We start from the raw sequence: 230,139 nt of genomic DNA, 5'->3' as shown, positions 1-230,139 counted from the left end.
CTTACTTTACGTGGCAACAACTTAAAGCGATCTAAGCTAATCGGATTACCGCGTGAACCAACTTCAGCAAACATGGTTGCTTTAGTTGCCTTATCAAGAGATACAGTCTCTTTAATATCAGTCGCTTTAATGGTGTACTCTTTGCGTATTTCCATATTCATATTTTTGCGAAGAGTAATTGCTGCCCTGTTAGCTGCTTCAGCAGACGCTTGAGGTAGTCGTGCCTGAAATCTTTTCAATCGTTTTTTTAGATCCTTTGATACCTCACGTTGTAGATCAATGTCAATCACCTTAAACACCACCCATGCTTTATGACTCTATCAACCTAATAAGGACTTTAAGTAGACCATCATCTTCTGATGTTTGTAAAACTTCACATTTATCACCATTAACAACGATTTTATTTCCTTGACGAGGATAGAAAGAAAGATCGCCATCTTTTACGTAAAAGATACGATCTTCTTCTAGAAGTCCTTCACCATTTTTAATAGTGAAATCAGAGAGTTCAATTGTTCCAAAGACAACAACTACTTCTTCATCATCAATAGTTGTGACTTCACCAAACTCATCAATATTCAAAAAAGTAAATATGTCATCATTCACCATGTCTTTGAAGTTCATTAGATTAATCCTCAAACTGAGATAAAACGTTTTGTGCTAGTCCTACTTCAATAATGCGATCTACTAGCTTCTCATGTCCGATGTTACCAGTAAATTCAACGCCTACTTCTTTAGCTGTCGCTTTTAAATCGGCAAGTTCGATGCCAATAAATTCATTTTTCAGGACGCTAATATCGTCTTCTTTACCATCTTTCTTATCGCCTAAATCATTTGGTGGATCTTGAGGCTCTTTTGTTCCCTCTACTTGTACAACAGGCTTTGTGTCAACAAAAAAAGCAGCCCCTAAGGCTACCAGTCGTTGTTCTTCTTCTTTTGATAATCCATTTAACTTCTGTCCAATCGCGATTGATTGTCCGTTGTGTCTGATCTTTTCTTTAGCTTCTATCATTACTTAGCACCTACTTTACTTTTAGAATGGCCCAACTGTTTACTTCATGTGGAATTGGCAAAGGTTTACTGTGAATTTGCAAGAAACGAGCAGCAGGATCAACTTGCACAAATGAAACTGGTACGCGCGTACTTTCGACAACCGAAAATGTATTATTTGAAGTATCGGCAATTGTAATTGCACCATACGCCATTGTGGACTTAGAATTTGTTGATCCCATCATGACTGTACCGTCTGGAACTAGAGATTTATCTTCTTGGGTTTCTTCATCGTAATAAAACTCATCATACGTATAAATATCACAGCCTAATTCGGTGATATTACCAATATAAGTGACTCCATTTGGCATAGCCATTGGATCAATTTGACCAATTGTTATTCGACGGTTGTTAAGCAATCCAGAAACTTTAGGATGATTCACAAAATCATCTACAACGTCCGAACTAAAGATCACTGTATTTGGAGAAATTCCCGATGAAATCATAATTTTTCTACGTGTATCTTTTAAGTCTTTCAGTGGATCACTATCAGCGTGAGTCCAAAGATCAGTGCCTGACAACGTTTCTTTATTGGTGAAATCAAAATTCATCGTTTTATTAACGCCCTCACCAACAATGTCTACTTTGCCTTCAAATAAAACTTGAGCAGCCATCCATTCTTCACGGCGAGTAATCATTTCATCAAGGTCTGTAATATCGTTAGCTAAAATTTCTTGTGCTCGCTCCTGTGGGCTTCGTGCTCCATATACATTTTCACCCATGGAGCGTTTCATAAGGTCAATGCTCTGAATAGTACGCACGGGTTTAATGGTTGCCGGTTCGAATAAATGTGTAGTGAATCCTTCACGATCAACGACTTTTCCAGCAACTCTGTCTGATACGAATGGAGCTAGTTTTCTTTTCCCTTTACGATAATCTACCTCAACCGCCGCAGTATCAAATGTTTTAGGTGTTGGGAAGAATGTGTCCTTTAAAAATGTGTTAACTGGCTTTAATTGTTCGATTGCTTCTAACATTGTGCGTGTATCATACATGTTCATTAAATAAGCCCCCTCTATGCTTCAATATTTTCTTTAACAAAGATACCAATGTTACGAAGTGCAATGATATGATCATAAATCTCATCATTATCCGACGTGCGTAATGCATGTGCATTAAACTCACCAGTCAGGTATACACCGGCTTCTGCATCTTCCTCTGTAGCGTCAACGTCTTCAGCTAAAATAGCATAAGGTTCTTTTACGCTATCAACTTCAGATTCAGAATCTATTAAGACTGCTTTGTTATCAGCATCTAACGCTAGAACATCCCCACGAAAATACTGTTGTCCAGCTTTCAAAGTCGCTCCTTTAGAAACGATTGGAGAGATACCGCCGGCAAGTAAATTGTCATACTTACGTTCTCCGATTTGCATAATTATTTACCTCCTCGTTTTTTATTCATTGCTTCAGCTAACGATTTCGCGTTTTGTGATCTTTCAGCATCGCTATTTTTGGCTGATGTATCTGAACCTTCAAGCTCATTTAATTCTTGCGCATCCTCTTGGACTTGATTTAAATAATTTGCGCCTGTATCTTTTTGCGCTTTGACGATTTGCATTGCTAACTTCTCGGCAGTCATTGACGGGTCTTCTTTAGCCTTATTTACTAAATCTTCAGCTCCACCAATGCTAAGTTCTTCAATCTCTTTTAGACGATTATTCTCTGCTTTGATTCCAGCATTAAAAGCTTCATCAGTAACTTGCTTGTGTAAATCTGGATATTGATTTTTTAACTCTTCAACTGATTTCAATGTTTCTTCCTCCTTTTTTGGTGCTGAAGCAACTATTCTTTGGTCTATGAGTTCGTTTTTTAACTTGTTTAATACGGCTTCTGGAATGAGGCCCGTATTATTAGCAGAGGCCACCGCTTGATTTGAGGTTTTCTCAAACATAATTTCATCTGCAAAACCAAGTTCTTTTGCCTTTGTTGCACTCATCCAAGTTTCTTTTTCCATAAGGTCCAGTAACTCTTCTTGGCTAAGGTTTGTCTTGTCTGCATAAGCCAAAGTAATTGCCTCGTCAGTGGTTTTTAACATTTCACTTACGCCCTGCATCTGGTTTTTATCACCACTTGCCATTGTCCATGCATTATGGATCATCATTTGTGCAGTAGGGGATATAAAAACTTTTCCTGCACAAGCAATAAAGGACGCTGCACTTGCTGCTATTCCAACGATCTCAATTTTCACATCGCCTTTGTGCTGTCTTAGCTTTGTATAAATTTCAGATGCTGCCCAAACATATCCACCACCAGAATTGATTTCAACAATGATCTCTTCATCTTCATCAGCTTCTGCTAATTTATCAGCAAATTTCTTTGGACTCGTTGCTTCCATGTCCAAATAATCATATAGCCACTGATCATCTGAATCGACAATAACACCTTTTATATTAATCCTCTTCATTTCTCTCACCCCCTTCATTTAATATATCCTCTTCAGGTGCAACAAGCCCTGCTTCTCTTCTTGCTTCCTCTTCTACTTTTCTTAAATGGTTATTCCTGAAGAATTCACCATTGCCAAGTTCAACCGTTTCTTTTGTCCGAGTGCTAAACCCTTGTTCTACTCTTTTTGTAGCTGCATTCACTTCTTTGAGTGGATCTAATTGTCCTTGACTCGGACCATTCCATTCCGCTCCACAGTAGGCTTCTCTTATAACAGGATCAGTAAAGAATCCTGGGGCATATATTCGACCTTTTGCAATACCTTCTGCTAAAAACTCTTCATAAATCGGCTGGCAGAAGTCATTCGCAAGCCACTCTCGACGCATCTTAAACATCTTCCACGCTTCAAGTAGTGCTGCTCTACTAGCTGAATAAGAGCTAGTAAAGTGTTTTAAGAGGACTTCATATGGAATTTCTAACGCCGTTCCAACTTGGCGACAAATTGAAGTAACAAAACCATCAAATGCTTGATTAGGTCTGCCGGGGTTTGCAAAAGTGACATCTTCCCCTTCATCAAGGTGTACAACTGTTCCTGGACCTAACTCATAATCATAGTCATCATGTGTAACTTGTTCTTCCTCGGATATCGCATCCGTTAGAGGTCCAGTTGCTGGATCGCCATCCTTACTAGTGACAAATGCCGTATACATTCCGGAGACTACCGCAGCCATTAATTCAGCGTCTGTATATCGACCTAATTGCTTTAAGGATTCGATTACTGGTGCTAATACAGGAATGCCACGTCTTTGTTCAGGCCTTTCAGATTCCATAAGATGAATGACATTAATTCTTCCGGTTTTTTTGCCGTACTTCTCAATGCGCTTCCACTCATTTGAAGCAATCAGGCTTGAGCCAGGATGGGCTTGTGCAAAGTGATAGGCGATCACTTCACCTTTGGAGTCAATTTCAACCCCGTTGATAATTTTCCCATCAATAGTAGATGCATGATTAGGATTACTTACGCGATCCGCTTCAAATAATTGCACTCGTATGTCATATGGCATTCCTGGACGTTTAATATATGGCAATGTAGCAAAGGCATCACCAGACATGAGCCATGAAAGAAATGCAAGCTGTTGAAGCTCGTAAAAGTTATTCATACGCTGCACATCGCACGTATTACTTCGAGCCCACATGTTGAATTCTCTCTCAACTTTCGTCTCCCATGCATCTGCCTCTTTATTTGTCATATTTAGATACTCATAATCTATTTGCGAGTTAAGCCTTAGACCTGATCCAATAACATTCGTTCGCATCGTTTTAAGAGCGCCGGTAGCTAATGGGACTCCCATGTATAAATCTCTTGAACGCTCTCTTAGCTTCTCAACATTGTATTCGATGTCTTCAATTGCTGATCCACCGCGACTAGACCAACCTATTAAACTCTTCTTATGACTTGCTCCATGCTTCCCGTATCCGTTTGATGAACTTACCTGATTAAACACTTTCAGTTTTTCTCTACTTACAACACGATTTAAGGCATAGCTTGGTGCAACTTTACTAATCATTTTATCTACAAAATTCACAATCTTTCCTCCTTCCTAAAGATCACGAGGCACAAAACGGTGATTTCTTCGCCGTGATCCTTTTAGTCGAATTAATTTCTTCTCTGTTTCTTTAATTTCGGATACAATAAAAGATCCATCCGCTCGTGTGATTTGTCTATCGTTAATTCTGTATGCTTGACCTTGCAATACTTTTGATCGAGCCTCTTTTAGTTCTTTCAAATATTCTTCAAGTTCTTTTATCCGCTCAGCTCGTGACATTATGTTCTCCTCGCCCTCTTTCTCTTTTTCTTTCTGACCATGGGCTTAACCACACCTTCAGATTCGATGATCTTATCAATATCTGGATTTAATATTTCAAGAGCAGCCGTTGCATAGTTCCTGATATCAAAAGGTTCATTTCGTGCATGACCTCTCTTCTTTTCCCATACGTGCTTAGTTTGACCACCTTTGCTTCTGATCACTTTATGCTCCGAAGTTATTCCCTTAAAATAATCTTGATCATAGCCTTTCGTGGGATCATTAGGGAAATGACAGTAACCATGCTGCTCAGTAGTCGCTCTAAGGCGAGATAGTACCTGGTCTTTACCAACGTCTACACCTATCGTAAACAACCAAACACCACTATCCTGACGACGTGTAGGACGTTTAATAAATGAAATACCAGTTCCGCCTTGCCCTTTAATTGCCCAAACTCTATTTATTTCTCTTTTTTTACAATAGTCGTAAACTGTTTTAGTATGATGACCACCTGAATCAATACACGTACTCATAATTTGCAATTTTTCTCCATCTTCACGATCATAGCTAGCATTGAGAACGCCATCTAATTCTTCCCATACATGTTCATGTCCAGGATCACCCATTATAATGCCGTATTTAATACCCCAGCTTTCTCTATTCAATCCCCAGCCAACTATTTCATATTCCAATCTATTATCTTGTACATCGACTCCACAGGTTAGTACTCCAACACTTTGTGGCACTTCACTAGAATAATCTTCCGTTTTTTCTAGTAACGCATCAGAATTAATGCTTTCACCGCGTTCTTCCCACGTTTCACCCATGCTAGTATTAACCCATACTTTTAGGGATTCAGTACCTTCCTTATTGGCTCGCTTAAAGTCCGTTATAATCTCTTCCCACTTTTTCCATGGGCTGGCCATCTCATTAAGATGAAAACCTCTGATTTTAGAAGATGGATTATTTGCAACCCATTTTCCCTTACCTCTTTTCCATTCATATTCCTTGTGCACCGAACCACACGACTTACATGCCATCGCTACACTTTCAAATGAAATTTGATCCCAGCTTAAAGGCTGTAACTCATCACATGAAGGACATGGGAGGTTCCATTTTTCTTGAGTGCTTTCTTCATATGCTTTTTCAATACGGCTTGCGCCTTTGATTGTAGGAGTTGATACAAATATTTTCTTTCTGTTAGCAAATGTATTTGTTCTTTTAACAGCGAGCGAAAGTGGATCACCCTCGGTACCGGCACTAACCGGAAAGCGATCCACCTCATCAGCTAATAGTATTCTCACCGGACGACTGGAAAGCCCTGTAGGTGAGTTGGCTCCAACCATCATAATTACTCCACCAGGGAATGCCTTTTCTCGAATCGTGTTACTACTGTCACGACTCTTAGCATCTGCCACTTTATTTTTAAGGGCTGGTGTATCTCTAAGCATTGGAGCAAGTCTAGTTTTACTGAACGTATTAGCTAAATCTACAGTAGGCTGAATGATCATTATCGGCGCCGGATCATAATCGACATGATAAGCTACTGTATTTAATATAATTTCTGTCTTTCCAACCTGAGCCGAAGACATAACCACTATTTCTTCCGTTTTAGGATCGTTAATAGCATCCATGATTTCTTTTTGGTATGGTGCTCTTTCGGTTCGCCATTGCCCAGGCTCTGCCGATGCTTCGGACGATAGTTTTCTATAAAGATCAGCCCACTCTGAAACACTTAGCTCCGGGGGAGGTGCTACAATTTTTGCTAGCTTTGCAAATAATTTTTTAGTCTGTTTTTGAATGTTGCTGTTCTCGCTCATCATGTTCCTCTATAAATAGTTCATCGTTACTCCGCCCGTAGAAAACTTCTGGATCGTATTCGGATAACTCCGACAATCCTTCGAGTATTGCTTTCTTTACAATGTCTTTAATAACTTCAATTTCATCTTGGTGTAAAAGGCTGCTTGCAACTTTTTGAGGTAGCACCAACATACGAGCTCTAAAATTACCTAGCATGTCGTTCATGACAGCTTCAACATCAGCAGAACGGTGTAAGCTCCCCTGCATGATCTTTACTTCGGTTTCTGTCTTGATACGTCTCGCTCTTGTCCATAACATTTCTTCTTCAGACTTGCTATTGTCTCCACCAGAGTGTCTTTCTATTAAATAATCGGTATACAGTCTTATTGATGCTGGAAGATCAAACTTTCCACGCCCAAATTTATGCAAATGGTTTTCAGTTGCTAGTTGTTGCACCCTTCTTTTACTTACACCTAGGATCGTGGCTAAATCTTCTGTAGTTACGACAAAATCACTGTTTAACTCTTCCTTTTTAGTCATTTTGACCCTCCTTTCTAGCAAAATCACTCGATTTCGCTAATTTGAAGGGTCAAAAACCCCCCATTTCGCTTTTAAAGCACGATTTTATTTCCTCAAAAAAAGTGCAATTAACCCTTGTCGCTCAAAGGTTTTTTGGTGTTCCACTAAATTATTTCCCAAGACAAAATCACTCGAAAGCGAAATGACCTTTTAGCGAAAAAAACTAGCGCTTTTCCGGGGTCGTAGCACCCGCATGGTCTTCACAAACCGCCAGGAGAACCTAAAGCCCAAAACCCTTGAGCCACAAGAACTTTTTTAACTTTTATTTTTAAAAAAACACACAAAAAAGGACGCTCGCAAAGCGAAACGCCCTTTCTTTGGCTTATCAACCTACTTATCATATTAACAGGTAATTCTTGTTATAAACTCCACAAAAACTCTCCAAAAACTCCACGGTTTATTTTTATAGCCTATTTTCTCCTAGATATTGTCTATTGAATGTATCATATCTTACATTGTGTTGCATTAATTGAAGTCTTGAATGCCTTGATAGCATTGGTTCAAACTCACATTAACAAAACGAATGTAACACGCGCTTATTTTAAAACATTCAGCGAGCTTTACAGGTCCATAACCTCCTAACCGATTACACTTATAGTTATAAATGTTTTATAGAAAAAAAGAAAAAACCCTGCCCACTTATTGGACAGAGTTAGTAATGTACTTTGCGTCTGAAGTCGTCTAACGTTTCTTGAGTGATGCCAATATATCTAAGCGTATGTTGTGGACTAGAATGATTAAAGAGTTTCTGAAGTGTGGCTATATCCTTTGTGCTATTGTACAAATGATAACCAAAGGTCTTACGCATAGTGTGTGTGCCTATCTCCGTTAGTCCTACCCATTGAGCTGCCTCTTTTAATATTCTATATGCAGTGATTCTTGATATAGGTTTGTTGTGGCCCTTTCTGCTTTGAAATATATATTCATGCTCTTTCTTATCTTTAATAGATTTGAGCAATTCGCGCTTTAACTCTCCATGTAGTTCGATTCTGTTCGTCTTATCTGTTTTGCTTTCTTTAATCACAAGATACTTGTTTTGTATTATGTCAGACACTTTGATTGATAGGATGTCTGATACTCGAAGACCTGTATAGATACCTACTACAAACAAAAGATAGTTGCGTTGATTTCTTTCCTGTAGATATCTTTTTACTTCAACCACTGTCTCTTTGTCCCGGATCGGCTGAACGAGTTTCATTATCGCTCATCTCCTTTTTTATAAACTTCGATGCCAAGCATAAATGCTAATCGGTAAAAGGCTTGGCTCTTCACCTTATAGAATTGACTTTCGGACATTCCGATCTTATTCCATATCTCATAATTAAAACGATACTCAGATTCAATATACTCCATAATCAGAATTTGCCTTTGAGTATCATTTAAACGATTAATGCAATCCATCATTCGAGATACGTATTCTTCACGTTCTCTCTCTTGGTCTACATTCTTTACGGCTGCATTTTCTACTTTCGAATTGAATCCTGAGGGTGCTCCAGGTATAAGCGCATAACTTGGCGTAATAGAAGGAACGGACCTTACTGCGCCCCAATACAAACTTAATCTTTGCAATTCCCTTGATACCTTCTTACGAGTTGCTTTTGAGTCAATATCCGTTATCTTAAATTCTACTACCATGAAAAATGCCCCCTTTTATTTTTGTCTGATTGCGCCTTTATTACGTACGTAAGTCTGTCGGTTTACACCCATAAGCTCTTCGACTTCGCGTTTCGTCATGTCTTTTGTTTTTCGTTTTTTTGGTGGTTTAATAGCTGGCGTCTTTTTCATAGTTCCTCCTTCAAATAAAAAAGCACATTACAAGTTACTATGTAATGTGCTCTCGGTTTTTCCGATAAGCTGTTTATAATTTTTCTGTAATTGTTACCTCTTCATAAACTGGCTTTTCCTGTTGCCAAGTTATAGTTTGCTTTCCAAAACCCGAAGAAACTGGTGTAACCTTTTTTATGTGGCCATCTTTCACCACATATGTAGCGTTGTCTGTTAAATCAATGGTAGCCGTCCAATCTTCTTGATTAATTTTCATGTGCTCCCCCCTCATGCAAGTATCCAATCCTTGTCCTTTAGTTCATGATGTTTAATTTTTCTTTTCTCTATCAAACAACCTATGATACTTTCATAGTCTGATAATCTAGTAGGTTCTTCTGTAATATCTAGCAGCCACAGTTCTTCGTCTATCTTGCATACAATCCTATCCGTGCTTGCGCTAACTGCTATTAGCGAATTGGTTAAACCGCATTGCTCGCATAGCTTATGGTAATAATTCAAATCGACATCAGCCACTTGTTTAAACAAATCCATTTGAATATTCATGGTGACACCTTATTTATTGTGATCTGTAAATGCGATAGCTCCACCAAAACCTAAGCAAATGCAAATCCAGAAGATAAACCACGATGTCAGTACAGGGTGATCAAAAAAGATTTCCAAGATCATCTCCTCCTTTTTGATTATTTTTTTAAATCTTCTTCTTTGACAAAAACGCCATTGACCATTTCACCTTTTCGGTCTTCTATTTCGTTGTAAGCTAATTGGATACAATCATTGAAATCTATATTTAGTTGCATAGATAAAATCTTTATAACTACAAATACATCTCCAATGGAATCCATTACAACGTAAGGCTGCTCTTTAGCAAGACCGCCTGCAAGCTCTCCTACTTCTTCTATGAGCTTTAACATTTGTTTGCTAGGATCAGCAGTATCTAATCCTCTTTCCGTTGCCCAATGCTCAATGTTGCTTTCGAGTCTATTTAACCTTTGTTCCATTACTTAGCCCTCCTATTAATTTCTTGAGCACCCCTGTTGTGATGCGGATGCGTTAATGTGTATCTGTGACCACTGACATCAATTACAGTAGGGACACCGTTCTTTGTTTTAGCTATTGTTACGACTGGACGATAACGATCACCCTTGTGTCTATCTTTAGTCATAACAAACCTCAACCTCCTCATTGCACCTGAAATGTTCATCAACTATAGCTTTAAATCTCTCATCTAATGACTCCCAAGCATCAATATAGCGACTTTGAGTTTCATTCAACTCATCAATACTTTTTTTCTTTTCGTAGTTTAAATAAATACTGACAGCAATAAGTAAACATAGAGCCAAAGTGAATAGGCCATTCATCAGATCTTTCATTGATTACTTGTCTCCTTTGCGAATTTTTTTTATTCAAGGATCGGTCGAGTTTTAATAATCTCTAAAGCTTGTTCTTCACTAAAACCAACTTTTAGTAGTTTGTCATAACGAGCCTTTAACACTTTAGCCTGTACCTCGAATATTTCTATTTGTTCAGGTAAAGTTTCTAAAGCATCTTTTATGCTTTGCTTAATATCAGATTTCTGTTTCTCTATTCGATCAACTTTAATATTAGCTAAAGATATCGGTACTTTTTTGTCTGTCATTAATACTCAGCTCCTTCTAATATTCAAGAGGAAATTATTCAACTTATCTACCACGTAATACAGGCCTATTCTCTGAAAAGATCTATGAAACAACACATACATAATCCGTTTGGCTCTTCTGATAGCACGAGCGCTTTTTTCGATATCACTCATCAGTTTCCATCCTTTCTCTGTTTAATGGGATCTCAATATTTTCGTTCCGAAGAATAATAGTACTTTCTCAATTCGTTAAGTTGCTCCTCAGTTGATGTCTCAGTGTCGTGCAAGATTATTATTCTTGGATCTCTACCTTGTCCGTAGACAAACGCTGCTATTTCTAAAATCCTTGTTGCTTGTTCTGGAGACATTGGAAAGCCTGTTATAGATTTTTCAATACGCTTTTGCTGATTTCTAGTGAAATAATCGCTTAGCTCCATGAAACTATCTCCTTTCAGCACATAATGGGTTTTACACCCTTAGTAGATCTGCGTTGTCGTAAACATTCCCAACGACTTTGCAATATAAGTTCACTGACGATAACAATTGATCAGCCATAAGGTCATTACATTCTGCGTAGTAAGCGCCTTGTTTGAAGTGGACCTTCCATAGAAATTTCTCATCGTCTTTTAAAATGTCACCATTAAATATTCGATTGCTTGTCTTATCAATCAATCCTGTGTAATCCATGAAAATTAAATCCTTATCATCAGTAGGCAAGTAGATGCCGGTTTTAGGAAGAGAATCTTTAGAAAATACAGGACCTTTCCCAAGTTTTATGGATTGTTCGTTATAGGCCAAAGCCATTTTTATCATTCCTGAACAAACACTTTCGCCAAAGCCGTCAGGAAACATTTCCTTGCGAGACTTGCTATAAATCCTATACTTAACCTCTCTCATTGCTTACCTCTCCCTTTTTTGTTGCGCATAATGGGGTTGCTACTTAGTACGTTCCAAGTAATACCTATCGTTATTTATAGACACATAGGGATACATCCGAACACCGTAGACAATCTCACTAGCTAAGAACATACCCTTCGTTAAATCAAAATCGAGATTATCTTCGTACTCCCACTCTATAAGAGCAGTTTTTGACATTTTTTTCTCCTCTCTATTGCGCATAATGGGGTTAATGTGAATCAAGCTTCAGCTTTTTTATGCATTTCATCGATTCGTGAAAGGAAGTCTCGCATCGTTGGTTCAACCTCTTTTTTGTCACATTCAATCATATAATATTTTAAGTTTATACCTATACCTTCTAACCAATCGATACCATATCCACCTTCATAGGCTTTCTGTTCATAACGCTCTAATTTTTCGGCAATATCCTTTGCTTTCACTTTACTTCCAACTCCTTCTTATTTCGTTTAATGTCCGTTATGTGCGCTAACGTTTATTTTTACGCTCTTCTAATTTCATTTTCTGAATCTGTTTTTGTAATTGCTTCTTTCTCATAGGATGTCGTTCATTTTTTTCTTCTATCTCTAGCGAAGCTATTGTTACTTGCTCAACGTATCCACCTTTAAACGCACTCAAAGCGATGTCGTAAATGGAACCATATAATTTACGAAGTTCTTCCAACGTTTCGTTATTCATAAACACACTTCCTTTTGTCCGTTATGCGCACCAACTTAATATTTCCACCAAACTTTTCTTCTGATCGTCACCCCATCCTCTTTATAAATGGCGTAACCTCCACCATCGCAAGTCTTACAACCGAATAAATCTTTACGGGTATCACCATCATTGTTGATTGCTAGTAAGATCATCGGTCGTTTGCATGATACACAGCTATGATCTTGTGAACCTCTCTTCAATGACTTCATCATTTCTTTGAAGCTTTCTACGTCTTTAATTCTTCGGGTCAGAGCCACAATAAACATCATTATTTGAACAATCACTCTAAGACTACAGATGAATAGGACGAGTAATGTAAATAAATATAGTCCCATAAACAACATTGATAATGCTTCCATGCAGCACCTTCTTTCTAAACTCAATCTAATTCATCAATTCGGTGACTAATCTCCCTAAAAACAGTTGCAAGATGTATTACCTTGATTGCTTCTGGAACATTGGTGCTGGTAGTGGCATCCCATTGTTCTAAGCATTTCAGCAAGAATTCTTTTTCGTTTTCTTTTCCGGTGAACTCAACAAACCTCATTCATACCACCTCTTATATTCTATTCCTGGGCATGGAGAACATCGGCTTACGCATCAATACCTGATCTCGCATAATCAAGTTAGGTATGCGAGCAGTCTTTAATCGTTTGAATTGGAGGTTTTCAAATGATCTATCCTGATTGTTTGCTTCTTGTAGTGATTTGAAAAAATCTTTAATGCCATTTACAAAACTTAAAACGGTTTCTCTAAACATTGAACCGATCTCTCTAACGACATTCATTAATGCTTCAGCAGCCTTTTTTTTGATCATGGCTCTTGTATACATTTGCTCAATCATGATCTCCTGTTCAATCCACATCATGTTGTCATTCATGATTTCACATTCAATCTGCATAAGCTTACGCCCGTCTGGATACACACAAGTAATCATAATTACCTCCTAAGAAAATAGCGCCAACCGATGAGGTCGGCGCCTGATTGATTAAACGATCAACTTAATGCTGCCTTTTTCAATTTCTTCACTTAGCTGACCTCTAAGGTAAGTAGCAATATCTTTCATAGCATTTAGCTTCCAAGCACCACCGTCTGCTTCAAACAAGGCACATTTTGGACCAGACTGCATTCTAAATACAAAGTGTGATTCTGGTTGTTTAATCTCTAAGAAAGTCCTGTAAGGAGCTAATGTAACAGGATTCGGAACAATTGCCGTACCTACTTGGGCTACACCTGTCTTAGCAGTAACGGATTGAGTTATACCGTCGTCTCCATATTCATTTACTGATTCTTCTTTAACGTTGCCTACAAGTCTAAGCATTGAATCTCGATCATCATTTGCTACAAAAACAGATTGCAATTTAATGTTGAATGACTCTACATCATAATAATGATCAAAATTAAAGCTAGGTGTTAACGCGTTAGCAACAATAAATGTATTTCTTTTAGCATCTTGATTGACTGCATCAAATAATTTAACCGTCTGTGGAGAAACAACATGAATCATTAATGGGTTTTTACTATCAAATTCAGATTGGATGTAATCTACTAGACCACTTAATGTATTAACCTCTAATGAATTCACTCTCGGTAGTTCAACGGGATATAACGTTTCTGGAGTGTAGTGCCTACCTTCAATCACTTGTGCTTCTTTATTTCCTAGATCCACGATGTATTTAATTGCTTCTTTAATCATTATTTAGCCCCCTCAGAAGTTGTTTGTTTAGTGCGGAAATCATATACTTTTTCTCCTCGATCATCATAAACACCGTCTTCCTCCATATACGTTTGTCCTCGTACACCACTCTTCAATTCAGCGCCAGTGATCTTGCCGTTAGAGTCACGGTCAATAATCATCTTAAATGCTGCTTCTTCAGCAGGAGCAAGCTTAGACTTGACCTCAACTAAGGTATTACCAATGTTTCTTTCCTTATCTCCTGAAATTTTTAAAGTTGCTGTGATGGTACGCACCTTAGACGGATCAGTGTTAGGGTCTGCAATATTACTTAACACCTTTAACATTTCTTGATTCACACGTTCAGTTAGTGCTCCACCAGCCAACTCTTCTAAATTTACAATTCTCTCAGCCAATCTCAACGCCTCCTGTAGATTCTTTTTTGATCCTTTCCAGCTCCCTAACCTCTGGAGCCCTTACAAGCTCAACCTCTAATTCTTCTAGCGTTAATGCAGTCAGTGAGCGCTTATCGCGAGACTCATAGATTTGCATTTTTTGTAGCTCAGCAATTATGCAAGCCTTACGTAAATTAGCCAACTTCCCATCCCTCCTCATGCCTGAATTTATACCCCATCCGATGCGTATATGCCTCAATCTCTTGATTTAAAAATGGGTACTTTTTTAAAACAAAATCTATATTTCGGTGGTTGTGATCCATCCGTAATACCTTTCGCTCAAATACTAAATATTCGATCAAACCAGCGATAGGAGCCATGCCTCCACCTTCTAAAATAGCTTCATAGTATTGTGCAATTGTCCAATTTGCTATCTCTTCAGGAACGTCAACTCTATTCTTTTCGTCGATCATGATGCATACCGCCGTTCGAGATTCACGAACTTGTTATACTCTCTGATATAAGCCAGTTCTACAGTACCTACAGGACCCTCACGCTGTTTCGCAATGATGATCTCAATAATGTCCTTCTTCTCGGACTCTTTGTCATAATAATCATCACGGTAAAGGAACAGAACATTATCAGCATCTTGCTCGATGCTTCCTGACTCACGTAGATCCGAAAGCATTGGTCGTTTATCTTGTCGCTGTTCTACGCCACGAGATAACTGCGATAAAGCAATAACAGGGATGTTTAAATCCATTGCCATATTTTTAAGAGCACGACTGATTTCAGAAATTTGTTCATTCCGATTAACCTTGTTAGAAGTCGGTGTAAGTAGCTGTAAATAGTCAATGACAACAAAATGCTCTTTATCCGGATGTTGTCTCATCAACTTTTTAGTATTAGCGTAGATTTGAGCAACTTTGACATTCGATGCTTCATGGATGTACATGCTTTGCTTATTAATAGCAGCCGTAGCATATGAAAGCCTCTCCCAATCACTTGCTTCGAAATAATCTCTAGGATTTCGCATTTTCATAGAGTCTATATTGCCTTCTGCGGTTAACATCCGTATAACGAATTTCTTTTCGCCCATTTCAAGAGAATATAGGTGACCAAATGCATCTCGCGACATAAGCGCATTACTTATGTTTATCGCAAAAGCTGTTTTTCCGACAGATGGACGAGCTGCTACAATCGTCAACTCTGTTTTCTTAATGCCATTTGTCATACGATCTAGCTCGCTATAACCAGTAAGTATCCCTTGATCCACAACCCCTGATTCTGCATCGTTCCAGATATCTAATAGCACACTTTGTAAATCAAAATCCTTTTGAACATGGTGGGTTAAATTAAGTTGCGTGACTTCGTTAATAAAGCTTTCAAAACTTTCTTTTGAGACATGCTCACTAGATTCTTCTAAGAATGATTGAGCCATCCTTTTCAACTCATTGTGCTTATACGATTCTAATATGAGTCGCTGATAAGTCTCGTGTGATCTAGCAGACGGAACGTGATCTTTTATGCCTCGCCAGTCCACTTGACTCATAGCACCAGGAGGGAGATAAGCACTAATTGTAGCTAAGTCTACTTTTTCATTCTCAGCAACGATTTTTGTGATTGCTTCAAAAATGTGACGATGCATAACCGAAATATGCTTATGCTCAATGGTGAGTTCTTTGGCTACATCGGGATCTTTTAATATGGCACCCAAGAGCAACTTCTCGGCTTCGGTGTTTTGAATTTGTTCTACCACGTTTACCCCTCCCTAGCAGATAATATTTCCCTAATGCGCAGTTTCTGCTCTTCACTAGGTCCCTGTGAAGCGTTAGACTTCCAATGCTCGTATTTCTGCAATGGATTCTTGTTATGCTCAGGGCGCTCAACTCGCTTCAAGTCGCCAATTCCTGGAGCAAACTTGTTAACAAGGATATAGGCGTCTAACCGTCTAAAAACATCTGCTGCTGTTTGATCTTTCATTTGTCTAAGCCATAAATTAAAGGTCGTTTCCGTTTGCTCAATCTTATTTGGATAAGCTGCATTAATTTGTTCTAAAAGCTCTACAACCTCATTCCTTGTCACTAGGATCATCCCCTTTTTTAGCAAATTGAGCGAAACCTCCAGTTGACTTTTTATTTTCTGGTACCTTCTCGTTTAGGTAACCTTCGAACTTATTACCAAACAGTGTTTCAGGTCTTAAATACAAATTTTTATCTGGATCATTCTTCCACATAGAGACCTTAGTTAGAATAACTTGTTTAAAGTCATCTACGGTGTTTCCTTCTTTGAGTCGCTCTCTTATTAGTTTTTGGGTCTTGGGTGTTGTGTCTTTAAATCCTTTGTCTGCATGATGATTTAGAAAAGACACTATCTCTTTATAAATCTCTGTATAGTAATCTCCGTATACGTGTTTCCCTTTTGGGAAGGAGGGTGTTTCCTTTTTGGGAAGGAGGGTGTTTCCTTTTTGGGAACCACCCCTGACTTTCGTACTAACTGAAATATCCCTCACTTTATCCGGGTTAATGTCAATGAACATCACGTTACTTAGGTTCTTTCGGTTGACCACAATATTTCTAAATTCACGCTTGATGAGCCCCTTATTTTCTAGTCTTATAAGAGCTTCACGAATTTGTTTTTCGGAAAGACCAAACTGTTCCTCAAGGTGAGCATAAGATCTCTGAAGCTTGTCCGATTTAAATTTCATGCGGTAACCGATGAACTCACCCGTTATTTCATCTTTAACGGGAACAGGACGATACCAATAAACAAATTCAGACAACAATATCATCGAATGCACATCTGGTTTACCAGTGTCCTTTTTAAGCTCCTTAAACCAAGAATGAGGTATAACGTTCCCGTCTAAGTTGATGCTGAGCATTTTGTCTATTAACTCTTGTTGATCCATAAACATTACTCCCCTTTACGACTCTCCAACTTTGGCGAGTGGTTATAAACCCTTGTCGTTATTGACTCGTTATAATTTGGAGAGTCGATTTATCTATAAAATTTAATGCACGTTGAAAGTCTTTTTCTCGTAGATCGCGATAAGACAACACGCCAAACTCTTTTCTAATTTGCTGATACATTAGAGCAAAGTACTTTCTCCTGGCACTATCTGAAATGTGTCCATATTGCTCGTACACGCGATTTCTAACAGCTACTTGTATCACCCTTTGCTTATCCGATTTGATTGTAATAGCGTCAGTGTATGTAGCCTCTAAATGCTTCATATCCGGCTGGCTACTAGCGAGTTGTTTCACTCGATTGCCGAAGTTTAAAATAAAATCTTCCTTGAGTTCGGCTGCTCTTGATCCTGTATAGCTCATTGCTACAAACACAAATCCTTCGTAGGTCAGATAATACATGGGCATTTCTCGGCCTTGCTTATTCTTGTATACAAACTCTGCAAAATGCTCATTCTTAAACGCCTCTGAGCATTTAATATTACGAATATCTCTTAGCACCTTGTCATGCCCTTTTTCAAAGGCTGCTGCTAATGTGAGCGAATCAGTTACAACCATTCCATCCTTCTCATACACAAGTTCCTGCATCGTTACCTCCCTTCACAGATAGCGAATTTACCGTCTGTTTTAATAAACTTGACCTCTTTATATGACTTGGCTAAATACGCTCTGATACGGTCATTTAAAGGCTCGTTCTGATCGTTAAAACAGTGAGAAGGAAGTAGAATCCTGCGATGTCTAAATAGGTTGTTCACATTGTTCTACCTCCCAAAAATTAATCTTCTGCAAGATAAATGACCATGATCTGTGGGAAAGGTGAGCCAGAAGACATTTGCATATCTTGGATCTCTAGATCTGGATTTTCAATAAAGAAACTATTTACTTGCGAATATGTTCCACAAAACACTCGAACCACTCCACTAACATGATTAAATTGCGTATACTTCTTTTCTTCGAATTTAATTTCTTCCATACTAATTTCCTCCTTCATAATTTTATTTGGTGTTAGCTACACCTTTAGACTCCCGGGCAGGGGAATTAGAAGGGACGCTGGTTGATATCCCGGGAGCCTAAAGGCAAAGCTAAGCTTGCCTTTGTTAATCTGTTACGGTATACTTGTCTTAGGTTGTTGACATTGTTCTATCTAAAAATGCTGATCGTTCACGCGGTCAGTATTTTTTTGTGCTTTTTTAACGGGTGATTATTTTCTTGGTGTTGCAAACGCGCAATGTCGATTTTATTCGCGATATTAAGTAAATGCTGACGCTCTTTCTTAAAGCTTTCTTCACCGTATTCTTTATACAATCTGACATATAAGCGTTTTAATGCTCTCGCAAGCAAGATCATTTCCATGCTATCTAACTCAGCGTTGTTACGTTGGCTTTTAAGCTTGTTAAATGCAATTGACAAGCATTTATCCTCTGCACCAGCTTTGACTTGTTCTAGCGCCACTGCGTTAACTACATAATCAATTTTTGACTTCGAAAAACCCTTAAACGGTTGCGTCTTCATAAGTGCCTCCTCATAGTAAAATGATCAATCCAGTCACTAACTTTGATAAAACTTCTATGACTGGTTGCAATGTAGTAATGTCCATTCCTAATGTTGCAGCCACCATCAAATCTTGTGCGTTGGTCAACTTCATCCATCTAACAAAGTCATTAACCTCAATCGCTTGTTGGTCGCGTTCCATTTTGACAACGCTGCTTCGGCTACGGTGCATAAGACTAGCCATGTACTCTTGTGTGAAGCCTGCTCGTTTTCGAGCTTCCTTCATGTATGCTCCAAACTCCAATTCAATCCACCCCCTCTATGTTCGTGATACGAACAGTTCGTGAGAGTGACCATAAAACAGAAACAAATGTTCTATAATAAGGGTACATACTCATTAGACAGCCTTTTCTTTCTTCGCCTTTTCCTGGTCCTTCTTGATCAGGCGTGGCACTGTAGTCTTCGCAAAATACTTCGCAACATTTCTCAAAGCTTCTTTACTTGGCTTTTCCACTGCAATACCTCCTCTCGCCCGGGTAACTCCGGGCCAATTACCTCAATTAGCTTTTCTTTTTCTCTTTGTTGCTGTTTTAACAACATTCAAGCTAAAAAAATTTTCTATTTTACAATTTAATTCTTTTGCTAGTAGTGGCAAGTGTTCGGCCTTAAAGGAATAGTCACCACGTTCGTATTTCATATAAGTAGAAGCATTCTTGAAACCGAGAGAAACAGCCATTTCTTGTAGAGAAATTTGTAATTCTTTTCGTCGGTTCTTTATATAAATAAGGTTAAATGTTCTCATTATGTCCTCCCTTCTTGTTGTTATATCAGCAACTTAACTAAAGTATAATTTGTTGTTTTAGCAAAGTCAACACTTTTGTTGCTATTTTAACAAATATTATTTTTTCTGATATAAATAAATGATATTATTAAACTGTTGCCAATATAGAAAAGTGGTGTTAATAATGAGCCGAATTAAAAATAATGTTAAGCAATTAAGAAAGCATCATAATCTTTCTTTACGTGAGCTCTCCGAAAGAGTCAATATTAATTACAGTGTAATAAGTCGAATAGAATCTGGATCTAGACCACTATCAGATAATGAAATAAATGTTTTCGCTAATTTTTTTGATGTATCTGCTGATTATATTTTGGGGCGTTCAGATGAACCTGATCCTTTAAAACCTCAAAGCAAAGATGAGAGCCTATTCTTCTTCGATGAAGAGAACTTAACGGAGGAAGAATTAATTGAGCTAAAGAAGCATCTAGAGTTTTTAAGATATAAGGCAAGACAGATGGAAGAAGGTAATTAATATGTGCGTATTTACGCACTATTTTTTTAAACAAATTTAATGGAGGGATATGTATGGAATACCAATTTGAAGTAGAAGGGTCTAAGGGTGATCTATATGAAGTCATGTTTTTAATCAACAATAATGAATTGACAGGAAGGTGTACATGTAGAGCTGGCCAATCAAAAACGTTATGCAAACACTTATTAAGTAAAATTAATCCTGAAACATCAGAAGAGATTGAATTTATTCAAGCAATTAAAGATACCGACACATATGATGTTATTTCAAACTTTTTTGAGAACTTCAATGCTCAAAAAAATCAAGACAAGTATTTTAAGTTGCCTAAAAATATTAAAAGACATATTAACAAACAAGAGGAAGTAGATGAGATACTAATTGATGGTGGTTATCTAATGTTTATTTATAATTTGCGCACGACTTATGTATTTGATATGAATAAAAAGTGTCTTGGTAAAGTAGAGAATAATGATTTAAATTTCTCTAATTATCATTCAAAGTTTCATTTCATTCTTAATAAATTGAATGCAGAATTTTTCTTTTTGCCAGATAGCGAAGTAGCTAAAGACATTAATAACGATTTTGATAATCGGCGAAACAAAGCAATCCTCTCTTACCACATCTTCTCCTGATAAAACCCACCTCTTTTTCCGATTTTTATCATTTCGCTTGATTATACGAACATTTGTTCTTATAATGTAAAGAAAAAGAGGTGAACCCCATGAAATATTACCCAACAGACGTTGAAAAGTGGATCTCCGCAAAGTATAAAAGTCTCTCTATTCAACAACCTACCGATATTGACTTAGATTTAATCGCCAAACACTTCAACATTTTCTTAACTCACAAACCAACTAGATCTATTGCCTTTCTAAACACAAGATTAAAGTCGATCAATCTTGATCCTAACTTTAGTGAAGAGGAACAAAGAGAAATTTTCTTTCATGAGCTTTGTCATATCCTCAGACACGTTGGTTATCAGAGTAAGACGATAACTAAGATGATGAAAGAATTGCAAGAATGGGACGCTAATCGTTTTATGAGTTATGCTGCTATTCCATTCCATTTGTTAAAAGGTTATGATCTGAAGCATCCTAATGTACATCGTGAAATTGCTCGTGATTTTGGTGTCTCTCCAAAATTGGCGAGACTTCGCGTGAACAGAATTATCGAACAGGCTTCTGAACAATCAAGAATTAGAGGTGTGCTATGAGGACTGGTATTTACATCCGTGTATCAACAGACGAACAGGTTAAAGAAGGATTTAGTATACGAGCTCAGCATGAACGATTAAATAACTTTGCTGACTCTCAGGATTGGTCTGTGGTTGATTATTATATTGAGGAGGGCGTATCTGCAAAGGACACGAAGCGTCAAGAATTGAATCGTCTCATGAAGGATATTGAGGATGGAAAGATTGATGTTGTGCTTGTATATCGCTTAGACAGACTCACACGATCCGTGAGGGATTTATATGAACTGCTAGATTTCTTTGAGCGCTATAATTGCAAATTTAAATCAGCAACAGAAGTCTACGATACAACTACGGCGATGGGCAGGCTTTTTATTACGCTTGTCGCCGCACTCGCACAATGGGAACGAGAGAACCTTGGTGAGCGTGTAAGAATGGGCCAGGAGAGAATGATTGAGGAGAAACAGTATCCTGGTGGTCCTCCTCCTTTTGGGTACTCATACAATAAAGACACTAAACAATTAGAGGTCGATCCGGTTGAAGCTAAAGTGGTAGAGAAAATGTTTGATTTGTACTTTGATGGGTTTGGAGAACAAAGAATAGCAGACAGGCTCAATGAGCAAGGCTATAAAACGAGACGAGGAAATAATTGGCGCGCTAAAGCTGTAAGAGATACTTTGAAAAGGACATTGATGACCGGGGAATTTTCTTGGGGTGGGAATATGTATAATGATTATACAGATGCAATAATCCCTAAGGAGCGTTTTGAGAGTGCAATGAAATTAAGGACAAGTAGGAGAGGAGCCCATCCGCGAACAATCAGGTCCAGCTACCCCTTCTCTGGGTTTGCGCGTTGTGCGCGTTGTGGTGCGCCGATGAAAGGTCATTCGAAACATGGAAGAAAGAAGTTAGATGGCACTGCTCCCTTCTATCGTACTTATATATGTACTAGAAAACGTGACGGCTGCACATCTAAACAAATTAACGAAGAAAGCATTGATCGTGAGCTTCTAAAAGAAATCAGAAAGCTTTCGTCGGAGTACAGGGAGATTAGTGAAGATAAGTCGCTCATTAAACGCGAGGATGATCATACACAGGAATTAAAGCAGTTAACACGGGAATTGAATAAAGTACAAGGGAGACGTAAAAAGTGGCAAGTCGCGTATGCTGAAGGAGTTATATCACTCGATGAGTTACGATCTCATACAGAAATGGATCAAGAGGCATTATCAAATTTAAAAATGTATATATCCAAATTAGAAAGCAAAAGTATGCAACTTGATTATAGAAGTATGGCCAATGTTTTAGCTGACTTCGAAAGAAACTGGATCGAGTTAGATCACATGGAAAAAAAGAGTATGCTCTCTATGCTAATTAAAAGCTTTGATGTAGATTCAGACGATCTTAAACCTCACAAAGCGCGAGAGAGGAAAGTTTGGGTGAGCAATGTCGAGTTCCATTGATTATGATATGTCTTACTACTACTATAGGAGGTCCAATCGTTGGCGCCATCATTGCGGCAATTCCCCATACCCCTGTCGCGAGTCCGCGTTCGTTTTTAGGGAACACTTCGAAAATAAGCGCGAGTGACAGTGGCATCATCACGCCACCTCCGATTCCCTGCAGGCCTCGGAATGTAATGAGAGATGGTAGATTCCAAGATAGAGAGCCTAGTACGGATCCGATGGTAAAGATCGTAAGTCCGATCAAAAAGAGTTGCTTTTTACCGATTTTATCTCCGAGGTAGCCGGTTAGCGGCATCGTCATCCCCATTGTGACCATAAAGATCGTAATGACCCAGCCCGTTGCAACGGCATCGGAGTCAAAGACGCGCATTAGCTGTGGCACGGCGGGATTTAGCATACTGTTATTTAATATGATGGTGAATGTTCCGAGTAGAACGGAAATGACAACGAGCCATTTCTGTGGGATTTTAGCCATGGTGTTCTCCTTTTTTGAAGTTGGTTCGCGGTGGTGATGGTTTGGTTAGTGCTTATATAAGTGTGTTTAGATTGAAGGTTTCTTTCGAGTTCCGAATCAGTAATATTCCTCTATCATACCATGTTGGGGTGAAAGTTGCTTACGAGGTGTTTGGTTTACTTGCTAGATGAATAACTGCTAACTAATTTAGTGCTTTTAGCTCTTCGAGCTAAGTGAATAAGTGCCAACTTGTTTAGGGCGTCTAGCTCTTGGAGCTAGACCTTATTTAGATGCCGAAGTGCCAATCTGTTACTTTCGGTTTTGGTAGAGTATCAGGTTTGAGTCGTCAGCTCTGCGGACACTCTACGACATTAGCAGGGTCTAGGTCTGAGCCTCCTCGTGCTGCAGGAGTCGACTGTCGTCTCCTCCTAAACGCATCTCTGTGGGGTCTCATCCCTAGCCAATTCCTGCTAATTGTCTCCGAATGTCCTCCGAGTCTGCCGCCTCTTGAGCTTCTATTGGGGAATGCCAGATTACTTAGAGATGTTCATGATAGTTTGTGTTTCCATTTTGCTTTCTCGTCACTTCTACCACGGTTCGCATCACAACTGGCAATTTTCTCTTCATTTCATTACCGCTTCTCTTCACAACGCAAACCGTTCGCTTCACTTCTTACTTGCTCGTCATTTCTACCACGTTTCACATCACAACTAGCAGCTTTCCCTTCACTTCGTCACCGCTTCTCTTCACAACACAAACCGTTCGCTTCACTTGTTTCTTCGTGCGCTCTTTTATAAGTGGCAGTTGAGCAACTGATGGTGCCTTACTGATGGACTGTGAAGGGAAAGAGAAAGTGAACGTATCAATCCATTTACCGTCGCCGTAGGTGCTCCGAAGCGGCGGGCGCGTATTACCAGTGGTAGCACTTACGCGCGGCGAAAATCCTTTCGCACGTCCCCTGGACGGGCGAAATAGTTGAGCAAGCCACCACCGGTAGTTGCGCCCGCCGCGCAGGGGCACCGAAGGTGACAGCACTTGACCTTGACCTTGATCTTGCTCTTTCCCTTAACCCCAAACAAAAAAGCCCGAACCACATAGGCTCGGACCCTCCCTTAATTCGACGACAACGGATAGTGCTTTAAGAAATAAACAAGTGACTGCAACTCTACCGACAGATCAATATGATGCACACGAACATCGTCCGGTACAGACAGTCTCGCTGGAGTGAAATTCAGAATACCCTTGATGCCAGCTTCCACTAGCTTCTCCGCAATCCCCTGCGCTGCACTTGATGGGACCGTTAAGATTGCAACGTCTAAGTTCCCTTCAATATGACGCTTTAAATCATCAAAATGATGTACAGGTACATCGCCAATGACCGTGCCGACTGTATTTTCGTCCACATCAAAGGCCATCTCAATGCGTGTGTTATTGCTCTTACTGAAGTTGTACTTTAAAAAGGCTGTGCCTAGGTTACCGACGCCGACGAGTGCTACTTTTGTAAGCTCGTCTTGATCGAGTGTTTTGCGGAAAAAGGAGAGGAGGTAATTGACGTTGTAGCCGTAGCCCTTCTTCCCTAATGCGCCAAAGTACGAGAAGTCGCGGCGAATGGTGGCCGAATCGACCTTCACCGCTTCACTTAATTCAGACGACGACACTCTCGTTTTGCCTGACGTCTGGAGTCCTTCAAGAAATCGATAGTATAACGGCAGTCGCTTTGCCGTTGCCTGTGGAATTTTCGCTTGATCCATATCCATCTTGTATGCCCCCTGTAATAAAGCTTTTAACATTATATAAGTAAAACATTAGCCTGCTAGGTTGATAACGCTTCCAATCTTTTAAGTGACAAATAGCTTACTAAAGTAAGCATCCTATCTAGCAGTATATATGTAATAACCTTCACAATCCAGTTTTTTGCGATATTTCCGCAGTCACGTTCTATTCTACACTATTTTGTGTCCCTGTGCAGAGATCTTGGTCATTGAATAGTTGCCAGAGGCACAACACTTCCTGTACGCTTAACGTAGACTATAACGTGAGGATGACCTAGCTATGATTTTATTACAGTGCGCTCAGCTATCCAAATTCTTTGGATCCGAGCAAATTTTATCAAATGTGAAATTGGAAATTAAAAGTCGCGAGCGCGTGGCACTTGTTGGTCGCAACGGCGCCGGCAAGTCCACCCTCTTAAAGGTGATCGCCGGTGAGATGAACTATGATAGTGGCACGCTCATGATTCCAAAGGAGACCACGATCGGCTATCTCGCTCAGGACAGCGGCCTCGAGACCTCCCGCTCGATCTGGGATGAGATGCTCACCGTCTTTACCGAGGTGAGAAACATGGAGAAGACGCTTCGCAAGTTAGAGGAGCGAATGAGCGATCCGATGCAAGAGGACTATGAAAAGATTTTAAAGGAATATGACCAGCTTCAGCTCGACTTCCAGGCTCGTGGAGGGTTTCAATATGAAGCTGACATTCGCAGTATTTTATCAGGACTTCACTTTACTTCGTTTGATTATGATACACCGGTTGAGTCTCTTAGTGGAGGGCAAAAAACGCGCCTTGCTTTAGGAAAGCTTCTGCTCTCTAAGCCGGACCTGCTCATTTTAGACGAGCCAACAAACCATTTGGACATCGACACGTTGACGTGGCTAGAAGGCTATTTGTCCGCTTATGACGGAGCTGTTTTGATTGTTTCTCACGATAGATACTTTTTAGATAAGGTTGTAGGGGTCGTGTACGAGCTGTCGTTCCGCCAGACGCGCCGATTCGTCGGGAACTATTCATCGTATTTAGATGAGGCCGCGAAGCTTGAGGAGCAGGAGTGGAAGCTGTTTGAGAAGCAGCAGGGTGAGATTAAGAAGCTCGAGGATTTTGTGCAACGTAACTTGGCGCGTGCGTCGACGAGTAACCGTGCGAAGAGTCGTCGTAAGCAGCTTGATCGTATGGAGCGCATGGATCGGCCGCGGTCGGACGATAAGTCTGCGCAGTTCTCGTTTGGGATTACGAAGCAGACGGGTAATGATGTCATGAAGATTGATAGCCTCTCACTCGGGTACACGGATGAGGCGCTTGTGACGAACCTTTCGCTCGATCTATCGCGCGGCGAGAGTTTAGCGCTCATTGGTCCGAACGGGATTGGGAAATCGACGCTGTTAAAGGCGATCGTAAAGAAGTTAAAGCCGCTCGCAGGATCGATTCATTACGGTAGTAACGTGGAAATTGGCTACTACGATCAGGAACAAACGGAGCTCCATTCGTCAAAGACCGTCTTACAGGAGCTGTGGGACGATTATCCACAAACGCCGGAGAAGGATATTCGTACGGTACTTGGGAATTTCTTATTTAGTGGCGACGATGTGCTAAAAAATGTCCAAGATTTAAGCGGTGGCGAGAAGGCGCGTCTTGCACTCTCAAAACTGATGATGCAAAAGGCTAATGTCCTCATTCTCGATGAGCCGACGAACCACTTGGATCTCGATAGTAAAGAGGTGCTCGAGGAAGCCTTGATTAGCTATCCAGGCACGATTATTTTCGTCTCGCACGACCGATATTTCGTCAATCGTATGGCGACGCGTGTAGCCGAGCTCTCGCCAACTGGCGTCACAAGCTATCTCGGCGACTACGATTACTACGTGCAAAAGAAGCTCGAGCAGGCTGAGCTAAAGCGTCTTGCCGAGGAGGAAAATAAGCCGGCGGTTTCAGACGTGCAGGCTACTCCTTCTTCTAAATCCGACTATCAGGAAAACAAGGCGAAGCAAAAGAACGAACGTCAGCGAAAGCGTCGCATTGAAGAGCTAGAAAATGCGATTGAGCAGAAGGAAACGGTGATCGAAGAACTAGAAGCGAAGCTTGTTGATCCGGAGGTATTTGCAGACCATGAGAAGGCTCGTGAGGTGAACGAGCAACTGGAGGCTGCGAAAGCAGAGATGGATGAGGCGTTCGAAGAATGGGAAGCGTTACAGTAGTCAGTCCTTCTGGGCTGGCTTTTTCTTTTGTTTGTCGAATGAATACAGCTCTTCGAGCTGTTATAAGAGCTTAAGTGCCAGACGGTTCATTCTGTTTGTTTTGTGTAGAAGGAAGGAAGAGCCATCAGCTCTACAGACACCCTCGGCATAGGGTCTGACCTTATGCCTCCTCGTCGGCAGGGCGCGGCTGTCGCCTTACCCTAAACGCCTTCCTGTGGGGTCTTAAGTGCCAGCCTATTCCTATGGATTGTCTTCAGGTGTCTTCCGAGTTTGCCGGCTTGGTGCTTCTTTTAAGGGTTTAGTAAAAATGCTAGTGAATAATCTAACTTATCGAGAATTTGAAACAGCTTTTTTATCAGCAAGTGTCTTTTTTAAGAACAAGGACAAAAAGATAGTCCCTAGTATGTTCGAGAAGACACTAGCACTCATTGTGATGAGCCAAAGTGTTGAATCAGATATATTGGATGCGATCACTAAAAGAAGCATGCCCGTTAGGACAAAGACATTTCCTATTAACAGTTTGTTCATGCCACTCACTCTCCTACTTAGATGATTTGACAATTGTTTGTTTTCTGTAATAATTGGATAATATTATCTACGTGAGTGACAATGGAAGAGTTTCATTCGACGTTTGCAATCAAAGGAGGAATTTATATCAAGTATATTTGGTTGTTACTTACGCTTGTTCCGCTTCCGTTTTTAGTATTTTTCGTTGATATTGTTTTAGTGGATAGAGGTATAGAGCTGTTTTATGTAGTTGCTATTGTTGCAATAGGGTTGATTATTGTTATTGGTGGATTATCGTCGCGAGTCTTTATACTCCACGTCGTAATTGCGAATTTATTAACGATCATTCTTTCCTTATTTTTAGCTGTGTCGTTTTTAGTGCCACCTAATCCATCTTGGTTTAATCCTTTTACAATGGAAATGGTTGTTCTGCTCACGGGGATTGCCTCGTTTATTGCACAACTAATTGTTCGCTCGATTTTTAGGGCTTCGCGTAGACAGAGTCGTGTAACTGAAAAGCAGTAATTTGAAGCCATCGATTTAAAGATTCATGTAACTTTAGTTCTCCCCCTTTCGACTAATAGATAAAGGAGTGAGAGCATGAGATTTGTGATTACGTTTCTACTAGCATGTTTATTTTTAGCTGGTTGTTCAAATACAAGCGAAAATCAGACGAATATCCCTTCTACCTCTGAGATTACTGCTGAGAATTCGAGTGAAAATACCGATACCAATGTAGACACTAGATGGGGTAGAGATGACGAAGAGAGCTTACCAACATTTGAAGCGGAAGTAACTGGTGAGATCGTGCGATCAAGAGGTGGAGGTGGGGATTCACTATTAATAGAAGTCATTGATGGTGCAACCGCAGATATGGGAAGGTCTAAAGAATTCATCGTCAAATTTGATGAGGAGAACACCGCTGCAGTGGTTCTTAATGAAAATGGAGACGAGATTGGAATGGAAGACATTAAAAGAGGCGACAGAGTAAAAATTACACGTGAAATTAGAGGTCTTGAAAGTAGCGAACCTCTAGGAATGTATGTACACAAAATAGACGTTCTCTCCACAAACACTGAGCCTGATTTCCCTCCTTTTCAAGCAGTTATAAAGGAAACATATGAACAATCAGGACCATTAATTGAAGCTGCTGAAAATCAACAATGGACAGGTGAATTCTCTATTGATATAAGTAATGGCGTTATTGTGGATAACAATCGAGAGCAAATTGAATTAAACGATTTACGGGTCGGCGATATGATACAAGTAACCCCGGAGCACGATGGATTAGCAGAGATGCTACCTCCGATCATGTATACAAAAGAAATAAAAGTTTTAGAATCTAATGAGTAATAGCGTATGATGCTTTTAATAAGCAAAAAAGCTCATATTAATTAAAAAATTCTTAAAAGTGTGGACAACTTTTTCCTTCGAACGGTTCAAACAGTTCTTATCCGACAAAATAACATAAAAAGAATGCATGTTGAGGGACAAGGGAGACCTAAGTCTCCCCCTAAAAACTGCACTCTCATGGTTATCCACTGAATTTTTTCCTATAATCCACCGTTAAATACACAAAAATATGCTTATTTTCTGACATATCCACATTATCCACAGAGATATACACAGAAAAATGCCCATTTAACGCCATATTCATATCTTATTAACAATTCCACGACTTATCCACAAATTATTTATTAACACGACAAATTCTTTACAATTCAACAATATTCGATCTTTTGCACAGGTTGTGGATAACGTTATCCACTCCTACTTAAGGTGTCGGTGTGTGACTATTATTACTGCTTGCCTTCTCAATCGCATTGACGCCCATCACGACCGCAATGAGTTCTTCTGTTGTTAAGTAGTCTGATTCATTGACAAGCTTGTATGACGGCGCAGAAAAAAAGCCGCTTACCCGATCAAAGATGGCAACTGTTTGTTCGTCCGTATCCTTAATCGTATAAGAGCGCGAGAATGCTGGAGCAGAGATATCATACTCACCCGTTGATGTCGTATATGTGTAGCGCTTTTTAGAGAACGAGAGCGCGTATTTGACCTCGCCTACCTTCGTACCATCCTCAAGCTTAATACGCCATTTCATCGAGAAGAATGGGAAAGCCGCTTCTAGCACATTTCCTTCCTTTGTTTCAATGCGTACGCTTGAAGAGAAAGCCCCCTTCAAATCGAGCTCTCCAACACGCTCTTTATCCTCGTTAAAAATATCTGTTTTGCCTGATGAGAAAAAATTATCACTGAAATAGACCGTTCTTTCCATAAGAAAGCTCCCTCCTTTTTTTATATATACGGAGGAAGCAGGAAAAATGTTTCAAATTTAGTCTATGTTCGACAAATCATGCTACTTAAGGTCAAGACCTGGTTCACCGTTTAAGCGATCATCACTTCTGCGACCTTGTTCAAACGCAATCGCACCTGCTGCTGCAATCATCGCAGCGTTATCCGTGCATAAGGACAGTGGCGGGATTGTTAGCGTAATTCCTTTATCTAAACAGGCATCTGTTAACGCTTTACGTAGACCTTTATTTGCCGCTACTCCACCTGCAACTAAGAGACGATCTACTCCCTTTTCTTCCACAGCACGCATCGTCTTTGTTACTAACACATCGACGGCTGCAGCCTGAAAGCTCGCCGCAATGTCCTCCTGACGAAGCTCGATTCCCTTTTGCTTCGCGTTGTGCAACGTATTAATAACTGCAGACTTTAAGCCACTGAAGCTGAAATCGTACGACCCGTCCTCAAGCCACGCACGTGGGAGATCAATTGTCTCCTCCCCTTCTGCTGCAAGTCTATCAATATGAGGTCCTCCAGGATACGGTAGACCAATCGTACGCGCAACCTTATCGTACGCTTCGCCAACAGCGTCGTCCCGAGTTTCCCCAATAATCTCGTAGGAGCCATGCTCCTGCATATAGACAAGCTCTGTGTGACCGCCGGAGACGACAAGCGTCACGAGCGGGAAGGTTAGCTCCTCTATAAGATGATTCGCGTAAATATGACCGGCAATATGATGCACGCCGACGAGCGGAATGTTGCGAGTAAACGCCAGCGCTTTGGCTGCGTTCACGCCGATCAGCAGGGCACCAACTAGACCAGGCCCCTCCGTCACCGCAATCGCATCCAGATCGCTAAACTCCGCGTCCGCTTCTTGTAGCGCCGCCTCGATAATATACGTCATCTGCTCCACGTGATGACGCGACGCAATCTCCGGCACGACACCACCAAAGCGCTTATGACTCTCGATCTGCGACGAGACCACGTTACTCACAATCTGCCGACCGTCGCGTACAACCGCTGCCGCCGTCTCATCACAGCTCGTCTCAATACCTAATATCAATGATTGTTTATTCATAGCTTCACCCACATCACAAGAGCATCCTCTTGGTTATCCGTATAGTATTGCTTTCTAATTCCACCGTTCTCAAATCCAAACTTCCGATACATCGCCTGCGCCGGCTCATTCGACACCCGCACCTCTAAACTAATCCGCTCCGCGCCAAGCATGCGCGCCATCTCCATCGACCCATGCAACAACGCCTCACCAATTCCCTCGCGACGCATCGAGCTGTGCACCGCGATATTCGTGATATGCGAACTATCCACAATCACCCACAGCCCGCAGTACCCAATTACCTTTTCGCCGTCAACCGCGACTAAATAATACGCATACTGATTCTTCGTAATTTCATTATAAAACGCCTCTCTCGTCCAAGGCGTTGGAAAACTATCGTGCTCAACATCTAATACCCCATCTATATCCGGGATGTCCATAAGACGAATCTGCACATCACTTGCCATCAGCCTGCTCCTGCTGTTGACGCTTTAACCAATTCGCTTCCGCTTCGGCAATCCGTAAATACGTCGGTGTAAATGCATGAATATCCGTAACTGGCTCTCTAGTCGCTCCAATTGCCGCTAAAGCTGCTGCGTGAGACTGCTGGTTGATAGGCTGTGCAATGACCGCAGACGCTAGCTGCTCCCGAATAAGCTCCTCGTGCTTCTCGATATCTGGACTAAAGAACAAGACAGGTTCGTCATAGTCTTTAAGCTTCGTAAGCCATTCTTCATGCATAATAAGCTGGTCTTTTTCCACCTGCTCCACGATGCCGTTTGCCGCACGATAAAGCCCCGTGAATACTTGTCCACGACGCGCATCATAAAACGGCGAAATCAGTCCGTTAAAATAGCGACCGTTTTGCGCTAACATTTCCATACTGGATACACCTACGAGTGGCACACCTAGTGACCATGCCATCGTTTTGGCGGTTGTAACACCTATGCGGACACCTGTATAAGAACCAGGACCCTCTGAGACCACGATGCGGTCGATTTCTTCTGACTTCATATCCGCTTCTTCAAACAGCATACGGATCGCCGGCATCAGCCGAATCGAATGATTCTTTTTATGATGCGTCGTTATCTCCCCACGCAGCCTCTCGTCTTTGACTACTGCCACTGTCATCACAGTGGAGGTCGTATCTATTGCTAGTATATTCATCCTTGCTTAAGCTCCTTTACAATCGCCTCGTACCGCTCGCCAGTTGCTTCAAGACGGATTTGTCTTGCTGTCTCCCCTTCGTACGAAATAAAGAGGGCTAACCGTTCCGTTGGGAGCTGCTCCTCGATCATTTCCGGCCACTCGACGATTGTGACACCTTCTCCTTCAAAATACTCGTCGAGGCCAAGATCCTCAAATGAGTCTTCGAGTCGGTACGCATCCATATGATAAAAGGGTACGTAGCCCCTATATTCCTTCATAATCGTAAACGTTGGACTGTTTACGTTTTTGGTAACGCCTAATGCTTTTGCTAATGCTTTTGTAAACGTCGTTTTACCTGCGCCTAAGTCTCCACTTAAGGTGACAAGATCCCCTGGTTTTAATAGGCCGCCTAATTTGTCAGCGAACGCCTCTGTTTCTCTTACTTCTATTGTATTTAGGTGCCACGTCTCCATTGGCTGTCCTCCCGTTCTGTTTTGCTGCGTCCCTATTATACCAATACCTATAGCGTAACAACAAGCGGGATTAAACAAACAAAAAACAGAAGCGAGGAGGCATGGTTCCTCCTTCGTCTTCTGTCATCGTTGATGCGTTATGTGGTTAGCCCAAAAAATTAAGCTTGTTGCTCAAATCGTACGGCTTGAAGCGCTTTTTCGAATGCTTCTGTGATGTCGTCTGCGTCTTCGATTCCTACGGAGATGCGAATCGTTTGGGCAGTGACGCCTAGCTTTTGGCGTAGTTCGTCTGGTATGGATCGGTGCGATGTTGCGATCGGATAGGAGATCGATGTCTCGAGTCCTGCGAGCGTAGGGACGACTTTGACAAATCCTAGTTTAGACGAAAAGTCAAAGACGTCGATAGCATCATCGAGTTCGATCGTCACGATAGCGCCGTTGCCTTTTGTAGATGCTGCTTTTGGATAGTAAACGTGCTTGACGCCGTCTGCTGTCTCCAGTGATCGAGCTAGCTTTTGTGCGTTATTACACTGCCGTTCCATGCGGAGGCTAAGTGTTTTAAGTCCTCGGCTCGCGAGCCATGCGTCGAATGGTCCGACGTTGCTACCAAGCATAGCCATTTTAGCCTTTGCTTTTACCATAAGCTCACGTGACCCAGTAACAGCTCCTGCTGTCACGTCACTGTGTCCACCGATATATTTGGTAACGCTGTGGACAACGATGTCTGCTCCGAGTTCGTGTGGTCGTAATAGGTATGGTGTTGCAAACGTATTGTCGATCATAAGTTTAATATCGTTAGTGAGCGCAATTTGTGAGAGCCCTTCGATGTCCTCTACTCGTAGTAATGGATTTGTGATCGATTCGCTATAGAGAAGGACGGTGTTGTCCTTTACTGATGCTTCGATTGCCTCTCGATCGGTTAAGTCAATAAAGCTTACTTCGATTCCGAAGTCTGCGAGATCCTGCTTAAATAGCGAATATGTCCCTCCGTAAAGGTCTTCTGTTGCGATGATATGATCGCCTGTTTTCGCAACGGCTAAGACACCTGCTAGGATAGCGGATAGCCCAGAGGATGTTGCCACGCCCATCTCTGCTCCTTCAAGGTCCGCAACCCCCTTGCCTAGGTCATCATTATTTGGATTACCCATACGCGTGTAGAGGTAATTTTTATTCCCCTGATAGTACTCTTCCATCTCTGTGAAGTCTTTAAAGGTAAATGCCGAAGTTTGGTAAATCGGCTTTGTTTTACTCACTTCATTTGCTTGCTCCTTGGTAGGAAAATGCACGTTCATTGTATCAAAACGCATGGTCAATCATCCCTTCTATTCACAAAAATCATTTATCTCACTATCATACCTTAAATTAGTCAGATAATATAGATAATCGTTTTATTTTGCGCGTATTTTTATACACCCATATGGAAGAAAACAAATTAATGATTTGTCATATAGGCTTCATGTCCCCTTCATATTAGCTTCATAATTCCTCTGTATAGTAGGTATCAGTAAAGGACATTACGTCCTTTCCCCCTTAAATATATTTGCTGGTCTGTTGCCAGCCCGCCGGTGCGCTCTGTCAGAGAGTCAGCGGCGTTTTTTGTTTTGAGTGGTGTTAGTTTTTTGAGGTTGTTAGTTGGAGGATATTGGTTGTTGCGGCATACTTCTCATTAGATTCACCTTACTTCCATTTGCTCCTTACTTCTTTTATGTCATCTGGATCAACTAGCTGCTTAACGTTTATGGAAGATTAAGCGACGGACCTTCTTTCTGATTTGGTAAATACGGACTTCCAAATGACGCATACAAGCACGGATTTGATGCGAAGAATGGGACTTGACGCATACCCAGTGCCAAGTGATGCAACGGATACCTTGTTTGATGCATATGCCTAGGCGTTTGAAGCAAACAGTTTCCCATTTGATGCAAAGCTAGTTTAACAGACGCATACGAAGACCCAACTGACGCACTCCATCTTAGATGTGATGCAAACGCCGTTCTATCTTGGATGCATACACTCCTTCATTTGATGCAAGCCAATCTGCCGCGACGCATACGGAAGATCAGGTGGCGCACTCACTACCCAATATGATGCAAACGACCTCTAGCCTGACGTAAACGATCGATAAATCAACGACCTTCCCGTTAAAAAGGCAGCTAATTTCCCTTTTTAACACACAAAAAAACACCCACCATCAGGTGGATGCTCGTTTGCCCAGCAACGTCCTACTCTCACAGGGGGACAGCCCCCAACTACCATCGGCGCTAGAGAGCTTAACTTCCGTGTTCGGCATGGGAACGGGTGTGACCTCTCTGCTATCGTCACTAGACTATGATTTCTTGCTCCGCTGTGCGAATCAAGAAAGATAAAGGTCGTTGACCTTTCAAAACTGGATAGTGAACATGTAGAAGAAGAATCGTCTTAGTTGACGCCTTCTGTAAAACTATATATCTTGGTTAAGCCCTCGATCGATTAGTATCTCTCAGCTCCGCATATCGCTATGCTTCCACACGAGACCTATCTACCTCATCATCTCTAAGGGATCTTACTCACTATAAGTGATGGGAAATCTCATCTTGAGGGGGGCTTCATGCTTAGATGCTTTCAGCACTTATCCCGTCCACACGTAGCTACCCAGCTATGCTCCTGGCGGAACAACTGGTACACCAGCGGTGTGTCCATCCCGGTCCTCTCGTACTAAGGACAGCTCCTCTCAAATTTCCAACGCCCGCGACGGATAGGGACCGAACTGTCTCACGACGTTCTGAACCCAGCTCGCGTGCCGCTTTAATGGGCGAACAGCCCAACCCTTGGGACCTACTTCAGCCCCAGGATGCGACGAGCCGACATCGAGGTGCCAAACCTCCCCGTCGATGTGGACTCTTGGGAGAGATTAGCCTGTTATCCCCAGGGTAGCTTTTATCCGTTGAGCGACGGCCCTTCCATACGGTGCCGCCGGATCACTAAGCCCGACTTTCGTCCCTGCTCGACCTGTATGTCTCGCAGTCAAGCTCCCTTATGCCTTTGCACTCTGCGAATGATTTCCAACCATTCTGAGGGAACCTTTGGGCGCCTCCGTTACTTTTTAGGAGGCGACCGCCCCAGTCAAACTGCCCACCTGACACTGTCCCTGAACCGGATCACGGTTCGAGGTTAGAATGTCAAAACAGCCAGGGTAGTATCCCACCAATGCCTCCACCGAAGCTAGCGCTCCGGTTTCCAAGGCTCCTACCTATCCTGTACAAGCTGTTCCAACATCCAATATCAAGCTACAGTAAAGCTCCATGGGGTCTTTCCGTCCTGTCGCGGGTAACCTGCATCTTCACAGGTAATATAATTTCACCGGGTCTCTCGTTGAGACAGTGCCCAAATCGTTGCACCTTTCGTGCGGGTCGGAACTTACCCGACAAGGAATTTCGCTACCTTAGGACCGTTATAGTTACGGCCGCCGTTTACTGGGGCTTCAATTCAGAGCTTCTCCCGTAAGGGATAACCCCTCCTCTTAACCTTCCAGCACCGGGCAGGTGTCAGCCCCTATACTTCGCCTTGCGGCTTCGCAGAGACCTGTGTTTTTGATAAACAGTCGTTTGGGCCTATTCACTGCGGCTCTCTCGGGCTTGCACCCTAATAGAGCACTCCTTCTCCCGAAGTTACGGAGTCATTTTGCCGAGTTCCTTAACGAGAGTTCTCCCGCGCGTCTTAGAATTCTCTTCCCGCCTACCTGTGTCGGTTTGCGGTACGGGCACCAGCTTTCTCACTAGAGGCTTTTCTTGGCAGTGTAGGATCGGGAACTTCGCTACTAAATTTCGCTCGTGATCACAGCTCAACCTTACGGTAGACGGATTTGCCTATCTACCAGCCTCACTGCTTCAGCGCACACTTCCAATCGTGCGCATTCCCTACCTTCCTGCGTCCCCCCATTGCTCAAACAAAAGCGTGGTGGTACAGGAATATCAACCTGTTTGCCATCGCCTACGCCTTTCGGCCTCGGCTTAGGTCCCGACTAACCCTGAGTGGACGAGCCTTCCTCAGGAACCCTTAGGCTTTCGACGGAGGGGATTCTCACCCCTCTTTTCGCTACTCATACCGGCATTCTCACTTCCAAGCGCTCCACAAGTCCTTCCGGTCTTGCTTCGCAGCCCTTGGAACGCTCCCCTACCATTAACACCTAAGGTGTTAATCCATAGCTTCGGTGATACGTTTAGCCCCGGTACATTTTCGGCGCAGAGTCACTCGACCAGTGAGCTATTACGCACTCTTTCAATGATGGCTGCTTCTAAGCCAACATCCTGGTTGTCTAAGCAACTCCACATCCTTTTCCACTTAACGTATACTTTGGGACCTTAGCTGATGGTCTGGGCTGTTTCCCTTTTGACTACGGATCTTAGCACTCGCAGTCTGACTCCCGAGGATAAGTAATTGGCATTCGGAGTTTGACTGAATTCGGTAATCCTGTGGGGACCCCTAGTCCAATCAGTGCTCTACCTCCAATACTCTTCCCTCGAGGCTAGCCCTAAAGCTATTTCGGGGAGAACCAGCTATTTCCGAGTTCGATTGGCATTTCACCCCTACCCACACCTCATCCCCGCACTTTTCAACGTGCGTGGGTTCGGGCCTCCATCCAGTGTTACCTGGACTTCACCCTGGACATGGGTAGATCACCCGGTTTCGGGTCTACAACCACGTACTATGTCGCCCTATTCAGACTCGCTTTCGCTGCGGCTCCGTCTCTTCAACTTAACCTTGCACGTAATCGTAACTCGCCGGTTCATTCTACAAAAGGCACGCTGTCACCCATTAACGGGCTCCAACTACTTGTAGGCACACGGTTTCAAGATCTCTTTCACTCCCCTCTCGGGGTGCTTTTCACCTTTCCCTCACGGTACTGGTTCACTATCGGTCACTAGGGAGTATTTAGCCTTGGGAGATGGTCCTCCCAGATTCCGACGGGGTTTCACGTGTCCCGCCGTACTCAGGATACACTCCGGAGGAGGGAGTCTTTTGACTACAGGGCTGTTACCTTGTACCGCGGATCTTTCCAGATCGCTTCGTCTAGACTCTCTCTTTCTTACTCCGTATGGAATGTCCTACAACCCCAAAAGGCAAGCCTTTTGGTTTGGGCTAATTCCGTTTCGCTCGCCGCTACTAAGGAAATCGCATTTGCTTTCTCTTCCTCCAGGTACTAAGATGTTTCAGTTCCCTGGGTCTGCCTTCTCATATCCTATGGATTCAGATATGGATCCTACCCCATTACGGGTAGTGGGTTCCCCCATTCGGAAATCTCCGGATCAACGCTTACTTACAGCTCCCCGAAGCATATCGGTGTTCGTCCCGTCCTTCATCGGCTCCTAGTGCCAAGGTATCCACCGTGCGCCCTTATTCGCTTAACCTAACTTACTGTTAGGACGTCGTTTTACTTCTTGGCTATCTTCTAAGACACTCGGAAAAACCTTTCGTTTGTTTCCAAACGGATTGATTTTCCGGTGATTCTTTTCTACATGTTCTTACTATCCAGTTTTCAAAGGTCAACTCGGAATAGACCCCACAAGGGGTTCTTCCGGAGAGGCTTACCCTCTCAAAACTAAACAAAAGGATCGAATGCGAAGTTCGATTGAGCTTAATGCTCCTTAGAAAGGAGGTGATCCATCCCCACCTTCCGGTAGGGATACCTTGTTACGACTTCACCCCAATCATCTGTCCCACCTTCGGCGGCTGGCTCCATAAAGGTTACCTCACCGACTTCGGGTGTTACAAACTCTCGTGGTGTGACGGGCGGTGTGTACAAGGCCCGGGAACGTATTCACCGCGGCATGCTGATCCGCGATTACTAGCAATTCCGGCTTCATGTAGGCGAGTTGCAGCCTACAATCCGAACTGAGAATGGCTTTATGGGATTTGCTCAACCTCGCGGTTTTGCTGCCCTTTGTACCATCCATTGTAGCACGTGTGTAGCCCAGGTCATAAGGGGCATGATGATTTGACGTCGTCCCCACCTTCCTCCGGTTTGTCACCGGCAGTCACCTTAGAGTGCCCAACTAAATGCTGGCAACTAAGGTCAAGGGTTGCGCTCGTTGCGGGACTTAACCCAACATCTCACGACACGAGCTGACGACAACCATGCACCACCTGTCACTCTGTCCCCCGAAGGGGAACGTCCTATCTCTAGGAGTGGCAGAGGATGTCAAGACCTGGTAAGGTTCTTCGCGTTGCTTCGAATTAAACCACATGCTCCACTGCTTGTGCGGGCCCCCGTCAATTCCTTTGAGTTTCAGCCTTGCGGCCGTACTCCCCAGGCGGAGTGCTTAATGTGTTAACTTCGGCACTAAGGGCATCGAAACCCCTAACACCTAGCACTCATCGTTTACGGCGTGGACTACCAGGGTATCTAATCCTGTTTGCTCCCCACGCTTTCGCGCCTCAGCGTCAGTTGTAAGCCAGAAAGTCGCCTTCGCCACTGGTGTTCCTCCATATATCTACGCATTTCACCGCTACACATGGAATTCCACTTTCCTCTCTTACACTCAAGTCTCCCAGTTTCCAATGACCCTCCACGGTTGAGCCGTGGGCTTTCACATCAGACTTAAGAGACCGCCTGCGCGCGCTTTACGCCCAATAATTCCGGACAACGCTTGCCCCCTACGTATTACCGCGGCTGCTGGCACGTAGTTAGCCGGGGCTTTCTCGTGAGGTACCGTCAAGGTGCCGGTCTATTCGTGCGGCACTTGTTCTTCCCTCATAACAGAACTTTACGATCCGAAGACCTTCATCGTTCACGCGGCATTGCACCGTCAGGCTTTCGCCCATTGCGGATGATTCCCTACTGCTGCCTCCCGTAGGAGTCTGGGCCGTGTCTCAGTCCCAGTGTGGCCGATCACCCTCTCAGGTCGGCTACGCATCGTCGCCTTGGTAAGCCATTACCTTACCAACTAGCTAATGCGCCGCGGGCCCATCCTGTAGTGTTAGGTAAAACCCAACTTTTACAAGGGAACCATGCGGTTCCTTTGATTATCCGGTATTAGCTTCGGTTTCCCGAAGTTATCCCAGTCTACAGGGCAGGTTGCCCACGTGTTACTCACCCGTCCGCCGCTCATTCCACATCATTCACTCCGAAGAGATCGTGATGCTTCCTGCGCTCGACTTGCATGTATTAGGCATGCCGCCAGCGTTCGTCCTGAGCCAGGATCAAACTCTCCGATAAATCGTCGAAGTTTGAACTTCTGACTAACGTTCGAGTAAACTCGAACAACGAATCTAGCGATTCATTTTGAAGAACTAGGTTCTTCATTTAAAAAAATTGACGAGATGGTTTTCATCTCTTTTAATTCCTTCGCTTCGTCTTTTGTTTAGTTTTCAAAGAGCAAGTTGTTCTATGAGAAGTTCTTATGGTGGGCCTGAGTGGACTCGAACCACCGACCTCACGCTTATCAGGCGTGCGCTCTAACCAGCTGAGCTACAGGCCCTGAACCAATCATGTAATTTGGTTAAATAAATGGAGCGGGTGATGAGAATCGAACTCACATCATCAGCTTGGAAGGCTGAGGTTTTACCACTAAACTACACCCGCATGATAAAATGTCGTATAACTGGTCGGGAAGACAGGATTCGAACCTGCGACCCCTTGGTCCCAAACCAAGTGCTCTACCAAGCTGAGCTACTTCCCGGTTAAGGGCGACATTTACATGTTATATATTCAGGGATTTATGTAATTGGTGCGGTCGAGAAGAGTCGAACTTCCACGGGATTTCTCCCACTAGGCCCTCAACCTAGCGCGTCTGCCATTCCGCCACGACCGCGTACATAAACTGTTAAATTGTAATAATTGGTGCGGGTGAAGGGAGTCGAACCCCCACGCCCGAAGGCACTAGATCCTAAGTCTAGCGCGTCTGCCAGTTCCGCCACACCCGCACAATTGAAAGTCTTAAAAATATAAATGGCGGTCCCGACGGGAATCGAACCCGCGATCTCCTGCGTGACAGGCAGGCATGTTAACCGCTACACCACGGGACCACTTATAATGGTGGAGGATGACGGGCTCGAACCGCCGACCCCCTGCTTGTAAGGCAGGTGCTCTCCCAACTGAGCTAATCCTCCATATTGGATAAATAAACTACGAATCTCTTTGTCAACTGCACTCGTTCACTTTTCTCACGTACCTGAGTACGCTTGAACGTTCTCTCCCTTGTTTCCTCGATCTTCTTGTTTCTTTATCCAATCAAGTTTTTTGTAAGGGCGAATCTCTTTGTCAACTGTTCTCGTTTTCGTATCAGATGACTGCGTTTATGTAAATCATGGTGACCCGTACGGGATTCGAACCCGTGTTACCGCCGTGAAAGGGCGGTGTCTTAACCACTTGACCAACGGGCCAGTAAAGGCGAAAAATTTACTGGCGGAGAAGGAGGGATTTGAACCCTCGCGCCGCTTTCGCGACCTACACCCTTAGCAGGGGCGCCTCTTCAGCCACTTGAGTACTTCTCCAAGAAATGGCTCCACAGGTAGGATTCGAACCTACGACCGATCGGTTAACAGCCGATAGCTCTACCACTGAGCTACTGTGGAATATTAAGTAAGGTTTGTCTCTTTTCGACAAGATTTATCTTACCACTTTTCAGTGGTCTATGTCAACAATACTTTTTTAAAAAAGTATTTTTTGTCGTTGGCGCTGTAAGCACCGCTCGTTCAGCGACTTTTATAATTTAACACAGAATCTAATTTACCGTCAATGGTTTTTTAAATGTTTTTGTTACTATTTTTTTGAGGCTGCCCTGACACCTGCCACACACGTACTTTTTCGTATTCATTTGACGACGGCGAGTGAACTGTAGCGCACAGGATTCACACTCATAAATGTGTAGCTTAGACGAAGTGGACCTGCTATTCGGGATCGTTTTACAGTGACGAGAACCACCAACTTGCTTTAATAGAAGCTTAAAATCCTCATCCTTATGCTGATACCCCATACCAAGGATATGTAAATGATAATGACAAAGCTCGTGCTTGATGATACTCACAACCTCTTCCTCTCCGAAATACTCAAAGTGACGAGGATTAATTTCAATATCATGCGTACCTAATGAATAGCGACCACCTGTAGTTCGCAAGCGCGGGTTAAAAAAAGCCCGATGTAAAAAAGGGCGCTTAAAGTATTCCATCGATATAGATTCCGTTAGCTGCTGTAAATCTTTATCATTCATTATGCACGCACTCCATCACAATTATTTTGATCCTGCATATACTATATCATTCTATATAAAAGTCGAAAAGGGAAAGGACGTGTCTTTTCGTGCCGCATTGGTTAATCAATCAATTAAAAGAAGCCTACAGGACACGAGACCTTTATAAGGTCCGTACGCTGAACGCGTGCTGGTTTTACTACCAGCGCCTGTAGACTCCCTAGATTTTATTGATCAGATGGTTGCTTCATCGTTAACGAGACTCGCCCTTTCTGCTCATCTACGCCATCCACCCACACAGTTACCACATCACCAACAGAGACAATATCCATTGGATGCTTCACAAATCGATTTGCGAGCTTCGAAATATGCACCAATCCATCCTGCTTTACACCTATATCAACAAATGCTCCAAAATCAACGACATTACGCACAGTCCCTTGGAGCTCCATCCCCTTTTCTAAATCGGAAAGAGATAGAACGTCTTGCTTTAATAGAGGCTTTTGAATATCGTCACGTGGATCACGCCCCGGTTGAATCAATGCCTGCACGATGTCGCGTAGCGTTGGCTCCCCAGTTTCGAGCGTAGTAGCCATCTCACGAATGTCGATCGCTTCAAGTGCCGCTTTTGCCTCTTCAGAGCCAATTTGCTCTTTTGTCAGCGACAGGTGCTGGAGCAACGCATGCGTGACATCATAGCTCTCCGGGTGAATCGCCGTGCGGTCAAGTATCTCTTTGCCGTCATTAATCCGCATAAACCCGATTGCCTGTTCATATGTTTTAGCGCCTAAGCGAGGAATCTTCTTAAGCTCCTTACGCGAAACAAACTTACCTTCTTCCTCACGACGCTTCACAATATTTGTTGCAACTGTCTTTGAGAGACCAGCTACATACTGCAATAACGAGGATGAAGCCGTGTTTACGTTGACTCCTACTCGGTTAACTACCGTCTCTACGACAAACGTTAAACTATCTCCAAGCTTAGACTGTGTCACATCATGCTGATACTGCCCAACGCCAACTGATTTCGGATCAATTTTTACAAGCTCAGCTAATGGGTCCTGTAAACGACGCGCGATTGATACCGCACTTCGTTCCTCTACTTGCAAGTCTGGGAACTCTTCTTTTGCAAGCTTTGAAGCTGAATAGACACTTGCTCCCGCTTCATTCACGATGAGATAGTACACATCCGTCGTCTCCTTAAGGACATCTGCGATAAACTGCTCTGTCTCACGAGACGCCGTACCGTTACCAATTGCGATCATTTTCACGCCGTGCTTTTGGACAAGATCTATAACAACTTTTTTTGCTTCCGCCGTTTTATTCCACGGAGCCGTTGGATAAATGACACTCACATGAAGCATTTTACCCGTATCATCTACGACCGCGAGCTTACAGCCAGTTCGAAATGCCGGGTCCACTCCTAGTACAACTCGTCCTTTTAGTGGCGGCTGTAGTAAAAGGTTCCTCAAATTCTCCGAGAAGATCTCGATCGCATGCTCCTCCGCCTTCTCATTCAGCTCTCCGCGAATGTCACGCTCAATCGACGGTTGCAACAGGCGCTTATAGCCATCCGCAATCGCACCCTTTACCGCATCCGCGACGATCGTGTACGTGCCTTTTAACACCTGCTTCTCCATCCACGTCTGAATACGATCAATCGGTGGCTCAACCTTCACCTTCAGTACGTCCTCCGATTCTCCACGATTTACAGCGAGAATACGGTGCGGAACAATCTTTGCCACCTTCTCTCCATATTCGTAGTACATCTCAAACGTACCCTTCTCATCCTCCGACTTCGGCTTTCGCTCCGACACAAGCATCCCGTCGCGCCACGTCATCTGACGCACCTGCTTGCGAATATCCGGATCATCGGCTACCATCTCCGCAATAATATCCTGCGCACCAGCGATCGCATCCTCTGCCGTTCCAACCTCTTTTTCTTCATTAACATATGTAGTCGCCTGTGCATGGAGGTCTCCCTCTTTAGGGAACGACATAATCCACGTTGCAAATGGCTCTAAACCACGTTCTTTTGCTATCGTAGCGCGAGTTCTGCGCTTTTGCTTATACGGACGATAAATGTCCTCCACTTCTTGAAGCTTCGTCGACGCTTCAATAGCTTCTGAAAGTTCGTCTGTTAACTTGCCTTGCTCCTCAATTAAACGAACGACTTCCTCTTTACGTTTATCAAGGGCATTCATATATTCCCATCGAGTTAGTATAGCTCGAATTTGTTCCTCATCGAGACCACCTGTCTGCTCTTTTCGGTAACGCGCAATAAACGGGACGGTGTTCCCTTCATCCGATAGAGAGATAACCTCCTGTACTTGCTTCGGTTTAATTTGTAATTCTTTACTCACTAATTCTATGTTTTGTGTCATGTTAATCCCTCCTACTTTATCTATCATACAGGAAGTAGAAGGCGAATGACAAAAGCACGATATCTCATTGAGTTGCATTTGCGCACTAGGCACCTTAATTGCGCTTTAGGTAAGCTTGGTTTGGTAGCTCTGTTTTTCTTGTGCGCGTTTATGATCCTCGTTTATTCCTTCTACCAATTAGATTGTTCTTTGTACTTTCGTTTACGCGTCCGCACCCCTCGTTTGCTCGTCCACGACCTTTAATCGCGCTTTCTAGCTTTCCCTTTGTGTCATCACGTCTCACTTTTTCTAAGTCTCTAAACTCATCAAAAAAAGACCAACGCTAATGCTATTGGTCTTTTACACGTGATCGTATGAAGTTAATTGATCTTTCCGACTAAAACGGTAGTATCATCATCTGGATTATCCATCATTAGAAGAACCTTCTGAAGGACTTCCTGTGGACGCTCCACACCTGAGAACAAAGTATGGTGAACCGGTAAAAGCTTAAATCCATCGGAATGCAGAAGAAATAGCATGTCTTTCTCGTAAGCGAATTGCTGGATGAAGAACTTTTTCTTACGACCAGACAAAAACCCTCGAGATGGTAATGGACGAACTACTTTCCCTGGACTACGGTAAAGAACACAAGCAATGTTACCTACATTACAGTATTCAATCATACGCTCATGAAAATGAAATTTAAGAATAGTGAGAACGACCCCTCTCGTACCAAACATCTCGTTGTTACAGAGGTCCATAAGTGTTAATAAGTCCTTCTCACTATTCTCTTCAATAACCTTCATGACGGTTGAGGAAGCATGCATCGCTTCCTCTCCACTCCCTAATCCATCTGCGACTGCTGTCAAAACAAAGTCGTCAGTCCGAAGTGTTAAATACCCGTCGCCCGAACACCAGTTTCCATTCTTGGCTGTTTGATAAATGCTAACGTCGATCTCCCGTAAATGCTGGTGTTCGATCATTTAAAAGGCCTCCGTTGGCTCGATTCGAATTGATTCACGTAGCTTTTGCAAAGCCCTTCGTTGCAATCGTGATACATGCATCTGGGAAATACCGAGCTTATCACCCGTCTCCTTTTGACTCATGTTCTCGAAATACGTTAACTGAAGAATTTGCTTCTCGCGATCAGTTAAGACAGTAAATGCCTTTTGTAATAGTAGCTGCTGATCTGTTTTGGCATAGCCATCCTCTTGTTGGCCAACTAAGTCAAGAAGTGTCACTGCACTTCCCTCATCATCAGCTTCTATAGAGCGATCGACAGAAAGTGCCTGGTAGCTCTTCCCCATTTCCATCGTCTCAAGTACTTCTTCATCTGTTACATCAAGGTGCTCCGCAATTTCATGCACAGATGGAGAACGTTGAAGGGCTGTTGTCAGCTCTTCTACAGCACTTTTAATTTTTGGACCTAACTCTTTAATACGTCTTGGGACGTGAACACTCCACGTTTTATCGCGAATGAACCGTTTAATCTCACCAACTATTGTCGGAACAGCAAACGATTCAAAGCTTCGACCGAAGGATTCATCAAAACGCCTAAAGGCAGCAAGCAGACCAATCATTCCAACTTGGACGAGATCTTCGTCATGTCGTTGTCCTCGCGAAAACTTTCTAGCTAAAGCATGAACAAGACTTTCATACTCAAGAACGAGATCCGTTTGCAGATTTTCGTCGCCCGTTCGTTGAAATTCTAAAATCATTTCAAGAACTTTTTGCTTATGCTGCTGTTGCTTACTGCTCTGCGTTTTCTTTTGAGGTTGATCTGACATGGCTTTCCACCTCATCTCTATGCAGGTACTTCGTCATCACGATCATGACGCCAGATTCCCCGCGAATCTCCACTCGGTCCATGAGTGTTTCGATTAAGAAGAGCCCAAGCCCTCCTTCCTTCATATCCTCAACAGGCTGATCCTTTGAAATAGGACCACGCTCTGACAAGAGTGTCTCCACATCGATAGCGCCACCGTTATCGGCAACGATCATCTCTAATCGATCCTCATAAACAGTAAAGCCAACATGCATCGTGTTTTCGACAGAATCATCTTTATAAGCATGATTTACAACATTCGTGCATGCCTCAGCAATGGCAATCTTAATGTCTTCAATGTCGTCGTATGAGTAGCCTAAACGATTTGCGACTCCTGAAACGGTAAGTCTTACGACGCCTACATATTCTGGCTTCGCAGGGACTTTCATTTCAATAACATCAGAAGTTTGAGTCATCACTATGCTTCCTCCCTTTTAGTTGCGTCAATTTCGATTACTTCGTTCAATCCTGTAATCTCAAATAGACGCCTCACGCGTTCATTTAATCCAGTAAGTGTTAATGTACTGCCAGACTTTTCCGTTGATTTTAACGTACCGATAAAGATCCCTAGACCCGTACTATCAATATAGTTCACGTCTGATAAATCGACGATAAGATGTTTGTTTGGCTGTTCAGCAAGTGGATGTAATGTTTCCTTCAGCTTCGACGCTGTATACACGTCTACTTCTCCAGAAACTTGTGCGAGGTTTTGGTTTTCCGATTCTGTTACATTGATTTCTAAATTCATATAGTTCCCTCCTAATAGTTACGAAAAAAATGAGCCTAAATCTATATTCCTCATTTTGCAAAAAGCTAAACCTTACGGCGTAAAATTAGCAGGGTAAAATCGTCCTTTAATTGGAATTCCTGTGCTTTTTCAAGCTCTTGATAGACTTGATCAACGATTTCCTGCGCAGTTAAATGCTGATGTCGCCTTATGATATCGACGAGCTGCGCGCGTTCAATAAACTCTCCATCTACACGACATTCCGTTACACCGTCAGACAATAACACAACGAAATCATTTTCTTTTAAAGAAAACGAGCTCTCCTTATAAGACACTTTAGGAGACACACCGAGAACGAGCCCTTTAGCCTCCAAATTATCAAACGTGTCTTCAGACGCATCATAAACAAACCCAGGTTCGTGCCCAGCGCTTGCATAATAAAATGTATGGTCTGTCGAATCATATAATCCGTACATCATCGTAATAAACATGTCTTCATCAATGTTACGATGCACAACCCTGTTTAAACTCTCTAAAAGAGAGGCAGGCTGAAACTCTTTCTCTGTCAATGTATCTACTGCATACTTAATCATCGACATCGAAAGTGCTGCGGGGACGCCCTTACCAATAACATCCGCTACGGCAACAATCACATTTCCGCTATCGTCCGTTCCATAGTGATAATAATCCCCGCTCATTTTACTAGCGGGGACACTAATGACACCTAAGTCGATCTGATCCATCTTTAGGTCGTTATGTGGAAGGAGCGTTTTTTGCATTCTGGCAGCAACATCTAGCTCTGACTCTAGTCGTTGCTGTCTGTCTCTTAAACTCTGATGCTCTCGATAAGCAAGACCGTAACCGATCATGACCTCTAGCAATAGATCAAATGAATCGATCACCTCTTGTGATAAGTCATCCTTTAGTTCTTGAAACACGGAAATGTGAAGGCTCACTGTTTCTTCTGGTGACATGTCCTGCTCCATCATTTGCTTACTAAACTGTTGCGCATGATATAAAGCATGTTCACTCTGGTTTTCTAAATAAGATGTTAGCATTTCCTTATAAAGCTGGTACATCGATACCTTCATTTCCTCCAAAACGAGCGCACCTCCCTAACGAAGCCACTTCGTTGCAGTAATCGTCGTCCCCTGGTCTAACTCCGAATCAATAGAAAACTCGTCCATTAAGCGTCTCACACCTGGCAAGCCGGCCCCAAGTCCGCCTGACGTCGTAAAACCATCTTCCATTACGCGTCTAAGATCCTTAATCCCTGGTCCTTGATCATCTGCAATAATTTTTATTCCACGTTTGCCTGAAGCAGCTACTTCTTCTATTTGAATTTGTCCCTTGTTTGCATATAAATAAATGTTTCTTGCAAGCTCTGAGATGGCAGTCGTGATTCGTGCCTGATCAACAGAACCGAATCCAATTTCTCGCGCTAATTTACGTCCTGCTTGTCTGGCAGCAACGATACCCCATTCACTGTTTATATCAACATGGGTTTGAACTTGCATAATCAACCCTCCAATTCGAGTTGGAGTCTCTCCAACCCTTGTTCAAGGTCTAATGCAGTCGGAACATCATCAAGCACAATGCCCATGTCAATGAGGGTAATCGCAACCGCTGGTTGGATCCCAGTTAATACGACTTTCGCTCCCATTAAATTAGACATATCGACTACATCGCCTAACACTTTTGCGATGAAGGAATCTATCATATCTACGGAGGTTAGGTCGATAACAACGCCTCTCGACCCTTCTTGATGAATTTTTTCTAACACGTCTTCTTGAAACTGCAGAGCAGTTTGATCATCTAATTCTACTTGGACAGAGATTAATAGATAATCATGTAGTTTAAGAATAGGAATTCGCACAACAAGCCCCCCTATTTACCTTCGAGCTCGACGATTTGTTTTTTCGTCATCTCTAAGGCTGATTCAATTCCTTTTTTGAGCGTGCTTTTTGTAGGGAATTTACCAAGATCAATCCCTAAGTTTACAATTGTCTGCGCAATTTCCGGACGGATTCCAACTAGGATACATTTCGCCCCAACTAGTCGTACAGCTTCCGAAGCTTGAATAATATGGTGCGCAACCATTGTGTCTACTACTGGCACGCCAGTAATATCAATTAATACTACCTGCGACCGGTGCTCGATAACTCCGTCTAACAGATTTTCCATGATGAGCTTAGCGCGTTCTGTATCGATCGTCCCGACCAATGGCATTACGCTAATGTGCTCAAAAACAGGAATTAGCGGTGCGGATAATTCCTTAAGTGCCATTTTTTGTAGAAAAACAGTATTCTCCCAAGATCCAGAATATTGATTCACTAGTACATTGATGACATCATCAATCCAGTCTTCGATCTCTAGGAAATATTCAATATGCTCACTGTCTTGGTTGCTTTCAGAAGCCAACACGCGAATCGTTGTCTTCCTAAACTCTTGAAGTCCTCGTGTGATATAGTTAAGCGGCCATCCCATTTGGATTAAGCGCTCTACATATTGGTTCAAGTCATTTTCTGCGTTTGTCTCACCGTTTTGAATAGTGAGTACTAGTTTGTTTACGAACTCACGGTTCGTATTCTCGTACATGGTATCAGAGATATTCTGTAAAAGATCGTCTGCTCGAAATTGCTCAATTGACTCGAGCCACGATTCGATAATTGTTTGTCTGTGTTTTAGTACTTCATCCCTGACCTTAGGATTCATTGTCTTTCCTCCACTCTACTTTTAAAAAATGATACTTTCATTATTTCACTGTTTATACCTAATTGCAAACATTGTCAAAGAATGCTTCCAAACATATGTCCATACAAAAAAGACTGAATCTGCCGTTCGTGGAGTCCAGTCTTTTTGGTCGCTGAGTGTTAAAAGTCAATAAGGCCAATGCTTATGTTCAATGCGTCATTCACTTTTAACATCATATCGTCATCTAAATGAGTAATTTTGTCTGTTAATCGTTGTTTGTCAATCGTGCGGATTTGTTCTAATAAAATGACCGAGTCGCGATCAAATCCGTATTGCTTAGCGTTGATCTCTACGTGTGTTGGTAGTTTTGCTTTTTGAATTTGTGCTGTAATTGCTGCAACAATCACCGTTGGGCTAAATCTGTTCCCAATGTCGTTTTGTACGATCAAAACAGGTCTTACTCCTCCCTGCTCTGACCCAACGACTGGTGATAAGTCTGCAAAATAAACATCACCGCGTTTGACTATCAAATCCGCTACACCCCACTAACAAGGCGATCTAGCGTACTTTCAGCCTCCTCTTCAACTAAAAAGGATTCCGTTGCAATCATTAAGTTGATTTTCGCCATTTCTTCGTACCCCTGTTGCATCGTCTCGCGAATGAGTAGCTTCTTTTGCTCCTGCACGTACATTTTTGTTGCACGTTGGATAAATGCGCAGCGATCTTCATCTTTACCTTCTGTTAATGCATCTAATTCATTCACCAATTGTTGCGGTAAACTAACCGTAATGTTCTTTGTACTTTCCATAGACACCGAACACCTCCATGTAGCCATCGAAACAAGTTTGTATTCCTGTTCAATCATATCATTTGACAAAGTAGATTGCAAAGCAACTTTTGGCAATTTCTTAACTTTTTCGTCAATTTTCTAACAAATCATGTAAGATAATGGCACAAAGGTTGTACAGTAGTGATATTAAACCTTTTCTTAAGACTACTATATGCATAGATTAGCAAGTTATATCTTAAAGTTTAGCATCTATTCATCAAAGCTTCCTACTAATTTTAAGAAAACACGCGGTTATGGATGTGTAGGGTCTTGCCGTCTTTTACAATTGCCCTTGGCACACGGTAGCTGATGATGCACGACACCTCATAGTTGATCGTCTCGAGTCTCTCTGCGACTTCATCTGTTGATATGTGCGAGTCGCCCTGCGCCCCAATCAAGGTGACCTTTGTTCCAACTGGTACTTCTTCTTTGACCCGAACCATCAGCTGGTCCATACAGACTCGACCGACAATCGGCGCACGGTCCCCATTAACAAGCACTTCCCCAGACTGATTTGCTCGGATAAAGCCATCTGCATATCCAATCGGAATAGTAATAATCCACTCTTCTTGCTTCGTTTCATACGTACCACCGTAGCTAACCTTCTCCCCAGGTCCAAGACGTTTTACATGCGTCACTTTACTATGGAGAGAAAATGCCTGTTTGAGTTTGACAGGCAGCGTAGGCTTCATCTCTATAGATGGCGTTAATCCGTACATGGCAATCCCAGCTCGTATGACGTTGAAAGGAGCCTGTTCATACTGCAAAGTCCCCGCACTGTTTGCACAGTGCTTAAAGAATGGATCGATGCCTTTTATTCGGAGATGGTCTAAAAGCTGATTAAACCGATCAATTTGCTTGAACGTGTATTGCTTATCATGCTCGTCGGCTTTTGCTAAATGTGTGTATGCGCCATCTACGATGATCTTCTTCGTTGTTTCTAAAACAGCTAAAAGCTCATCGATCTCCTCCTCGGTCTTCATTCCTATTCGATTCATACCTGTATCAAGCTTAAGGTGACAATGTAGCTTGAGCGTTGAGTCTTGAAGAGTTTGCAAGGCAAGCGTTGCCCACTCGGCCTGAAAGACAGTGAGTGTAATATTTAGCTCGCAGGCAATCTTTACATCCTCTGGTCTCACGTAACCCATCACCAAAATCGGTGCCACAATCCCTTCTTGACGAAGAGCGATCGCCTCATCTAATATGGCGACTCCAAGTATTGACGCACCTGCCGCAAGTGATTCGCGCGCAACATCGGCCGCGCCATGTCCATACGCGTTCGCTTTTACTACCGCCATAATGTGCACATGCTCAGGTAGCGTTGATTTTATAGCGTGTATATTATGGGCGATTGCATCCAAATCAACCTCTGCCCAAGTATCTCGATAAAATGGTCGTAACGATTCCACAGTCCAGCCTCCACTTTTTAACGTTGATCTCTCCATTATAACGATTTAGCCCCCCGTCGTGTCAAAACCTACCTTAATTTTAATTTAGAAAAATGTGTGAATGGGATGGTAGTTGGTTTAGCGAGCTGTCTATAGTGGAGTAATTTGGCTTGCGTTGAACGGATGTCTCATTACACCAAATTGCCCGTTAGTTGCATCAAATCACATGTTCGTTGCTTCAGTTGATATCCCGTATGCGTCAAGGTAAAAAATATGCGTCATTCATAGATATCGATGCGCCATTTTGCATGCAGTTTGCATCATCTATCAAATACACTTCATGGCTGTATCCGGCATCTTATTAAAGCTTCTTTATGTAGTATTGAATCCATTCCGCTTCATGTATAGAATTGTTCAACTCGCGCGACCACGTATCAAATTTGAGCAATCCTCCCCTACCTACGCGCAGTGATTCCCTCCTCGCGAACTTCCAACATATACGAGCCCTCTTCAACACACAAAGGGCCCCGCATCAGCGGGGCCCTTTACTGTCTATTCGAAATTAGCACCTTAACCTATTTTTCCTCCGTACCATGCACGCTTCTTGCTACGGCCTCCAGCTCCTGGAGCTCCATCACGTTTGAGGCAAGGAAGAATTCTGTTCCTGCATAGGTCCAAGATAGCGACAAGCCCTTTGCATCAGTTGTTAGCACCCCGATCGTAAAGCCTAAATCGAGTGGTTCGCCGACGCTATCAATTGCTGCATCCATCTGCATGTACCGTGCCTTTTGCTGAATTAATGTAAAAGGCTGCGTCCCATCGTATGTCAGAATGACGCGATCATTAATTTCGTCGGAAGAAGAAAGCGTTGTGCCATCCGGTTCATACAATGGATAGAATACGGTAAACGCAGACGCGTCGCCAGTAGCGGAATCGTCGTTCTCACCAGACCCAACGCCGTCTCCATCTTCAGATCCGCCCTCACCCGATCCAGTACCGTTTCCATTCTGGGCACCATCTTCTCCACCGTCAGCACCGTCACGATCCCCTTCGTTGCTACCTTCGTCCTCGTTTTGGTCATCCGAAGCGCCGCCGTTGTCATTCGCTAATCCGTCATCACTCGTAGCACCTTCTGCTCCTTCATTATTCGAGGCATCGCCCTCCTCTGGAACAGATTCACCCATCACCGCTTCTTTAGAAAAATCCTGATCCGTAAACGTCGGATTTAACTCGAAGGAATCAAAATCGACATGTACAAGTACCTTTAAGCTTAAATCAGTTACATCCACCTCTGTTGGTGTCAGCGTCTTTTTATCTAGCTTAATTTCCTGTTGCGCCAAGTTTTGATTGGAGTAGTTCGTATTCGTGCGGAAGGTATACTCCTCTTCTCCCGCCTCGAACTGTCTTTCTGCATCAATTAAAATATCGTTTAAAAGCGAGTCATACATGTACACCTGACTATTATTCTCTGGCCAATCACTCTGGAAGCGGAAACTCTTATTTAGCGATGGCGTTAACACAAATACGCCTTCATCGTTCCGCAAAATAATTTGCTTCTGCTCCTTCTCTGTGTGTGCAAGCTCTACCTTGTAGTAAGTAGGATGCTTGTACCAAATCTGCACCTCATATTCCTGAGGCTCCTCTCCAGTTTCCAGCGTCATCGTAGCAGTTGCCTTATACCCTTGCATGTCCGTCATCAGCTGCTCCATATCATTTAATACATCCTGCTCCGTCTTTTCGCCACAGGCTGCAAGTAGCATGAGTAGCGCAAAAACGAAAACGATCATCCTCTTCATCTGTTCAACCCCTTTATGTCTAGTCGTTGCCTTACACATATATGAGGTTGTCCCGACGCTTATGCCTTTTCGATGATCACTTGTGCAGCCGCAAATTCTCTAGAATGCGTAATAGAGACATGCGCTCTCTCCGCTTTGGCGCAGACTAAAATAGGTTTTCCTAACGCATCTTTATCAATTTGAATATCTTGGAATGACAGCTCGCCGCCAATCCCACATCCGAGCGCCTTTGCGCAGGCTTCCTTCGCCGCAAATCGCCCAGCCAAAAACTCCACTTGCCTAGATCCTTTAAGTGTGAGAAACGTTTGTTGCTCTGTTTCTGTCAATACACGTGTGTAAAAACGGGGTTGGCGCTCGATAATAGTTTGAATGCGCGATAATTCGATCACATCTAATCCGATTCCTTGAATCATAACGGCTCCCTCTTTCGTATAAATAGAGTACCCCTTTCTAGCGGCTGAATGTGCTTATATGCTACTATGAAGGGGATTAAATGACTTTAAAAGGCGTGAATCCTATGTTTATTCGGAATGAAAGCTTTGGCGAATTTCTTCGCAAGTATAAAGTAGTATCAGCTCTAATATTTATTAACCTTGTGCTATATATGTGGACGGACTGGTTTGGGTTTTTAGGCGGTGACGAGATTTATTGGTTAGGGATAGGTAATAACGTCTACGTAGCCTTCGGAGAATATTGGCGACTCGTGACACCGATCTTCCTTCACGCAGGGCTCATGCACGTAGCCTTCAATAGTTTTTCACTATTCCTATTTGGACCGGCGCTTGAACGCATGCTTGGTCGCGGCACTTTTTTAATGGTATATCTCGGAACTGGTATATTTGCCAACGTCGTGTATTACTTCCTGGGCGATCCACGAGCGTGGCACCTAGGAGCATCTGGTGCGGTGTACGGATTGTTCGGTATTTACTTGTACATGGTACTTGTACGGAAGGATCTGATAAACTCTCAAAATGCTCAGCTTATTACGGTCATCATCGTAATCGGTGTCATTATGACATTTATTAATCCTAATATTAATATCATTGCCCATATCTTTGGTCTAATTGCAGGTGCACTGTTAGCACCTCTTACTCTATCAAAAGTTACACGCGAGAGCTATTACCAGAATGTCCATGATCAGGACGATGTCGGCTTCGACCCCGACCGCTGGAAGAAACGCGAGCGATTCCGCCAAGCAAAATGGGTGTACATTGCAGGTGGATTTGGATTAATGGTGCTGTTCTTTTATGTAGTAGATTTGATCTTCTTTTAAAATTGTATGATGTGAATGTCGAGGGAGGCCAGCTCATTGGGAGCTGGTCTTTCTCTTTGTTCTACTAAAGGGGCAGCTGGCTTTATCACTTGTGCATCAGGACACCTCCACATTGTCAAACCTCACGTTAATTAGACGCAAATAAGGAGCTAGGAGACGCGACAGATCCATTCGTTTGAAAACGGAGCTTGGCTTTGTGATAACTGATACGCATTTCGTGATAACTAAAAGTAAAATTGCGGTAAATCCGCACCTTGTCATAATTATCCTTCAACTTGTCATAAATATCCGCCGCTTTGTCATAAATACTCCGCAACTTGTCATAATTTTCCTTCAACTTGTCATAACCTCACGCCATTTTGTCATAACCGCACCTCATTTTGTCATAACCTCATCCCACTCTGCCATAACTCCTATCTCAACCAAACAAAAGCCCCTCGCCAACTAAAGCGAGGGGCTCAATCAACCACATATTAAGCGTATCTAATACCTTTTCAGCAAATAGTGAAGAGGAATGATGGAGACTAGCACGATCAATAAGGCTCCTGGTGCCGCCTGGTGATAGATAGCCTCGGACGCGTTATAGTAAACGCGCACGGCGAGCGTATCGAATCCAGGCGGGCGGAGCATTAATGTTGCTGGTAGCTCTTTAATCGAGCTAACAAATACGAGCGCTCCTCCGGCTAAGATACCGGGTAAAATCGATGGGAGCGTCACTTTAAGCATGACCTTCCACGCCGGATAGCCTAGGCTTCGAGCAGCTTCATCCATTCGTGGCGAAACAAGGCTTAAGGATGCTTCGCCAGCCTGCATCGCCTGCGGTAAGAAGCGAACGACAAAGGCAATGGCAATCATATAAAACGTATTGTAAAGCAACGGCACGTGATTGTTAAAAATAAATACGAGACCGAGTGCCACGATGACGCCAGGTAATGCATAGCCTGTGTAGCTCAGCTTATCAATACCCGTTGAAATCATCGACGGGTGACGTGATTTTAAGTAAATAACTGGCACCGCGAGTACCATACAGAGAAGGGCTGCAAGTCCAGATACTTGAATACTGTTCCAAGCAAATTCAAAGAAGCTACTATCAATCGCACCCATCCCAGCTCCAATAACTGTCCAATAAACGAGGACTGCAATCGGTAAAATGACCGCCATAAAAAAGACGCTACTTACAAAGATAATCGCGAGTGGCTTCCACTTACCGAGCGATAAAATCTGGGGCTCTCGGAACGTGTTAGACGTTTGGTAAAACTTGTTTTTACGTCGCGTGTACGCTTCGATCCAAAGAACGATAATCGTGATGACGATCAGCACAAGGCTTAGCACCGTTGCTGACGGAATATCAAAGCTCGCTCGCTGGAAATAGATGGCCGCTGTAAATGTTACGTAGCGCATCATCGCAATAGCACCGAAATCGGATAGGACATATAGAGAAATAAGGATCGCCCCTGCGCCTATTGCCGGTCTAAGTAAAGGCAAATTAACCTTCCAGAATATTTGCGACGTCGTCATCCCTTGAGAGCGGGCAACCTCCTCGAAGTTTCGATTCATTTTCCGAAGAGAAGCACTAGCGATCAAAAAGACGTATGGATAGGTGAACATCGTCAAGACGAAAAAGACGCCCCAGAAGGAATAAATGTTGATCGGAAAGCTCATCGTGATCATGTCGCTCTCTCGCCACGCGCGCGCTAAAAAGCCACTCGGCCCAAAGACGATAATGTACGTCACCGCGCCGACATAAGGCGGAATGACTAGTGGCAAGGCGAGCATCCACTGCCACCATTTGCGTCCAGGTAGATCTGTGCGCGTCACGATCCATGCGAGAGAAACCCCGATGACGATCGCAAAGGCAGTGACGGCAACGGTTAGCGATACGGTGTTCCATAGTAATTGCGGGATACGATCGCCGAGGAGACGCATCCAGCTGTCTGCGCCTGCAGATATAGAGCGCCAAATGACATAAAGGAGCGGAATCGACATCAGGATCGCAACGACAATTCCAATCGTGAGGAGAATAAACCCTGGTGGATTCCCATTCCACGTTTCAAGCCAACGCCGCCTTATGAAACGGAGAAGGGCCGGAGACGATTTGTCTCCAGCCTGGGATTTTTTAGTATGTGAAATCTGCTTGCGATTCTCCTCAGTCATAGCTGTTTACCCTCGCTAACGTGATAGTATCTTCTAAGCTAGTTTAGCGTAACTCTAGGTCTAAGCCAGCGTCTTCAATGATTTGTACTGTATCTTGGAAGTAATTACCTAGTTCACTTAATGGCATATCTTGTACTTGAAGCTCAGAGAATGGGACTGCTTCTGCGAACGGTGGTTCTAGATCTGGGTTCATTGGTACTTCCAACGATTCTCCAACAAATTCTAGCTGGTTTTCATCCTCTAGTAACCAATCCATAAACGCTTGTGCATTTGCTTCGTTTGGAGCTCCTGCGACAACACCTGCGCCAGCTGCGTTAGCAATTGCGCCCATTTCGCCTTCCCCTTGGTCTGTGTAAATGAAGCCTACGTTGTTATCTGTTGGCTCTTCAAGCTGTTGGTGGTAGTAATAGTTGTTTACTAGACCAAATGCATGCTCACCAGCACCGACTGCGCGACGAATGTCACCGTGCCCTTCGAAGATACCTGCCGCATTTTCTTGAATAGCAGAGATCCATTCCATTGTCTGGTCATCACCCCACTCATAGCGTAGCGCTGATACGTTACCGATCATACCGCCGTTACCACCGCGTGTGATCGCATAGCCGTTCTCGACGTCTGCCCACTGTGGGTCAAGTAGATCTTCCATTTTTGTTGGCATTTCGTCTTCAGAAATCATGTCTTTATTATAAATGAATCCACGAGCACGAGCAGAGATTGCTACCCACTCATTTTCGTCGGCACGATATTGCTCATCAATCGATTCAACGTTTGTTGGGTTAGAAGGAGATAAAAGTCCTTCTGTATTTAAGTATTCAAGCGCACCGATATCATTTGAGATAAAGATATCTGCTTGGACGTTATTTGCTTCCTCTTGTACTTGAAGTGGGTCTGCTCCGTGAAGTGCGCGCACTTCGACGCCAGTCTCTTCTTCAAACTTATCTAATAGTGATTGTACAAACTGTTCGTTACGGTTTGAGTATACCACAAGCTCGCCTTCAAGTTCTGCATCAGCGGCTGTTTCATTATTTCCTTCGTTGTTAGAAACATCGTCTGTGCCGTTCGCATTTGTTTCATTTGTTTCGTTTGTTGCGTTTTCTTCATTTGCCCCTGCGTTTGTATTCGTATTCGCAGCCGGTTCTTCCGTGTTTGCTCCATCATTATTACCACAAGCAGCTAGTACACTTGCAGATAATACAGCTGAGATAAGTACCTTTGTTGACTTTTTCATGTATCTTCACTCCTAATTAGTATGTAGTTTGTTTTATTGATAACGATTCTCATTATCACTAATGTTCACTATACTGACAGTGAGAATCATTGTCAATAAGGTTTTGGTATCTTTTCATCGTAATTATGAAAAAAGCGTGACTATTGATAACGATTCCAAATAAGCGTAGGAATTTGCACTAGGAATGCCCTTCCCAGCATCGCTCTTCCCAAGTAAAAAGAGCCTGCACAAAAGGACAGGCTCTTACTCTGTAACAATCTATTAATCCACTAATGCAACGAGTTCTGGTTTGATATCGAAGGAGACAACCGTACCTACTTCGATGTCTTGCTCAACGGGAGCATAAATAAGCATCGGTGCAGGAGCTAATCCGCCGTCGTTTTGCAGGTGGACATGCAATTCTTGATACTCTCCACTATACGTCACGCGCTCAACCTTACCACAGTAGGCACCTTGCTCAGAGAGCATACAGCCTTCTGGTCTAACTGAAAGCGTCACGTCTTCAAGAAGTTGCTTTGATTCCTCAGGTAACGTAACCCGACCAATATGTGTATGGATGCTACGGAGATCTTGATCCATTTTGCCTGTAAGCAGGTTTGTTTTGCCGACAAACTGCGCGACAAAACAGTTCTTTGGACAGCGATACATCTCTTTCGGTGCAGCAATTTGTTGGATTTCGCCTTCATTCATAACAACAACACGATCCGAGACCGCAAATGCATCCTTTTGATCGTGCGTAACAATGATTGCAGTTGTGTTAGCACGACGCAAAATGTTCGTGATTTCAAAACGCATCTTTTCGCGAAGACCAGCGTCCAAGTTACTAAATGGCTCGTCCATCAATACTACGTGCGGACGTGGTGCCAAAGCACGCGCTAATGCGACGCGTTGTTGCTGACCACCAGAGATTTGAGTCGGATAACGATCCGCAAACTCTTCTAAACCAACTAGCTCCAGCACTTCCTTTGCTCGCTTCTTCTTGTCACGAGAGCTCCATTTATTTAGCCCAAACATCACATTCTTTAAGATCGTCATGTGTGGGAAAAGAGCATAGTCCTGAAACACCATGCCAATTCCGCGCTTTTCTGGGGGAAGCGCAAAGGCATCCTTCACGATCGTTGCTCCATCAATTTTAATCGTTCCTTCCGATGGGTTCTCAAACCCGGCGATCATACGAAGTGTTGTCGTCTTTCCACAACCACTCGGTCCTAAAAGAGAAACGATTTCCCCTTGGTTAATCGTTAGCTTTAACCCATTTACTGCAGGCTTGCCTGCACCTGCAAATACTTTTGAAATATTCTCTAGCTGTAAAAAGCTCATGCTCCAACCTCCTGCAATAAACTATTCCTCAAGTCCCGTAGCTATATATAAGTGATTCATTTATAGGCTTATTTAGAATCATTCTAATCTAATTGAGAATGATTTTCATTCCATCTGAAGTATAGCACATACATTTTCATAGGGTCAATTATACATCTCACAGATACAAAATTTTCTCACAATAAGCATGCAAACGTTCACATCCCCGACAAACTCTACCCCCTTTTTCTGCCATTGAAGAAAATCGGGTTGGGCGTGTCAAAGCAGGTGATCTTTTTGTACAATAAGGGTATAGAGAGATGTTGGAGAGGATGTGACCGAATGGATACAAACAAACTTACCGTACTAACAATCCGCTATTTAAAGGAAGCGCAGAAGACTGCTTTTCAGGAGATGATTGAAGAGCTTCATCCATACGATATCGCTGAATTATATCGTGCGTTGCCGGAGAAGCATCACTACAAGTTTTTAAGCTTCTTACCTAAAGCAAATATCGCCGATTTAATCATGGAGCTCGATTCGGACATGCAGCTAGAAGTCCTGCAGAAGCTTGGTATTGAGCGCTCCTCTAAAATCATGGATATTATGGAGAACGATGACCTGGCCGACTTACTGAGCGAAATCTCGGAAGATAACTTGGCTGAATACTTATCTGCCATGGAGCAGGAAGAATCGCGTACCGTCCAGCAGTTAATGAGCTATCCGCCAGAAACTGCCGGTGGTATTATGACGAACGAATTTGTTTGGATTCGCGATTATTATACTGTCCGTGACGCTGTCGAGAAGTTTAAGAGCTTCGCAGAATTCACGAGAAATATTTATTACTTATATGTAATTGACGAAAATAAGAAGCTTGTTGGCGTTGTCAGCTACAGAGACATGCTTATTGCCGACGGTAGCGAAATGATTCGCGACATTATGTTTAATCGTGTTATCTCTGCTCCAATCGATATGGACCAAGAGGAAGTTGCGCAAATGATTGAGCGCTATGACTTTTTAGCAGTGCCAGTCGTGGACGAAAATAACGTGTTAAAAGGGATCGTTACCGTTGATGACGTTATCGACGTCTTCATCGAGGAAGCACGAGAGGATATTGAGAAACTTTCCGCATCCGGTAAGGATATCGACTTTAATACCCCCGCCTTTGTCGCCTCTTATAGACGACTACCATGGCTTATTTTGCTCTTATTTATTGGACTTTTATCAGGAAGTATTTTAGATAGCTTTGAGAATACGTTAGAGCAGGTCGTTGCGCTTATTTTCTTCATGCCAATGATTGCAGGTATGACTGGTAATACTGGGACGCAATCGCTTGCTGTCGTTGTCCGCGGCCTTGTTACAAACGACAATGACCGTAAAACCGTGCTAAAGCTCATATGGCGAGAGTTTAAAGTGGGTATCATTATTGGAATTGTCTGTGGTGCGCTCGTATTCTTAATCGCCACACTCTGGCAATCTGTCGCATTTGGTATCGTTGTAGGTGTCTCTCTTGTAGCAACACTTATTATCGGGACGATGGCTGGTACCACCATTCCAATCATCTTATCGCGAGTAGGCTTAGATCCAGCAGTTGCCTCTGGTCCACTTATTACCACGATCAACGATATCTTTTCGTTGCTGATTTATTTTGGTATCGCAACAGCACTTATGCAGTTCCTTATTTAATAAGGAGTTGAGAATTTTTATAAGAGAGCATCGCATGGCTGGAATTGCTGTGCGGTGCTTTTTTGTTTGTGTTATGTTCCGTATTTTGAAGTTATGTTCCCTATTTCAATTTTATGTGCCTTATGCAAAAGTTATGGACTTCTCTCTGCTTAGGCACCTAGCTATGTGCCTTATTCGGTTTTTATGTTCCCTATTTCAGTTTTATGTTCCCCATTCAGGAGTTATGGACTTCTCCCTGCTTAGACACCTAGTTATGTGCCTTATTCGGTTTTTATGTTCCCTATTTCAGTTTTATGTTCCCCATTCAGGAGTTATGGACTTCTCTCATTGAAAGCGCGCATGGAGTTGCTTCATGCGCGAAAAAGCCACTGTATCTTAAAGATTGGTTGTATTCTCGCGCTAGTTGTAGTTTAAATAAAAGCATTTTTCGTTAAAAGGTTGAGAAAGTACAAGATTTATTAAGTGCTATAAGCTTTGTGTATGAGTTATGTTCCGCATTTCGGAAATATGTTCCCCATTTCAATTTTATGTGCCTTATTCAAAAGTTATGGACTTCCCTCTGCTTAGACACCTAGTTATGTGCCTTATTCAGCTTTTATGTTCCCTATTTCAGTTTTATGTTCCGCATTCCAAAGTTATGGACTTAGTGATAGGAATAAAACCAGTTATGTTCCATGTTCCCCATTCCAACGTTATGGACCTCCGCCTCCAACAAATTTCAATTCCTCCCTCCCAACCACAAAAAACCAACCACCTCATAACCGCTTCTGCAGTCACTCTAGTAGTTGGCTTCTAGCCTTCTATTAAATCCCCACAGACCCTTACAAGAGTTTCTCCCCAAACAGGGAACCAATCAAGGCAACTGCCGCTTCGGCTGTTTGATTTTTAACGTCTAAAATTGGGTTTACTTCGACAAACTCGGCTGAGGTAATGATTCCGCTCTCAGCGAGCATCTCCATCGCAAGGTGCGTCTCGCGATATGTAGGGCCACCAATTACCGGTGTACCGACGCCTGGCGCATAGAGTGGATCTAACGCGTCTAAATCGAGGCTTAAGTGCACGCCGTCTGTGTTTTTCGTCACGTGCTCAATCGCTTGCTCCATTACCTTGCTCATGCCGAGGCGATCGACTTCGTGCATCGTAAATACCTTGATACCTTTTTCCTTAATTAACTCGCGCTCACCTTCATCTAAAGAACGAGCTCCGATAATGACCACGTTCTCCGGACGAACCTTCGGAGCATAGCCGCCGATTTCCGTTAAGGATGGATGGCCGATACCAAGACTTGCAGCAAGAGGCATCCCGTGAATATTCCCTGATGGAGACGTCTCTCCTGTATTTAAGTCGCCGTGCGCATCATACCAAATGACGCCAAGCTGATCGACTTTATCAGCAACTCCTGCGAGTGAGCCGATCGCGATGCTGTGGTCGCCTCCTAAAATAAGTGGGAATGCATCCTCTGCCACTGCTTTAGAAACTTCCTCTGCCAATGTTTGGTTCGCTTCAATTACTACGTTTAAATCCTTTAAATTGTCGTCATTTTTCACATCAAGTGTAGATGGACGACCAATTTTTACATCTCCGCGATCCTCAACTGCATAACCAAGCGCTTCTAAACGCTCCACGACACCCGCATAGCGAATGACGCTAGGTCCCATATCAACACCACGACGCATTTGACCTAAATCCATTGGTACACCGATAATCGAAATCTTTTGCTTCATCCTATTCACCTCATCCAAAATTACATGCGCCTCGTAAAGCTACGCACGAACAGGCAGGGCAAGCCCTACCTGATTGATTAAACCCTTATTTAGAAAGAAGTCCGCGAACAGCAAACGCCACGTTTTGCGGTCGCTCTGCTAAACGGCGCATAAAGTAGCCGTACCAGTCGTTCCCAAACGGAACGTATACACGCATTTTATAGCCTTCGCTTCGAATGTCTGCCTGCATATCCGTACGGAAGCCGTAGAGCATTTGGAATTCGAACTTATCAACTGGAATATCATTTTCCGCTGCAAACTTTTTGATCTCTGCAATCACGTTATGATCATGTGTCGCTACTGCTGCATAGCTACCATTTAGCATATGCTGTTTAATGATAGATACGTAATTGCGATCGACATCCTCCTGCTTCTGATATGCATGCGCAGGCGACTCCTTATAAGCACCCTTAATAAGTCTCAGGTTCATCCCCTTCAGTTTATCAATATCCTCACTCGCGCGGAAGAGATAGCCCTGAATGGCTGTACCAACATTATCATACGACTCACGAAGCTCAGCGAGAAGTGATAGCGTAGCATCTAAGTGAGAGTAATCCTCCATATCAATGCGCACGAAGTTATTATCCGCCTTCGCAACCTCTAAAATACGTTTCATATTCGATAAGCACAGCTCTCTGTCGACATCGAGACCGAGCTGTGTAAGCTTAAGCGATAGGTTGCAGTCTACGCCCGCTTCTGAAATCGCTTCCAAAGTACGGATACAATAATCAGCCGATTCGATTGCTTCCTCACGACTATAGACAAACTCTCCTAAGTGGTCGACCGTTGCACTAAGTCCCTTTTCATTCAGCTTTCGCACTGTGTCAATCGCTTCTTGAATTGTTTCTCCGGCAATAACAGATTTGGCGCCAAATTTCGGCCCCCATTTCATCGCTCTCCCCTTCATAAACTTATTTTGGGACAAAAACAAGAAGAAGTTTCTTGTAATCATGTCTCCTTCATCCCCCTTCACCTGTTAGCATTCTTGTATTGGATTGATTACGCCCTCTCTTTATTTAGGAAAGGCGCTGTAGGTCATCAAGCTTACTAAAAGTCCTGCGCACAGTCGTCCATTAAAATAGACGAGTTAGCTTAGCACTTCTTTAATACGTGTTAATGCAAAATCTAAGTCTTCTTTGGAAATTACGAGCGGTGGTGCAAAACGAATCACGTTCTCCTGCGTTTCCTTACAAAGAAGACCTTTCTCTTTCAGTGCTTCACAGTAAGGTCTCGCTGGTTCTGTTAACTCCACGCCAATAAACAATCCTCTTCCTCGTACTTCGCGGATTTTTGGATTATCGATTTTAGCAAGCTCTTCTTTTAAATAATTCCCTAATTCAAGAGAGCGATCCACTAGGTTCTCGTCCTCAATAACCTGAAGGGAGGCAACAGATACCGCACATGCTAGTGGATTTCCTCCAAATGTTGATCCATGAGAGCCTGGCTCAAACACGCCTAAAATCTCTTTGTTTGCGGCCACACAGGAGATTGGCATAACGCCTCCACCTAGTGCTTTCCCTAAGATAAACATGTCTGGCTTCACGTCTTCCCAGTCACATGCAAACATCTTACCGGAACGCCCGAGTCCACATTGGATTTCGTCCGCTACATACAGCACACGGTTCTCCTCGCAAATAGCGCGCGCCTCACGTAAAAAGCCTTCTTTTGGAATATTAATCCCTGCTTCTCCTTGAATTGGCTCAAAGATGAATGCTGCTGTGTTTGGCGTGATCGCCTCACGTAATGCATCTGCATCTCCGTATGGAATAACTTTAATTCCTGGTAGCATCGGACCAAAATCCTTTTTATACGCATCATTAGATGAAAGGGAAACAGCTGTCATCGTGCGACCATGAAAGTTCTCTTCACACACAATAATTTCTGCTAAATCATTTGGTACACCCTTTACACGGTATGCCCAACGACGCACAGCTTTTACCGCTGTCTCTACCGCTTCTGCACCCGTATTCATCGGAAGCACCATGTCCATCTTCGTCAATGCCGCTACTTTTTCGTAAAAAGGAGCGAGTTGATCGTTATGGAAGGCGCGGGATGTTAATGTAATGCGATCTGCCTGATCTTTGAGCGCTTGGATAATCGTAGGGTGACGGTGACCTTGGTTCACCGCTGAATAGGCGCTCAGCATATCAATATAGCGATTGCCCTCCGGATCCTCTACCCATACACCTTCTGCTTTAGAAATAACGATTGGCAGTGGATTATAGTTACGTGCTCCATGCTTTTCTGTTTGTTCAATAATAGACGTTGTCACAGTTGCCATGCGTAACGCCTCCTTTTTATTTAAGATGCTGCCTTTTTAGGGCAGTGCCACGGATGACACGGCCCCAAGGCAAGTAAATTAAAACATGTCAGAAACAGTTTTAGCTTGTAAGAAGTGAAGTAGGTAGTCTGGTCCACCAGCTTTTGAATCTGTACCAGACATGTTAAATCCACCAAATGGCTGATAGCCTACGATTGCCGCTGTACATCCACGGTTAAAGTATAGGTTTCCTACGTGGAAATCTTGACGAGCCTGCTCTAAATGCTCACGGTTGTTCGAGATAACTGCTCCAGTTAGTCCGTACTCCGTGTTATTAGCGATCTCGATTAATTCATCGAAGTCCTTCGCCTTAGAGAATGCTACAACTGGTCCGAAGATCTCTTCCTGCATGAGGCGAGCTTTTGGAGCTACGTCAGCAAAGATCGTTGGCTCTACGAAATATCCTTCTGAGTTATCGCCTTTACCACCGTGCATAAGGCGTCCTTCTTCTTTTCCGATTTCAATATACTTAAGGACTTTATCAAACGCCGCTTGGTCGTTCACAGGTCCCATGAATTTGCTATTGTCATTAAATGTTGCACCCACTGTTAATTCCTTTGTAAGCTCAACAACGCGATCTAACACCGTGTCATATACATCTTGGTGAATAACCGCTCGTGAACAAGCCGAACACTTTTGACCAGAGAATCCGAATGCAGACATCGTAATTGCTTCAGCTGCAAGCTCGAGGTCCGAGTCGTTATCTACGATAATCGTATCCTTACCACCCATCTCGGCGATCATGCGCTTCATCCAAATTTGTCCTTCTTGAATTTTCGCTGCGCGCTCTGCGATGTGTAGACCAACTGCTTTTGATCCTGTGAAGTTAATGAAGCGTGTGCGTGGGTGATCGACTACGTAGTCTCCCATTTCACGGCTATCACCAGGGATGTAGTTGACAACACCTTTTGGCATGCCCGCTTCGATTAGTACTTCCATAAATTTATATGCAATAACTGGCGTTGTGCTAGCTGGCTTTAGTAACATCGTGTTCCCTGCAACCATCGGTCCAACTGTTGTACCCGCCATGATTGCAAATGCAAAGTTCCATGGAGAGATCGTGATACCTACGCCTAGAGGAATATAAGAGAACGAGTTATGCTCGATTTCACGAGAGTTAATCTCCACGCCATCCTTTAGCTCAATAATCTGACGCGCATAGTACTCAAGGAAGTCGATTGCTTCTGCAGTGTCCGCATCTGCTTCTCTCCATGGCTTACCAGCTTCGTACGTTAACCAAGCCGAGAATTCATGCTTACGGCGACGAATCATCGCAGATGCACGGAATAGAATGTTTGCACGCGCTTTTACATCCCACTTCTTCCACGTTTTAAACGCTTCATCAGCTGCTTGCATCGCTTGTTCTGCGTGCTCTTTCGATGCTTTCGAAACATAGCCGACAATCTCTTTATGATTCGCTGGATTCTCTGAGACAATTTTATCTTCTGTAAAAATTTGTTCGCCATTTATAATAAGGGGATACTCTTTGCCAAGCTGCTCTTTTACGACTGCTAGTGCATCCAAGTAAGCCTGCTCGTTTTCTTTCACTGAGAAATCTGTAAACGGTTCGTGTTTGTAAGGTACTACCATAAATAAAAACACTCCTTTAATAATCAATAGTTTTATTCATCAAATATATAATGCAAGTTCGATGCCAACTTTCTGAACCTTCTAACTGTAAGCATTTACACGCGCTTTACTGCAAAATATATTTTCACCTGAAAAATCATTTTGCATGAAATAGCAAAAAATATTTGCACTATTCCCTGATTTTTCTGTAAAATGAAGGAACTTAAAGGAGTGATCGGAATGAAAGGTAAAGGTGAGCTACCAGTATTACCTGACGTTTATAAACAATTGCTAGATGCTGTCGATGTCGGTGTGCATGTGGTTGATTTAGAAGGCAGGTCCATTATTTATAATAAAAAAATGTCGGAGATTGAGGACATGGATAAGGAGGATGTGCTATATAAGTCGATTATGGAGATATTTTTGTTCCAATCAGAAGAAGAGAGCAGACTCTTACAGGCGCTTAAACATGGAGCAAACCAAAAAAATACGAAGCAAACATACTTTAACTTTAAAGGGCAGGAAATTACGACGGTAAATGATACCTTCCCTCTACTAGATGCTGGAAAGCGCATTGGTGCTGTTGAGATCGCGCGAGATATTACGAAGCTCGAGAAGCTGACAAGGGAGCAAACGCGTGAAAAGCACTCGCTCTTTACGTTTGATCAAATCGTCGGGGAGAGTCCTAGTTTATTAGAAGTGATCGAACGAGCCAAGCTTGCTACTCGGACAACCTCTTCCGTGCTGATTTACGGGGAGACTGGTACAGGTAAAGAGTTATTCGCGCAAAGCATCCATACAGGAAGTGAGCGCGCAACGGGACCATTCATTAGTCAAAACTGTGCTGCCTTACCCGACTCATTAATAGAAGGAATGCTGTTCGGCTCTGTAAAAGGAGCGTTTACAGGAGCTACGAATCATCCCGGCTTATTTGAGCAAGCAAACGGCGGAACGCTCATGCTAGATGAGTTAAACTCCTTGAGTGCTCCCTTGCAGGCAAAGCTACTCCGGGCTATTCAAGAGAAATCAATTCGTCGTATTGGTGATACTAAAGATCGCGCCATTGATGTCCGCATTATTGCGACCATGAACGAGGATCCGATGACAGCCATTGCTGAGAATCGTTTACGTGAGGATCTTTACTATCGATTAAGTGTAGTCTCCCTTGTCATTCCGCCATTACGAGAGCGCCGTGATGATATTTTACGATTAGCCTTCTCGTTTATTATGAAGTTTAATAAGCGATTTATGCTCCAAGTTAGAGGATTATCGAAAGAAGTCGCGGAGCTATTTGCTCACTACGATTTCCCAGGAAATGTTCGCGAGCTAGAGCATGTCATTGAAGGAGCAATGAACGTGATGTATGACGATGAGGAAATTGAGTACAGTCACCTTCCAACGCACATGCGTACGAAGTTCCCAAAGCCAGATCAGCTCGTCCAGGTAGAATACTCGACACCTATATCTGCTATTCAGCCGCTTCATCATGTAATGGAGGAGATGGAGCGAACGTATGTGAAGAAATCGCTTGAAAGCTTCCAAGGCAATATAACAAAAACGGCCGAGGCACTGGGCCTCAGCCGTCAAAACTTACAGTATCGCGTGCGCAAATTTAACCTGCGCTAAGCTTCATTTGATGATCAGCCAGCTTTTTATAGAGCTCGTGGGAGCGGTAAAGCTCCTCATGCGTGCCAATTCCGGTTTCTTTCCCATTTTCCATGACAATGATGGCATTCGCATTCATGACGGTAGAAAGACGGTGGGCAATAACGAGCGTCGTACGACCCTGCATAAGCGTTTGCAGGGCTTTTTGTACGTGCTGCTCGGATTCACTATCAAGGCTCGCCGTTGCTTCGTCTAGCATCAGAATCTCCGGATCACGTAGTACGGCTCGGGCAATAGCAATACGTTGCTTTTGACCACCAGATAAGCGAATTCCTCGCTCCCCTACCGCCGTATCAAGCCCTTGTGGAAGTTCTTCTATAAAATCCTTGGCGTAGGCAGTAGCCGCTGAAACTAAGAGCTCCTCATCACTAGGTGTAAAGCCTAATCCGTAGCTCAGATTATCTCGAATTGTCCCAGACATAAGCGGACTATCCTGCGACACATAACCGATTTTCCGACGCCATTCATGTAAGTCGAGCTCGTGAATGGCCGTATCGCCGTACAGAATCGTACCAGCGTCTAGCTCATAAAATCGCTCGATTAACGAAAATAGTGTCGTCTTTCCCGCTCCACTTGGTCCAACAATCGCGGTCACTTGGTTCGTCGGAATGGTAAACGATACTCCTTTTAAGACCTTCTCTTCTGGCTTGTAAGAGAAAACAACGTCCTTAAAGGTTACATGTGCTTTCACACCTGGTTTCCCTTGCTTGCCCTGTTGTCCTTCACCTGGCTCATGTAAGAGCTCCTGTAATCGTTCTGTTGCCCCCATTGCCTTTTGTAGCTCGGCAAAAAAGGAGGAGAACTGACTGACAGGTACAATAATGAGGAACAGGTACAGGATAAAGGCTACAAGCTCTCCGGCAGTTAGTGCTCCTGATGCAACACGAACGCCTCCATAACCAATAATAAAGACAAGCATCACCATCATTGCAAGCGAAATAAGCGGATTTAAAATCGCCATTAAGCGTGCTTCTTTTAACCCATAGCGGAATAGCTCTTGTATACGTGAGCCACCTCTTGTTGATTCATGCTCCTCAGCATTGTACGTTTTTACCAATCGTATTTCAGACAGGACCGTACTTAATACAGCTGTAAAACTTGCCATTTCCGTTTGGAGACGTTTAGAAATGCGGTACATGCGCCGTCCAATTGGCAAAATAATAAACAGCATAATTGGCACCGCTGTTAGCATGACAAGGGTCATTTGCCAATCTAAATAGAGGAGGATAATCACGGCTCCCCCCATTGATAAAACGCCTGTTACGGCTGAAACGAGATGACGCGTTATGAGTCCTTTGATAATAGACGTATCGTTTGTAATGCGACTTACCGTTTCTCCTGTCTCTTGACCGTCAAAATACGGGATCGGCAAGCGAATAATCTTTTGCCACAGTCGCGTACGTAATCCGCGCACGATATGCTCGCCAATATACGTAAGTAAATAAAGGGAAACACCAGTCCCCACCGCTTGTAACACAAACAGTCCGAGGAACAGCAAAAGGAAGCTGCTGTTAACAGCTCCCGACGCCATTCCATCGACAATTTGTTGCGTGAACAAAGGGATGACAAGCCCTATCGCAGTCTCCACAATACTTAACGTAATCGCGATGACCATAATCCAAACTGGTGGCTTTGTTTGCCGTACCAGCTCATAAAATTGCCGCCAGTTCACTGGCTTTTTTTCGTGTTTTTGCTCTGCACCTTCTGCCATGGATAGACGCCCTCTCTTTGCCTAATTACTTATTTAAGGGACTTGCACTTGATACTCGACTACTTCTCCAGCTGATTCGTTTACAAACTGTAGCGTATCGAGTGTATAGTATTTCGCGGTTAAATTCGCCGCCTCGTAAAAGATGCTAAGCTCCTCATCCGTCGTATTCTCTGTCGCGTCATAGATCACAAAGGCGGATTCGCCTTCATAGCGAACATCCATTATCTCGATGCTATCTGCAATAGCGGATTCGTACCACTCTCCCTCTGGTACGTCCTGCATTTGATTAAGTGTCTCCACAAAGTTTAATGGGTCGCCTGCACCATTCGTCATAGCTTCTTGGGCTACTCTTCCGCTAACAAATTGTGCTGCTCCTTGTTCATTTGCAACGAGATAATAACCACGATTCAAGCTAGAAAGTTCAAGCGTGTCCTCCCCGATTGGTCCAACAAGTAGCGGCTCTCCGTTAGCCGTAAAACGCACCTCTTGGATTTTATGGAGGGCGAGTGTTTCTTGAAGAACCTCTTCTAGCGAAAGTGCCTCCGTGCTGCTCAGACTGTCTAACGCATTTTCGTCAGAAAAATCGAGCGTTATGGTACCCGCTTGCGGGTCATTAAGCGTCACTTGCTCAATAGAGCTCAAATAGTTACCCGAAGTAGGGTCACTCTCTACTAATACGGATAAGAGTGCCTCCTCAAGCGTTCGGCCATTTGCATCCTCTGTTGTCAACACCGTATATTGAGCAGAGCCGTCTTCTGTTGTTTGCACACTGGCTGTTACATAAAGCGACTCTTCTTGACGCACCTGAAATTCTTCTACATTTTCTTCTGACTCAATGGCTGCGATGCCGGTAGATCCCTCATCAGAGTAATCTGCATTCATATCATTTTCCACATCTGAATCGTCCGTACCTTCATTAACAGATGCTTCGGAAGAATTGTCGACTGGCTGATCTGCTTCATTAGCGGAGTTAGATTCACTCGAGAACATTTCTTGGTCTGAATCTTCGTCCGAACCATTCATCGCGATATTTGCACTGTTCCCCGATTGAGATTCCATGCTGTCAGACTCCATGTTTATTTGCTGATCGGAGCTAAATAGCCCTGTATTCATAAACGATGGGAGCATCAAGACTACTAATAGCACTGCTGCGGCTGATGCTAACGCAGGTACTGCCCATGGTCGCGGACGCTTCTTACGTCTTGATGGCATCGGACTCTTTTCCGCTTGCTTCATCATCGCCTCAAACACGTCGTCTTTCGAACGATGATCTCGTTGCTTAGGAAGATCGGTTAGTGTTTTCTCGATGTGATCCTCTGTCCATTTGTTCTTACTCATTTGCTTACCTCCTCCCTAAGAGAACTAGTATCCTGCAGGTGCTTTTTTAACGTTTTGATTGCGCGATGCTGTGTTGTCTTTACTTTACTTTCCGTCCATCCTAAAATCTCTGCACTCTCTGTAATAGAAAGTCCTTGGACGTATCTAAGCAAAACAACCTGCTGTTGGTCTTCTGTACATCGCTTCAGTTCTCGAAAGACAGTCGCCATCTCTTCTTGCTCGACAACAATATCCTCTGGTAGCGGCTCTTTATCCTGAATTTCAAACTCTCGCTCGCTCCATTCGAATTCCTTGCCTTCAAATTTCCGCTTTTTTCGCGACTGTTTTCGAATCCAATCTATAGATACATGCTTTGCTATCGAATATAGCCATGTCTTTTCGCTACTTTTCCCCTCAAACGTTTCGTAAGCATGAAGGACTTTAATATAAACTTCTTGCACGAGTTCTTCAGCAGTTTGACGGTTTCTGACTAGATAATAAATGTATTGGAATAATTGCTGATGATACGTGGTATATAACCGCTCGAACTCCTCTCTCACGGAATTCCCTCCCTGCTATCTATACTGTCGTTCTTTCTCTCTATTTGTTACACGTAAATGTATGATTTTAATTAGACATTAACACCCATACCCAAAAGGTTCCGGCTGCTACAAATCCACCGATAATAAGTAATAAGGCAACTTGCCAATTCTTCCATCTCATGATGCGTCTCTCCTTCTTTTGCAAAGCTAACACAACTTCCTATCATAGATTGTATCAGATAATTGGTCTATGCGACTTCAATCCCTTCTTTTTTGACAGAAAAGGTAGTCACCTTTTTCTCCCACAAATGGATATCTAGGTATATATACATGCGTAGGTAGCAGGTTGAACGAAGCAAAAGTTGTCGATATACTAATACAGGCTGTAACCTTTTAGGAAAAGACACGTCTAAAAGGGTAGAATGCTGATAATTTAAACGAAGGAAGGGATACACATATGAAAAAAGTAGGATTCGCACTCTTAAGTGCTGTAGCCGTATTAGCTGCATGTGGACAAGGCGAAGATACAACGCCAGTCGACACAAACACAAATGCAGAGGTAAGTAACGTAGAGACAGAGAACAATGTCTCAGAGAATAACGTTGTGGAGAACAACGACGGATCGGCAAACAATGCAACAGATGCGGAGGAGCCAGTCGTAAATAATGAGGAAGAAGCAGGGAATGACGTTAACGAAGAACCTGTTAATGAAGAAACAGCGACAATTGATAACGAAGCCGTGAATAATGAAGAGGAAGAAGAAGCGGTGTCAAATGATACAGAAGCAAACGAAGAAGCGATTGACGTACAAAACGTATACTTATACTTTTCTGATGATCAACTCTTAGAAACATATCGAGTAGAAACAGATCAGTTAGTATCTATGGACGAAACTGGTGCTATGGAAGCAATGGCTCTATGGGAAGCTGGTCCATCTCAAGAAGGACTATTTGGTTTACTACCTGAAGGAGCGAGCGTAGAGTCAGTGGAGATTGACGGCTCAACGGCTTACGTTTCTTTATCGTCTGAGGTCGAAAATGCTAATCTCGGTTCTAGTGGAGAAGCAATGCTAACAGAACAAATCGCGATGATGATGCAACAATTCGGCGCTACTGAAACAATGCTTTTAATCGAAGGCGATGAAATTGGGGAGTTTTTAGGCCACTTAGATCTATCTACACCAATCCAAGCTGGAAATCCTGAAGATTATCCTGTCTATCAATAAAACCGTTAGAAGGGCTACCCGTTTTGGGTGGCCTTTATTTCGATTATAAGGGAGAGATACCATTGCTTACTAAGTCACAAAACACCGTTATGCACAGCTATCCCGGCCTCGTTGCCATCGTAACAGTTGCTCATAAAGGAGAAACAAATATCATGGCTGCCGGCTGGCACTCTTACATATCCTATACCCCACCAATATACGGTGTCGCGATTGCTGAAGAACGCTACACGCACCATTTAGTCAAGCAGGAAGGCAAGTTTGCTATTAACTTCTTACCAGCTGCTCACGCTGAAGCGATTCAACAGGCTGGCGTATGGACAGGCTCCGACGGGGCAAAGCTCGATCGAATTGGCTTAGCGTATAATCTAGGAGAAAATGGCGCTCCAATATTAACCGATGCTTATGTAGCATACGAATGCTCTACGATAGATGTGAATCGATATGGAGATCATGATTGGTTCGTTGCTTCTATGGACGCTTTTTATCGAAATCAAGAACTCTTTACGAAGGACGGATTGCCTGACTTTACAAAAGTGACGTTGCCTTTGTATCTCGGTCGATCTAAATACTTGCACGCTGATCAAACATCAACAATTGTAGATGTTACACAAGAAAAGCATCGCTAAAATGTAGGAGTTAGATCCTCTGATGAGGCTGGTACAGAAGTGATTGAACTGTCCTGGCCTCTTTTAGTAGGATAGTACGTTATTTCTCACATTTCGTTTTAATTCTCTTTTTGAGTAGTGCTACTGTTATTGGTCGGACTGGTGCTGTTATTGATTGCACGATGCCTGCTATTGATCGCACAATGTTCGTTATTGATCGCACTCTATACTATCGAAGCTATATTATGATCCAATTCGAAGCCATTGACCTACGCACCAATTATTTGCTCAAGCAATCCCCTGAACTGTTCCTCGGATTCGATAAGTGCCTCTCCTCTAACAATTAAATCGTAGTACACGCCACCAGAAGTCCAATTAGCCGCCCACTCATTCCCTTCTTGAAGTACGATAACCGTTCTATTTTCTACCTCCCACTCCATTGCGGCATCATATTCCATAAGCAACGTATGAAATCCATTTTGACTGATAGTAAGGTCCGCATAGTGAGCAAAATAAGAGTGATAATAAAGTTGGCGTAACCCGCTGCCACCCCTTGCTTGCTGTACATTAAACTCTTCTAATGCTTCTTCCACAACCTCATTCTCTGGTGCTTCTTCTCCAAACGTTAGTCGATAGTTTGTCGGGGTATTCGAGTACTCGAACGCATCAGGGTCGTTCCCGTCTCGATAAATAAGTGGCACCGACGAACTAATCGCCACAACTTCCCAGCTATCAGGATAATAAAATTGGTCATAGCTAAACGTCTCATGTATGTATGAATAAGGAAATTCTACCTCTGCAGTCTCCTCGTTTTGACTACATCCTACGAGAAGGACAAGTACGATCGTAAAAACATGCCATATTTTCATTCCATTCCTCCTCCTTTGGATTCATTTTATCAAAAATTAGTCAAAATGTGCGCAACGACCTATTCGCTAAATCGTGATACACTTATGAAAGCATCTTAGTAGTGCAAATCTTGTTTAACTAAAAGGAGTTGGTCTCGTTGACCAAACAAGTTAGTTTCGCCTTTCATGACGAACTTTCAACAATTGTGCAAACTAATATAGAGTACTATAAGACAAAATGGCAAAAAGCAAAGACCCCAACTCGCTATGCAGGCTTTAACTGGAGCGCATTTTTATTAGCACCCTTTTGGTCCGCTGCAAGACAGCTTTACATGTTGAGTACACTCTATATGATTTTTATCGGCATCTTTATCATTAGTGATGCGTATTTATTTATCGGACTTGGTGACACCATCTTACGATTTGTTTTTTTACCTGTACTCGTGCTACTTCTACATACTGGATTCGGCTTTTTGGCCAACGCTCGCTACGCAGCACACGTTAAACGAATCATACATGCAAAAAGCAGCGGCACCACTGTTCCCCCACTCTTTATGAAGAGCGGTCGCTCCGTGGTGACTGGGGCGCTGATACCCCTAATGTTAGGTACCGTTATTCTATTCCCATCCGCCTTAACAGCTGCTACAATAATTGATCAACCGGTACCTGATGGCGTCTACGTGTACGATGATAATCTGCCTTTTCCTCAAACAGCCGTGGAGGCGAATCGCGACTCATTCGCAAAATATAGCGCGCGCATCAATCTGCTCTATATAGGAGAGCCTGTTAACTCACGATCCTTTACCGCTAATTTATATGTGGAGGAAAATGGGGAGTTTGTCGAGTACAGTAGTATGACATATGGATTCTTTACGCAGGAGAGCGTCTCTTTACAGCTCATCGATACAGCAGATCCAACTACCCCTGTAGCAGATTACCGATTAGACATCTTGATTGACGACGAGCTCGTAGATTCAGTAGAGTTTACGGTAACTCCGATAGGTTCATAGGTAAAAGCCAAGGCCCTTGGATAAGTGGGCTTTGGCTTTTTTTGTTTTTTAAGTTACTGATTGCAGTTGGTTGTTATAGTATTTTTGCCCCATTCTGGCATGTTGGACTTACATGATTGATTAAAAGCGCGCCTGGAGTTGCTTTATGCGCGAATTGCCACTGTATCTTAAATATGTCAGGTTTGCTCGTGCTGGTTGAGGTTAAATTTGTCGGTTTTTTCATTAGATTTAGGTGTGTATTGGGTTTTGTACATAGATTATGGACTTTATTTTAGAGTTATGTTCCTTATCCTGAAGTTATGTTCCCCATTTCGATTTTATGTGCCGTCTTCCGGAGTTATGGACTTCTACCCACCGAAGTATAAAAAAGTAACTTTCATCCTAACCCCTCTCACCCCCAACCAGAAAAAACCGCCTTAGCAAAATCTCTACTAAGCGCGGCACTTTAAACAATCTATCCGATTTTTGTCCCGTTAGCTATAGGCTCATCTATATTCAACAAGACCACGTCACCTTCGCCTGGCATCCCACCTAAGACTAAGACCTCTGATTTAAAACCTGCTACTCTCCGAGGTGGAAAGTTCACTATGGCAATGACTTGACGCCCAGGCAGATTGGCCGCGTCGTAGCGCTTTGTAATTTGTGCGCTGGACTGTTTCACACCTATCTCATCCCCAAAATTAATTTTTAGCTTATATGCTGGGACTCGTGCCTTCTCAAGCTCGCTTGCCTCTATGATTGTGCCTACCCTTACATCCAACTTCAAAAAATCTTCAAACGTTGCCACCATTCTTACCTCCCTTAAAATAATCCCTCATATTGTCTCGCAATTCGCACTATTTTACAAATAATCTTTTTTAGAAACTTGTGTAAGCCTTCTCTTTTCTGTCATAGCAATGAATTTGCTACTTAAATGTAGTTAATGGACCCAACTAAACATATTTAGCCGTTTATATCGTGTGAAAATGTGGGTATGGAAAGCAAAGTGGTTTCAATTTCTAGATATGGAAGGGGGATTACCTAACAAATTTGATCTGTTAGGTACAACAACATACTATGGCCAATTATTCGTATGAAACAAAAAAGCCAAGCATTGTATTTTTCATTGCAGCACCAATTGTTCTATTGTTTGTTTTATGGGGCTTCTTTGGTCCGGGTTCACTGGAGAATGCATCAAGCGCGGGGTTAGCGTTTACGCTTGATAACTTCGGTTGGTTCTACATGCTTTCAACTGCACTATTCATTTTATTTGTACTCTTTTTAGCAATCAGTCCTTATGGAAAGCTTCGACTTGGGAAGCCAGACGAGAGACCGGAGTACAACTTTTTCACTTGGCTCGGTATGCTATTTTCTGCCGGGATCGGAGTAGGCTTTATCTTTTGGGGTGTAGCCGAACCAGTACTTTATTTTTATGATCCACATCCAGATTTTGTAGGAGCATCAGAGGGAGAGTTAGCCACTGCCGGGCTTCGCTACGGTGTATTTCACTGGGCGCTGCATCCTTGGGCTATCTTCTCGTTAGTAGCATTAACGCTTGCTTATGTACAGTTCCGCAAAGGACAACCTGCACTTATTAGTTCTGCTTTCCATCCCTTAATTGGAGATAAAGCATATGGACCATTTGGTAAAGCGATTGATGTTTTAGCCGTACTTGCTACTGCTACGGGTGTTGCCACAACATTTGGACTTAGCGCCTTGCAAATTTCAGGCGGGCTCTCTTATTTGTTTGAGCCTATTCAAAATACATCCATGACTCAGTTTACGATTATCATCATTGTGACTATTTTATTCATCTTTTCCGCCGCAACGGGCGTAAATAAAGGAATTAAGATATTAAGTAATATTAATTTAAGTGTCGCTGGAATCCTTTTATTGTTTGTTATCATTACTGGCCCTACGCTATTTATCGCACAAAGCTTTGTCACAACAATTGGTGGCTACATATCAAACGTGACAACGATGAGTTTAGATTTAAATCCCTTTGGCGATGGAGAATGGTTAGGCAACAATACGATCTTCTTCTGGGCATGGCACATTTCCTGGGCACCATTTATGGGGATATTTATCGCTCGTATTTCTCGCGGACGTACGATTCGTGAGTTTGTAGCAGGCGTACTTATCGTCCCTTCTATCTTAGCTGCAGTATGGTTCACTGCTTTTGGTGGAACTGCTCTAAATATGATTTTAAGCGGTAATGAAACGATCGGTGATATGGTTGTTGGTGATGGTGGAGAGGTAGAACTTGCCTTGTTCGCCACGTTAAGCCAGCTACCTCTTAGCACCGTTATGAGTATGCTAGCTGTGTTATTGATCCTCATTTTCTTTATCACATCAGCAGACTCGGCGTCTTACGTACTAGGTGCCATGACAAGTAACGGTAGTTTAGATCCTAAGCTTTGGGTAAAAGTTGTTTGGGGCTTCTTAATTGCTGGTACAGCATCTGTTCTATTAATTAGTGGTGGACTCGACGGCTTGCAAACTGCCTCTATCATAGCCGCCTTGCCGTTTGCCTTGGTCATGGTCGTCATGCTTGCGTCGCTCATTGTGATGATGACAAAGGATTTAAAAGCAGATGGTATAAGAACGAAATTTAGAGAGCGTCGTCGTGTTAAAAAAGAAGTATACGGCGGCATGAAAGATAATGTATACGATGACTTCAAAGAAGACTTCCGCGACGATGTTTATGATGATATGAAAGAAGACGTTTATAAAGAAGTGAAGCAAGAGATCAAGGAAGAGGTCAAAGAAGAAGTATATGAACAAGTAAAAGATGAGGTATACGACGATATTAAAGAAGAAGTGTACGAAGAGTTTAAAGAGAAAATATATGAAGATCTACGAGAAGACTTCTCTTCTTCGGAAGAAGAGAAGAATGTGGATCCATCTCGTAAAGAAGATAAATAATATGGAACGTAAAAAATATGATTGACGTTTGCCACGATTTTCCTTATACTACTCGTAACAACTAAAGGGGAGTAGCCATAATCGAATGAGTCGTCATTACAGGGAAAACCTCCCTCGGTTCATTCGGACAGCAAATTGCTGCCGGCAAGACCTTTACCGCTGAGGTAAAGGTCTTTTTCTTTTACCTCAAATTGACTAAAAGGGGTAATGGAAATGGTGGCATTATTGATGGAATACGGTTGGACACTACTCGTTTTAATCGCTCTCGAAGGACTACTCGCCGCAGACAATGCGCTCGTGCTCGCGATGATGGTCAAGCATTTACCGGAGGAAAAACGTAAGAAAGCGTTGTTTTATGGACTGTTCGGAGCATTTGTCTTTCGCTTTGCTTCTCTGTTTATGATCTCGTTTCTTGTAGACGTATGGCAAGTGCAGGCCATTGGGGCCGCGTATCTCCTCTTCCTATGTATTAATCACTTTGTTCGTAAGCAAGTACAGCATCGCCTTCGCCCAAGTACGGACGGATTTTGGAAAACCGTCTTTAAGGTAGAGCTCGCGGATATTGCTTTTGCAGTAGACTCTATCTTAGCAGCTGTTGCTCTTGCCGTTGTATTACCTGCTTCAGGATTACCAACAGTTGGAGGCATGGACGGTGGCCACTTCGCTGTTATCTTTATTGCCGGTCTTGCCGGAATTACAATGATGCGCTTCGCCGCTCACTGGTTCATTCGCTTATTAGAGAAGCGACCACAGCTTGAGCACGTATCGTATCTGATCGTAGGCTGGGTTGGTGTAAAGCTTCTCGTTTACACACTCGCACATCCTGCGATCGGAGTCCTAGATTACCACTTTCCACACAGTCTTTTATGGAAAGCCCTTTTCTGGGGAGTCCTGTTGACCGTATTCATAGGAGGGTTCTTCTGGGACAGCTTCCCTTGGTCGAGAGGAAAAAGGGTTGAAGTAAAACCACAAGTAAAAAAGCTTTAATAGAAGGTTAATGAAACGTGGATCTCCTAGATGGGGATTCACGTTTTTTGGTGCAGCAGGGAATTGTGCCGTATTTGTACCTTTAACTTCTGTTTGTGCCTCCGTCTACCTTGTTTGTTCCTCCTACTTTCGTATGCACCTCCGTCCACCTTGTTTGTTCCTCCTTCACCTTTGTTTGAGCCTACTGACACACGGTTTGAACCTACTGACACATGGTTTGAGTCTCCTCGTACCTCGTTTGTTCCTTATACTTTCGTATGCACCTCCGTCCACTTCGCTTAGTCCACCACACCCCCTTTCCTCAAAAACACAAAAAAATCCCGCTAGCTCCGTAGCGGGATCATGTCGATCGATTAGTTATTTAGTTGCTTGTCAGAGTATCCGAATGCCCATGTTAAGGCGAATGCTACACCGATTGCAATAATGTTTGTAATACCGTATAGCAACAATGTGTTCAGTTCCCCAATGTAAAGGAGTATTCCTGGAATTACCGTAATCGCCATACCAGTAGCTTCTAGGTTGAATAAAGCTGCGAAGAAACCACCTGCAGCACCACCTGCAAGCCCCATTAAGAATGGCTTCCCGTAGCGTAAGTTTACACCAAAGATAGCGGGCTCAGTAATACCTAAGAATGCAGATAAAGATGATGGTAAAGCAAGTGCTTTTAGCTTTGCAGATTTTGTCTTAAGACCAACTGCAAGTGCTGCACCACCCTGCGCTGCGATACCAGCTGTGATTAATGCGTTAAATGGGTTTAAGCCATTGTCTGCAAGAAGCCTGATTTCAAATAAGTTGAATAAGTGGTGAACCCCTGTAATAACGATTACTTGGTGAAGTCCCCCAATAATTAGACCACTTAAACCAAATGGTAGCTCAAGAACGAAGCTTGCTCCTGCCATGATTCCTGCTTCTACTGCTGAGAAAATTGGACCAAGTACGAAAAGTGCTGCTGTGATCATAATAAGTAACGTTAAGAACGGTGTTAAGATAAGATCCAATGCTTCTGGAATACGGTTTCTCAACCATTTTTCGAGCTTAGCCCCTAAGAAACCTGCGATGAAGGCTGGGATTACGGATCCTTGATAGCCTACTACTGGAATGAATTCTAAGAATCGAAGAGGTTCAGCATCGCCAGAACCTACGTCATACGCATTTGGAAGCGCAGGGTTAACGAGCATAAGTCCGAGCACAATACCGATAACCGGACTACCTCCAAATACGCGGAAGGTCGACCAGGCTATGAGCGCTGGTAAGAAAGCAAATGCCGTATCCGTTAATACGTTTGTATATAATAGGAAGTTATCAGAAATAGAATCAGGTGTTAATCCAAAAAGGGCCAGGATTTCCGGTTGTGTAACGAGTCCACGGAACCCCATGAAAAGACCAGTTGCTACGAGTACTGGAATGATCGGAACGAAAATGTCACCGAATGTACGCAATAAGCGCTGGAACTTGTTGCCTTGTTGCTTTACTTCTTCTTTTTGCTCACCTTTTGACGATTCTGATACACCTAGACCGATAACTTGCTCGTGAATTCGGTTTACTGTACCAGTTCCAAAGATGACTTGGTACTGACCGGAGTTATAAAACGCTCCCTTAACCTTGTCAATCTCCTCTACCTTCTCTTGATCGATCTTTTCCTTGTCTTTTACCATAAGGCGAAGACGTGTCGCACAGTGAGCGGCAGTATCAATGTTTTCTTTTCCACCTATGGCTTCAATCAGTTCTTCCGCTATGCGGCGGTTTTCATCTGACATGATAGAACCCTCCTATATAAATTTTATAAAAAATAACAGCGTTGTGTAATCGATTCCACAAAGATTTAAAAAGAATAAATCGCTTATGTAATCGATTCCATGACTATACTAAACTATTTCGTTCAATAAGTCTATACCTCATAAGAGATTTTTCGACTTTTTTTTCACCATTTTGGAGGTTGTTTAGTAAAAGCCTCGCTGACAGTATACCCGCCTCTTCATGGAAATAATCCACAGTTGATAAGGAAGGAGTCACATATTTAGATAAATCTGATGCCCCTATTCCTATAATGGCAATATCTTCAGGAATCTTCAAGCCATTTGCTTGTAAGTATTGCATCGCACCGATTGCTAGACGATCGGTTACTGCAAAAATGGCGGTTGGCTTAACTAAAGACTGCATCATTTGTTTAGTAGCTGTTGCACCAGAGTCGATATCGAAAATCGCCTCTTGCATCCATCCCTCCTCAATCGTTACCCCACTTTCAGCCATCGCATCTAGGTAAGCTTGTTTACGTTCGACGCCGACAGCCTGGTCCTGTTCATGTACACCGATAAACCCAATTTTTTTATGTCCTTTGGCAAAAATCGCGTTCATAACTGCCTTTGCTGCATGGTAATCATCGTACAACACTGATGAGTTTCCTTTAATATCCTGTCCTAGTACGACAACAGGGACCTCCGCTTGATGAATAGCGTTTAAAAGTGGCTGTTCTCTATTCGTTGCTACTAGGATTATTCCATCTACACGTCTGCTTTGAAGCAGCTTTAGATGCTCGATCTCTCTTTCCATCGATAAATCAGAGCTTGCTAATAGTATTTGATAGCCGTTGCTATTTAATTCGCTATTTATTCCATCTACAACGCGACTGGATGTTTCGGTGCTAATTTTAGGTAAAATGACACCAATTACCTTCGTGCGTTTTAGTCGAAGAGATTTGGCTTGCTCGCTTGGTACGTATCCGGTCTCCTCAATAGCTGTCATGATTCGTCTTTTTGACGCTTCACTCACATATCCTGAATTGTTTATAACTCGAGATACAGTCGTTCGTGAGACTCCAGCTCGTTTGGCGATATCATTAATTGTTACCATTTCCTCACCTCACTTCTAATTTAAAATTCTAACACCTCGGAACTTTCCCTCACAAGTCTTTTAGCTTCCCTAAGTAATTATAGTTATGTCGAACGATATTTTGCCAAAATTCTTAAATATAAGTGGCTTTATTCTCCTTTATAGTGTATCTTTAGACCTAAGAGTCTAAATGTATCTATTTGCCTAACTAACATTATTCTCTGGATATACCCAAACTAACATTTAGGAGGAAAAAGACATGAACCTAGCTATGGAAGCAGACACTAGTTTGCGCAAAAACATGTTGAAAAATCAGCTTAAAACGACCATCCGCAAGAAATTAATTCTAGCAATTATTGCTGCAACTGTCTTTAGTTTAGTAATGGGTGCCCCTATCGCGTATATCCAAACGTTAATTTTTTCATCAGGAGTATTAGAGGTGTTAGGTACGCAGGTTTATAGTTTGTTACGAACTTACTTTACGATTATCGTGAACTTGTTCATTATGATCACATTTTTATTGGTTAGCCTACGATACGTTGTGCTTAGGCCTATTCAAGCAATGAATCGAACGCTTCATGACATACATGGAGAACGAATCGATTTATCCAAACAAATCCCGGCACCATCCAAGGATGAGTTAGGTCAGCTTGCTACAACTGTTAACGGCTTAAATGCTTCTATGCTAGAAGTGATTACTTCCGTTCGAAACTCCGCCATGGAGGTTGCAGAATCAAGCGAACAAAACGCCGCTGCCGTAGAAGAGATCAGTGCCGCCTCTTACGAAGTAAAAAGTAGCGCGGAGACACTCAAAATGCAAGCTTCCCATGGGAATAATGCCATAGAAGAGGTTTCTCAAGCATTATTAGAGCTATCGTCCTTAATTCAGATTGCAAAAGATAAAGCTACGGCCGCAGAAAAAAATACGGCAATCACGATCGAAGCATCAGAGGCGGGAAGAAATAGATTAAACGACGTTCACGAACAGATGGCTAATATTAAGCGTGAATCAGCTGCAACAAAAGCAAAAGTTGAATCACTGGAAGCTTATTCAAAACAAATTCACTCCATTGTCGATACGATTACCCAAATATCTGAACAAACGAATCTTTTAGCTTTAAACGCAGCTATCGAGGCAGCACGAGCTGGCGAAGCTGGAAAAGGCTTTGCAGTAGTTGCCGATGAAGTACGAAAACTTGCTGAGCAAACATCAAAAGAAGCAGATAATGTAACAACTATCATAAATGAGATAACAAATACAACGTCTCAAACGGTAACAGCGATTGATCGTAATGAACAATCGGTTATTCACGGTGAGGCAGAAGTAACAAAAACGAGTGAAGCGTTAGAGCGTATCTTTGCAGCGGTTGAAGACACTGCAACAGATATGAATGAAATTAAGAGTGTCACAACAGAAGAGGTAGCTACATCAGAGAAAATCGTTTCCCTTATTGACCTTTTAGCAACATTCGTAGAAAGTACAGAAAAGAGTGCGATTGAAGTTTATGAGTCTGCTAACGAAACTAATTCAACGCTTGAAGGTATTACAGCAAATGTGGAAGAAATGAGCCGAATGGCAACGAACTTGACAGAAGTAGTAGACATCTTTCATTCAGAAAAGGAGGCATCAGCATGATCAAGGAAATAAAATTAATACATAATGACGTGCATGTGAAGTTGCACGGAGAAGTTTACGTAAGTGATGCTTCCTTATTACGCGAAAAACTCCTTCCATATGTAGAGGAAGGAAAAGCAAATTTCCATTTCGATTTTAGTGAAGTGACGTTTATCGATAGTGCTGGATTAGGTGTTCTCGTCGCAATACATAAACGAGCTACCCAAAATAATGGCGAGGTACGTATTTTAAATGCACGCGGTTCCGTGAAAGAGATTTTTACGTTAACAAGGCTTCACCATGTCTTCCAGATGGGTGAGTAGATAAGCTTATGATAAACGTACCTTCCGAACTACTACTTACATCAAAATCGCTACATGTATTCTTACTTAAAGAAAAGCCTGTATTAGAGAGAATGTTGCGAATTGCTTCTACATCACTACGTATAAAGAAGGTTGGTCTCACACTCGAAGCAGTAGATGGATACGTTAGCTTCCTATATGAGGAGCATAAAGGTTCGACAATAAATAACCGTCCTTCATCGAGTCTTTTTAGTGAACATCTATCGTGTAATAAGCTGCTTCCTTCAACAATCTTCCATGCTTATTTCGTTCTCTTTACCCAAAACACACAAGAGCGTTTATTGGCGGAGAACCCTTTAGTAGAGGATTTGATTCATACATTGGCCACAATGTTCGATCACTCTGATAGTGGTATGGAAGCAATTAAACAGCACCTAAATCAACAGCAACAAATGCTTGATACGCTTCAGGATGTCATTATTGTCATGGATAGATCCGGTCGATTAATAAAGTGGAATAAACAACTGAGAGACAAAGCAGCTACGCGAATTTCCATAAAACCAGGTAAGCAAGTAGCAACGCTTTTCAACAACATTCCAGAAGAAAAGCTACAAAGATTAATGGAAGAGGGCAAATCAAAGCTCGAACTACAGTTTAGAGGGAATATGATAACAGACAAGCTCTTCACTCCACATATTTGGAGACTGACGTATCGCCCCTCCTCCCAAACCTTTATCTTAGTCGGTAAAGATATCTCTAAAGAACTGGACCTACAGCAGGAGCTTATCGTAGCAGGAGAGGTGCAAAAAAGCTTTTTGCCTGCTCCTGTTGCCAATAAGCAAGTAACGATAAAAACGATTTATGAAGCTGCAAATTATGTGAGCGGAGATGGCCTTGGTTATTTATGGCTTGATAATGGCAAACGATTATTTATCTACTTGCTAGACGTGATGGGACATGGAGTCCCTGCAGCCATCCAAACATCCGCTATGCAGTTATTAGTAGAGCAGGTCGGTAAGGAACCTATTTCTTTATCAGCCAAACTACAAAAGATCAATACGAAAAGCGTGGAAATCCTGACAAGCGATTACTTTGCCGCGGCGATCATCGTCGAATTAGATGTGCATACTGGAGTTGGTAGCTATACTTCTGCTGGTATAAATCACTTCGTCTATTCTCATAAAGGCATTATTAAAAAAGTAAAAACACCAGGCTCTTTCTTAGGACTATTTCCAAATATTCCGTTTGAGGAAAATGAGATATGTTTTAACAGTGGTGATCATCTACACCTTGTTACAGACGGTCTTTTTGACTCTATCGATGCAGGTATTTTACAAACAAAAGGCTCCTATCATGCCGTCTATCAGCACCTTAAGACCTTAGCACACATCAGTCACGAAGATGATGCCACTGCCGTTTCCATATTTATTAAATAGTCAAAAGGTAGGAGTTGAGAGGAAAGTGAGTGTTCCCACCATGAATCGTATTTACATCGTAGATATTAGCCATTCGATTTTAGACTATGAACTAAAGATGAAGGAGATACGAGAGTTTATCTCTAATTACCTTCATTCAAGTATGGATTTGTTTGATGTCGCAGTAAGTGAAGCTATAATGAATAGTGTTGAGCAAGCAATGAGACTTGGAATTACAGGTGGCGCTACTCGCGTGAAGCTCCGTTGCTTCAACCATCGTATGCTCGCTCGTGTGAAGGGGCTTGGTCCTGGTTTTGAAGGTAATGATCGAATCAAAGAGATTCGCGAAAATCGGGAGCGTTATCTAAAGAAAACATTATTTGAAGAGTCAGGAAGAGGCTTACTCATTATGGAAGCCGCAACAGACTATCTCCTGTACAACAGCTATGGCAACGATGTGATTTTAATTAAAAAGAAGCATCGTTCAGTAGTAGGGGGAGAAAATACGTGATGCGAAGTAAAGTAATCGAGGCTGTTTTAATAAAAAAACACTTGATCGAGGCATAGCCTGATCAAGTGTTTTTTTCTTTCCTGCTTCCTATATCTACGACATCGCAGACAATTATAGAGCAGTTACGTTCGCTGCTTGTGGTCCGCGGTTGCCTTCAACGATTTCGAATTCAACGTCTTGACCTTCTTCTAGTGTTTTGAATCCTTCTGACTGAATAGCAGAGAAGTGTACGAATACGTCGTCTCCATCTTCACGCTCGATGAATCCAAAACCTTTTTCAGCATTAAACCATTTTACTTTGCCTGTCATATGAACGGCCTCCTTAGAATCTTTGAAAACTGTAAACCCTTTCATGCCTTGCTTATTACGAGGCCGAAAACTGTTACCGAATTCAAATTATTACGTCTATTATACTAACACATTGCAGAATTGGGAGCAAGCTGTAAACAGCATTTTTCTCTATTTTTTGCTAAAATACGGCTATACACCAGCATGTTAAACGCTTTCACATTTTTTCTATTCAGAGGCTTGCACATCGATTAATTGCCTAATTTCATGGTAATGATCCTGCGTTCTCTCATCTGCCTGACCTTCCTCACGCGTCACCGAATAAGCTGCTTCTATATAAATCTCAAGTTGCCCAGGGTCTACTTCTACTTGTATCGTTTCCCCTCTTGCTTCTTCGTCTTCCGCTAAGCGTACTTCAGCAGATAATGCATCGGCTTGATCTTCTGTCTCGTCTTCCGCTCTAACATACAACTCTTCGTCATTTGCGTTGGTAATAGACGTTACCCAAGCAATGTCGTCCTCGTATTGGAATAGCAAATCCTCTTCCCCTCGATAAGTCAGGACAGGTGTAACATAAAGGGTTCCCTCCGCATAAATCGGTTCGACAGTAAACCTAACATCCTCATGCGGACCTGCATCCCCGCAGCTACGAAACGTGATCACAGATAAAAGTGTAAACATAACCCCAAAAATTTTCATCGTAATTCCCCTTTTTCAACTAACATTCAACTTCCATTTTACGCTTCTCGTGGGGATTACTTCAAGGGGATATTTCCCTTTTTACCCTGTGAGTTTCACACTGGCTTTAGTATCTACAATAATAGTGACGTTCTTATGATGCTTTAAAAAGGATGCCGGGCACGTTGGATTCGGTTCTAAATGAACCATATCATAGATAGCCTGAGCTTTATGTTCACCTGATGCTAATAGAACAATTTCTTTACTTGCAAGGATCGTTTGTATTCCCATTGTAATCGCATGGGTTGGAACATCCTCTCTCTGCTTAAAGTAACGAGAATTCGCCTCTCTCGTTTCCTCCGTTAGCTTAACAATATGCGTTTTACTATTTTTGTCGACGCCTGGCTCATTAAAACCGATATGTCCATTCTCGCCGATCCCGAGAATTTGAAGGTCGACGCCTAAAAAGTGTATGAGCGCCTCGTACCTTTTACATTCTTCTTCTAAATCAGAAGCAACGCCATTAGGTAAATGCGTATTAGCTAACGGAATATCCACCTCATTAAAGAGAAGCTTGTTCATCACCTGCCGATAGCTATTCGGGTGCTCTGGCGCAAGGCCTACGTACTCATCTAAATTGACCGTGTGCATATTCGTCAGATCCTGTTTTTGGAGGAAAGGGATGAGCTGTTCGTATAGTCCCTTTGGTGTGCCTCCTGTTGCAAGCCCAATCGTATGAATATCCTTAAAGCGCTCCAGGATATAACTCGCTGCGCGTTTACTCATGTCGTCATAGTCAGTTGCATGAATAATTCTCATTCTGCATTCTCCTTCTTATCAAAAACGAGCTTTCCATTCACGTACGTTTGCATGATGTCAAACCTCTCATTGACGATAATAAAATCAGCATCAAAGCCAAGAGCTATGCTACCTTTACGATCACCTATCCCAAGCTTTTTAGCCTGGTTTGTTGAGGTCATTTTCACTAGTTCTGCCAGACTACACGACGTTACTTCTCTCATAAGAGCAGCCGCCTCGTTCATCTTTAATACGCTACCGGCTAATACATCATTTGATAGACGCGCTTCCGATCCTAGGACCGTCACCTCTTGACCTCCTAAGTCAAAAGCGCCGTCGCCCATCCCTTTCGCTCTCATCGAGTCTGTTATGAGAAGGAGTCGATCTGCTCCAATTGTTTGAAAGCAGAGTTGAACGGCTTCCTTCGAAGCATGATAGCCATCTGCGATGAGTTCAACCGTTAACTCGGGCCGTAAAAATGCTGCACCAACCACTCCCACCTCTCTATGATGAAACCCGGTCATAGCGTTGTACAGATGAGTGATGTGACTTGCTCCGGCTACAATACTTGCAGAGGTCTCCTCATATGTAGCTTCTGTATGACCAATGGAGACAGTAACTCCTTCATTTGCAAGCCGTTTTATCTGTTCATCGTGATCAAGCTCTGGAGCTAGTGTGATGATTCGTAATGCATCTCCATAGGCAGCTAAAAGATCGTCTATATGGTTTTTATTCATCTTTAAAATATGCTCAAGAGGCTGAGCACCCCGCTTATTTGGATGGATAAATGGCCCCTCCACATGAGCACCAAGAATCGTAGCACCACTTTCGTGCTGTCCCATTTTATTCTGAATTAATCCTCCTATATGCAATAAATTGCCAAAATCACCCGTCAATGTTGTTGGCAAAAAGCTTGTGGTGCCTTCTTTTACAAGCGCACGTTGCATAGTATCAAGTGCTTCCTCTGTACCATCCATCACGTCAGCATTTGCTATCCCATGAATGTGCACATCTATAAAGCCAGGCAACAGATAGCATGGCTCATTAAACGTGAGATGCTCTATCTCTGAGTGATTATCGGCAGTATCGGTAAACTTACCGCCCTTAATCGCAATAATTGGATCCCTCTCTCCAGTCTCTCCAATCGTTACGTTGTGAAACTGTCTCATCATCAAATCCCTCCATAAGATATCAGGTTGTCTAGACCACTAGTTTAATTAATTTTATCATACTCTTCTTTATCTGGACAGAAAATAGTGTGCAAATAAAAAAGAGCCCTTAGTAAACAGGCTCTTCTATCTAATCGCTTGCAATTATGCCGTAACGGTCTGTAAAATGTTTTTCTCCAAAAAGAATGAGAGACCATCTTTTTCATGATCTAATGTGACGAAATCTGCTACTGATTTTAGTACGTTATTTGCGTTACCCATAGCAACTCCTGTACCGCACTGCTTTAGCATTTCTACATCATTTGGTCCGTCTCCGAATGCCATTGCTTCTGCACGTTTAATGCCGTACTTATTTAAGAGGTACTCAATTGCTGACCACTTCGATACATTTTTACGAACCAACTCAAAGCCATCATCCCAACGTATGAATTCACAGTCCTGCCCGTATAAAGCCGGATCCAACGTAATATAAGAATCGGAACGAATGCTGTACTTTAATACTTTTTCAGGACTCACATTTTTTAAATTACCAACAAATCTCGGCTCACGTTGACTTTCCCGCGTCCACTCTTTAACAATGCTGTCATTAGTCGCACAGTAGAGTCCATCCTCCGCATGAATCATCATATTGCGTTGATTGCACATAAGTAATGCTTCGTGTAGCTGGGGCTTTACTGCCATTGTTCGTAAAAAGAGTGGGTCCAAAGAAAACCAATCATAAACCGCTGCACCATTTAAACAAATCATTGGCGTTTTAAGTTCAAGCTCCTGATGATAAGGAAGCGTAATATCTAAATGCCGACCTGTTGCTAAAAATACGTTTACGCCTCTTGCTCGCAGGCGGTCAATTGCACATTTATTTGCCTCGGATATTTGATTATCTTTTGTCAAAAGCGTACCATCCATATCAATAAACACTGCTTTAATGTTCATCATCCATCCTCCTTACCAGTATAGCCTTCCACATTATCTATTCTATGCCAAGACTATGAATGTAGTATGGAGATAGAGTTAGAATGTTATGACGATTGTTAAGTGTATGTAAATAATAAGGTTTAGTTAATCAACATAGCTAGAATATTGTCTTATTCCATAGATAATTAACGTATTTACATGATGATTACGCTATCATCTAGTTTGACATTTTCACATAAAGTGATACAATACCTTTGTTCTGATCGGACCGGGACCTCCACGGGAGGACCCAAAGAACATAAAAAATAGAAAGAGGTGCAACATTGAATTACGTAGAAAAACTGAAAAATGAATGGTTTGGGAATGTGAGAGGTGACGTACTTGCCGGAATAGTCGTTGCGTTAGCATTAATCCCAGAAGCAATCGCATTTTCTATTATCGCTGGAGTAGATCCAATGGTAGGGCTTTATGCTTCGTTCTGTATCGCTGTCGTGATCGCATTTGTAGGAGGACGTCCTGGAATGATCTCAGCAGCAACTGGAGCGATGGCGTTGCTTATGGTTACCTTAGTAGCAGATCACGGTATCGAGTATTTACTCGCAGCTACTATCTTAACAGGTATCATCCAAATACTTTTTGGAATCTTTAAGCTCGCTAGATACATGAAGTTTGTCCCACGCTCTGTGATGATTGGATTTGTGAATGCACTTGCTATTTTAATCTTTATGGCTCAGCTACAGCACTTTGTAGATGAGACATGGGTGATGTATGGGTTAGTTGCTTTAACTCTTGCCATCATCTATATTTTGCCGAGATTTTTTAAAGCAATTCCATCTACGCTCGTTGCGATTGTTGTCGTAACAGCCATCGTATTAACGATGAATATTGGCGTGCGAACTGTAGGAGATATGGGTGCATTAACGCAGACATTACCTATGTTTGCGCTACCTAACATCCCACTTAACTTTGAGACGTTAGCGATTATCTTTCCTTATTCATTAGCTTTAGCTATTGTTGGTCTTTTAGAGTCTTTGCTCACTGCATCTATTGTAGATGACATGACCGATACTCCTTCTGAGAAGAATAAGGAGAGTCGCGGACAGGGTATTGCGAATATCGTAGCTGGCTGCTTCGGCGGTATGGCTGGTTGCGCGATGATTGGCCAATCGGTTATCAATGTTAAATCAGGCGGTCGCGGTCGACTGTCTGCGCTTGTAGCTGGAGTTGTATTAATGATTCTCATCGTTGTACTAGGCAACATTGTCATTCAAATCCCTATGGCCGCTCTTGCCGGAGTCATGATTATGGTATCGATTAGTACATTTGATTGGGGCTCTGTTCGTCATATTAATCGCTTTCCACGTACCGATGCCATTGTTATGGTTGTAACAGTTGCAACAGTTTTATACACTCATAATCTTGCCATTGGGGTATTTACAGGCGTTATCTTAAGTGCGATTTTCTTCGCTGCTAAAGTATCAAAGGTGAAGGTAAAGGAACACTTCGATGAGAAGACAAAGACGCTTACGTATGAAATACATGGTCAATTATTCTTCGTCTCAACAACGGATTTCTTAGATAAGATCGATTTTCAAGCTGACACAAAAAAGGTCATTCTTGATTTGACTCACTCTCACTTATGGGATGATTCAGCCGCAAGCGCTATCGATAAGATCGAGTCTAAGTTTGAGCAACGCGGAATCAAGGTCGAGCTTTACGGATCAAATGAAGAGAGCTCTGATTTGATGAAGCGTGTCGGAGGACTTAGTAAGGCCTCCGGACACTAATAAGGGGAGAGACTATGTTTAATCGCCTACTATTAGCGATCGACGGCTCTAAAAATAGTGTAAGAGCTACAAAAAAAGCGATCGAGCTTGCGAAGTTACAGCTCCATTCTCGAATAGAAATCTTATATGTAGTAGATGGGAAGAAATCTAGAGAGGATATTCTCCATTATGGAGATGCCGCTTCGTATAAGCGCAAACAGCTCCTAGCTCCATTTGAAGATATGATGAAGACGAAACGAATTACCTATCACACAACTATTTTACACGGTAAAGATCATGTCGCAGAATCGATTATTGATTTTGCCAATAGCGGCGAATTCGATGCCGTAGTTATTGGAAGTCGTGGATTAAATGCCTTGCAAACGTTGGTGCTTGGCAGTGTCAGTCATAAAGTCATGAAGCATGTAAAAGCACCAGTTTTACTGGTTAAATAGTAAAAAGCGGTGGAGCAAAGCTCCATCGCTTTTTTTATTATCTCGCCATCGGTCTTTTTTGTTCCCCTTCTTCATAAAAAACAGCTTGATTTCTCCCCAATTCTTTCGCAGCATATAAAGCACTATCAGCGTGATTCAGTAGATCTTCTATAGAGTTTGCCTCCATAAACGAGGTAGCTGTGTAACCACCTAAACTAACAGTCACGTGATCTGCTACTGTAGAAGAACTGTGCTCTATATCCACTTCCGTCATCGATCGTACAATCGCTTCGCCTATAGGTTTAGAATCAGCATGAGAGTAGGCCGGTAGAATAATAGCGAATTCTTCTCCCCCATACCTTGCCACCACTGCACCTTCCGGGGTCGCTTTTTCCAACGCTTGTGCAACAGCTCGCAAACAGGCATCACCAGAAACGTGTCCATACGTATCGTTGTATTTTTTAAAACAGTCGATATCAATTAATAATAAGCTTAATGGGTAATTATCAGTTGTTGCCTGTAAATAAACCTCTGAGAGTCTTTTATCAAAATAACGCCTGTTTGAAATGTTTGTTAAACCGTCCATATAGGATAGTTTTTCAAGCTTTGAATTTGCTCGTCTGAGTTCACTACTTGACACATACAGTTGTTTTTTCATCATAGTGAAATAATGCGCCAATTGATGAATCTCGTTTTTTGAAGATGGATTTGCTCCCTCAATAGGCTTATCGTCCTTCCATTCTCCATTAGCTGCTTGCTTGACATCCTCTAACATGGATGTGACAGGGGTAGTTAATGTTTTAGACAAATAAGTTGCTACAATACTAATGATGATAATTGTGACTGCTACAAGAATACTTACGAACAAATAGAACTGATTACGTAGAGCTGAGGCTGTAACGAACGCCTCTTCGATTGGCTCCTCAATAATGACCGTCCAATCCAATAATTCCAGCTGTTGAAAAGCTCCAATCACCTCTCTACCATGGCTATCTTCGTACTCAGCCGTTCCGTTAGGATCTTGAAGCAATTGCAGAATCTCGGGTTCCACTCTATCACCAGGGGCTTTGCGTAAAGTCTCTGTCATAACGATGCCATTTGAATCAACTAAATACATTTCGGTTTGACCCTGTTCGTCTGAAATCCCTACGCGCTCAATTAATCGATCAATTAGGATAGCCCCTCTTAAAACCCCAATTACTTCCGAACTATTAACTATTGGCACCGATAATGCAATAATTCTATTTCCTGTTGCTCGTGATTGGAGCGGATCTGAGATAGCAGGAGAACCATTTAACGAACGTATAAACCACTCTCTGTCTACTGCTAAAAAATCATTTGCTTCCTCCGAAGAAAGTATAGCAGCACGTTCATTTGATGATATGACACCAACAACCCCTGTACCTGTTGTATCAACAAAATAAAGAGAATCATAGTTATCCCCAATGTCTGCTTTATTTGTCAACAATTCATTCATGCCGTCTATATTACTTTCCGTGAAACTATCGATTGAAGCCATGAATTCAAGCTCCCTAAACCTATTTGTTATAAATCGTTCAAAATATATAGAGTCCGCTAAAAGAAGTGTTGTCATTTCGTTTGCTTTTTTATCTATTAATGCCTGCTCTGTAACGTTTAGCTGATACGTAATTAACCATCCTAGTAGTAGTAATGGGATTAATGTTAAGAGCATAAGCCAAAACAATAACTGTTTAGAGAGCCTCCATTGTCTCCATGTCATCTGAACTCCCCCGATGTATGCAATAAATATAATGATTATATGTATGAAATTAGTAGCTCATATAAGGACTTTAGTACCCTTAATTACCAGTAATGAAACTACACCAGAAAATCAGGTAGACGTAAGTCCTATAATCGCATAAAAAGAGCTGTTTTTCAAAGGAAATGGTAGTATCCTTTAAAAACAGCTCTTTTTACCTGTATTTAGTTGTTTAACCAGATGACGGCGCCTCTTTAACAGCACTTGATTTCTCTCTAGGCTTAAAGAATAATCCTCTATCTCTATATAAGAAATAAACGGAGAGTAAGAACGCCAATACATCAGCTATCGGGAAGGCTAACCATACGCCCCACACGCCAAAGAACTGCGGCAAGATAAGCACAAGTGGAATTAAAAATAACACTTGGCGAGCCATCGATAAGATAAGCGCAGGTTTTGCCATTCCAAGAGATTGGTATAAACCGCCGCTTATTACTTGGGCCCCTATTAAGATACCCGCAGCAAACATGATTCTCATTCCGTCCGTTGCTGCTTCGATAACTGCGGCGTCAGCTGTAAAGATACGAAGTAGTAGCTCCGGTAAGAGCATGATAGCTGCAAATACAACGATCGAATAAATGGTTACAACCTTTAATGCAAGCAGAATGACCTCTCTCATCCGATCGTATAGGTTTGCTCCGTAGTTGTATCCAACGATTGGCTGCATTCCTTGTAAAATCCCCATCATAGGCATTAATGTAAACATCATGACTCGTTGTACGATACCAAACACTCCGACGTAAAATTCGCCGCCGTACCTGATAAGCATGGCATTGATCGCAATCATCATCACACTCGCTGACACTTGTCGTACAAAGGCTGGAAGCCCTACAACAAAGACTTCCTTTGATAAATTGTATCTCGGAATCATTTCAGAGAGGATGATACGAAGTGAACTTCTGCCTGCTAAATAATAGTACAACACGTAAATAGAGACGATCCCTTGTGAAATAACAGTGGCCACAGCAGCACCTTGCACGCCCATACCTAACCAAGCGATAAAGATTGGGTCTAAAATAATATTAATGACGGATGGGATGATCATCGTGATCATCGCAAATCGCGCATTTCCCTCTGAGCGAATCATCGCGTTTGTCGCAAAAGCAAACGAGAAAAAGATCGTTCCTAATGTGATGGGAAAGATATAGTCGAGAGCAAGCGCCATTAAGTCCGGTGTTGCTCCAAATAAGACAAGTAGTGGTTCAAGCACGGTAAATGCTGCAATGACACCGACAATCCCCATAATGATAATCAGGGATAGTACCGTATTGAATACGCGGTTCGCTTCCCCTTCACGCTTTTCCCCAAGGCGTCTCGAAATCACAGAAGAACCACCAATACCAAGCGCTGCTGCTATAGCAAGCATAATCATCATAACTGGACCAGCGATTGTCGCTGCCGCTACCCCTTCAATCCCGACGAAATACGAGATAAAAATGGTATCGACCACGTTGTACAATACCATCACAACCATACCTACAATGGCTGGTATGGACATCCGTTTTAACAAGGATGGAATTGGCTCTTCTGCGAGCATTTTACTCTGCTGTTGTTGATCCATCGTTTATTCCTCCTCTTGCACGTTCGCCTTCATCCGTTTTAAAAAGCTGTGAATGATTTGTATTTCTTCCTTCGAAAATCCCTTCAATAGCTCCTCTTCCGAATCAAGCATTCGTTGCCACATTTTTTCTTCTAGCTCTTTTCCTGCTGAAGTAATCGTAACGAGCTTACTTCGTCGATCTTCCTTACTTTCATGTTTTTCGATGAGATTCTTCTTTAACATTGACTCAATAATCCCATTCATCGTAGACCCTTGGATAAATAGCTTCTTAGATAGCGCAAGCTGCGACTGTTCTCCAAATTTATTGAGTAAGTAGAGTACCTTTAGTTGCGCTCTGGTTAAATCGTGCTCAGCTAAGGAGCTTTGATACTTATTGTGAAGTAAATGCGTGACTACCCCTAGCTGATAGCCTACAATTTCCTCCATATTTCGATTCATTAATTAGCCTCCTAAGTAAAATACCTCAAAAAAAGATCCTCGAGAACATACTTCTAGTTGTAAAACGTCCATAGAATAACGTTTCATATCGTAGAAGTAGCTCTGAGGTCTCTATTCGTACCGTCTAATTACTTCGTTCCCTAATATTACGCTTACCGAAACATAAAGTCAACCACTCTGCTTTTAATAGCCGTTTTTAACATCGACAACATTAATAGTCGGCTTTTGATCTTTTACATACGCCTCTAAGTTTGGTACAAAAATGCTGTCCACAAGCCTCGTGTAATAAACGTCTGTTGAGCCAGATGTATGCGGCGTAATGATCACATTATCAAGCTCCCATAGGTCACTTTCTTTCTTTAACGGCTCCTCCTGAAACACATCTAGTCCTGCCCCAGCAATCTTTTTATTCCGAAGTGCATCGACCATGGCCTCTTCGTCCACCGTCTCTCCTCGTCCGATATTAATAAAATAGCTCGACTCCTTCATCTTCTCAAATACTTGTTTAGAAAAAAGGGCCTCTGTTTGCTTTGTGTGGGGAAGAGTATTAATCACATAATCACACTCTGGTAGCTTATTCATTAGATCATCAAACGGTAATACTTCGTCAACATAATCAACATCGGTAACCGTTCTTTTCACTCCGATTGTCTTCATCGAGAACGCCTTACAAAGCTTCGCTGTTTCTTTCCCAATTGCACCTAATCCTACAATGGCTACTGTTTTCTCATGCATTTCCATACCTAAGTTCGCATGATGCCATTCTTTTTGCTCTTGTTGTCTCCCATATACATGGAGCTTCCTCGTTAGTGAAAGCATCATTCCTACAATTGTTTCGGAAATAGGATAGGCATGAACGCCGTTTGCACTCGTCACAGTAATACCTCGGCGATCGAGGTCATCTAAAGGTAGAGAATCTACGCCGGCGCTCCACGTTTGAATCCATGTAAGGTTTGGTGCCTGCTCAAGCATAGATGGTAAATCGCGGTGCCATCCACCAATGATCTCTGCGTCTTTTAGGTGTGGCTCCCAGTCGGACTTCTCCTTTGATAGGATAACGGTCCAATTTGGAAGTGCCTGTTTGATTTTATTCTCTAGCTCCTTTGATAAATCACGCAAAATAAGTATCGTACTCATTCACACTCACTCCTTCTTATATGTATATTGATAGTAAAGAGGCTTCCTCTATATCATAGAGGAAGCCTAGTAAGAACGGAAACGTGTTTCTTAATTGTTGTGCATGCTTTGTAAGTAAGACTCTATATCGATATTTAAGTTGTCCGACACTCGCTTACCAAGCTCTTCACTCGCACGATAAAAATTACATAGCTGACGCATCGCAATTTTTTCATCGATAGCGCCTAATTCGTCCGTGAGGTTTTTAACGAGTGACTCCTTATACTCATCAGTAAAGGTGTTCCACACTTGGCCTGCATGGCCAAAGTCGTTTTTCTTCTCGATCGGTTGACGACCTGTCACACCATGCACTGGTGCCTGGTGCTCAAGCTGCGACGGATCTTCCTCCGGCTCACCTTCGTGGCTATTCGGCTCATAGTTTATCGTACTTTTTTGTTGTGCATATGGCATAGCACCATCACGCTGATTGTTTGCTACTTGTGCATAAGGACAGTTGATTGGAAGCTGTAAATAGTTCGTTCCAATACGGTAGCGCTGCGTATCCGAGTAGGAGAAGAGACGTCCTTGTAGCATCTTATCCTCTGACGGCTCAATACCAGGCACTAAAACGCCCGGGTTAAATCCAACGGACTCTGTTTCCGCAAAGAAATTCTCTACGTTTTTATTAAGTGTCATCGTACCAACGTGGTGATATGGGAAGTCATCCTCAAACCATTCCTTCGTTGCATCTAATGGATTGAAATCATACTCATCTAAGTCCTCTGGCTGTAAGAACTGTACGTATAGATCCCATTCTGGGAAATCGCCTTCTTCAATGGCGTTAAACGTATCTACACTTGCGTGGTTAAAGTCCTTGCCTTGAATTTCTTCCGCTTCCTCCGCAGATAAGCTTTGAATACCAAGCTTCGGTACCCAACGGTATTTCACGTACACGTAGTTACCGTGGGCATTTACCCACTTAAAAGCATGCACAGATGACCCTCGCATCGTGCGATAGCTGCGTGGAATTCCTTCATCGGAGAAAAGATGAAGGAGCATGTTTGTCGATTCCGGCGTTAACGACATAAAGTCCCAATAGCGATTACCATCTTGGACGTTCGTGCGCGGATCGGGCTTTAATGAGTGAATAACGTCAGGAAATTTCATTGTATCTCGAATGAAGAAAACAGGGAGATTATTCCCCACAAAATCATAGTTCCCTTCTTCTGTATAAAACTTCACTGAGAATCCTCGTGGATCACGAAGTGTCTCTGGCGAATGATGTCCATGAATAACAGTGGAAAAACGTGTGAAGATTGGCGTTTCTTGCCCTTCTTCTTGGAGAAACTTTGCTTTTGTATAGCGCTTCATACTATTTTTTACTTTGAAGACACCATGAGCACCAAAGCCTCTAGCGTGTACGACACGCTCCGGTACTTTTTCACGGTCAAAATGGGCAATCTTCTCAAGTAGTTGATAATCCTCTAATAGAATCGGACCATTCTCACCCGCGGTGCGTGAGTTCTGGTTGTCACGAATAGGTACACCTTGATTCGTTGTCAGCTTTTTACTCATAAAAAGTCGTTCCTCCTTTAGATGTGGTGCTCAGTATTTTATAAAAGTCTCTTTGTGGCTTGTTCCCTTATAAAGGATCTGTAAACCCAATTTCAGTTAGATACTAGGAGGAATTGGATGTGTATGACGTTAATATAGAGCAGTCTCTCCCCCTAAAAACAACGTCAAAAAAAGCAGACTCCCACTTGGGCGCCTGCTCCACTTATTGCTCTTCTATTAACGGTTACTTTAGCTTATCAATTGCCTCTAACGCCTGCTTAACGGAACCATATGAACGCAGCGACGATAAATCGATATCAAGGCCACGCGCCTTCATAGCAACCTTAGGTGTCACACCCGCAATAAGCATCGTTACGCCTTTTAATTTAAGCAAATCCTTCAACTGAAAGATTCCTACTGTAGCTGCCTCGTCTATATCTGCAAAGCTTGATAAATCAACAATCAATATATCGATCTCACTTTTCTCTATTTGCGGCAAAATCCGTTCAATCACTACATTCATCCGGCGTTCGTCAATATTACCGATAATTGGCAAAATGGACACATCATCTGTGATTGGGACAAGTGGCGTTGACAGTAGCTCGATCTCTTGATAGTACGAGTCCAGCTTCTCTTGTTGCGCACGGTACTCCGTGACGTCCTTTTGGATCCCAACAAAGTAGTATTGCCCTTCCGACTCTACATACGTCGGATCAATGTGCAGGAGATTCCAAAAAGTAGAACCGTCTTTTTTATAATTCAGTATTTGTACAGAGACTTCTTCTTTCTTACGAATAGCCTCACGAACGGTCTCCACCGCTTGTTTATCCGTATCAGGTCCTTGTAAAAAACGACAGTTCCGACCAACGACCTCATCATACTCATAGCCAGTCAGCTGCGTGAACCCTTTATTCACATATATAATTGGATTATCTTCTTGGTTTGGATCGCTAATAACAAATACGAGCTCCGTTTGCTCGATCACCTTATTTTTCAATTCCTGCAGGTTCACTTAGCTAGTCATCCTTCCATCTATGTATTTCTTCTATCATACATAAATTTCCGCGATTTTCATAGCTTTCCTGCCTGTTCGTAATGAAATAAATGCGATAGGACCAACGTTCCTGCGCCGATCAGCGCCGCTTTTTCCCCCAGCGGAGAGAAAACAACCTCCGTCTCCCCAGCGTCCTCTGTTAATGCTCGCTCCCCTAAAACCTGCTTCATCGGTGCTTCCAAATACTCCTCGGCCTTCGCTACACCGCCACCAATAATAACTAATTTTGGATTCATAAAGTGGACAATATTCACTAGACCAAGTCCCAAGTATTTACCAGCTTCCCTTAACACGCGTTGAGAAAAATCGTCGCCACTCTTCGCAGCTTCGTAAACGGCTGCGCCGTCTGCTTCCTTTATCTTTTTAAGCGCAGATTCTTCCGGTGCCTGAGCTGCCTGTAAACGAAGTGCCTCACCGGATACAAACGCTTGTAAACACCCTTTTCGCCCGCAGGAACAGGTTGGACCATCTGGATGTAAAACCGTATGACCGATCTCACCCGCAAGTCCAGTCGCACCTGACCAAAGCTTGTCACGGATGACGACTCCGGCACCAACGCCCTCGCCGATATTAACGCTAATAAACGAGGAATAGTCTTTGCCGGCACCAAACCACTTCTCCCCGAGTGCCATGGCTTTTGCATCATTTTCGACAAACACAGGAAGGGACAACGCTGCCTCAAGCGATGCTTTGATTGGCACATGACGTAGTTTAAGTGTTGGAGCGTGAATCGACTCTCCGCTCGTTGCATCTACGATTCCGTGCATCGCAATACCGACGCCGATGACGCTGTCTTTATAAGCTCCTATTTCTTCAAGGAAGTCTTCTATCGATGTTTCTAAAAGTGATAAGAAGGTGTCGTTTGTTAGACGCTCAGGCATCTCGACGCGCTTCGTTTGATCGATGCGCGCGTTCATGTTCATAAGAGAAAGGCGGATTTTTTTCACCCCGACATCCACGCCGATCGTATAACGACTGTCCGCGTGAATGGTCAGCATGATCGGCTTACGTCCGCCGTTTGAGGAGCCAACCTTGCTCTCCAACACGAGCTCCTCCTCTAATAGTTCGTTGACAATATTCGTCACAGTCGGAGGTGTCAGCTTCGTCCGTTTTGCAATCTCCGACCGTGAGATGGGCTCGGACTCGCGAATCGTTTGGAGAATGAGAGCGCGATTTAAGGATTTCATCAGCTTAAAGCTTCCTGCCTGTCCTGCCATAGTAATTCCTCCCTACTTCAATGACTCTAAAAATCGAACGAATGCCTGTTGTCCTGCTTGATCACGTTTAAATACGCCAGCGTGACCTAGGATTGCTTCAAATACAAATCCAACTTCCTGCTGAAGCACAGACTCGACATTCGACTCCGTTAATGAATGGCGCTTTTGAACATCAAGCGCCCACTCTTTATGCTTCACAATTCGTTCGTCATGAAGCTTGTTCACATCCGTCGTCAATGCGGCTCCGACTAGCTGGAGCTCTTCCTTTAAACGACCTGGAAGAACGGCTAACCCCATAACTTCGATCAGCCCAATATTTTCTTTCTTAATATGATGGACCTCACTGTGCGGGTGGAAAATACCCATAGGATGTTCGTCAGATGTCCGATTGTTCCTAAGCACGAGATCAAGCTCAAACTGGTCGCTCCTGTAACGAGCAATCGGAGTAATCGTGTGATGAGGCTCCTCATTGGAAGTAGCTAACACGTCTACAGACGCATCACTATAAGCTTTCCAAGCTGTTAAAATACGGTCAGCTTGCGCCACCACATCCTCTTTACGTTTTCCCTTCACACGTAAAACAGACATTGGCCACTTCACTTTACTGATCGTGACATCTCCAACTGATAGGCTCTCTTCTTCCTCTGCCTGCGCCATTGGAAACTCATACTTTCCTGCCTGATAGTGATCGTGGCTCAAAATCGAGCCTCCGACAATCGGAAGGTCTGCATTTGATCCAATAAAATAGTGTGGATACTGCTCGACAAAGTCTAATAGTCGCGTAAATGTTAATTTGGTGATCTTCATTGGTTCATGCGCGCCTTTAAACACAATCGCATGCTCGTGATAATACACGTATGGCGAAAATTGCAGATGCCACTCTTCGTTATTTAATGTCACCGGAATCGTCCTCAGATTTTGTCTAGCCGGGTGATTTAAACGCCCAGCATAGCCGACATTTTCTTTACAAAGCAAGCAAAGCGGATAGTTCGACGCCGTCGCGAGCTTTGCGGCCTGAATCTCTTTTGGATCCTTCTCAGGCTTTGAAAGGTTAACGGTAATATCAATATCGCCAAACTCTGTTGGTGTCTTCCAGCTCATATTCTTAGCAATACGATCGCGGCGAATGTAGTGTATGTCCTGATTCCATTCGTAAAACCATGCAGTAGCAGCTTCGATTGATTCTTCCTTCGCTACGTGACGAAACGCCCTCGTAACCTCAGAAGGACGCGTTGCGAATACACCCATGAGCTTCGTATCGAGTAAATCTCGTTCTGTAACGGTGTCACCAATAAGCCCTTCCCCATGTGCCCAGTCTAATATGTCGTCTAGAATTTCTGCAAGCTCACGCGTACACGCTAAACTTGGCTCTTCTACCGCTTCGACAATCCCTAGTATGTCCATCAACTGATTCTTTGTATAAATAATATCCTGCTCTTCTATTAAGTGATACACATATGCGTACGAAACGAGTTCATTGAGTCGTGCATCAATCATGGCTTAGTTGCTCCCTTCATAACCGTTTGGGTGCTTTTGCATCCAGTTCCATGCCGTTTCTACCATAGATGCAACCGTATCATACTTAGGCGTCCATCCAAGCACTTCACGTGCCTTATCAGACGACGCCACTAGCTTCGCAGGATCCCCCGCACGTCTAGGCGCTACTTCACTTGGAATCTCTTTACCTGTCACTTCTCTCACCGTATCAATCACTTGCTTTACGCTAAAGCCATTGCCATTTCCTAAGTTAAAGACATCCGATTTCCCACCGTTTCGCAAGTAATCAACAGCCAACACATGCGCTTGAATCAAATCATTGACATGGATGTAGTCTCGAATGCACGTCCCGTCCTCTGTATCATAATCGTCTCCAAAGATCATGATTTTATCACGCTGACCCAGTGCTACCTGGAGCACGATTGGAATAAGGTGTGTCTCTGGCTGATGGTCCTCCCCGATATCGACCGTCGGGTGCGATCCCGCCACGTTAAAGTAACGTAGCACCACATATTCCATCCCATACGCCTTAGCAGACCAGTGGAGCATTCGCTCAATCGCAAGCTTCGTCTCGCCATATGGATTTGTCGGCGCCGTTCGCGCGGTCTCCTTGATTGGGACCGAATCCGGCTCTCCGTACGTTGCCGCTGTGGATGAAAAAACAATTCGTTTAACGTCATACTGCTGCATTTTTTTCAGCAGGCTGATCGCGCCGTATACGTTGTTATCATAATAAGCAAGTGGTTCGTTCATGCTGACGCCAACGAGTGAATCCGCGGCGAAGTGGATCACGTCGCTAATCGTGTGATTCGTAAAGACAGTGTCCAAAAAGGTCTCATCTCGCAGGTCACCTTGGTAGAGCGTTGCGCCTTCTAGCACGGCTTCCTTATGCCCTGTCTGGAGGTTGTCGACGACGATAACCTCTTCTCCTTTTGCGAGTAGTTCTGCTACTCCGTGGCTTCCGATATATCCTGCGCCTCCGCATACTAATACTGCCATAGTAACGCCTCCTTTAGATTAAACGAGCTCTTTTGTGCCATCTCCAATGCCAACGATATAAAAGTCTGGCTTCATGCCAACTGCTTGTTCGTAGTGTTTAGAAATTCGGGTTAACGTGTCATCAATACCGCTTTTCTTAACAAGGCTTACTGTACAGCCACCAAAGCCTGCTCCTGTCATTCTGGAGCCAATCACTTCTGGCTGATCCCACGCCGCCTGGACGAGCGCATCGAGATGCTGCCCAGTTACTTCGTAGTCGTCACGAAGCGAGATGTGCGATGCGTTCATTAACTCTCCAAATTCGGCGATGTCGCCTTCCTCTAATGCTTTTTGTGCTTTCACCGTGCGTGCATTTTCGTAAATCGCATGCTTGGCGCGCTTTTGCACAGTAGCGTCTTCAATCAACGATTTTTTCTCCTCAAAGTCAGCGGGAGTAAGCTCGCACAAATGATCGACACCCAATATGCTTGCTGCCTGCTCGCACTCTCCTCGTCTCTCATTATACTTAGAATCAGCAAGCCCGCGTCGTTTATTTGTGTTTGCGATCACGAGCTTGTAGTCACCAAGCTCCACTGGCGCATAGGAGTAATCAAGCGTATCGCAGTCGAGCAAAATCGCCTGTTGATCCTTGCCCATCCCGATTGCAAACTGATCCATGATCCCACAGTTAACACCAATATACTCATTCTCCGCGCGCTGACAAAGCTGGACCATTGGGATTCTGTCTAAGCCGAAGCTATGTAAGCTATCCCAGGCAATCGCAGTTGCAAGCTCAATCGACGCCGAAGACGAGAGTCCTGCTCCGTTTGGAATGTTGCCGTAAAAGTATGCGTCAAAGCCTGTGGTTGCTGTATGTCCAAGCTCGGCATACTTGACGATGACTCCCTTCACGTAGTTCGCCCAATCGTGCTCTTCTCGGTACGAGAGATCCGTTAAATCAAGCGAGATCGTGCCCTTCTCCTCAAAGTTGCCTGAGTACAAACGCAACTCATTATCGTCGCGCGGCGCAACTGCCACATACGTACCAACCGTTAACGCACAAGGGAATACGTACCCACCATTATAATCGGTATGTTCCCCGATCAAATTCACCCGTCCTGGGGAGAAAAATACGCGGGGCTCTTTGGCACCTTGGAACACTTCTTTAAATCCATTGACTACTTTCTTTTTCATCATAAAACCCTCCTCTAAAGTTGCTTGTAGTTCGAGTATAAAGCACAGGTGAGGAAAAGTGAATCTTTATTTATTAATTTAATTAATGTTATTTAAATTATAGTTTAATAGCCGTACCTACGGTCCTCCTACGCTTTCTGACGGACGCGTTCGGCAGGGCTACCTCGACTATTTCACCCGGCCAGCGGCCGTTTGAAAGGATTCTCGGAAACGCTAAAACCTCCTGCCCGAGTCGCCGCCAGACGCTTCGGAGGACCGAAGGGTAACGGAGCTTTCATAATTAATCAATTCCCTTTTAGTGATTTCTACTAGGTGTCAGTGCGTTGCCTAGCTTTCTTTTGAAAGACTATTAGTAAGTAGCAGTTATATCTGTTTATTTATTCTGTACATAATAAAAAAATGAACCTCCTTCAATGGAAGTTCATTTTTACTCGATTAGTTCGTAGTAATCATTTCCGTTAATTCTTCTTTCGTAAACTCTCCATCGGATCCAACCACCGTGCTAATATAGTTGTCTCCTTCTTTAACTAAAATCGCATTATTTGTCACTTCGTAATAATATCCATCTCTTTGTTGTAAAAACATCAGGTAGTCCTCGTTTTCCTCAACGAAATTGGTAGATTGGTTCAGATTGATTTTGCCACCTTGAGGTTCACCTTCAATTGCTTCGCTTATTTCTAGTTCAGCTACTTGTCGGAGTAAATCATCTTCTCCAGACACTTCCGTTTCAACACTATTAACATGAACAAGTGCAATAAGTTCTGCCTCCTCAATCATTTCCTCTAAACTGTATTGTGGCCAGTCCGCCTGCGGTTCAGCTTGAGAAGATGTCTCTTCACCGTTTTGCTGACAACCTATAAGTAAAAGTACCGTGCAGACTACAAACACCATCAGACCCTCTCTCATATTCATCCCCTCCCTAATCATCATTCCTTAGTTGAAACCACACAACCGCTATTCCACATATTAACTATTCATACTTTTTATTGTATCGATCCAACTCACCTTTATCAATAACTATGACCATCACAAAAACACTACAACTGAATCAGAACTAAATCTAAAAGAACTACTCTTCTTTTTAAATAGCAATCGAACTAAAGCTCATAGAGCTGGCAGACCCGGAGGGCATTCGAAGACAATCCATGGGAGTAGGAGGTTTTGGAGATCCCACAGGAGGCGACCTTTGCCGACGAGGAAGCTCCAAGGCCGACCCCTTGGATGTCGTAGAGTGTCCGGAGGGCTGACAGCTCGGAGAGCTGCAAATGCACGAAACTAGTTGGCACTTCATCACTCTAGCTCGAAGAGCCAGCTCTATACGGAGTGGCACTTCACCATCCTTCTCTTGGCTCCACATTCATAAATATCCAATTCCTCCTCACTTTTGAGTGATTTTTAATTTTATTGATTGTTTTTGATCATTTATGATTGATTTTGATTGAGTTCTGTCGTAAGATAAGGTCACAAGAAGTTAACCGCTTACAAAGAGGTGAAAACGTATGCTGACACTAGAACGCCACGAACGCATCTTAGCTTTGTTAAAACAGCAAAAGATTGCCAAACTACATGAATTAGTCGAAGCTACTGGTGCTTCCGAATCGACGATACGTCGAGACCTTTCCATATTAGAGGACGATCATAAACTCAAACGCATCCATGGTGGTGCCTCGTTTCTTTCTCGTAAAAGCGAAGAACCTTCCCTTTTAGAGAAAAAAACGCAGCACACCACAGAGAAGGATGCGATTGGCAAGCATGCCGCTTCCTTAGTGGAGAATAATGATTGTATTTATGTGGACGCAGGCTCTACGACAGAAGCGATTCTCCCGCACATTACAGCAAAGAATGTCACAGTAGTCACAAACGGACTGAATATTATAGAGGCAGCACTCCTGCAAAACCTCAAGGTTTACGTGTTAGCAGGCTATGTCAAAACAGGTACACGCGCTTTCGTTGGCAAAGCGGCAGCCGAGTCAATCAAACAGTATCGATTTGACCTAGCGTTTATTGGGACAAACGGGATTGACGTAAGCTTTGGTTACTCGACACCAGATCCAGAGGAAGCAAGCATTAAAGCAGCTGCCATTGCGCAGTCTAATCTCGCGTATATGGTTTCTGACCCATCGAAGTTTAGGCAAACGTCCTTTACAAAGATCGCGGATTTAAACGAAGCCTCGCTCATTACGATTGATTACGGTGACGATGACTATCTAGAGGAACTATCTGAATACACAAGAGTAGAGGCGGTGAAGCAATGATTTACACAGTAACACTTAATCCTTCCGTCGATTACATCATGCATGTCTCAAGCTTCGAGATCGGCAAGACGAATCGCACGGACGCACAGGACATGGTCCCCGGAGGTAAAGGCATCAACGTCTCTACCGTCCTCGACCGATTTAATACACAAACAACGCTACTTGGCTTTGTTGCTGGATTTACCGGGCGTTTTATTGAAGAAAAATTAGCCCATCTTGATACAAAGTTTATTACGACAGACGGTGCAACGCGAATTAACGTGAAGCTTAAAACCGGAGATGAGACAGAAATTAACGGTCAATCACCTGTTTTAACGGAACAGGATGTTGCAGCATTTGAAGAAGCCTTCACACACATTACAGCGGAAGATACGGTTGTCCTATGTGGTAGCCTTCCACACAGCCTTCCTAAGTCGTACTACAAAACGCTTGCGATGAAGGTGAAAGAAAAAGGTGCCAGAGTCATTATTGATACGAGTGGAGAGCCCTTGTTACACGCACTTGAAGCGAAGCCAACGCTCATTAAGCCAAATAAAGCAGAGCTTGAGGCACTGTATGAGGTGGAAACATCGACACAGGAAGAGATGGAGGCATTAGCGAAGCGCGCTGTACAAGATGGCGCAGAGCATGTTCTTGTTTCTCTCGGAGGAGATGGGGCAATGCTCGTCACGAAGGATGCGACGTATATCGCCGAAGCTCCGAAAGGTAACGTGATCAACACGGTCGGCGCTGGAGATTCCATGGTTGCAGGATTTATTTATGCAACCGCACAGGATGCAACTCCAGAAGAGATTTTACGCCACTGTATCGCATTTGGTAGCGCAACCGCATTTAGCACAGAGTTAGCAACAAAGGACGAAGTGTCAGCACTTCTCCCTACTATAACCACTTCAAGGAAGGAAGGGTAAACGATGAAAATCACAGAACTTTTAAAGCAACAAACGATCATTCTTGATCTGCAGGCAACATCGAAGCAAGCTGTTATTGAAGAGCTTGCAACGAAGCTTGATAACGCTGGTAACCTGAACGACCGTCGTGAATTTATTGACGCGATCCAAGCTCGTGAAGAGCAAAGCTCTACTGGTATTGGGGAAAGCGTCGCGATTCCTCACGCAAAAACGAAGGCAGTAAAAGAGCCAGCTATCGTATTTGGTCGCTCTAAAGAAGGTATTGACTATGAGGCGCTTGATGGCCAGCCAAGTCACCTGTTCTTTATGATCGCAGCAAGTGAAGGTGCAAACGAAACACATTTGCAGGCACTCTCTCGCCTATCGACGATTTTAATGGATGAAGATTTCCGTCAAACGTTATTAGATGCTACTTCTGAAGAAGAAATTCTTCGTGCAGTAGATGCAGCTGAAAAAGCGAAGCTTGACGCGACAGAATCAGAGGAAGAGGTTGTGGCATCAGACAGCCGTCCCTATTTCCTCGCGGTAACGGGCTGTCCTACAGGGATCGCGCACACATACATGGCAGCGGATCGCTTGAAGGATACAGCGAAGCAAATGGGCTATGATATTAAAGTCGAAACAAACGGCTCTGACGGCGTGCGAAATCGCCTCACAGCAGAAGAAATCGAGCGCGCGGATGCGATTATCGTCGCTGCTGATACAAAGGTTGAAATGGAACGCTTTGCAGGTAAAAAGCTATTGAACGTACCTGTAACGGCTGGTGTACGTAAGCCAGAAGAGCTGTTAAAGAAAGCAGCAGCAGGAGACGCTCCTGTGTATAAGTCATCTGGCGAAGCATCGTCAAGCGGCGGTGGCGGCGAGCGTAAGGGTGTTTATAAGCACTTAATGAGCGGTGTATCTAACATGCTTCCGTTCGTTGTTGGTGGAGGTATTCTAATTGCCCTCTCCTTCTTGTTTGAAGATCCAGTTGAAGGCGAAATTACGTGGTTTGGAGAGATCCTCTCGACTATTGGTGGCGCGAATGCGTTCTTCTTCTTAATTCCTGTACTTGCTGGTTTTATTGCATACAGCATTGCGGATCGTCCTGGTTTTGCGGCCGGTATGGTCGGTGGTTTGATGGCTTCGACTGCTGAAGCTGGATTCTTAGGCGGTATTATCGCTGGTTTCCTCGCTGGTTATTTAGTCGTTGGAGTAAGGCGAGCGTTTAATTTCTTACCGAAGCAGTTAGATGGAATAAAAACAATCTTAATCTTACCGTTGTTCGGTATTTTCTTAACTGGGTTTATTATGTACTTCTTAGTTGAGCCATTAGCAGGCATTCAAGCTGGTCTTGTTAGCTGGTTAAGTGGACTTGGCACAGGTAATATTGTTCTTTTAGGTGTTGTCGTTGGTAGTATGATGGCAGTAGATATGGGTGGCCCAGTTAACAAGGCTGCTTATGCATTTGGTATTGCAATGATCGAAGCAGGCAACTATGCTCCAATGGCGGCGATCATGGCAGCTGGTATGACACCTCCACTTGGTATCGCACTTGCAACAACATTCTTTAAGAATAAGTTTACGAAGGATGAGCGTAGCTCTGGTACGACAAACTACGTGCTTGGTGCTTCCTTCATTACAGAGGGTGCAATTCCATTCGCAGCGGCAGATCCAGGTCGCGTAATTCCTTCTGCGATCGTTGGTTCAGCTATTGCTGGTGGACTTTCTATGCTATTCGGTGCCTCAACTCCAGCTCCACACGGCGGTGCGTTTGTTATCTATTTTGCGGTAGAAAATTGGCCGCTTTATGTTGCTGCGATTTTAATCGGTTCAGCAGTCACAGCTGTGATGCTTGGCTTCTGGAAAAAGCCAGTACCTCAAGCTTAATAAGTAGTAACATGTTGAGCCTCTCGCGTTGCGGGAGGCTTTTTGTATAGTGATGAATTGAGATGATGGAGGGGATAAGTGTGCGGGTTTCTTGTTGATCGGTAGGTGGTTGTTGTTGACCGGTAACCCTCCGCTATTGGTCGCGGTTTCCCTCTTATTGATCACGACTTCCCTTGTTGACCGTTAAAGGCTCGTTATTGATCGATTACCTTCTGCTATTGATCACGGTTGCTCTCTTATTGATCACGACTTCCCTTGTTGACCGCTAACGGCTCGTTATTGATCGACTACCCTTTACTATTGACCACAGCTGCTCTCCTATTGATCGCGACTTCCCTTGTTGACCGCTAACGGCTCTTTATTGATCGACTCCCCTCTACTATTGACCACAGCTGCTCTCCTATTGATCACGACTTTCCTTGTTGACCGCTAACGGCTCGTTATTGATCGACTATCCTCTGCTATTGACCGCAACTGCTCTCCTATTGATCGTAAAAAGAAGTGTCTCATAATTTAGAGTAAGTAAGATGTAAGTTGCTAAAACCAACGCGGAACGGGCTCGTAACAGCACGGAAGTTGGTTCACTTCACCTAAGCCCTTTTAAAAAACAAAAAAAAAGCAGCCCTAGACAGCCTGGAAGAAGCGAGAATATCACTCACTTCTTCCTAAATGCAAGGCTGTCTTCCGTTTTTCGCAAAATTTCGCGAAAAACGGTGCTGCTTTCTGCAACCGCAGAGTTCGCGGTCTAGTATAACAGGTAGCCTGAAAGAAGCGAGTATACCACTCACTTCTTTCTAACTGCAAGGCTACCTACCTCCCGTCGCAGAGTTCGCGACGGGAGGATATTTTTTCTGCAACCGCAGAATTCGCGGTCTTCTTATACCCACCACATTTCCGCTGGTTTTTCGCGGATGATGATGGAGTTTAAATTGTCGACTGCTCGTTGGAAGCCTTCTTCGATCGACATGATTGGATCTTCGTGCTCAATGCTCACGACGTAGTCGTAGCCGAATGTGCGAAGCGCGCTGATCATGTCGGACCATTCCTGCATGCTGTGTCCACAGCCTACTGAACGGAAGCTCCATGCGCGAGTTTGGACATCGCCATATGGTTGCATATCTAAAAGACCGTGCATGTTGACGTTGTCTTGATCAATATACGTATCCTTCGCGTGGAAGTGATGGATCGCACCAGCTTTCCCTAAAATTTTAATCGCTGCTACTGGATCGATTCCTTGCCACCAGAGGTGACTTGGGTCAAGGTTGGCGCCAATTGCGTCGCCAGTCGCTTCACGTAGCTTAAGCATTGTGTGCGGTGTATGCACAAGGAATCCGCCGTGTAGCTCGAGACCGATCTTCACACCGTTCTCGTCAGCTAGCTTTGCAATTTCCTTCCAATAAGGAATCAGCTTCTCTTCCCACTGCCACTTCAACATATCGCTATATTCATTTGGCCACGGAGATACTGGCCAGTTAGGGTGCTTCGCGCCTTCGTGATCCCCTGCTGTACCTGAGAACGTGTTAACAACTGGTACATTCATTAAACCTGCAAGCTTAATTGTTTTCACAAGACTTTCGTGAGAGTGCTTCGCAAACTCTTCGTCTGGAGTGATTGGATTTCCGTGACAGCTAAATGCGCTGATAGTAAGACCGCGTGATGTCACTTTCTCCATATACTCCTTACGTAGCTCTTCGCTCTCTAATAGCTCATCTACTTTACAGTGTGCGTCACCAGGATATCCGCCTGTGCCGATTTCTACTGCTGTAACGCCTGCTTCTTTTACGTAGTCAAGCATGTCTTCAAATTCTTTTTGTGCAAAAAGAACGGTAAATACGCCTACCTTCATGTACAATCGCCTCCTGTAAAATTAGAGTCTTACACTTCTTCCTGTTTCACTACTTTCATAAATCGCATCGATAATCTGTTGTACTTGATGCGCTTCCTCCGGCTTGACGATTAATTCGCCTCGGCCTAAACAAGCGTCTACGAAGTTTCTCGCCTGGAAGAGACCTGGATCCTCATCGCCTGGTAGCCAGTTCATCGTGCTGTCAAATAGCATGCCGTGCTTAGCCTGATTGACTTCGAGTGGGAATAGATCAAGTCCACCCGTCTCGCCGGAGATACTGACGTATTCTTTATCATCCTTGACGTTTGCGGCCCAAGACGTCTCAAACTGCAAGGATTCGCCATTTTCAAACGTAATGTAGGCAGTCACGTGGTCATCCACCTCGAACGTAGAATGATCATAGAGACCCCACTGGTTGATTTGTCCTGGCATCTTGCTCAGTCTGTTGTAGGCTTTGCCTAGTACTTCAACAGGCTTTGGATTGTTTAATAGCCACATGGAAAGATCTAAGAAGTGACAGCCGAAGTCGATAAGACTACCTCCGCCTTGAAGCTCCTTGTTAGTAAACACACCCCAGCCTGGTACTTTACGTCGTCGAAGTGCCTGCGCGCGACCGACAATCGGCTCGCCAATTTCCTTCTCTGTGATAATGCGTTTTGCCGCCTGTGCTTCCTTCATAAAGCGATAGTGGTACGCAATAGAGAGTACTTTTCCACTGCGATTCGCAGCGTCAAGCATGGTTTCCGCCTCAGTAGCTGTCATCGCCATTGGCTTCTCGCATAGCACGTTCACGCCGGCAGCAAGCGCTGCAACGGTGATTTGTGCGTGGAATTTATTTGGCGTACAGATAATCACTGCATCTACTAATGGGAAAACATCCTCATAGTTCGTAAATGTGTGCGGGATGTTGTGCGTCTCGGCAACAAGCTTCGCTGTCTCTTCGTACACGTCACATACTGCCTCTATTTTTACGTCCGGTAGCGCCTGAAAGGCTGGGATATGACGTGTTTGCGCAATCCCCCCGGCTCCGATAATTCCGACCTTTAGCATCTCCATCAAAAGACCTCCTTAGAGCGATACGATACGCTTTGTTTCGTTTGCTTCGAGCGCACCTAGAATGATATTGAGTGACTTCATGCCCTCTTCGCCAGAAACAGGGGGTTCCACGTCATCTTGAATAGACGTTACGAACTGATCGATAACGTGCGTATTCGTTTGTCCACCTGAATCGTTTGTTTGAATGCCGCCAAGCTCGTATTTCACGACTTCGCCAGTCTTATACTGCACGATCATCGAATGAACAGGGTCGTCCTCTAAGCGAAGAATCCCTTTCTCAGCGTAAATAACCGTTGAGTTATCTTCTCCAGCTGTGTACGACCAGCTTGCAGCAAGGCTTCCGATAATTCCGCTTTCTGACTTCAGCATAAGGACCGCTGTATCATCAACCGTTGAATTCTCCTTAGCAGATGCTTCAACAAACGCACCCACTTCCGTGAATTCTTCTCCTAGGATATAGCGTAAGAGGTCCGTCTTATGTACCCCTAGATCGCCCATCGCACCAATGAATGCTTCGTCCTTTCTAAAGAACCAGCTATCCATTCCATCCGCGCTCCAACGCTCTGGTCCACCGTGACCAAACGCTGTACGGAAGCTAAAGATTTTTCCAAGCTCGCCGCTTGCGATAATGTCACGTGCCTTTTTATGAGACGGTACAAAGCGCTGATTGTGTGCGATCATTAGCTTCTTCCCTGCGTTATTTGCTGCAGCGATCATGTTGACTGCTTCTTCCTTTGATGTCGCCATCGGCTTCTCGCAAAGCACATGCTTGCCAGCCTCCAGCGCATCAATCGAGATGGGAGCATGCAAGTAGTTTGGTGTGCAAACACTCACTGCTTCGATATCGTCAATCGCAAGTACTTCCTTATAGTCCGTGTACGCTTTTGCGCCATACTTATCTGCGGTTTGCTTTGCGCGCTCTTCGTTAATATCTACTACCGCTACGATCTCTACGGCATCATTTGCATGGTACTCCGGTAAATGGCGGTGCTGTGCAATACTTCCACATCCAATAACTGCTACTTTCATGTTTCTCCACTCTCCTTTTTTTATATAGAAAATATAGTCGAATTAGTTTTTAGGCTTAATTTCTTCGATAGATGGTGCATTCCCGTAAATTGGACGCGGACGGCTAAGTGGCGCTGCCCACTCGACCGCGTTTTGAATCACACGCTGTACTTTGTCATTATGGTAAGTTGGATACGTCTCATGTCCTGGTCGGAAGTAGAAAATACGTCCATTCCCACGCTGATACGTACAACCACTGCGGAACACCTCTCCACCTTCAAACCAGCTGAGGAATACAAGCTGATCTGGAGCTGGAATATCAAAATGCTCTCCGTACATTTCCTCACGCTCAAGCTCAATGTACTCGCCAATTCCTTCTGTGATTGGGTGACTAGGATCCACCACCCATAGACGCTCCGTCTCATCAGCTTCGCGCCACTTTAGGTCACAAGATGTACCCATTAATACTTTAAAGATCTTTGAGAAGTGAGCCGAGTGAAGCACAATCAGACCCATTCCCTCTAGCACGCGTTGACGTACCTTCTCGACAACCTCATCGCTCACTTCTTCGTGCGCTAAATGACCCCACCATAGAAGGACATCCGTCTTCTTAAGCACCTCATCCGTTAATCCGTGCTCCGGCTCGTCAAGCGTCGCCGTCGTTACCGTATGCGCACCCTCTAAGAAGGACTTAAGCTGGCCGTGAATACCCTCTGGATAAATTTCCTTCACCTCTGGATTTTTCTGCTCGTGTCTGTTTTCGTTCCAAATTGTAATATGCATGATCGTACCCCTTTTTTTAGTTAAATCGTGCCGTGGATTCGCGAATAATGAGCTCTACATCAAGCTTTTGCTTTTCCACTGGCGCGTCCTTTTCTTGCATTCTGCGTAGTAGCATTCGTGTCGCAAGCTGCCCTTTTTCCATGGTTGGCTGATGAATTGTTGTAAGAGCCGGAATGGCATACTTACTCATGCTAATGTCATCAAACCCAACGACAGAGTAATCCTCTGGTACATGCTTACCAGCGTCGTGAAACGCTTTTAGCATACCGATGGCGGTGATATCTGAAGTGACGACGAAGCCCGTTATATCAAGCTTCTCCTTCACAATACGCTCCCCAATCTGATAACCGCTTTCAAAATTGTGTAAGCTTTCTGCTACGATTAAGTGTTTCGTTGCTCCCATCGCATCCGTATAGCCACGCAGACGTTCTCCTTCCACAGAATTCGTACTCCCTGTGGAGATAAAAGCGATTTTTGTGTGGTTTAACTCGAGAAGATGCTTTGTTGCCAGATAACCTCCACGATAGTCATCGATTAGGATGGATGAAAGCTCCGGTTGCTCCTCATATACATCAATAAGAATCGACGGTACACTGATTGGAATGCGGTACATCTCCTCAGGGAATGCCCCTAAAAATAGGAGTCCATCGACATTACGCTTCCTAACCCATGTCTCATGGTCCTCAATGTGACCAATTCCAGTGAGGAGGATATCGTAATTATTTTGTCTTGCAACGAGCTCAATCCCACTAATCATTTCGTTAAAATACGTATTTTCTTTCATGATTGCTTCAATCGATTCATTTTTAAGCGGAAGTAAAATCCCTATTAGATTAGATTGGCGTTTAGAGAGGCTAATGGCAGTAAAGTCAGGTGAATAATCTAGCTCATCAATAGCCTTCATGACTTTGTCTCGTGTTGCGGGCGACACTTTACGTACGCCGTTTAACACATACGAGACCGTTGCTTTCGAGACGCCAGCTCGTTCCGCCACATCTTTGATCGTTACTCGTTTGTCCATAGCCCCTCCAATCTTACATATGTAACAGATTATCTGGCTCGTTTGTGAACCGGTTAACTATACCGTAACTATAAAACATGCATGTATCTATGTCAACGCTTTCACATGATGTTTTACAAATTGATTTTAATTGGCCTTACTATGGACCTTTGCGCGATTTGAATCTTTTTTTGTCGTTTCCTCGTAGAAAGAATTAGAGAAATATTTGGAGAGAAAGGAGAGGATGAAACTTGGCACTTATTAGCTGTCCAGAATGTGATCGGTCGATTTCCGATCACGCGAAAGCCTGTCCTCACTGTGGCTACCCTTTAAGGGAAAGCCGTACACCCCATCCCAGCGTGATTTATCAGGAAGCTCCGAAAGAGCGCAAGGGAATGGGCTGCTGCGGCTGCTTCGTCCTCTTAGCAATTGGTATCGCAGTCGCAATTATTATTCTTTAACGATTCACCTAGGATCCGCTGTAGTCGTTCTGTTAGGATATTTGTTTAACCAACAGATACTTAAAACATGGACGGACCACTTCTTGATTCACTGGTATTTTAATGATTTTTTAGCGGGGATGCTACTAATGGCTGTTGCAGGTGCATTGTTTGATATAGCGCGCCAAAGACAATATCTCTTTCTATCCTGGCCACTTGCAATTACTGTATTACTTTCGGCAAGTGTGTTTTGGGAGTATGTTGCTCCGCTTTATGTAGAAGGCAGTGTCTCCGATCCATGGGACATTGTAGCTTATACACTTGGAGGCGTGTTTTAGATTAGCCTCATTCGTTTTTTATCCGCAAAAATTCGCTAATTTGGAGAGGAGAGATTTTTAATGGCGCTTCGCCCTTGCCCAGAATGTGATCGGTCGATTTCCACAGCAGCAGCATCCTGCCCCCACTGTGGCTATCCTATAAAAAAAGAACGCCCTCGAACAATCATTCAGGAGCGTTCTAAGGATGAATCCTCTGTTTCGTCAACGTTAATCAATATTGTCTTGATTCTTGTAATCGTTGTGATTGTAATGTCGTTTTGTTAGGTAGATAAAGAGGGCCCCGTAATTGGGCCCTCTTTTGTGTTCATTTGCATTTAAGGGTTGAGTGAGGAGCTTTTTTGGAGTGGGTAAATGTGTTTTGATGCAAACTCACTTTAAAGTGATGCATGCAGGCCTCCGCTTGGTGCAACCAATGTGCTTGACGCAAACGGCCCTCCATTTGGTGCAAACCCTCCCCTCAACACCTAATCCATGTTTCTGAAAAATGGACTAGCCCAGACGAGAATAACGCTCAAGACGAGGCCGATTGCACCGAAGATGAGGAGAACGGTTTGGACGTCTAAGGCTGCTGCTACTAAGAAGGCGATGAGGCCGAACGCGATTGGTTCGAAGCCGCTTGCTGCGAGTGAAATCAAACTCATGACTCGTCCTAGCTTATCCTTATCCGTATTCTCTTGCACCATCGTGACCGTTGGTAGATACACAAACATCGCTACGAATCCCGTTAGTGCAACGAGTAATACGAGAAATGGTAGCGTTTGAAGCTGACTAAATATCATTACAAGTAAGAAAGAAACGATGAGCGAGCCAAATACAAGACGGCCTCGCTTCTTTTTAAGATTCCAAATGACGACAACGACGCTTGCTAAAAATGTTCCTACAGCAAAGCCACCTTCTAATAGACTTAGTTCGAACGGCGTACCGCCGAGTGCGTCTACTAATAGAGGAAAGCTGATGATAAGTGGACCAATGATAAATAAGTTAATGACAACAATCGAGAGTGTCCCGGCCCGATGCACAGGTGATTGCTTGACGTACGTGAAGCCTTCCTTTAAATCTGCTAAGGCAGAGCGTGACTCTGTTTTCTCCGGTAGTGGGTCGCGAATGAGCGGCGGAAATACGAGTACGGTGGAGATAAAGATGAGAATCGCTGACCCTGAGAAGGTGAGCGTGAAGTCTCCTACTGTGAGTAAGATTCCTGCAATTAATGGGCCGATGATAAACATCATCTCTGTTGACCCTTGGAATAACGAATTGGCGCGCTGAAGCTGTTCATCTGGCACGATCGTTGGGATCATCGACGAGACGGCTGGGAAGAAAAATGCGTCTAAAAATCCGAAGATCGCTGCGATTATGATAAGCGATGTAATCGTGAGCCAGTCGTTTACAAAGAGCGTAATCATCGCGACCATGATGAGTACCTGCATGGCGTTTGTCACAAACATGATTAAGGATTTTTGTAGCTTGTCGGCTAAAATTCCTCCATAAACCATCATGATGACACGTGGTATCGAGACGGCCATGAGCACAACGCCAAGGACGCCTGGATTGTTTAATACATCTACGATAAACCATGAGACTGATAAAAAGAACATGGAGAATCCAAGCATCACGGTGACGCCGGACATCCATACGAGCATAAATGATCGGTTTTTATAAAGCGGCTGATTTGGGAGCATCCTACTCCCCCCTTTTCTTGTTGCTAAAAAATGACTGATAGTCAGTCACTATAAATATATGCTATCACTGTGGCTTCCTTGTGTCAACTTGGGGTGCTGGATGGAGAAGTTGAACACATATTGGGAGAACGTGAACACACTTTGCTGAAATTGCGAAGAAGTTGAACACACTTTAGGAGAACGTGAACGCACTTCACCAAAAAACTCGAGAAGTTAAACACACTTACAAAATGAAAGCACGAAAGCCCCAACAAGGCCACACATGCCCAACACAAAAAGACTAGACACTTAGTGCCTAGCCTTCTCTCTACATCCTACTACTCTACGCTGCGAACGACCCACAGCACTGTTTGAAAATCGCCGTAAAAATACGGTAGTGGTACGCCAATGTTCATCAGCTCGTCGCCACCGAACGTGCCTTCAAGACCTGATACCGTATACTGCTTAGAAGTCTCTAAACCAGCAAGCTTTACGCGTTTGAATGGAGCATTTGCCTCTCCTAGCGTATTCATATACGTAAGTACCGCTTCTGTTTGATTCCTATTCACATAGAGCGTGCCATAGTTACCAGACTCGAACGGACTGTCTAAACGATAGAGATCCCCAAACTGAACGGTTTCACGGATTTCTTTATAAAGGTTCACTTGCTCCTTCACAAGCTGAAGCTCTTCGTCAGTAAACGCCGTCGCATCAAGCTCGTATCCAAACACGCCGCCCATTGCCATATCGCCCCGCGCTTTCAAGGAAGTAATGCGATTAACTTGATGATTTGGTACCGCAGATACGTGTGCACCAAGCGATGACGTCGGGTACACAAAGCTTGAGCCGTACTGGATACGCTGGCGCGCAACAGCGTCTGTATTGTCGCTTGACCAAGCTTGTGGCATGTAATAGAGCATGCCTGGGTCAACACGTCCGCCCCCACCTGAGCAGCTCTCAAACAGCACGTGTGGATAACGCGTCGTAATCGTTTCTAACACCTCATAAAGCCCGAGCATGTAACGATGCGCCGTCTCGCGCTGACGCTCTGGCGGCAGGCCAGCTGAGCCTATCTCCGTCATATTCCGATTCATATCCCACTTCACATACGTAATCGGCGCACTCTCAAGGACCGCCGAGATCCGTTTCACAATCTCATCCCTTACCTCCTGGCGAGAAAAGTCGAGGACACGCTGATTACGACTTTCTGACCTTCTTCTAGCAGGGACGTGAATACACCAGTCAGGATGCTCAAGGTAGAGATCGCTATCTTCCGATACCATTTCAGGCTCCACCCAAATTCCAAACTGTAGTCCAAGATCATTGACACGATCTGCTACACCCTTTAATCCATTTGGTAGCTTCTCTTTATTAACAAACCAGTCTCCAAGTGACGTTGTGTCATCCTCTCGCTTACCAAACCAGCCATCGTCTAGTACGAAGAGCTCCATATCCGCCTGCTTCGCTTTTTCTGCAATCGCCACTAATTTTTCTTCATCAAAATCGAAGTAAGTGGCTTCCCAGTTATTAATTAAGATCGGGCGAATGTTATCACGGTGTTCGCCGCGCGCAAGTCGCTCTCGGTAAAACGTATGGTAGGTGCGCGACATGTCGCCGAGACCATTGGCCGAATAGACTAAAACGGTCTCTGGTGCTTGAAAGCTCGCGCTAGGCTCTAATAGCCAGCAAAAGTCGAAGGAATGGATTCCCATCGTAGCACGGGCTTGCTTTAGCTGATCCACTTCGATAGACGCCTCAAAGCTACCGCTGTAAACGAGACTAACTCCGTATGCCTCACCTTGATCCTCTGTCGTATGAGGACGAGCTAAAGCGAAGAATGGATTTTGCTGATGGCTACTCGAGCCACGGCGACTCTCGATTGCTTGTGTCCCCCGGCGAAGTGGCGTGCGTTCCACGTCACGTTCACGCGCCCATGCGCCAGCTAGCGTAATAAAATCGAAGTCCGCGTCTTCAAAATCAACGTTAAAGGATGCAATCTGCTGAAGCTTTACGTTCTCCTCTCCGTTGTTTACGACACGAACGGAGCGAGTTATCGCATCATAGGTGGGAAAAACGGAATACGTTAGCTCCACGGATAAATTCGTTAACGCATCCTTTAACGTGACCGTAAGCGATTCTGCTTCAGCATCGGATTCTGTGTACGTAGCAGGAAGACCTTCCAGTGGCTTCTTTCCAGAAGTAATGGTATGAGAGTCATAGCGAAGATCAAGCACCGTTGATCCGTTTTCAAGCTCCACATGAATAGCAGGCTGACGATAATCCGTGTGCCCGTAAGTTGGATATTCTTGCAACAAAGTATCTAACGAAAACGTGCGATCTTCTTTGTTTGGGTTACCAGAAAATCCACGATCATGATATCTCGGCTGCGCAAGCAGATGATAGTCCTCTACTCGCTTGCCCCAGTAGCTATGTGCTAAGTAGTTCTCTTTTATTACTTGGAATATGTAGCTTGTTTTTGCTGTTTGTAAATGGAATGCTTTCGTTTTTTCATCAAAGTGAATATGTGCCACCAAATCGTCGCCTCCAATTTTTGCTTGTGATGCATTGATCATATCATAGCGATGAAAACGCAACCACTATTTTTTCCACAGAAGAATATTGCGATCATACGTTCGATATAGTATAGTTATAGGCTCAAAGCAATTATACGAAGAAAGGATTACAGCATGAGATATTACACACATCTAACCTTTGCATATGCCTCGACTATGGCGCTAACCGAAGTCGGTACCTCTCCCGTTGATCTCACAGTCACATCCGCCGCTATTGGGCTTGGGATTGGCGCACTTGCTCCCGATATTGATGAAACTCGCTCATGGCTTGGACGACGTTTACCTATTTTATCTACTATCGTAAAAGCGTTATTCGGCCATCGTGGCCTTACGCACTCTGGACTTATTGTGGGACTTGCTACGTTTGGGATTGTTACCTCTCCTTCGCCATTTCTCGTTGCTTTTTGTCTCGGGGTTATTCTACATATTGTTGGCGACTTATTTTCACATGGTGGTATTCCGCTCTTTTATCCATTTGTGCGTAAACGTACGACGATCCCTCTTTATAGAACGGGTTCTCTTGTGGAGATTTTAATCTTTATGGCAACTGCTGCTTATATACTATGGTGCCTTGTTGGCTAGCAACCTTTAACTCGTATTTTCTGTCCGAAAGATCTTAACTTAGAAGCTTTATCATCCCTAAGCTAAATAGCACGATGAAAGGAAGTATCTCTTTGTAGTGCTGTAGTTTAGGGTTTTGATAGGACATAGCGAGGCCTAATATGAAGGCGCTCCCGACAAGTACGCCGCCCGCAATTGATAAAAATCCTGCGAAATTCCCAATCGCGAGGCCGTAGCCCACGTTGTCGATATTCATTAAAATAAATACTTTAAAGGTTAAAGACTTTGCTAATGCTTCCTCTCGTAAAAGCTGGTACACGCTCATAATGAGTAGCAAGGCGCCTGCGAGCTTTTGGAATACAACGGAAGGCACAACGCCTCCGATCAATTCTCCGATCCAGAGGGAGAAAAACAGCATGATACATGTGCCAAGTGCTAGCAACACGACTTGGTATAGAGGCACATACAGCCGTTTTGTCCCAATGACTAGCCCCCAAATCACCCCATCCAATGCAAGGAAAATGAGCAGAATCGATCCTTCAATCATGCATCCCACCTCCTAACTCGTCTCTATCTAACACCTATGCCTTGTCTTCTAGTTTCATGTATAGATAACTAGGGAAGAGGGGATTAGTTAGACAGAAAGGGGGCCTCCATATGGGAATGGTCTTATTTACACCAAGACTAAGACTTGTAACCGTCACACATGACCTCCTCCCGATGTTTAGGCAACAGCACTATTTCCCCCCACATATAGAGATGCACCTGCAGGATTTAGACAAGGATCCGAAGCTACTCAGCTTTGGCCCATGGGTTATAATCGAGAAGGAATCGGGAAGTATTGCCGGAGATATCGGATATAAAGGAAAGCCAGATCAGTGGAAGACCGTAGAGATTGGCTATGGCATTAGGCAAGACTTCCAACACAATGGGTATGCAACAGAGGCGCTTAAGCGAATGATGCGCTATACCTTTATCGAAAAAAAGCTACATCGTTTAAACGCAGAATGCCGCATTGATAATTACGCATCCATCCGCGTTTTGCAAAAAGCGAGAATGCTAAAAGAAATGGAGCACCTACAGATGATTCACTGGTGCTTAACGAGAAAGCAATATGAAAAAGTGGAGAAGGATGAAGCAGTCTCTACTACTTATCCTCCCAAAAAGTAAATTTTTTTGTCGAACTTACAGACCGCACCCTACTCGGGACGGTCTTTTTGTAATGGTTATTACAATCTAATAACAAAAACTCGTCAATTTGTCTCATAAAAATCTATATAAATCTATGATAGTCTTTCACCAGACAAAAATTTGGAATGGGGAGAGATGTGGGACATTATGAAGTATGTGGTAAGTATGATGTTAATTCTTTTAGCAGTTTTATGGGCACCTCAGTCTGTCGGCGCTTTAGCTGACATTGCCGATGAGGAAGTGGAGATTCACCGATTGATGGATCAAGGAATTATTGGAGGATATCCAGACGGATATTTCCACCCTAATCGAGATGTAACGCGCGCAGAGGCTGCGACGATGCTTGTTCGGGCGTTACATCTACAGGGAACAGCAGATTCTTTCGATGATACTGATGGTCATTTCGCAGAGGCATCGGTTCGAACAGCAACGCAAGCTGGTTTAATTGGGGGACACGCTGACGGAACCTTCCGTCCGAATGATGCTCTGTCTCGTGGACAGATGGCTGCGATTTTAAACCGCGGCTTTACGTTTGATCGTGATATCGTGCATTTTACAGACGTTGATGCAAGCAACATGTTTTACGACGATATTATCGCGCTTGCTTCAAGCGGTGTGACACAAGGTTATCCAGATGGTACCTTCCAAACGAATCAATCGATCACCCGCGGTGAATTCTCACTCATGCTAGCACGAGCAATGTTTGAAGAGTATCGCCCGGATACGGATTCTGTGAACGTCGATAACGCAATTGGAACAGGCGTAGTCGTCAATTCACCAACGCTTAACGTGCGTCCGGATCCATCTACAAACAATCCGGCTATCGGTCGATTAGCTAATGGCGATGCGATTCATGTACACGAGACAACGGGCAACTGGGCCTTGATTTCTTCGGGCGAAACTCGGGGGTATGTCTCGCAAAGCTATATCATGGTTGATTATCAACACCATGCAAGTCCACTTTATGGACAAACAATTGTGATCGATCCAGGACATGGAGGTCGTGACCCTGGAGCAGTAGCAAACGGTCTCCAGGAGAAAGAAATCGTATTGGACGTTAGTCTTCGGTTAGAAGAAATGCTTCGTGAAGGTGGAGCCAACGTTATCATGACACGTCGTTCCGATTGGTACCCATCTTTATCAGATAGGGTCGCGCAAGCCAACAGCGCCAATGCAGATGTGTTTGTGAGTGTGCATACGAATGCTGCTGGCTCAACTGCCGCTCGAGGCACTGAAACATTTTATAGCACTACTTATTGGGCAGGTAATAGTCGTAAGCTAGCCGAAAGCTTGCAGTCTAGTATGCTAGAAAAGCTTAGTACAGTTGATCGTGGGGTAAAAACCGCAAACTTTCAGGTGATTCGCCAAACAGAGATGCCAAGTGCATTAGTCGAGCTTGGATTTAAGACGAATGCTGCAGAGGCAGAGCGCATGAAAACGGATGCGTTCCGTCAGGCTTCTGCGGATGCGTTGTACGAAGGGTTAGTGAATTATTTTGACTAAAAAGTGTGTATAAGAGCAAAAGACTAGGCGCATGTCGCCTAGTCTTCTTTTATGTGAATGAATGGCCGAGCTGGTAGACATATTGGTGATGCTCCGTTTATCAACGTTAGACGCAATTTGTTGTTGACCGCTGCAGTCTCGCGGTTGATCGTTACTTCTTCTTTATTAATCGCACCGACCTCGTTATTAATCGCACCCCTCTCACTATTAACCGCACCTTGCTCCCCATACAAAAACCAGGCACCTAACTCCGATGCCTGGTCTCCTAACGTTTATTCTTTGTCTTCGTCTTCGCCGACGACTTTTGCTTCAAGCTCTAGTTCAACGCCGAATTCTTCTTTTACTTTTTTACGGACCATATCAATCGTTGCAAGATAGTCAGATGCCGTCGCTTCGCCTTTATTGACGATAAAGCCTGCGTGTTTTGTTGATACTTCCGCATCACCTACCCCCTTACCTTGCAGACCACTGTCTTGAATCAGCTTTCCTGCAAAGTAGCCCGGTGGACGTTTAAATACGCTTCCGACAGATGGATATTCGAGTGGTTGCTTAGACTCGCGCTGGAAGGTGAGTTCCTCCATCTTTTCTCTAATCGTATTTTCGTCCCCAGGAGCAAGTTTAAAGGTTGCCTCTAGCACGATATAGCCTTTTTTACTGATAATACTTGTGCGATAGCCAAGCTCTAAGTCATCGCGTGCGATCGTCAGTAGCTCACCCTCTGGCGTCACCACTTTGACGTGATCAATGACGTCCTTCACCTCGCCGCCATAAGCGCCGGCATTCATTACCATCGCGCCGCCGATTGTACCGGGAATCCCACATGCAAATTCAAGTCCAGTTAAGTGGTGCGTTAGAGCAAGGCGTGAAGCGGCCTTGATATCTGCGCCACCTTGCGCAATTAACAGGTCACCCTCTACGCGGAGAGATTCCAAGTGGGTAAACTGCATGACAATGCCACGCACTCCCCCGTCGCGCACAATTAAATTCGATCCATTGCCAAGCAGAATAAACGGAATGTTGTGCTCATGCTTAATACGCATGATCTCCGTTACCTGCTCAAATGTTTTAGGGGTCACAAAGATATCTGCGATTCCACCCATTTTTGTCATCGTGTGGCGAGACATTGGCTCGTTCTCTTTAACAAGCTCTCCGCCACAAATTGATACAAGTTGTTCATATATGTTTTTCATCATGTTAAATCCCTCATTAGCCATATTAGTCACACGTCTAGCTCTTCCTATTCTAAACAATTATCCGCCATTTGCAAATAGCCACTTGACTTATATCTATTCAATCTGCCCTATGACGTGCTAAGTCCTACCTTTTTAAGAAAAGAGGGAAAGACTCCTATATATAGTAACAAACTATCTCGTCTTTACGAACAAATGCACTTACCCCTTCTACAATTGTGATACAAAAGCTTTTATTCTACTTCATTCGACCAAATTCAGAGAGTTTTGTCCGTAATTGGTATGCGGGATAGATGTAGTGTGCTAGGATGAGAGGAAAGAGGAGCTGATGAAAATGTCGAAAAATGAGGCGCTGGCACCCTATTCTATGTATGCTATCACTGCCAAGCTGTTTACATGTATAGAACTAGAAACGCGTCAAGCATTTGGAGATGCAGTAACGCCCCTTCTAGCAAGAGGCGTAGCAAACGTTGGACACTCAGAGATGAAAGCAATCGCCAATATTGCTTCCCTAGAAAAAGAAGTGCACAGACTTCATGCATACATCCCTAGTCAGGTTGAGCCTTCCAGTCACTTAACAAAAAACCATACAGTTTACGCATGGATGGCAAAACTATTTGCCTCCATTTCAAAAGAAGTCGTGACAGTTTACGGTGAACAAGGACAGGACGCCATTCGACAAGGTGTTTATACATTTGGTCATTCACGTGGCCAAGGAATTGCCAAAAGAGCCGCGCACCTAGGCCTCCCTAACACAATTGAACACTATCTTTCCAATTACGATATGGAACGTAGTGACTTATTTGAGGTCGAGACCAGCTTCCATCCAAATGAAATTGAACAGACCTTCACCGTATGTCCATTCGGACAACAGTGGAAGGAGGATGGCACAGGAGAATACGGTATCTTGTATTGCCAGGTCATCGATCCTGCGATTGCAAAGGGTTATAACGAAGATTTTACCGTTGTTCATGATGAATACGTGTTAAAGGAAGGACAATGTCACTTCCGCTTTTCGTTACCTAAATCAAACTAATTGAGGTGTTTGCTTCATGTATACGGTTTTCTCAACATTTCTTGTCCCAGACCATAAAGCCGACGAAGTGATTGGACTCTATCAAAAAAGATCACGTAGAGTAGATAAAGCTCCTGGCTTCCTAGACTTCCTTCTTCTTCAAAACGAAAAGAAACCCGGAGAAATTACTGTCCAGCTTTTTTTCACAGATAAAGATAGCTATCTGACTTGGGTCCGCAGCAGTGAATTTAAACGCATTCACGAGCTCGAAAAAAAGTACCCCGATCAAGAGCTCGCAAATATCGTTCCCAAAGTCACGCAACACCAAGTGGTGGCACGATGAAGGTCGATATCAACACGCACCATCTACTTGAAGACGTGACTGCACGCATTTACGAGCGCGATCCTTCTTTAGTAGAAAAGTATGGTGAAGCAGGTAAGCAAAAGTGCTACGAAGATAACCAGCACCATCTAAAACAGCTCCACGCAGCCTATACGATTGATGACGCGACGATGTTTGTCGATTATAGCGTCTGGCTCGATGAGATTTTGCGCAAGCACGGTATGTCGACGCAGCATTTGGTTGATAACTTTGAGATTCTGATTGAATCCCTTACGCAAAATAGCGTAGGCTTCGAGCTCCCGCGAGCAAACGCGTATAGAAGCTATTTGCTTGAGGCGATTGCAAGGCTTGAGCGAGAATAATTAATAATTTGAGAGGGCCTACCACTTCAACTATAGTATGCCCTCTCTTACTTAACTACGTTATCTATCCTTCATATTCCACTATATTCCCATGAAAAGCAGATTGATAAATCTCTCGTATCTCCCTTTCGTGTAATGGAAGGGGACTGCGAGCTAACAGTCGTTTTTGCTTTACCCCATCCATTGTCAAGCTATCTAGTGCAGATTCAGGAATATTAAACTCCCCTAGTGTTTTTGGAATGCCTACATCATTCACCAATTGCTTAAGCTCTGCCACGCAGCGCTTTGATGCTTCATCTATCGATAGACCGTGGGCCTCGGGCTTCATTGCGTAATAGATAGTAGCCATTCGCTCCTCACAGCTTTTGCGAATATAACCCATTACATAAGGCAGAAGTACCGCGTTTGACTCTCCATGGGATAAATGAAACTGACCACCTAACGGATATGCTAACGCATGGACTCCAGCCACTCCAGCATTAAAAAAGGCGAGTCCTGCCATGTAGCTACCGTAGCTCATATCTGTGCGAGCCTGTTCGTCCTTCCCATTCTTAACCGCCGCTCGGATCGATTTTGAGATAAGGCGAATCGCTTCTAGTGCAAGTCCGTCTGTTGTAGGACTAGCATGAATAGAAAGGTAGCCCTCGATAGCGTGAGTTAAGGCGTCCACGCCTGTTGCCGCTGTAACACGTGGCGGCACAGTAAGAGTCAGCATTGGATCAATAATTGCTACATCTGCAATTAAATAATCGTGAGTAACGACATCCTTCGTCGTTTCGAGTGAGAATACAGCAATATTAGTCACCTCTGAGCCTGTCCCTGAGGTAGTTGGAATGAGTAGCTTTGGAAGGCCCTTTTCCCTTACAGCTTTAGATCCTGTTAAGTTTAAATAGTCTTTCACATCACCTTTGTGATGTGCCATCACAGCGGCTAGTTTAGCTAAATCAAGCGCGCTTCCACCACCTAAACCAATAATAAGATCAAATTCCTCTTGCCGTACAAACGTTACAAGTTTTTCACCCTTAGCAATCGGAGGCTCTGGAACGACATCACTATATGTTGTAATGTCAAAGCCAGCTTCTTTAAGTGGCTTTGTTACATGGGTAGTAAGTTTTAACTCCTCGAGCATTGGGTCTGTAACAAGTAAAATAGATGTAGCACCTAGACGAGTTACTTCTGGCACAAGATGCTTTAAAGATCCAAGCCCAGTAAAACTTAAAGGTGGGAGTACAATTTTTTCGACAGTCATTCTTTATGTCCCCCCTTTACATAGCTACTCATAGTAGCCTTCCGTTGATTTACGAAACTGCTTAAATTGATTGGCATCATGACCAAACCAGACATCTGATTTTGTTTCGTGTGCGAGTTTACGAATTTTTTCTACTGCGTTTGAATATCCGAGCGAATCGTAAATGATGCCAGGCGGTTTAATTGGTGGTCCAAAGCTTTCGGCCGTATAGATCGCGTCAGAGGCAAGTATAATGCCGCCTGTGTCTGGCATATCAATGTGAAGACCAATCATGCCCCATGCATGACCACTCCCAAAATTTAATACTCGAATTCCCTCCGCTAATAGTAGGTTATCCTCTGTTCGTTTAATTTGACGCCACTGAAGGTTATTTTTAATCCAAGCATCAATATCTGCCCAAACGTAGGCGCCCTCTTTTGCATTATTAGCATACGTTTTTAACGTCCCACTAAGCTCATCTTCATGAACGATAATCGTCGCATTCGTAAATAGCTCTAAGCATCCTGCATGATCTAGATGTAAATGCGAGGCAACCACATATTTTATATCCTCAGGCCTGACATCGAGCTGCTCAAGTCGGTTGTGTAAATAGCACTCCTCTTCCATTTGAATCGGAAACATTTTTTGCGTTATTTGACCCCAACGTCCATCCGCCCCCATCGAATTCGGATTACAAGCCGTATCAAATAAAATCTTCCCTTCCGGATGATCAATTAGCACTGTGTATACCGGGAACTCCACAAACTCGGTTGGTGCATTTGGATTATCAATTGTTGCAGGGTTGTGCATTGCAATCATCCAACTCTTGTCCATCTTCATTCGACCATTATCCATGACATAGAGCTTCGGTCTTGCCTTATTAATGTTTACCATTGCATGCCCTCCTTCAATTTATCGTTCAGGTTTTCATATACTTTTAATGCAAGTAACGTGCCAACTCGACAAATACCTTTCTACTAAGGAAAGTCAACTTGTTATTTTTGTCAATTGGTGATAAAATTCACCATAATAATGTAAGCGCATTCATTTCATCCACAAATTATACTGGTGAACATTCTCACCAGTTGGTTCAAATACTCACCACTTAGGGGGTGCTCTTTTTGCAACGAGTAATTCCATACGAGAAAACGATTGAATTTTCGACGGATGGTATCTATGTTGTCGATGGGCAAGGCATTACGCTTTATGTCAATACTGCCTATGAAGAAATCACTGGGTACGCTAGAAATGAGCTCGTTGGGCGCCACATGCGCGAGCTCATTAACGCTGGCTACTTTGATCAGTCCGTTTCCCTTCACGTATTAGAGCGCAAACAGCAAGTAACTATTTTACAAAAAATCGGTCAGCAACAAAAAGATGTCATGGTAACTGGTAATCCTATTTTTGATGATCACAATAACATTCAGCTCGTTGTCACAAGTGTTCGCGATATTACGCAACTTACTCGCATGACAAACGAATTAAAACGTGAGCGCAGTCGTGCCAAAATGAATCGACATATGTATACGTTTACGCTAAATAAAGAGCACACTTTTTTCCTCAGCCCACAGATGAATCAGCTTATTGAGACGATCGAACGGATTGCGGATTTCCCAACGAGCGTGCTACTACTAGGTCCAACCGGCGCTGGCAAAGAGGTGTTAGCCAACCTCATCCATAGCTCAAGTTCGCGTAAAGATAACCCCTTCATTAAAATTAACTGTGGCGCGATTCCGGAGAATTTGATTGAATCCGAGCTGTTTGGCTATTCGCGCGGTGCCTTCAGCGGCGCAAGTAGTGATGGCAAAATAGGTTTACTTGAGCTAGCTGATGGTGGGACCGTACTACTCGATGAAGTAGCAGAGCTTCCCCTAGCTGTTCAGGTGAAGCTATTGCGCGTTTTGCAAGATAAACATATACAAAGACTTGGAAGTGTAAAGTCACGTAAAGTTGATATCAGGCTGATCTCCGCCACAAACAAGCCGTTGCGTAAGCTTGTTGAAGAAGGTCGGTTTCGAGAAGATCTCTACTATCGACTTCAAGTGATCGAGCTTATCATCCCACCATTACGAGAGCGAAGCGAAGACTTGCTCGCTCTCATCGACTACTTTTTTGACTATTACGTAAGACAATACAGCATCCAAAAGATGATGGATCCAGCAACTAAGCTCTTGCTCCTAAACTATCACTGGCCGGGCAACGTACGTGAGCTTAAAAATGTGATTGAGAGTATGGTTGTCTCCGTCCCCGCAACAACTATTGAGCCCGACGATCTACCTCGTCATTTAAAAAACATTGGAATAAATGCTTCTACTATGTCTCTTAAAGAGCAGCTTAACGAGGTTGAAAAACGCATCGTTTATAAAGCACTAGAGGATCACCCATCTCTCCGTCAAGCAGCCAAGCAGTTAGGAATCGATCACTCGACGCTTATAAAGAAATTACAAAAGTGGGAAAGTTGTTAATTGAATAGACACTTAAAGACTGGGACAGTCTGTAACGCTCCTGTCCCAGCCTTAAGTGATCAATTTGCCTTTCAGTTTGCCCGACAAAGCCTGCTTCCTACGAGCTACAAGTAACTATTTTTCACAGGTCCGCTGATTTGACCACAAGACTCGAAGCAGCTGATCTAGAAATCTACTACTCTTCTACCACCGAGAGTGGAAATGTCGCACTCACCACATATTGGCCAGCATCCACAATTTCAGAAATTTTTAAATCAACACAATGGCTACATAGCAAATATGCATCCTTTGAATCTAGGTCGTATTCCGTCGATAAATGACTAACCATGCTAGTGATGGCTTCCTGCGAAGCCTTGTACAGATCTGGCCCTATGCCCGTCGTCCCGTAAAAACCTTTATCTGCGACAAGCGGCGTCAATGGTCCTGCAGTTTGGAACTGTGGACTCGGTATCGACTTGTTTTTAATTAAGCGGAATGTAAGTGTCGATTCCATCGGGCACTCAAGCGCCGAGACACAGACTTCTCCGTCGCCCTGTGCCGCGTGTCCATCTCCACAGCTAAATAGCGCGCCCTTCACCTGCACCGGTAAATAAAGTTTCGTTCCAATTGTCAGCTGGCGCGTGTCGAGGTTTCCTCCAAACTTTCCTGGAGGCATGATCGCTTGTCCATCCGCATCTGCAGGCGAGACGCCCATCGTCCCTAAAAATGGCTCGATCGGAACCTTTATGTTCTCCGAAAAGTGGATATACTTACTATCAGTCAGATCAAACGTACGTAAATAGGCGTCAGGAAATTCTTCGGCAAGTAATCCGAGCCCTGGCAAAATCGCTGTCCAGCCCCAACTACCTGGCTTTAGATCCACAATTTCGACTTCCAATGTGTCACCTAGCTCAGCACCTTCAATAGCGACAGGTCCCGCAAGTGGATAAACGCGCTCCCAATCTAGTGAGCCTATATCCTCCGTTTTTGAGTCTATACTAAACTGACCGTCCGTCACATCCTCCGTATCAAAAATAACCGTGTCTCCGCTTTTAATCGTTATAATAGGCTGAGGATCTTTTGCCCACGTAAAATGTTTTTTATCGTTTGGAAAATGATGCGTTGTCGTCATATAGAACCCTCCAATTTGATTAAATATTCTAACAATTACAATCATAACGATAATTGTGGAAAAAGGAAACAGTATTCATCTGGACCTCTCCACCAATAACAAAAACGAAAATAAAAAACGACAGCTGGCTACCACTGTCGTTTTTTCCTAAGCTCTCAGGCTTAGTCATCTATATAAAGCTTCTCATCAATCAGAAGCGAGCTTTGCTTAATAATCAACGTGTAGCACTTCGCCAGTGAACGCATCGACGTAGACATCTGCATCATCATCGCTCCACTCCACTTCCACCTCATAATACACGTGACCATTCTCTCGCTCTAAATCGATATCGTCGACCTTCCCTTTCCCAACATGATTCACTGCAATTTCTTTCGCCTGCTCGTGAGAAATCATGGTAGGTTCTGTTGCATGAGAGGAAGACTGCTCATTTTCTTGAACTTGGTTGCTTTCGCTTCCTTTATTCTGCTCTTGATTGTTAGTCTGAGTTGCGTTATTCGCTGATAAGAGGTACGGACGAATATCGTCTTCTACCTTGATTACCTCCCCAGTCATTGCATCGATATAGACATCGCCATCTTCGTCACGAAGCTCTACTTCAAGCTCGTAATAGTACTGTTCACCGCGTCTCTCAAGCTCTCGATCATCGATTTTCCCACCGTCAAAAAGATTAAGAGCAATAGATTCAGCCTCTTCTAATGAAATCGCCATCTCCTGTGCAAGTGGTGTACCAAGAAGGTTGTCATCTACTTTTACGATGTCACCTGTGTATGCATCCACATAAATTTCATAATCGTCGCCTTCAAAATCAAGCTCTACTTCATACACTAATCGTCCGTTTTCTGTATCGAGTTCAATTTCATCAAGCTGACCGTTTACGATTGTTTGTGCGATTTCGATTGCTTGCTCTTCTGTTAATCGTTCACCCTCAGCTGTTGGTTGCTCGTTTGATTGTTCGTTTGAGGTGCTTTGTGTTACAGCTTGTTCAGAGTTACTCGTGTTCGTGTTCGTGTTTGTGTCTACCTCCGCAGCTGGGAGTTCTGTTTCTTCTACGATAAGCTCTGGTGTAAGTGATGCTGTACGTGTTCCATCAGATGTTATAGCATATGCTGATGTACCTCCGATTACTGTAACTCCTACTAACGCTAAAATGGCTTTTCTCATTATAAAAATCTCCCTTCAGATTGTGGTTGTTTTTTGTTTGTTTTGCTTATGGTCTAACTATATCCTGTGAGAATGAAAGGACCCTTAAAGGAAAATGAGAAAACGATGAGAATTACATTTGTTTTTACTAATGTTGATGAATTAGGAGTAGGGTTGATCATGATTACAGTGATTATTTCTTATTATTGACCGTATTTCTTTTCTTATTGATCGCTCTTCCCTTCTTATTGACCACACGCCCTCGCTACCAACTGTCACTCCTTAACTAACGTAAAGCACTTCACCCACATCAAAAAGGCATCACCCAGTTTCCCAGATGATGCCTTCCACTATTTCCTACCTATTAATCTAACTTAACCGATAATACTTCTCCAGAATACGCATCGATAATAATATCGGCATCGACTCCCGTATCATCGTTTTCTATTTCTATTTCATAGACGAGTCTTCCATCCTTTTCTTCCAAATCGATGTCATCGACAACACCGGCAAACTCCGCTAATGCAATCTCGCGCGCCTGCGCCTCGTTTATCGGTTCGATCGGCTCTTCCTCCTCAGGATCCTCCGGAATGCGCTCCTGCGAAACCGTTAGAATATCACCAGATACCGCATCTATCTCTAAACGTATATGATGCTCGGCAGTCGTGGCCTCTACCTGATAATAAGCAAAACCGCTATCTTGATCAGCTAGATCCACCAATACGATGTCTTCCTCCCCGCTTATCTCCTCAGAAGCAATCTCCCTGACTTCATCAAGTGTGAGCCTCTCTGGCTCTTCTGGCTCTGTATCTTCCCAAGCAACTCCTGATGTCTCTGACGTTTGCTCAAAGGAGAGTATATCCCCACCAGCGCGATCCACTTGGACAACGTACTCACCCATTGGCGCAACTAGCGTGACTATAAACATATTCTCGTCTTGTCTAATCTCTTCAATTGTTCCTACATACCTTGCTTCTATGATGTCCCGGACATCTGACTCAGCCAGTGTTTCATCCGGTGATAAGAGCAAATACATGACAGCTGCTGTGGCGAAAATAAGGGCTAACGGCACGACCCACTGCATGATTCTCTTTTTCATTTTTTACCCCTCCGATTCTATGCGAGTAAACGCTACGCTAAACGTTGTCCCGCGTCCAACCTCACTCTTGACCGCAACTTCACCGTGATGCGCCTCAACAATTTTCTTGGCAATCGATAATCCAAGACCAGATCCGCCAGTTTTACGAGCACGGGCTTTATCAACACGATAAAAGCGGTCAAAAACAAACGGTATATCCTCTTCTGCAATGCCAATTCCAAAGTCCTCTACGTATACCGTCGCACGATCATTTTCAGAACGCACAAGTACACGCAGTCCATCTTCACTATATTTTAGCGCATTTTCAATTAGAATAAACGCAAGCTGCCTCAGCTGCAAGTCATTTCCTAAAATCCACGTCGGCTGATGAGGCACCTGCACGTCAATCTCTCGACTATAGGCTGTCCGAAGCTGAGACGCCGTCTCCGCAAATACGCGACCAACATCCACTCGCTCCATCGACATCGTCACCGTCTCATCACCCGAAGCAAGAGCCAGCATCTGATTCGTCATTTCCTTCATTCGAGCCGCCTCCGACGAAATCGCCGTCACCGCCTCTTCTAACACCTCCGGCTTCTCCTTGCCCCAGCGCTCTAAAAGTTGCGCATAGCTATTGATCACCGTAAGGGGCGTCTTCAATTCATGAGAAGCATCGGATACAAACTGCTGCTGCTTTTCATAGTTTTCTTCCAGTAACCGAATCATATGGTTAAAAGTCCGCCCCATATCAGATAGCTCGTCCTTTGCCTTCTCATCCACTTCAATTCGCTTAAACTTTTGCTCCTCGCGAATTTGATTCATCGTTGCTACAAGCGCATCAATCGGACGCAGTAGAAACTTGCCTAACGACTGGGCAGCGAGAAACGACGGAATTAAAATCACAATCGACGCCACAATCAAGATGAGTCTCAGTGTCCCTAACGTTTCCTCATAAAGCGTCATGGGCTCAATCATCTCAAGCGATGCGACCGTCCCATTCGTCCAGACGACCGGCACACGCGCAACCGCGTACTCTCTATCATCAACCGACGCAGTAGTCGTCTGCTCGCCACCCACCGGAGTCGTCTGGATCGCCTGCAGCTCCTGATTCTCGGACGCAACTGACACCAATACCTCCCCTTCTTGGTTAACCACGCGTACCATTCCCTCTCCAGCAACGTAGGCACGTAGGTAGCCGGCGGCATCGAAGTCAGGTGAGCTTGGCCGTACGGCCTCTACAACGGACCGTGCTTGGCTCAACGTTCGGTTAAGCTCCCCACTTAACATACTTTGTTGAAACACAAAGTAGATGGATACATTAACAACAACTAAAATTAACATCAGCATCCCAGTAGAAAAAAGGGTTATCCGACGTGACAGCTTCATGCTGTAGGCTCCTTCATCACATAGCCAACGCCTCTCACTGTCTGAATATACGCTTCCTCAAATGGCTTATCTATCTTTTGTCGAAGGTATCGGATATACACATCCACCACATTTGTTTCGCCAATATAATCAAATCCCCACACACGATCCAAGAGCTGCTCGCGCGTTAAGACGCGCTGTTTATTCTGGATCAAATACACAAGCAGATCAAACTCTCTTGGAGTTAAGTCTATTGCTTGCTCTTCGCGCTTCACTTCGTGACGATCGACGTTGACTTCAATATCCATGAAGGTTAATAACTCATCCTTTGGCTCTTCTTCTACAGGCTTTTGCGTCAGCTGACTACGTCTTACTAGTACACGAATGCGCGCCAATAACTCTTCGATCTCAAAAGGCTTTGTCATATAATCATCGGCCCCTTGATCAAGACCAGTTACTTTATCGACAATGGCATCCCTCGCCGTCAGCATCAATACTGGCGTCGTATTCTCCTCACGGCGAATACGTCTAAGAAGCTCCATACCACTAAGTCCTGGAAGCATGACGTCTAGAATAAAGAGGTGGAACTGTTGGTCTTTATCGGTCATGAGTTGCCATGCTTCGAGTCCGTCGTGGACGGTTGTCACTTGGTAGCCTTCGTATTCGAGCTCTAGTTTTACAACTCGTGCAATATTCACTTCGTCTTCTACGACTAAAATTGACATATTCTCCATTGTGTTCACCTACTTCGTGAAAGTGTCTTTATTATAGTTGGCTTTTTGGTGGTTGTATAGTCTTGGTGCTTTTGTAAAGCTCTTCGAGCTTCAATTGCTTAAATGCCAAACAGTTTAAATCTGCACTCCGAGCTGTCAGCCCTCCAGACACTCTACGACATCCATAGGGCCGGTCTTTGAGCTTCCTCGTCGGCAGGACTCGACTGTCGTCTCCTCCTAAGCGCCTCCTGTGGGATCTCAAAGACCTCTTTCCCCTATGGATTGTCTTCGAATGTCCTCCGGGTCTGCCAGCTCTCTGTTTGATTTAAAGAGTTCGATAGATAAAAAGCTTTAGTTCATAGATGTTTGGTTAATCAGAGGTAACTGTAATCAAATTGGAGAGGTTGGTGCTCAAATGAATGGCTGTGGTGCAAAATTCAGGTTGGTTTGTGCTAAAAAGCGAGCATGTTGTGCAAAAATGTAAATGAAATAGGAGATTAAAGTTCACCTCGAGTGGACAGTCTTTGTAGAGAAGACACCTTTAAATTAGAAAGCTATTTAGAATGCTAAAGTGAATTATTTAGTAATAGCAAAAGTTTGGTTATGGTCTTGAACAAAGCATTCTAAATTAATTGTTACCTTTTCAATTTGAAGCTCAAGAGGAGGCAGACTCAGAGAATGCCCGAAGACAATTAGTAGGAATAGGCAAGGACTAAGACCACGCAGAAGGGCGCTTAGAAGGAGACTACAGTCGACTTCTGCCCGACGAGTAGGCATAGACACTGACCCTACTAATGTCGTAGGGCGTTCGGAGAGCTGACTCCTCGAACCCTCATCATTTAGCAGAACTGAATGAAGCTAGTTAGCACTTTAGCAACTCAAGCTCGAAGAGCTGCATCCAATTAGTTAGCACTTAAGCAATCACGCTCTTAGCCCTTTTTAATCCATAAAAAAAGAGGAACGATGTCGTGTAAACACCGTTCCCCTTTGGTTCTCCGGAGCGTAGGCTGGAGTCTCCTAGAGGAGCACTTTCGCGTAGTGAAAATCCTTTTAACCGGCCACTGGACGGCTAAAATAGTTGAACAAGCTCCTCTGGAAAGCGCCAGCCGAGAGCGCAGGAGAACCGAAGGTTTTAGAATTTGAACTACATTATTAAGTAGCTTTTCCTCTACTGAGCCTTCTTGGCAAACGCCATATAAATCGACGGTACTAAAATGACAGTCAATACAGCCGAGAACATTAAACCTGCAATAATCGAAATCGCAAGTGGTACAAACAGCACGTCTCCACTAAATGCAACCGGGATTAAGGCTGCAATAGCCGTTAATGCCGTTAATAGGATTGGACGAAGTCGAACACGTCCTGCTTCGATAACTGCATCCTCTAGCTCGTAACCATCCTTACGTCGTTGCTTGATGAACTCAAGTAGAACAACCGAGTTACGTACAACGATCCCAGCTAAGGAGACGATACCCATCAAGGCGGTAAATCCTAGCCCCGTCTGAGTAATAAATAAACCGACTATCGCTCCTGATGCGGCAATGTGCACCGTAATCAAGATTAAGAAAGGAATCGTTAATGAGTAGAATTGGATCGCAAACAAAATATAAATTAAGAAGACAACAAAGATAAAGAGAATCGCAAGCTCAATAATAAAGTCGGAGCGCGCCTCCGTCTCTCCACCTAAACTTACCGTGTAGTCTTCGGAAATCTCGCTTGATACGCGGTCAGTAATTTCCTCAATGTTTGCTTCAAGCTCCGCTGCGTCTCCTTCTCCAGGGAAGACACGAACGACGACTGTACGCACGCCGTCTTCACGAAGAATTTGTGGAATCTCTTCTGTTTCTACTGGGTCCACAAGCTCTTCAAGTGTCACAATTTCTGGTGGACCTTCTGCTTGCGCTTGGCTAGGAATCTCAATCTGTGACAGGTCTAGCTCCTCACCCGCTTCGATTCGATCAAGTGTTAGCTGTAGATCAACCGATTCTTCGGCCGTTTGGAAGGTCATAAACGGAATGCCCTCTGTACGAAGACCAATCTGCTCACTAATGTCTGCTAGCGTCAACTGATTTTCCTCAAGAGCAGGACGGTTTGGCTCATAGACAATTGTCGGACGAAGCTGCCCGATATCATCACGAACTGTGCCGCTCTCTGGCAAGTCACCAATCTCAGACTGGAGCTCATTACTGATAGAGACAAGCTCCTCAATGTCCGGCCCCTGAAGTGTAATCGCGATCGGTGCACCGACTGGAGGTCCCGCCTCAATCGTCGAAAGCTCGACAACCGCATCCGGGTATTCCTCTTGAAGAGGACTCGTCCAACGATCGATCGTCTCCTCCGCCGACTGACTCTCGCGATCCACACGTAGCAAAATGCTACCCGTCGTCTCACCCGGGTTCTCTAGGCCATCCCCAAAGATCGGCGGCAGCCCACCGCCAGCATACACCGAGCTCTCATACACGAACTCATCTTGAGAAACCACGAAATCACGCATTGAAAGCAACGTCTGCTCCGTCTCGGCTATCGGAGTCCCCGCGGGTAACGTGACATCGATTGTTACTTCATCACGATCCGTGCTCGGGAAAAACTCCACCGGAATAAATGGAATGAGCGCATAAAAACTAAATGTTAACGCAAGACCAGCGATCGATACCTTCCACGGATTTTTGACTACCTTTCGTAGCACCGTGTGGCTGTACCAATCTGCAAGTGAATTAAATTGTTTACCAACAAGACCATCAGAATTTCCTCGACGCTTCTTCCCTTTCTTTCTCACCTGCTTCTTTCTTCTCCAAGTAAGGAAAATAGGAACGAACGTAAGTGCAATGATCGTTGATGCAATAATTGTTGAAATTAGCACGGTTGGTAAAGCACGAATAAAGTCCCCGTTGCCGCCTGAAATAAATACAAGTGGTAGGAAAGTAAACACAATCGCTAAGGTCGAAGTGATAATAGAAACACGCACTTCACGGCTACCTTCTAAAGCACCCTCGACTGGATTCATCCCTTCGCGATATTTATTGCGGATATTATCGCCTACTACAATGGCGTCATCAACCAAAATACCAAGTGCTATAATTAGTCCAATAATGGAAATTTGGTTTAAATCAACGCTTAAAAACGGTAGTGGGATTAACCCGATTAAAACTGACGACGGAATTGCTAAAGCGACGATTGCCGCTGACGAAATATTTAACCCTAATAGCGTTACGACGATAACCGACAGCACCGCAAGTCCAAAGGATAGAGACAGGTCTCCGATTACCTTTGTTACAATTGTTTCCTGCGTATAGAAGAGATCTAACGTGAACTCCTCAGGTAAATCTGTCGCGAGCGTCTGCATCCGCTCATCGACGCGATTGCCAAGGGCCGGAATATTCTCTCCAGGACCTGGGAAAATCGTGAAAGATAACGCTGGTGTGTCTTCAAACGTGACAATATCCTCAGGTGTCTCATTCTCAAGCTCTACAGTCGCAATGTCCTGCAAGTAAATAGAGTCTCCCTCTGGATTTAGCCCAATAAAGATATCTTCAATCTCTTCTGACGAAGCGAGCGTGGATAGCTCAAGCTGCACGTTTTGATTGGAAACCTCCTGCACACCTAGTGGCTGCGTTGCAAGCTCCCCTTCAATCCCATTAAAGACGTCAGGGATCTGCAGACCATTTCCAAACAGCTCTTCTGAATCGATATTGATCAATAGTCGCTGATCTGGGAATCCTTTCACGTCCGTTCGATCAACGCCAGGAATCGACTCAATTTCCTCCTGCCACTCGGCGATCTCGTCGCGGAGCTCGTATAGGTCGTCATGGCTATCCCCTAAAATATGATAGCTAGATAACCCACCTAATGCAGACGCCTGCGATACTTCAGGAGTAAGCGCTGCGTCTGGCAAGCTCCCAGACGTTTGTGTGACAGCTTGTTGGACCTCTGTAAACACTCGTGCTGAGTCAACACCATCCTCAAGCTCTAAGACAATGTTAGAAAATCCGGACGTCGAGACCGAATTGATTGCACTAATTCCTTCTATAGAATCGATCGCATTCTCAATAGGTACCGTTACCTGTTGCTCTACTTCTTCAGGAGCTCCACCTGGGTACGGTGTTGAAATCGTCCCTATATCAAATGTGAATTCAGGTATTTCGCGTTGTGGGAGCTGGAATAATGTTAAAGCTCCTACAATAGTCAAGATAAGCACAAACATCATCGTGATTTTTGGTCGCTTGATGACTGTATCAAACATGGTGATTCCCCCTCTTCATCTTCGTGACACTTGTGTCATTTTAATGCAAAAATATTATGCCTTAAGCCCTTGCATTAAGACATTAAAAACGTCGTTCGTCCATTCATCTTCGGAACGATTTGCGACTGGTACTTGAACAGTACTCATAATGATCGATACTAACGTTCCAAGCTGAACGTCCTGACGGATATTCCCTTTTCGTTGTTCTTCCTTTACCACTCCTTCTATCTTGTTACGCAGTTCTTCAAGCATAATAAACATTCGCTTCGCATTTTGTTCCACTTTCGGCGATGCTTTACGATCAATGTATGGCATGATTTGTAGCATTTGATGCATATTCGCATACTTTGCCCAAAGTCCCATCATTGCTCGTATCGGCTCCTCATGCTCGTGTACCGTATCCATTTTTGTTACTACCTGCTGGAGCATATGTAGCATAAAGTCTGTAACTAGCTCCTCTTTATTCGTGTAGTAATTATAAATGGTACTTCTAGCGACACCTAATTTCTCCGAAAGCGACTTGAAGTGAAATCCTGCATAGCCCGATTCTAAAATAAGCTCCTCCGTTGCAGTAAATATTTGAAGCTGATCAATTGTCTTATGTCGAGCCATGTCACCCAGTCCCCTTCTGGTGAATTTCTGCATATAGGTGTCTCTTCTCGGAAGATACCCCTATTCGGCAAAACTCTAACCTGTTTTTTAGTGTATACAAAAAATAAATTTTATTCTCTTTTTTTGCTCATCTCGGAAAAAAGTATTTATATATGTCCTATTATATTGTGCCTATTTTAAACCTGTTTGGCAAGAGTCATTTAGTCCTGATGAAAAGGTGAATTTATCTCCATCCTCCCCTTCCCGTTACCCCGCTAAATTAATAAAGCAAAATCATGCAGAGATGTTGCTTTAATCCGACTTACATGCTATGTTTTTTCTGTTAATCAATTCATGAAACAGGGGGATTTATTTAAATGAAACGACTATTACAGGCTAGCTCCGTTACCGCTGCTGCGCTCATGCTTGCGGCGTGTGGCTCAGATAACGACACAAACACGAACGATAACACGGCAGGTACAGACGATGCGGCATCTGCTGCTGAAGAAAGATGGAACGATATTCAAGAAGAAGGCGTTCTAGAAATCGCCACTTCCGGAACGCTCTTCCCAACTTCATACCGCGAAGAAGGCACCAATGAATTGACTGGATTTGAAGTTGAAATTGCTCGTGAAGCAGCGAGCAGACTCGATTTAGAAGTCGAGTTTACAGAGATGGGCTTTGACGGCATGCTTACATCCATTCAAAGCGGACAAGTAGACCTTGCTGTAAACGATATCGACATTAATGCACAGCGCGAACAGAGCTTTCTCTTCACAGAGCCGTATAAATTTTCTTATGGTAGCTTGATTGTACGCCCGGATGATCTCTCAGGAATTGAGTCATTAGAAGATCTAGAAGGAAAGCGCCACGGTGGAGCTGCAACAACGATCTACATGCAGATCTCCGAGTTCTACGGAGCGGAAGGCGTAACGTATGAGAACGTGACAAACGATACGTACCTTCGTGACATCGAAAACGGCCGTCTTGATACGGTCATGAATGACTTCTATCTTCAGTCGCTCGCAATCGAAGCGCTGCCTGAGATCGATGTTATCATTCACCCAGACTTATTCTACTACCCAAACAACCAAGCAATGATTATGAATCAAGAAAACACGGTGCTTCGTGATAACTTAAACGATGTACTTGCAGAAATGCTTGAAGACGGCACGATTACGGAGCTTTCTGAGCAATTCTTCGGTGGCCAAGATGTTTCCCAAGAGCCAGATATCGAATTTGATGATGATGGCGTAACATTCCCATTTGAGGAAGGTGCCGAAGAAGAAGGCGCGGAAAACGAAGAAGCAACAGAGAACGAATAAGGAAGGAGCTTTTCCATGCGTGACGTTCAGTGGGAGCACATTTTTGACCTACAGCTTGCGATCGATTCGCTTCCATACGTATTATCCGGACTCGGTCTCACCCTACTGATTTCACTCGTCAGCATGGGCTTTGGCCTTATCATCGGATTACTATTAGCCATCGCGAGGGCTTCTGATTATGCTCTGCTACGATGGCCTGCTAGAGTGTACATTTCATTTATGCGAGGTGTACCAATCCTAATCATCTTGTTTTTACTCTATTTTGGATTCCCTTTTATCGGAATTCAGTTTGAAGCAGTTACCGCTGCAATCATCGGCTTTAGTTTAAATAGCGCTGCCTACATGGCGGAGATCAATCGCTCGGCCATTAGCGCGATTCCAAAGGGACAGTGGGAGTCAGCACGCTCACTTGGCTTCTCCTATTGGCTCATGATGCGTCGCATTATTTTGCCACAGGCGTCTCGCATTGCTGTACCGCCGCTGACAAACGTGCTCTTAGACTTAATTAAGGCGTCCTCATTAGCTGCTATGATAACCGTTCCAGAGATTTTTCAGCTCTCACGAATAGTTGCCGGACGCGAAATGGATTATATGACCATGTTCATCTTAGTCGCCTTAATCTATTGGGCCGTATGCTCAGCCATGACTGTTTTACAAAACTATTTAGAAAAGCGTTACGAACGGTATGGGCAAAGCTAAGTGATTTTGGATATAAAAAAGGCGCCGATGTGAGTGAATCGGCGCCTTTTTTTGTTTTGGGTATTTGGGTTGAGGTGGTGCCGGTGGGGAGCGCGGTTCGGTTTTTAACTTGCGCGGTTTTTTCGCTTGTACGCAGTCCAGGCATAGTTTCGCGCGATCAACCCTCTTACTTACGCGATTCCACCTTCAACCTAAGCAGTCCGCCCTTCAACTTGCTCAGTTTTCCCACTTGTACGAGTCCAGGCATAGTTTCGCGCGATCAACCCTCTTACTTACGCGATTCCGCCTTCAACCTACGCAGTCCGCCCTTCAACTTGCGCAGTTTTCCCACTTGTACGCAGTCCACCCTCATTTTCGCGTGGTCTTTACACCACAAACTCACACCAACAAACCTCAGTCCCTAAATCCCCCATCCGAATGGATCGTCTGACCAGTTATCCATTGCGCATCGTCGCTCACAAGGAACCCTACTAGTCTAGCAGCATCCTGCGGAACTCCCAGTCTACCGCTTGGAAACAGCGGCGTGAGCGCATCCTTCACTTGCTCATCCATCCAACCTGTATCGGTCGGCCCAGGATCCACACTATTAATCGTAATACCGCGCTTCATCAAGACCGTTGCAAGTGTATGCGTGAGTGTCTCCGAAGTTGATTTTGTCAGGACATAAGATAGCTCATCGGGCATACGACCTCCTTGATTCCAGCCTGTTGCTATATTAATAATGCGCCCATTTCCATTCTCAAACTGCTTCACAAATGCCTGCGTAAGAAGTGTAACAGCACGAGTATTGATCGCGTAGTGCTCATCTAATGCCTCAGCGGTGATAGAGTCTATCGAATCGTTCACCGATACGCACGCATTGTTGATCAGTGCAGTTGCCGGAGCCCCAAACACATTCGATACCTCAGCAAAGATTTTTTTAATGTTAGAAACTTGAGTCAAATCTGCTTCCATCATGGACGCTCGTTGCCCGAGCTCTTCAATATCTTGTAAAATTGCTGACGGACCATCTTCATCCATGCCATAGCTCATTTGATCATCATACGGTCTGTAATACGTTAAAAAAATGTCATAACCTCGTCTTGCAAGCTCCAAACAAATAGCAGCTCCAAGTCCTTCTCTACGACTAACTCCTGTAACTACAGCTATTTTTGCCATTTTCATATTCACCTCTACTAGTTTTCATGTTTCTAAAAAAGACGGACCTAGAGAAGTACACTCTAAACCCGTCTATCTTTTAAGATAATGCTGAAGTAAGTGGTGGGACAATTTGTTTTTTACGAGACACAACGCCTTCTAAAAGCGCTTCGTGATCGTCGACTTTTACGCCAAACGCCGTTTCCACAGCAGACTCATGCTCGCCAGTTGATAATAAAACGGAGTCATTAGAAAGAATGTCCGTAACTGCAAGTACAAATAGGCCATATCCTTTCTCTTGTACCTCACTTGCCATAGAAGAAAGTACTTCCGTTTTTCTTCCGAGAACGTCATTGGCATCTACCACGTTCACTTGCGCAATTTTGACCACGTGTTCACCCATTGTGAATTCTTTTGCATCCATCGTAAGAATTTGATCGACCGTCGCTTCACTCATGTTAGCTCCAGCTTTAAGTAGGTCAAGACCATACGTATCTAGGTCGATTCCAGCAATTGTTGCTAAATCCTTCCCGGCTTCGATATCCTGCTCCGTGCACGTAGGGGACTTGAACAATAGCGTATCAGACACAATAGCCGAAACCATCAGTCCAGCCATTTCACGTGAAATCTCCACCCCGTTTTCTTTATAAAGCTTGCGTAAGATCGTCGCCGTACAGCCGACAGGCTCCGCGCGATAATATAGTGGCGCTTCTGTCTGGAAATTTGCAATGCGGTGGTGATCGATGACCTCAAGCACCTGCACTTCATCAATATCAACAGCGCTTTGCTGGCGCTCATTGTGATCAACTAGGATAACCTGATCCACTTCACTTGCTACCTTCTCGACAAGTCGAGGTGCTTCTACCCCAAATGCGTCAAGGGCAAATTGCGTTTCTTCTGAAACCTCTCCAAGTCGGACCGCTTCCACATCTTGTCCGAGTTTTTGCTTTAAGTCTGCATACACTAATGCAGATGTAATGGTATCTGTATCGGGATTTTGGTGACCAAACACTAGCACTTTGCTCATTAATAAGACACTCCTCTATTAAGTCATTTCACATGCCCTATTCTACCACTATATTGCTTTACCTGTCATCGGGTGGTGGTACGAATATAAGTGTTATATGTCACTAATATTGCTTGTTTTAGAAAACAAGTTTATACTTACTATTAGTAAGTATATCTTTTACTATTTCAGGAGGTTCATATGAAAACATTTCACGCTCCGCCAGCAACGTTCATTCACGCTGTGACGTTAAAAGTAACTGATTTACGACGTTCTTTAGATTTTTATACGGACATCATGGGGTTTTCTATTTTAGAAGAGAGTGAAGCAACTGCCACATTAACGGTAGATGGAGTAAATCCGATAGTCACTTTAGTAGCTCCTGAGAATGTAACCAAAAGGCAGCCAAACACTACCGGTCTTTATCACATAGCGTATCTGTTACCAGACAGAGCCTCGGTCGGACGATTACTTACACATATCGCTGATAAAAAATATCCATTACAAGGGGCTTCGGACCATGAGGTGAGTGAAGCTGTGTACTTAGCTGATCCAGATGGCAACGGCATTGAGTTTTATGCGGACCGCGATCCTGCTAAATGGGAATGGCAGGATGGACAAATCGTTATGGGAACTAATCGCTTAGATGTCGAAGATATCTTGCAGGAAGCAGGTAGTGAGCCTTTTGATAAACTGCCTTCTAACACGATTATTGGACACGTGCATCTTCAGGTTGCTAATTTAGAAGAAGCAGAACAATTTTACCGAATGGTTGGTTTTGAGGTTGTAACGAGATACGGCGACTCTGCCGCTTTCTTATCAACAGCATCTTACCATCATCACATCGGACTAAATACGTGGGCAGGTACTGATGCGACCATTCCACCATCTAATGCGACCGGGCTTGCTCATATCGAAATAGCTTTCCCTAACGAAGAGGCCCTCATGGAAGTGTATACGATGGGAGAGGAAATGGAGAATCAATCTATCGTCGATCCCGGTGGCACGAGAATAAAGCTGAACCTGGCGAAGTAGAAAGGTACGGTAATGTTAAAAAAGTGTTCTTTTTTCAAGAAAAGGCTGGGACAAATTGTCTCAGCCTTTTCTTTGTGAAAAGACGTCGTGTGGTTTATGGGGAATCGTTGCTCGATTTTCCATTTGTGGGTTTCAATTATCCGGAATTGCATCTAGATTATCCGTTCGAAGCCCTCTATTAACTGGAATCGCTACTTCATTATCCGTTCGCGGCACTCCATTATCCGAGAACGCTACTTCATTATCCGTTTGCGGCCTTCCATTATCCGAAAACGCTACTTCATTATCCGTTCGTGGCACTCCATTATCCGGAATCGCTACTTCATTATCCGTTCGCGGGCCTCCATTATCCGGAATCGCTACTTCATTAACCGTTCCCGACCTCACATTAACCAGAATCTCACCTTAATTACCCTGGTCACCGACATCGCCTCCTTTACCATCAACTATTCTTTTTCAATCGCCTTGTACAAGATACTCACCGCAAAATGGCAATATTTTCAACGCATTCTTTTAGATTAAGTGCTCATAATACAACGTGTACGTATATATAATGTACAACTTTTGGACTATCTAGTCAGAATAAATAGGAAAATAGATGTTTTTATTTTTACACCCGAGGGTATAAAACGTAATAGTGCCAAGGGTTTTGTCTAGGACAAAATTCGACACAAAAAAATTATTAGATTAATCAGGTTTTTATTTTTGCCTTTTCGGCTAAACAAGTTGTACAATCGTTGTGCATAAGTAATACACCTATGTATAACGAGTGCATAATAAAATTTAGGGAGATGATTGGTTTGAAAAATTTTAAGTGGTTAGTTGCTAGTCTCGTGTTCATTTTAACGTTTGGCACTATTGCTACAGGCGCTTTTGCACATGATCACGTTGATGGCGAAAATGCAATGGTACGAGTTTTTCATGCTTCCCCTGATGCACCAGCAGTAGACGTATATGTAAATGGTGAGGCAGCTGTTGAAGGTGCAGCATTTAAAGACATTACTGATTACTTAGAATTACCTGCTGGCGATCACGATGTCGCGATTTTCCCAGCTGGTGAAGGTGGCGAGGGTGACCCTGTCATTGAACAAACATTAACAGTAGAAGCAGGAATGTTTTACACAGTGGCTGCTACTAACACATTAGAAAACTTAACTTTAGAAGCTTTTGGCGATGATAATATGGTAGGCGAAGGAATGACAAAGGTACGTGTAGGACACGTAAACCCAGGTGCTCCTGCGGTTGACGTTGGTTTAGTAGGTGGCGACTCTTTATTTGAAGGTGCGGAATTCTTTGCTGTTACAGATTATCTTGAGTTAGACCCAGCGACTTACGATCTTGAAATTCGTGCAGCTGGAACAACTGACCAAGTATTAGACCTTTCTGGTACAGCTTTAGAAGCTAACATGGTTTACTCTGTATACGCTGTAGGTGCTGACGTAGATTCATTAGAAGTAGTTGTTGTTGCTGACGAAGCACACGCAATGCCTTCTGACATGCCACAAACTGGTATGGGTGGAGCTTCTGCACAGTCTAACTCTACTCTTCCATTACTACTAGTACTAGCTGGTGGTGTGGTAGCAGCGGTTATTTTTCGTAAGAAGCTTGTCACTCAATAATTTCATAAACAAAAAACTGTTTTTACTAGCTCCTTTCCTTCTGCTTGCAGCTTGTGCAACAGAAGGAGAGGAAGCTTCTTTATCTCAAGATCAAGATACCGCTTCAAACGTTAGCACAGACATGGAAGAAGATGACCCCTCTTCCGATGTCTCGAATGATGCAAATGAGGTCTCTGTTTCAGAAGAAGATGTAGAGAATGAGTCAAATTCGGACTCTATTGATCAACAATCTGCTTCGAGTGAGGCAAACACTGAAAATGACTCCTCCTCGAACGTCGTCGAAGCCGAGCCTATCCGATCTGTTTTAGGTGGTACCTCTCGAGGAATTACGCCAACAAAGATTGAAATTCCAGCAATTAACGTGGATGCAGTCGTAGATGGCGTCGGGTTAGAGCCAGATGGCGCGATGTCTGTTCCTGATGATGGTGACACAGTTGGCTGGTTCAACCGCGGAGCCAAACCAGGAGCACAAGGTAATTCCGTATTAGCTGGGCACGTAGATGACTTAACAGGTCCGGCAATCTTCTTCGATTTAAAGGATCTAGAAGCTGGTGACGAAATTATTATTACCGGTGAAAACGGAGATGTCCTTACCTTTCAAGTAATGGGAAAGGAGTCATATCCATATGACGACGCCCCTATTGACCTTGTATTTGGTGGTACATCATCTCGTAATTTAAATTTAATCACATGTACTGGAGAATTTGACCGGAACGTAGGCACACACCGAGAACGATTAGTTGTGTTTACGGAATTAGTTGATGACTCCTCTGTTTAGTAAAATGAAAAAGACCTTCCCTTTTTTGGTAGTAAAGGGAAGGTCTTTTTTATTATGCTGCCGTAAATTTCTCACATAGTTCCGCGCATCGATAGCAAACCTCTGCACACCTTTTGCAATGATCATGGTCATGCTGATCGCACTCGTCTGCACACGCCTTACAGATCGTTGCACAAGCTTGAAGTAGCTCTTCCACAAACGGGGTATCTCGTGCAATGGCTCCTTCTACATACTGGCAAAAATCTGCACATTCTCGATCTAGTCGAATACAGTTGCGAACCATCTCTAGATTTTCTTCCTGCAAGCATTGATCAAAACAACGATTACTTACCTCCATGCATTCATGTAGAACGCTTAATAATTCTTGCTTTTGTCCGCTATCCATATGATCACTCCTCCTGTGTAATAATTGCCTTTGCCCGTTTAAGAAAACATGTAAACGTTTGAACTTCCAAATGACAGGGAAAAAGATGCATAAATTATTCATTAGGAGGAAGACAAATGCCTTGGTCAATGAACAATTATCCTAGCTCATGGAAGAATTTAAAGGATCTAGTTCGAAAAAAAGCCATCGATATTGGTAACGCCATGCTGACTGATGGATATAAAGAAGAAGACGTCATTCCAATTGCAACCGAACAGGCAAAGAAATGGTACGAAGACGCTTCAAAAGAAGAAAAGCAGGAGCTCGAAAACAAATCTACCCAAGATTTAACGTCTCATTCTAAAAACTCCAGCAGTAATCCCGAACTGAATGAGAAAGGTGTCCATGTTGTTTCTCACGATAGTGGTTGGGCGGTCCGCTCCTCCGATGCGAGTCGAGCGTCGGGTATTTTTGATAAGAAAAACGAAGCTATTGAGCGCGCGAAGGAGATCGCGAAGAATAAGGGCACATCCGTTGTGATTCATAAACGTGACGGGAGTATTCAGCAAAGCTATTCCTATTAATAGTGGTTATATTGAATAGAGGCATACCCAGATTGGGAATGCCTCTTTTGGTTAAAGAGGGTCGCGCATTTTTTTACTCTGCGCGGTCCGTGCTTTGACTCTCGAGGTTATCCTCTTCTTTTGCGCAAAGGTGAAATCCTCCTATATGGGCCTTCTTTCTTGCAGGGGTTGTGATGAGGAATTTAAATAGGAAGCGTTTTGCGTCAGTGAGCTATATGAACTTCACGCATAACAAAAAGTATCGTTTTTTATCAATTCCTAAATAACAAAAAAAAGCCCAAACACGTTCTATAACGTGCCCGGACTCACCTTCCTCTCTATTTAACCGACCATAACTCCTCTACTTCAACCTTCGGCAACAGACCCTCCGCCGCTGCTCTCACCAATAACGATTCCACTGCTTTTCGGCCAGTATCACCTAAGTCCATAGAGAACTCGTTGACATAAAGATCGATATGCTGACGAGCTACATCCGCTGACATCTCTTGTGCATACTCCATGATATAGTCGTTTGATTCACTTGGATTTTCGTAAGCATAGGAAAGGGAAGCTTTGATCCACTCCTCCAACTGCTTTGCGTCTACGTCTTTACGCGCAATAATTGCTCCGAGAGGGATTGGCGTGCCAGTATCCTGCTCCCACCAGTCGCCAAGGTCGACGAGCTTTGATAACCCATAATTCTGATACGTAAAACGAGCTTCATGAATAACAAGACCTGCATCAACTTCCCCACTTTGCACAGCAGGCATGATATCGTCAAATGACATCACGATAATCTCGCTCCCATGGTCTGGAACCTGTTGGCGCAACCATAGACGGAAGAGCAGGTAAGCAGTTGAACGATCGCTCGGTACCGCAATGCGCTTTCCTTTTAGGTCATCAAACGACTTCTCCCCATTTATTAGCACAAGAGGGCCACAGCCTCTACCTAGTGCACCGCCACAAGGAATCAATTGATAGTTATCTAACACCCACGGCAATGCCGCATACGAAATTTTCATCACTTCGGGACCCCGATTTTCAGCCGCCCAGTGATTCGTCTTATCAATATCTGCATACGTCACTTCCATCTTAGGTGCACCATCGACCTTCCCGTGCACGAGTGCATGGAAGATAAATGTATCATTTGGACATGGTGAAAAAGCTATCTTCATGAACTAAGCTCTCCCTTCATTACTTCTGCTACTTTTTTTAGTGACTGCAAGGCATGGTCTAATCGCCATGCACCTTTATCTCGTGGACCAACCATATTGGAGATTGTTCGAATTTCTAAAAAATCCACATCGAATAGCGATGCGGCTGTTGCAACGCCCGCTCCCTCCATTGCTTCAGCAGCTGGATCAAACCGCTTTGCTAACAAAACTTCCGTTTCTTCTGTTCCAGTTGCTGTCGACAAAGTAAGAATTGGTCCTATATGAGCTGGCACGGCTGCTTCGATCGCTTCTTTTAACGATTCCGCGTGAGTTGCTACTTCAAACCGCATCTTGCCGAACCCTAAATCCTCGACTGTTTTAAAGCCTTCCCCTGATTCTGCCCCTAGATCTGCGCTGATACTTTCACTTGCGACAACGCAGTCGCCTATCCTTGCACGTCCTTGGAATGCTCCAGCTACTCCCATGTTAATCACAAGATCATAACTTTTTTCCGCTAACAGCTTGGACGTTCTTGCTGCACTTTCCATCGGTCCAAAACCGCACAATTCGACATCTATGTGACGAAAATCGGATAAGCCTGTTAAAACCGCTTGTCTTTCTGCCTCTACAGCAGTCACAATTAATATGTTAGTCATTATTAAAAACCCCATTATTAAACATTTTGTTAATTAATTTGATTATTTACCACTTATGGATAAGGTCACACATTCTTTTATAATCATCGTAACTTTACCATACTACTCCATTAAACCGCAGTAGAAAGCCTTTTTTATCGATCCTGTGTAAAAAAGCGTTTTCCCATAAAGGATTAAGGGAATAGACAGACGAAACTTTTTCTCTTATAAATCGACAAATTCGTATATAATAGAAACAGTGTGAACTTTCGTAGGAGGTAAAGCATGAGCGAGTTACTTTATTTAAGCCTTCTCGCCGCAGTTGTCCTATTTATAGGCTATCGCGAGCGACAAAAACTGGATCGACATATCGACAAAATTCCGACCCGTATACTTGTAAACGGGGTTCGAGGAAAGTCGACTGTTACACGGCTGATCATGGGAATTCTCCGTGAGGACAACCAACGTGTAGCTGGTAAAACGACAGGTACCTCACCTCGTCTTTTTTATTGGGACAAAATTGAGGAAGAACCGATCACAAGAAGCCTTCAAGGTCCAAATATCTCTGAACAAAAAATCATGACGAAAAAGGTTGCGAGCCGTGGCGTTGATGCCTTCGTGACAGAATGTATGGCTGTTAATCCCGAATATCAGGATGTATTCGAAAAACGATTTGTTAAACCAAGTATTACAATTATAACAAACGTTGTCGAGGATCACTTAGATGTAATGGGTCCGACAATTGAGCAAATTGCAGAAGCATTCGCTCGTACCATTCCTAAAAACGGCTATGTGATCATGCCTAAAAACGATCATACCCGTTTTTTCAAAAAAGCAGCGGAAGCAAGAGGTTCTCAAGTGATCATTGCTGAAACAACTGGCATTGAGGAATCATACTTAAAAGAGTTTCCTTACATGATGTTTGCAGAGAATGCCGCAATCGGATTTGCCGTCGCGGACATTTTAGGAATTGATCGTACTGTTGCAAGACAAGGTATGCTCCGCGCACCTGTAGATCCTGGCGCAATGCGCGTCCATCAATTTGGCGAAGAAGGGCAAAAAACATTCTTCTTCAACGGATTTGCAGCAAACGATGCCACATCCACACTCAACATTTGGCAAAAGATCTTAGACACAAACTATCCTGCAACTAACCGAGTTGTCATGATGAATTGTCGAGATGATCGTGTTGACCGAACTATTCAGTTTGCTAAAGACGTGTTGCCTCATATGGAAATTGATACTCTTATTCTAACAGGTAAAAGCGTCAGTCCAATCCTAGATGCTCACGAAGAAGGTAAGCTTCAAGTAAAAGAGATCATCAACCTCGAGAAAAAGAATACTGGCGAAGTGATGCGCACGGTGCACACGCTGCCTGCAAGTAGTATCATCTATGGCATCGGTAATATCCATGGTGGCGGGCAAGAGATTGCCAATGCGATGGAGAAGCTTGATGAGACAGAAGCAAAACCTAAGCTGGATTTACCTAGCTTAAAACGACGCTCTAAAAAGCGCGTATTAGTTGAACAGCATTAATATGAGTAAGGGGCTGTCCTAAAAAGCTTCGTGGGACAGCCCCTCTACCCTGTAAACGTATAATAGATTTTATTCAGAGGAGCTGGCTAATTTGTTTGGTACGGATTTATATATTGCCATCGTTGTAGGCGTATTGCTCTCCCTTCTTTACGCCGAAAAAACCGGGATTGTTCCTGCAGGACTAGTTGTCCCAGGATACTTAGCACTTGTATTTGATCAATTGAATTACATCATTGTAGTAGCTGTTATCAGTTTACTTACATATTTAGTGGTCACACAAGTAATAGGAAGATTTACTGTTTTATATGGAAGAAGAAAATTCGCAGCGATGCTAACTGTCGGTGTGCTTTTAAAAATGGCCTTTGATTTCGGCTTCCCTCTCACCCCATTTGAAGCCTTCGAGCTCAGGGGAATTGGTGTCATCGTTCCAGGACTGATTGCCAATTCGATTCAAAAACAAGGTGTGTTACCAACCTTCTCAAGTACGTTTATCATCGCGTTTGCGACCTTTATTGTCATTACGGTGTACCACTTATTCTAAAATGCAGAGTCTAAAGTAGGTGAAATCAGTATGAACGACAAGTTAGATTTTAAAGATAGATTAAAACTAATGCAGGTAAACCATAAGAAAAAAGCACTGCCGCATTCTCTTATTGCCCTTGCAATTTTAGCTGTCCCTTTTTTGGGTCATAATATTTTTGCTAATTCTACCGTCCCAACTGATACTAGACCAGATGATGTGACGTATCGTATGTCCATGGTTGGCGATATGATGCTTGGTCGTCACGTAGCAGACGCCGCTAGACAAGCAAACGAACCAATCGACCGTGTGTTTAACTATGTAACGCCATTTTTTGAGGAATCTGATTATGTAACAGGCAACTTTGAGACGCCTATTATTGATGACAGCATTCCTGAGATTGAGGCAGAAATTGAAGACGCCGAGCTACACAATAAGGATATTCACTTATACGCAACCCCTGATGCAGGTGATGCACTAATCAATGCTGGGTTTGATTCGGTTACCCTTGCTAATAACCATATGCTTGATTACGGCGACCTTTCCTTACAGCAATCCCTCGACTATTTCCGCGATGCCGATATTGATATTATTGGTATGGGAGACGCAATGAATTTATCGGAAGAAGAAATTGCAGAAGGTGCGATCGATGCAGCTGGAGTTAAAACATTTGAGTTAGATGACGATACTCGAGTTGGGATTTTAGGCTTCACCGATGTTTTCGTCCAAGGTTTTAGCGCCCAGGACTTTGTTGGTGGTGTCTTTACACGCGAATACGCTGGTTTAGGTGAGCTACGTAATCGATTAATCGAAGCGAAGCTCCCTGAAGAAGAAGGCGGCCTAGGTGTCGACATTATGGTCGTCCATATTCACTGGGGCGATGAATATCAGATTGGGTCAAATGCCGAACAAGAAGAGCGAGCTCAATATCTAGCTAACTATGGGGTGGATATCGTAATCGGACATCACTCTCACGTATTAGAGCCTGTTACAATTTTAGAAGGTTTTGAAGGCAATCGTATGCTATCGATGAACAGCTTAGGTAACTTTGTCTTTGATCAAGGTTGGACACGTACGAAAGAATCCGTTATTGCTCAGCTTGACTTTTTAGACAATGGCTCTAAAGAGCTTTCCTTTGTCCCAATGTTTTTAAACCAGTCACAGCCACAAGAGACAGCCGGTATCATGAAGCCTTATCGAGACTTCCGTATTTTCCGCACGCTACGTAAAGAGCTCCCAAGAGAATTGTGGGAGGTTCGCGATGGTCGTCTTGTTATTGATTTAGATGCGGCCGGTATTTTAGAAGGAGTGGATGTCACGCCATGAATTACAGACCCTATTTAAAGCTTACGCACCTTGCTGCAGCAATCGTGTTTGTAGGTCTTGTTGCGTGGAATTTTTATTTCCAATCAGAGTTCGACCCGTTTAGAGAACCATACTCTGGTGCTGATTTTCAAGAAAGACAGGTAGCGTCCGTTGATGTCACTCCTGAAGCTTCTCCAGAAGAAAATAATGAAAATACGACGAACGTAAACAATGAACCCGAGCCCCAGTCCGCTGGTGTTTATGGAGTTAGTTCCGTTCACCCGTTAGCTGCTGAAGTTGGAATGAATATCATGGAAGAAGGCGGTAATGCTATTGATGCTGCAATTGCTGTTTCTTTCATGCTAAATGTTGTTGAGCCTTATGGATCTGGTATTGGTGGAGGTGGATTAATGCTTGTCCACGATCCTGAAGAGGGTCCATTAAGCTATGACTATCGAGAAGCCGCTGCTGAAAGTGGCGCATGGCCAGAGCGTGGTATTGCTGTTCCTGGCTTAGTCCGAGGCATGGAGCGCATTCATGAGGAACACGCCAACTTAGACTGGGCTACTTTAATACAGCCTGCTATTGATGTTGCACGAGAAGGCTTTCAGGTGGGTGCTATCTTTAATCAGCAAACTGGTAATGCCGTACGTTACTTAGCAATGACAGACGCGGAGCGAGAGATTTTCTTCCCAGGCGGTCAAGCATTAAATGTGAATGACACGCTCGTACAAGAGGATTTAGCTCAAACGCTAGAAATCATTCGAGATCAGGGAGCTGACGGATTCTATGAGGGTCCGATTGCAGACATGCTATCGTCTGAGCTTGCGTTCACTAGCGAAGATCTTGCAGCCTATGAAGCACAGTCTGTCGAACCAGTGTCCGCCCAAGTTGGCGAGCAAACAATTTATGGAGGTCCATCTCCATCATCTGGTACAGTGGTGGTTCAAGCCCTGCAAATGGCAGAGCAAATTGACTTATCTCAAGCCTTCCCTGAAGTTGAATTCCCAGAGGGAGTTACGGTAGGGAGCTTAATTAATTATCCGGAATTACAGCATATTTATATGCACATCATTAATGAAATTTCAAAAGTGACATACTCAAGCAGACTTGATACACTTGGTGATCCAGCATTTGATGAGATTGATCACAGTGAATTTACAAATGATGCATATATCGATGAGCTTGTTTCACAAATTTCATTAAATGAGATTTCAGATGCAGATGTAGAGTTATTTGATTCTCCAGCTGAAGAAGCTGATTCTAGACATACAACGCATTTTGTTATTGTTGATGATGAAGGTCGCATGGTTTCTGCAACGCACTCGTTAGGAGAATTCTTCGGTTCAGGTATTTATAAAAATGGGTTCTTCTTAAATAACCAACTGAATAACTTCAGTGAAAATGACGAGTCGATAAACCGCTACGAGCCAGGTAAACGTCCACGAACCTTTGTTGCTCCGATGATTTTTGAAGAGCAAGGAAAGCCTGTATTAGGGCTAGGATCTCCTGGTGGACGTCGAATTCCAGCGATGGTATTCCAAACAATTATGCAATATAATCACGGCTTTAACGATGAAGGTGATCCATTTACGCTTCAAGAAGCAATTGAAGCACCTCGTTTTTATAACGAGGATGAAGTAGTGTATACGGAGACAGAGCTATCACCAGAAGCCGCACAGCAGCTTCGTAGTATGAACTATTCCGTTGTTACACACACCTCCCCACTCTTCTATGGTGGTATTCAAGGTTTAGGACTCGTCCTAAACGAAGACGGCCAAGTTGAGAGTATGTACGGTGGAGGCGACGCACGTCGAAACGGAGCATGGCAAATTGGAAGTGCAGATTAAGACTGTTTATACGGTCTAAGGAAGCATCACATGTCTAAGCATTCTTTGCGAAGACATGTGATGCTTTTTTTATGTCCAACTATCAGGCGTTTTCGTCAGATAGGTCTTCATGTGTGCCTAGTAACTGTACTTAGTATCCATCACCTCGATCTTTATAAAAAGCTAGTTAAATCAACTACCTGCCAACAAAATGAACTCTCCGCTTTTAACAAAAAACGATCCTCAGAAATAACCTTTTTATCATTTCTTAAACAAGAACAAAATCAAAAGCCACTACCCGCGGGCAGTGGCTACATGTTGTTTATTCTTCAGGTAAAAAGTATCTGTTTACGGCTTCTCCTACTTCAATTCCCGAGAGGATCGCACTCTCTACTCGTGTGCGTCCACTTGAGTCATCAGATCGAAGGAAGCTGTCACCAGCAATATATAAGGGAGCTCCTTTAATAAGCTCCATATACGGCTCGTCAAGCTTCGAAATAGCCTCGGCATAGCGCCATCTCTTTAACTGTGCTGACACCACCTCAGGTAGCTCTAATTTCGCAACCTGTTCTTCTATCATTTGCATCACGTTAGTGTCCTCCCAATCAAAGCGCTTATCTGACCATTCTCCTGTCATATAAACGGAAAGAAGCGGTGTATCAGAAATGCCCTTTTGATCGTTCGCAATCACTTTATCAATGCCTTCAGGTAAGTCACTATCTAAGATGCCACTGTCCCCAACTGTAAAAGGCTCTTCTAGTTCAAATAGACCGACAAAACAGCTGTGAAAAGCAGATGTTCGGAGTACGTCTGCCACTTCGTCGTCTAGAACATCTACGCTATTTTCTAGAAGCTCAAGGGCTTGAGGCACTGGCGCTGTCATGATCATGGCATCGCACATGTATAGCTCGCCATTATCAGTTCCGATTGTCACGCCGCCCTTCGCATCGTATTCGGCATGGACAACTCGCTCATCGAGTATCACCTGTAAGTCTTGGCTAAGGTCCTTTGCAAGACCATTCATTCCGTTCGGCGCCATGTACCTTGGATGATCGTCGCCGAACCATCTACGCACAATCCCTTGCTTCTCCCAATCCTCAACGAGGGACTGTAGCGTCGTCGAACGTACGGTAAAGAATTGCGCACCGTGATCCGCGCGCCCTCCGTTAATACGTCGTGTCGCAAGTCTTCCACCAACACTTCGACTCTTTTCTATAATAAGCGGCTCATGGCCAAGTTCTTGTAATACTCGTGCGGCAAAAATGCCTGTCAATCCACCGCCAATAATTGCTACCTGCATCGACAAAACCACCTTCCTACGCATTGTGATTCCCTTATTGTAGACTCTTACTCTACAAAAATCACTTCAAATGCCTTTTTTACAGAAAAAAAAGAGACTACCCTCTGAATAAGAGGATAATCTCTTTCTTAAATAACTTAGAATGTTGTACCTAACTCTTTTGCATTCTTTAGCGCAGCTTCTTTAATTTCAGCTGCTTTGTCTGGCATTGCATTGTGCCCTTCGATGAATAGCGTCTCAAGTGTTGGAACGCCGAAGAATGCCATAATTGTCTCAATGAAACGGTGACCCATTTCCATTCCTGCAGCAGGGCCTTCGGAATAAACGCCTCCACGCGCTTGAATGTGTAGCGCTTTTTTGTCTGTTAATAGACCAATTGGTCCTTCTTCTGTGTACTTAAACGCCTTACCAGCAACAGCTACAGCGTCAAGATACGCCTTCATTACTGGTGGGAAGGAGAAGTTCCAGAGTGGTGTTACGAAGACATATTTGTCTGCTCCGTTAAACTGCTCGCTTAATTCGTTTAAACGACCAACTTTCTTCTGCTCGTCTTCTGTTAGTTCTGCAAAGTTCTTTCCTTCGCCAAGCTTGCCCCAACCGCTGAATACATCTGCATCTACAAATGGAATATACTCCTTAAATAGGTCGATGTGAACAATCTCGTCAGACGGGTTTGTTGCTTTGTAGCTATTTAAAAATTCGTTACCTGCAGCTAGGCTGTAGGAAGCTTCTTCTGTTAATGGGTGTGCCGTGATATATAATACTTTAGCCATTTTACATAATCACCTTTCTGTGAGAAAAATTTGTGTACGTGCTTGTTTGTGATTAATTGAGCGAACTAAAAGTTCAACAGTTACGAATTATAATGTACTCTCTATTAGTTAGCAAGTGGTTATACGTAATTTAGTGAGAAAGTAAGAGGATATTGCCAAATTTGAGCATAAAAATAGCGATGCTTCCTGGAAGCATCGCTTTCATATGTTATTTTTGATAAGGATTAACTGAAATATTTTTACGTACATCAGCCGTCACCTTTGGCGTAACGGGGTAAGGCGGTAAAATCACATGCGCAGCCGGATTCCCGACTCCTGTATAATATGGTGGGTTTTTTACCATTGACAGCGCCTCCATCCTATATAATGTAAATATAGTATATCGTATATCAGGGTGAATGAACAGTCATTTTTACATGTTTTTTGAGATTTAGTAGGATTGTGTTCACGCAGGAGGCATTTTGTTAGTAAGGAGAGCTTGGGAGGGGTAGTTGGGGGTGATTTAATTGTATGTCTGTATTGGTATTTGGATTTTGGGTAAATTTTATGTTCTTTATTAGGGGGTTATGGGCTTTTTGAAGCTCCGTTACGTTTTTATGTTCCTCGTTCTGGATTTATGTGCCTCGTTTTAGAATTATGTTCCTTATCTCAGTTTTATGTGCCTTATCAAGATTTTATGTGCCTTATGCAGGAGTTATGGACTTCGTGCTACTCCGTTACGTTTTTATGTACCTCGTTTTAGATTTATGTTCCTTATCTCAGTTTTATGTTCCTTATCAAAATTTTATGTGCCTCATGCAGGAGTTATGGACTTCGTGCTATCCCGTCACTTTTTTATGTGCCTCGTTCTGGATTTATGTGCCTTATCTCGGTTTTATGTTCCCCGTTTTGAATTTATGTGCCTCATCCAAAACTTATGGACTTCATGTAGTTCGCACTCCATGCAAACCAAATTGCCACGACGCATACAAAAAAGCCCCTTCACCCAAGAAGGAGCTTCGACGCAATTCAGATTAAGCTTTATTTTGCTGCTTCCCTGCGAGTTTTCTGTCCGCGCGAAGTCTTCTAAACTGCACAATAAAGGAAGCTACGATAAATGCTAGTCCTACGTAAACGAGCCAAGGTAGTTCGTTTGCGTTCCCAATAAATAATACGATTAGCCCCACTAATGCTAAAACTGCCTGTAATACTCTCATGCTTGCTCCCCCTCTATATTAAAACAATATCACAATGATAAGTATGAGATACGATGCTACTACAGCTGCGATACCGAAGGCAATGAGCCTCTTTGTCCATACTTGCGTTAACGGCTTTTGATCCGGGAACACGCGGCGTTGTAGCTTATTGCGGTATAATACCGTCGTTAAGCTTAAAAGTCCTGCCACCTGAAGGATAAAGAATAACCTCCCTAAGCCAGCGCCATCAATAGCGTCCATCCCACCTGCTGCCATAATCATGAATGTATTCACAATGCTATATAAAATAAGTAGTCCCGTTAAAAGAAAGACTAGCTTTAAAAACTCTAAAAACCATGTACCATTATTCACAAGACCCCTCCTCCACGACTATTGTACCAAAAAAGAAGCGTCAAGATAATGCAAAAAGCACATTGGTTGGGCATCGCCCACATCCTTTGATAAACTTGACAACGTATATGATTAGGAGAGGATGACGAACATGCACTTCTTTCAAGAATTTATCGAACGGAAAAACACAAATTCGGTCAAATGGGATGCCGTAAAAACCTTATACAAATCCGACACCGAGCTCCTGCCTATGTGGGTTGCAGATATGGACTTCCGCCCTCCAACTGCTGTCATAGAGGCACTGCAGGAGCGTATCACTCATGGCGTGTTCGGCTATACACAAATTCCAGATAGCACTCATCAAGCTATCAAAGATTGGTACAAAAACCGCCAAAACTTCGAGATCGAGACGGAATGGATTACCTACAGCTCTGGCGTTGTGCCATCTATCGGCAAGACCATTCAAGCGTTCACTGAGCCTGGCGAAAATGTGGTTGTACAGTCACCAGTTTATACACCGTTCTTTTCGATGGTAAAGGATAACGGACGCAATGTCGTCAATGTTCCTTTACATGAAGCAGACGGGAAGTATTCGATTGACTTCGAAGCACTGGAAGAAGCTTTTAAAAATGATGCCAAGCTCTTCTTACTTTGTAGCCCTCATAACCCCGTTGGACGCGTTTGGACACGTGAGGAGCTACATCGAATCGGGTTACTTTGTGTGCAATACGATGTCATCCTTGTTTCTGACGAGATCCATGGCGATTTAGTATTTGAGCCACATAAGCAAATTCCGGTTGCGTCTATCTCGCAGGAGATCGCGAATCAAACGATTACGCTGATCGCACCGAGTAAGACGTTTAATTTAGCCGGCTTGCAAGCATCGGCCATCATTACTCCAAATAAGAAGCTACGCTCGAAGCTACAAAAAATCGACCGCTCACAAGGCTTCTTCACATTAAACTTAGCGGGTATTGCTGCAATGGAGGCTGCCTACTCACACGGAGAAGAGTGGCTAACCGAGCTTCTTGATTACCTTCACGGTAACGCTGAGCTTGTTAAATCCTTCATTCGAGCAGAGCTACCAGAGCTATCTATGGAGCTGCCAGAAGCAACGTATTTACTGTGGATCGACTTCCGTAAGCTCGGTCTATCTGATGAAGAGATAATGGATCGTCTTATTAAGAAGGGGAAACTTGCCCTAAATGATGGAAAGTCCTTTGGTGAAGGTGGATCTGGATTTATGCGAATGAACATTGCTTGTCCAAGGGATACGGTTGCAGAAGGGCTTAAACGACTAAAACTTGCAGTGCGAGGATGATCGGGTACGTGCGGCCAACCTGTTTTAGCGTAAATGTGAATTGTTTTATAAGAGAAGGCACTAGGCTACGAATCATAGCCTAGTGCCTTTTTTAATATAGATTTCTTTTATGTAGTTCGTGAAGCTTTTCATACGGTTCATTCTTCCCTCATACGGTTCATTCATTTCACACCATGGTTCATTTCATCACGTTAGTCCACTTCTTTTAACATATCCTCAATATGTGTTAATCGCTTTTTCATGTCGTTTAGCTCCTGCGCCTGCTGTTGTCTATGCGCATCGTTTTCTTTTTCTAATCTCAATCTCTCCTCAGAGCGATTGTTCACCTTTCGAACAACGATTAACACATATATTAAAATTGCCACAGGGATGATTAAAACGCTCAACGCAAGCAGCTGATATATCATGTTAAAAACCATTATAATTCCCCCTAATATAGTTTATTTAAAAGCTTACTCCTTTCTTTTCTTTTTCATCGTTAAACTCTCCGCTGTATGAGCAATTAAGTCTTCATTTAACGCAATATGAAAGGAGTTCAATTCAAAGTACTTCATTGCTTTTCCACTATCCGAAATTTCGTGATGGCCTTTAATAAGATCGACCTCTTCTAATTTTTGCAGATGGAGATAAAGCAATGGTCTACTTATTCCTAATTCCCTTGCAAGCTGACTCACATATTGCTTTTCTTGCTTTAGTACAGCGATAATCTTAAGTCGATAAGGATTAGACAATGCTTCTAGAACTTTTAATAAGTGATCGCCTGAATGTATGTTTGTCATATGTAAGTATTTTATTACACGTGACAAAATAAAGCAACAAAAATTCATAGATTTACCAATTTTCCTTCCACATACACCCTTACTTAAAAACGCATGATATATAACTAGCGTACTTATCGCTCGAGGCGTATAATACGCGTATTAGGAGTGAACAATCATGGTAAAATCTTTGTCTAAACGATTTATGCAACACAATTTAATTGATTTAGGAGCACAGTGCGCGTACTTTTTCCTGCTATCTATTTTTCCCTTTTTACTATTTAGTGTCAGCCTGCTTTCGTTTCTGCCGTTTTCTTTCGTGGATATCTATGTCCTGCTCGCAACCTATGTGCCAGCCGGCGTGTTACAGGTCATCGAATCGCAGTGGAACGTGATCACCAACAACCAGCGCACCGGCATCCTCTCGTTAGGGGCCTTCTTTACTCTTTGGACCGCCTCGCTCGCGCTAAATTCAATCTTACGATCACTAAACCTAGCCTACGACGTGACAGAAGATCGGGGCTTCGTGGTCGACCGTTTGATTGCTCTTGGTCTCACTTTTGGGATGTTTTTTATTATTATCATGGCTCTTCTCTTTCAGGTAGTAGGCTCTGCCGTTCGAGACTTTTTTAATCTCAACTTAATTTTATTTAACTTCGACATACTACGATGGCTACTTAGTAGCTCGATTATCTTTATTGTCTTTTTAATTCTCTATTATATTGGACCAAACATCCGACTTCGCTTTAAAGAAATTTATGTAGGTGCCATCTTTGCTACTATTGGCTGGCAGGCTGTATCGTGGCTATTTTCTTACTACTTAACAGGCTTCGCCAACTTTTCGGCAACGTATGGAACCATCGGAACAGTTATTGCTCTCATGGTCTGGTTCCATTTAACCTCCCTCATCATCCTATTAGGAGGCGAAATTAACGCCATTTTAAAAGATAAATGGGATGGAGCAAAAACAACCTAGTAAAACCCCCTTCTGCCAAGAGGCAAAAGGGGGTTTTCTTATTTATTGGACAGACAGTAAGGAAAGTACAGCGATAAAGTGCGTCACCGTTCCTGCTAATACGAAAAGGTGCCAGACTGCGTGGTGATATTTAAAGCCTCTCCACATATAGAATATGGCTCCAAACGTATAAAGAATTCCCCCTGCTACTAGGTACGTAATCCCACTTGGAGGAAGCACCGCGGAGATAGCGTTCCACGCGAAAACAATCTGCCAACCAAGTACGATGTAACCAATTGTAGAGATGAACATATATTTTTTTACAAAAAAGCATTTAAGTATGGTGCCGATGATCGCGAATCCCCAGACGATGCCAAACAAGGTCCATCCGAGCCAGCCTTGGACGGCGATGAATAGGAATGGTGTGTAGGTCCCTGCGATAAAAAAGTAGATGGATGCGTGATCCATGACTTCCAATACATCCTTGCTACGTCCCTGCGGCAATGCATGGAGGAGCGTCGAGGAGAGATATAGGAGGAGCATCGACACAGCAAAGATCGTAAAGCTTACGACGTGCCAGGTTGTGCCTTGTGCCGCCGCATATATTGGTAATAGAATAACCGCAACAATACTAAATAGGACCCCTACTCCATGGATGGCCGAGTTCAAAATTTCTTCTTCTTTTGAAAACATGTGAGTGCTCATCTATATCCTCCTCATTAATAGAAACGTTATAATGTAGTTTTAATAACTACTTATAATGATATACATGTAATATATGCTAGTCAAGTGATCTGTGTGTTAAAATAGTGAATAATTAGTGAAGAGGGGGACATACGTATGTCTTTGACGAAATATGTGCAAAATTTGCCTGTGGACGAACACATTGAGATGGAGAAGATCCCGGAGCTTGATCTGTATATGGATCAGGTTATTCAGCTATTTGACTTAGCGTTCCACAACCTGAAGCGTGATGAAAAAGAGAAGATAATTACTAAAACGATGATCAATAACTATGCGAAGGGAGACCTTATTTTCCCCATAAAAAATAAGCGTTATACGCGCGAACACATTATGATTATTGGTCTTATTTATGAGCTTAAGGGGACGCTTGCGCTTAAGGATATTGAGCGTACGCTCACACATGTTCATTTAACTGGTAATGCAAAGAAAGAGACGATCTCCTCGTTTTATAAGGATTATTTAGATATTGCAAAGCGAAATGCGGAGCATGTAAAAGAGGATATGACGGAGCACGCTCGTGAGCTTGAGGAGCAGCTAGCGCACCTCGATCCTTATGTACAGCAAGTGTTACTTATTTTGAGTTTTGTCCACCAAAGTAATTTATATCGTAAGGCTGCTGAGATGCTCATTGATACACTTCCTGAAAAAACAAAATAGAAAAATGTTTAGCATTCCTCAATATCGGTAAATAGATAGGTGTGGCAGTTATGGATATCCAACTTATCACTTTCTTTCAAATCATTAACGTTTTGAAAGACCACAAAAAAAACTACTATTTTGGAGGAATGATTAATAATGAATCCACTTTACAAAGAGTTTACAAATGATGAGCAAGCTGTTGCGGCAATCGACGCAATGAAAGCGAAGGGTATTTCTGAAGATGACATCTATGTCGTTACACACGATGATGATCGCACAGATCGCGTTGCAGACAATGCAGATGCCAATACTGTCGGAGTATCTGAGCAAGGCTTAGGTACAGCTGCTAAAAACCTTTTCCGTAAAAAAGGCGATGAGTTACGCGCTCAATTCCAAGAGCTAGGATTTACAGTAGAAAAAGCAGAAGAATTAGAAGACCACCTAGACCAAGGTAAAATCGTCGTAGTCGTGCAAAACGCACCAGACGGACTAGACTTTTAATAAAACATATAGATACACGAAAAGCCCTCCAGCGCTGGAGGGCTTTTCTTTATGATGGGTGGGATGGTGATGGTGGGAAGGACCGGACATGGAAATGCAGACGACCAAGGGGGAAATGCAGACTACGCGTCTTTTAATGCACACCAGCATGAGGTAAATACACATCGCGGCCCACGAAATGCACATCGTAAAATTAATGCACACAGGAAAGGGGTAAATGCAGACAGCACGTCATAGAATGCACACTGGCATAGGGGAAATGCACGTCGCGGTCACCGGAATGCACATCATCAAAATTAATGCACACGAACAAGGGTGAATTGCAGACTGCGCGACCTTAAATGCACACCAGCATGAGGTAAATGCACGCCGCGGACACCGGAATGCACATCGCCAAAATTAATGCACACGAACAAGGGTGAATTGCAGACTGCGCGACCTTAAATGCACACCAGCATGAGGTAAATGCACGTCGCGGATACCGGAATGCACATCATCAAAATTAATGCACACGAACAAGGGTGAATTGCAGACTGCGCGACCTTAAATGCACACCAGCATGAGGTAAATGCACGTCGCGGATACCGGAATGCACATCACCACTTCAGCAACCAAAATACCATGTAAAACTAGCCCACCACTAAGTGCACCTCCACGCAAAAGGGCTAGGACAGATAATTCCCTCGTCCTAGCCTCTACAACCAATATTATGCATCTCCGAATAACTGATCTAAACAGCCCGATTCGGCAATCTCCAGTTGTAATACACGCTGCACAGCCGGAGCACAACAACTAAGATAACAATCGCAAGGAGCTCCGCTGGCCCCGTTAAGATACCAAGCCCTACGATGACTCCTGGAATGAGGGTCCATGCGATATAAATCTCTTTCTGAAGAAACAACGGCTTCCGCCCTGCCAGAACGTCACGGATCATCCCGCCACCCGTCCCAGTTAATGCCGCAGCCGCAATACAAGCGCTAAGCGGCAGTCCCATCGACTGTGCAAACAACGCCCCCTGCACAGAGAATGCACCAAGTCCGATCGCATCAAAGAAGATCCCTCGTCGCAGTAACGTCCATCGAAGTATTTTTGGAAAGACAAATGCAATCGACATCACCACAAAAGCAACTGTAAATAGCGGCCCCTGATCCCATAGCGCTGATACCGGCAGGCCTATGAGCAAATTACGCACAGCTCCCCCACCAAACGCCGTTATAAATCCTAATATATAAACGCCCATTAAGTCGTATCGTTCCTCCATCGCCACCAGAACGCCACTGAGCGCGAATGCAATCGTACCAATTACGTTAAGCACCTCAAACATCACATTATCCTTCTTTCTACCATCTGTTTACACGCATCTTTAATCCTCCTCTATTCTTATAGAAACATGGATGAGTGTCAAGCACGATGTGACAGATTTCCTGACGATGCTCGTGAGAGAAAACGAGTAACTACTTTCCATAGACAAACTGTTACAAAAATTATATTGCCCAACTGCCACATTTCGGACCCCACGTGGAAGTAGCAACTGGTAGCTTCCCATGTTTTTTCGGATAACTAATGAGCATTTCCGTATAAGCGCATCACTTTTACGGATTACTTCAGCCCGTTTCCGGATAACCTTTCAATGCGAACGGATAACCTATCCCCTCAAGCAGATAACGTTAGCAAGCAAACGGTAAACCTTACGACTTTAACGGATAACTGCACCGCATTCTCGGATAACTTCAACACTTTTACGGATAACCGCATCCTCATCTTAAATCCGCACAAAAAAACACGCCAATAGGCGTGTTTTAAGTTATCCTCATAATTAGGACGTGTATTTGGATAATACTTTTGTGATTGTCTTATTGAATGCTGGTAGGTCGTCAGGTGTGCGACTTGTTACAATGTTACCGCATACGACGACTTCTTCGTCGAAGAAGTTAGCTCCAGCGTGACGAAGATCCGTTTGAATGGACTTAAATCCAGTTACCTTACGGCCATGTAAAACATCCGCAGTAATAAGTAATTGTGGTCCGTGGCAAATAGTTAGAATTGGCTTGTCCGTTAAGACGAAGTACTTTGCGAATTCTACAAAACGATCGTCGCCTCTTAATAAGTCTGGTGAAAAGCCGCCTGGAATAAATAGTGCATCAAAATCATTTGGCTTTACGTCAGCGATCGAAACATCCGTTGTCACAGTTGTTTCGCCCTGCTTGCCTGTGATTTCTTTACCCTTTTCGAATCCGATAACGACTACTTCGTGTCCACCGTTTTGGAGCTCCTCTAACGGAGACGTGTACTCTACATCTTCAAATAAGTCTGTCATGACACAAGCAATTTTACTCATAGCGTGCTAATCATCCTTTCATCTGTAAATATGTCTATCTTTTCCACATTTATCTTCTGCGTAAACGTTGGATTAGTTTCCAACCTACTAAAACTAATTGAACAATAGCAAAAATACGTTTAAATTTCCCCATTGTAATCCACCCTTTCGTATAGCTTTCACGTTTAGCTATACCCGAAAGTGGAAAAAGAAAAACAGCGTCAGTAGCACCGTCACCCTATTTTCACCAAACAAGGAAGGATGAACGAGCATGATAATTGGACACGCACACACGGCCTTTACCGCGACAAACATGGATCGATCGCTACAATTTTACTGTGACGCTCTAGGCTTGGCGCATGCATTTAGCGTAAAAAATGAGCAGGGAGAACCATGGATCGAATACGTCAAAATAGCGCCAAAGCAGTACATTGAGCTGTTCCATCCTACAAGCACATCTAACCAACAGCAAACCACCGACGCACACCTTACACCAGGGGATCCAGCGAAGTCACAGGGCTTCCATCACATTTGTCTTTTAGTCGATGACATACAGTATGTTGCGGCGACGCTCGCAGAGAAAGACATCCCTATCGACGTTGCGCCAAAAAGAGGTATCGGCAAGAATTGGCAGATGTGGACACACGACCCTGACGGCAATAAAATCGAATTCATTCAGCCTGATGACGATTCCGAGCATGCGAAATAGATCGTACATGCATGTTAATAAAATTTATTCAAAGCCAAAGAGGGCCTCTTCCAACACAGAGGCCCTCTCTCTTAATAACGCAACCACTTCAAAATTTCTTTAACTGAAGCATTTTTACCGTACAATAAAATACCTGTCTTAAATATTTTACCCGCGAGCTTCATGAATAGCACAATGGCAACCGCAAGCACGGCAATGGCACCGATAATTTCAATCCACGGCCACTCCTCTAAAAACGAGAGTCTAAATAGGAGTACACCTGGTGCAGTTAGTGGAATGAAGGTTGCTACTTGCGCAATTGTTCCTGATGGATTCGTAAGAATTGGTCCTGCTAGCATAAACGGGATCCACGGGATGATAAACAGTAATCCCTGGAAGTTGCTTGATGCTGTTGTATCCTCGATCGTTGCTCCAATCGCGACATAAATCGATGCGAACATCAAGTATCCTAAAATAGCGATCAACACCAGCACGATCGTCTGAGGCACAAATAAATAGCTAAAAATCGGGATGTCCGTACGCAGCGTTAACAGCGGTAGAATAATCGTAAACCACACACTAACCTGCACCATTCCTAAGCCAAAGTAGCCAATAATTTTACCTTGCATTAGCTCCGTCGGCGTCACAGAGGATAGCACCATCTCCGCCACCTTCTCCTTCTTTTCCTGCGAGGCACTTTGGAAGATCATCATTCCTGTAATAATGACAGAAAAGAGGATTAACGCAGCAAAGCCTCCAGGGATAAGTCTTGTAAAGATATCAAATTCTGCAGCCTCTTCCCCTTCAGCAATTTCCTCTTCCACTGGAACACCTTCAAATGCAATCGGAGATGCCGCAATTTCTATTTCTTCCGTTGCTAAGTCAAATTGTTCAAGCTGCTCCTGCTTCATCACCTGTTCAACTGGCTGCAAAAAGCTAAAGTTTGATACATCTGGTGTTGCATAGTAGGTGATTGATCCTTGCGCCACCCCTTCCTCCGTTATAGGGAGAAACACGGATAACTCTTCGCCACGAATCGATTCTTCCTCATATGTACCAAATTCGTAGGTTAAAGATGGGTCATCAGAGAGTTGTTCACTTAACTCTTCTTCTATTCCTACATCGTCTTGAATATATAACGTTATCTCTTGGTCAAACGGATCTCCCGGCATCGAGTCTCCTGAAGAAAATAAAAATCCAACAAAGAAGAAAACGGCAAATAAAGCAGGCGTTAAAAACAGCGAAATTAAAAAGGATTTATTCTTTAAATTTCGCTTTAGCTCCCACTTTGCTACCTTTAATGAATTACGCATGAACAGTTCCTCCCTGCTTTTTGCCTTGCGCTACATCGATAAATATTTCGTGAAGCGAGACTCGTGCTATTGACAGCTCACGAATATCAACAGTCTCTGGTAACGAGCGTAGCCACACTGCAGGCTCTACCTCATGATCAAGATATACGATCGCTTTATCGCCACTACTCTCCACTCGCGTCACAGAAGGGAGCGCCTGTAAACTCGCCTCTTCGTTCGATCCAACCAACGTGCACTTATAGTTTGCATATTGCTCTTTAACATCTTGAATTTTGCCATAAATAATCCGCTCCCCCTTATAAATCATAAAGAGACGATCACACATCTCTTCGACCAAATTCATTTGATGGGACGAAAGCAAAATAGCTGTTCCTTTATTGGCAAGCTCACGTATCTCTTTCTTAAACAAATCCTGACTAACTGGATCTAATCCAGAGAAGGGCTCATCTAAAATAAGTAGCTCCGGCTCATGAATGACGGACGCAATAAACTGGACTTTTTGCGCCATTCCTTTTGAAAGCTCCTCAACCTTACTTTTCTCTTTTCCCTTTAGGTCAAATTTTTCTAAATAAGAAAGCGCACGCTCCTTTGCCTTCTTAATCGGATAGTCCTTAAGCTCCGCAAAGTACAAAATAATGTCGAGTACGCTGACACCCTTATACAGCCCACGCTCCTCCGGCAAATAGCCAATTCGATGACGAGGTAGTGCCTTCCCCTCATAGCCTGGGAAGACAATTTGACCTTCATCCGGATACATAATTCCCATGATATTACGGATTGTCGTCGACTTCCCCGCGCCGTTCGGTCCTAAAATGGCCATGATTTCACCTTTATGTACATCAAATGCTATGTTTGATAGCACTCTCGTGTCCTTAAATGTCTTTCCAATGCCTTCTACCCGTAAAACCGGCTCCATCCTATCGCCTCCTTCTTGTGTTTACGAAACATCTGTGAGAATGTTTCATCTGGTAAGAGGGGTTGCTCAAGAAGAGCACCACGCTATTTGTGTTTGGTTAATATATTATCGTCCATGAGGGAGTCGTTTGCAGGACACCTTTAACTCTCCCCTAACTAGTATAGACCCCTACTAAAACAAAAAACAGGAATCCCCCTTTTATGGACTCCCGCTTCCCTAAGTCTAAAGCTTACAAGTCACAGGCCTCTTTAAAAAGGCTCCCACTGCACTTGCCTCGCCTGCTCAAATCTCTCCGCCACATCGTCCCAATCGATGATCGTCCAGATATTGTCTACATACTGATTCCTATCGGTTTTGTACTGCAAATAATACGCGTGCTCCCACACGTCAATCCCTAAAAGAGGAATCATGTCCTGTTGGCTAAGCAAGTGGTGAAGCTCAGCCTGTAAAATTTCGAGGCGCCCCGCTCGAGGTGCCCATACTAGTAGCGCCCAGCCCGAGCCTTGTACCTTTTTAGCCGCCTCTAATAAGTGTTCCTTGAATGCCTCTACACTTCCAAAGTCACGAATGATCTGACTGCGTAACGCACTCGGTATCGTAGACGTTCCAGCTGGTCGTAAATTATTCCAAAACATTGTGTGTAAGTAGTGACCGGCGCCATGAAAAGCAGCCTCCCGCTCCCAATACCGCAATAAATCATAGTTCCTTGATTCCCGAGCTCGTTGCAGTTCCTTCTCAGCTTTGTTTAAGCCATCTACGTAGCTTTGATGGTGAATATTATGATGCAATCGCATGATTTCTTCAGAAATGACAGGCTCCAAAGCATCGTATGCATAAGGAAGTGGTGGAAGCCTATGACCACCAATCGGCACGCTTCTTTGCCCACCAACCATTGCCGCCACCTCATCAACTAGCTCCGGTAAAGTAGCTTCTTTCCGTAATGCCGCCTCCTTTGTTTGCTCCACTAACGATCTTAAGTCACTTGATCGAACGGGTAAGTCCTCTAACCAAACACTCACCTGCGCACAGTAATTATCCCAATCCATACGTATTCACCCCTCACTTTCCACCGTATGAGAATAAAGCTTACTTATGCATGGATTTATCACTGACGCCAACACACAAAAAAGCCGAGGCAGCCATAGGCGCACCTAAACGCCTACCTAAGCCTCGACTCTGTACATACTCTCTTAATAAAGCTTTCCATGACGATATAATAATAAGAATAAACGACGAAGCGCATGATTGTAGCAGGCGTTTCGGATCGACGGCAAGCCTTTACTAAAGTAGAGACTAAACACCTTTTCGCAACTTGCTTCCATCTGCGCATACATATCAGAGATAACTTCTTGTTCACTGTACACCTGTGTCACACGATCCTGCTTCCACTCAACGTAAGAGACCATTACCCCACCAGCGTTCGCCAATATATCAGGAATGACCACGCGACCATCGTCGTGCAAATAACCATCCGCAACAGCATCTATCGGTGCGTTCGCACCCTCCACGAGGACCCGCGCCTTTACGTCCTTCATATTGCCCTCGTGAATCTGATCCTCAATTGCAGCTAAAATTAGCACATCAACATCCATCGTAACAAGCTCGCCCGGATCACGAATTTCTGCCGTGACATGGATCGACTCCAGCTCCTCCTGCGTTGTCGGCAGTCTGCGATGACGCAGTTGGAACGCTGCCAATGCCTTAATGTCCAGTCCACTACTATGATGTAGCATAACTTGATGGTCACTCACAGCGACCACATGATGATGCAAATGATCACACGTATCCGCCATCTCCGCTGCCACAGCCCCTACGTTACCAAACCCTTGAACTGCAACATCAATGGCCTTGCCCTGCTCGTTTTTCTGTAAGAGAGTACGTAACGTCTCGAGCTGGGTTTGATACACCCCACCAGCTACACTCTCTGGAGTCGCCGCACGCGCCCATTGGTGCACAAGCCATAAATAGCTCCGATACACGCCTCGGCCCGTCGACTCGCGACGACCGGCCGCACCGCCATTCTCCACACTCTTACCCGTGAAAGCACCCAAGTAATTTTGACCAGGATGAATCGTCTTAAACTCCCCAACCATCCAATCCATCGTCTGCTCGTCCGTCCCCATATCAGGCGCCGGAATATCATGCGTCGGCCCAATATCGCGCGCAAATCGCTGGACATACTTCTTGGCGATAAGATTCAATTCTCTTTTTGAATACTTGCTTGGGGTAACCTCAACGCCACCCTTCGCACCACCGTAAGGCAACTCGTGCAAAGCATTTTTTAACGTCATAAGGACGGCGAGGTTCTCTACCTCAGCCTCGTGGACCATCTCGCTATAGCGAATACCCCCCTTGTAAAAGCCCGCAATATTGTTATGCTGAATCCGATAAGCTGGGATCCGCTCAATTTCCTGATTGTCCCTTGAGACACGTATGTAACTTTTAATGACTTTGTCAGGAGTCGTTAATATCTCCATTCCAGAGTGGAAAAGACGCTTCCTTGCCTCGCCCGTTTCATCGGGTAAAAACGAGGCATCCTCATGTAGTTGCTCCATAATAAGTCTAATCGTTCGCTGCGTATCTTTGACTGTCGTCATTTTTCATCCTCCTAGTCAATTTGGTAGCGTATTCATTTCTTTTTAACAAACAGGTGGCTTTTATTTCTCAAGCCACCGTTTTGTTAACTGATGATCAATTTGTAGATGGTCAAGTAAGCGAGAGACTGTATTATCCACCATATCTTCAATTGTCTCCGGATTATTATAAAAAGCGGGCATTGGTGGCGCCATGATCACACCCATACGAGAGAGCTTTAACATATTTTCTAAATGGATATCATTTAAAGGGGTCTCTCTTGGGACCATGATCAGTCGGCGACGCTCCTTTAAAATCACGTCCGCAGCGCGGGAGATCAAGTTATCCGCGTATCCGTGCGCAACTGCGCTGAGTGTCTTCATACTGCACGGAACAATAATCATGGCGTCCGTTTGGAACGATCCGCTTGAAATGATCGCTGCCTGATTTTGAGGAGGGTGAATGTGCGTCGCAAGCTTTTTCACATCCTCGACTTTATAATCCGTCTCAATTTTAATCGTCTTCTCGGACCAATCGCTCATAATGAGATGCGTTTCGACATCGAGCTTACTAAGCTCTTCTAATAAGCGAATCCCATAGATTGGACCAGTTGACCCTGACATGCCGATAATGATTCGTTTTGTCATGATGCTACACCCCTGAATGTACAAATTATCGTTACCTTTATCGTACTTGATTTAACGAAAAAGTCCATTCATTACTCTTGTGGAAGCTCGCGCTTTTTAAGTGGCCCTATCGAATTCCAAACGAGAGCCCCAAAGAACGAAAAGCCAAGTGCATTGACTGCTCCGTGCCACTGAAACATGTCTTCGTAGCTTATGATGGTTGTTCCAATAGTGACTCCAAGGGCATATAAAAACGTTGTTGCCGTGGAAACGAGAAGGGACAGACTGGCAATTGTGATCATTACTTTTTGAAGCGTCCCAATTCGAGGTAAGATAATGAGCCACCAGACAGAAAGCCACGTTAAGAACACCGCGTAAATAGAGACATAAACAAACTCTAACGGCGGTCCCTGAATAACACCTAACGCAATTAGTGGCGATCCAATCGCTGTACCTATTGCTAAATAGCGATATGGCGAGCCTGTTACCCTTTTTTCTCTAACTAAAAGACGTCCGAAGGCGCCAGTTAAAATTGGAATAACAACAGCTGAATAATGATAGTGAACGGCTGTTAATGACATGGTCAGCTCATCATATGGCAGGAGTTGATGAATGCCACCTTCCGAGAGGACAAGCCAAACCCCACCGACGGATAAAAACATGATACCAACATCCATGATTGTTTCTTCCGCAGGAAAAAGCCCACGTTTTAAAAGCCTGTAGCCTCCTCCTAGTCCGATCGCAAACGTGTAAGCAAACCATACTAGTCCAAACCCAATTGACATTGCTGCACTATCAACTGTAATGGCAATGAGTGCAAAGATAGCAAAAGGAAATGAATTCTTACAAAGAATATCTATGTATCGCTCCACTGCTGTCACAGGTTCCCCTGGAATAACTAAGTTGAGTAGTAATGGAACGAGGACTAAGAAGGCGAGCCCTAACGAGATTTCTACGATTGATACTGGTGCAACGAAGGACCAAATAAGTCCCGTAATGATTCCTAATAAGACGTTCACTCGTATGTCCATGCCGGTTCCCCCCTTCTAAACTCTTTAGGTCGTATTCCCTAATTGGGGGTGAAGTATGCTTAATCCCTTAAATTTGCGTTGCGTTTCCTTACCTCTGCATTTCTGTTGTAAACGTATAGCGATCACCACGATAATACGATTTCACATGTTCAAACGGTTTGTTTTGACCAACGTAACTAACTCTCGTTAAGAGCAACGTAGGATCGCCTTTTTTAATGGTCAACAGTTGCGCCACTTTTTTAGGCACAAGCACTGGCTCTAGCGTTTGATAGGCACCTGTAATTTGAATTCCCTGCTCTTCGGCATGCGCATAAAAGGATCCTCCGTGATCTGCATATTCAAGCTGCGGGAACATCTCTTTCACCACCGTAACCACCTCATACGCCATCGGTTCTCCGTCCGCGGTGCGCACCCGTGCCAGCTGATATCCTTCCGTCCCTTCCTCTACGTGAAGTGCCTCCGCTTCCTTTGGACCGATGTGAATCGACTCAAAGGAGACAACCTCCGCCCCAGGCTCCATTCCTCTCTGTCTCATATCTTCAGAAAAGCTGGTCAGCTTCATAAGAGGCATTTCCACTTTCGGTGCTTCTACGAAGGTGCCACGTCCTTTTTTTCTTGTTAGCAGACCTTCCGCTACGAGATTGTTAACAGCCTGTCTAACTGTCATGCGTGAAACTCCATATTTATCGGAAAGCTCCCGTTCCGACGGAATCGCCGTACCAAGCTCTCGTTTACCTGTGCTTATTTCCTCACGAATAAGTTGCTCTAGTTGGTAATACATCGGAATTGGGGATTGTTTATCAATCATCCTAGCACCTCCCTTTTGTTAGAGTATAAGCGATTTATGTGGTATAGACAACAAGAGTAGTTTACCAGGGTGGGAGGTGGGGATTTTGTGCGGTTCCGAGAGGTTGTGCTGAATTGCGGCGGCGTCGTGCTGAAGCGACAGCTCGGTGTGCTAAATTTAGCCTGGGTGGTGCAAAAATGCCGCTAGGTTGTGCAAAAACAAATGGAAGTTGTGCAAAAAAGGGAATAAATTAGGTTATTTACTCTACTACTAAGTTCAGAAGTATTCATCTCACAAGCATCATGAGAAGCTTATCAGATTTAATCTAAGGTAAAACTCTGTCTAAAAGTATTTAGTTGAATAAGGGCACGTGCTACCAAGTACTTTCTATCGTTGTTATCTATCAGCCTGTATTGATTCGCTGTCATTTTGTCATAACCTACTCCAGTTTTGTCATAACCTCTGGGCACTTTGTCATAACCTCCGCCCATTTTGTCATAACCTCACGCCTATCATTAACGCACAAAGCCACGACCTCAAAGGTCGTGGCTTATCAACGTAATTAGTTACTGATTAGCACGATTAGATACTTCAATCGCACGGTTTGTACCCTCGATTGCTTGTGAGAGTGCATCCTCAGGAGATGTGCCTTGATACAACGCTTCAAGCGATGTAACGACTTGCTCACGTGACTCAGGGAACACGGTAATAAGTGCGCCTTGAGTTGCTGTACCTGGTACAGTTGCTTGTAGCTGATCAATTGGTACACGTAGCTGAGGAGTTTCTTCGTGTTCAGTCGCTACGATATCTTCGTCATAAGCTGCTGGGTGAGTCGCAAAGTACCCCGTATTTACATGCCATTCTGCTTGTACTTCCGGTAAGTTAAACCACTTCATAAAGTCGAACGCGGCAGCTTGTTCTTCTTCGCTAATTCCGCTTCCCATCCATACAGAAGCTCCACCGATGACAACGCCGTTTGGATCGATCTCATCAGCGTGCGGGATAAAGGATACGCCTACATCGAATGACGCATTGTTAACGGAATCCTTCGTACCTGCAGACGAGTCCATGTACATCGCTACATCACCGTTTTGGAACGCCGCGCGCAAGTCATCCCAGTCACGTCCAAAGTAGTTAAACGTTCCAGCCTGATTCATCTCGTCTAACCATTCGTACACACGTAGACCTTCTTCGCCGCCAAACGTTGCCTCTGTTGCATCTGCCGCTCGTCCATTCTCCTGATCAACGTAGTCCACACCTTGTGTCGCAATCATTTGTTCAAAAAACCAGCCGTGACCAAGCATGGAGAATCCATACGTATCATCCGTTGTAAGGAGCTCAGCCGCTTCTTTTATTTCAGAAAATGTGCGGGGAGGGTTCTCTGGATCAAGTCCAGCTTCTACAAATTTTTCTTCATTGAAGAAAAGAGCAGGAGTAGACGAGTTAAATGGCATCGAGTAAAGCTGATCGTTTACCGTGTAGTAGCTTAGGATGTTCTCTTCTAGCTGAGTCACGTCATAGCCGTCTTTATCGATCCATTCTTGAACAGGTGTAATAAAGCCACTGTCGATCATATATTTAGTCCCAACTTCAAACATTTGGACGAGTGCAGGAGCAGTTTCTGTCCCGCCTACTGTACGGAATTGCGTTAATAGTTCCTCGTAAGACCCTTGATATTCCGGAGTAATCACGTAACTATCCTGAGAGTCGTTATAAGAGGCAACTAGCTCTTCTAATGTCTCACCAAGTCCGCCTCCCATTCCGTGCCAAAACTCGATTTCTACACGGTCATCGGATCCACTGTTTGATGCAGCTTGCTCGTTCGAATTTGCTGGTTCAGAAGCATTTGCACTTGTATCTTCGTTTTGATCATTGTTGCCACATGCAGCTAAAAGTAGCATTGGTACACCTAACATCGCAATCTTTTTCACAGTTATCCCATCCTTTTTATGTGTGTGTTTGATTTTTACCACTTACTTTATAGCACCCTTCGTAAGTCCTTTTTGCAGTTGCTTTTGACCAACTGCAAGTAAGAGAAGGGTTGGTAAAATAACGAGCACGGCTCCGGCCATCACGAGCCCCCAGTTTGTTGCAACCTCATCTGCCTGAAGACGTCGAAGCCCAATTTGAACGGTTCTGACGCTATCATTTGTTGTCACTAACAGTGGCCATAAATACATATTCCACGTTGTTAAAAAGCCATAAATCCCGAGTGTTACAAAGCTCGTTTTAGCATAGGGAACGACCACTTTATAGAAAAATTGAAACTTCGACAGCCCTTCCACCTGCGCCGCTTCATACAGCTCAAGTGGCACCGTCTTAAAGTGTTGGCGTAATAAAAAGGTACCAAAGGCTAATGCGAAAAACGGAACTGTCATAGCTAAGTAATTATTCATCCAGCCTAATGATTGGATTGTAAAAAAGTTCGGAATCATCGTTGCTTCCCATGGAATTAATAACGTGGAAATGAACAGTAAAAATACTGCCTGACGTCCTCTAAAAGGAACGAACGCAAAGATGAAAGCGGCAAGCGCACTCACGACTAGCATGCCGAGCGTCGTAATGGAGGCAACGACAAAGCTGTTTCTCAAATAATGAAGGATCGGAACGCTCGTCATGACATTACGGTAATTCTCAAGCGTCACAGCCGAAGGAAGGACGCGCCGTTCGGCGATGTCACTCGTCGACATAAAGCTAACGGAAATCGCATAGAAAATCGGAAAGAACATGACGATTGCAGCAAGTGTCAGTAAGGTGTACATGATCGATTTGCGCATCATTGGTAGTGCACCTTCTTTTCGCCGAATTTAAATTGGAGCAGGGTGATGACTAAGACGGCCAAAAAGAGTAGAATAGCCTGCGCACTCGCTGGTCCGAACTGATAGTAGATAAACGCTTCTCGGTAGATCGAGTAGATGATGAGATTTGTAGCCTCAGCAGGTCCACCACCTGTCAGGATGTCTACTTGTCCGAACGACTGGAATGAGTTAATAAATGTGATGGTGATGATAAAAAATAACGTCGGCGACAGCATTGGTACGGTAATGCGTCGTAGCTGATAAAAATAGCCTGCGCCATCAATTCGCGCACTTTCGTATAAGTGTTCGTCGATATTTTGTAGTCCGCCTAATAGGATTAAGAATGAGAATCCTGTGTTCATCCAAATTGTTGTGATCGACACGGAGATAAGTGCCATCGTTGAGTTCGTTAGCCACGATACGGCTGGGATCCCGATTAAGCCTAATGCGGCGTTTAAGATTCCTGTCGTGGGATGAAACATGAATAGCCATATGACTGCAGATGCCGCTACACTCATCCCTAACGTAGAAGCAAAAATTGTTCGGAAAAACCCTATACCACGCAGCTTTTCGTTAGCAATAAGCGCTAAGAAAAGAGCTAGTATGACGCTTGCTGGAACGGTGTAAGCGACAAAAAGCAATGTCACAAGTAAACTATTGCGAAACGAAGCCTGTTGAAACAAATAAAGATAGTTCTCAAATCCAACAAATGTTGTTGCGCTACCTTGTGCATCTGTAAAGAAAAAGCTTAAGTATAAGGAGTAAATCATCGGATAAAACATAAATACGGAAAACAGTAGTAGTGATGGCAGTAAGTAAAGTGCCGCGGTGCGATAGTTAGCTGTCTTTTGCCAAAAGGTGCGCGTAGAGGGTACGCGGTACTGTTTAATCGTCTCTGCTACTGTTTTTGAACGATGCATTGTCCCTGTTTCCTTCATCGTCCACTACCTCCATGGACTACAGCCATCTCCTTCGCAAATAAATCACATTCGATTCGCTCTTCCGATGCTAATGCATCAAATAGAGTGATGTTCGCAGGATCTACATAGATGGTAATGTTCTCTTGTTCGCTATAGTTCCACTGCCCTGGCACTTTTGCTTTCCATTCGTGATCCCCAACGAGACACGTCATCACCGTCTCGTTTCCGAGAATTTCTACGTTTTTTGTAACTGCTGGAATCGCGATACTAGTAGCCGTTTGTTCTAACTGGATGTGCTCCGGTCTGAGTCCGACGAGAATTTCCTTGTGCTCGCCAAGGTTAACTGTGCTTGTTAACGTTATGTCCTTTGTGAGCGGAAGGGTAAAGCCATCCTTTGTGGTCACATTGGAAACATTCATCGGCGGTGCCCCAATAAAGGTTGCAACGAACGCATTGGCAGGGTTGTTATAAATATCTAACGGCTTCCCGATTTGTTGTACCTCGCCTTTTTTGAGTACCATCATGCGATCCGCCATTGTCATTGCCTCAACCTGATCGTGCGTCACGTAAATCATCGTGATTCCTAGCTTTTGTTGGAGCTGTCTAATTTCTGTGCGCATCTGCCCTCTAAGTTTTGCATCTAAGTTTGATAGTGGCTCATCCATTAAGCAGATCGGCATTTGACTCACGACCGCTCTCGCTAGTGCAACGCGTTGACGTTGTCCCCCAGACAGTTCTCTCGGCTTTCGCTTCAGGTACTCCGTCATGCCAAGCATGTCACACGCTTCCAGACAACGCTTCTTCTGTTCTTTCTTTGGGATCTTTCTTACTTTTAGGCCGAAAAGAATGTTTTCCTCCACCGTTAAATGCGGGTATAACGCGTAGTTTTGGAACACCATTGATATTTGCCGTTTATTTGGCGGCATGTCATTTGCCAACGTGCCGTTTATGTATATCTCTCCAGCAGTAATAGATTCAAGTCCTGCAATCATTCGAAGCATTGTGCTTTTGCCACAGCCTGACGGACCTACGAGCACAAAAAATTCTCCTTCTTGGATAGAAACAGATGTCTCTCTTACCGCAAACGTTTCATGGTCAAAGCTTTTTGACATATGCTTTAAGGTAATACTCATGTTGAATCCCTCCCTCTCATTCCATTTCTCATCCTACACGTGAAATGTTAAAGGAATTTAGTTGGATGGTTGAAATAGTGTAAAATTCTTGCATTGAAGGTTAAGTTTATGAATGGATTGTTATATTTTTTACAAATAGTAGATGTACTTTTGAACGATTGAATTTTAAATTACTATGTAGGCGTGCTGAAGCTGGTTTTGTGATAACTGCTCCAGCTTTTGTGATAACTTCCCACCTGGTCATACATTCTCCCATCAAAAAGATATTTACCACACACCAAAAAACCCTCCACTGCAATTTCTGTGGAGGGCCTTTTCCTTTATTTTTTCTGTGAATGATTGCGAGCAAATAGTGCAAGCAATGGGTCATCTGTCATGACGGCATCTGCTCCTATATCGCAGAGTGACAGTAGGATGTCCTGATCGTTGACGGTATAAAGGCGAATTGCCTGTTTGCGTTCGTGTAAGAATTGTACATCCTCCTCCGTCACACCTGAATAATGACAGTGAATTCCCTCAAACTGATGCGTGGCTAAATACTGAGAGGTGTCAGCGAGCATGCCGAGTGTTAGTGCTGCGATCTCGACGTTTAAATCCGCCTCACGTAAAAGCTTTAACGCCATATGGTCGAAGGAGGAGACAACAACTTGATCCTTCAAATCGAAGCTGTTTAAAAGAGCCAAAAGCTGACTGACAGCCTTCTCCCTATCTCTTGGATCGCCTTTGATCTCTATATTTAACTCAATATCCGTGTCCTTTATCCAGTCGAGCACTTCCTCTAAAAACGGCACCTGCTCGCTAACAAAGTCCTGGTCAAACCAGGCCCCGGCAGAGAGTTGCCTAATGAGGCTTGAGTTAGTGTGACGAATAAGTCCATTCCCGTTTGTCGTACGATCTAACGTCTCATCGTGCATCACGATCAGCTTCTCGTCCTGCGTTAGCTGAATATCAAGCTCAATTCCATCGACGTGCGCCTCTTGCGCTTTGCGGAACGCAATCATTGTATTCTCAGGATATTTTGCAGAAAAACCTCGGTGTGCATAAATTTTTGTATTCACACCTCTCACCACCCTTTTTCTTCTATTTTACATGATTTGGTGGAAACAAGGATGAAGTTTCTGTAAATAATGATCAACATGCACTTAATCGATCGTGCGCTTTTGATAGACAATAACGGTAGCCGCCGTTAGCACCACTAACCAAGCGACGTTGATGAGAGAAGCTTGCATGCTCGCCTCCATCACAATTTTATCAAGCTGGAAGTTTGGTAAATACATAATAATGTCAATAAATGGAATATCATCAAACATAGCAACGAACATGCTACCCATTCCAAGAATCAAGATTAAAGGTAAAGAAATAACCGATGCCTCCATGACAGATCGGGACAATAGACCAAGCAATGTGCCAATAACAATGTAAATAGCCAGTGCAACTATTAAGCCTGTGATCGTGTAGACGGTATTTCCCAATTCAAAGCCACTGATCCAGGAAATAAGTAAAAGCGTAATAACAGTCAACACAACCGAGACAATACTTTTACCAATTAAAATATCTCCAACAGAGGCGGGAGACATCATAAGCCCACGTAGGGTGCTTTTCTCCTTCTCTTCGGCAATAATTGCAGCTTGTATGAATGTCGCTACTGCGACAAATGTTAGATTAATGAGTAAGAGCGATATTTCCTGGGAAATGATGTCGGCACTCGAGTAAAATACTGCTAGTATAATCGGCATGAAAAGCGTCGATAAGACAAACATATTTTTAAAAACATCTTTTACATCCTTTTGAAAAATAGCATAGATTCGTTTCATTGATAGTGTCATGCTAGCTTCCTCCCTGTAAGTTTAATAAAGACTTCCCCAAGCGACGGCTCAATAGATGAAATAGCTTCTACTTTACCTTCTGACAATACCTGATAGACCTCTTGTGCACTGTCAGCTGATAAAGGAAGTTGCTTTATCGTTCCATCTTTAAGCTCTATTTCGATCACATTGTCCGCATATTTACGGCAAATATCCTTTGGGTTCCCAAGCTCTACGATTGCTCCTTCATGCAAGATCGCTGTGCGATCACAGAGATCCTGCGCCTCCTGCATGTCGTGAGTCGTTAAAAAGATCGTGGTTCCCTGTTTATTTAACTCTCGAAGCCCGTCATGAATATGCTGTTTACTAGCAGGGTCTAATGCCGCTGTTGGTTCATCTAAAAATAGTAGGGTCGGTTTGTGTAAAAGCGTTCTTGCTAAAATGACTCGCTGTCTCATCCCTTTTGACAAGCTCTTAATCGCTTTTTTGTGCTCCTGTTCAAGTCCAACTATCGTTAACACTTCCGAGATACGTGCTTTCGCCTGCTTCACTTCATATAATGTAGCGAATAGCTGTAAATTTTCTTGAATGGTCAAGCGCTCATAGAGGCCACTGTTATCCGTCATGACGCCAATTTCCTTTAAGAACGATGCCGAGCGAAGCTTTTGATCAGTTGCACCGAGCACGGTTACATCTCCTTTTGTTTGGATAAGCTGACCTGTGAGAATTTTCAACGTTGTCGTTTTACCCGAGCCACTTGGACCTAAGTAACCAAAAATCTCTCCCTGTTTCACTTCAAAGGATACGTGCTTAAGAGACTGTGTTTCTCCATACATTTTTGCTAAGTTATTAACCTCAATTGCATTCTGCATAACGCTCACCTCGTTTTTAAGATGTCTCTATCATAGTATGAGGGGAGCGTGCGTTACCTTATATTTTCGCTAAATGGATCGTACAGAGACCTAAATGGAGCATAGATGCACCTTAATGCATCCCCAAACGCTCTTTTAATTCGGCCATTTTAGACTTGGAGAGTGGCACTTCCTTTTTATTCTCCATTTGAAGGCTGTAGCTATTGCGCGTCCAAGTTATTATTTCACGGACCTTTTGGAGATTGACAATATACGATCTGTGACAACGAAAGAAGCCAAATGTCTCGAGTCGTTCTTCAAGCTCCGCGAGTGTAAAGCTACAGATAAATCTTTCCCCGGAAATAAATAGATGAGCCTGACTATCAATACTCTCAATAAATTCAATCTCAGCAGGATCAAATAAAAGGAGCTTATCATCAAGCTTTGCAGGAATCTTGTTTAATCGTGGCAACTCCACCTGCTTCTCCGCCTCTTCAAATGTTTCTTCTTCCTGCATGTTCACAAGGGTGACCCCTGATTGCGTCATCCGATACACCTCTTCCGTCATGCTAACCGCACTCTCTAAATTCGACGTGATAATCACGACGCTTTTTTCAAGAGCTTTTAATTTCAAGAATATGTCAGAAAAGATCGTGCGAGTCTCTAAATCCACGTTTTGATCCGGCTCTTCTAAAATAAATAAATCTGGGTTTTGCACTAATAACCGACCTAGCTTTACTCGTTGAATCGCGGATGGGCTTAAATTTTTAAGCTTTTCCTTACTAGGTAAACGGAGCTGCTCCATGACATCCGTTAAAGAGACCTCAGATTGGTAAAGTCCTTTTGTAAAAGCTAGATTCTCCTTAACTGTTAACCGTTCATATAAACCATCCTCGCGCAGTAAAAAGCCTATGCGTGTAGATAGTTTCAATCTCGATCCATAAGACTCACCAAAGAGAACCATTTCTCCCTTTGAGATTTCTGATTTCCCTAGAATAATATGTAGTAATGCATGGCACGTATCGGGTAGTCCATGTATGCCAATAATGCGTCCTTTATTTATCGTTAAGTTCTCCGCTCGTATAAGCGGTTGATCACGATCATGTTTTTCAACGTTAGAGAATGTAAGCATGCGTTGCACCTCCCAAAAACTAGTATATCACGCGTAAGTATGAGCTGAGTTAACACTTTATTATTTGAGTGATCTGCCGGGTGAGGGGTGGGAGTGCATTAATTTTGATCGCCTGCATTTCGAACCCCTTGGCGTGCATTTCCACCTTCCCAGCGTGCATTCCTCCTCACGCTGTCTGCATTTCCACCTCATTCGTATGCATTAATGTCGACCTACGCACTCTCCCCCCCTCCCTCGACCTCCTGCATTCCCACTCCAACAAAAAAGAGAGGAACCGACATCAACCAATCGGCCCTCCCCTCTCTACTTTTCATAAAAAACTAACCGCTCACCTAATTACCCTTACTCTTGCTCTAAAGCCTGCTTTAAGTCAGCTATAAGATCTTCTGCATCCTCGATACCTACAGAGATACGAACTAGTCCGTCTGTAATACCAAGTTCTGCGCGACGCTCAGCAGGAATAGAAGCGTGCGTCATTTGTGCCGGAACGCTAATTAAGCTCTCCACCGCTCCTAAGCTTTCCGCTAACGTGAAGTATTTCGTGCTAGCTAGGACGCGTTCGGCGCGTTCTTTACTACCTACATCAAAAGAAACCATGCCACCGAATCCAGTTGCTTGCGCTTTATGCGTGTCGTGGCCTGGATGATCCTTCAATCCTGGATAGTAAATCGTAACGATATCATCGCGTGATTGTAAAAACGATACGATCTCTGCTGTATTTTTCTCTGTTTGTTCCATGCGAAGGCCCAGCGTTTTAATACCGCGAATTAACAGCCATGAATCCTGTGGTCCAAGAACGCCACCAACAGAGTTCTGCACGAAGTGGAGCTCTTCCCCTAGCTTTTCTGTCGCAACGACCGCGAGCCCTGCCACAACATCACTGTGACCGCCAATATATTTAGTTGCGCTGTGTAGCACAATATCTGCTCCAAGCGTGATAGGGTTTTGATAGTAAGGTGTGCTAAATGTATTGTCGACGATTAAGTGTAGGTCATGCTCGTCCGCAATCGTGCGCATTTCACGCACATCTGTCACTTTTAAAAGTGGGTTCGTCGGCGTCTCGACGTAGATCGCAACCGTGTTATCCTGCACCGCCTCACGCACTTTTTGTGGATTGCTTGTATCAACAAACGTGACATCTAGGTTAAATCGGTTTAATACCTTTGACATGAGTCGGTACGTTCCGCCATATACGTCATCTGTAAACACGACATGGTCGCCGCTCTTATAAAGTTGCATAACAGCCGCGATTGCAGCCATTCCAGATGCAAACGCAAATCCGCGATGTCCATCCTCTAAATCAGCAATCAATTTTTCTAATGCCTCACGAGTTGGATTACCTGTACGTGAGTATTCGTAAGAGAAATTTCCGACGCCGTCCTGCTTGTACGTGCTTACTTGATAAATCGGTGTGCTAACCGCGCCCGTGAATGGGTCGCCCACGATACCACCGTGGATTAGCTTCGTTTTTTTATTCACAATAAGACATCCTTTCCTAATAGATCCCTTGACTTAAATATCGCTCGCTACTATCGGGGAAAATCGTGACGATGTGACTCCCCGGTTTCGCCTGTGCTGCTTCCTTTAAACAGGCCGCAAACGCAGCTCCAGAACTACTGGCTACAAGAAGACCTTCTTTAGCAGTTAATTCGCGTACATAGTGAAATGCTTCATCATCCATAATCGTGTGAATCGCATCAAAATAACTCGTATCCATATAAGGAGGCAAAAATTCCATGCCAATTCCTTCTGTACGGTGTGGACCAGACTCTCCACCATTCAATGTAGAACCCTCTGGCTCCACAATGACTGTTTTAATAGAAGCGTTTTGCTCTTTTAAATAGCGAGCGGTCCCCATAAAGGTCCCTCCAGTGCCAGCACCTGCAACAAATAGATCCACTTGACCGTCTAAATCCTCCATAATTTCTGGAGCAAGCGTCTCATAGTAAGTCAGAGGATTTGCTGCATTTGCAAACTGAGCCGGCATATACGCATCCGACATCTCTTTTGTGAGCTCTGTTGCTTTTGCAATAGCGCCTTTCATTCCAAGCTCCGTAGGCGTATTTACAACTTTAGCACCGAGTGCTCTCATCAACGTCTGCTTCTCTACGCTAAACTTTTCAGGGACAACAAAAATGACGTTGATCGATGTCCCAGCAGTCGCAAGAGCAAGCCCAATACCGGTATTACCGGCAGTGGGCTCGATCAGCGTACCTGTTGAAGAAATGTGGTTATTTGCTATTGCTTCGCTTAAAAGCTTTTGTCCAAGGCGGTCTTTAATACTACCACCGGGATTAAAGTACTCAAGCTTTGCAAAAATGCGCACATCGTTCGGAATCTCGATATTTGTAATTTCATATAGTGGTGTTTTACCTATCAGTGATTGGATTCCTTTATATACGTTCATCGTTGTTTACTCGCCGTCAGCAAAAACCTGCGTCCACTCATCACGCTTCGCAAGCATTCGTGTCGCAATTTCTTTTGCTCCCTCTAAGGAGTGTGAAGCTGCCCATCCGCATTGTACTTCATTACATGCTGGCACCTCTGTCGCTTCTAATACATCCTTGAGCGTTTTTTCTACTAGCTCTAAAATAGCTTCGTAGCTATCATCGTTAATGACACTCAAATAAAAGCCAGTTTGGCATCCCATTGGAGAAATATCAACGATTTGTCCGTGATGATTACGACTGAATTCTGCCATCATATGCTCTAGCGAGTGTAAGCCTGGCATCTCCATATGATCCTTATTAGGTTGATTAAAACGAAGGTCATACTTGTAAATAACGTCGCCACTAGCACCTTTCGTCGTTCCGGCTAAGCGGATATAAGGTGCTGCAACCTTTGTATGGTCTAGGTTAAAGCTTTCTACGTTCATTTTCTTTGTCATGCTTTTTACCCCTCTCTAGTTCTCTTTTTTGGCGGTGAATAGCCAAACAAAACGGTTGAGCTGCTTAAGCTCCACATGAAACCCTACTTGTGAGAAGATTTCCTGCATAGTCCCTATATATGGATAGTACTCTGTTTGCAAATCCTCTGCAAGGTTTAGAAATCCTCTGGAAATAGCGTTCTGTATAATCTCTTCCTTTGCCGTCTCGCTACTAAACATCGTATCTGCAAAAACGACTTTACCGCCTTTATTTAATATTCGATAAAAGTTTTCAGCCGCCTGCTTTTTTTCTATATCAGTTAAGTGATGGAATGCATACGTTGATACAATGCCATCGACGTTTTCTTTAATAGGGTGGTCTAAAAAGTCACCTTCTACGACCAGCATAGAGGGATGCTTTTGGCTTGCGATCGCGCGCATCTTTTCGGATGGCTCTACGCCAGTTACCTGAGCAGCCGTTGTTAACAACTTCTCGCTTAAGTTACCTGTGCCTACACCAAATTCGACAACCGATCCACTTACACTAGAAGCAACTTCTTGCAAAATCTCATCGTAGCCCTCAAATACTTCTTTGTATTCCTCGTCGTGACCCGTTACCGTTGCGTCATATGAATCTGCCCAGCGATCAAACAATTCAATAAACTCTCGACCCATTTCGATGTCTCCTCTATACACATATTTGGGGATGTCCCCTCAATAACTTATTAAACATACCTATTAACTCGGTATTAAATGTATTTTAGCATATGCTCGGGGTTATGACAATGCTCCTGTTTGATAGAAAATAGGGGAACTTGCTGTCTCAGAAGATCTGGAATTCAATCCTTGGAGCTGGATTAGTAGACATAGTTTTTTCTTATTTGATGCATTCGTCCGTACAATAGAAGCACATGATGTCTTATTTTATGCAAACGACACGCGAAGTAACGCATATGAACCTTCACTTGACGCAACGTAGAAGCAAAGCAAGATGTCAGGAGCATATCAACATCCAAATGATGCAACCAGGACTTCATTTAATAGAAGCCACAGTTAAAGTGAAGCAATCACATCTTACCGAATATGTATAACCCAAACCTGCTATAATAAGTAAAACAATACTTTTTATCTAAAATCGATTCGTTTTTCTTATAGGAGGTTGAGAAGAAATGAAAGTGAACGATTATGAATTAATCCGCGCGCTAGCAGACTATCGGTCTATGCGAATCGCGGCAACTAAACTATATTTGTCGCAGCCAGCTATTAGTCAGCGCCTGAAGCATATCGAAGCTTTATGGGACACGACACTATTTATACGAAGTGCCAAAGAGCTTACCCTTACACCTGAAGGAGAGAAAGTAGTCGCATATGCACGCGAGCATCTTGAGCGTGAAGAAAATTTACGACAATCCCTAAAGAGTACTGGTGTATCAGGGACACTCTCGCTCGCCGTTTCTACAGTAGTAAGCCAATACACGCTCCCTTCCCTGCTCCAAGCTTACCTACGCGAGTATCCGGACGTTAAAATCGAACTCACGACCGGCTTAAGTCAGGATATTCGGAGTGCTAAAAACGTTCATATCAAGCTATTACGGGGAGAAAAGCCTGCTGAACAGTTCGTGCAAGCATTAGAACCAGATCCTCTTTATCTGATGGAGCAACGCCATACGTCTTCTCGTGCCAATTCACAGGTGCTGATTCAATTTAAGTCTGATGCGAGCTATCAAGCTGCGATTGATGAATGGCTAATGGCCAATGAACGATTTCCTGAGCAAACGATTGTTGTGGATCAAATTGAAACGTCTAAGCAACTTGTTCTTCATGGAATTGGCATGGCTGTTTTACCTGAATCCTCGTTAAAAGGATTTCATGAATCAGAGTACAGTCGAACACCTTTGCTTTTAGACAATAAGCCGCTCACGAGACCTACATGGGTAAGCTGTACAAAGGGTGCTGAGCACCTTCCACAGGTTGTCGCATTCCTTGAATTGTTGGACGTTTCCTTCCCACTTTCACAAAATAGTTAAAAAACTTTTTTATTTTTGTGATCCATTTGATCATCCCCTTCGTTATCTATGAATGAGAAGGGAGGTGAAAAAATGAGGAAAGCGGTTATCCAGTTCACATTAGTAGCTGGAGCCATGCTACTTTTCCCGCTTCATTCACAAGCTTCAGGGTTGCTTTCTTCTGTGACTGATGAAAGTGAAGTCACAAGCGTAGAGACGCAAGAAGAAACATCGGAGGTAGAAGAAAAGAACACAGAAGCAAAACAAGAATCAAAAGGATTGATTGGGACAATCACTTCGTCTGTCGGAAAAACAGTGGAATCGACTGTTAACGAGACGACGAATACGGTAACCGATCTTGTGGATGAAACAGTATCAACCGTAACACCTGAGGAATCAACTGTTAATAAAGTAGCCAAAACAGTGACGAACACTGTGGATGAGACTACGAAAACAGTGACGAACACCACCTCAAACACTTTAGAGGATACTGGCGATACAGTAGACGACGTAACTACTGCGAGTAGCGTATCAGATATTACAGATACCGTTACGAAAACCGTCGACTCTACTGTCGATAACGTAACAAATACAGTAGATGATGCTACGACAATCGTTTCTGACACAGTCAATGAGACGGTCGAAGCAGTTGAGGAGCCAGTAGAATCAATCACGAACGGTGCGCTATCACGCACGACTCGCGAAGTAACAAATGTTGTCGAAGATACAACAGACATCGTAACGGACGTAACGGAGGAGATCACTGAGACTACTACCGAAACAGTTAATCGGACAACTCGTCCTGTAACTGAGGTTGTAGATCGAACGACTCGCCCGATTACGGAAGTGGCGGATCGGACTACAGAGACGGTCACTGATACAGTGGATCGTACCACTCGTCCAGTTACAGAGGTAGTGGATCGCACGACGGAGGTTGTGACAGATAGGCCATCTGCTCCATCACGTCCCGCTCCACAAACGCCTATTGTAACGCCACCAACTCAGGATAATACTACTCCTGACGATGCTGAGCCAACAAGTGAGCCAAACATAGCTGCTCCACCTGTGGCAACACAGCCAGAGAGTAATGAGGCACCCGCGCTTGCAGAAGCAACGCCAGAGCCTGCTACAATCTCGGTTGATGCACAGCTTGAGGAACAAAGCGAACAAAATGAACAACAGGAATCTCCTGTAGCAAGTGCACCTGTAGAGCAATTTGTTCCACAGGAAAGCAACTTCTCTTTCCCAGTTGAGTTAAGAGAACAGCCGATCGAACAAGAGCAGCAAGATGCTCAAGATTTGACGTCACTCTCTTTACAACATACTTCTATTACATTGCAGACTGCGCAAAGTGCGCAAACTGCACAGACATCTGTATCAACAGCTTCTGCTTCTAATTTCTCCGACATGTGGCAACAGGAATTTTGGCAGTCCAGTCAAGAGTCATTAGCAGAAAGCGGAAAAGTAGTCTTTTATTTTGATCAATGGTTCCATGCACCACCAGTACCACCACCGCAAGCAACTCCTTCTTTTACACGTGTATAAATAAAAAAAACACACAAAAAGAAGGAGAGAATTAAAAATGAAAAAATATCATGTAGTAAAGTCGTTAGGGTTGTCAGCAGTCATTGCAGTAGGTCTATTAGTTCAAGCGAATGAGGCTTCCGCGTCAGAAAGAAGTTCAGGATTAAATTTAGACATCGTGACAGATGTAGTTGGATCAGTATCACTTGGATCTAACTCTGGTGACAGTGACTCTTCTGTTAATGTTGACACTGGTGTAGATGCTGGTGTTGGAATTGAGTCTAACTCTGATTCTAACAACAGTGATTCTTCTGTTAACGTCGACTCTGGTGTAGATGCTGGTGTTGGAATTGAGTCTAACTCTGATTCTAACAACAGTAATTCTTCGGTTAACGTTGACACTGGTGTAGATGCTGGTGTTGGCGTTGAGTCTAACTCTGATTCTAACAACAGTGATTCTTCTGTTAACGTCGACACTGGCGTAGATGCTGGTGTTGGAATTGAGTCTAACTCTGATTCTAACAACAGTGATTCTTCGGTTAACGTCGACTCTGGTGTAGATGCTGGGGTTGGCGTTGAATCTAATTCTGATTCTAACAACAGTGACTCCTCCGTTAACGTTGACACTGGCGTAGATGCTGGTGTTGGAATTGAGTCTAACTCTGATTCTAACAACAGTGATTCTTCGGTTAACGTCGACTCTGGTGTAGATGCTGGGGTTGGAATTGAGTCTAACTCTGATTCTAACAACAGTGACTCTTCGGTTAACGTTGATACTGGCGTAGATGCTAACGTTGGAGTTGAATCTAACTCTGATTCTAACAACAGTAATTCTTCGGTTAACGTTGACACTGGTGTAGATGCTGGTGTTGGCGTTGAGTCTAACTCTGATTCTAACAACAGTAATTCTTCTGTTAACGTCGACACTGGCGTAGATGCTGGCGTTGGCGTTGAATCTAATTCTGATTCTAACAACAGTGATTCTTCCGTTAACGTTGACACTGGCGTGGATGCTGGTGTTGGAATTGAGTCTAACTCTGATTCTAACAATAGTAACTCTTCGGTTAATGTTGACACTGGCGTGGATGCTGGTGTTGGAATTGAGTCTAACTCTGATTCTAACAACAGTGATTCTTCCGTTAACGTTGACACTGGCGTGGATGCTGGTGTTGGAATTGAGTCTAACTCTGATTCTAACAACAGTGATTCTTCGGTTAACGTCGACACTGGCGTAGATCTTGGACTTGGTCTTGAGAATAACCGTGATCACTCTGATCGTGACTCTTCTTTGGATCTAGACACTGGGCTTGATCTTGGACTCGGTCTTGAGAACAATCGTGATCACTCTGATCGCAACTCTTCTCTAGACTTAGACACTGGGCTTGACCTTGGACTTGGTCTTCAGAACAGCAACGATCGTTCTGATCGTAACTCTTCTTTAGACTTAGACACTGGGCTTGATCTTGGACTTGGTCTTCAGAACAGCAACGAGCGTTCTGATGGAAACTCTTCATTAGATTTAGATACTGGTCTCGATCTTGGACTTGGTCTTCAGAACAGTAACGATCGTTCTGATCGCAACTCTTCTTTAGATTTAGATACTGGTCTCGATCTTGGACTTGGTCTTCAGAACAGTAACGATCGTTCTGATCGCAACTCTTCATTAGATTTAGATACTGGTCTCGATCTTGGACTTGGTCTTCAGAACAGTAACGATCGTTCTGATCGTAACTCTTCTCTAGACGTAAACTCTGGTTTAGATCTTGGACTTGGTCTAATGAACAGTAACGACCGTTCTGACCGTAACTCTTCTTTAGACTTAGACACTGGTCTTGGGCTTGGGCTTGGTCTTCAGAACAGTAACGACCATTCTGACCGTAACTCTTCTATCGACCTTGGCACTGGACTAGACCTTGGACTTGGTCTTGAGAACAACCGCGATCACTCTGATCGTAACTCTTCTCTAAATCTAGACACTGGTCTTGACCTTGGACTTGGTTTACTAAACAACCGTAACCATACAGATCGTAACTCTTCTCTTGATCTTGGTACGATGCTTGATGTAAACCTTGCACTTGACAGCAGCCGCTCAACTAACAATAGCTCACTTGCTTTGGACACTGGTTTAAATCTCGGTCTTGTCTCAACTGGTTCTAATGACAGCCGTACAAACCTTGACCTAGGTACAGCGCTATCTATCATGGGCAGCACGGACAACAACAATCGTTCTTTACTTTCAACAATCGGTTTAGACACATCTGTTACTGGTGAAAATAACAGAGGACTTCGCCTATTCCGTTAATAGCAACACAAATAATCCCCGATAGGATGAGGACGCTCCTCCTATCGGGGTCTTTTTTATTACATAAAAAAGCTTAGACAATCTACTCGTCGTTGCCTAACTTTAAAAGACATTTAGATTTAGTTGTAGATATTTAATAAGCAGATTAATTAGCTTAATCTGCTCACGTTACATAAAACTTGTCTATGGTAGATAAAAGCTCAGCAAAGTACATTTATTCCTCATACGGTACATTCTTTCTGAATAAGGTACATAAATATTCCACAAGGTACATAAAACCAAAGCTGCCAAAGAGCCACTTATCAAAAGCCTTAAAACCGTAGGAAAAAGAGCCTCTTCCAACAAAAAAGAAGGCTCTTCTCTTACGCCCTTTTAAATCTAACAAAGAGATGGCAGACCCGGAGGACATTCGGAGACAATCCATAGGGGAAAGAGGTTTCCCGGATCCCACAGGAGGGGTTTATGGTAAGGCGACAGCCGCACCATGCCGACGAGGAAGCTCAAAGACCGGCCCTATGGATGTCGTAGAGTGTCCACAGGGCTGACAGCTCGGAGAGCAGATTTAAACTGTTTGGCATTTAAGCAACATAGCCCCAAGGGCTACGCACTTAACTAGTTAGCACTTGATCAGCGTTTTTAGCTACGTAAATGCTTTAGAGCATTGCTCCAGTCTTTTACTTCATCAAATAGCACATTCATATTATCGTGGTGTAGGTCCTGTGGCTTAAACTTCGAGAATTCTTCGAAGTCTAAAAATAGAGAGAGCGTTACATGCGTGCGCACATCGGCAATTTTAAGCTCTCCACAAATACCACGAAGGTGCTCTGCGGCTCTTGCTCCACCCGTTGAACCGTAGCTTACAATACCTGCAGCTTTGTTATGCCATGCTTCACGAGCAAAATCGATCGCATTTTTTAATGATGCTGCCATACCGTGATTATATTCTTGAACGATGAAAATAAATCCGTCTAATTCCGAGAGCTTTTCGTTCCATTTTGCAATACCAGGCTCCTGGCCATCTGTTGTACCTAAGAACGGTAAATCATAATCTGCGATATCAACGATTTCATACGTAGCATCGTTGCGCTTATCTGCAAGACTCTTTACCCATTCCCCTACCTGTGGACTTACTCGACCTTCTCTCGTGCTTCCTAAAACGATTCCAATACGTGGATTTGTCATGTATCATTTCTCCTTTTTAATTACTTTATGTAAGTAATTATATTTTATTCACTTACGAAAGTAAAGTAAAAAGTTTGAAGTACGCGATTATTTTTTGGCAAGATGCTGTGGTAGCTCTGATTCAGCAAATGACACAGCTTCACGCAACAAAAACATACGTGTTGGTGCTGATCCTATCATTCCAAATCTAACGTTTCCTGTCCCCTCAAAACGCTCCCCAATTAAAGGAAACCTTTCTACATCCATATCAATTTCTCTATAATCCTGCCACACTCTTTCTCCGTCAACCATAATTGGAGCGGCTGTTGTCACTCGCTTAAAGCCCTTCACCCGATTTTCGGCCAAATGAAAGCAGGTGTTGGAGTCATAGCCAACGCCGATCAGCAGTACCTTAGCGTTTAGCTCCTCGAGCTTTTTAAGCGGGGACCCCTCGCCAAGCCCGAAGCTTAGCTCATGATCCCTCACGATATAATCGCGATCCTTGCCCCATGCGGCGAAGGAACAAATCGGATGGTAGCTCCGCTCTACATCACGATGCGCCCGGAAAGTCTCGACGATTTGCCCCATTCCTCTCGTCGGCGTCAAATCTGGATCGAAAGCTGGCATTGTTTGACGAATCGTACGAATCCAACTCTTATGAGGCACCGGCGGGTTTTGCCAATGCTCCGGGTCGGAGAGTCCCGCCGACTGAGTCGGCATGACAAGTGTCCCTTTATTCACGGTCGCAAAGAGCGCCTCGACAACGGCCTGGGGTCCGCCGCTAACCCATCCAATCGCGGAAAGCGAGGAATGCACTAAGATTGTATCTGTCTCTTTGACTCCCATTGCCATCAAATCCTCCTTTAGAGAGGCAACCGTGCGTGGTTGATTCGATTTTTGCATAATTTCTTGTTCTCTACTCATCTATTCTTCCTCCAACATCCATTGTTCTAGTAAAAGTTCAAGCTGCGCTTCTAGTATTACTTTTTTGTCGGTATCCTTACACTGCGCAAGCTCTTTCTCCAATTCATCTACACGCTCCTCGGTCGACAATCGTTCACGTCGCACTTTTGTCTTTGTCTTTTTCTCTGTTTCCACCTGTTTCTCCTGCTCTCTATGTTCAAGCCGTATCTGACGCTTTTCCTTTGCTCTGCTATAGGCTCCATCCGTGTAGAAGGCGTGCCCATCCTCAAGCCAATAGACGCCCGTCACGATTCTTTCAACCAAATAGCGATCGTGAGAAACCAAGATAACAGTGCCATCAAATTCGTTTAATGCCTGCTCTAAAACCTCTTGAGAGGCAACGTCTAAGTGATTCGTTGGTTCATCTAAAATAAGTAGGTTCACAGATTGGTGTAAAAGCTGTGCAAGTCTTAGCCTCACCCGCTCTCCACCACTTAGCTGATGCATCTTTTTAAAGACGCTGTATCCGTAAAACAAAAACCGAGCGAGTAACTGTCTCGCTTCTCCTTCGTCAACGTGGACAGTCTCCCTAAATACATCAATCACTGACTGCTCTTTATAGCCATCAAACAAATGCTGAGATAAGTATCCGATCTTGACTTGAGAGTCAAGTTTAATAGATCCAGAGTCAGCCTTTACCTCTCCGAGAAGAATTCGTAGCAACGTCGATTTACCAGATCCATTCGGTCCAATGATCGCTACTCTGTCCTGATATCTTATGTGCATATCAACCTGCTTTAGTACAGGCTGATCAACGAATGTCTTTTGCACGCCTTCTAGAAGTACCGCATCCTCCCCGCTTCTTGCATCAACCGATAAGGATAGCTTCATTTTAGTTCGCTCCATGATCGGCTTCTTTTTTACCTCTATGCGCTGCAATGCCTTCTCCATACTTGACGCTCGCCTGTGCATCGAGTCGTTTGGAGGGTTCGCTTGATTTGCCCAAATGCGGAGTTGTTTAATCGTTTCTTTCATTTTTTTGATTTTCTTTTGTTGCTCTTCATAATGCTTAAATTCGAGAAGTAATCGCTCTTCCTTCTGCACCTCATAGCCTTTAAAATTCGTTTCATAGCTGTGCGCCTCTCCATCCTCGATCTCAATGATTCTCTCTGCAACGTCCTGGAGGAACTGTCTGTCGTGCGCGATGCATAAAACCGTTGCATTCACCTGCTTTAAATAATCTGTTAACCACTCAATCGCATCAATATCTAAGTGATTCGTCGGCTCATCTAGTAGTAGCATGGTCGGCTGCTGCAATAATACCTTCCCTAAAGCAAGCTTCGTTCGTTCTCCTCCACTCATATTTGAAAAGGGCTTTTGAAGCAGACCAGTTATACCTAGTCCGCTAGCTACTTGCCTGATCATCGAATCTTTTTTATAGCCCCCTGCCGTCTCATACGCTTCTTGCACGTAGCTATATCGTTCAACAGCCTTCATCAGCTGCTTATCGTCTGTTTCAGTAGAAAGAATATGTTCAAGTTCTCGAAGCTCTTTTTCTAACTGATTTGCCTCTTGAAAGGCTTCCTGTAAAATCATTTCACCGAGTTTTTCGCCTTCATTTGGTAGCTGATCAATTGCTCCAATTCTCGTCCCTTTCTTCCAATGAATATCACCCTCGTCTGGTGACTCCATTCCTTTGAGCAAAGCAAACAGCGTCGACTTTCCTGACCCGTTTGCTCCGACCATTCCAACGCGCGTTCCTTCATTTATTTCAAAGGATACGTTTGTTAGAATGTGCTCGCCTCCCCTTGCTTTTGCAACCTTGTTTACTTGTAGCTTATTCATGTGTTGCCTCCTCTGATTTCTCTACCAAAGGCACAAAAAAAGTGCACTTATAGCTCAACAGCTACAAGCACACTCTTAAAAACGCGCAAATTACGCGCTATGATAGAGATGATTTCGCTGTTTTTCTACTATTTGCTTTCTAAAAAAGGGCAGACTGCTCCCTTTGAGCGCAAATGCGAAAAATTCAGCTCGAACCACATGTAAATGCGTCAGAATCTGTTGTTTTAATGGGGTTAAAGCTACTTCAACGATCATCTCTATCACCTCCTACCGTTCGTATAGTTATTTTAATCTTACTGGATGAATCTGTTAACGTCAAGATTTCTTCACAACTTGGACACACCGCTCCCGTTGTTTCTGTCAGAAAATTCAATTATACTTAAATTACCAAATAAGTATCGAGGAGGAATTTGATGGGCGAGCAATATAATGATTTAATTGGTGATATTATCAAAAAGTCTGGTGGTCTGGGTGATATAAAGGGGAAGGGCGAGCCTTTGCCTAAGGAGTATATGGAGCGAGATACGTATCAGCAATTCCAAAAAATAGCCCGGGATCAGGGATTTTTGCCAGAGTGGTTACAGGTGCAAAAGCTGATTTACCAAAAGCTTGTTTCGGCTAATGCGTCTGATTTAGATTCCATTAATGCGTTGATCCGTCGCTACAATAAACTCTGTCCCGCGCCAATGCAGAAGGGGTTGGTTGATGCTGGGACGTTGAAGACTGCTTCGGCGAAGTGGAAGTGATCGTTGGTGGTAGTCGTTTGGGGTCTGTACGCGGTTGACCCTTCATCTTGCGCAGTTCGTACTCCAACTTGCGCGGTTTTTTTCTTCTTACGCAGTCGCACCCTTTTTTCGCGCAATTCACTCTGATTTTAGCGCAGTTGGCCCTTCATCTTGCGCAGTCCGCACTCCAACTTGCGCGGTTTTTTTCTGCCTACGCAGTCGCACCCTTTTTTCGCGCGATTCACTCTGACTTTCGCGCAGTTGGCCCTTCATCTTACGCAGTTCGCACTCCAACTTGCGTGGTTTTCCCTGCCCTCTACCAAACACTCCCCCACCAAACGCATCGATCTATTGAATCAACTGCCAGCCAATAAACCCATGACACACAAAAAAAGTGAAGAAGACGCACTATCATTCTTTGCGTCTTCTTCACTTCACTTCATCCTCTAAATGTTAGCCTCTTCATCTTTTAATAGAGCCTCTGCAATAACCTCATACGTAAGAGGTCCAATAAGGCTATGCAAGTCTACATGTTCGGACTCCATGCGAGATTGGGTTGACGCAATAATTAATTGATCCGAATACGTACCAGTTGCAGAAGTGCCTGTATCCTCATCTACTAATCCTGCATCCATACATGCTTTCGCCTTCACTTCAGCTATAAGTAAGCTTGTTTTAAGAAGAGCGTTGTCAGACAAATACCCATCAATAAAAACCATCACATTAATCGTGCCTGCGTCACTTTTTTCTTCAGAAGGCGGGCGCCATGAAGACACGTCCTTTGCATGCTTTTTAGATGCTGTGGCCATCACTCGGACAGCCACTCCATCTGGAGAGCGACTTTCCTTCATCACCGTTAGATCCATGGTTTGGCTCGTTCTCATAACAGACACATGGCGATCTAATTGGCGCTCTTGCATCCAAGTTTGCACATCACCAGCTGATTCCGATATATTCACAAAATCCTGTGTCCAGCCGATCCCACTACCAACTGCAGCTGTTGATAAAGAACGCATTGGTTCCTCAGCATGAACATGAACAGCTTGAGGGTCCCTCACGATATCAAATGCGAATGGAGATGTTATTTCTAAATGAGCAGGATTCATGACTAATTGCGTACGTGCAATGGCAGGGTGAGCGTGTGCGGTTGCTCGAACACCGTAAACGTCCTCCAATAACGCATTATCTTCAAGTATGGCAACATCTCCATTAGCGACTAGCTCCCCCTGCTGCATGACGCCAATTCGGTCCGCGTAAAGAGAGGCAATATTTAAATCGTGCAAAATAGCAACGACCGTTAAGTCACGCGTATCCTGCCATGTTTTAAGAAGACCTAGTAAATCAAAGGAATGCTTCATGTCTAAATGATTAGTTGGTTCATCTAATAAAAGAATCTTTGGCTCCTGTGCTAGCGCTTTTGCAAGCAACACTCGCTGCTTCTCACCACCACTCAAAGATAAAAACGGCGTATCGCGGAATTCCCAGACGCCGGTGCGTTGCATGACATCTGCAATAATTCGGCGGTCTTCCTGTACGAGACGTTTAAATAACCCTTGCTGAAAGGAGTATCTGCCAAGCTCCACAATTTCATACACACTATAGTCAAAGCTCATCGTCGTTTCTTGCGTAAGAACTGCAAGAGTTTGAGCTAATTGTTGTCTATCTAAGTCCTTAAGCGGGTGCTCATTAATTCGAACGCTTCCGGAAGTGGCTTGTAATCCACCCGACAACAGCTTAAATAAGGTGGTTTTGCCACTACCGTTCGGTCCTACTAATGCAAAAAACTCCCCTTTTTTTACACGTAAAGACACGTCTTTAATAAAAGGTTTTTGCATGTGACCACCGTACAAGTTAGTTACTTCAATCATGCTCCTCCCTCCTTTCTTGCCAGCCGGCTACGAACGAGTAATAAAGCAAAAATTGGCGCCCCTACAAGCGCGGTTATGACGCCTATCGGAAGTTCTCTTGGCGAGATGACGGTTCGAGCAATAATATCTGCGATCACTAAAAATGTGCCTCCAGTAATCATAGACAGTGGGAGCACATGCTTATGATTTGGTCCCACTAACAGCCTGACCAAATGAGGAATAACAAGTCCGACAAATCCAATTGTGCCGGAGACTGCAACCGCTGAGCCTGTAAGTAAGGAGGCACCGATTAAAATCATCGATTTCCCACGCTGCACGTTAACTCCGATATAGCTCGCCTGCTCCTCGCCCAATGCAAATGCGTTTAGCTCGCGATATTTAGCGAGTAGCATAATACTTCCTACTAAGAAAAACGGTAGAAGCAGTTGCACATAGCTCCAGCCTCGCATCCCAACAGAGCCATAAAGCCAGTAAATAATTTGTGTCATGGAGTCCTGGTCTCCTAAAGCAATAATTAAAGAGAGAATCGACCCTATGAATGCACTTACGATAATTCCTGCTAAAATAATCGTTTCAACAGCCATTTGACGGCTACTTAATCGTACTAGCCCAAACACAATAAATAGGGTGATAAATCCACTAATAATCGAGACAATTGGCAATGTAAATGCCCCTAGGAAGCTAAGCTGGAGAAAAATCACGCTTACTGCTCCAAGTGCTGAACCAGAAGAGACTCCAATTGTATAAGGATCCGCTAATGGGTTACGCAATAGGCCTTGAAAGGCTGCACCTGCTAGAGCTAATGACGCTCCAACAAAAAAGGCTAACAGCATTCTCGGTGTACGTATATCCCATATGATCGCTTGTTCGTTACCTGGTACGTCTGCTAAAAAGCCAGTACCGACCGTATTTTCTGCCAAAATGTGTAGGATCGTTAAAATTGGCACGGTGACGCTACTGTAAAAAAGACCCGTAAGCATGGCGATAAGCATCAACAGACATGCCAACGGGTAAATAATTACTCGCTTATTGATTGTAAACATCCGGGTAGACAGCCTCTGCTACGAGCTGGAGACCATCTGCAAGTCGCGGACCAAAACGTGTGACCATGTCGCTGTCCACATCATGGATATCTTCGTTCATCACAGCAGGAACTTCCTGCCAACCGTTACGTCCTGTTACTTCTTGAAGTGGATCCTCAATATAATCACCGTAGGTGGTCACAATCGTATCTGGCTGCAGAGCAATAATTTCTTCTTCTGAAAGATTTACCCATCCTTCAAATTCTCCAGCAGCGTTCTCTGCCCCGATGATTTCTAACATCTCGTGCATAAATGTATTTGTTCCTGTTGTATAAATTTCAGGTGATGGTCCTACTTCCACCCACACTGTTTTTGTCTCTTCCACATTCGCAGATAGCTCTTCAATATCAGATACCTGTGCCTGTATGTCAGAGATAATTTCTTCTGCTACGTCATCGGTGCCTGTTGCTTCTCCAATGATAGAGATCATCTCATACGTTTCGTCAAAGGAATTCGCACCATCTACGACGAGTACGTCGATGCCGACCGATTCGAATTGATCAAGCATCTCCGGGTTGCTCGAAGCATGATATTCGGCTACTAGTGCTAGATCAGGTGCTAGCTCTAGAATGCGCTCCACATCGACATCCATCGCACCAATTGACTCAACTTCTGACGCTTCAACAGGATAATTACAATATTCCGTTACTCCAACAAATTTATCTCCTAAGCCAAGTGCAAAACCGATCTCTGTATTACTAGGTAATAACGAAACAATGGACTCTGGCTCTTCTTCGATTGTTACTTCTTCGCCTGACGCATCTGTGACTGTTACAGGGAACTCGCCCGTAGCGTCTTCTTCATTAACTTCTTCTTCAGAAACGCTTGTTTCGTTGTTATCAGAAGGCTCATTATTCGCAGGTTCATTTATCTCGTTCCCTTGCTCATTTGTTGCATTGTCTACTGCTTCATTTTGCGTATTTGCTTCGTTGTCCCCACACGCAGTCAATGTTACGAGTAGTGCTGTTGCTAAAATCGTTGCTCTTTTCATGACTCTCTCCCTCTCATCACCTTTTTTACAACAAAAAAGCGCTAATCCTAAAGAGGATGCGCTTTATGAATAAAATGCAGGTAACTTTCCGACATGCGCTACTACACGCACGAACCTTGAGCACTTTAAACATCCTTTTCCTCGAAGGTGTTTAATACTATCATGTAGGCAGGTTTCCTGGCTTGCGAATCGCAGGTTTATCACCCCTTCCCATGCATGATGCACAGTGGGCTACGTGAAGACCTCTTCGCTTACAGTGGCGGGACCGCGTCGGATTTTAACCGACTTCCCTTTTAACCTTATGCGCTCCTAAATCAGAGTCCAAAAGGCACCTAATGACGCTTTTCTGTTGTGTGTCTCAAGTATACGTTACTTTATTTGCTTTGTACATTTGCTTTTTGTCCTATGTCGTTTGAACAGCTTTTGTCTCTTTTACCTTTTTTTGCTCTAAGATCTGCTTCAACTCATCCTTGTACTTTGTTGAGACGAGAATGTACAAGAAGTCTCCCTCTTTAATCATCGTTTCTCCGTAAGGCGTAATAAGCTGCTCGTTCCTGACGATCGCACTTATATTTGCCCTGTTAGGAAAATTCAGTTCACGGAGACGCTGACCAACAATCGATGAATCCGAATTGGCCTGGAACTGCACCATCTCGGCATTCGCCTTGCCCATCGATATAAGCTCAATAGAATGGTGAGGCGTATCCTTTTTAGGACCAGTCAGATGTAGTTTTTTAGCTAATAACGAAATCGTTGTACCTTGAACTAACGCAGAAGTTAATACAATGAAAAAGACAACGTTAAAGAAAAATTGCCCATTCTCTAGACCCGCAACAATTGGGAAAGTAGCAAGGACGATCGGAACCGCTCCACGAAGACCTGCCCAAGAGACAAAGAGCTTTTCCTTCGTGGTGTACTTCATCCCTATTGTGGAAAGGAATACCGCTGCTGGTCGAGCAATAAAGATGAGCACGATAGATAGGAGTAGTCCTGCTCCGATTACTTCAAGGGAGACGAGGTCTAATGGGAAGACGAGAAGTCCAAGGATAATGAACATTCCAATCTGGGCCATCCAAGCAAATCCTTCATTAAACTGAAAGATCGAATAACGATACGTAAGCTCGGAGTTACCGATGACAAGAGCGGCTACATATACAGCTAAAAATCCACTTGCCCCAAGCGAGGAGGCTACGCTATACGTAAGTAGCGCAAAAGCTACCGAAAAAATCGGATACAAACCACTGGAATCTAAATTGATTCTATTAATAGAGAAGGAAGCAAGCTTACCAACTCCAAGTCCAATCACGAGTCCTGCCCCCATCTGCCAGAAGAAGGATGGAATGAGCGAGAAAACACTCGTGTCTGGTAACAAGATAAGTTCAATAAAGGAGACCGTTAAAAATACAGCCATCGGATCGTTCGTTCCTGATTCCGCTTCAAGCGTTGCACCCATTTTCGCTTTAATGTTTCTCTCCTTAAGTGCTGCAAATACTGCTGCAGCATCCGTGGAGCCAACAATGGCACCAAACAATAAACCTTCAAGGAGGGAGACATCAAAAAGTAAATAGGCAACATATCCGACAATACCGGACGTGATGATAACACCCGCCGTGGCAAGGGATAGAGATGGTACAACGACACTTCTAACTGTCGAAAATTTCGTTTGAAGACCACCCTCAAACAAAATAATAACAAGGGCGAAAATACCAATTAATTGCGCCAGTTCCGGATTGTTAAAATAAATAAGTCCGAGTCCTTCACTACCAATTAACATCCCAAGTAAGATAAAGAGAATTAAAGAAGGTAGTCCTATTCGCGTAGAGAACTTAGCCGCTATGACTCCTCCAATTAAAACGAGACCACCTAATAGTACAACAGCGTCGAGTCCTAAATTATTAAAGATCATTGGCAAACCTCCTTTTAAAGCTCTACGTCAATTCGCGGAGCAAGTTTTTTTGTTAATCCAATATATTTCATCGTTTCTGCTGGGCTTGCATGGTGAAGTCGCTTTTGAATAAGAGAGATCGCGATGCCCTTTCGATACGCATGGTAGCCAAATGTTTTGCGCATCGTATGTGTACCAATACGTGCGTCGATGCCAACCTGGTTAGCACTTGTGTGAATCATTCGATAGGCCTGCTGCCTAGATATCGGCATACCTGTTTTTGGTGAGGCAAACAAGTAATTGTCTAATTCAATAGACGGGAGCATTTCCATTTGGCATTGGAGCGCTTTTCTCATCGAATGATTGATAAGAATCACGGGCTCCTCCTTGTTTAATTCAGTTTTGATACATTTATTCTCTGTTAAAACATCTGCGTAGGTTAAAGGGAGAAGCTCACTAATACGAAGGCCTGTATTGATTCCGAAGACAAAGAGTAAATAATCTCGTGGGGACTTTTTCTTTAAGGCAAGCTTTAGCTTACGGATATCCTTCACATCATAAATGGGATCCACAAATTCCATGCTATCCCTCCATTTTATGTGTCATAATACTAGTTTAACACATGAATATGTAACTACCGAACAATTTGCTTAAAAATATCGACATATTTTCTGACAAATCAAAAAGGATCTAGATGTTTAATAGCTTTAAATGATCGGGTACTGATTTAAAAAGACTTGTGGAGGTAATTAGATGGAAATGTATCAGAGACTGTGCGTGGAATACTATGATTTAGACAAGCCGCACCCACCTGAAGAGGCGTATGCATTTTATTTGAAGCATGTGGAGAAAGCCTCTGTGACATTGGAGCCCATGAGCGGATCAGGAAGATTCATGCTCCCTCTCATGCAGGCGGGACATGCAGTAACAGGCGTCGATGCATCGCCTTCTATGGTGCAGGCATTGGAGACTCAGGCAGCAAGACTTGGCGTTGAGCCTCGCATTCATAAACAATCTTTAGAGACCCTTCAGCTCGAGTCGACCTACGATTTAATCATCATTCCGTCCGGCTCTCTCGGATTAATCACAGATGAAGCTGCTTTGCGCCAAAGTCTCTCCAGGCTCTATCGGCACCTGTCAGATGGAGGGTCGTTCGTCTTTGAAGTCAGCACGTTAAAGGAGATTCCAGATACATTTGGGGCGACGTTCGGTGGTGTCCAGGATAAAGATAATGGAGATAAAATCGTCTTTACTGGCTTTTATGCCTCTTTTGACGAAAATACGAGTGTACTCAGATCCATTCATCGCTATGAGCATTTCCAGCACGGTAAGCTCTTAGATTCGGAACTAGAAGATTTTCAGGTAAGACTTTTTGATCAAGCTACTATTACGAGGTTACTAGAAGAGACCGGTTTTACTGAGGTAGTGCTTGCAGAGGACTATAAAGGAACTCCCGCTTCCACAGAGTCGAAAGAGCTTGTTGTGACATGTAAAAAATAGCGGGATAATACTATCGGAAGGGGCCAGGCTTAGCTGCTGGCTTCTTTTTTGTGGGTTGGAGTGAGTGTGGAGTGTAGATTTTGTGTGAGGGTCTGGGTTATGTGCCTTGGTTTGATTATAAGTTCCTTGTTTGGACTTTATGTTCCTTGTTTGAGTTTTATGTGCCCAATTTTAGAGTTATGGACTTCGTGCTTAGCTTCAGCCTGGTTATGTTCCCTGTTCTTGAGTTATGTTCCTGATCTAGATTTTATGTGCCACATTTCGAAGTTATGGACTTCTTTTATTGAAAGCGCGCATGACCATTGCTTTATGCGCGAAGTGCCACTGTATCTGAAAGACAATGTTAACTTTCGCGCTAGTTGAGGTTCTATTAATTGGATTTCTCTTTAAAACGTATAGGAAATAACGCACTTGATAGGAGTTATGGACTTCGTGCCAAGTTCTAAACTATTTATGTTCCGCATTTCGAAGTTATGCGCCTCGTTTCAGAGTTATGGACTTCGTGCTCAGCTTCAGCCTAGTTATGTTCCCCGTTCCAAAGTTATGTGCCCTATCCAAATTTTATGTTCCCTATTTCAACGTTATGGACTTCGCGCTCAGTTCCCATCTACGTATCCACCTCCCTCACCCAATTAAAAACAGGTACCAGCACAAGGCCTGGTACCTGCGTTCATCTATATAACCCTCTAAAATTCTTCTAACCAATTCAACAGCGCATTCACAACTTCCTCTTGCTGTTCTGCTACCGTAATAGATGCAGGGTTGTCACCGCGTTGCTCGCCGTACACGCCAAACTGTGCGTGATTTCCTCCTTCAATTTCATAAAAGATAGCTTCGTCCGAGAATAGTGGGCGCGAGCTCTCTATGTCCTCCGGAGAAGTTAGTCCGTCGTCTTCTCCATAAATGGAGATCATAGGTGTTGCTGTCTCTGAGAAATCGTTGCTGCTTTGCGGATAGGAAGCTAAAAAGAAGACGCCAGCTACTTCATTTTCATAGGCAAATGAGGCGGCCGCTACTCCTCCTAGAGAATGCCCACCGACCACCCAAGTAAGAATCTCTGGATGAGCAGCCTGAATCTCCTCGGCTTTATTAATGTCAAAGAAGGCGATATTCAATGTCACCTTTGGAATAAAAACGGTGTACCCTTCCTCTGCGAGCCTAGATCCAATCACGCCATATGCTTCTGGTTCTACCTTTGCTCCTGGATACAAAATGATTCCCTGTCCGTTCGCTTCATTAGGTGAAAATGTGAGCAAATCTTCCCCACTTGGCTGTGTCTCGCCGTATAACAATTCTATCTCGGCTGTGGCATCATAGGTTAGTTGCGTCCATATTAAAAATCCTCCAACAGCAAGAATCACTAAACTTACTATAATAAGCGCTATGCGCTTTACCCATTTCATGATGTTGTCTCCCCTTCTTTACGACGCTTCTACAAATGTTAAAAACCGATCATCCTGATAGGTGACGACACCAGTTTGACCAACTTGTAGAGAAGTAACCTCATGGTCTAATAGTTTTAACGTTACCTGATCAGACGAGTCTGATAAGAGAAAGCGCACTTCAATCCAGCCATTTTGAAGCTCCGGCATAATTTCCTCTACCATAGCTTCTGCTTGTTGCGTATGTAGCTTATGCTCTTCTGACTTATTCGCTTTTTTGTAAAAAATAACCCCTACTACTGTCGATACGGTTAAAACGAGGACGAGTGTCCCTACCGCTATTAAAATAAATAAACTAATATCCATACTTTCACCTCAAACACTATTTTGATGCACCGTTCCCCTATTTTCTTAAAGGAAGAGAAGAATGAGCCATAGACTCACGCCACCCATGACGATCGAAGAGATAAATCCAATGAGCAGGGCTGTAGGACCCGCCTGCTTCATTTGTCGTAGGTCGGTGCCCAGTCCTACGCTGACCATCACCATGACGATCAGGAATTTGGCAATCGTGTCTGATACATCGACAAACAATTGCGGAAGTGGTGCTGTGCTCTGAATCGTTACTGCACCGATAAAAAAGAGAATAAACACTGGGAATGCTTTTATCGCAGATTTTACAACAGGGATTTCAGGCTCTTTTTGCGCGTGAGAAATAGACGTCCAGAGTGCAAACAGAAAGACGACTGGAACGAGCATAAGTGTGCGAGCAAGCTTTGCCACGACGGACGCTTCACCAGCTTCATCACTAAACGAATATCCGGCAGCTACAACAGATGATGTATCGTGAATTGCAGCTCCTGCCCACACGCCAAACTGCTCGCCTGAGAGTCCTATCAGTTGCCCGAGTATCGGATAAAACAAGACAGCAAGCACATTGAATAGAAAAATCGTATTCATTGCATACGCTACCTCGTCTTGGCGCGCCCGAAGTACTGGCCCAGTCGATGCAATTGCTGTTCCTCCACAAATAGCTGTCCCTGCGCTAATTAGTAGCGGAGTTGCCCCTTGAAGCTTCGCTATTTTTGTTAATAAGAACGTTAGTCCAAAGCCGATGGCAAAGGAGAGTAACACAATAGCAATAGTTATGCCTTTCGTACTAGCTAACGCTTGAAAACTAAAACCAAACCCTAATAAAACGATAGCGACCTTGAGAAGCGTTTTTAACGTAAAGGATACTCCTGGTGAAAAAATCCCAGATAAACCAATTGTATTGCGAATAAGTATCCCTATAAAGATAGCAATAACAGCTCCACCGACAACAGGGAACTTTGCTCCAATAAATGAAGCTATTACAGCGATCCCTATGCTTAGGCTTATGCCGGCAATGTTTTTCATAAAAATAAATACCTCCATTAACTAACCGTCATTATACCGCATCTTCTATAATAAAAAGGTAGGTATTTTTATTCATATAGTCAGATTTCTCAACAAACACCTTGTATAAAAAATAAATATTAGGTACTATTAACTATAAGATTGATGGATATTTGGAAGCAGGGGGACGATGGTGGGATGAAAACTATAATGAATTGGAAACTTCGTACGAAAATGTTAGCTGTTTTCGGTGTCGTAATCGGACTATTTATGATCGGCTCTGTAGCAGTATTCCTATTACTGAATGAGACAACAAATGATATTCAGGAGCAGGAAGTACGAAGTCAGCAAGCAGTTTTAGTAAGTGATATTGGTGCATTATTTCGTTCCAAATACATAATTGTAGCAGACGGAGTCATGTCTAATAATTTTGACGCAGACTACTACGAGCAAGAAAGTACAGCATTACTCAGTAACCTTCAGCAAGTTTCTGAATACTTAACAACAGAAGAACAACGCACTCTATATGATACACTGGTTCAACAAAATAATCTCTTTGACGAGCTTGCGAGCCGAATTACAACTAGTTCTGTTCAATCAGCTTCAGAAATTAATGTACTAACTAACCTACGAGAAGAAACGTATGGCTATATTATGGAGCTTGAATCCATCTTTTCGTCCGAAGCAGCAGCAGCTAGTGCACAGGCACAAAGCTCTATTGCGAATATCTCATGGAGCTTCCTCGGTATTTTTGCTGGAGCTACTATAGTCGGTATTTTATTATTTGGCTGGTTTAGTCAGCAAGTATCTAAATCCCTTCATCGAGTTGTTAAACACGCTCGTGAGATCACAAGAGGTAATTTACTCGTCTTACCACTTAACCGCAATACCAAGGACGAAATCGGTCAGCTATCTCTTGCAATGGATGAGATGACCGAGCAAATTAAATCATTAGTTACAGACGTGAATGGGATTTCGGCTGAGCTTGCAGCTTCTGCAGAACAATTGAATGCGAGCGCAGAGCAAACGTCTTCTGCGTCTGAGCAAATCTCCTCTGCGATACAAGAGGTAGCTGCAGGAACGGAGACACAGCTTAAGAGCTCACAAGAAACGCAGCAAACAGCTGAATATGTATCTCACACCATGGATGAGGTCTCAACCTTTGTCCAAACGACTAATAACTCTGTAGCTAAATCGGAGCAAGAAGCGGAGAATGGGATGCAGGTTATTAATGAAGCGATTAAGCAAATGCGCAACATCTATGATTACTCCGATGAAAGTGGTGGCCATATCGCGGCACTTGGAGTTAAATCCGATAAAATCGGCGGTATTGTATCTATTATCACTGGATTATCTGAGCAAACAAACTTACTTGCTTTGAATGCTGCTATTGAGGCAGCCCGCGCTGGTGAGAGCGGCAAAGGCTTCGCTGTTGTAGCAGATGAAGTCCGTAAGCTTGCGGAGCAATCTGGTAATGCAGCTAACGAAATCGAGCAGGTCATTAAAGATATTCAAGACGACATTGAGAATGCGATTATGTCGATGGCAAAAGGTGGCCAGGCTGTAAACGATGGCGTCGAGCTTGTTGATCAGGCTGGTAAAGCCTTTAAAGGAATTACCGAGCTTGTTAAGAGCGTCTCCCTTCAAATGACGGAAGTGTCTGACTCCTTGTCCACGAGTAGTGCACGTGCGAATGCGATGCTCGAAAACGTGGCGGCGATCTCACGCGAAGCGGAGACGGTCTCTGACAACACGCAAACTGTTGCAGCATCTGCTGAAGAGCAGACAGCATCGATGGAGGAAGTCGCATCGTCGTCCGCAAACTTAGCGAAGCTATCTGAATCCATGCGTGATAAAATTACGGCGTTTAAGGTTTCGTAACAATTGGATAACAGCGATGCTAGGTAAACTAAGTAAAACGACCGCGCGATTCATTTCGCTACGGTCGTTTTTTCATCTTACTCTATTGTTATAAACGTCTTCGTTTTACTCTACACGGTCTCGTCGCGTGTTAGAGGAAGAAGAGTTTCTGCTCTCAAAATCTTCACGTGTGAGAATGTCAGATACATGCATGTTGAACTCTACAACTTCTAGTCCAGTCATGTGTGTAATATTAGACTCGACGTTTTCTTTTGCAGATTTATATACATCAGGTATCTTTTGTCCATATTCGATGATGACATCGATATCTAACGCTACTTGCTTTTCACCTACAGCCGCAGAAATACCTTTTGTGATCTTCTCATCTGCTCCAAACGATTCACGAAGCCCTTCGAAAACACTTCCACTCATACCTAAAATACCATTGGTTTCATTAATAGCGAGCGCAGTAATTTTTCTGATTACATCATCATCAAACGTTAACTTGTCGCGACGTTCTGGCTCTTGATTACGTCTTTCTTCCTGTTGTAGTTGCTCCGGTGTTTTTTCTGTTGAACGTACATTTTGCTGTGCCATAATAAAATTCCCCTTTTCGTTAAAGTTTGTTTTATCATTTATTTACTTAATCTCGGCGACCAAATAAAGCCTCCAAGTAAGCACCAATATCTAAATCGCGGTCATACCATTTACCAATCAAGTATCCCACTAATACAATCACGAAGACCGCAATCGTATAGCCTAACCCAATGGTCAGATACAGGACACTAAAGATAACCGCAAGAATAATACCTATTATTCGACCTCGATAGCGTTTGAACACCTCTTGGTTATTCATCAGCTTCCCTCCTTAAACGACGCGGTTTTTCTTCTCCGCATTTGATTTATCTTGAATCTCGACTCGAACTTCACGAACCGAAATCTCTAGCCATGATTCGAGCTCCGTCTTCACTCGATCTTGCAGTGCCTTTGCTGTTTGCTGAACAGGATGATCTCCGAACGGCGTATAGCTAATGTAAACATCTACGTATTCTTCTTTATTTGCGATGCGAATAGACACGTCTGCCGATCGAATGCCATCTACAGTCCTAACTGTGCGCATAACGGTTGATTCAATTGCTTGTCTTGAGATTCCAATCTCACCACTTGTAGTAGACACATTCAAGGATTGACTAGAAAATCCTTTTTTACCACTACTTTTAAAGCTCGTTAGGAAGAAAATCAGTGATAGTAAACCTAAGAATGAAAGTACACCGATTAAAATCCAAAATACCTCTGATTGTTGTTGAAGTGCTAACAATGCATCAAAGACAAGATATGTGCCAGTTAGTGTCAAAATCATAGCGATAACGAATAGTAAATTGATAAGACCGAATAAACCAACAATAAATCGTAAGCCTGCGTTCATGAATTCACCTCCATAGCTTAACTACTTAAATTACTGCATGTAGTTTTACAAATTAACAGGATCCTGTGGTGTTAATATTACCGATTCACAGATTTTAAAACTTTGCACATGATTTGTATGAATACTTCTAGCACCTACAACATACTAATTTATGGGTTTTTAGAAGATAAAAGGACCAGTATTTCTTGTATAATCTAACTTCTACTATGCCATTATACTTATACAGGTATGCTTATCTCTATTTTAATTTACACATTTCTCTTAGAATATTTCACGATTTCTTACCCACAAAAAATGGTTACTAAAATCGAATTAGAACTACTCATACACTAATAAAGCATAAAAGACACGAGAGCATTTGCATGGCTCTCGTGTCTTTACTTATTCAGTTTTTATAACTAAATAAGCTCTCGAAGGTTCGCTGATACGTTTATGAAGGAACTCCTTCGCGCTGTTCCAAATGAAGGGGAGGCGGAATTAACCATCCTTTTTCTTTTGTTAAGCGAAGAAGACGAATGCCGCGCTGTGCCTTTTCGGTGTGCATTTGTCCAAACAATAGACATAGATCCTCACGAGTACATTGCCCCATCGCTGTACTGCAGGCAACTAATCCACTTGCTAAATCGCGTGATACTGCCGCCGCAATTTCTGGATCATTAAACCTCGCTCCGACTGGAATATCATTTGTGCTTGCAAGCGGTCTTTCTGGAGGACTCGGCGGTAACCCAACCTCATTCTCTTTTAATACGTTAGTGAGCTGTGATTCCTCTCGCTTCGCTTCTTCAATGATTTCCTTAAGCATGCTTCGCAGATCCTCATCACCACAGTGATTCACAAATGTTTGATACCCTGCTACCATTGCTTTCGCACCAGATACAAACATCCACGTGCTAAAGACCTCACCGTAATGCATTGGCTCGTTCCGCGGATTCCCTTTCATGATTCCCATGTCAACGCCCTCCTTTAATTCGTGGTCAGTGACCTGTCTTAGTATGAGTCGTTCTCTCTCGTTTACCCATTCCAACTATCTCCATGGTAGAAACATGAACTAAAGTTCCGACACGTTTTAACGTTTATAAGGTACAGAAAAAAGGGAACCACTTCCATAAGGGGTGTGATAGAATGGCATTTGATTACGATGTTGACTTTGATAAAATTGATTTTCGCAAAGAGCCAGAAAGGTATCAGGTTGGACGTGGTGAGCAGGGCGTATTAATGGTTGAGCCCTATAAAAGCGAGCTCTTACCACACTGGCGCTTTAAAACTCCGGACATCGCGCAAGAATCAGCGGACACGCTGTATAACATGTTTTTAGATTATAAAAAGAAAGACGATTTTGTTGGAATGGACATGGCCCGAAAGTTTATCCAAATGGGCTACACGAGATCTAGACGTTACGCCAACTATAAAGGTGGTCGCAAGTACGACAAAGATGGCGAGGTAGTGGACAGACAGATTGATCAAGAAAAAGCTCGCTCCGCTGAAATTTTTGAGGAGAAGTGGATAACCGTGCGCGAGGACGAAGAATACTTAGAACAAAAACGTGAACATCAGAAAAAATATGGGTAACAGAGGAAAAGCGGCTGGAAGTGTTCAATCCAGCCGCTTTTTTTGTGGGAATGTGATCTTTTTTTAGAGTTATGTTCCCTATTCTGCTTTTATGTTCCGCATTCTAATTTTATGTTCCCTATTTCAATTTTATGTTCCCCGTTTTAAAGTTATGGATTTCTCTTATTTTTATGTGCTGCATTCTGCACGTATGGACTTCTCTCATCGTACATCCGCATACTAGAGCTTCATGCGCGAAAGGCCACTCTGTCTTAAATTTGTTCGTATTTCTCGCGCTAGTTAAGGCATCCTTTAAAAAGCAGGCGCAAGAAGCTTATTCCTCTTTTGACTGGACAATAACGAAGCCGTCTCCCTCAAATTCCATCTGAATGGATTCACCACTTCCACGTCCTAAGAACGTTTTGACGCTTACGTCCGTCCGAAACTCAGGCTTTAAATTAGTGGACCATGCGACTGTTGCTCCAGGATCTGTCATGACGGGCTTACCAGGTTCAACGATGAGCGTGAGTGGCTCGTAGTGCGTTGTCATTGCTACTTTTCCGTATCCTTCAAGCTCAATATTAAATAGGCCGCCAGACATCGCTCCAGCTAACTTCCTCATTAGTTTAATATCCCATTCAATTGTCGGTTCAAATGCTAAGATGTCGTTGCCGTTTATCGTAATTTGATCGTTCTCAAGCTCTAAGATCGTGATTTTTTTACCGTCGTCGGCGAGAAACAACGTTCCACGCCCCTCTGCCTTCATGAGGTCCTCTCCTTCACTAGTAAACGATTTTTTGAGCATCTTACTAACCCCGTGCTCAAAAACGCCCTCTCGAGTAAATTTAATATCTCCTGTATACGAAATCATCGACCCTATTTTCGCCCAAAGAGAAGAAGTTAAGTTAACCTCTAAAATACGATCTGTCTGCAAGTCAAAGGCATCCTTATCCCTTGTGTCACGCTTTGTTTTTTGAATAAATTCTCGTACTGTGTAATCGCTCATCGCAATTCCTCCTTCATAGAATTAATTTGGCGGACCATCTTATAGCTAATATAAATTGGTGCCAATACGATTAATGAAATATAAATAAGAAACATTTCGTTTAGCCCCTCTTGTAAGCCTAAAGCCGTTTGCACGAGTGAATAGAGAAGATATGCAAACATAAAACTAATAAGAAGATTTAAAAGGCTTATCATAAGTTTTGAATACGTGCGTGCTACTTCCGCTTGCTCGAACGTGAGCTTGTCTTTTTCGATAAATGGGATGTTAATAAACTGAATCGCTTTTTTAGGGTCTTCTTGCTTTTTAAGTAAGAAAATCTGGAGTAGAAGTAGTAAGAGGATCATCGCTAAGTAAATAGCTAAAAGTCCAAGGAGAGAGCTTTTATTAGCCCACGAAGTCACCTCTCCAGCTGCATTGAAATGTTGTGGAACCTGATCAGGTAGTGTAGGATAAATCCTCCATACATAGATAGAAATAGCGAAAAAAATGAGAAAAGCAAACACATCCATCCATGTATATAAACGTTTCATCGCGTCACCCCCTCAACAACGGAATCATGTATAGTGCTTTATTTATATACGAGTATAAGGGGCTTCATGTTTCAGAATAGTCTGGATGATCGTTTTCGCGCTTCATTGTGAAGTAATGAACTTTTTTGATTGAATAGGCACATGAGTGGCTTTATGCGCGAATTTCACCTGTATTCTATGGATGTTTGGTTTTATCGCGCTAGTTGAGGGTAAGATTTGCGGTTTTTTCTTCATATGTATGTATAAATAGAGTATTTGTTTGAGGTTATAGCTTGTTTTATAAAAGTTATGTGCCTTCATGTTGGGGTTATGTTCCCTATACTGAAGTTATGTGCTTTATTTCAATTTTATGTGCCCCGTTTTAAAGTTATGGACTTCTCCTATTTTTATGTTCCGCATTTCTGTGTTATGTTCCTAATCCTAAATTTATGTTCCCTAATTCAATTTTATGTGCCCCATTCCAACGTTATGGACTTCGCCCACGTCTCTTCCCTTTTATATTGCTCACTCCAAGGTTTTGGACTTCCCACTTCCGTCTCTCTTCCCTCAACCAAAAACAAACCCAGCAGAGACTAAACCTGCTGGGCTCTTAACATTTATATATTACTTAGCGCGTCGTCGACAGAATGGTCTCCCGCAACGAGGTCAAACGATTTGTTGAACGTTTTTGCATTTGAAATAGATGCAACGATCGTCTTAGCAACGTCTGCTCGTGGGATATCGCCTCGATCTAAGTTCGATGCAGCTGATACTTTACCAGTGCCTTCGTCATTCGTAAGACTTCCTGGGCGAATAATTGTATAGTTCAATCCACTTTGCAGGACTTCTTTATCTGCATAGTGCTTTGCGACAAAGTATGGGCGGATCTTTTCGCCCCAGTTTTCGCGGTTGTTTGCTTGGATCGCGCTTACCATGATAAAGCGCTCAACTCCGGCATTTTTAGCCGCTTCTACTGTTTTACCAGCGCCGTCTAAATCAATTAACAACGTCTTATCTGGGCCAGTACTACCACCAGAACCTGCTGCAAATACAACAGCGTCGTGACCTTTAACCGCTTCCGTTAACTCATCTACAGAGCCTTCTAAGTCGGCAAGCGTGCTACGAATCCCTTTAGACTCCAGCTCTTTTTGTTGCTCTTCTTTGCGTACTAAAGCAGTAACCTCGTGATCATCGTGCTCATGTAGGAGCGTCGTGACCTGTTTACCGATTTGTCCGTTTGCACCAACTACAATAACATTCATGTATCTCCACTCCTTTTATCAGCATTCTGTTAACATGTAGCCGATTCAACGAGAGTTTAAACGTAGGATGTTATTTAAAGCTCTTACCGATAGTCGGAGAGTAGACATTATGCTCGTCATGAGCATCTTCGTCTCTTTCTACCTTCATCTGCTCTGGAAAAGCGCCAGGTGTTCGTAGATCCTCAACCAGTTGATCAATCAAATCCTCTGTTACATGGTTCATACAAAAAATGTGCGCATAGCCTCGTTTTGCTCCGTCTACATAGAGCTCCTCGCAGGACAGCGAATATTTATAGATGATTTTTTCACTTGGTCGTTTGAAACGGAGCGTCAACGAAAGCGGAGATCGCTCGACCCATAGCGTACTGTTTAATTCTTCTTCAAGCTTTTGTAAACGAAGAGTGGCATAGGCTGCGACTTCCTCGTTCTTCACAACTTGAGCAATATGGTCCTCTTCGCTATGCTTCGCTAAGAAGTCCCACATCATCATACCAGCTAACCCATTACGGGATCCCGCAAAGGTAGTGTCGGGCGATCCAATGTACATCGGATCATCAGGTGGAAGGAGCTGATTCTTTGTTTTACCCATAAAAATACCGCTCGGGAACGGTAGCCCTGCGTACTTGTGGAAGCTACAGGTAATGGAGTGGACTTCGGGAATGCGGAAGTCAAATGGTCGGTAGGCAAAATCTTCTGGTAGCTCTAACTCGCCGGCGTCGATTGCTTTCTCGATGTATGGCATGTAGGCTGCACCGAGTGCACCATCCACGTGGAACCAATAGCCCGTGCGCGTACTCGTCTTGACCGCATCATCTGTTTCGTAGGTCACGGCTCTTTCATACATACCGTTCTCTTTAAGGATTGGTACGAGTGCCGCTACCGCTGATTCGATATCATCGTAGGCACCTTTAAAGGTGGTACCGTAATTAAAGCAGACAAAAATTGGATGACCGCGCTCAGCAAAGAAGGTCACAAGCTTTGCAAGTGACGGAATGTGGATGCTACCATCATCGTTTGATGGGACTTCTAATGGCCAGCCTGATTTTCCCATGTATTTGGAAGAAAATCCTGTGGGAAAGTCGTCTGGATAGACGAGTGGACACTCTTCGCCTGTGGCAACTGCTTGATCGTAATATGTAGTAAAGTCTAAGACGCGCATTGCCTTTACGATCGAGTAATGGGTGTCTTGAGAATAAAAAGCAATAGGACGGAAGGCATTCTCATTACCGTTTTCCATTTCGCCCTGCTGATAAGCTACTCCAACTGGAGCTTTTTTAGCTCCGCCATCCTTACTTGCTTCAAGAGCCACTTCTTCAGCCTCTGGATCTGAAAGAAGGACTTTCCCACCGAGATAGTCACGAGCATTCCAAATTCCATACACGTTTCCTTCGGTTGAACCCATGGAAAGTGTGTACCCCCAGTAGGAATCACCTGTTGTATTTTGATGAGGTGTTTTAGCATTCCATAGATCCGCATAGTAATCGAGTACTGCTTTCTCCATCTCCTTCGAATTCATTGTCATATTCCCTGGAGTGAACGGATCACCTGCATTATTAATGTGCACGTTTAAAAAAGGAGCGAAGGCAGAATAGTCTAGCTCCTGATTGACCTGATAGCCTAAAAATGTTTGTTGCTTCCCCTGCATCTCTTGTGCAAGATCGGATAGAATCTCGTGTCGGTCCTGCTCAGACATGCGCCCGTCTCCAAGCTCAAACATGGATGAGCTTTGCTTTGTTTTGTGAGTTGTCATAAAGGCAACCCCTTTCGTAAGTTAGAATTTCTTCATCAGTCCCTCAACGGCGATCACGTTCCCTTGATTGTCGTAAACAGGAAGTTCCGTTACCTCAATCATGACTTTCGATTTATCTTTCGCTAAAAATTCGACTGTATATTTAGGTTGTTGATTCCCTTTTAACGACTCAAAGGTATGGTGCTCCGCTTGAGGATTTCCAGGGTGATCGGTTAAGAAAACTTCATAGCTCTGCATGAATTCTGCTTCCGTGTATCCTAAGACTTGCTGGATAGACGGGGTTACATAATCAAATACCCCCTCTGGATTATGTCGGTAGGAGAAGTAATTGTCAATTGTGGTGTTTTTCCCAGTATCTAGTATGACGTCTCTTCCAACTTGATTTACTCGCGTAAACATCGTATCTATTGTCGATAGAGCATCTTTGTTGATTGCGACTTGTCGATCTGTCATCATTGTCACGCTATCAGCTGTAGCTACGATTTGCTCTGCTTGCGCTAGCTGATCCTGTGTGAGCGCCGTAATTTCTTGTGCAAAGGCACTTGCTGACACATTATCCTCCACCATTTCTTTCACACCAGACTGCACGTCATCAATGACATCAAGCATAGATGCAAATACGTCATCCGTATCTTGTACTGACGTTTGTACATGCTGAATATGCTCTTTATTTTCTTTCGTTTGATTCACTGCCTGTTGCACGACATTCTCGACACCACTTAATAGACTAGCGATGTTTTTCGTTGCGCCAGTCACATTTTCTGAGAGCTTGCGAATTTCGTCCGCTACTACAGCAAACCCTTTACCATATTCTCCTGCACGTGCTGCTTCAATCGACGCGTTTAGCGCTAGTAAATTCGTTTGAGCCGCAATGTCATCAATCACTTTAATAATACTTTTGATTTCAGCTGTTGAACTACCCGCTTCCTGCACCGTCTCCGATAGCTTCTCAACTGAATTCATCACAAGATTCATTTTCTCCGACGTGTCCTGCATCGACCCTTTACCTTTTTCAGAGATTGCGACCATATGCTCTGTCTGTTCATTGACTTTTTCACTCTTCGCAGAAACATTTGTAACAACATCTGACAAACTAGAGATGTTTGTAGCAATTTGTTCTGCATCCTGCGAGAAGATTCGCGTACTTTTTGCAAGCTCAGTAATCGAAATAGCTTGTTCTTCCGTTACTTTTGTCTGTTCTGTCATAATGTTTTTCACATTATGCGACGACTGGTTCGCTTCAATAACGACGTCAGCAAGCTTATCAATAACCTTCTCTGTGTACATATCACTTGATGATTGTTCTTTACTTGGTTTTTCACGTAATAATAGTGCTTTTAGCATAGCTAAAGCCCTCCCTGATTTTTAAGGTATAAAGTATCGAGACTTTTCGATCATAAGTATACCTTATTTCCGACATATTTAGCTAATATTTTTGCTTATTATGAACTTTTTCCTAGAATTCCTTTAACAGGATAGTCAGGTCCTCGCTTTCGAAGTCTGGTTTATAGTCCGCTACGTCGAAAGTTGCTTCTGATCGATTAATCCAAAGTGTTTGAAATCCAAACGTTTTTGCCCCAATAATATCCCAAGGATTTGTGGATACAAATAGAACGTCCTCCCTTGAAACCTTTAATTCTTGAAGGGCGTATAAGTAAGTAGAAGGAGCAGGTTTATACTGTTTAATTCGATCGACTGAGAGTACATGGGAGAATTCATCCTGTATTTTTTCCTGATAAAGTAAGGATTCGAGCATGCTAGGAGTTCCATTAGACAGTAAAGCTTTTGGTTTAGACGAGAGTTTAGTGAGCACCTCTTTTACTTCAGGGAATAGTGGTAGCGTATTATACGCGGAAGCCAGCTCATCCAATGTATCTTCTTTTACATGTAAATCATACGAAAGAAGTGAATGCTGTAACGCCTCTCTTGTTACATGCTCAAACGATTTATAATCTCCAGTAATTTGTCGTCTAAACGCGTAATCTATCTGTTTTTGACGCCAAAGCTGGCTGATTTCTTCTCCATTTCCCGGGAAATGTCGTTCTAGCGTTTCTGCTACTTGTGTCACATCGAAAAGTGTACCAAAGACATCCATAATGAGTACTTTCATTGTTATCCCTCCCTTTTTATGATGCTTTCCCTGTTTTCTTAAATAGTAAGACTAAAATTATCCGTTTTATGTTAAAATTTGGACAAAGGAGGTATGCACTATGTTTTGGATTGCCGTCATTTTAATTGTTGGAATGGGTATCGGACATGATGTACTTCGTGATCGCAATAAGCGAATCATTAAGGAAAGAGAGCTGTCTCTAAAAGAGCAAGAGCTTCACAATGAACAATTAAGGTTAGAAGTAGAAAAAACAAAGCTCGAGGCTGCTACACGCTACCAGCAATATCTTGAATATGAAGAAGAACGCAAAGAACAGGCGTAATGCGAGCTGCAAAACGCCTGTTTTTTCTATTCTTCTGGGTCAATTTCGTCTGCTTTAATTGATATGATTAAGACATGCTCCATCTCAGATATGGCTTCCTCAGCTCGATCTATATCATACATAGAAATACCTCCATCTGGTCTATCAGACGCTACGTACATCCATATAATTTGTTCATCGCCAGGATCAAGCTCTACGCTTTCCTCCATTCGTGAATTAATCCAAGCTCCGCCAGGCATCTCTGTAATGACAGCACCTCTTCCTATGTTTCGAGGTGTTTCAAAAAACATTCCAAGGTGCGCCTCATCGTCTTGCCCAAAACTCTGAATCGTTAATCCGATCGTGCCATTAATCACGTCTTCTAAAAAGCGACTATTTCCAAATCCGCTTAAATCTTCGACTAGCTCACCTTGTTCATACCGCTCAATAATAAATTCAAGCGATGTCGTTTCTCCGCGAGTTAATTCAAATGGTATGTATACAAGCTCTTCGCCTGTTACCTTTTCAAACATGTCTGGATAGTCCGAATCTACGCCTGGCTCTAGTGTTACGAATCTATCCGTTTCTCCGCCGCAGCTCGTCAAAAGCATCAAGATGCCTAATCCTGCTACTAATAGCTTCACTCTACCAGCCTCCGCTTTCTTTTACCTATTTACCATCTATTTTGCTAAAAAGCCTCTACTAATTATCTGTTTCACCGTCTATTCTCAGCTTCACTACTATGACATGCGGTTGTTCAGCCAAGTCTTCTTCTGACGCTTCAGTAGTTATTGGTCGTAATTCATCTGTATCACCAGTTCCTTGATATAAGGCTACAATTTTTTCGTCCCCTACCTCAAAGGAAGCTGACTCCGTTAATACATCAAATCCATAGCCATTGTCTTCAACATCCATTTCTACAGAAGTTCTTGACTGACTTGTATTCTGATCAGATATCGTTTCAACCATGACATCAATGACCATTGTGCGATTATCTTCTGCTGTTTTTTCTGTAAATGATACTGCTAGGTTGCCCTCAGTAGAGTCCTCCAAAAAGCCCGATAATTCTAAGCCTCCGTGGTCCTCAATAAGCTCCCCGTCTTTGTATTGCTCGATATTCACCCGTAAAGAGCGAGTGGTAGCGTCTGTAATGTCAAAAGCTGTGTAGAATAGCTCGCCACCCGTAATCTTTTCAAACATATCGACAGCATCAGACTCCTCCGCTCCCGCGACTTCCATCGCACTATTCTCACTGCCGCACGCAGATAAAACGACTAACGCGCATAGTCCCAAACTCCCCAACCACTTTTTCATCATCATCTCTCCTCTCTTAAGAAACCACATCGTTATTTCGACTGACTTGTTGGAAACACTTGCTTTTGTTTTAGTAGTAAATATGTTCTTTCTATAGTAGTGAGTAAAAAATAAAATAAGGCGATGTTTATTAGCAAACCTATAGCGTTGAATGAGTAATTATTAAAGGATGTATGGTAGTCAATCCACGCTGCCGGAAAACCTCGATTAACCATGTACCCTTCTCCTTCGGGCACAGCATAAACGCCAATAGAGGGAATCGCCGTTACAATTAACGTAATGAATATAGCAAGAATCAGTTTGACTTTTTTATTCATACCGACTCCTTTTTCAGAAAATTTTTCTTAATTATATCATAATTGGCTTTCCGAAGTCTTAGATGCATGAACTAATTTTATCTCGTGTACGCGAGAGGTTAATCAAGAGCCATGCTGTCATTGCACGCTTCGCGCTAGTTCAGCTGTTGGTTAATTTCTGGTGATTTGTTGTCATTATGTAAACCCGTTTGAAGAATGTCATAATTGAGTTGCGTTTTGTCATAAATACTTCTGATTTTGTGATAACTGAACGGCATTTTGTCATAACTGAACCAAATCCTGTGATAACTGACCTCCCCCCTGCTCCCACCGTCACACCATACAAAAAAAGCAGCGCACGGGTAGTCGTTCTACCCTTGCGCTGCTTTTTGGTCGGTATCCGTATCCTTGTCATTACTCGTTTCAGTATCAGCCACTCCGGCTGCCTTGTTTTCTCTCGAATCCGACACATCCGTTGCATCTGCCTTCTTCTTCGGCACCTCAGTTACTTCTTCTTCGTAAACGTCGCCGTCCCAGGCTTCAACGTCAAATTGACGTTTGCTCTCTGCTTCGGCTCGTTCTTTTGCGGCAATCATTTCTGCTTCGTATGCGATGACGGCGGCTCGCACCGCTTCCTTGTAGTCTTCTGCTTCAGATAAATACGTGAACTGCCCGGAATGAGCGAATAATTCAACGCGAATCCCTCGTTTGTGTGAGTAGAGATCTGCATTGTATCGCCCTAACTTCCCTTTGATTCCGCGCTTTCTAATCAGCTTGTCCTGTTGCCCACCTGACGTCCTACTAGCTACAAACAGCGTCATCCCAAATAGAATGACGAGAAACACGACTCCAAACAACATAAACATGATGCCCAAAGCTATCGCCTCCTTCCTATTATCCTACCATGATTCGGGGAGAAAATCGTGTTTACAGACTCCTAAAATGGGGCATTTTTTTGACAGATAGTACATAGTGGTAGTACTATTAAGCGTGTTATTCCGATAAGTTAGATATGAATTGGAGGGAATTAGAATGGCAACGACGATTGAATCATCTGCTCCACCTCTAAAGAAGCCACAAATGAAGCTTGTTGTTGGTGGATTAGTTGTAGCTGCACTTTTACTTATTTATCTAATGGCAACACAGGCTGCTATGCATCCGTTATTACTTGTCATTGGTATTTTACTAGGATATACATTATTCCATGCACGCTTTGGATTTACATCAGCGTTCAGACGCATTATGTCGGTTGGTAACGGGCAAGCGGTCCGTTCGCATATGCTCATGCTTGCGATCGCAGTAACATTGTTCGCACCAATCTTAGCATTTGGCATCTCCTTTTTTGATACAGGCACCGCTGGCTTTGTTTCTCCAGTAGGAGTGAGCTTATTAGTTGGGGCATTTATCTTTGGAATCGGCATGCAACTCGGCGGGGGCTGTGCGTCGGGTACATTATATGCCACAGGTAGCGGTCGCACGGTAGCCTTTATCGTGCTACTATTCTTCATCATCGGCTCGACAGTCGGTGCTTACCATTTACCATTCTGGACAGAAGAAATGCCGGCGTTTGAGCCAATCTCGCTTGCAACATCGACTGGCTGGGGCTACGGCGGCGCGTGGGCTGTCTCCATTGCACTATTCGGACTCATCGCATGGATTACGCTCGTTGTAGAACGTCGCAAGAATGCACCAAAAATGGCGCCACTCCCAACTGACTCTGGGTGGAAACGAATTTTCCGTGGCTCATGGCCACTTTTTACTGCAGCTATCGTGCTTGCGGTATTAAATGCATTAACACTCATGACACGCGGCACGCCTTGGGGAATCACATCGGCGTTCGCTCTCTGGGGCTCTAAAGGCGCAGACATGATCGGCTTCGATCCTGCGAGCTGGGGCTATTGGGCCGACCAGCAGCAAGTATTGCAGGCATCGATTTTCTCCGACACAACGACGATTTTAAACTTCGGCGTAATCATCGGGGCCTTCCTTGCATCTGCAGCCGGCGGATTATTCCGCTTCACTAAAATGACAAAGGGCAACGTGTCCGCTTCGGTCATTGGTGGACTCATGATGGGCTACGGTGCTCGTCTTGCGTTCGGTTGTAACATCGGCGCCTACTTCGGCGGTATCGCGTCCTTTAGTGTGCACGGCTATGTGTGGGGGATTCTGGCACTCGCCGGCACCTTCGTCGCTCTCTACTTGCGGCCCCTATTCGGACTCTCCGTCCCCAAACCTAAAGATACCTTTTGTTAACAGAAACGAGGTCCCTTCTTCCGCAGAAGGGGACCTCGTTTTTTTACTATTTCGTTTACATACATGTGAACCAAGTGCCAGATTGCCCTTTATAAGTGGCTCTTGGGCAAATAGATGATTGGGTTTTAAGTGTAATGAGCTTTCATTTAGGTTTATGTGCCTTAATTTAAAGTTATGCGCCTCATCCTGCTTTTATGTTCCGCATTCCCAAGTTATGTTCCATATTCTCAAGTTATGGACGTTGTGCTCAGCGTCCAACCAAAAAAAGAGGACTACACAAGTTGTGCGTCCTCTACAATACAGCTTTTATTCTCTAAATTCCTGTACGATGATGCCTTTTCCGTTTTCTACAGTTACATCAGCGAATGCGCCGTTTATTAGCGTTACTTGCGGTGGCATGTGCCCACAGTCGATGTCGTACAAAACTGGTACCTGCAATTCACTAGCCAGTTCTTCATAGACGAGCTCAATGGTTAAATCTTCTACTGCTTGATTCGCCGAGCTGCGGCCAAACATGATCCCTGAAATGTGATCAAACCAGCCTGCAAGCTTCATTTGCTGGAGACTTCTCCACACATCAGAGGTATTCATATCACAATTTTCAAAGTACCAAAGGATCGATTTCCCACCTAGCTTATCTCGCTGGAACGCCGCAACGTCTCCATAAGGAGTGCCGACTAAATGGTGGATGACGTCGATGCAGCCTCCGAGTAGTCTTCCTTGAACCGAGCTTCCACCGATCGACTTCCACTCGGTTGGCTCGGTTAAATGAAAAATATGAGGCGTTGGATTGTCGAACTGCCACTCTGGCTGGAAATGCTCCGATGAACGTTGGCTGACTGTTTTACCATTGGGCGTCATGAGTACTCGTTCCCACATGGCTGTCGTGCTATCCGTGGTTGACCCGCGAAGGTCGACGAAGTTGGTGCCATGGGCGGTGGCGATTCCTGTGCGCAGGGTGACGGCGAGCAGGAGGACGCTTGTGTCGGAGTACCCGAGTAGCCATGTGTGTGGGATGCGCGCGAAGTCGATGTGCTCGAGCATGCTGATGAGTCGGTGGCCTCCCCACGGCGGTATGACGACTCCCGGCTGTTTGTCTAGGTGGACGTGCAGGGCCTTGGCTCGCTCCGACGCGGGTGCTGCTTGGAGCTCTTTGTGCGTCCAGGCGGTGTCATCAATGTCGACTTGATATCCATCACGTTCGAGCTTTTCCTTTGCCTCTTTGAGAAGAAAATGTAGCTCGGGTGGGACACCGGACGAGACTGCTGTTACGGAGATTTGGTCCTGTTTATGTAGAATTGGGTACGTAATCATCGGTGTTCCTCCTTGTATGTTTTCCTTATCCTACCATAGTGAGCTAGTTCTTTGTACCTTTTTAGGAAAAGGGCTACAATACGGATAGGAATGATGTTATTTCTTACGAGGAGGCTATTTGTTTATGAATGGATTAAAAGGTATTCACCACGTTACGGCAATTACGAGTAGCGCGGAAAAGAACTACGAATTTTTCACGTATGTGCTAGGCATGCGTTTAGTCAAAAAGACGGTTAACCAGGATGATATTCAAACGTACCACCTGTTTTTTGCGGATGATGAAGGAAGCGCAGGGACAGATATGACGTTCTTCGATTTCCCAGGTATTCCAAAAGGTTCTCACGGGACGGATGAGATTTTTAAGACAGGCTTCCGCGTGCCATCTGATGCGGCGCTTGAGTATTGGGTGAAGCGTTTTGACCACTATGAGGTGAAGCATACTGGCATCAAGGAGCGTTTTGGTAAGCAGACGTTGTCGTTCGTAGACTTTGATGAGCAACAGTATCAGCTTGTTTCAGACGAAAAGAATGAAGGAGTACCTGCAGGAAAGCCATGGCAGGATGGACCTGTACCGTTGGAGTTTGCGATCACAGGGCTTGGTCCCATCCACATTCGCACGGCGCACTTTGACTTTTTCCAAGAGGTGTTGGAGAAGGTAATGGAGTTTAAGGAAATCGGCACGGAAGGCTCGATCCACCTATTTGAGGTTGGTGAAGGTGGTAATGGCGCGCAAATTTTATTGGAGAAAAATGTGGTCTTACCTCAGGCACGTCAAGGCTTTGGTACGGTTCACCACGTGGCATTCCGCGTGGAGAATAAAGAAGTACTTGAAGAGTGGATTTCTCGCTTCGGTAAGTTTGGCTTCCAAACGTCAGGCTACGTAAACCGCTTCTACTTTGAATCCATGTACGTAAATGTGGCGCCACAGGTGCTCTTTGAACTCGCAACAGATGGTCCTGGATTTATGGACGACGAGCCATACGAAACGCTCGGCGAAAAGCTGGCGCTTCCGCCAAAGCTTGAGCCACAGCGTGAGCAAATCGAGCAGTACGTGCGCGAGATCGATACGGTTAGAAGTACGAAAACGATTGAAAAAGAGTATTATTAATACGACTAAAAGCGAACAGGCTGATGAGCCTGTTCGCTTTTTTCTACTCTACTTAACTCATTAATACACTCACACTCTGGTAAAACACAAAGCCAGAAAAGAGGAAGAATGGCACCAGCACCGCTGGATGCCCTTCCTGCCTTAGTAGCTTCGCTAAAATAAGCATTGCTCCCGCAAATGATAGAGTTAGCTGATACCAAGGCTCCGGTGGAAAGCTAGTGTCTAAAAACAGTGCCGTTGCACCACTAACAAGCAGCGTTAATACGAGTAACATCGCAAAAACATCTAAAGAAAGCTGCGTGACCCTTCGCTGTCCTTCGTCGCGTACTCGCCAATTACCTAAAAGATCCGGCAACGCTTGCTTCTTCGGCATCTCTTGAAACTGTACATAGCCAGGCTGTAAATAAGGAGCCGTGCTATCATGGGCCTCAAATCCGTACGCAAATTTTTCTATACCAAAGTCCATACGCTCGTAGCCGCACGGAGACATTTGATCGACGTATTCTGGCGTCAGCGGCCAGTTTGCGTCTAAGCTAAACGCGACCCGATTCCCCTCCGAGCTCCCAAAAAATCCGTCGACCTTTGACGGCACGCCCCAAGCCATTGGAGATGTTAATCTGCGATAAGGATTGCGATACATCGCCGGCACGCTCGTATCGACCGGCATCCACCCCACTCCCTCAATAAATACCTCGTTCCACACGTGTGGCTGCATTTTTCGCGCCCAGGCGCCGACTACCGTCCGACAAGGAATTCCGAGCGCGCGACAGTAGGAGGCATATAAAAACGAGAACTCCCCGCAGTCACCGGACTTACGCTTCGCCATGTACCTAGCCCCTCTTTTTTCGGGAGGAAAATGGTAGCGAAACCTGCGCACAAAGTGGTCAAACAAGGCTTTCGCCTGATCGTAATCACTCTGTGCCTCACCGATAATGCCGAGCGCTTCCTCTTTAAACTCCTCGTTAACCGGCTGCATCGCCGACGAGCGCAAATAGAAGGCACGCTCCTCATCTGATAGAGTAGGTGGTCTTTCCATAGGGTTCCCCTCGTGATTGTGCGTACATTTATATAAATCGATGCTGAATGACAGCTCAATCTTTTCACCTGGAGCAAGCTCGACGTAACGGATCGTTTGCCCGTGTAAGGTGGATAGTTGACCAATATCGTTCCCGTCCGTACAGCGAATATTTCGTTGCGTTGTCGTTTCAGGGGGATCCGCCAGCCAATAGTGGACGGTCTCCTTTTGTCGATTCTTAAACGAATAATCGTAGTGCACTGTCTTATAATAGTGCTCTGTCACGTTCATGTCCTATCACCTCATAGTGAGGTTACCTACATATTTGGGAAAAGTTTCATAGACCTCGGCTAATAGTGAAGATTATGGTCGCTTCGTTTTCGGCTTACTTCTCCTGACTTCTGCGTTACTTCCTCCACTTTGTGTACCGTTTCTCAACATGTCCGCGTTACTTCTCTTCAAACAAAGCAAAACACCCTGCGCTGTGCGCAGGGTGTTGACATTACATTTGCTCAAGTCGCTTAATGCGATCGTTTAAGTCTGGGTGAGAAGAGAATAGCTTGGCAATACCGCTGTTCCCATTAATTTTCATCGTTTGAATAGCGGAATCATCCGTATGAGGATTCTTCATGTTAGCGCGCTCCACGTGCTGTTGCAAGGAGCGTAGCGCATGCGCCATTTTGTCGCGCCCAGCAAGGTCCGCTCCGCCTCGGTCCGCGTGATACTCACGGTAACGAGAGAACGCCATCACGACGATACTTCCAAGAATCGAGAATAGAATTTGGAAAACTAGGATCGCGATAAACTGAACAACAAACTGAAGCTCTTCACGTACAAAACGTGACACAATAATCGCTGCAATTCGTGATAAGAATACAACGAATGTGTTCACAACACCTTGTAGTAACGTCATCGTTACCATATCACCATTTGCAACGTGCGCTACTTCGTGTGCAATAACGCCTTCAACCGCGTCATCATCCATGCTGTTAAGTAAACCAGATGAAACTGCAACAAGTGAACGCTTTTTAGAAGGACCAGTTGCAAATGCGTTTACTTCAGGAGAGTTATAAATACCTACCTCTGGCATATGCATAAGACCAGCTGCACGCGAGAGACGGTGTACTTTATCTACAATGCTTTGCTCATAAGGAGATAAATTGTCCTCCGGATTAAGTACCTTGACCTTCATCATTTTCTTTGCGACAAAACGTGAAATCGCAAGCGAGAAGAAGGAACCAGCAAAACCTACAATTAAACTAAATACCCCGAGCGACACGAGGTCAATTCCAAGTCCTGGACCACCCGTGTTAAAGTTACTGCTTAGACCTGTATATGTCGTCAGCAACGTCCACACGACCATGATCGTCGTCAGCACAAGAATGTTCGTTAAAATAAATAAAAATATTCTCTTTCCCATGTTCAACCTCCAACTTCACAAATTGTATACTGCTTCTATTATACACGATTTCACACCCTTACCGGACAGAAAATCGTGAATATTTCGCTAACATCCCGTCACATTTCTTCTATTTTGATTCCTCCAAGATTTTCTGTCCATACAATCCCGACAAAACAACTTGACTTTATCGGGAATTGAGCTATGATAAACAAATACATATTGTTACAAGGGGGAAATACACATGAAAAAATGGCCATTACTACTCGCACCACTTTTACTGGCAGCTTGTGCATCAGAGCCAAATGAAGGCAATGAAGCACCTGCTACAGAGGTGAATGAAACAAATACAAACGACACAACAAACACGAACGACGGTGAAGCAAGCGGAGATACCGAGCTCCTTTTCCACGCAAGCCCCGACGCTCAAACGCTTGATCCACACTTAGGCAACGACCACGCAACGCTAAACGTCGGTCGTACGATTTACGATACGCTCGTTTTCACAGACTCGGAGTTAAACATGCAGATGAGTTTAGCGGAATCCTTTGAAATGGTAGAGGATACACTTTGGGAAGTACAGCTTCGCGAAGGCGTTGAATTCCATGACGGCGCAGCATTTAATGCAGAGACCGTCAAACTAAATATCGAGCGCATGCTTGATCCAGAAATTGGTTCCCCTGTTGCATTCATGTTCGACATGATTGAAGAAGTAGAAGTGATCGATGAGTATACGGTACATCTACACACAGCCTATCCATTTGCACCACTTCCGTCCCACTTCGCTCACCCTGCTGGGAATATGATCAGTCCAGATGCCATTGAAGCAGACTATGCAGCTGTTGAAGAAGGCGAAGTCTACGGTTCTGTTATTGCAACAAACCCAGTAGGAACGGGACCTTTTGTCTTCGAATCCTGGAATCCAGGCGACAACATTGTTGTCTCGAGAAACGATAGCTATTGGAACACGCCATCTGAGCTAAGCGGAATCACATTCCGCGTTGTGCCAGAGGATCTAACTCGTGTGAGCGAACTAGAGGCAGGAAGTGCTCACATCATTTCGCATTTAAACCCGAACGATGTTGATCGCGTAGAAGCTTTAGACAATGCAAAGGTTATTGAGCAACCTAGCGCGAGTTTAGCTTACTTCGGATTCAACGCTGAAGTAGAGCCTTTTAACGATCCAGACGTGCGTCGTGCGATTGCGATGGCGATCGATAAGGACGTTATCGTCGAAGGTACGATGAACGGCGCGGCGTTGCCTGCGGTTGGGCCACTTGCACCACCAGTATTCGGCAGTAGCGATGATATTGAGGCAATCCCATACGACCCAGACGCGGCGCGTGAGCTGTTAGAGGAAGCAGGCTATGGCGACGGAATTGAAGCTGGTCTATGGACGGATGATTCTCGCGTACGTCTTGATGCCGCAGAGATCATTCAAGCTCAGCTTGCTGAAATCGGTGTCGATATCTCGATCGAAGCGATGGAAGTCGGTACTTACTTAGAGGTTGTCGCAGAAGGCAGTCACGAGCTGATGCTCGGATCATGGGGCACGGTAACGGCAGACGCGGACTACGGCTTATATCCGATGTTCCACTCGTCTAACCACGGTAGCACAGGTAACCGCACGTTCTACACAAACGAAGAGGTAGACCAATTGCTTGAAGATGCTCGTAGCGAGTCGGACGAGGAGACTCGTCTAGCGCTTTACCACGATGCGCAACAGCTTATCGTCGATGATGCGCCGATTGTGCCACTATATCATTCGATCCATTTAGCTGGTGCTTTAGAAAATGTGGATAATGTGGCGATCCATCCTAGTAGTTTGTTCTTCTTGAAGGATGTATTGGTTGGGGAGTAACGGTTATCAGAACCTTAGGTTCTCCTTCGCTCTCGGCTGGCGCTTTCCTGAGGGGCTTGTTCAACTATTTCGAGCGGCCAAACGAATGGCCTCTCGAAAGGATTTTCACTGCGCGGAAGGGCTCCTCTAGGAGACGCCACCCTTCGCTCCGGATAACCGAAGGGGAACGGTGTTTTTACAACATCGTTCCTCTTTTTTATAGAAGATCACTAGGCGGAAGCGCGTTGCCTAGCTAGGTTGATAGAACCTTTGGTTCTCCTTCGCTCCTTGCGGAGGAGGAGTCAGCTCTATGAACACCCTACGACATTAGCAGGGTCTGAATCTGAGCCTACTCGTCAGCTGAAGTCGACTGACGTCTCCTTCAAAACGCTTCCTGCGTGGTCTCAGCTGCAGCCTTATCCTGCTAATTGTCTCCGGGCATTCTCCGAGTCTGCCTCCTCCTCTTAAGTTGTTTTATAGGAGGTCAAAAGTAAAGGCTAGGTAAGGTCCTAAGTCCCTGAACAACAAAAGTTCGCCTACTTCTCTATAGAGTAAGGCGAACTTTTGTTGTTTGCACTATTTTAAGGAGGTTACTAGGCCTAGCTCTAAGAACACTTACAGTTTCATAGTAGCAAA

At 43.7% G+C, this 230,139-nt stretch carries 237 protein-coding genes, 10 tRNA genes, 3 rRNA genes, 1 pseudogene and 1 riboswitch (1 of these 252 running past the window's edge); of the genes and pseudogenes, 62 read left to right on the top strand and 189 right to left on the bottom strand.

What is annotated here, in order from left to right:
• The 39 genes from FLK61_RS04345 to FLK61_RS04160 form a co-directional block, all read right to left on the bottom strand.
• Positions 1–290, bottom strand: the 5' portion of a protein-coding gene (locus tag FLK61_RS04345) for a phage tail protein (protein ID WP_176008292.1). The gene continues 292 nt to the left of window position 1, outside the view; 290 of the gene's 582 nt are visible here — the first part of the coding sequence; it begins with the start codon at positions 288–290; its stop codon lies beyond the left edge, outside the window.
• A 19-nt stretch (positions 291–309) separates the two neighbouring features.
• Positions 310–621, bottom strand: a complete 312-nt coding sequence (locus FLK61_RS04340) for a hypothetical protein (RefSeq protein ID WP_176008291.1) — start codon at positions 619–621, stop codon at positions 310–312.
• Positions 622–625: 4 nt separating this feature from the next.
• The gene (locus FLK61_RS04335; protein ID WP_176008290.1) at positions 626–1,009 is read right to left on the bottom strand and encodes a hypothetical protein; all 384 of its coding nucleotides are present in this window, start codon (positions 1,007–1,009) and stop codon (positions 626–628) included.
• Positions 1,010–1,019: 10 nt separating this feature from the next.
• On the bottom strand, positions 1,020–2,048 hold the full coding sequence (locus tag FLK61_RS04330) for a major capsid protein (RefSeq protein ID WP_176008289.1): 1,029 nt from the start codon (positions 2,046–2,048) through the stop codon (positions 1,020–1,022).
• A gap of 14 nt (positions 2,049–2,062) precedes the next feature.
• A complete protein-coding gene (locus FLK61_RS04325) occupies positions 2,063–2,422 on the bottom strand; it encodes a head decoration protein (RefSeq protein ID WP_176008288.1) in 360 nt (119 codons plus the stop codon).
• A 2-nt stretch (positions 2,423–2,424) separates the two neighbouring features.
• The gene (locus FLK61_RS04320; protein ID WP_176008287.1) at positions 2,425–3,453 is read right to left on the bottom strand and encodes a head maturation protease, ClpP-related; all 1,029 of its coding nucleotides are present in this window, start codon (positions 3,451–3,453) and stop codon (positions 2,425–2,427) included.
• Complete coding sequence (locus FLK61_RS04315) at positions 3,440–5,017, bottom strand: phage portal protein (protein WP_176008286.1); 1,578 nt, start codon at positions 5,015–5,017, stop codon at positions 3,440–3,442. Before FLK61_RS04315 ends, FLK61_RS04320 begins: the two co-directional genes overlap by 14 nt.
• Positions 5,018–5,032: 15 nt before the next feature.
• Positions 5,033–5,257 carry a DUF6148 family protein gene (locus FLK61_RS04310; protein ID WP_176008285.1) on the bottom strand — a complete coding sequence of 75 codons (225 nt, stop codon included), beginning with the start codon at positions 5,255–5,257 and terminating at the stop codon, positions 5,033–5,035.
• On the bottom strand, positions 5,257–7,059 hold the full coding sequence (locus FLK61_RS04305; protein ID WP_217706305.1) for a phage terminase large subunit family protein: 1,803 nt from the start codon (positions 7,057–7,059) through the stop codon (positions 5,257–5,259). Before FLK61_RS04305 ends, FLK61_RS04310 begins: the two co-directional genes overlap by 1 nt.
• On the bottom strand, positions 7,022–7,576 hold the full coding sequence (locus tag FLK61_RS04300; RefSeq protein ID WP_176008284.1) for a helix-turn-helix domain-containing protein: 555 nt from the start codon (positions 7,574–7,576) through the stop codon (positions 7,022–7,024). Before FLK61_RS04300 ends, FLK61_RS04305 begins: the two co-directional genes overlap by 38 nt.
• Positions 7,577–8,267: 691 nt before the next feature.
• The gene (locus tag FLK61_RS04295; RefSeq protein WP_176008283.1) at positions 8,268–8,813 is read right to left on the bottom strand and encodes a site-specific integrase; all 546 of its coding nucleotides are present in this window, start codon (positions 8,811–8,813) and stop codon (positions 8,268–8,270) included.
• Entirely contained in the window at positions 8,813–9,250 is a 438-nt protein-coding gene (locus FLK61_RS04290) for an ArpU family phage packaging/lysis transcriptional regulator (protein WP_176008282.1), read from the bottom strand. The genes FLK61_RS04295 and FLK61_RS04290 overlap by 1 nt, the downstream gene beginning before the upstream one ends.
• A gap of 15 nt (positions 9,251–9,265) precedes the next feature.
• Positions 9,266–9,400 carry a hypothetical protein gene (locus FLK61_RS20155; RefSeq protein WP_283811884.1) on the bottom strand — a complete coding sequence of 45 codons (135 nt, stop codon included), beginning with the start codon at positions 9,398–9,400 and terminating at the stop codon, positions 9,266–9,268.
• A 73-nt stretch (positions 9,401–9,473) separates the two neighbouring features.
• On the bottom strand, positions 9,474–9,656 hold the full coding sequence (locus FLK61_RS04285) for a DUF3954 domain-containing protein (protein ID WP_176008281.1): 183 nt from the start codon (positions 9,654–9,656) through the stop codon (positions 9,474–9,476).
• Positions 9,657–9,667: 11 nt separating this feature from the next.
• Positions 9,668–9,943, bottom strand: a complete 276-nt coding sequence (locus tag FLK61_RS04280; protein WP_176008280.1) for a hypothetical protein — start codon at positions 9,941–9,943, stop codon at positions 9,668–9,670.
• 137 nt (positions 9,944–10,080) lie between these two features.
• Positions 10,081–10,398 carry a MazG-like family protein gene (locus FLK61_RS04275; protein WP_176008279.1) on the bottom strand — a complete coding sequence of 106 codons (318 nt, stop codon included), beginning with the start codon at positions 10,396–10,398 and terminating at the stop codon, positions 10,081–10,083.
• Entirely contained in the window at positions 10,398–10,562 is a 165-nt protein-coding gene (locus tag FLK61_RS04270; RefSeq protein WP_176008278.1) for a hypothetical protein, read from the bottom strand. Before FLK61_RS04270 ends, FLK61_RS04275 begins: the two co-directional genes overlap by 1 nt.
• Positions 10,555–10,770: a hypothetical protein gene (locus FLK61_RS04265; protein WP_176008277.1), complete on the bottom strand. Its 216-nt coding sequence runs from the start codon at positions 10,768–10,770 to the stop codon at positions 10,555–10,557. Before FLK61_RS04265 ends, FLK61_RS04270 begins: the two co-directional genes overlap by 8 nt.
• A 29-nt stretch (positions 10,771–10,799) precedes the next feature.
• Entirely contained in the window at positions 10,800–11,036 is a 237-nt protein-coding gene (locus FLK61_RS04260) for a hypothetical protein (protein ID WP_176008276.1), read from the bottom strand.
• Between the two features lie 185 nt (positions 11,037–11,221).
• Positions 11,222–11,452 carry a hypothetical protein gene (locus FLK61_RS04255; protein ID WP_176008275.1) on the bottom strand — a complete coding sequence of 77 codons (231 nt, stop codon included), beginning with the start codon at positions 11,450–11,452 and terminating at the stop codon, positions 11,222–11,224.
• A gap of 31 nt (positions 11,453–11,483) precedes the next feature.
• Positions 11,484–11,912, bottom strand: a complete 429-nt coding sequence (locus tag FLK61_RS04250; RefSeq protein ID WP_176008274.1) for a YopX family protein — start codon at positions 11,910–11,912, stop codon at positions 11,484–11,486.
• A gap of 39 nt (positions 11,913–11,951) precedes the next feature.
• Entirely contained in the window at positions 11,952–12,110 is a 159-nt protein-coding gene (locus FLK61_RS04245) for a hypothetical protein (RefSeq protein WP_176008273.1), read from the bottom strand.
• A 41-nt stretch (positions 12,111–12,151) separates the two neighbouring features.
• Complete coding sequence (locus FLK61_RS04240) at positions 12,152–12,352, bottom strand: hypothetical protein (protein WP_176008272.1); 201 nt, start codon at positions 12,350–12,352, stop codon at positions 12,152–12,154.
• A 46-nt stretch (positions 12,353–12,398) separates the two neighbouring features.
• Positions 12,399–12,608 carry a hypothetical protein gene (locus tag FLK61_RS04235; RefSeq protein ID WP_176008271.1) on the bottom strand — a complete coding sequence of 70 codons (210 nt, stop codon included), beginning with the start codon at positions 12,606–12,608 and terminating at the stop codon, positions 12,399–12,401.
• A 35-nt stretch (positions 12,609–12,643) separates the two neighbouring features.
• Positions 12,644–12,988 carry a hypothetical protein gene (locus FLK61_RS04230; protein WP_176008270.1) on the bottom strand — a complete coding sequence of 115 codons (345 nt, stop codon included), beginning with the start codon at positions 12,986–12,988 and terminating at the stop codon, positions 12,644–12,646.
• 20 nt (positions 12,989–13,008) lie between these two features.
• Complete coding sequence (locus FLK61_RS04225; protein ID WP_176008269.1) at positions 13,009–13,176, bottom strand: hypothetical protein; 168 nt, start codon at positions 13,174–13,176, stop codon at positions 13,009–13,011.
• Positions 13,177–13,188: 12 nt separating this feature from the next.
• On the bottom strand, positions 13,189–13,566 hold the full coding sequence (locus FLK61_RS04220) for a hypothetical protein (protein WP_176008268.1): 378 nt from the start codon (positions 13,564–13,566) through the stop codon (positions 13,189–13,191).
• Between the two features lie 51 nt (positions 13,567–13,617).
• Positions 13,618–14,325 (bottom strand): hypothetical protein, encoded by a 708-nt coding sequence (locus FLK61_RS04215; protein WP_176008267.1) that lies wholly within the window; start codon positions 14,323–14,325, stop codon positions 13,618–13,620.
• On the bottom strand, positions 14,325–14,720 hold the full coding sequence (locus tag FLK61_RS04210) for a replication terminator protein (RefSeq protein ID WP_249777678.1): 396 nt from the start codon (positions 14,718–14,720) through the stop codon (positions 14,325–14,327). The genes FLK61_RS04215 and FLK61_RS04210 overlap by 1 nt, the downstream gene beginning before the upstream one ends.
• A complete protein-coding gene (locus FLK61_RS04205; protein ID WP_176008266.1) occupies positions 14,713–14,901 on the bottom strand; it encodes a hypothetical protein in 189 nt (62 codons plus the stop codon). The genes FLK61_RS04210 and FLK61_RS04205 overlap by 8 nt, the downstream gene beginning before the upstream one ends.
• Positions 14,894–15,172 (bottom strand): hypothetical protein, encoded by a 279-nt coding sequence (locus FLK61_RS04200; protein ID WP_176008265.1) that lies wholly within the window; start codon positions 15,170–15,172, stop codon positions 14,894–14,896. The genes FLK61_RS04205 and FLK61_RS04200 overlap by 8 nt, the downstream gene beginning before the upstream one ends.
• Positions 15,169–16,458, bottom strand: coding sequence for a replicative DNA helicase (gene dnaB / locus FLK61_RS04195; RefSeq protein WP_176008264.1), 1,290 nt, complete (start codon positions 16,456–16,458; stop codon positions 15,169–15,171). The genes FLK61_RS04200 and dnaB overlap by 4 nt, the downstream gene beginning before the upstream one ends.
• 2 nt (positions 16,459–16,460) lie before the next feature.
• On the bottom strand, positions 16,461–16,784 hold the full coding sequence (locus FLK61_RS04190; protein WP_176008263.1) for a replicative helicase loader/inhibitor: 324 nt from the start codon (positions 16,782–16,784) through the stop codon (positions 16,461–16,463).
• A complete protein-coding gene (locus tag FLK61_RS04185) occupies positions 16,771–17,607 on the bottom strand; it encodes a conserved phage C-terminal domain-containing protein (protein WP_176008262.1) in 837 nt (278 codons plus the stop codon). The genes FLK61_RS04190 and FLK61_RS04185 overlap by 14 nt, the downstream gene beginning before the upstream one ends.
• Before the next feature lie 58 nt (positions 17,608–17,665).
• Positions 17,666–18,253 carry a Rha family transcriptional regulator gene (locus tag FLK61_RS04180; RefSeq protein WP_176008261.1) on the bottom strand — a complete coding sequence of 196 codons (588 nt, stop codon included), beginning with the start codon at positions 18,251–18,253 and terminating at the stop codon, positions 17,666–17,668.
• A gap of 187 nt (positions 18,254–18,440) precedes the next feature.
• Positions 18,441–18,638, bottom strand: a complete 198-nt coding sequence (locus FLK61_RS04175; protein ID WP_176008260.1) for a hypothetical protein — start codon at positions 18,636–18,638, stop codon at positions 18,441–18,443.
• A gap of 188 nt (positions 18,639–18,826) precedes the next feature.
• On the bottom strand, positions 18,827–19,177 hold the full coding sequence (locus tag FLK61_RS04170; protein ID WP_176008259.1) for a hypothetical protein: 351 nt from the start codon (positions 19,175–19,177) through the stop codon (positions 18,827–18,829).
• 10 nt (positions 19,178–19,187) lie between these two features.
• On the bottom strand, positions 19,188–19,460 hold the full coding sequence (locus FLK61_RS04165) for a helix-turn-helix domain-containing protein (protein WP_176008258.1): 273 nt from the start codon (positions 19,458–19,460) through the stop codon (positions 19,188–19,190).
• A gap of 252 nt (positions 19,461–19,712) precedes the next feature.
• Entirely contained in the window at positions 19,713–19,958 is a 246-nt protein-coding gene (locus FLK61_RS04160) for a helix-turn-helix domain-containing protein (protein ID WP_176008257.1), read from the bottom strand.
• Between the two features lie 163 nt (positions 19,959–20,121).
• On the opposite strand from FLK61_RS04160, the gene FLK61_RS04155 reads away from it, so the two are divergent.
• The 4 genes from FLK61_RS04155 to FLK61_RS04140 all read left to right on the top strand — a co-directional run bounded on the left by FLK61_RS04155 (position 20,122) and on the right by FLK61_RS04140 (position 23,124).
• The gene (locus FLK61_RS04155) at positions 20,122–20,469 is read left to right on the top strand and encodes a helix-turn-helix domain-containing protein (protein ID WP_176008256.1); all 348 of its coding nucleotides are present in this window, start codon (positions 20,122–20,124) and stop codon (positions 20,467–20,469) included.
• 53 nt (positions 20,470–20,522) lie between these two features.
• Complete coding sequence (locus FLK61_RS04150; RefSeq protein WP_176008255.1) at positions 20,523–21,101, top strand: SWIM zinc finger family protein; 579 nt, start codon at positions 20,523–20,525, stop codon at positions 21,099–21,101.
• Positions 21,102–21,190: 89 nt separating this feature from the next.
• Positions 21,191–21,682: an ImmA/IrrE family metallo-endopeptidase gene (locus FLK61_RS04145; protein ID WP_176008254.1), complete on the top strand. Its 492-nt coding sequence runs from the start codon at positions 21,191–21,193 to the stop codon at positions 21,680–21,682.
• Positions 21,679–23,124, top strand: a complete 1,446-nt coding sequence (locus FLK61_RS04140; RefSeq protein ID WP_176008253.1) for a recombinase family protein — start codon at positions 21,679–21,681, stop codon at positions 23,122–23,124. The genes FLK61_RS04145 and FLK61_RS04140 overlap by 4 nt, the downstream gene beginning before the upstream one ends.
• A 22-nt stretch (positions 23,125–23,146) precedes the next feature.
• Here FLK61_RS04140 and FLK61_RS04135 read toward each other — a convergent pair.
• Both FLK61_RS04135 and FLK61_RS04130 read right to left on the bottom strand, forming a co-directional pair.
• Positions 23,147–23,602, bottom strand: a pseudogene (locus tag FLK61_RS04135) (MFS transporter); the annotation flags it as partial.
• Positions 23,603–24,693: 1,091 nt separating this feature from the next.
• Positions 24,694–25,338, bottom strand: coding sequence for a redox-sensing transcriptional repressor Rex (locus tag FLK61_RS04130; protein ID WP_176008252.1), 645 nt, complete (start codon positions 25,336–25,338; stop codon positions 24,694–24,696).
• A gap of 295 nt (positions 25,339–25,633) precedes the next feature.
• Here FLK61_RS04130 and FLK61_RS04125 point away from each other — a divergent pair, with 295 nt between their 5' ends.
• The gene (locus FLK61_RS04125) at positions 25,634–27,550 is read left to right on the top strand and encodes an ABC-F family ATP-binding cassette domain-containing protein (RefSeq protein WP_176008251.1); all 1,917 of its coding nucleotides are present in this window, start codon (positions 25,634–25,636) and stop codon (positions 27,548–27,550) included.
• 327 nt (positions 27,551–27,877) lie between these two features.
• On the opposite strand, the gene FLK61_RS04120 is transcribed toward FLK61_RS04125, so the two are convergent.
• A complete protein-coding gene (locus FLK61_RS04120) occupies positions 27,878–28,078 on the bottom strand; it encodes a hypothetical protein (RefSeq protein WP_176008250.1) in 201 nt (66 codons plus the stop codon).
• 81 nt (positions 28,079–28,159) lie between these two features.
• Between FLK61_RS04120 and FLK61_RS04115 the strand changes: the two genes are divergently transcribed.
• Positions 28,160–28,582: a hypothetical protein gene (locus tag FLK61_RS04115; protein ID WP_176008249.1), complete on the top strand. Its 423-nt coding sequence runs from the start codon at positions 28,160–28,162 to the stop codon at positions 28,580–28,582.
• Between the two features lie 75 nt (positions 28,583–28,657).
• Positions 28,658–29,410: a putative periplasmic lipoprotein gene (locus tag FLK61_RS04110; protein ID WP_176008248.1), complete on the top strand. Its 753-nt coding sequence runs from the start codon at positions 28,658–28,660 to the stop codon at positions 29,408–29,410.
• Between the two features lie 421 nt (positions 29,411–29,831).
• Here FLK61_RS04110 and FLK61_RS04105 read toward each other — a convergent pair whose 3' ends face one another.
• The 20 genes from FLK61_RS04105 to FLK61_RS04010 all read right to left on the bottom strand — a co-directional run bounded on the left by FLK61_RS04105 (position 29,832) and on the right by FLK61_RS04010 (position 42,216).
• Positions 29,832–30,335, bottom strand: coding sequence for an LURP-one-related/scramblase family protein (locus tag FLK61_RS04105; RefSeq protein ID WP_176008247.1), 504 nt, complete (start codon positions 30,333–30,335; stop codon positions 29,832–29,834).
• Positions 30,336–30,416: 81 nt separating this feature from the next.
• Positions 30,417–31,427, bottom strand: a complete 1,011-nt coding sequence (tsaD, locus tag FLK61_RS04100; RefSeq protein ID WP_176008246.1) for a tRNA (adenosine(37)-N6)-threonylcarbamoyltransferase complex transferase subunit TsaD — start codon at positions 31,425–31,427, stop codon at positions 30,417–30,419.
• Entirely contained in the window at positions 31,424–31,873 is a 450-nt protein-coding gene (rimI, locus tag FLK61_RS04095) for a ribosomal protein S18-alanine N-acetyltransferase (protein ID WP_176008245.1), read from the bottom strand. The genes tsaD and rimI overlap by 4 nt, the downstream gene beginning before the upstream one ends.
• Complete coding sequence (gene tsaB, locus FLK61_RS04090; RefSeq protein ID WP_176008244.1) at positions 31,863–32,573, bottom strand: tRNA (adenosine(37)-N6)-threonylcarbamoyltransferase complex dimerization subunit type 1 TsaB; 711 nt, start codon at positions 32,571–32,573, stop codon at positions 31,863–31,865. The genes rimI and tsaB overlap by 11 nt, the downstream gene beginning before the upstream one ends.
• The gene (gene tsaE / locus FLK61_RS04085; RefSeq protein ID WP_176008243.1) at positions 32,570–33,028 is read right to left on the bottom strand and encodes a tRNA (adenosine(37)-N6)-threonylcarbamoyltransferase complex ATPase subunit type 1 TsaE; all 459 of its coding nucleotides are present in this window, start codon (positions 33,026–33,028) and stop codon (positions 32,570–32,572) included. The genes tsaB and tsaE overlap by 4 nt, the downstream gene beginning before the upstream one ends.
• A 158-nt stretch (positions 33,029–33,186) precedes the next feature.
• On the bottom strand, positions 33,187–34,335 hold the full coding sequence (locus FLK61_RS04080) for a trans-sulfuration enzyme family protein (RefSeq protein ID WP_176008242.1): 1,149 nt from the start codon (positions 34,333–34,335) through the stop codon (positions 33,187–33,189).
• A 902-nt stretch (positions 34,336–35,237) separates the two neighbouring features.
• Positions 35,238–35,354: ribosomal RNA gene (gene rrf / locus FLK61_RS04075) — 5S ribosomal RNA — on the bottom strand.
• Positions 35,355–35,477: 123 nt separating this feature from the next.
• Positions 35,478–38,415: ribosomal RNA gene (locus tag FLK61_RS04070) — 23S ribosomal RNA — on the bottom strand.
• Between the two features lie 241 nt (positions 38,416–38,656).
• Positions 38,657–40,223 (bottom strand): 16S ribosomal RNA (locus FLK61_RS04065).
• The 16S, 23S and 5S rRNA genes sit together here with 10 tRNA genes alongside, the layout of an rRNA operon.
• 185 nt (positions 40,224–40,408) lie before the next feature.
• Positions 40,409–40,485 (bottom strand) — tRNA-Ile (locus FLK61_RS04060).
• A gap of 30 nt (positions 40,486–40,515) precedes the next feature.
• Positions 40,516–40,589 (bottom strand) — tRNA-Gly (locus tag FLK61_RS04055).
• A gap of 20 nt (positions 40,590–40,609) precedes the next feature.
• Positions 40,610–40,686: transfer RNA gene (locus tag FLK61_RS04050), tRNA-Pro, on the bottom strand.
• Positions 40,687–40,732: 46 nt separating this feature from the next.
• A tRNA-Leu gene (locus FLK61_RS04045) sits at positions 40,733–40,818 on the bottom strand.
• A gap of 27 nt (positions 40,819–40,845) precedes the next feature.
• Positions 40,846–40,930, bottom strand: a tRNA-Leu gene (locus tag FLK61_RS04040).
• 26 nt (positions 40,931–40,956) lie between these two features.
• Positions 40,957–41,032: transfer RNA gene (locus FLK61_RS04035), tRNA-Asp, on the bottom strand.
• An 8-nt stretch (positions 41,033–41,040) separates the two neighbouring features.
• Positions 41,041–41,116, bottom strand: a tRNA-Val gene (locus tag FLK61_RS04030).
• Between the two features lie 198 nt (positions 41,117–41,314).
• A tRNA-Glu gene (locus FLK61_RS04025) sits at positions 41,315–41,389 on the bottom strand.
• 20 nt (positions 41,390–41,409) lie between these two features.
• Positions 41,410–41,500, bottom strand: a tRNA-Ser gene (locus tag FLK61_RS04020).
• Positions 41,501–41,506: 6 nt separating this feature from the next.
• Positions 41,507–41,581 (bottom strand) — tRNA-Asn (locus tag FLK61_RS04015).
• Between the two features lie 149 nt (positions 41,582–41,730).
• A complete protein-coding gene (locus FLK61_RS04010; protein ID WP_176008241.1) occupies positions 41,731–42,216 on the bottom strand; it encodes a SprT family protein in 486 nt (161 codons plus the stop codon).
• Positions 42,217–42,305: 89 nt separating this feature from the next.
• On the opposite strand from FLK61_RS04010, the gene cmpA reads away from it, so the two are divergent.
• Positions 42,306–42,410 (top strand): cortex morphogenetic protein CmpA, encoded by a 105-nt coding sequence (gene cmpA / locus FLK61_RS04005; RefSeq protein ID WP_176008240.1) that lies wholly within the window; start codon positions 42,306–42,308, stop codon positions 42,408–42,410.
• Between the two features lie 12 nt (positions 42,411–42,422).
• Here cmpA and FLK61_RS04000 read toward each other — a convergent pair whose 3' ends face one another.
• The 14 genes from FLK61_RS04000 to acpS all read right to left on the bottom strand — a co-directional run bounded on the left by FLK61_RS04000 (position 42,423) and on the right by acpS (position 54,230).
• Positions 42,423–44,579, bottom strand: a complete 2,157-nt coding sequence (locus FLK61_RS04000) for a Tex family protein (RefSeq protein ID WP_176008239.1) — start codon at positions 44,577–44,579, stop codon at positions 42,423–42,425.
• Positions 44,580–44,938: 359 nt separating this feature from the next.
• Complete coding sequence (locus FLK61_RS03995) at positions 44,939–45,541, bottom strand: SpoIIE family protein phosphatase (protein WP_176008238.1); 603 nt, start codon at positions 45,539–45,541, stop codon at positions 44,939–44,941.
• Complete coding sequence (gene sigB / locus FLK61_RS03990; RefSeq protein ID WP_176008237.1) at positions 45,542–46,345, bottom strand: RNA polymerase sigma factor SigB; 804 nt, start codon at positions 46,343–46,345, stop codon at positions 45,542–45,544.
• Positions 46,308–46,799, bottom strand: a complete 492-nt coding sequence (gene rsbW / locus FLK61_RS03985; protein WP_176011131.1) for an anti-sigma B factor RsbW — start codon at positions 46,797–46,799, stop codon at positions 46,308–46,310. The genes sigB and rsbW overlap by 38 nt, the downstream gene beginning before the upstream one ends.
• Positions 46,800–46,801: 2 nt before the next feature.
• Complete coding sequence (locus FLK61_RS03980) at positions 46,802–47,131, bottom strand: STAS domain-containing protein (protein WP_176008236.1); 330 nt, start codon at positions 47,129–47,131, stop codon at positions 46,802–46,804.
• 65 nt (positions 47,132–47,196) lie between these two features.
• A complete protein-coding gene (locus FLK61_RS03975) occupies positions 47,197–48,210 on the bottom strand; it encodes a PP2C family protein-serine/threonine phosphatase (RefSeq protein WP_430708789.1) in 1,014 nt (337 codons plus the stop codon).
• Positions 48,211–48,225: 15 nt separating this feature from the next.
• On the bottom strand, positions 48,226–48,627 hold the full coding sequence (locus tag FLK61_RS03970) for an anti-sigma regulatory factor (protein ID WP_176008235.1): 402 nt from the start codon (positions 48,625–48,627) through the stop codon (positions 48,226–48,228).
• A 2-nt stretch (positions 48,628–48,629) separates the two neighbouring features.
• On the bottom strand, positions 48,630–48,986 hold the full coding sequence (locus tag FLK61_RS03965; RefSeq protein ID WP_176008234.1) for an STAS domain-containing protein: 357 nt from the start codon (positions 48,984–48,986) through the stop codon (positions 48,630–48,632).
• 11 nt (positions 48,987–48,997) lie between these two features.
• A complete protein-coding gene (locus FLK61_RS03960) occupies positions 48,998–49,825 on the bottom strand; it encodes an RsbT co-antagonist protein RsbRA (RefSeq protein WP_176008233.1) in 828 nt (275 codons plus the stop codon).
• A gap of 158 nt (positions 49,826–49,983) precedes the next feature.
• Entirely contained in the window at positions 49,984–50,334 is a 351-nt protein-coding gene (locus FLK61_RS03955) for a type II toxin-antitoxin system PemK/MazF family toxin (RefSeq protein ID WP_176008232.1), read from the bottom strand.
• Between the two features lie 5 nt (positions 50,335–50,339).
• Positions 50,340–50,618, bottom strand: a complete 279-nt coding sequence (locus FLK61_RS03950) for an antitoxin (protein ID WP_176008231.1) — start codon at positions 50,616–50,618, stop codon at positions 50,340–50,342.
• 251 nt (positions 50,619–50,869) lie between these two features.
• Positions 50,870–52,078 (bottom strand): alanine racemase, encoded by a 1,209-nt coding sequence (alr, locus tag FLK61_RS03945; RefSeq protein WP_176008230.1) that lies wholly within the window; start codon positions 52,076–52,078, stop codon positions 50,870–50,872.
• 518 nt (positions 52,079–52,596) lie between these two features.
• Complete coding sequence (locus FLK61_RS03940) at positions 52,597–53,817, bottom strand: LolA family protein (protein WP_176008229.1); 1,221 nt, start codon at positions 53,815–53,817, stop codon at positions 52,597–52,599.
• A gap of 59 nt (positions 53,818–53,876) precedes the next feature.
• The gene (gene acpS / locus FLK61_RS03935) at positions 53,877–54,230 is read right to left on the bottom strand and encodes a holo-ACP synthase (protein ID WP_176008228.1); all 354 of its coding nucleotides are present in this window, start codon (positions 54,228–54,230) and stop codon (positions 53,877–53,879) included.
• 80 nt (positions 54,231–54,310) lie between these two features.
• On the opposite strand from acpS, the gene FLK61_RS03930 reads away from it, so the two are divergent.
• On the top strand, positions 54,311–55,090 hold the full coding sequence (locus FLK61_RS03930; RefSeq protein WP_249777676.1) for a rhomboid family intramembrane serine protease: 780 nt from the start codon (positions 54,311–54,313) through the stop codon (positions 55,088–55,090).
• Positions 55,091–55,573: 483 nt separating this feature from the next.
• Here the strand turns inward: FLK61_RS03930 and FLK61_RS03925 are convergent, their stop codons facing one another.
• The 3 genes from FLK61_RS03925 to FLK61_RS03915 all read right to left on the bottom strand — a co-directional run bounded on the left by FLK61_RS03925 (position 55,574) and on the right by FLK61_RS03915 (position 59,792).
• Entirely contained in the window at positions 55,574–57,244 is a 1,671-nt protein-coding gene (locus FLK61_RS03925) for an ABC transporter permease (protein WP_176008227.1), read from the bottom strand.
• Positions 57,245–57,287: 43 nt separating this feature from the next.
• Positions 57,288–58,472, bottom strand: a complete 1,185-nt coding sequence (locus FLK61_RS03920; protein WP_176008226.1) for an extracellular solute-binding protein — start codon at positions 58,470–58,472, stop codon at positions 57,288–57,290.
• A 261-nt stretch (positions 58,473–58,733) separates the two neighbouring features.
• Positions 58,734–59,792, bottom strand: a complete 1,059-nt coding sequence (locus FLK61_RS03915) for an ABC transporter ATP-binding protein (protein WP_176008225.1) — start codon at positions 59,790–59,792, stop codon at positions 58,734–58,736.
• A gap of 321 nt (positions 59,793–60,113) precedes the next feature.
• Here FLK61_RS03915 and mgtE point away from each other — a divergent pair, with 321 nt between their 5' ends.
• Positions 60,114–61,457 carry a magnesium transporter gene (gene mgtE, locus FLK61_RS03910; RefSeq protein WP_176008224.1) on the top strand — a complete coding sequence of 448 codons (1,344 nt, stop codon included), beginning with the start codon at positions 60,114–60,116 and terminating at the stop codon, positions 61,455–61,457.
• A gap of 821 nt (positions 61,458–62,278) precedes the next feature.
• On the opposite strand, the gene rocF is transcribed toward mgtE, so the two are convergent.
• The 4 genes from rocF to pruA all read right to left on the bottom strand — a co-directional run bounded on the left by rocF (position 62,279) and on the right by pruA (position 67,130).
• Positions 62,279–63,181, bottom strand: a complete 903-nt coding sequence (gene rocF / locus FLK61_RS03905; RefSeq protein ID WP_176008223.1) for an arginase — start codon at positions 63,179–63,181, stop codon at positions 62,279–62,281.
• Positions 63,182–63,266: 85 nt separating this feature from the next.
• On the bottom strand, positions 63,267–64,172 hold the full coding sequence (locus FLK61_RS03900) for a proline dehydrogenase family protein (protein ID WP_176008222.1): 906 nt from the start codon (positions 64,170–64,172) through the stop codon (positions 63,267–63,269).
• 135 nt (positions 64,173–64,307) lie between these two features.
• Entirely contained in the window at positions 64,308–65,501 is a 1,194-nt protein-coding gene (locus FLK61_RS03895; protein ID WP_176008221.1) for an ornithine--oxo-acid transaminase, read from the bottom strand.
• A gap of 78 nt (positions 65,502–65,579) precedes the next feature.
• Positions 65,580–67,130 carry an L-glutamate gamma-semialdehyde dehydrogenase gene (gene pruA, locus FLK61_RS03890; RefSeq protein WP_176008220.1) on the bottom strand — a complete coding sequence of 517 codons (1,551 nt, stop codon included), beginning with the start codon at positions 67,128–67,130 and terminating at the stop codon, positions 65,580–65,582.
• Between the two features lie 219 nt (positions 67,131–67,349).
• Between pruA and FLK61_RS03885 the strand changes: the two genes are divergently transcribed.
• Positions 67,350–68,735 carry a sigma-54 interaction domain-containing protein gene (locus tag FLK61_RS03885; protein WP_176008219.1) on the top strand — a complete coding sequence of 462 codons (1,386 nt, stop codon included), beginning with the start codon at positions 67,350–67,352 and terminating at the stop codon, positions 68,733–68,735.
• Here FLK61_RS03885 and FLK61_RS03880 read toward each other — a convergent pair.
• Genes FLK61_RS03880 through sigX form a run of 3 tightly spaced genes read right to left on the bottom strand, consistent with a single transcriptional unit; the run spans position 68,722 to position 72,362 of the window.
• A complete protein-coding gene (locus FLK61_RS03880) occupies positions 68,722–70,485 on the bottom strand; it encodes an ABC transporter ATP-binding protein (RefSeq protein WP_176008218.1) in 1,764 nt (587 codons plus the stop codon). The genes FLK61_RS03885 and FLK61_RS03880 overlap by 14 nt on opposite strands.
• A gap of 33 nt (positions 70,486–70,518) precedes the next feature.
• Positions 70,519–71,823, bottom strand: coding sequence for a GerMN domain-containing protein (locus tag FLK61_RS03875; protein WP_176008217.1), 1,305 nt, complete (start codon positions 71,821–71,823; stop codon positions 70,519–70,521).
• Positions 71,820–72,362, bottom strand: coding sequence for an RNA polymerase sigma factor SigX (sigX, locus tag FLK61_RS03870; protein ID WP_176008216.1), 543 nt, complete (start codon positions 72,360–72,362; stop codon positions 71,820–71,822). Before sigX ends, FLK61_RS03875 begins: the two co-directional genes overlap by 4 nt.
• A gap of 439 nt (positions 72,363–72,801) precedes the next feature.
• Here sigX and FLK61_RS03865 point away from each other — a divergent pair, with 439 nt between their 5' ends.
• Positions 72,802–73,569 (top strand): GerMN domain-containing protein, encoded by a 768-nt coding sequence (locus FLK61_RS03865; protein WP_176008215.1) that lies wholly within the window; start codon positions 72,802–72,804, stop codon positions 73,567–73,569.
• Positions 73,570–73,631: 62 nt separating this feature from the next.
• Positions 73,632–74,195, top strand: a complete 564-nt coding sequence (locus FLK61_RS03860; protein ID WP_249777675.1) for a flavin reductase family protein — start codon at positions 73,632–73,634, stop codon at positions 74,193–74,195.
• 248 nt (positions 74,196–74,443) lie between these two features.
• Here FLK61_RS03860 and FLK61_RS03855 read toward each other — a convergent pair whose 3' ends face one another.
• On the bottom strand, positions 74,444–75,043 hold the full coding sequence (locus FLK61_RS03855) for a hypothetical protein (protein ID WP_176008214.1): 600 nt from the start codon (positions 75,041–75,043) through the stop codon (positions 74,444–74,446).
• A 137-nt stretch (positions 75,044–75,180) separates the two neighbouring features.
• On the opposite strand from FLK61_RS03855, the gene FLK61_RS03850 reads away from it, so the two are divergent.
• Complete coding sequence (locus FLK61_RS03850; protein WP_176008213.1) at positions 75,181–76,032, top strand: hypothetical protein; 852 nt, start codon at positions 75,181–75,183, stop codon at positions 76,030–76,032.
• 454 nt (positions 76,033–76,486) lie between these two features.
• Here FLK61_RS03850 and csaA read toward each other — a convergent pair whose 3' ends face one another.
• Positions 76,487–76,819 carry a chaperone CsaA gene (gene csaA / locus FLK61_RS03845; RefSeq protein WP_176011127.1) on the bottom strand — a complete coding sequence of 111 codons (333 nt, stop codon included), beginning with the start codon at positions 76,817–76,819 and terminating at the stop codon, positions 76,487–76,489.
• Positions 76,820–77,088: 269 nt separating this feature from the next.
• Here csaA and FLK61_RS03840 point away from each other — a divergent pair, with 269 nt between their 5' ends.
• Both FLK61_RS03840 and FLK61_RS03835 read left to right on the top strand, forming a co-directional pair.
• Positions 77,089–78,936: a BCCT family transporter gene (locus FLK61_RS03840; protein ID WP_176008212.1), complete on the top strand. Its 1,848-nt coding sequence runs from the start codon at positions 77,089–77,091 to the stop codon at positions 78,934–78,936.
• A gap of 207 nt (positions 78,937–79,143) precedes the next feature.
• Positions 79,144–79,923, top strand: a complete 780-nt coding sequence (locus FLK61_RS03835) for a TerC family protein (protein ID WP_176008211.1) — start codon at positions 79,144–79,146, stop codon at positions 79,921–79,923.
• A gap of 353 nt (positions 79,924–80,276) precedes the next feature.
• Here the strand turns inward: FLK61_RS03835 and FLK61_RS03830 are convergent, their stop codons facing one another.
• Both FLK61_RS03830 and FLK61_RS03825 read right to left on the bottom strand, forming a co-directional pair.
• Positions 80,277–81,680 carry a sucrose-specific PTS transporter subunit IIBC gene (locus FLK61_RS03830; protein ID WP_176008210.1) on the bottom strand — a complete coding sequence of 468 codons (1,404 nt, stop codon included), beginning with the start codon at positions 81,678–81,680 and terminating at the stop codon, positions 80,277–80,279.
• 103 nt (positions 81,681–81,783) lie between these two features.
• Positions 81,784–82,773 (bottom strand): LacI family DNA-binding transcriptional regulator, encoded by a 990-nt coding sequence (locus FLK61_RS03825; protein WP_176008209.1) that lies wholly within the window; start codon positions 82,771–82,773, stop codon positions 81,784–81,786.
• Positions 82,774–83,011: 238 nt separating this feature from the next.
• Between FLK61_RS03825 and FLK61_RS03820 the strand changes: the two genes are divergently transcribed.
• The 4 genes from FLK61_RS03820 to FLK61_RS03805 are packed head-to-tail and all read left to right on the top strand — an operon-like array spanning position 83,012 to position 86,595.
• Positions 83,012–84,388: a methyl-accepting chemotaxis protein gene (locus tag FLK61_RS03820; protein ID WP_176008208.1), complete on the top strand. Its 1,377-nt coding sequence runs from the start codon at positions 83,012–83,014 to the stop codon at positions 84,386–84,388.
• Positions 84,385–84,690, top strand: coding sequence for an STAS domain-containing protein (locus tag FLK61_RS03815; RefSeq protein ID WP_176008207.1), 306 nt, complete (start codon positions 84,385–84,387; stop codon positions 84,688–84,690). The genes FLK61_RS03820 and FLK61_RS03815 overlap by 4 nt, the downstream gene beginning before the upstream one ends.
• Before the next feature lie 8 nt (positions 84,691–84,698).
• Positions 84,699–86,105 carry a PP2C family protein-serine/threonine phosphatase gene (locus tag FLK61_RS03810; protein ID WP_176008206.1) on the top strand — a complete coding sequence of 469 codons (1,407 nt, stop codon included), beginning with the start codon at positions 84,699–84,701 and terminating at the stop codon, positions 86,103–86,105.
• A gap of 40 nt (positions 86,106–86,145) precedes the next feature.
• Complete coding sequence (locus FLK61_RS03805) at positions 86,146–86,595, top strand: ATP-binding protein (RefSeq protein WP_176008205.1); 450 nt, start codon at positions 86,146–86,148, stop codon at positions 86,593–86,595.
• Positions 86,596–86,706: 111 nt separating this feature from the next.
• Here the strand turns inward: FLK61_RS03805 and FLK61_RS03800 are convergent, their stop codons facing one another.
• The 5 genes from FLK61_RS03800 to FLK61_RS03780 all read right to left on the bottom strand — a co-directional run bounded on the left by FLK61_RS03800 (position 86,707) and on the right by FLK61_RS03780 (position 90,464).
• Positions 86,707–86,904, bottom strand: a complete 198-nt coding sequence (locus FLK61_RS03800; protein ID WP_176008204.1) for a cold shock domain-containing protein — start codon at positions 86,902–86,904, stop codon at positions 86,707–86,709.
• Positions 86,905–87,111: 207 nt separating this feature from the next.
• Complete coding sequence (locus FLK61_RS03795; protein WP_176008203.1) at positions 87,112–87,582, bottom strand: hypothetical protein; 471 nt, start codon at positions 87,580–87,582, stop codon at positions 87,112–87,114.
• A gap of 81 nt (positions 87,583–87,663) precedes the next feature.
• Complete coding sequence (gene nagB / locus FLK61_RS03790) at positions 87,664–88,380, bottom strand: glucosamine-6-phosphate deaminase (protein WP_176008202.1); 717 nt, start codon at positions 88,378–88,380, stop codon at positions 87,664–87,666.
• Complete coding sequence (gene nagA / locus FLK61_RS03785) at positions 88,377–89,531, bottom strand: N-acetylglucosamine-6-phosphate deacetylase (protein ID WP_176008201.1); 1,155 nt, start codon at positions 89,529–89,531, stop codon at positions 88,377–88,379. Before nagA ends, nagB begins: the two co-directional genes overlap by 4 nt.
• A gap of 141 nt (positions 89,532–89,672) precedes the next feature.
• Positions 89,673–90,464 (bottom strand): HAD family hydrolase, encoded by a 792-nt coding sequence (locus FLK61_RS03780; protein WP_176008200.1) that lies wholly within the window; start codon positions 90,462–90,464, stop codon positions 89,673–89,675.
• A gap of 302 nt (positions 90,465–90,766) precedes the next feature.
• On the opposite strand from FLK61_RS03780, the gene FLK61_RS03775 reads away from it, so the two are divergent.
• Positions 90,767–92,230, top strand: coding sequence for a SulP family inorganic anion transporter (locus FLK61_RS03775; protein WP_176008199.1), 1,464 nt, complete (start codon positions 90,767–90,769; stop codon positions 92,228–92,230).
• Between the two features lie 14 nt (positions 92,231–92,244).
• The gene (locus tag FLK61_RS03770; RefSeq protein ID WP_176008198.1) at positions 92,245–92,664 is read left to right on the top strand and encodes a universal stress protein; all 420 of its coding nucleotides are present in this window, start codon (positions 92,245–92,247) and stop codon (positions 92,662–92,664) included.
• Between the two features lie 37 nt (positions 92,665–92,701).
• Here FLK61_RS03770 and FLK61_RS03765 read toward each other — a convergent pair whose 3' ends face one another.
• The 11 genes from FLK61_RS03765 to FLK61_RS03715 form a co-directional block, all read right to left on the bottom strand.
• On the bottom strand, positions 92,702–94,384 hold the full coding sequence (locus FLK61_RS03765; protein WP_176008197.1) for a sensor domain-containing diguanylate cyclase: 1,683 nt from the start codon (positions 94,382–94,384) through the stop codon (positions 92,702–92,704).
• Positions 94,385–94,595: 211 nt separating this feature from the next.
• The gene (locus tag FLK61_RS03760; RefSeq protein ID WP_176008196.1) at positions 94,596–95,984 is read right to left on the bottom strand and encodes an MATE family efflux transporter; all 1,389 of its coding nucleotides are present in this window, start codon (positions 95,982–95,984) and stop codon (positions 94,596–94,598) included.
• 3 nt (positions 95,985–95,987) lie between these two features.
• On the bottom strand, positions 95,988–96,422 hold the full coding sequence (locus FLK61_RS03755) for a MarR family winged helix-turn-helix transcriptional regulator (RefSeq protein WP_176008195.1): 435 nt from the start codon (positions 96,420–96,422) through the stop codon (positions 95,988–95,990).
• A 183-nt stretch (positions 96,423–96,605) separates the two neighbouring features.
• Positions 96,606–97,559 carry a D-2-hydroxyacid dehydrogenase gene (locus FLK61_RS03750; RefSeq protein WP_176008194.1) on the bottom strand — a complete coding sequence of 318 codons (954 nt, stop codon included), beginning with the start codon at positions 97,557–97,559 and terminating at the stop codon, positions 96,606–96,608.
• A 90-nt stretch (positions 97,560–97,649) separates the two neighbouring features.
• Positions 97,650–99,113, bottom strand: a complete 1,464-nt coding sequence (locus FLK61_RS03745) for a catalase (RefSeq protein ID WP_176008193.1) — start codon at positions 99,111–99,113, stop codon at positions 97,650–97,652.
• 223 nt (positions 99,114–99,336) lie between these two features.
• Positions 99,337–100,104, bottom strand: coding sequence for a YtvA family blue-light photoreceptor (gene ytvA / locus FLK61_RS03740; protein WP_176008192.1), 768 nt, complete (start codon positions 100,102–100,104; stop codon positions 99,337–99,339).
• A gap of 59 nt (positions 100,105–100,163) precedes the next feature.
• On the bottom strand, positions 100,164–101,363 hold the full coding sequence (locus FLK61_RS03735; RefSeq protein WP_176008191.1) for an ROK family transcriptional regulator: 1,200 nt from the start codon (positions 101,361–101,363) through the stop codon (positions 100,164–100,166).
• Between the two features lie 12 nt (positions 101,364–101,375).
• Positions 101,376–102,860, bottom strand: coding sequence for a UDP-glucose--hexose-1-phosphate uridylyltransferase (gene galT / locus FLK61_RS03730; RefSeq protein WP_176008190.1), 1,485 nt, complete (start codon positions 102,858–102,860; stop codon positions 101,376–101,378).
• Positions 102,861–102,863: 3 nt separating this feature from the next.
• Positions 102,864–103,859, bottom strand: coding sequence for a UDP-glucose 4-epimerase GalE (gene galE, locus FLK61_RS03725; protein ID WP_176008189.1), 996 nt, complete (start codon positions 103,857–103,859; stop codon positions 102,864–102,866).
• Positions 103,860–103,877: 18 nt separating this feature from the next.
• A complete protein-coding gene (locus tag FLK61_RS03720; protein ID WP_176011126.1) occupies positions 103,878–105,032 on the bottom strand; it encodes a galactokinase in 1,155 nt (384 codons plus the stop codon).
• A 435-nt stretch (positions 105,033–105,467) separates the two neighbouring features.
• Positions 105,468–105,938, bottom strand: coding sequence for a hypothetical protein (locus tag FLK61_RS03715; protein ID WP_176008188.1), 471 nt, complete (start codon positions 105,936–105,938; stop codon positions 105,468–105,470).
• Positions 105,939–106,531: 593 nt separating this feature from the next.
• On the opposite strand from FLK61_RS03715, the gene FLK61_RS03710 reads away from it, so the two are divergent.
• The 3 genes from FLK61_RS03710 to FLK61_RS03700 are packed head-to-tail and all read left to right on the top strand — an operon-like array spanning position 106,532 to position 110,064.
• Complete coding sequence (locus tag FLK61_RS03710) at positions 106,532–107,287, top strand: DeoR/GlpR family DNA-binding transcription regulator (protein WP_176008187.1); 756 nt, start codon at positions 106,532–106,534, stop codon at positions 107,285–107,287.
• The gene (gene pfkB / locus FLK61_RS03705; RefSeq protein WP_176008186.1) at positions 107,284–108,195 is read left to right on the top strand and encodes a 1-phosphofructokinase; all 912 of its coding nucleotides are present in this window, start codon (positions 107,284–107,286) and stop codon (positions 108,193–108,195) included. Before FLK61_RS03710 ends, pfkB begins: the two co-directional genes overlap by 4 nt.
• Positions 108,196–108,198: 3 nt before the next feature.
• Positions 108,199–110,064 (top strand): PTS fructose transporter subunit IIABC, encoded by a 1,866-nt coding sequence (locus FLK61_RS03700; protein ID WP_176008185.1) that lies wholly within the window; start codon positions 108,199–108,201, stop codon positions 110,062–110,064.
• An 877-nt stretch (positions 110,065–110,941) separates the two neighbouring features.
• On the opposite strand, the gene FLK61_RS03695 is transcribed toward FLK61_RS03700, so the two are convergent.
• Genes FLK61_RS03695 through FLK61_RS03675 form a run of 5 tightly spaced genes read right to left on the bottom strand, consistent with a single transcriptional unit; the run spans position 110,942 to position 115,778 of the window.
• The gene (locus FLK61_RS03695; protein ID WP_176008184.1) at positions 110,942–111,910 is read right to left on the bottom strand and encodes a sugar phosphate isomerase/epimerase family protein; all 969 of its coding nucleotides are present in this window, start codon (positions 111,908–111,910) and stop codon (positions 110,942–110,944) included.
• 21 nt (positions 111,911–111,931) lie between these two features.
• A complete protein-coding gene (locus FLK61_RS03690) occupies positions 111,932–112,966 on the bottom strand; it encodes a Gfo/Idh/MocA family protein (RefSeq protein ID WP_176008183.1) in 1,035 nt (344 codons plus the stop codon).
• Positions 112,967–112,978: 12 nt separating this feature from the next.
• On the bottom strand, positions 112,979–113,995 hold the full coding sequence (locus FLK61_RS03685; RefSeq protein ID WP_176008182.1) for a Gfo/Idh/MocA family protein: 1,017 nt from the start codon (positions 113,993–113,995) through the stop codon (positions 112,979–112,981).
• A gap of 42 nt (positions 113,996–114,037) precedes the next feature.
• Positions 114,038–114,757, bottom strand: coding sequence for a ThuA domain-containing protein (locus FLK61_RS03680; RefSeq protein WP_430708787.1), 720 nt, complete (start codon positions 114,755–114,757; stop codon positions 114,038–114,040).
• Between the two features lie 16 nt (positions 114,758–114,773).
• Positions 114,774–115,778, bottom strand: coding sequence for a LacI family DNA-binding transcriptional regulator (locus tag FLK61_RS03675; protein ID WP_176008181.1), 1,005 nt, complete (start codon positions 115,776–115,778; stop codon positions 114,774–114,776).
• A 230-nt stretch (positions 115,779–116,008) separates the two neighbouring features.
• On the opposite strand from FLK61_RS03675, the gene FLK61_RS20315 reads away from it, so the two are divergent.
• The 3 genes from FLK61_RS20315 to FLK61_RS03660 all read left to right on the top strand — a co-directional run bounded on the left by FLK61_RS20315 (position 116,009) and on the right by FLK61_RS03660 (position 116,799).
• Positions 116,009–116,218, top strand: coding sequence for a zinc ribbon domain-containing protein (locus FLK61_RS20315; protein ID WP_176008180.1), 210 nt, complete (start codon positions 116,009–116,011; stop codon positions 116,216–116,218).
• A gap of 83 nt (positions 116,219–116,301) precedes the next feature.
• Entirely contained in the window at positions 116,302–116,535 is a 234-nt protein-coding gene (locus FLK61_RS03665) for a hypothetical protein (RefSeq protein WP_176008179.1), read from the top strand.
• Between the two features lie 60 nt (positions 116,536–116,595).
• Positions 116,596–116,799 (top strand): zinc ribbon domain-containing protein, encoded by a 204-nt coding sequence (locus tag FLK61_RS03660; protein ID WP_176008178.1) that lies wholly within the window; start codon positions 116,596–116,598, stop codon positions 116,797–116,799.
• Between the two features lie 200 nt (positions 116,800–116,999).
• On the opposite strand, the gene FLK61_RS03655 is transcribed toward FLK61_RS03660, so the two are convergent.
• Positions 117,000–118,214: an MFS transporter gene (locus FLK61_RS03655; RefSeq protein ID WP_176008177.1), complete on the bottom strand. Its 1,215-nt coding sequence runs from the start codon at positions 118,212–118,214 to the stop codon at positions 117,000–117,002.
• 317 nt (positions 118,215–118,531) lie between these two features.
• Entirely contained in the window at positions 118,532–120,724 is a 2,193-nt protein-coding gene (locus FLK61_RS03650; protein ID WP_249777674.1) for an alpha-galactosidase, read from the bottom strand.
• A gap of 156 nt (positions 120,725–120,880) precedes the next feature.
• Here FLK61_RS03650 and FLK61_RS03645 point away from each other — a divergent pair, with 156 nt between their 5' ends.
• Positions 120,881–121,348, top strand: a complete 468-nt coding sequence (locus FLK61_RS03645) for a metal-dependent hydrolase (RefSeq protein WP_176008176.1) — start codon at positions 120,881–120,883, stop codon at positions 121,346–121,348.
• Between the two features lie 34 nt (positions 121,349–121,382).
• Here the strand turns inward: FLK61_RS03645 and FLK61_RS03640 are convergent, their stop codons facing one another.
• On the bottom strand, positions 121,383–121,874 hold the full coding sequence (locus FLK61_RS03640; RefSeq protein WP_176008175.1) for a hypothetical protein: 492 nt from the start codon (positions 121,872–121,874) through the stop codon (positions 121,383–121,385).
• A gap of 110 nt (positions 121,875–121,984) precedes the next feature.
• On the opposite strand from FLK61_RS03640, the gene FLK61_RS03635 reads away from it, so the two are divergent.
• Together FLK61_RS03635 and FLK61_RS03630 are read left to right on the top strand one after the other, a co-directional pair.
• A complete protein-coding gene (locus tag FLK61_RS03635) occupies positions 121,985–122,497 on the top strand; it encodes a GNAT family N-acetyltransferase (protein ID WP_176008174.1) in 513 nt (170 codons plus the stop codon).
• Positions 122,498–122,665: 168 nt separating this feature from the next.
• Positions 122,666–124,021: an N-acetylmuramoyl-L-alanine amidase gene (locus tag FLK61_RS03630; protein WP_176008173.1), complete on the top strand. Its 1,356-nt coding sequence runs from the start codon at positions 122,666–122,668 to the stop codon at positions 124,019–124,021.
• 38 nt (positions 124,022–124,059) lie between these two features.
• Here FLK61_RS03630 and FLK61_RS03625 read toward each other — a convergent pair whose 3' ends face one another.
• Positions 124,060–124,254, bottom strand: a complete 195-nt coding sequence (locus FLK61_RS03625) for a hypothetical protein (protein WP_176008172.1) — start codon at positions 124,252–124,254, stop codon at positions 124,060–124,062.
• 39 nt (positions 124,255–124,293) lie between these two features.
• Positions 124,294–125,214: a UDP-N-acetylmuramate dehydrogenase gene (gene murB, locus FLK61_RS03620; RefSeq protein WP_176008171.1), complete on the bottom strand. Its 921-nt coding sequence runs from the start codon at positions 125,212–125,214 to the stop codon at positions 124,294–124,296.
• A gap of 325 nt (positions 125,215–125,539) precedes the next feature.
• On the opposite strand from murB, the gene FLK61_RS20025 reads away from it, so the two are divergent.
• The 3 genes from FLK61_RS20025 to FLK61_RS03605 are packed head-to-tail and all read left to right on the top strand — an operon-like array spanning position 125,540 to position 126,931.
• Positions 125,540–126,247: an L-2-amino-thiazoline-4-carboxylic acid hydrolase gene (locus tag FLK61_RS20025; RefSeq protein WP_249777673.1), complete on the top strand. Its 708-nt coding sequence runs from the start codon at positions 125,540–125,542 to the stop codon at positions 126,245–126,247.
• Between the two features lie 16 nt (positions 126,248–126,263).
• The gene (locus FLK61_RS03610) at positions 126,264–126,569 is read left to right on the top strand and encodes an antibiotic biosynthesis monooxygenase family protein (RefSeq protein ID WP_176008170.1); all 306 of its coding nucleotides are present in this window, start codon (positions 126,264–126,266) and stop codon (positions 126,567–126,569) included.
• Entirely contained in the window at positions 126,566–126,931 is a 366-nt protein-coding gene (locus FLK61_RS03605) for a globin family protein (protein WP_249777672.1), read from the top strand. The genes FLK61_RS03610 and FLK61_RS03605 overlap by 4 nt, the downstream gene beginning before the upstream one ends.
• Positions 126,932–126,995: 64 nt before the next feature.
• On the opposite strand, the gene FLK61_RS03600 is transcribed toward FLK61_RS03605, so the two are convergent.
• Positions 126,996–128,180 (bottom strand): iron-containing alcohol dehydrogenase, encoded by a 1,185-nt coding sequence (locus tag FLK61_RS03600; RefSeq protein WP_176008169.1) that lies wholly within the window; start codon positions 128,178–128,180, stop codon positions 126,996–126,998.
• Between the two features lie 24 nt (positions 128,181–128,204).
• Entirely contained in the window at positions 128,205–129,053 is an 849-nt protein-coding gene (gene ahlS, locus FLK61_RS03595; protein ID WP_176008168.1) for an AhlS family quorum-quenching N-acyl homoserine lactonase, read from the bottom strand.
• A gap of 227 nt (positions 129,054–129,280) precedes the next feature.
• Here ahlS and FLK61_RS03590 point away from each other — a divergent pair, with 227 nt between their 5' ends.
• The gene (locus tag FLK61_RS03590; protein WP_249777671.1) at positions 129,281–130,624 is read left to right on the top strand and encodes a sigma-54 interaction domain-containing protein; all 1,344 of its coding nucleotides are present in this window, start codon (positions 129,281–129,283) and stop codon (positions 130,622–130,624) included.
• Positions 130,625–130,799: 175 nt separating this feature from the next.
• Here the strand turns inward: FLK61_RS03590 and FLK61_RS03585 are convergent, their stop codons facing one another.
• The 7 genes from FLK61_RS03585 to FLK61_RS03555 form a co-directional block, all read right to left on the bottom strand.
• Positions 130,800–131,735, bottom strand: a complete 936-nt coding sequence (locus tag FLK61_RS03585; RefSeq protein WP_176008166.1) for an acetamidase/formamidase family protein — start codon at positions 131,733–131,735, stop codon at positions 130,800–130,802.
• A 207-nt stretch (positions 131,736–131,942) separates the two neighbouring features.
• Complete coding sequence (locus tag FLK61_RS03580; protein ID WP_176008165.1) at positions 131,943–132,896, bottom strand: PepSY domain-containing protein; 954 nt, start codon at positions 132,894–132,896, stop codon at positions 131,943–131,945.
• Positions 132,897–133,239: 343 nt separating this feature from the next.
• Positions 133,240–133,974, bottom strand: a complete 735-nt coding sequence (locus tag FLK61_RS03575; protein ID WP_176008164.1) for a PepSY domain-containing protein — start codon at positions 133,972–133,974, stop codon at positions 133,240–133,242.
• A 3-nt stretch (positions 133,975–133,977) separates the two neighbouring features.
• The gene (locus tag FLK61_RS03570; protein ID WP_176008163.1) at positions 133,978–135,339 is read right to left on the bottom strand and encodes a HAMP domain-containing sensor histidine kinase; all 1,362 of its coding nucleotides are present in this window, start codon (positions 135,337–135,339) and stop codon (positions 133,978–133,980) included.
• Positions 135,336–136,052 (bottom strand): response regulator transcription factor, encoded by a 717-nt coding sequence (locus FLK61_RS03565; protein WP_176008162.1) that lies wholly within the window; start codon positions 136,050–136,052, stop codon positions 135,336–135,338. The genes FLK61_RS03570 and FLK61_RS03565 overlap by 4 nt, the downstream gene beginning before the upstream one ends.
• 1,147 nt (positions 136,053–137,199) lie before the next feature.
• A complete protein-coding gene (locus FLK61_RS03560) occupies positions 137,200–140,271 on the bottom strand; it encodes an efflux RND transporter permease subunit (RefSeq protein WP_176008161.1) in 3,072 nt (1,023 codons plus the stop codon).
• 54 nt (positions 140,272–140,325) lie between these two features.
• Positions 140,326–140,883 (bottom strand): TetR/AcrR family transcriptional regulator, encoded by a 558-nt coding sequence (locus tag FLK61_RS03555; protein WP_176008160.1) that lies wholly within the window; start codon positions 140,881–140,883, stop codon positions 140,326–140,328.
• A gap of 356 nt (positions 140,884–141,239) precedes the next feature.
• Here FLK61_RS03555 and FLK61_RS03550 point away from each other — a divergent pair, with 356 nt between their 5' ends.
• Both FLK61_RS03550 and FLK61_RS03545 read left to right on the top strand, forming a co-directional pair.
• A complete protein-coding gene (locus tag FLK61_RS03550; RefSeq protein WP_176008159.1) occupies positions 141,240–142,187 on the top strand; it encodes a transporter substrate-binding domain-containing protein in 948 nt (315 codons plus the stop codon).
• A 15-nt stretch (positions 142,188–142,202) separates the two neighbouring features.
• Entirely contained in the window at positions 142,203–142,886 is a 684-nt protein-coding gene (locus tag FLK61_RS03545; RefSeq protein WP_176008158.1) for an amino acid ABC transporter permease, read from the top strand.
• A 393-nt stretch (positions 142,887–143,279) separates the two neighbouring features.
• On the opposite strand, the gene FLK61_RS03540 is transcribed toward FLK61_RS03545, so the two are convergent.
• Together FLK61_RS03540 and FLK61_RS03535 are read right to left on the bottom strand one after the other, a co-directional pair.
• Entirely contained in the window at positions 143,280–144,044 is a 765-nt protein-coding gene (locus tag FLK61_RS03540; RefSeq protein ID WP_430708786.1) for an SDR family oxidoreductase, read from the bottom strand.
• Positions 144,045–144,123: 79 nt separating this feature from the next.
• Positions 144,124–145,050 (bottom strand): manganese-dependent inorganic pyrophosphatase, encoded by a 927-nt coding sequence (locus FLK61_RS03535; RefSeq protein WP_176008156.1) that lies wholly within the window; start codon positions 145,048–145,050, stop codon positions 144,124–144,126.
• A gap of 180 nt (positions 145,051–145,230) precedes the next feature.
• Between FLK61_RS03535 and FLK61_RS03530 the strand changes: the two genes are divergently transcribed.
• The gene (locus FLK61_RS03530; RefSeq protein ID WP_176008155.1) at positions 145,231–146,064 is read left to right on the top strand and encodes a VOC family protein; all 834 of its coding nucleotides are present in this window, start codon (positions 145,231–145,233) and stop codon (positions 146,062–146,064) included.
• A 132-nt stretch (positions 146,065–146,196) separates the two neighbouring features.
• Here the strand turns inward: FLK61_RS03530 and FLK61_RS03525 are convergent, their stop codons facing one another.
• Complete coding sequence (locus FLK61_RS03525; RefSeq protein ID WP_176008154.1) at positions 146,197–146,451, bottom strand: hypothetical protein; 255 nt, start codon at positions 146,449–146,451, stop codon at positions 146,197–146,199.
• 413 nt (positions 146,452–146,864) lie between these two features.
• Here FLK61_RS03525 and FLK61_RS03520 point away from each other — a divergent pair, with 413 nt between their 5' ends.
• Together FLK61_RS03520 and FLK61_RS03515 are read left to right on the top strand one after the other, a co-directional pair.
• Positions 146,865–147,683, top strand: coding sequence for a DUF4397 domain-containing protein (locus tag FLK61_RS03520; RefSeq protein WP_249777670.1), 819 nt, complete (start codon positions 146,865–146,867; stop codon positions 147,681–147,683).
• A complete protein-coding gene (locus tag FLK61_RS03515) occupies positions 147,670–148,461 on the top strand; it encodes a class F sortase (protein ID WP_176008152.1) in 792 nt (263 codons plus the stop codon). The genes FLK61_RS03520 and FLK61_RS03515 overlap by 14 nt, the downstream gene beginning before the upstream one ends.
• A 52-nt stretch (positions 148,462–148,513) precedes the next feature.
• Here FLK61_RS03515 and FLK61_RS03510 read toward each other — a convergent pair whose 3' ends face one another.
• Positions 148,514–148,846 carry a four-helix bundle copper-binding protein gene (locus FLK61_RS03510; protein ID WP_176008151.1) on the bottom strand — a complete coding sequence of 111 codons (333 nt, stop codon included), beginning with the start codon at positions 148,844–148,846 and terminating at the stop codon, positions 148,514–148,516.
• Positions 148,847–148,962: 116 nt separating this feature from the next.
• Here FLK61_RS03510 and FLK61_RS03505 point away from each other — a divergent pair, with 116 nt between their 5' ends.
• Positions 148,963–149,409 carry a DUF2188 domain-containing protein gene (locus FLK61_RS03505; protein WP_176008150.1) on the top strand — a complete coding sequence of 149 codons (447 nt, stop codon included), beginning with the start codon at positions 148,963–148,965 and terminating at the stop codon, positions 149,407–149,409.
• Positions 149,410–149,726: 317 nt separating this feature from the next.
• Here FLK61_RS03505 and FLK61_RS03500 read toward each other — a convergent pair whose 3' ends face one another.
• Positions 149,727–150,563 carry a 1,4-dihydroxy-6-naphtoate synthase gene (locus FLK61_RS03500; RefSeq protein ID WP_176008149.1) on the bottom strand — a complete coding sequence of 279 codons (837 nt, stop codon included), beginning with the start codon at positions 150,561–150,563 and terminating at the stop codon, positions 149,727–149,729.
• Positions 150,560–151,198 (bottom strand): futalosine hydrolase, encoded by a 639-nt coding sequence (locus FLK61_RS03495; RefSeq protein ID WP_249777669.1) that lies wholly within the window; start codon positions 151,196–151,198, stop codon positions 150,560–150,562. The genes FLK61_RS03500 and FLK61_RS03495 overlap by 4 nt, the downstream gene beginning before the upstream one ends.
• Positions 151,199–151,462: 264 nt before the next feature.
• Between FLK61_RS03495 and pgsB the strand changes: the two genes are divergently transcribed.
• From pgsB to FLK61_RS03475, 4 genes are all read left to right on the top strand, one after another.
• A complete protein-coding gene (gene pgsB / locus FLK61_RS03490) occupies positions 151,463–152,713 on the top strand; it encodes a poly-gamma-glutamate synthase PgsB (RefSeq protein ID WP_176008147.1) in 1,251 nt (416 codons plus the stop codon).
• A 91-nt stretch (positions 152,714–152,804) separates the two neighbouring features.
• Entirely contained in the window at positions 152,805–153,254 is a 450-nt protein-coding gene (gene pgsC, locus FLK61_RS03485; protein ID WP_176008146.1) for a poly-gamma-glutamate biosynthesis protein PgsC, read from the top strand.
• Positions 153,255–153,284: 30 nt separating this feature from the next.
• A complete protein-coding gene (locus FLK61_RS03480) occupies positions 153,285–154,559 on the top strand; it encodes a CapA family protein (RefSeq protein WP_176008145.1) in 1,275 nt (424 codons plus the stop codon).
• Positions 154,556–156,388, top strand: coding sequence for a gamma-glutamyltransferase family protein (locus FLK61_RS03475; protein ID WP_176008144.1), 1,833 nt, complete (start codon positions 154,556–154,558; stop codon positions 156,386–156,388). The genes FLK61_RS03480 and FLK61_RS03475 overlap by 4 nt, the downstream gene beginning before the upstream one ends.
• A 301-nt stretch (positions 156,389–156,689) precedes the next feature.
• Here FLK61_RS03475 and FLK61_RS03470 read toward each other — a convergent pair whose 3' ends face one another.
• The 5 genes from FLK61_RS03470 to FLK61_RS03455 all read right to left on the bottom strand — a co-directional run bounded on the left by FLK61_RS03470 (position 156,690) and on the right by FLK61_RS03455 (position 159,987).
• The gene (locus tag FLK61_RS03470; protein WP_176008143.1) at positions 156,690–157,667 is read right to left on the bottom strand and encodes an NAD(P)/FAD-dependent oxidoreductase; all 978 of its coding nucleotides are present in this window, start codon (positions 157,665–157,667) and stop codon (positions 156,690–156,692) included.
• Between the two features lie 137 nt (positions 157,668–157,804).
• On the bottom strand, positions 157,805–158,440 hold the full coding sequence (locus FLK61_RS03465; RefSeq protein ID WP_176008142.1) for an FMN-dependent NADH-azoreductase: 636 nt from the start codon (positions 158,438–158,440) through the stop codon (positions 157,805–157,807).
• Positions 158,441–158,648: 208 nt separating this feature from the next.
• On the bottom strand, positions 158,649–158,783 hold the full coding sequence (locus tag FLK61_RS20150; protein ID WP_283811880.1) for a hypothetical protein: 135 nt from the start codon (positions 158,781–158,783) through the stop codon (positions 158,649–158,651).
• Positions 158,784–159,453: 670 nt separating this feature from the next.
• Entirely contained in the window at positions 159,454–159,636 is a 183-nt protein-coding gene (locus FLK61_RS03460; protein ID WP_176008141.1) for a hypothetical protein, read from the bottom strand.
• An 18-nt stretch (positions 159,637–159,654) separates the two neighbouring features.
• The gene (locus FLK61_RS03455; protein WP_176008140.1) at positions 159,655–159,987 is read right to left on the bottom strand and encodes a hypothetical protein; all 333 of its coding nucleotides are present in this window, start codon (positions 159,985–159,987) and stop codon (positions 159,655–159,657) included.
• Positions 159,988–160,117: 130 nt separating this feature from the next.
• On the opposite strand from FLK61_RS03455, the gene FLK61_RS03450 reads away from it, so the two are divergent.
• Positions 160,118–161,287, top strand: a complete 1,170-nt coding sequence (locus FLK61_RS03450; RefSeq protein WP_347338981.1) for a MalY/PatB family protein — start codon at positions 160,118–160,120, stop codon at positions 161,285–161,287.
• A gap of 191 nt (positions 161,288–161,478) precedes the next feature.
• On the opposite strand, the gene FLK61_RS03445 is transcribed toward FLK61_RS03450, so the two are convergent.
• Both FLK61_RS03445 and FLK61_RS03440 read right to left on the bottom strand, forming a co-directional pair.
• Positions 161,479–161,706: a hypothetical protein gene (locus FLK61_RS03445; RefSeq protein ID WP_176008138.1), complete on the bottom strand. Its 228-nt coding sequence runs from the start codon at positions 161,704–161,706 to the stop codon at positions 161,479–161,481.
• Positions 161,707–161,739: 33 nt separating this feature from the next.
• Positions 161,740–162,066 carry an ArsR/SmtB family transcription factor gene (locus FLK61_RS03440; protein WP_176008137.1) on the bottom strand — a complete coding sequence of 109 codons (327 nt, stop codon included), beginning with the start codon at positions 162,064–162,066 and terminating at the stop codon, positions 161,740–161,742.
• Positions 162,067–162,223: 157 nt separating this feature from the next.
• On the opposite strand from FLK61_RS03440, the gene FLK61_RS03435 reads away from it, so the two are divergent.
• On the top strand, positions 162,224–163,021 hold the full coding sequence (locus tag FLK61_RS03435; protein ID WP_176008136.1) for a YihY/virulence factor BrkB family protein: 798 nt from the start codon (positions 162,224–162,226) through the stop codon (positions 163,019–163,021).
• A 42-nt stretch (positions 163,022–163,063) separates the two neighbouring features.
• Here FLK61_RS03435 and trhA read toward each other — a convergent pair whose 3' ends face one another.
• Entirely contained in the window at positions 163,064–163,705 is a 642-nt protein-coding gene (gene trhA / locus FLK61_RS03430) for a PAQR family membrane homeostasis protein TrhA (protein ID WP_176008135.1), read from the bottom strand.
• 135 nt (positions 163,706–163,840) lie between these two features.
• Here trhA and FLK61_RS03425 point away from each other — a divergent pair, with 135 nt between their 5' ends.
• Both FLK61_RS03425 and FLK61_RS03420 read left to right on the top strand, forming a co-directional pair.
• Positions 163,841–164,401 carry a DUF1836 domain-containing protein gene (locus FLK61_RS03425; protein ID WP_176008134.1) on the top strand — a complete coding sequence of 187 codons (561 nt, stop codon included), beginning with the start codon at positions 163,841–163,843 and terminating at the stop codon, positions 164,399–164,401.
• Positions 164,402–164,539: 138 nt separating this feature from the next.
• Positions 164,540–164,884, top strand: a complete 345-nt coding sequence (locus tag FLK61_RS03420) for a YflT domain-containing protein (protein WP_176008133.1) — start codon at positions 164,540–164,542, stop codon at positions 164,882–164,884.
• A gap of 730 nt (positions 164,885–165,614) precedes the next feature.
• On the opposite strand, the gene FLK61_RS03415 is transcribed toward FLK61_RS03420, so the two are convergent.
• Together FLK61_RS03415 and FLK61_RS03410 are read right to left on the bottom strand one after the other, a co-directional pair.
• Positions 165,615–166,211 (bottom strand): trimeric intracellular cation channel family protein, encoded by a 597-nt coding sequence (locus FLK61_RS03415; RefSeq protein WP_176008132.1) that lies wholly within the window; start codon positions 166,209–166,211, stop codon positions 165,615–165,617.
• A gap of 489 nt (positions 166,212–166,700) precedes the next feature.
• Complete coding sequence (locus FLK61_RS03410; protein WP_176008131.1) at positions 166,701–167,222, bottom strand: type 1 glutamine amidotransferase domain-containing protein; 522 nt, start codon at positions 167,220–167,222, stop codon at positions 166,701–166,703.
• 250 nt (positions 167,223–167,472) lie between these two features.
• Between FLK61_RS03410 and FLK61_RS03405 the strand changes: the two genes are divergently transcribed.
• On the top strand, positions 167,473–167,910 hold the full coding sequence (locus FLK61_RS03405; RefSeq protein ID WP_176008130.1) for a VOC family protein: 438 nt from the start codon (positions 167,473–167,475) through the stop codon (positions 167,908–167,910).
• Positions 167,911–167,981: 71 nt separating this feature from the next.
• Here FLK61_RS03405 and FLK61_RS03400 read toward each other — a convergent pair whose 3' ends face one another.
• The 19 genes from FLK61_RS03400 to FLK61_RS03310 all read right to left on the bottom strand — a co-directional run bounded on the left by FLK61_RS03400 (position 167,982) and on the right by FLK61_RS03310 (position 187,316).
• On the bottom strand, positions 167,982–169,202 hold the full coding sequence (locus FLK61_RS03400) for an ABC transporter permease (RefSeq protein WP_176008129.1): 1,221 nt from the start codon (positions 169,200–169,202) through the stop codon (positions 167,982–167,984).
• Entirely contained in the window at positions 169,195–170,118 is a 924-nt protein-coding gene (locus FLK61_RS03395; protein WP_176008128.1) for an ABC transporter ATP-binding protein, read from the bottom strand. The genes FLK61_RS03400 and FLK61_RS03395 overlap by 8 nt, the downstream gene beginning before the upstream one ends.
• Before the next feature lie 248 nt (positions 170,119–170,366).
• Complete coding sequence (locus FLK61_RS03390) at positions 170,367–171,164, bottom strand: superoxide dismutase (protein ID WP_176008127.1); 798 nt, start codon at positions 171,162–171,164, stop codon at positions 170,367–170,369.
• 144 nt (positions 171,165–171,308) lie between these two features.
• On the bottom strand, positions 171,309–172,715 hold the full coding sequence (locus FLK61_RS03385) for a Glu/Leu/Phe/Val family dehydrogenase (protein WP_176008126.1): 1,407 nt from the start codon (positions 172,713–172,715) through the stop codon (positions 171,309–171,311).
• A gap of 60 nt (positions 172,716–172,775) precedes the next feature.
• A complete protein-coding gene (locus FLK61_RS03380; protein WP_176008125.1) occupies positions 172,776–173,339 on the bottom strand; it encodes a UbiX family flavin prenyltransferase in 564 nt (187 codons plus the stop codon).
• Between the two features lie 71 nt (positions 173,340–173,410).
• Complete coding sequence (locus FLK61_RS03375) at positions 173,411–174,349, bottom strand: YndJ family transporter (protein WP_176008124.1); 939 nt, start codon at positions 174,347–174,349, stop codon at positions 173,411–173,413.
• An 88-nt stretch (positions 174,350–174,437) separates the two neighbouring features.
• Positions 174,438–175,157 carry a GntR family transcriptional regulator gene (locus FLK61_RS03370; protein WP_176008123.1) on the bottom strand — a complete coding sequence of 240 codons (720 nt, stop codon included), beginning with the start codon at positions 175,155–175,157 and terminating at the stop codon, positions 174,438–174,440.
• 545 nt (positions 175,158–175,702) lie between these two features.
• On the bottom strand, positions 175,703–177,052 hold the full coding sequence (locus tag FLK61_RS03365) for an ABC transporter substrate-binding protein (protein WP_176011121.1): 1,350 nt from the start codon (positions 177,050–177,052) through the stop codon (positions 175,703–175,705).
• A 57-nt stretch (positions 177,053–177,109) separates the two neighbouring features.
• Positions 177,110–177,916 carry a carbohydrate ABC transporter permease gene (locus tag FLK61_RS03360; RefSeq protein WP_176008122.1) on the bottom strand — a complete coding sequence of 269 codons (807 nt, stop codon included), beginning with the start codon at positions 177,914–177,916 and terminating at the stop codon, positions 177,110–177,112.
• Positions 177,913–178,854, bottom strand: coding sequence for a carbohydrate ABC transporter permease (locus tag FLK61_RS03355; protein WP_176011120.1), 942 nt, complete (start codon positions 178,852–178,854; stop codon positions 177,913–177,915). The genes FLK61_RS03360 and FLK61_RS03355 overlap by 4 nt, the downstream gene beginning before the upstream one ends.
• Positions 178,855–178,868: 14 nt before the next feature.
• Positions 178,869–179,987, bottom strand: a complete 1,119-nt coding sequence (locus FLK61_RS03350) for an ABC transporter ATP-binding protein (protein WP_176008121.1) — start codon at positions 179,985–179,987, stop codon at positions 178,869–178,871.
• Positions 179,988–180,307: 320 nt separating this feature from the next.
• Positions 180,308–181,045: a glycerophosphodiester phosphodiesterase gene (locus tag FLK61_RS03345; RefSeq protein ID WP_176008120.1), complete on the bottom strand. Its 738-nt coding sequence runs from the start codon at positions 181,043–181,045 to the stop codon at positions 180,308–180,310.
• Between the two features lie 84 nt (positions 181,046–181,129).
• Entirely contained in the window at positions 181,130–181,813 is a 684-nt protein-coding gene (locus FLK61_RS03340; protein ID WP_176008119.1) for an ABC transporter permease, read from the bottom strand.
• Positions 181,810–182,664 (bottom strand): ABC transporter ATP-binding protein, encoded by an 855-nt coding sequence (locus tag FLK61_RS03335; protein ID WP_176008118.1) that lies wholly within the window; start codon positions 182,662–182,664, stop codon positions 181,810–181,812. The genes FLK61_RS03340 and FLK61_RS03335 overlap by 4 nt, the downstream gene beginning before the upstream one ends.
• A gap of 112 nt (positions 182,665–182,776) precedes the next feature.
• Positions 182,777–183,775, bottom strand: coding sequence for a LytTR family transcriptional regulator DNA-binding domain-containing protein (locus FLK61_RS03330; RefSeq protein ID WP_176008117.1), 999 nt, complete (start codon positions 183,773–183,775; stop codon positions 182,777–182,779).
• 342 nt (positions 183,776–184,117) lie between these two features.
• Positions 184,118–185,254: a bifunctional cystathionine gamma-lyase/homocysteine desulfhydrase gene (locus FLK61_RS03325; protein WP_176008116.1), complete on the bottom strand. Its 1,137-nt coding sequence runs from the start codon at positions 185,252–185,254 to the stop codon at positions 184,118–184,120.
• A 16-nt stretch (positions 185,255–185,270) separates the two neighbouring features.
• Positions 185,271–186,182 carry a PLP-dependent cysteine synthase family protein gene (locus FLK61_RS03320; RefSeq protein ID WP_176008115.1) on the bottom strand — a complete coding sequence of 304 codons (912 nt, stop codon included), beginning with the start codon at positions 186,180–186,182 and terminating at the stop codon, positions 185,271–185,273.
• Between the two features lie 6 nt (positions 186,183–186,188).
• Positions 186,189–186,662, bottom strand: coding sequence for an S-ribosylhomocysteine lyase (locus FLK61_RS03315; RefSeq protein WP_176008114.1), 474 nt, complete (start codon positions 186,660–186,662; stop codon positions 186,189–186,191).
• Between the two features lie 15 nt (positions 186,663–186,677).
• A complete protein-coding gene (locus tag FLK61_RS03310) occupies positions 186,678–187,316 on the bottom strand; it encodes a class I SAM-dependent methyltransferase (protein ID WP_176008113.1) in 639 nt (212 codons plus the stop codon).
• A 251-nt stretch (positions 187,317–187,567) separates the two neighbouring features.
• Here FLK61_RS03310 and FLK61_RS03305 point away from each other — a divergent pair, with 251 nt between their 5' ends.
• The 4 genes from FLK61_RS03305 to FLK61_RS03290 all read left to right on the top strand — a co-directional run bounded on the left by FLK61_RS03305 (position 187,568) and on the right by FLK61_RS03290 (position 192,473).
• Complete coding sequence (locus FLK61_RS03305; protein ID WP_176008112.1) at positions 187,568–187,732, top strand: hypothetical protein; 165 nt, start codon at positions 187,568–187,570, stop codon at positions 187,730–187,732.
• A gap of 78 nt (positions 187,733–187,810) precedes the next feature.
• Complete coding sequence (locus tag FLK61_RS03300; RefSeq protein ID WP_176008111.1) at positions 187,811–188,668, top strand: LysR family transcriptional regulator; 858 nt, start codon at positions 187,811–187,813, stop codon at positions 188,666–188,668.
• Positions 188,669–188,740: 72 nt separating this feature from the next.
• Positions 188,741–190,192, top strand: a complete 1,452-nt coding sequence (locus tag FLK61_RS03295; protein WP_176008110.1) for a phasin family protein — start codon at positions 188,741–188,743, stop codon at positions 190,190–190,192.
• A gap of 37 nt (positions 190,193–190,229) precedes the next feature.
• Complete coding sequence (locus FLK61_RS03290) at positions 190,230–192,473, top strand: hypothetical protein (RefSeq protein ID WP_176008109.1); 2,244 nt, start codon at positions 190,230–190,232, stop codon at positions 192,471–192,473.
• A gap of 636 nt (positions 192,474–193,109) precedes the next feature.
• Here FLK61_RS03290 and FLK61_RS03285 read toward each other — a convergent pair.
• From FLK61_RS03285 to FLK61_RS03270, 4 genes are all read right to left on the bottom strand, one after another.
• Positions 193,110–193,655: an NADPH-dependent FMN reductase gene (locus tag FLK61_RS03285; protein ID WP_176008108.1), complete on the bottom strand. Its 546-nt coding sequence runs from the start codon at positions 193,653–193,655 to the stop codon at positions 193,110–193,112.
• 87 nt (positions 193,656–193,742) lie between these two features.
• Entirely contained in the window at positions 193,743–194,558 is an 816-nt protein-coding gene (locus FLK61_RS03280) for an AAC(3) family N-acetyltransferase (RefSeq protein WP_176008107.1), read from the bottom strand.
• Positions 194,559–196,382 (bottom strand): ribosomal protection-like ABC-F family protein, encoded by a 1,824-nt coding sequence (gene abc-f / locus FLK61_RS03275; RefSeq protein WP_176008106.1) that lies wholly within the window; start codon positions 196,380–196,382, stop codon positions 194,559–194,561.
• Between the two features lie 90 nt (positions 196,383–196,472).
• The gene (locus tag FLK61_RS03270; RefSeq protein WP_176008105.1) at positions 196,473–196,637 is read right to left on the bottom strand and encodes an RAxF-45 family protein; all 165 of its coding nucleotides are present in this window, start codon (positions 196,635–196,637) and stop codon (positions 196,473–196,475) included.
• Between the two features lie 158 nt (positions 196,638–196,795).
• Between FLK61_RS03270 and FLK61_RS03265 the strand changes: the two genes are divergently transcribed.
• Positions 196,796–197,128 (top strand): DnaJ family domain-containing protein, encoded by a 333-nt coding sequence (locus FLK61_RS03265; protein WP_176008104.1) that lies wholly within the window; start codon positions 196,796–196,798, stop codon positions 197,126–197,128.
• A 425-nt stretch (positions 197,129–197,553) separates the two neighbouring features.
• On the opposite strand, the gene FLK61_RS03260 is transcribed toward FLK61_RS03265, so the two are convergent.
• The 5 genes from FLK61_RS03260 to FLK61_RS03240 form a co-directional block, all read right to left on the bottom strand.
• Complete coding sequence (locus FLK61_RS03260; RefSeq protein WP_176008103.1) at positions 197,554–198,975, bottom strand: ABC transporter ATP-binding protein; 1,422 nt, start codon at positions 198,973–198,975, stop codon at positions 197,554–197,556.
• Complete coding sequence (locus FLK61_RS03255; RefSeq protein WP_249777667.1) at positions 198,972–200,018, bottom strand: FecCD family ABC transporter permease; 1,047 nt, start codon at positions 200,016–200,018, stop codon at positions 198,972–198,974. The genes FLK61_RS03260 and FLK61_RS03255 overlap by 4 nt, the downstream gene beginning before the upstream one ends.
• A complete protein-coding gene (locus tag FLK61_RS03250; protein WP_176008102.1) occupies positions 200,002–201,048 on the bottom strand; it encodes an ABC transporter substrate-binding protein in 1,047 nt (348 codons plus the stop codon). Before FLK61_RS03250 ends, FLK61_RS03255 begins: the two co-directional genes overlap by 17 nt.
• A gap of 149 nt (positions 201,049–201,197) precedes the next feature.
• Positions 201,198–201,399, bottom strand: a riboswitch (cobalamin riboswitch).
• Positions 201,400–201,451: 52 nt separating this feature from the next.
• A complete protein-coding gene (locus FLK61_RS03245; protein ID WP_176008101.1) occupies positions 201,452–202,954 on the bottom strand; it encodes a potassium/proton antiporter in 1,503 nt (500 codons plus the stop codon).
• 14 nt (positions 202,955–202,968) lie between these two features.
• Positions 202,969–203,514 carry a tyrosine-type recombinase/integrase gene (locus FLK61_RS03240; protein WP_176008100.1) on the bottom strand — a complete coding sequence of 182 codons (546 nt, stop codon included), beginning with the start codon at positions 203,512–203,514 and terminating at the stop codon, positions 202,969–202,971.
• 172 nt (positions 203,515–203,686) lie between these two features.
• Between FLK61_RS03240 and FLK61_RS03235 the strand changes: the two genes are divergently transcribed.
• A complete protein-coding gene (locus FLK61_RS03235) occupies positions 203,687–204,433 on the top strand; it encodes a class I SAM-dependent methyltransferase (RefSeq protein ID WP_176008099.1) in 747 nt (248 codons plus the stop codon).
• A gap of 686 nt (positions 204,434–205,119) precedes the next feature.
• Here FLK61_RS03235 and FLK61_RS03230 read toward each other — a convergent pair.
• The 3 genes from FLK61_RS03230 to FLK61_RS03220 are packed head-to-tail and all read right to left on the bottom strand — an operon-like array spanning position 205,120 to position 207,213.
• On the bottom strand, positions 205,120–205,836 hold the full coding sequence (locus FLK61_RS03230) for an alpha/beta hydrolase (RefSeq protein ID WP_176008098.1): 717 nt from the start codon (positions 205,834–205,836) through the stop codon (positions 205,120–205,122).
• A gap of 18 nt (positions 205,837–205,854) precedes the next feature.
• Positions 205,855–206,181: a hypothetical protein gene (locus FLK61_RS03225; RefSeq protein WP_176008097.1), complete on the bottom strand. Its 327-nt coding sequence runs from the start codon at positions 206,179–206,181 to the stop codon at positions 205,855–205,857.
• Positions 206,182–206,226: 45 nt separating this feature from the next.
• On the bottom strand, positions 206,227–207,213 hold the full coding sequence (locus FLK61_RS03220) for a YeiH family protein (protein WP_176008096.1): 987 nt from the start codon (positions 207,211–207,213) through the stop codon (positions 206,227–206,229).
• Positions 207,214–207,402: 189 nt separating this feature from the next.
• On the opposite strand from FLK61_RS03220, the gene FLK61_RS03215 reads away from it, so the two are divergent.
• Positions 207,403–209,073: a methyl-accepting chemotaxis protein gene (locus tag FLK61_RS03215; protein ID WP_176008095.1), complete on the top strand. Its 1,671-nt coding sequence runs from the start codon at positions 207,403–207,405 to the stop codon at positions 209,071–209,073.
• 105 nt (positions 209,074–209,178) lie between these two features.
• Here the strand turns inward: FLK61_RS03215 and FLK61_RS03210 are convergent, their stop codons facing one another.
• From FLK61_RS03210 to FLK61_RS03195, 4 genes are all read right to left on the bottom strand, one after another.
• On the bottom strand, positions 209,179–209,649 hold the full coding sequence (locus tag FLK61_RS03210; protein WP_176008094.1) for an Asp23/Gls24 family envelope stress response protein: 471 nt from the start codon (positions 209,647–209,649) through the stop codon (positions 209,179–209,181).
• Positions 209,650–209,695: 46 nt separating this feature from the next.
• Positions 209,696–209,908 carry a DUF2273 domain-containing protein gene (locus FLK61_RS03205; RefSeq protein WP_176008093.1) on the bottom strand — a complete coding sequence of 71 codons (213 nt, stop codon included), beginning with the start codon at positions 209,906–209,908 and terminating at the stop codon, positions 209,696–209,698.
• A gap of 12 nt (positions 209,909–209,920) precedes the next feature.
• A complete protein-coding gene (gene amaP, locus FLK61_RS03200; protein WP_176008092.1) occupies positions 209,921–210,478 on the bottom strand; it encodes an alkaline shock response membrane anchor protein AmaP in 558 nt (185 codons plus the stop codon).
• Between the two features lie 430 nt (positions 210,479–210,908).
• Positions 210,909–211,427, bottom strand: coding sequence for a DUF3231 family protein (locus FLK61_RS03195; protein WP_176008091.1), 519 nt, complete (start codon positions 211,425–211,427; stop codon positions 210,909–210,911).
• Between the two features lie 173 nt (positions 211,428–211,600).
• On the opposite strand from FLK61_RS03195, the gene FLK61_RS03190 reads away from it, so the two are divergent.
• The gene (locus tag FLK61_RS03190; RefSeq protein WP_176008090.1) at positions 211,601–212,047 is read left to right on the top strand and encodes a DUF4385 domain-containing protein; all 447 of its coding nucleotides are present in this window, start codon (positions 211,601–211,603) and stop codon (positions 212,045–212,047) included.
• Positions 212,048–212,360: 313 nt separating this feature from the next.
• On the opposite strand, the gene FLK61_RS03185 is transcribed toward FLK61_RS03190, so the two are convergent.
• From FLK61_RS03185 to FLK61_RS03160, 6 genes are all read right to left on the bottom strand, one after another.
• Positions 212,361–213,032: an AIM24 family protein gene (locus tag FLK61_RS03185; protein ID WP_176008089.1), complete on the bottom strand. Its 672-nt coding sequence runs from the start codon at positions 213,030–213,032 to the stop codon at positions 212,361–212,363.
• Positions 213,029–213,562: a DUF1648 domain-containing protein gene (locus tag FLK61_RS03180; RefSeq protein ID WP_176008088.1), complete on the bottom strand. Its 534-nt coding sequence runs from the start codon at positions 213,560–213,562 to the stop codon at positions 213,029–213,031. The genes FLK61_RS03185 and FLK61_RS03180 overlap by 4 nt, the downstream gene beginning before the upstream one ends.
• Before the next feature lie 596 nt (positions 213,563–214,158).
• A complete protein-coding gene (locus FLK61_RS03175) occupies positions 214,159–214,803 on the bottom strand; it encodes an SDR family oxidoreductase (protein ID WP_176008087.1) in 645 nt (214 codons plus the stop codon).
• A 70-nt stretch (positions 214,804–214,873) separates the two neighbouring features.
• Positions 214,874–216,553, bottom strand: coding sequence for a pyridoxal-dependent decarboxylase (locus tag FLK61_RS03170; protein ID WP_176008086.1), 1,680 nt, complete (start codon positions 216,551–216,553; stop codon positions 214,874–214,876).
• Positions 216,554–216,574: 21 nt separating this feature from the next.
• Positions 216,575–217,897 (bottom strand): methyl-accepting chemotaxis protein, encoded by a 1,323-nt coding sequence (locus FLK61_RS03165; RefSeq protein WP_176008085.1) that lies wholly within the window; start codon positions 217,895–217,897, stop codon positions 216,575–216,577.
• Between the two features lie 112 nt (positions 217,898–218,009).
• Positions 218,010–218,663 (bottom strand): haloacid dehalogenase type II, encoded by a 654-nt coding sequence (locus tag FLK61_RS03160; RefSeq protein WP_176008084.1) that lies wholly within the window; start codon positions 218,661–218,663, stop codon positions 218,010–218,012.
• Positions 218,664–218,763: 100 nt separating this feature from the next.
• Between FLK61_RS03160 and FLK61_RS03155 the strand changes: the two genes are divergently transcribed.
• A complete protein-coding gene (locus tag FLK61_RS03155) occupies positions 218,764–218,985 on the top strand; it encodes a hypothetical protein (protein ID WP_176008083.1) in 222 nt (73 codons plus the stop codon).
• A gap of 26 nt (positions 218,986–219,011) precedes the next feature.
• Here the strand turns inward: FLK61_RS03155 and FLK61_RS03150 are convergent, their stop codons facing one another.
• From FLK61_RS03150 to FLK61_RS03135, 4 genes are all read right to left on the bottom strand, one after another.
• Entirely contained in the window at positions 219,012–219,608 is a 597-nt protein-coding gene (locus tag FLK61_RS03150; protein WP_176008082.1) for a hypothetical protein, read from the bottom strand.
• A 58-nt stretch (positions 219,609–219,666) separates the two neighbouring features.
• The gene (locus tag FLK61_RS03145; protein WP_176008081.1) at positions 219,667–220,284 is read right to left on the bottom strand and encodes a hypothetical protein; all 618 of its coding nucleotides are present in this window, start codon (positions 220,282–220,284) and stop codon (positions 219,667–219,669) included.
• 26 nt (positions 220,285–220,310) lie between these two features.
• Entirely contained in the window at positions 220,311–220,595 is a 285-nt protein-coding gene (locus tag FLK61_RS03140) for a hypothetical protein (protein ID WP_176008080.1), read from the bottom strand.
• A gap of 350 nt (positions 220,596–220,945) precedes the next feature.
• Entirely contained in the window at positions 220,946–221,449 is a 504-nt protein-coding gene (locus tag FLK61_RS03135) for a prolipoprotein diacylglyceryl transferase (RefSeq protein WP_176008079.1), read from the bottom strand.
• Positions 221,450–221,606: 157 nt separating this feature from the next.
• Here FLK61_RS03135 and FLK61_RS03130 point away from each other — a divergent pair, with 157 nt between their 5' ends.
• Positions 221,607–222,827, top strand: a complete 1,221-nt coding sequence (locus FLK61_RS03130) for a YeeE/YedE family protein (protein WP_176008078.1) — start codon at positions 221,607–221,609, stop codon at positions 222,825–222,827.
• A 306-nt stretch (positions 222,828–223,133) separates the two neighbouring features.
• Here the strand turns inward: FLK61_RS03130 and FLK61_RS03125 are convergent, their stop codons facing one another.
• Entirely contained in the window at positions 223,134–224,141 is a 1,008-nt protein-coding gene (locus FLK61_RS03125; protein ID WP_176008077.1) for a S66 family peptidase, read from the bottom strand.
• Between the two features lie 124 nt (positions 224,142–224,265).
• Here FLK61_RS03125 and FLK61_RS03120 point away from each other — a divergent pair, with 124 nt between their 5' ends.
• Positions 224,266–225,249: a ring-cleaving dioxygenase gene (locus tag FLK61_RS03120; RefSeq protein ID WP_176008076.1), complete on the top strand. Its 984-nt coding sequence runs from the start codon at positions 224,266–224,268 to the stop codon at positions 225,247–225,249.
• 52 nt (positions 225,250–225,301) lie between these two features.
• On the opposite strand, the gene FLK61_RS03115 is transcribed toward FLK61_RS03120, so the two are convergent.
• The gene (locus FLK61_RS03115) at positions 225,302–226,555 is read right to left on the bottom strand and encodes a transglutaminase-like domain-containing protein (RefSeq protein ID WP_176008075.1); all 1,254 of its coding nucleotides are present in this window, start codon (positions 226,553–226,555) and stop codon (positions 225,302–225,304) included.
• Between the two features lie 211 nt (positions 226,556–226,766).
• A complete protein-coding gene (gene htpX, locus FLK61_RS03110) occupies positions 226,767–227,684 on the bottom strand; it encodes a protease HtpX (protein WP_176008074.1) in 918 nt (305 codons plus the stop codon).
• Between the two features lie 223 nt (positions 227,685–227,907).
• On the opposite strand from htpX, the gene FLK61_RS03105 reads away from it, so the two are divergent.
• Positions 227,908–229,524: a glutathione ABC transporter substrate-binding protein gene (locus FLK61_RS03105; protein ID WP_176008073.1), complete on the top strand. Its 1,617-nt coding sequence runs from the start codon at positions 227,908–227,910 to the stop codon at positions 229,522–229,524.
• Positions 229,525–230,139 lie beyond the last annotated feature (615 nt).

Origin of the sequence: Paenalkalicoccus suaedae (genome assembly GCF_006965545.2) — a bacterium.
Classification (GTDB): Bacteria; Bacillota; Bacilli; order Bacillales; family Salisediminibacteriaceae; genus Paenalkalicoccus; species Paenalkalicoccus suaedae.
The sequence above is the reverse complement of the archived record's forward strand: the minus strand, read 5'-3'. Positions and strand labels throughout refer to the sequence as shown.

Excerpts from the sequence above, each read along its gene's own strand:
- FLK61_RS04320 (WP_176008287.1), bottom strand. The coding sequence starts at position 3,453 with ATGAAGAGGATTAATATAAAAGGTGTTATTGTCGATTCAGATGATCAG.
- FLK61_RS03475 (WP_176008144.1), top strand. The coding sequence starts at position 154,556 with ATGAATTACAGACCCTATTTAAAGCTTACGCACCTTGCTGCAGCAATC.
- FLK61_RS03435 (WP_176008136.1), top strand. The coding sequence starts at position 162,224 with ATGGTAAAATCTTTGTCTAAACGATTTATGCAACACAATTTAATTGAT.
- FLK61_RS03410 (WP_176008131.1), bottom strand. The coding sequence starts at position 167,222 with ATGAGTAAAATTGCTTGTGTCATGACAGACTTATTTGAAGATGTAGAG.
- FLK61_RS03825 (WP_176008209.1), bottom strand. The coding sequence starts at position 82,773 with ATGGTAACAATTAATGATATCGCCAAACGAGCTGGAGTCTCACGAACG.
- murB (WP_176008171.1), bottom strand. The coding sequence starts at position 125,214 with ATGATGAAAAACATATATGAACAACTTGTATCAATTTGTGGCGGAGAG.
- FLK61_RS03495 (WP_249777669.1), bottom strand. The coding sequence starts at position 151,198 with ATGACTAACATATTAATTGTGACTGCTGTAGAGGCAGAAAGACAAGCG.
- FLK61_RS04130 (WP_176008252.1), bottom strand. The coding sequence starts at position 25,338 with ATGGATATGGATCAAGCGAAAATTCCACAGGCAACGGCAAAGCGACTG.
- FLK61_RS03780 (WP_176008200.1), bottom strand. The coding sequence starts at position 90,464 with ATGATGAACATTAAAGCAGTGTTTATTGATATGGATGGTACGCTTTTG.
- FLK61_RS03570 (WP_176008163.1), bottom strand. The coding sequence starts at position 135,339 with ATGAAGCTGTCACGTCGGATAACCCTTTTTTCTACTGGGATGCTGATG.
- FLK61_RS03210 (WP_176008094.1), bottom strand. The coding sequence starts at position 209,649 with ATGGCACAGCAAAATGTACGTTCAACAGAAAAAACACCGGAGCAACTA.
- FLK61_RS03800 (WP_176008204.1), bottom strand. The coding sequence starts at position 86,904 with ATGACAGGCAAAGTAAAATGGTTTAATGCTGAAAAAGGTTTTGGATTC.
- FLK61_RS20155 (WP_283811884.1), bottom strand. The coding sequence starts at position 9,400 with ATGAAAAAGACGCCAGCTATTAAACCACCAAAAAAACGAAAAACAAAA.
- FLK61_RS04155 (WP_176008256.1), top strand. The coding sequence starts at position 20,122 with ATGAGCCGAATTAAAAATAATGTTAAGCAATTAAGAAAGCATCATAAT.
- FLK61_RS03460 (WP_176008141.1), bottom strand. The coding sequence starts at position 159,636 with ATGAGAGTATTACAGGCAGTTTTAGCATTAGTGGGGCTAATCGTATTA.
- FLK61_RS03290 (WP_176008109.1), top strand. The coding sequence starts at position 190,230 with ATGAAAAAATATCATGTAGTAAAGTCGTTAGGGTTGTCAGCAGTCATT.
- FLK61_RS04280 (WP_176008280.1), bottom strand. The coding sequence starts at position 9,943 with ATGAATATTCAAATGGATTTGTTTAAACAAGTGGCTGATGTCGATTTG.
- FLK61_RS03185 (WP_176008089.1), bottom strand. The coding sequence starts at position 213,032 with ATGAGCGATTACACAGTACGAGAATTTATTCAAAAAACAAAGCGTGAC.
- FLK61_RS20150 (WP_283811880.1), bottom strand. The coding sequence starts at position 158,783 with ATGGTAAAAAACCCACCATATTATACAGGAGTCGGGAATCCGGCTGCG.
- FLK61_RS03305 (WP_176008112.1), top strand. The coding sequence starts at position 187,568 with ATGCAAACGACACGCGAAGTAACGCATATGAACCTTCACTTGACGCAA.
- FLK61_RS03715 (WP_176008188.1), bottom strand. The coding sequence starts at position 105,938 with ATGAGAGAGGGTCTGATGGTGTTTGTAGTCTGCACGGTACTTTTACTT.
- FLK61_RS04245 (WP_176008273.1), bottom strand. The coding sequence starts at position 12,110 with ATGTCAAAAACTGCTCTTATAGAGTGGGAGTACGAAGATAATCTCGAT.
- FLK61_RS04150 (WP_176008255.1), top strand. The coding sequence starts at position 20,523 with ATGGAATACCAATTTGAAGTAGAAGGGTCTAAGGGTGATCTATATGAA.
- amaP (WP_176008092.1), bottom strand. The coding sequence starts at position 210,478 with ATGAACGCAGGCTTACGATTTATTGTTGGTTTATTCGGTCTTATCAAT.
- FLK61_RS03315 (WP_176008114.1), bottom strand. The coding sequence starts at position 186,662 with ATGACAAAGAAAATGAACGTAGAAAGCTTTAACCTAGACCATACAAAG.
- FLK61_RS03865 (WP_176008215.1), top strand. The coding sequence starts at position 72,802 with ATGAAAAAAGTAGGATTCGCACTCTTAAGTGCTGTAGCCGTATTAGCT.
- galT (WP_176008190.1), bottom strand. The coding sequence starts at position 102,860 with ATGATTGATGCACGACTCAATGAACTCGTTTCGTACGCATATGTGTAT.
- FLK61_RS03880 (WP_176008218.1), bottom strand. The coding sequence starts at position 70,485 with ATGGCAGAAGGTGCAGAGCAAAAACACGAAAAAAAGCCAGTGAACTGG.
- FLK61_RS03920 (WP_176008226.1), bottom strand. The coding sequence starts at position 58,472 with ATGAAAAAGTCAACAAAGGTACTTATCTCAGCTGTATTATCTGCAAGT.
- FLK61_RS03405 (WP_176008130.1), top strand. The coding sequence starts at position 167,473 with ATGATAATTGGACACGCACACACGGCCTTTACCGCGACAAACATGGAT.
- FLK61_RS03125 (WP_176008077.1), bottom strand. The coding sequence starts at position 224,141 with ATGATTACGTACCCAATTCTACATAAACAGGACCAAATCTCCGTAACA.
- FLK61_RS03195 (WP_176008091.1), bottom strand. The coding sequence starts at position 211,427 with ATGGGAATCATGAAAGGGAATCCGCGGAACGAGCCAATGCATTACGGT.
- FLK61_RS03255 (WP_249777667.1), bottom strand. The coding sequence starts at position 200,018 with ATGTTTACAATCAATAAGCGAGTAATTATTTACCCGTTGGCATGTCTG.
- FLK61_RS03420 (WP_176008133.1), top strand. The coding sequence starts at position 164,540 with ATGAATCCACTTTACAAAGAGTTTACAAATGATGAGCAAGCTGTTGCG.
- FLK61_RS03680 (WP_430708787.1), bottom strand. The coding sequence starts at position 114,757 with ATGCATATTACAATTTGGAACGAAAACAGACACGAGCAGAAAAATCCA.
- FLK61_RS03760 (WP_176008196.1), bottom strand. The coding sequence starts at position 95,984 with ATGGATCAACAACAGCAGAGTAAAATGCTCGCAGAAGAGCCAATTCCA.
- rsbW (WP_176011131.1), bottom strand. The coding sequence starts at position 46,799 with ATGACTCAAACTTCTGATGTTATTGAAATGAAAGTCCCTGCGAAGCCA.
- FLK61_RS03755 (WP_176008195.1), bottom strand. The coding sequence starts at position 96,422 with ATGAATCGAAATATGGAGGAAATTGTAGGCTATCAGCTAGGGGTAGTC.
- FLK61_RS04325 (WP_176008288.1), bottom strand. The coding sequence starts at position 2,422 with ATGCAAATCGGAGAACGTAAGTATGACAATTTACTTGCCGGCGGTATC.
- FLK61_RS03840 (WP_176008212.1), top strand. The coding sequence starts at position 77,089 with ATGGCCAATTATTCGTATGAAACAAAAAAGCCAAGCATTGTATTTTTC.
- FLK61_RS03895 (WP_176008221.1), bottom strand. The coding sequence starts at position 65,501 with ATGGCAACTGTGACAACGTCTATTATTGAACAAACAGAAAAGCATGGA.
- FLK61_RS03675 (WP_176008181.1), bottom strand. The coding sequence starts at position 115,778 with ATGGACAAACGAGTAACGATCAAAGATGTGGCGGAACGAGCTGGCGTC.
- FLK61_RS04175 (WP_176008260.1), bottom strand. The coding sequence starts at position 18,638 with ATGGAAGAAATTAAATTCGAAGAAAAGAAGTATACGCAATTTAATCAT.
- acpS (WP_176008228.1), bottom strand. The coding sequence starts at position 54,230 with ATGATTCAAGGAATCGGATTAGATGTGATCGAATTATCGCGCATTCAA.
- htpX (WP_176008074.1), bottom strand. The coding sequence starts at position 227,684 with ATGGGAAAGAGAATATTTTTATTTATTTTAACGAACATTCTTGTGCTG.
- FLK61_RS03635 (WP_176008174.1), top strand. The coding sequence starts at position 121,985 with ATGGGAATGGTCTTATTTACACCAAGACTAAGACTTGTAACCGTCACA.
- FLK61_RS03695 (WP_176008184.1), bottom strand. The coding sequence starts at position 111,910 with ATGAAGGTAGGCGTATTTACCGTTCTTTTTGCACAAAAAGAATTTGAA.
- FLK61_RS03820 (WP_176008208.1), top strand. The coding sequence starts at position 83,012 with ATGAACCTAGCTATGGAAGCAGACACTAGTTTGCGCAAAAACATGTTG.
- FLK61_RS04160 (WP_176008257.1), bottom strand. The coding sequence starts at position 19,958 with ATGAGAACATTTAACCTTATTTATATAAAGAACCGACGAAAAGAATTA.
- FLK61_RS03310 (WP_176008113.1), bottom strand. The coding sequence starts at position 187,316 with ATGGGTCGAGAGTTTATTGAATTGTTTGATCGCTGGGCAGATTCATAT.
- FLK61_RS03540 (WP_430708786.1), bottom strand. The coding sequence starts at position 144,044 with ATGGCAAAAATAGCTGTAGTTACAGGAGTTAGTCGTAGAGAAGGACTT.
- FLK61_RS03130 (WP_176008078.1), top strand. The coding sequence starts at position 221,607 with ATGGCAACGACGATTGAATCATCTGCTCCACCTCTAAAGAAGCCACAA.
- FLK61_RS03835 (WP_176008211.1), top strand. The coding sequence starts at position 79,144 with ATGGAAATGGTGGCATTATTGATGGAATACGGTTGGACACTACTCGTT.
- FLK61_RS03535 (WP_176008156.1), bottom strand. The coding sequence starts at position 145,050 with ATGAGCAAAGTGCTAGTGTTTGGTCACCAAAATCCCGATACAGATACC.
- FLK61_RS04295 (WP_176008283.1), bottom strand. The coding sequence starts at position 8,813 with ATGAAACTCGTTCAGCCGATCCGGGACAAAGAGACAGTGGTTGAAGTA.
- FLK61_RS03735 (WP_176008191.1), bottom strand. The coding sequence starts at position 101,363 with ATGGCAGGACAGGCAGGAAGCTTTAAGCTGATGAAATCCTTAAATCGC.
- FLK61_RS03940 (WP_176008229.1), bottom strand. The coding sequence starts at position 53,817 with ATGAAGAGGATGATCGTTTTCGTTTTTGCGCTACTCATGCTACTTGCA.
- FLK61_RS03960 (WP_176008233.1), bottom strand. The coding sequence starts at position 49,825 with ATGAATCCTAAGGTCAGGGATGAAGTACTAAAACACAGACAAACAATT.
- FLK61_RS03510 (WP_176008151.1), bottom strand. The coding sequence starts at position 148,846 with ATGGATAGCGGACAAAAGCAAGAATTATTAAGCGTTCTACATGAATGC.
- FLK61_RS04225 (WP_176008269.1), bottom strand. The coding sequence starts at position 13,176 with ATGAGGTTTGTTGAGTTCACCGGAAAAGAAAACGAAAAAGAATTCTTG.
- abc-f (WP_176008106.1), bottom strand. The coding sequence starts at position 196,382 with ATGAATAAGCTACAAGTAAACAAGGTTGCAAAAGCAAGGGGAGGCGAG.
- FLK61_RS04180 (WP_176008261.1), bottom strand. The coding sequence starts at position 18,253 with ATGCAGGAACTTGTGTATGAGAAGGATGGAATGGTTGTAACTGATTCG.
- FLK61_RS03720 (WP_176011126.1), bottom strand. The coding sequence starts at position 105,032 with ATGAAAAAGAAAGTAGTCAATGGATTTAAAGAAGTGTTCCAAGGTGCC.
- tsaE (WP_176008243.1), bottom strand. The coding sequence starts at position 33,028 with ATGGAGACGTGGCACCTAAATACAATAGAAGTAAGAGAAACAGAGGCG.
- FLK61_RS03385 (WP_176008126.1), bottom strand. The coding sequence starts at position 172,715 with ATGACGACAGTCAAAGATACGCAGCGAACGATTAGACTTATTATGGAG.
- FLK61_RS03550 (WP_176008159.1), top strand. The coding sequence starts at position 141,240 with ATGAAACGACTATTACAGGCTAGCTCCGTTACCGCTGCTGCGCTCATG.
- FLK61_RS03565 (WP_176008162.1), bottom strand. The coding sequence starts at position 136,052 with ATGGAGAATATGTCAATTTTAGTCGTAGAAGACGAAGTGAATATTGCA.
- FLK61_RS03280 (WP_176008107.1), bottom strand. The coding sequence starts at position 194,558 with ATGAGTAGAGAACAAGAAATTATGCAAAAATCGAATCAACCACGCACG.
- FLK61_RS03335 (WP_176008118.1), bottom strand. The coding sequence starts at position 182,664 with ATGCAGAATGCAATTGAGGTTAATAACTTAGCAAAAATGTATGGAGAA.
- FLK61_RS03930 (WP_249777676.1), top strand. The coding sequence starts at position 54,311 with ATGACTTTAAAAGGCGTGAATCCTATGTTTATTCGGAATGAAAGCTTT.
- FLK61_RS04220 (WP_176008268.1), bottom strand. The coding sequence starts at position 13,566 with ATGATTACTTGTGTGTATCCAGACGGGCGTAAGCTTATGCAGATTGAA.
- sigB (WP_176008237.1), bottom strand. The coding sequence starts at position 46,345 with ATGTCAGATCAACCTCAAAAGAAAACGCAGAGCAGTAAGCAACAGCAG.
- FLK61_RS03645 (WP_176008176.1), top strand. The coding sequence starts at position 120,881 with ATGAGATATTACACACATCTAACCTTTGCATATGCCTCGACTATGGCG.
- FLK61_RS04330 (WP_176008289.1), bottom strand. The coding sequence starts at position 2,048 with ATGAACATGTATGATACACGCACAATGTTAGAAGCAATCGAACAATTA.
- FLK61_RS03830 (WP_176008210.1), bottom strand. The coding sequence starts at position 81,680 with ATGTCAGATGAAAACCGCCGCATAGCGGAAGAACTGATTGAAGCCATA.
- FLK61_RS03330 (WP_176008117.1), bottom strand. The coding sequence starts at position 183,775 with ATGCTTACATTCTCTAACGTTGAAAAACATGATCGTGATCAACCGCTT.
- FLK61_RS03480 (WP_176008145.1), top strand. The coding sequence starts at position 153,285 with ATGAACGACAAGTTAGATTTTAAAGATAGATTAAAACTAATGCAGGTA.
- FLK61_RS03265 (WP_176008104.1), top strand. The coding sequence starts at position 196,796 with ATGGGCGAGCAATATAATGATTTAATTGGTGATATTATCAAAAAGTCT.
- FLK61_RS03300 (WP_176008111.1), top strand. The coding sequence starts at position 187,811 with ATGAAAGTGAACGATTATGAATTAATCCGCGCGCTAGCAGACTATCGG.
- FLK61_RS03750 (WP_176008194.1), bottom strand. The coding sequence starts at position 97,559 with ATGAGTACGATACTTATTTTGCGTGATTTATCAAAGGAGCTAGAGAAT.
- FLK61_RS04310 (WP_176008285.1), bottom strand. The coding sequence starts at position 5,257 with ATGTCACGAGCTGAGCGGATAAAAGAACTTGAAGAATATTTGAAAGAA.
- FLK61_RS03155 (WP_176008083.1), top strand. The coding sequence starts at position 218,764 with ATGTTTTGGATTGCCGTCATTTTAATTGTTGGAATGGGTATCGGACAT.
- FLK61_RS03165 (WP_176008085.1), bottom strand. The coding sequence starts at position 217,897 with ATGCTAAAAGCACTATTATTACGTGAAAAACCAAGTAAAGAACAATCA.
- FLK61_RS03375 (WP_176008124.1), bottom strand. The coding sequence starts at position 174,349 with ATGGACATACGAGTGAACGTCTTATTAGGAATCATTACGGGACTTATT.
- FLK61_RS03915 (WP_176008225.1), bottom strand. The coding sequence starts at position 59,792 with ATGAGCTTTTTACAGCTAGAGAATATTTCAAAAGTATTTGCAGGTGCA.
- FLK61_RS04145 (WP_176008254.1), top strand. The coding sequence starts at position 21,191 with ATGAAATATTACCCAACAGACGTTGAAAAGTGGATCTCCGCAAAGTAT.
- FLK61_RS03470 (WP_176008143.1), bottom strand. The coding sequence starts at position 157,667 with ATGCAGGTAGCAATTATTGGCGGTGGATTGACAGGCATTTTTGCCGCA.
- FLK61_RS04300 (WP_176008284.1), bottom strand. The coding sequence starts at position 7,576 with ATGACTAAAAAGGAAGAGTTAAACAGTGATTTTGTCGTAACTACAGAA.
- trhA (WP_176008135.1), bottom strand. The coding sequence starts at position 163,705 with ATGAGCACTCACATGTTTTCAAAAGAAGAAGAAATTTTGAACTCGGCC.
- FLK61_RS03855 (WP_176008214.1), bottom strand. The coding sequence starts at position 75,043 with ATGAAAATATGGCATGTTTTTACGATCGTACTTGTCCTTCTCGTAGGA.
- FLK61_RS04335 (WP_176008290.1), bottom strand. The coding sequence starts at position 1,009 with ATGATAGAAGCTAAAGAAAAGATCAGACACAACGGACAATCAATCGCG.
- FLK61_RS03120 (WP_176008076.1), top strand. The coding sequence starts at position 224,266 with ATGAATGGATTAAAAGGTATTCACCACGTTACGGCAATTACGAGTAGC.
- FLK61_RS03655 (WP_176008177.1), bottom strand. The coding sequence starts at position 118,214 with ATGCTCCCAAATCAGCCGCTTTATAAAAACCGATCATTTATGCTCGTA.
- galE (WP_176008189.1), bottom strand. The coding sequence starts at position 103,859 with ATGGCAGTATTAGTATGCGGAGGCGCAGGATATATCGGAAGCCACGGA.
- FLK61_RS03235 (WP_176008099.1), top strand. The coding sequence starts at position 203,687 with ATGGAAATGTATCAGAGACTGTGCGTGGAATACTATGATTTAGACAAG.
- FLK61_RS04000 (WP_176008239.1), bottom strand. The coding sequence starts at position 44,579 with ATGACACAAAACATAGAATTAGTGAGTAAAGAATTACAAATTAAACCG.
- FLK61_RS03885 (WP_176008219.1), top strand. The coding sequence starts at position 67,350 with ATGAAAGGTAAAGGTGAGCTACCAGTATTACCTGACGTTTATAAACAA.
- FLK61_RS03295 (WP_176008110.1), top strand. The coding sequence starts at position 188,741 with ATGAGGAAAGCGGTTATCCAGTTCACATTAGTAGCTGGAGCCATGCTA.
- rocF (WP_176008223.1), bottom strand. The coding sequence starts at position 63,181 with ATGAAGCAAAAGATTTCGATTATCGGTGTACCAATGGATTTAGGTCAA.
- FLK61_RS03220 (WP_176008096.1), bottom strand. The coding sequence starts at position 207,213 with ATGAAAAACATTGCCGGCATAAGCCTAAGCATAGGGATCGCTGTAATA.
- FLK61_RS03240 (WP_176008100.1), bottom strand. The coding sequence starts at position 203,514 with ATGGAATTTGTGGATCCCATTTATGATGTGAAGGATATCCGTAAGCTA.
- ahlS (WP_176008168.1), bottom strand. The coding sequence starts at position 129,053 with ATGGTAAACATTAATAAGGCAAGACCGAAGCTCTATGTCATGGATAAT.
- FLK61_RS04010 (WP_176008241.1), bottom strand. The coding sequence starts at position 42,216 with ATGAATGATAAAGATTTACAGCAGCTAACGGAATCTATATCGATGGAA.
- FLK61_RS20025 (WP_249777673.1), top strand. The coding sequence starts at position 125,540 with ATGAAAATGTCGAAAAATGAGGCGCTGGCACCCTATTCTATGTATGCT.
- FLK61_RS04200 (WP_176008265.1), bottom strand. The coding sequence starts at position 15,172 with ATGATCGACGAAAAGAATAGAGTTGACGTTCCTGAAGAGATAGCAAAT.
- FLK61_RS03585 (WP_176008166.1), bottom strand. The coding sequence starts at position 131,735 with ATGACGACAACGCATCATTTTCCAAACGATAAAAAACATTTTACGTGG.
- FLK61_RS04140 (WP_176008253.1), top strand. The coding sequence starts at position 21,679 with ATGAGGACTGGTATTTACATCCGTGTATCAACAGACGAACAGGTTAAA.
- FLK61_RS03690 (WP_176008183.1), bottom strand. The coding sequence starts at position 112,966 with ATGGAGATGCTAAAGGTCGGAATTATCGGAGCCGGGGGGATTGCGCAA.
- pfkB (WP_176008186.1), top strand. The coding sequence starts at position 107,284 with ATGATTTACACAGTAACACTTAATCCTTCCGTCGATTACATCATGCAT.
- FLK61_RS03425 (WP_176008134.1), top strand. The coding sequence starts at position 163,841 with ATGTCTTTGACGAAATATGTGCAAAATTTGCCTGTGGACGAACACATT.
- FLK61_RS03270 (WP_176008105.1), bottom strand. The coding sequence starts at position 196,637 with ATGATCGTTGAAGTAGCTTTAACCCCATTAAAACAACAGATTCTGACG.
- FLK61_RS04185 (WP_176008262.1), bottom strand. The coding sequence starts at position 17,607 with ATGGATCAACAAGAGTTAATAGACAAAATGCTCAGCATCAACTTAGAC.
- FLK61_RS04290 (WP_176008282.1), bottom strand. The coding sequence starts at position 9,250 with ATGGTAGTAGAATTTAAGATAACGGATATTGACTCAAAAGCAACTCGT.
- tsaD (WP_176008246.1), bottom strand. The coding sequence starts at position 31,427 with ATGAATAAACAATCATTGATATTAGGTATTGAGACGAGCTGTGATGAG.
- FLK61_RS03580 (WP_176008165.1), bottom strand. The coding sequence starts at position 132,896 with ATGAGAAAAGCCATTTTAGCGTTAGTAGGAGTTACAGTAATCGGAGGT.
- FLK61_RS03355 (WP_176011120.1), bottom strand. The coding sequence starts at position 178,854 with ATGCATCGTTCAAAAACAGTAGCAGAGACGATTAAACAGTACCGCGTA.
- FLK61_RS04115 (WP_176008249.1), top strand. The coding sequence starts at position 28,160 with ATGGAAGAGTTTCATTCGACGTTTGCAATCAAAGGAGGAATTTATATC.
- FLK61_RS03395 (WP_176008128.1), bottom strand. The coding sequence starts at position 170,118 with ATGGAGCCGGTTTTACGGGTAGAAGGCATTGGAAAGACATTTAAGGAC.
- FLK61_RS03605 (WP_249777672.1), top strand. The coding sequence starts at position 126,566 with ATGAAGGTCGATATCAACACGCACCATCTACTTGAAGACGTGACTGCA.
- FLK61_RS04305 (WP_217706305.1), bottom strand. The coding sequence starts at position 7,059 with ATGATGAGCGAGAACAGCAACATTCAAAAACAGACTAAAAAATTATTT.
- FLK61_RS03600 (WP_176008169.1), bottom strand. The coding sequence starts at position 128,180 with ATGACTGTCGAAAAAATTGTACTCCCACCTTTAAGTTTTACTGGGCTT.
- FLK61_RS03350 (WP_176008121.1), bottom strand. The coding sequence starts at position 179,987 with ATGAGTATTACCTTAAAGCATATGTCAAAAAGCTTTGACCATGAAACG.
- FLK61_RS03230 (WP_176008098.1), bottom strand. The coding sequence starts at position 205,836 with ATGAAATGGGTAAAGCGCATAGCGCTTATTATAGTAAGTTTAGTGATT.
- FLK61_RS03170 (WP_176008086.1), bottom strand. The coding sequence starts at position 216,553 with ATGACAACTCACAAAACAAAGCAAAGCTCATCCATGTTTGAGCTTGGA.
- FLK61_RS03180 (WP_176008088.1), bottom strand. The coding sequence starts at position 213,562 with ATGAAACGTTTATATACATGGATGGATGTGTTTGCTTTTCTCATTTTT.
- FLK61_RS03900 (WP_176008222.1), bottom strand. The coding sequence starts at position 64,172 with ATGATTACAAGAAACTTCTTCTTGTTTTTGTCCCAAAATAAGTTTATG.
- FLK61_RS03450 (WP_347338981.1), top strand. The coding sequence starts at position 160,118 with ATGCACTTCTTTCAAGAATTTATCGAACGGAAAAACACAAATTCGGTC.
- FLK61_RS03160 (WP_176008084.1), bottom strand. The coding sequence starts at position 218,663 with ATGAAAGTACTCATTATGGATGTCTTTGGTACACTTTTCGATGTGACA.
- FLK61_RS03925 (WP_176008227.1), bottom strand. The coding sequence starts at position 57,244 with ATGACTGAGGAGAATCGCAAGCAGATTTCACATACTAAAAAATCCCAG.
- FLK61_RS03115 (WP_176008075.1), bottom strand. The coding sequence starts at position 226,555 with ATGAACGTGACAGAGCACTATTATAAGACAGTGCACTACGATTATTCG.
- FLK61_RS03815 (WP_176008207.1), top strand. The coding sequence starts at position 84,385 with ATGATCAAGGAAATAAAATTAATACATAATGACGTGCATGTGAAGTTG.
- FLK61_RS04275 (WP_176008279.1), bottom strand. The coding sequence starts at position 10,398 with ATGGAACAAAGGTTAAATAGACTCGAAAGCAACATTGAGCATTGGGCA.
- FLK61_RS03380 (WP_176008125.1), bottom strand. The coding sequence starts at position 173,339 with ATGACAAAACGAATCATTATCGGCATGTCAGGGTCAACTGGTCCAATC.
- FLK61_RS03875 (WP_176008217.1), bottom strand. The coding sequence starts at position 71,823 with ATGAGTAAGAACAAATGGACAGAGGATCACATCGAGAAAACACTAACC.
- FLK61_RS03555 (WP_176008160.1), bottom strand. The coding sequence starts at position 140,883 with ATGGCTCGACATAAGACAATTGATCAGCTTCAAATATTTACTGCAACG.
- FLK61_RS03530 (WP_176008155.1), top strand. The coding sequence starts at position 145,231 with ATGAAAACATTTCACGCTCCGCCAGCAACGTTCATTCACGCTGTGACG.
- FLK61_RS03980 (WP_176008236.1), bottom strand. The coding sequence starts at position 47,131 with ATGAATTTAGAAATCAATGTAACAGAATCGGAAAACCAAAACCTCGCA.
- FLK61_RS03245 (WP_176008101.1), bottom strand. The coding sequence starts at position 202,954 with ATGATCTTTAATAATTTAGGACTCGACGCTGTTGTACTATTAGGTGGT.
- FLK61_RS04080 (WP_176008242.1), bottom strand. The coding sequence starts at position 34,335 with ATGCGTTTTGATACAATGAACGTGCATTTTCCTACCAAGGAGCAAGCA.
- tsaB (WP_176008244.1), bottom strand. The coding sequence starts at position 32,573 with ATGAATATACTAGCAATAGATACGACCTCCACTGTGATGACAGTGGCA.
- FLK61_RS03765 (WP_176008197.1), bottom strand. The coding sequence starts at position 94,384 with ATGACATGGAGACAATGGAGGCTCTCTAAACAGTTATTGTTTTGGCTT.
- FLK61_RS04270 (WP_176008278.1), bottom strand. The coding sequence starts at position 10,562 with ATGACTAAAGATAGACACAAGGGTGATCGTTATCGTCCAGTCGTAACA.
- FLK61_RS03640 (WP_176008175.1), bottom strand. The coding sequence starts at position 121,874 with ATGATTGAAGGATCGATTCTGCTCATTTTCCTTGCATTGGATGGGGTG.
- FLK61_RS03660 (WP_176008178.1), top strand. The coding sequence starts at position 116,596 with ATGGCGCTTCGCCCTTGCCCAGAATGTGATCGGTCGATTTCCACAGCA.
- FLK61_RS04285 (WP_176008281.1), bottom strand. The coding sequence starts at position 9,656 with ATGAAAATTAATCAAGAAGATTGGACGGCTACCATTGATTTAACAGAC.
- FLK61_RS03610 (WP_176008170.1), top strand. The coding sequence starts at position 126,264 with ATGTATACGGTTTTCTCAACATTTCTTGTCCCAGACCATAAAGCCGAC.
- FLK61_RS03545 (WP_176008158.1), top strand. The coding sequence starts at position 142,203 with ATGCGTGACGTTCAGTGGGAGCACATTTTTGACCTACAGCTTGCGATC.
- FLK61_RS03285 (WP_176008108.1), bottom strand. The coding sequence starts at position 193,655 with ATGACAAATCCACGTATTGGAATCGTTTTAGGAAGCACGAGAGAAGGT.
- FLK61_RS03560 (WP_176008161.1), bottom strand. The coding sequence starts at position 140,271 with ATGTTTGATACAGTCATCAAGCGACCAAAAATCACGATGATGTTTGTG.
- FLK61_RS04120 (WP_176008250.1), bottom strand. The coding sequence starts at position 28,078 with ATGAACAAACTGTTAATAGGAAATGTCTTTGTCCTAACGGGCATGCTT.
- FLK61_RS04235 (WP_176008271.1), bottom strand. The coding sequence starts at position 12,608 with ATGAATAACGAAACGTTGGAAGAACTTCGTAAATTATATGGTTCCATT.
- FLK61_RS04230 (WP_176008270.1), bottom strand. The coding sequence starts at position 12,988 with ATGGAAGCATTATCAATGTTGTTTATGGGACTATATTTATTTACATTA.
- FLK61_RS04265 (WP_176008277.1), bottom strand. The coding sequence starts at position 10,770 with ATGAAAGATCTGATGAATGGCCTATTCACTTTGGCTCTATGTTTACTT.
- FLK61_RS03710 (WP_176008187.1), top strand. The coding sequence starts at position 106,532 with ATGCTGACACTAGAACGCCACGAACGCATCTTAGCTTTGTTAAAACAG.
- FLK61_RS03745 (WP_176008193.1), bottom strand. The coding sequence starts at position 99,113 with ATGAGTAAAAAGCTGACAACGAATCAAGGTGTACCTATTCGTGACAAC.
- FLK61_RS03260 (WP_176008103.1), bottom strand. The coding sequence starts at position 198,975 with ATGATTGAAGTAACTAACTTGTACGGTGGTCACATGCAAAAACCTTTT.
- FLK61_RS03810 (WP_176008206.1), top strand. The coding sequence starts at position 84,699 with ATGATAAACGTACCTTCCGAACTACTACTTACATCAAAATCGCTACAT.
- FLK61_RS03250 (WP_176008102.1), bottom strand. The coding sequence starts at position 201,048 with ATGAAAAGAGCAACGATTTTAGCAACAGCACTACTCGTAACATTGACT.
- FLK61_RS03370 (WP_176008123.1), bottom strand. The coding sequence starts at position 175,157 with ATGATTGATAAACAATCCCCAATTCCGATGTATTACCAACTAGAGCAA.
- FLK61_RS04170 (WP_176008259.1), bottom strand. The coding sequence starts at position 19,177 with ATGAAGACGCAACCGTTTAAGGGTTTTTCGAAGTCAAAAATTGATTAT.
- FLK61_RS03970 (WP_176008235.1), bottom strand. The coding sequence starts at position 48,627 with ATGCAAGTTCAAACCCATGTTGATATAAACAGTGAATGGGGTATCGTT.
- FLK61_RS03805 (WP_176008205.1), top strand. The coding sequence starts at position 86,146 with ATGAATCGTATTTACATCGTAGATATTAGCCATTCGATTTTAGACTAT.
- FLK61_RS03390 (WP_176008127.1), bottom strand. The coding sequence starts at position 171,164 with ATGGATTGGGATAATTACTGTGCGCAGGTGAGTGTTTGGTTAGAGGAC.
- FLK61_RS03205 (WP_176008093.1), bottom strand. The coding sequence starts at position 209,908 with ATGAATAACCAAGAGGTGTTCAAACGCTATCGAGGTCGAATAATAGGT.
- FLK61_RS03320 (WP_176008115.1), bottom strand. The coding sequence starts at position 186,182 with ATGAACGTATATAAAGGAATCCAATCACTGATAGGTAAAACACCACTA.
- FLK61_RS04105 (WP_176008247.1), bottom strand. The coding sequence starts at position 30,335 with ATGGAAAGAACGGTCTATTTCAGTGATAATTTTTTCTCATCAGGCAAA.
- mgtE (WP_176008224.1), top strand. The coding sequence starts at position 60,114 with ATGGATACAAACAAACTTACCGTACTAACAATCCGCTATTTAAAGGAA.
- FLK61_RS03445 (WP_176008138.1), bottom strand. The coding sequence starts at position 161,706 with ATGGTTTTTAACATGATATATCAGCTGCTTGCGTTGAGCGTTTTAATC.
- FLK61_RS03465 (WP_176008142.1), bottom strand. The coding sequence starts at position 158,440 with ATGGCTAAAGTATTATATATCACGGCACACCCATTAACAGAAGAAGCT.
- FLK61_RS03995 (WP_176008238.1), bottom strand. The coding sequence starts at position 45,541 with ATGATCGAACACCAGCATTTACGGGAGATCGACGTTAGCATTTATCAA.
- FLK61_RS03365 (WP_176011121.1), bottom strand. The coding sequence starts at position 177,052 with ATGTTAGGTGTACCAATGCTACTTTTAGCTGCATGTGGCAACAATGAT.
- nagB (WP_176008202.1), bottom strand. The coding sequence starts at position 88,380 with ATGAGAATTATTCATGCAACTGACTATGACGACATGAGTAAACGCGCA.
- FLK61_RS03770 (WP_176008198.1), top strand. The coding sequence starts at position 92,245 with ATGTTTAATCGCCTACTATTAGCGATCGACGGCTCTAAAAATAGTGTA.
- FLK61_RS04250 (WP_176008274.1), bottom strand. The coding sequence starts at position 11,912 with ATGAGAGAGGTTAAGTATAGGATTTATAGCAAGTCTCGCAAGGAAATG.
- FLK61_RS03175 (WP_176008087.1), bottom strand. The coding sequence starts at position 214,803 with ATGAATGTTATTGTAGTTGGTGCAAACGGACAAATCGGTAAACAGGTC.
- FLK61_RS03215 (WP_176008095.1), top strand. The coding sequence starts at position 207,403 with ATGAATTGGAAACTTCGTACGAAAATGTTAGCTGTTTTCGGTGTCGTA.
- FLK61_RS03360 (WP_176008122.1), bottom strand. The coding sequence starts at position 177,916 with ATGATGCGCAAATCGATCATGTACACCTTACTGACACTTGCTGCAATC.
- FLK61_RS03505 (WP_176008150.1), top strand. The coding sequence starts at position 148,963 with ATGCCTTGGTCAATGAACAATTATCCTAGCTCATGGAAGAATTTAAAG.
- nagA (WP_176008201.1), bottom strand. The coding sequence starts at position 89,531 with ATGATGAGACAGTTTCACAACGTAACGATTGGAGAGACTGGAGAGAGG.
- FLK61_RS03630 (WP_176008173.1), top strand. The coding sequence starts at position 122,666 with ATGAAGTATGTGGTAAGTATGATGTTAATTCTTTTAGCAGTTTTATGG.
- FLK61_RS03145 (WP_176008081.1), bottom strand. The coding sequence starts at position 220,284 with ATGATGATGAAAAAGTGGTTGGGGAGTTTGGGACTATGCGCGTTAGTC.
- pgsB (WP_176008147.1), top strand. The coding sequence starts at position 151,463 with ATGAGCGAGTTACTTTATTTAAGCCTTCTCGCCGCAGTTGTCCTATTT.
- FLK61_RS03440 (WP_176008137.1), bottom strand. The coding sequence starts at position 162,066 with ATGACAAACATACATTCAGGCGATCACTTATTAAAAGTTCTAGAAGCA.
- FLK61_RS04260 (WP_176008276.1), bottom strand. The coding sequence starts at position 11,036 with ATGACAGACAAAAAAGTACCGATATCTTTAGCTAATATTAAAGTTGAT.
- FLK61_RS04255 (WP_176008275.1), bottom strand. The coding sequence starts at position 11,452 with ATGGAGCTAAGCGATTATTTCACTAGAAATCAGCAAAAGCGTATTGAA.
- FLK61_RS04110 (WP_176008248.1), top strand. The coding sequence starts at position 28,658 with ATGAGATTTGTGATTACGTTTCTACTAGCATGTTTATTTTTAGCTGGT.
- FLK61_RS04125 (WP_176008251.1), top strand. The coding sequence starts at position 25,634 with ATGATTTTATTACAGTGCGCTCAGCTATCCAAATTCTTTGGATCCGAG.
- FLK61_RS03105 (WP_176008073.1), top strand. The coding sequence starts at position 227,908 with ATGAAAAAATGGCCATTACTACTCGCACCACTTTTACTGGCAGCTTGT.
- pruA (WP_176008220.1), bottom strand. The coding sequence starts at position 67,130 with ATGGTAGTACCTTACAAACACGAACCGTTTACAGATTTCTCAGTGAAA.
- FLK61_RS03685 (WP_176008182.1), bottom strand. The coding sequence starts at position 113,995 with ATGAAAGTAGCAGTTATTGGATGTGGAAGTATTGCACAGCACCGCCAT.
- FLK61_RS03575 (WP_176008164.1), bottom strand. The coding sequence starts at position 133,974 with ATGAAAAAGAGAATCATGCAGTGGGTCGTGCCGTTAGCCCTTATTTTC.
- FLK61_RS03225 (WP_176008097.1), bottom strand. The coding sequence starts at position 206,181 with ATGGATATTAGTTTATTTATTTTAATAGCGGTAGGGACACTCGTCCTC.
- FLK61_RS04340 (WP_176008291.1), bottom strand. The coding sequence starts at position 621 with ATGAACTTCAAAGACATGGTGAATGATGACATATTTACTTTTTTGAAT.
- FLK61_RS03400 (WP_176008129.1), bottom strand. The coding sequence starts at position 169,202 with ATGCGTAATTCATTAAAGGTAGCAAAGTGGGAGCTAAAGCGAAATTTA.
- FLK61_RS04215 (WP_176008267.1), bottom strand. The coding sequence starts at position 14,325 with ATGATTAAAGAAGCAATTAAATACATCGTGGATCTAGGAAATAAAGAA.
- alr (WP_176008230.1), bottom strand. The coding sequence starts at position 52,078 with ATGGAGAGATCAACGTTAAAAAGTGGAGGCTGGACTGTGGAATCGTTA.
- FLK61_RS03700 (WP_176008185.1), top strand. The coding sequence starts at position 108,199 with ATGAAAATCACAGAACTTTTAAAGCAACAAACGATCATTCTTGATCTG.
- FLK61_RS03340 (WP_176008119.1), bottom strand. The coding sequence starts at position 181,813 with ATGACACTATCAATGAAACGAATCTATGCTATTTTTCAAAAGGATGTA.
- FLK61_RS03795 (WP_176008203.1), bottom strand. The coding sequence starts at position 87,582 with ATGAAAATTTTTGGGGTTATGTTTACACTTTTATCTGTGATCACGTTT.
- FLK61_RS03140 (WP_176008080.1), bottom strand. The coding sequence starts at position 220,595 with ATGAATAAAAAAGTCAAACTGATTCTTGCTATATTCATTACGTTAATT.
- FLK61_RS03500 (WP_176008149.1), bottom strand. The coding sequence starts at position 150,563 with ATGAAGATAGCTTTTTCACCATGTCCAAATGATACATTTATCTTCCAT.
- rimI (WP_176008245.1), bottom strand. The coding sequence starts at position 31,873 with ATGGCAAGTGATGTGCAGATTCGTCTTATGGACATCCCGGATATAGAT.
- FLK61_RS03190 (WP_176008090.1), top strand. The coding sequence starts at position 211,601 with ATGGCATTTGATTACGATGTTGACTTTGATAAAATTGATTTTCGCAAA.